Origin of the sequence: Noviherbaspirillum sp. L7-7A (genome assembly GCF_019052805.1) — a bacterium.
Classification (GTDB): Bacteria; Pseudomonadota; Gammaproteobacteria; order Burkholderiales; family Burkholderiaceae_D; genus Noviherbaspirillum_A.
In genome coordinates this window covers 1-222,932 of sequence record NZ_JAHQRJ010000001.1, presented here as the reverse complement: position 1 = coordinate 222,932, position 222,932 = coordinate 1, and the positions used below count along the sequence as shown (strand labels likewise).

The following is a 222,932-nucleotide window of genomic DNA, read 5'->3' as shown; positions in this document are numbered from 1 at the left end:
CGTAATGGAAGTTGACAGTCTGCGATGGATAGGGAATGGTCGCGGTCTCGCCGTCGGCTACCGGAACGATGGAAGCATCGTCATTGGGCTTGCAGAAGAAGAATGGCGGTTCACGGTCGGGGTCGAAGCCCATTTCGCGCGCGTGGGCCGCGTAGTTGCGTCCGACGCAATAGACGCGACGCACCGGAAAGCTGGCCGCCTCTCCGGCAACAGGAAGGCCGACGATGGCTTGTGGGGGAATAACGTAATTGCTCATGATGGCCTGTAAAAAACGATAACGGTGAGGGGCCAGGCGGCGTGCCGCCTAGTCCGCGAATTCTTCACGCAGTATGCCCAGCGCTTCGTGGATGGGCCGGTCCGAATAGCTGAACAGCACGGCGCCCTCTTCACTGGACAGGGACAGCGAAGCCCACGATGGCACCACGAAAACGTCCTGCGGCTCGAACTGGAAGGTCTGGTCGCCGATCCGGGCGCTGCCGCGGCCTTCGGTAACGCAGTAGACGGTGCCTTCGGTCGAACGATGCGGCTTGCCCCTGAATCCCTTGGGCAGCAGCTGCATGCAGGTGCCGATGGTGGGCATGGCCCAGCCGCCGGTGGTGGGATTGATGTATTTCATCTTGATGCCATGCCAGGCGTCGATTTCGCTGTTGCGCTCCAGCGCATGCAATGCCTCCCGCGTGCGGCTGTAGGGATAGCTGAAGATCGGCGAAGTCAGTCCGGTGTTGACGCGGCGCACCGGCGCCATGTTGGCGCCGTAGCGGGCATAGCTGCTGCCTTCCGGATGGCGCACGGTCTGCGATTTGCTGACATCGTCGTTCTCGGCGAAACCGGCGTCGAAGAAGCGCACGGTCGGGATATCGAGGCCATCGAGCCAGACCACCGGCTCGGTGACGCCGTCCACGCCTTCATTGCCATGGTCATGCCAGCGCCATGACGGGGTGATGATGAAGTCGCCCGGATGCATGGTGGTGCGCTCGCCTTCCACCGTGGTGTAGGCGCCCTTGCCGTCAATGACGAAGCGCAACGCCGACTGCACATGCCGGTGCGATGGCGCCACCTCGCCGGGCAGGATCAGCTGCAGGCCTGCATACAGCGACTGGGTGATTGCCGATTGCCCCGGAAGGCCGGGGTTTTCCAGTATCAGCACGCGCCGCACCGCTTCCTCGGCGGTGATCAGCTCGCCCGACTGCATCAGGAAAGGCTTGACCTCGCGGTAGCGCCACAATGCCGGCACGCAGGCGGTGGTGGGGCTTTTCGGCACCAGCGCATGCAGCACTTCCCATAATGGCGTCATGTGATGCGGCCGGATCGACTCGTACAGCGCCCTGCGCGCAGCGTTGTCCTTGGACTGGTTCATGTGGTTTCCTCCTCAGGAATGGCGGGATGATGGCAAAATGCTTCTATCATGTAAATATATGAAACTGCATAATGTGCATTGCGATTCGCAATAAAGGAGCAATGCATGGCCCGGTTCGACATGGAATTGCTGGCGGTATTCGAGGAAATTTACAGCAGCGGCAGCATCACGCGTGCGGCTGAAAACCTGGGCATGGCGCAGCCCACGGCAAGCATCGCGCTCTCCAGGCTGCGCCGCCATTTCGGCGACCCGCTGTTCGTCCGCACGCCGCGCGGCATGGAGCCGACGCCGCATGCGCTTGAAATCCTGGAAGACGTGCGCGCAGCCACCGCTGCGCTGCACAGCGCGCTGCGCCACAAGAAGGAATTCGCGCCGGAACACAGCGAGCGCGAATTCAAGATCTGCATGACCGATATCAGCGAGATCGTGCTGCTGCCCACCTTGCTGAATCACCTGAAACAGGTGGCGCCAGCGATCCGCATCGATGCCACCACGATTTCTCCGGACACGCCCATGCAGCTGGCAAGCGGCGAAGTCGACCTGGCGGTGGGCTTCATGCCGCACCTGGAAGCGGGCTTCTATCAGCAGAAGCTGTTCGACCAGAACTTTGTCTGCCTGCTGGCAGCCGACCATCCGCGCATCGCCGGCACGATGACGCGCAAGGCCTTCCTGAATGAAGGCCATGTGCTGATCAAGAGTTCCGGCACCGGCCATTCCATCGTGGAGAAAAGCCTGAATGCGAAAGGCATAGCGCGCCGGATCGTGCTGCGGGTGCCGAGTTTCCTGGGCGTGGCCAGGATCGTCGCGCAAACGGAATGCATCGCCACCGTCCCGCAACGCTTTGGCAGCGCCATGGTGCAGCAGGAAAACGTGAAGATGCTGCCGCCGCCGGTCAGGCTGCCCGATTTTTCGGTCAAGCAGCACTGGCACGAACGCTTCCATGCCGACCCGGCCAACCAGTGGCTGAGGAAGATGGTGGCGCAGCTGTTCCTGGATCGGGCCTAGGCCACCGCTACCAGCCGGTCCAGCCTTTCGCTATCAGCCAGCAGGCCCTCACTGCTGCCCGCATGCACGATGCGGCCACGGTCCAGCACAATGGCTTGCCTGGTGATCGACAGCGCCAGCCGCGCATGCTGCTCGACCACGATCACCGAAAGGCCTTCCTCGCTGATGAGCTTGCGGATCACCCGCATCAGTTCCTGCACGATGATGGGCGCCAGGCCCTCCATCGGCTCGTCCAGCAACAGCAGCTGCGGATTGGTCATCAGCGCGCGGGCAATGGCCAGCATCTGCTGTTCGCCGCCGGAGAGCTGGTTGCCCATGTTGTCGCGCCGCTCCTGCAGCCGCGGGAGGATGTCGTAAATGCGCTTCAGGTTCCATGGTCCCGGGCGGGCGACGACGGTCAGGTGCTCCTCCACCGTCAGCGAGGGAAACATGTAGCGCTCCTGCGGCACCCAGCCTAGGCCGGCCTGGGCGCGGCGGTGGGTTGGCACGCGGCCGATGTCGGCGCCGCGCCAGCGTATCGTGCCGGCATGCTGCTGGGTCAGCCCCATGAGCGTGACCAGCAGCGTGCTCTTGCCCACGCCATTGCGGCCCAGTAGCGCCAGGCTGTCGCCTTCCTGCATCGCCAGGCTGATGTCTTCCAGCACCACCGATTCGCCGTAGCCGGCGCTTACTTTGTCCAGCGCCAGCAACTCAGCCATGCTCCGCCTCCCCCAGATAGACTTCCTTCACACGCTGGTCGGATGCGATTTCCTGCGGCGTGCCCTCGCACAGCACCTTGCCGCCCACCAGCACCGTGATGCGCTCGGCAAACTTGAACACCAGGCCCATGTCATGCTCGATGAACAGCACCGTGACGTCGCGCGGCAGCCCGGCAATGACTTCGAAGAGCTCGGCGCTCTCGGCCGACGGTATGCCCGCCGCCGGCTCGTCCAGCAGCAGCACCCTGGGCCGGGTTGCCAGCGCCAGCGCGATTTCCACCAGCCGCTGCTTGCCATACGGCAGGCTGCGGGTGACGACATGGGCGTCGCGCTCCAGCTTCAGCGTAGCCAGCAGGGCCATGGCTTCGTCAGCCTGGGCACGCTGCCGCGCCACCGTCTGATACCAGACGCGATGACGGCCGTCCCGCTCGCAGAGCGCCAGCATCACCGATTCCAGCACGGTCAGGCCGGCGAACAGGGTGTTGATCTGGAAGGTACGGGTCATGCCGCGCTTGACGCGGACATGCTGCGGCAGGCCGGTGATGTCTTCCTCCCCAAGGAAGACCTGGCCTGAAGTCGGCGCGAAGCCGCCTGTCAGCAGATTGATGAAGGTGGTCTTGCCGGCGCCATTGGGCCCGATCAGCGCGTGCCGCGCGCCGGGTGCGAAGTTCAGGCTGATGTCGCTGTTGGCCTTGAACGCGCCCCATTGCTTGGACAGGCCCTGGGTACGCAATGCGATGCCGCTCATGGCTGTGCTCCGTTGCGGTTCTTCTTCAACAAGGGCCCGGCCAGGCGTTCCAGCCCGCCCAGGATGCCGCCACGGGCAAACAAGACGATCACGATCAGCAGGAGGCCGATCCAGAACTGCCAGTAGGCCGGGTTCAGGCCGGCGATATAGTCCTGCGCCAGCATGAAGACAGTGGCGCCGACCAGCGCGCCATACAGCCGGCCAGTGCCGCCCAGCACCAGGATGATCAGCAGCTCGGCGGAACGGGCAAAGCCTAGCGAATCGAGGCTAACGAACTGGGTGGTCTGCGCCAGCAGCGCGCCAGCCACGCCGGCAACCGCGGCGCCCACGGTGAAGATCGCGGTCAGGCGCTTGTTGACGTCGGCGCCGATGGCCGGCATGCGCCGCCCGCCTTCCCGTATGCCCTTCAGCGACAGGCCGAATGGCGAGTTGACCAGGCGGCGCAACACCACGAACAGCAGGAACAGCACCACGAAGCTGTAGAGGAAGGCGGTCTTGCCGGCCAGGTCGAACTCGAACACGCCGAGCAGCTTGCCGACCATCATGCCGGACAGGCCGTCGACGCCGCCGGTGACAAAGGCTGCCTTGTTGGCCGCTTCGAACAGCATCAGGCCGATGCCCAGGGTGACCATCAGCCGGGTCAGGTCCTGGCCGCGCACGATCAGGAAGCTCACCAGGTAACCCGCCAGGGCCGATACGGCGGCGGCGGCGAACAGGCCGCTGATGGGCTCGCCCCAGCCGTGCACCGCCAGCAGGCCGGCGGTGTAGGCGCCCAGGCCGAAGAAGGCGGCATGGCCGAGCGAGACGATGCCGGCATAACCCAGGATCAGGTCGAGCGACATCGCGAACAGGCCGACGATCATGATCTGGCTGACCAGCACCAGGTAACCCGGCGCGAGGAAGTACGCTGCCAGAGGCAGCAGCCAGAACAGGATTTCCAGCGGCTTCCAGCGGCCATCCGCCAGGCCGTGTGTCACAACAGGCGCGGTGCTCATGAGCGCCTCACGATCAGGCCGTTGGGGAACAGCAGCAGCAGGATCACCATCAGCCCATAGATCACGAAGGCGCCGACTTCAGGCACGTAATACTTGCCGGCGACATCGAAGATGCCCAGCACGATGGCGGCCAGCAGCGGCCCCTTGACGGTGCCGGCGCCACCCACGGCCACCACCAGCAGGAAGTAGACCATGTACTTGATCGGGAAGGTCGGGTCCAGTCCCAGCACGTCGATGCCCAGGCCGCCGCCGAGCCCTGCCAGGCCCGAGCCCAGCGCAAAGGTCAGCGAGAACACGCGGCTGACATTGATGCCCAGGCCGGCCGAAGCCTGCTGGTTGTCGACCGAGGCGCGGATCTGGGCGCCGAAGCGGGTGCGTTCGATCAGCCAGCCCAGGGCCAGCGTGACCAGCACCACCACGCCGATCAGGAACAGCCGGTAACTGCCCACATCCAGGCCCGCGATATGGACCTGGCCGCGCAGCCATTCGGGCAGTTGCACCGGTTGCTGCGACGGACCGAACAGATAGGTTGCGCCGGCCACTGACATGAAGGTCAGGCCGATGGAAAACAGCACCTGGTCCAGGTGGCTGGCCTTGTAGAGCCGGCGGTACAGCGCGCGCTCCAGGACGAAGCCGGCCGCGGCGCTGGCGGCAAAGGCCAGCGGCAGCGTCAGCAGGAAAGGCATGCCCAGCCGCGACAGCAGGGTCACGCAGACAAAGCCGCCCAGCATCGCAAAGGCGCCGTGGGCCAGGTTGACGAAGTTCATCAGTCCCATCGTCACCGACAGGCCGACGCTGATCAGGAACAGCAGGCTGCCGTAAGCAACGCCGTCGAACAGCACGCCGATCAGATTGCCCATGCGCGGCCCCTATTGTGCTCAGCCGTCCTCATTGCCGCGCCGGACATGGCGCGCCTCCTCATTGCCAGCATGATGTCTCTGCTCCAGTTTATTTGTCGTTATTGATCTTGGAAACGCGGCCTGCCGGGTGTCAGGCCGCGGGTACAACGCGGGACGGTTCCCCCTGCCCTACTGCGCACCGCCGGCATCCATCTCGCGGAACACTTCCTGCGCCAGCGCGAAGGCGGAATTGGCCGCGGGCACGCCGCAGTAGATCGCCGCCTGCAGCAGCGCTTCCTTGATTTCGTCGCGGGTGACGCCGTTGTTCGACGCCGCGCGCAGATGCAGCTTCAGTTCCTCTTCCCGGTTCAATGCGACCATCATGCAGATCGTCATCAGGCTGCGGGTATGGCGCGGCAAGCCGGGACGGGTCCAGATCTCGCCCCAGGCATAGCGGGTGATCATGTCCTGGAATTCCGAGGTCAGCTCGGTTTTTTTTGCCTGGGCGCGGTCGACATGGGCGTCGCCCAGCACCGCGCGCCGCACCGCCATGCCGGCCGCGTGGCGTTCCTGGTCATCCATTGCTTGCTCCTTGTTTGATGGCATTCGGGCTGTCAGTCAGGCGGACAGGAAGTCGACCAGCGTGGCGGTGAACTGATCCGGCTGCTCCCAGTTCGACAGATGGGCGGCATCCAGCTCGACATAGCGGGCGCCGGGTATCGTGTCCGCCGCGGCGCGGCCGTCGGCAGGCGGTGTGGCCAGATCATGGCTGCCTGAGATCACCAGGGTGGGCACGCGGATGGCGGCGATCTCGCTGCGCTGGTCCATGTCGCGCACCGCGGCGCAATTGGCGGCATAGCCTTCCGGATCGGTGGCCAGCAGCATGCCGCGCACGGTCTCCACCTGCTGCGGCGCGCGCTGCTGAAAGCCGGGCGTGAACCAGCGGTCGATCACGCCGCCGGTGATGGATTCCATGCCTTCGGCACGCACCTTGTCGATGCGGGCATTCCAAAGGTCCGGCGTGCCGATCTTGGCGGCGGTATTGCACAGCACCAGGCGATCGATGCGCCCGCCATGATGGGTGCCCAGCCACATGCCTATCATGCCGCCCATGGACAGGCCGCAGAAATGCGCCCGCTGCATGCCGAGCTGGTCCATCAGGGCCAGCACGTCGCCGCCGAGCTGGGCGATGGTGTACGGCCCGGTCGCCACGTCGGACTTGCCGTGGCCGCGGCAGTCATGCCGCAGCACGCGGAAGCGCTGCAGCAGCGCCGGCATCTGCGGCGCCCACATTTCCAGGCTGGTGCCGAGCGAATTGGACAGCACCAGCACAGGTGCATCTTCCCTGCCCTCGATCTCGTAATGCAGCGTCACGCCGTTATGGCTGATGGAACCCATGCTTCATTCTCCTGCGTCTGTAGTGTCTCTTGTCTGCTGCTGTTTGCCGCGTGCGTGGCTGGCCAGCACACGGTCGACGAAGGCGCCCGCCTCGCCGGTGTAACTGGCCGGATCGAACAGGCGGTCAAGTTCTTCGGGGGAGAGATGCTGGCTCAGCTGCTCATCCTCGCCGATCACGTCGCGCAGATGCCTTTGCGCGGCCGCGGCACGGGCGCTTGCCTGTTCCACCAGCTTGTGGGCAGCCATGCGGCCTATCCGCGCGCCCAGCGCCAGCATGACCGCTTCGCCCATGATCAGGCCGTGGGTGATGTCGACATTGGCCCGCATGCGCGGCGCATCGACGACGAGGCCGGCCACTACGTCGCGCATCTGGCGCAACGCGCCTGACGTGAGCAGCGCGATATCGGGCAGCGTGTCCCATTCGGCCTGCCAGCCGCCCAGTGCCCGCTCATGCTCCTGCACCATGCCCGACAGCATGGTCGACACCAGGCCGGGCACCCGCACGGCGGCGCTGAGCGCCACCGCGCAGCCGACCGGATTGCGCTTGTGCGGCATGGTGGACGAGCCACCGCGGCCGGGTGCGGAAGGCTCGGCGGCCTCGGCCACATCGGTCTGCATCAGCAGCGACAGATCACGCGCCAGCTTGCCCAGCGTGCCGGTGATCAGGCCCATGACGGTGGCGGCTTCGGCAACCCGGTCGCGCTGGGTATGCCAGGGCAGATCGGGCAATGCCAGGCCAAGCTGCCGCGCCAGCGTGGCGGCCACAGCCTGTCCCTGGTCGCCGAGGCTGGCCAGCGTGCCGGCGGCGCCGCCGAACTGCAGCGCCAGCGCGCGGCTGCGCACTTGCTGCAGCCGCTGCCGGTGGCGCAGCACGGCGTCCAGGCAGCCGGCAAGCTTCAGGCCCAGGCTGGTCGGCAGCGCATGCTGCATCCAGGTGCGGCCGATCATGATGGTGTCGCGATGCTGGCGGGCCTGCCCGGCCAGCGCATCGGCCAGCGCGCACAGGTCCGCATCCAGCAGGTCCAGCGCATCGCGCAACTGCAGCACCAGGCCGGTATCGATCGCGTCCTGGCTGGTCGCGCCCCAGTGGACATACTTGCCGGCTTCCTCGTCCTGCCGCAGCACCGCCGCCGTCAGTTGCTTCACCAGCGGTATGGCCAGGTTGCCGGCCGCCGCGGCGGCCTGCGCCAGTGCCGGCAGGTCCAGCCTGGCGGCGTCGCAGCAGGCGACGATGGCAGCCACCGCCGCCTCGGGAATCACGCCATGCGCCGCTTCGGACCGCGCCAGCGCGGCTTCGAAATCCAGCATGCGCTGGACCGCCTCGGTGTCGGAGAAAACGCGCAGCATTGCGCCGCTGGCCGACATCGGGCCGGTCAGCGTGAAGGCCGTTTCAGCGCCCTGTTCAGACATCGAGAAACACGGTTTCAGGACGGCCGCCGGGGGCTTCCTGCAGCACGATGTCGAACTGGTAGCTGCCGGCCTGGCCTGACGGCAGGGGCTGCGCGATCAGCGTGGCGCGGCGCTCGGCCGGCACCGCGTTGAGCAGCGCATCCCCGGCATGGCCCGCGCCGTCGGGGAAGTAGATCCGGGTCACCAGGTGCTTCAAGAGGCCGCGGGCAAAGATAGTCACCGCGATGTGCGGCGCCTGCATGGTATCGCCCGGACCGGGCACCGGGCCCGGCATGATGGTGGAAAAGCGGAAGTGGCCGGTGGCGTCAGTCGGCGAGCGGCCGAATCCGCAAAAGCCCGAAGTTGCGGCAGGCTGCCCGGCGCCGGCATAGTTGCCCCGGGCGTCGGCCTGCCACAGCTCGACCAGCGCATCGGTCACAGGCGCGCCATTGCCGTCATAGACCCGGCCTTCGATGCTGATGCGCTGGCCCGGCACGTCGGGGCCGGCCATCTCGGTGGTGATCAGCCAGTCGGTCCCGATATGCAAATAGGGGCCGATGGTCTGCGAGGAAGACATTTGCAGGCTCATCTCATTTCTCCATCGGGGTGGCGTCGCGGCCGCGCAGGATGATGTCGAAGCGGTAGCCCAGCGCGTATTCGGGATTGGTGGTTTCCCAGTCGAAGGTCGAGATCAGCCGGTTGCGGGCGCGCTCGTCGGGGATGCTGGTAAACATCGGGTCGTAAGGCAGCAGCGGGTCGCCAGGAAAGTACATCTGGGTCACCAGGCGCTGCGCGAAGGCATTGCCGAAGAGCGAGAAATGGATGTGCGCCGGCCGCCATGCATTGAAATGGTTGCGCCACGGGTAGGCGCCCGGCTTGATGGTCAGGAACTGGTAGCGTCCATGCTCGTCAGTCATGGTGCGGCCGCCGCCGGTGAAGTTGGGATCGATCGGCGCATCATGGTTGTCGTTCTTGTGGGGATAGCGGCCGGCCGCATTGGCCTGCCATATCTCCACCAGCGAATGCTTCACCGGCCGGCCGTTTTCGTCGAGCACGCGGCCGCTGACGAGGATGCGCTCGCCGATCGGCTCGCCGGCATGCTGGTGCGTCAGGTCGTTGTCGCCAGCCTTCACGTCCTCATGGCCAAACACCGGGCCGGTCACTTCGGTCAGCGTCTGCGGCAGGATGATCAGCGGCTTGGCAGGCGCGCGCGTGACCGTCGAGCCGTACGGCGGGTAAAGATAGTCCGGCTGCGTGCTGTGAAACGGCCGCCGGTACTGTGCCTGATTGGCCATGGTTTTTCTCCGGTATGACTCAGACGCGCTCGATGACCATGGCGATGCCCTGCCCCACGCCGATGCACATGGTGCACAGCGCGAAGCGGCCGCCGGTGCGGTGCAGCTGGTACATCGCGGTGGTGACCAGGCGCGCGCCGCTCATGCCCAGCGGATGGCCCAGGGCGATTGCGCCGCCATAGGGATTGACGCGCGGGTCATTGTCGGCCACGCCCAGTTCGCGCAGCACGGCCAGGCCCTGCGCGGCAAAGGCTTCATTGAGCTCGATGATGTCCATCTGGTCTATCGTCATGCCCAGTTGCGCCAGCAGCTTCTTGGTGGCGGGCGCCGGGCCGATGCCCATCACCCGCGGCGCGACGCCGGCGGTGGCCATGCCGACGATGCGGGCGCGCGGCGTCAGGCCATGGCGGCTGGCGGTGGCTTCATTGGCCAGGATCAGCGCGCAGGCGCCGTCGTTGACGCCGGACGCATTGCCGGCAGTGACGGTGCCATCCGGACGCACCACGCCCTTCAGCTTGGCGAGCGCTTCGATGCTGGTGGCGCGCGGATGCTCGTCCTGCGAGACCGTGATGGGCTCGCCCTTCTTCGGGCGGATCACGACCGGCGTGATCTCCTCGGCCAGCGAGCCGTTCTTCTGCGCGGCGGCCGCCTTGTTCTGGCTGGCCACGGCGAAGGCATCCTGGTCTTCGCGGCTGATCTTGTAGTCGGTGGCGACGTTTTCCGCCGTCTCGGGCATGGAATCGACGCCGTACTGCGCCTTCATCAGCGGATTGACGAAGCGCCAGCCTATGGTGGTGTCGAAGATGCTGGCGCTGCGCGAGAAGGCGCTGTCGGCCTTGCCCATCACGAACGGTGCGCGCGTCATGGACTCGACGCCGCCGGCGATCATCAGGCTGGTTTCGCCGGACTTGATGGCGCGGGCCGCGGTGCCCACGGCATCCATGCCGGAGCCGCACAGGCGGTTGATGGTGGCGCCGCCGATTTCCTGCGGCAGGCCTGCCAGCAGCAGCGACATGCGCGCCACATTGCGGTTGTCCTCGCCGGCCTGGTTGGCGCAGCCGTAGATCACGTCCTGCACCGCGGTCCAGTCCACGTTGGGATTGCGCTCCATCAGGGCGCGCAGCGGAATGGCGCCCAGGTCGTCGGCGCGCACGTCCTTCAGGGCGCCGCCGTAACGGCCGATGGGAGTACGGATGGCGTCGCAGATAAAGGCTTCAATCATGATGTCGTCTCTTTATGGTTGTGTACGGTTGTTTATTCAGGCGGCGCGCATCAGGGGCACGCCGGTCAGTTGCTGCAGTTCCTCGAAGCTGATGTCGGACAGGATTTCCCTGACCGCGAGGCCGTCGGCGGTCACGTCCAGCACCGCCAGGTCGGTATAGATGCGCGAGACGCAGCCTATGCCCGTGAGGGGATAAGTGCAATGGGCCACTACCTTGCTTTCGCCGCTCTTGGTCTGGTGCTCCATCATCACGTAGACCTGCTTGGCGCCGAGCGCCAGGTCCATGGCGCCGCCGACCGCGGGAATCGCATCGGGCGCGCCGGTATGCCAGTTGGCCAGGTCGCCTGCCGCCGAAACCTGGAAGGCGCCCAGCACGCAGACATCGAGATGGCCGCCGCGCATCATCGCGAATGAATCGGCATGATGGAAATAGCAGCCGCCGGTCAGGAGCGTGACAGGCTGCTTGCCGGCATTGATCAGGTCGTCATCTTCCTCGCCGGGCGCGGGCGCCGGGCCCATGCCGAGCAGGCCGTTCTCGCTGTGCAGGAAAATCTCGCGGTCCTGCGGCAGGTGGTTGGCCACCAGGGTGGGCAGGCCAATGCCCAGGTTGACATAGGCGCCTTCATGGATGTCGCGCGCAACCCGCGCCGCCATTTCGTTTCTGCTCAGGCGTTTCATGCGGCCTCCTGTTTCACCACGCGTTGCACGAAGATGCCGGGGGTGACGATGTTTTCCGGGTCCAGCTCGCCCAGCTCGACGATCTCTGACACCTGGGCGATCGCGCACTTGGCGGCCATGGCCATGATGGGCCCGAAATTGCGGGCGGTCTTGCGGTAGACCAGATTGCCCCAGCGGTCGCCGCGCAGCGCCTTGATCAGCGCGAAGTCGGCATGGATAGGCGACTCCAGCACATAGTGGCGGCCATCGATGAGCCGGGTTTCCTTGCCTTCGGCCAGCAGCGTGCCGTAGCCGGTCGGCGTAAAGAAGCCGCCGATGCCGGCCCCGGCGGCGCGGATGCGCTCGGCCAGGTTGCCCTGCGGCGTCAGTTCCAGTTCGATCTCGCCGGCGCGGTAAAGAGCGTCGAACACATGGGAATCCGTCTGGCGCGGAAACGAGCAGATGATTTTCCGCACCTGCCTGGCCTTGAGCAGCGCCGCCAGGCCGGTATCGCCATTGCCGGCGTTATTGTTGACGATGGTCAGGTCGCGCGCGCCCTGCGCAATCAGGGCATCGATCAGCGCGGAAGGCATGCCTGCATTGCCGAAGCCGCCAATCATCACGGTGGCACCGTCATGGATATCGGCGACTGCCTCTTCCAGCGTCGGAATAATTTTATTGATCACGGGACACTCTTTCTGCGAGATGGGAACGAACGGCGATGAAAAGTTAAATCATTTACGGCACCCGGCAACAACATATTTCACATTCCTTAACAACAATCGTAATGGTTAATCAGGGAACGTAAAATCCGGGCCTTGCTATTCTGTAACGATTAACTCCAATTGGCCATCCTTGATCCATCATTTCGGTGCTAACATCGAAGATGTTCGATAAACGAACAAATGTTTGGTAATAGAACGCCCGCTGAGTTTTTCATACGACAATGGCAATCGTCAAGGCGGCTTGCCGAATAGTGTGCGGTGGCCGAACAACTTTAAAAACATTCTTTCATCAGGGCGAGGACCAACATGCAAGCACTACCGGAGCCTAATGTCGTGGAAAACCCGGCATTCCAGTCAGACAAGTTAATGACCATCGCGCAGGAAATCGAGGCGATGACGGACCCCAGTTTCATGACCTCGCTGGCACGGGGCCTGGCTGTGGTGCGCGCCTTCAGCGACCAGCGCCGCAGCCTGACCATCGCCCAGATCAGCCACAGGACGGGCATTCCACGCGCCGCCGTGCGGCGCTGCCTCTACACCCTGAAGCGGCTCGGCTATGCCGACTCGGAAGCCAACAACTTCTTCTTGAAGCCCAAGATCCTGTCCCTGGGCTATTCCTACCTCTCCTCGACGCCGCTGACCGTATCCGCCCAGCCCTGCCTGAACAACATCAGCCGCTCGCTCAACGAATCCTGCTCGCTGGCGGTGATGGACAACGACGAAGTGCTGTATGTGGCGCGGTCCGCCACGTCACGGGTGATGTCGATTGCGCTCAACACCGGCAGCCGGCTGCCCGCCTACTGCACGTCGCTCGGCCGCGTGCTTCTGGCGACCATGTCGGAAGACGCGCAGCGCGAGTATTTTGAAACGGCGAAACTGCGGGCTTACACCGAGCGGACCGTGGTGTCGGCGGCGCGGCTGCGGGAAATCCTGAGCGAGGTAAGAGTGTCGGGGTATGCGGTGGTGGAAGAGGAACTGGAAGTGGGGCTGCGCTCGATCGCGGTGCCGGTGCGCGGGGCTTCGGGCGTGGTGCATGCGGCGCTGAATGTGGGGGCGCAGGCGACCAGGGTATCGACGCGGCAGATGGAGGAGGAGTTCTTGCCGGTACTGAGAAGGGGCGCGCAAGAGTTGTCGGTGTTGTTGCCTTGATGCTTTACTGAAGAAAAGTCAGCTATAGCAATTCGCATCAGCACTCAAAACGTTGCACATGAACTCTGCTTTGTGAAAAGCATATTCAGCAAAGGACTGAAGCGGCTAATTTGCTCGCTCTAGCTACATAGTCGGACCGCAAACAAAATGATTTAGTTTTCGTTTGAGGAAGTTCATGAAAAGCCCTGAAAATCTGTCTAGTTTTCGGGGCTTTTTTAATTTCTGTTGTGCATTCTTAAGGCTGAACCGAACGTTGCAGGGCTTATTAAGTTTTTCACTGGCATCACCCCCGTTAGTTTCCAACCCGTTTTAGCGAACTTGTTTAACCCTTGCTGACTGGATCTCACGGTTGCGGCCATCCCTTTACCTATCGCCTGCCCCATTGTGTCGCGATGAGCCTGCAGCAGCCTAGCACAACCGGTTACAAATATTTCATAACGATAAACGAACAATAGAGACGGAAGCGGAGAGTTTAAAGCGACATTTTCTCATTCTATTTTTCAAGGAAAATCATGCTAAATTACAGTCGTTATTTCTTTTCAGAAACTTCGTGCGAATTCAGTTCTAGAAGCCTATCCCGGTGCCGGCACTTCCTCTTGATGTTAGGTGCTGTGATAGCACTGACATGTGGAGTTATTACCAACGTCGTGGCGGAAGCTCTTTCGCCAGGCATGATATTTGGCTGGGGACGGAACGTTGCTGGAGAGGGTATTGCTCTGCCCGGTCTGACAGACGTTACAGCTATTTCAGCTGGGGAGACCCATAGCTTGGTGTTGAAAAAAGATGGCACTGTCAAGGCATGGGGAAGTAATGCATTTGGGCAGCTTACCGATTCGGAAAAGCTTACAGACGTCATAGCCATTGCTGCTGGCGCCAACCACAGCTTGGCTTTGAAAAAAGATGGCACTGTCAAGGCATGGGGAAGTAATGCATTTGGGCAGCTTACTGATTCGGAAAAGCTTATAGACGTCATAGCCATTGCTGCTGGCACCAATCATAGCCTTGCATTGAAAAAAGATGGCACCGTCAAGGCATGGGGAAATGACTTTTCAAAGCAAAGTACTGTCCCAGACGGTCTGGCAGACGTCGTAGCTATTGCCGCTGGCGCCAACCATAGCCTGGCTTTGAAAAAAGATGGCACTGTCAAGGCTTGGGGAAGTGATACATTTGGGCAGCTTACTGATTCGGAAAAGCTTACAGACGTCATAGCCATTGCTGCTGGCACCAATCATAGTCTGGCATTGAAAAAAGATGGCACCGTCGAGGCATGGGGATTCAACTTTTCTGGACAGCGTAATGTTCCGGATGGGCTAGCAGACGTGAAAGCTATTGCTGCTGGCGCCACCCATAGCTTGGCATTAAAAACCAATGGCACCATTATTGTCTGGGGAAGTGAGTCATTTGGGCTGCGTGCTGGTGCAGACGGATTAACAGGCGTGACAGCGATTACTGCCGGCCTCTTTCATAACTTAGCCGCAAACCTGACACCTACTCCAACCTACATCCTCAGCGGCTTCCAGCCCCCGGTCAACAATCCGGACGTCGTCAACGCTGGCAAGGCCGGCCGCACCTATCCCGTCAAATGGCAACTTAAGGACGCCGCCGGCAACTTCGTCACTTCTCTTGCCGCCATCAAGTCAATCACGTTCAAGCCCGCGCAGTGCGCCGACTTTACAAGTGTGCAAACCGAGGTGCTGGCGACGGAAACCAGCGGCAACAGCGGGCTTAGCTATGACGACATCAGCAACCAGTACCGCTTTAACTGGGCAACGCCATCAGCAGGCTGCTATGTGCTTTCACTGAGCTTCGATACCGGGCAGGTACAGAAGGCTTACTTTTACCTCAGGAATTGAGCGCAGGGTATATACGCGTCACCAGCATCACAGCCCTGAAACCAACATCACGCGGCATCAGCAGCTTATAGCGAAGGTCGCGAAGAGAACGATGAAAACGCCCTGAAACCATGTGTTTTCAGGGCGTTTCGTCTTGCAGCAAACTATCATGTCAGGCATCGCGACAGGCGTTGCCGGTAATGCCTGCCGCACGCAGCTCGCTGACTTTCCTGTCCCGGCCTTACTCCAGCAAATCCTTCATGTCATCCGCATGTTCCTCTTCCTGCTGCATGATGCGCACCAGCATCAGCCGGGTGGTGGGATCGGTATCGCCAATTTTTTCTATCATCTGCCGATAGGATTCGATCGCTACCCGCTCCTCGATCAGGTTGGCCTTGATCATCGCGCGGATGTCGTCTGACTCGTCATACTCCGCATGGCTGCGTTCAGCCAGCGTGCGTGGGTTGAAATCGGGGTCGCCGTTGAGCTGCACGATGCGCTCGGCGATCATGTCGGCGTGGGCTTCTTCTTCCTTCGCATGCTCCAGGAACTCTTCCTTGATCGAGGTGTTTTCCAGGCCGGTGGCGGTGTAGTAGTGACGCTTGTAGCGCATGACGCAGACCAGCTCGGTGGCCAGTGCTTCGTTGAGCATGGCAATGATGCCTTCGCGGTCGCCCTGATAGCCGGAGCTGACTGCGCCTTCTTCGACGGTGCTGGTGGCGGCGGCCCGTATCGCCGCCTTGTCCAGCTTGCCGACCGTGTTTTCTGAATTCATGGTGTGTTCCTGGTAAGCGTGTTGAACGATGTGTCGCACCTGGTGCAAGCGACCGGTCTTACGAATAAGACATCATCTTCGGCGCAGGCGGCGGCTGCGTCGGTACGCCAACGAACATAGCTGGCAGGAGGACTGCCTCGATAAGCCAGGCCTTGCCAGGCACAAACACTTCTTGGGAGGCGCTTTGCTTCCCTTGCCTGACACTCCTGATCTGCTACCGCCTAATAGCTGACCCGGTAACGATAACCACGATAGTTCAGCACCATTTCGCTGGGCAGCAGCTTTTCCAGGGTCAGGCCATCGGCCAGCTGATCGCCCTCCCGGCGCAGCCGGTTGTTGATCAGCACGGACCGGTCTGCCGGATTGCTCGCATACAGATAGCCATTGATGGCTATCGGCGGAATTTCACGCTGGATATGGGCCGGCAATTCCTGCAGCAGCGCTACGCGTTCCTGCGCAGGCGTGGCGACAGGGCTGGACGCAGGCGCGGTCTCGCCCATCCTGCGCGCCGGTTTGGCGGGCGACGCCGGTGAAACAGCGGGTGCAGCGGGTGCAGCGGGTGCAGCTGGGGTAGCAGTTGCGGGAACAGGCGTCATTGGTGCAGAGCGAGCTGTCGCGGCTGGCGTCTGTACCACTGATGCTGGGGCTGGTGTGGCCTTTGCCGCCGGCGTCGCTGTCGGTGCCGGCGTCTGGGCCGCGGATGCAGGGGGGCGACCCGCATCGTCCCCGGTGCGCATGGCTACCGTCGGCGTCGGCTCGGCCGGGGTGCCTGGCTGCTGCGTTTGCGCAGCCGGCCACAGCAGCACCGCTCCCAGCGCCAGCGCGGCCAGCGCGCCCGTGATCCACAGCCATTGCCTGGCCGGCGCGCGCGGCGCAATCGTGGGAAGCGGCTGGGCGTCTACGCCGGGAATCGCGCCACGGGCGCGTTCAGCCTGGGCTTTCTTGAGCGCTTCGAGTATGTAGGACATGATTATTTTTCCTGCGCCAGAGGGCTGGCTGGGCGTTGCGGCTCCAGAAGCTGCGGCTCCGGCACGCCGCTGGCGGCATTGATGGCCATATAGGTCTTGGGTCCGATCACGCCATCGGGCGCCAAGCCCTGCGCCAACTGAAAGGCCCGCACTTCACGCGACATGGCGGCGTCGTACTGCCGGCCTGGCGATGGCTGCTCATAGCCATTGATCACGGCCAGGCGTGCCGCGATCCAGTCCACGTCCGGACCCTTGTCGCCCGGCCTCAGGTGCGCCCGGAACTCGGGCGGCGCGCGCCACAGCGTCAGGAAGCGGCCGGGCATGCGCCGGCCCAGCGCCACAAGGCTCACCAGCCTGACCTGGTTGCCGATGCGAAGGCCGGCGCCGGCGTTGCCCAGCGCGACCAGCGGCAGGTAGTGCTGCACGCCCGCATTGTCGCGCAGCGTCACGATGGCCGGCCGGCTCAGCTGACGCAGCTCGGCCAGGCCGCCGGCCGACTGAAAGCAGTGCAGGCCGGCCGCCAGCGCCGCCTTGCACGGCTCGCCTTCGCCAAGTTCCACCTGCCACAGGCCGGCCAGTTCCGCCAGCCCCGCAAATTCCTGGGTGGGTGCGTTGTCGAGCAATCCGCCCAGTTCGGTCAGTACCGGCATCAGCGACGTTTCACTGGCATGGGTATCGGGCGCGGCCTGCGGCGGCGCCGTGGGGGCTGGCTCCGCCTGGCTGGCCACGTCCGGCACGGGTACGGCAGCCGTCGTCGGCACGGACGCAGGGGCCCTGGCTTCTGCAGCAGGACGCAGCAGGCTGGCGGCATCCTGCCAGTTCACGCCGCCAGCCACCATCGCGCCGCCGGCAAGCGCCGCCAGCACCGCGGCGATCGCATAGGGACGATAAGGATGCCGCCCGGCCGGCCCGTGATCGGCGCCAAACACCTCCCGTGCCGCCGCGCGCAGGATACGCCGGTCCACCTGGCGCACCTCCAGCGCATAGGCCCCCAGCAGCGCGCGGTCGCACAGCAGGTTGATGCGCCTGGGCACGCCGCCGCTGATCTTGTGTATCAGCCTCGTCAGGCGCGGCGGAAACGGCGTTGGCCCGAGCAGGCCGGCTACCGCCAGCCGATGGCTGATGTAGGCGCCGGTTTCCCTGACGGACAAGGCATCGAGGTGGTAACGGGCGATGATGCGTTGCGCCAGCTGTTCCAGTTCCGGCCGGGCCAGCATGTCGCGCAGCTCCGGCTGGCCGATCAGGATGATCTGCAGCAGCTTGCGCTCGCTGGTTTCAAGGTTGGTCAATAGCCGCAACTGCTCCAGCACGCTGAAGGACAGGTTCTGCGCCTCGTCGATGATGAGCACATTGTTCCGTCCCTCGGCATGGGAAGCCAGCAGATGCTGGTTCAGCCGGTCGACCAGGTCCTTGACCGAGGCATCCGGCGGTGGCGCCGGCAGGCGGAACTCCTCGCAGACCGTGCGCAGCATCTCGATTGCCGTCAGCCGGGGATTGAAGATGTAGGCGACGTTGCAGTTGGCCGGCACCTGCTCCAGGAAGCAGCGGCAGACCGTGGTCTTGCCGGCGCCGATCTCCCCGGTCAGCAGCACGAACCCGCCGCCGGCATCGACGCCGAACAGCAGATGCGCCAGCGCCTCGCGGTGACGCTCGCTCATGAACAGGTAATGCGGGTCGGGGGCGATGGAAAACGGCGCGTGCCTGAGCTGGAAAAATTGCTTGTACATGGTTGGCATGGAAATGAAGCGGCAAGGCTAACATGAACCGCAGCCGGGACGAAGCACGGCGCCACAGAACCAGGCGCAGCGGCGTGATGCAGCATGGCGCTTGCATGGCGGAGTCGCCGATATTAAGCTTCCCCGCCTCTTTTACGGAATGTTCGATGCGTTCGTCCCTCCCCCGCTTCCTGTCCCGTTTGACAGCGCTGCTTGCGCTCTCGGCCTGCGCCTCCGCGCCCAAGCCGCTTTCCTTCGACGGCAAGCCAGTTACCGTCTACGCCGCCGGCGACATCGCCGATTGCCGCTATCGTTGGGCAAAGGACAGCGGCGCCGCCGCCACAGCAATGCTGGTCAGCGCCGGCCTTGCGGCCGATCCCGGCGCGATGGCGCTGACCCTGGGCGACCATACTTACCCGGTCGGCCTGCCAGTGGAATTCAACGACTGCTACGCGCCAACCTGGGGACAATTCCGCGAACGCACCCTGCCGGTGCCGGGCAATCATGAGTACTACACGGCCGGCGCGCCAGGCTACTACACTTATTTCGGCGCAAGGGCGGCGCAGGAACAAGGCGGCTATTACAGCGTCCAACTGGGAAAATGGCATGCGATCGTCTTGAACAGCACCCTGCGCGGCACGGCGGCCGAGCGCCAGCTGGACTGGCTCAGGAATGACCTGGCGCGCCACGCAACGCCATGCACGCTGGCAATGCTGCACCATCCGAGGTACAGTTCGGGCGGCCACGCCAGCAACCCGGCGATGGACCCGCTGTGGCAGGCGCTGGTGGCGGGCGGCGTGGAACTTCTGCTTTCCGCGCATGACCACAATTACGAGCGCTTCGCGCCCCAGGACGCGGCCGGCCGGCATGACGACGCGCTTGGCATGCGCCAGTTCGTGGTCGGCACCGGCGGCGCGATGCTCACGCCGGTGCGGCTGGACCGCGCCAACAGCGAGGTGAAGGACAATTCGGTGCATGGCGTATTACGGCTGGATTTATTCGACACTGGCTATACATGGGAATTTCTGCCCGTCGCCAGCGAGGCCAGCCCGCCCTTCACCGACCGCGGCGCCGGCACCTGCCACTGACGGCACAGGCCAATCCGACACCAGCATTTCACTAGCATTCACCAGGACGACCCAGCATGCATATCGAAGAATCCGTCAAGCTCGACTTCAAGGATGTTCTGATCCGCCCGAAGCGCTCGACGCTGACCTCCCGTTCCGAAGTCGACATCCACCGCGATTTCGTGTTCCACCATTCGCGCCGCACGTATCACGGCATTCCCATCATCGCCGCCAACATGGACAGCACCGGCACCATGGAAATGGCGCGCGCGCTGGGGCAGCATGGCCTGTCGGCCGCGCTGCACAAGCATTATCCGGAAGAGGAACTGGTGCAGTTCTTCCGCTCGCTGCAGGAGGAAGGCCGGCCGGAATCGACCGCCTTCTATTCCATGGGCATCGGCAAGTCCGACTACGAGAAGTTCGAGTCCGTGATGGCGCAGAGCGGCTCGGCCATTTCCTACGTCTGCATCGACGTGGCCAATGGCTATACCGAAGGCTTCATCAACTTCGTCAAGAAGGTGCGCGGCAATTATCCGCACCTGACCATCATGGCGGGCAATGTGGTCACCGGCGACATGACCGAGGAACTGATCCTGGCGGGCGCCGACATCGTCAAGGTCGGCATCGGCCCCGGCTCGGTCTGCACCACCCGCAAGATGACGGGCGTGGGCTATCCGCAGCTGTCGGCCGTGATCGAATGCGCCGATGCGGCCCATGGCCTGGGCGGCCAGATCTGTGCCGACGGCGGCTGCGTGGTGCCGGGCGACCTGGCCAAGGCCTTCGGCGGCGGCGCCGACTTCATCATGCTGGGCGGCATGCTGGCCGGCCATGATGAATGCGCCGGCGGCCTGGTCGAGCGCGATGGCCAGAAGTTCAAGCAGTTCTATGGCATGAGCAGCCGGGTGGCGATGGAAAAATATGCCGGAGGCGTGGCCCGCTACCGCGCCAGCGAAGGAAAGGAAGTGCTGGTGCCATCACGCGGGCCGGTGGCCGATACCCTGCAGGACATCCTGGGCGGCGTGCGCTCTGCCTGCACCTATGTCGGCGCCCACAAGCTCAAGGAGCTGACCAAGCGCACCACCTTCATCCGCGTGACCCAGCAGCTGAACGAAGTCTTCGGCAAGTCGTAGGGAGTCGGGGAAGGCATGGCCGCGTCGTCCGCATCCCCGTCACTGCGCCTGTTCTTCGCGCTTTGGCCGGATGAGGCCGCGCGCAGCGCCCTGGCCGAACTGCTGCCGCCCGGGCAGTCGGGAGCCGGCCGGCCGACCGCGCCTGAAAACCTGCATCTGACCATGGCTTTCCTGGGCATGCAGCCGGCAGCGGTGCTGCCAGCGCTGGAACAGGTGCTGCAGGCGATTGCCTTTCCGGAACTGCGGCTGCAACTGGACCGTTACGGCTATTTCCAGCGGGCGCGGATTGCCTGGCTGGGCATGCGGCAGCCGCCGGCGGCATTGCTGCAACTGCAGCGTGAACTGTCGGCCGCGCTCAAGCAATGCGGCATCGGCCATGACAGGGAATCGGCCTTCCGGCCCCATGTGACGCTGGCGCGCAATGCGCCGGCGGCGCCGCGCGGCCGGGAACCGGAGATTGTGTGGCAGGCGCCGCAACTGGCGCTGGTGCAGTCCACCACCACGCCAAGCGGACCGATCTACCAGGTGCTGGCGCAGCGGGCGCCGGGCTGAGCGCTTTCGTCAGGCCGGGTCGGTTGTGGCTGTGGTTGCCATTGTGGTTGCAACCGCAGCTGTGGTTGCAGCTGCGGCTGTGGCCGACTCGGCCAACCGGCGCAGCACGTGCGCTGCCGCCACCAGGCCGAAGCTGGCAGTCACCACCATGGCCGAACCGAAGCCGGCGCAATTGAGGCCGGTCACGCCGGGGCCATCGACTTCGCAGGCATCGCCCGCATCCGGCTGGCGCAGCGGCTCGGTGGAAAACACCGCGTCGATGCCGAACTTGTTCTTGGTGCCGCGCGGGAAACCATGCTCGTTGCGCAGGCGCTTGCGCACCTTGGCCAGCAGAGGTTCCTGCTCGGTGCGGCAGAGGTCGCGCACTTCGATTTTGGTCGGATCGACCTGGCCGCCCGCACCGCCAATGGTGATCAGGCGTATGCCGTTGGCGCGGCAGTAGGCAATCAGCGCAGTCTTGGCGCGCGCATCGTCGATCGCGTCGATCACATAGTCATAGGCGCGCAGGCCGACCATGTCGTCGAGATTGTCCGGCGTGATGAAGTCCTCGATCTGGGTGACGCGGCAGAACGGGTTGATCTGGGCAATGCGCTCGGCCAGCGCAGTGACCTTGGGCTGGCCGATGGTCTCGGTGAGCGCATGGATCTGGCGGTTGATATTGGACTCGGCCACGTTGTCGAGGTCGATCATCGTGATATGGCCGATCGCGCTGCGGGCCAGCGCCTCGGCCACCCAGGAACCGACGCCGCCCACGCCCACCACGCAGACATGGGCGCTGCGGAAACGTTGCAGCGCGGGAGCGCCATAGAGGCGCGCAATGCCGCCAAAACGGCGTTCGAAATCGATATCCGCCAGTTCGGCGGCGGGAAGGTGGGGGGCAATCAGGTCCATCGCGTTATTTTACTGGAAGGAAAATGCGGAAATGGCTGACGCGGCATCGACTTGAAGCGACACCCATAAGGATTTCCGATTAAAATAACAATTAACTAACATTTTGTTGTGCCAGGCCTACGCGGCGCAACCTTTCTTTCGGGTTACACCGCCGCTTGCAGGCTGCCAGGCAATCTCACCTTCCAAGGCAACAAGCGATGAACGCTTCCCTGTTCGACACCGCACCAGACTTCGACCAGCCCATCGCGGTGCTGAAACATTGTCATGACCGCATCCGCAAGCAGCTGCGCACCATGCAGCAACTGGCCGGCCCTGCCGCGCACGAGGCTGGCGCGGAAGAAGTGCAGCAGGCCGCCACAGCGGTGCTGCGCTATTTTTCCAAGGCGGCGCACCAACATCATGAAGACGAGGAACAGAATCTGCTGCCCATGCTCGCCGAGACGGCTGCCGACGCCGACGCCGCCCTGCTGGAACGGCTCACGCCGGAAATCCTGCAGGAACACCGGCAGATGGATGCGGTCTGGCAGCGGCTGCAGCCCCAGCTTGCCGCGCTGGCCGGCGGCGCGGCGGCCACGCTCAACCCCGCCGACGTGAAGCTGTACCAGGACATGTACCTTGGCCATATGGACAAGGAAGAAAGCCACATTGCGCCGATGGCCAAGCGCCTGTTTTCGCCGGCGCAGATGCAAACCCTGGGCAATGCAATGCGCGCCCGGCGCGGCATTGCCCACCCTGAAGGAGCCTGATTGATGTCGATTGCCGACCTGCGCAAGGATTACAGCCGCGCCACGCTGACCGAGAACGAAGTGGACCCGGACCCCACCGTCCAGTTCGCCACCTGGTTCCGGCAGGCGATGGAAGCCGGCATCCCGGAAGCCAATGCCATGAGCGTGGCGACCGTGGGTGCGGATGGCCGGCCGTCGTCGCGCATCCTGCTGATCAAGGACTTCAACCGGGACGGCTTTACCTGGTTTACCAATTACCGCAGCCGCAAGGGCCGCGACCTGGAAGCCCATCCTTACGCTGCGCTGCTGTTCCACTGGGTCGAACTGGAACGCCAGGTGCGCATCGAAGGCAGGGTCGAGAAGCTGGCGGAGGCACAGAGCGACGCTTATTTCCAGAGCCGTCCGCTCGGCAGCCGCCTCGGCGCGCTGGCGTCCGACCAGAGCGACACCATCGCCAGCCGGGAAATGCTGGAACAGCGCTTCGCCCAGGCCGAAGCCAGCCATGGCGACCAGCCTGTGCGCCCGCCGCATTGGGGCGGCTACCGGCTCATTCCCGACCGCATCGAGTTCTGGCAGGGCCGGCCTTCCCGGCTGCACGACCGCATTGTCTATACCCGCCAGCAGGATGGCGCATGGCACAGGGAGCGCCTGCAACCCTGAACCGGCCAGCGCCGGCCCTGCCCGCATCACCAGGATACTGATCGCACTTTTCGGAGGACATCATGTTTTGGGAAAAGAAGCTGGAACACTGGGTGGAGAATATCCGGCACCAGGCGGCGCTGCCGCTGCGGCTGCAGCTATGGAACGGACAGCAGTTCGACTTCGGCAAGCAGGTGCCCGAGGTAACGGTCAAGGTGCCGCACGTGTCGTCCCTGCCCTTCCTGCTCAAGCCGACGCTGGCCAACCTCGGCAAGGCCTACGTCGAAGGCCGGCTCGATGTCGAGGGCCGGGCCAGGGAAGTGATCGCGGTGGCCAATGCGCTGGCCGCGCACACGCTGAAGGAGGAAAGCCGGCCGGGCTGGTTCAGCAGGCCCTTCAGCCATAGCCGCAGGAAGGATGCGGAAGCAATCCAGTATCACTACGACGTCTCCAACGACTTCTACCAGCTGTGGCTGGACCCGCGCATGGTCTATTCCTGCGCCTACTTCGAGAATGGCGACGAGGACCTGGCCACCGCGCAGCTGAAGAAGATCGACCACATCCTCAACAAGATCCGGGTGCGTCCGGGCGACACCCTGCTCGACATCGGCTGCGGCTGGGGCGCGCTGGCGATTCGGGCGGCAAGCCGGTATGGCGCCCGCGTCACCGGCATCACGCTGTCGCGCAACCAGCATGCGCTGGCGGTGCAGCGGGTGCGCGAGGCCGGGCTGGAAGGACAGGTCGAGATCCGGCTGCAGGATTACCGCGACGTGGAGGGCCAGTTCGACCGCATCACCAGCGTGGGCATGTTCGAGCATGTCGGCCTGAAGAACCTGCCGATGTACTTTAAAAAGATCAATGCGCTGCTGAGGGATGACGGCCTGGTAATGAACCATGGCATCACCACAACCGACGTCGGCAATGGCGAAACGCCCTACGGCGGCGGCGAATTCATTGAAACCTATGTGTTCCCGCACGGCGAACTGCCGCATGTGAGCCTGGTGCTCAAGACCATGCAGATGGGCGGGCTGGAACCGCTGGACGTGGAAAACCTGCGTCGCCATTATGCGAAAACCTGCACCCTCTGGGCCGACAATTTCGAGGCGCGCGCCGGCGAGATACGCCAGACCGTGGACGACAGGCGCTTTCGCATCTGGCGCGTCTACCTGGCCGGCTGCGCCTACGCCTTCAGCCAGGACTGGATCTCGCTGAACCAGGTGGTCTGCGGCAAGGCCGGCCGCGACGCGTCCGCCCTGCCCTGGTCACGCCGCTACATGTATGACCGGCCGGCTCAGTGATTGAGCTTGTCGGCGTAGGTCTTGCGGAACTTCGCCACCTTGGGCGCGACGATGTAGGCGCAATAGCCCTGCATCGGGTTTTGCCGGAAGTAGTTCTGGTGATAGGCCTCCGCCTTGTAGTAATCGGGCAGGGGCTTCAACTCGGTAACGATGGGCGCGTCCCAGACATTGGCCATTTCCGCGATCACCTGCTCGGCCGTCTCGCGCTGCCGGGCGTCGTGGTAATAGATCACCGAGCGGTACTGGGTGCCCACATCGTTGCCCTGGCGGTTCAGGGTGGTCGGGTCATGGATGGTAAAGAAGACTTCCAGGATTTCGCGGTAGCTGACCACAGCCGGGTCGAAGGTCAGCTGCACCACTTCGGCATGCCCGGTCGTGCCTTCGCATACCTGCTCGTAGCGCGGATTGGTCACCTGTCCGCCCGCATAGCCCGACTCCACATGCTGCACGCCTTTCAATTCCTGATAAACCGCCTCAAGGCACCAGAAGCATCCTCCGCCCAGGGTTGCTGTTTCAGTCGCCATGTTTTTCCCCTCTTGGTTATGCCAGCATTGATCGCGTCACTGTATCGCAAAAAATGTGCTGATGCCGGCCGGCTTGATCCAAACGGCAACTGCCCCCTGCAGGAGATTGACCATGCGCAATAACTGCACCACCATACGGCATCGCTACCAACCTGCAGAGCCGGGCATATGAAGAAAAAAACCGCTGCAACGCCTGCCCGCGACAGCCAACAGGAAACCTCATGGCTGGCCCGGCTGGGCCCCGGCGTGGTCACCGGCGCCGCCGACGATGATCCGAGCGGCATCGCCACCTACAGCCAGGCCGGCGCCCGCTTTGGCCTCAACATGCTGTGGACAGTGCTGCTGACCTATCCGCTGATGGCGGCCATCCAGATCATCAGCGCCCGCATCGGCCGCGTCAGCGGGCGCGGACTGGCCAGCAACATGCGCCGGCATTATCCGCGCTGGATACTGCATGTCACGGTGCTGATGCTGGTGGTGGCCAACACCATCAATATCGCAGCCGACCTGGCGGCCATGGGCGATGCGGTCAGGCTGCTGGTGGGCGGCCCGGCGCGCTGGTATGCGGTCGGCTTCGGCCTGCTGTCGCTGGGGCTGCAGATATTCATTCCCTACCATCGTTACGTGCGGGTGCTGAAATGGCTGACGCTGGCACTGCTGGCCTATGTCGCGGTGATCTTCACCATCCATATCGACTGGGCGCAGGTTGGCCGCGCCGTGGTGTGGCCACGGGCGTCGCTGACGCCGGACTACATCACCACCGTGGTGGCGGTGCTGGGCACCACGATCAGCCCCTATCTGTTCTTCTGGCAGGCCTCCGAGGAGGTGGAGCAGATAAAGAGCCAGCCCGGCGGCAAATCGATCCGCAAGGAACCCCGGAATGCACGCGCCGAGCTGGGCAGGATACAGATCGACACTTACGTCGGCATGGGCTTCTCCAACCTGGTGGCCTTCTTCATCATGCTGACCTCGGCGCTGACGCTGCATGCGCATGGCATCACCAGCATCGACACTTCGGCCCAGGCTGCCCAGGCGCTGCGCCCGATTGCGGGAGACTTTGCCTTCATGCTGTTTGCAGCCGGCATCGTCGGCACCGGCCTGCTGGCGGTGCCTGTGCTGGCGGGTTCGGCTGCCTATGCGATGGCAGGCAGCTTCAAGTGGGCCAGCAGCCTGGAATACCGGCCGGCGCTGGCCAAGGAGTTTTACGGCGTGATCGCGCTGGCGACCCTGGGCGGCATGGCCATCGATTTCCTGCCGCTGGACCCGGTCAGGGGGCTGTACTGGAGCGCGGTCGTCAATGGCGTGATCTCGGCGCCGATCATGGTAGTGATGATGCTGATGGCGACCAACCGCCAGGTGATGGGCCGCTTCGTGATCCGCGGCGGCCTGAAGGTATTCGGCTGGCTGGCCACGGTGCTGATGGCGGGCACCGTGCTGGCAATGGCGGTGACGGCTTTATCCCCCGGTTAGCCTTTTATCAGGACACGTGGCGAGAGGGACGCCTGATTCATTGCGCCAATGCTGAAAGCGGCACCGGCCTGTCCGGCGCCATCTGGCGGGCAATCGCAAACATCAGCGCCTCGCCGCCATTGCGATCCGGATTGGCCCGCGGACCCTGGGTTGCGGCCACGGCAATGCTGATGCCACGCTCAGGCAGCATGCCGATGGAAGCGCTGTAGCCACCAAACATAGGGCTCTGCATCAACCATGGCCCGCTCACCAGCAAGCCCATGCCAAAGTGCGCCGTTTCCGTATTTTTCCTGCAAATGCCAGGCGGACAGGCGGCCGGATTGCCAAACCCGACCAGCCGGGCATCGGTCTGGGCGGCAAAGGACGTAGGCGAGAGCAGCCTGCCGCGCATGATGGCTTCGGCGCTGATGCGCAGGTCGGTAATGTCGGTGGTCATCACCGCGCCCGCCGGCAGGGTCCAGGAGGGATTCCAGAGCGTCGATTCCTCGTAGCCGCCCCGTTCGCTGGTATAGGCTCTCAGCACCGGCGAGGGAATGTCGGGCTTGACCGAGCTTGCCGTATTGCGCAGGCGCAGCGGATCGAGAATGCGCTCCCGCAGCACCTCGGCCAGGGGCTTTCCGGTGACCTTTTCGATGACGGCATCCAGCACCAGGTAATTGGTATGCGAATAATTCCAGTTGGTGCCGGGCGGATAGATCAGCTCCTTGTTGAAGGCATAGGACATGAGGCCGCCCGCAGTCCATTCCCGCAGCGGATCGGCCTTGCTGGCAGAAAGGAATTCCGGATCGGCGGCATAATCCGGATAGCCCGACGTGTTGTTGACCAGCATTTCCAGCGTCACGCTATCCGCGGCAGGCAAGCCGGGCAGCCATTTGCCGACCTTGTCACTGAGGCTGAGACGGTTCTCGTCCGCCAGTTGCAGCAGCACTGTGGCCATGTAGGTCATGGCAACGGCGCCGTTGCGGAAATGCATGGCAGTCGTGGCCGGGGTGCCGGGTGCGGACTCGCCCAGCGCAGTGGAATAGATCAGTTTGCCGTCGACGCTGACCTGGATGATCGCGCTTCTCAGGTCCAGCTCCTGCATGACCGTGCAGGCAATCGTGGTGATTGGTTCGACCTTGGCCTGACCTGGCGCTTGCGACGCGGGCGCTAGGCCGTCGCAGCGCTCCTGCGTCGCGACCTGCTCGGTGGAAGCGAATTTACCGCCGCAGGCGGCAAGACCGGCACCCACGCCGGCCAGGAGCAGCATCTGCCGGATCCGAAAGAAGAAATTATTCATGCTTTGTCCCGTACTGGTCTCAGAACGCAATACGTAACAGCGATGGATCAATGCGTCGCCCGGAAAACGGAAAAAACAAGCGCGGTGGGCGAGGGCGTGCCGGGCCTTACAGAAAAACCAGGGTCTTGCCAGCGGCAAGTGTGGGCAATACCACCGGCCCCAACACATCCTGGTCGAACAGGCGGCGATGCACTTCCTGCAGGCCGGACGGCGTTTCCTCCTGCAACTGCAGCAGGCTATGCTGACTGATTTTCCCGTCCGCATCGATGCCGAGCAGGCTCGGCACAGCCGGATCGAAGGGAAGCGCACGCGCCTCGTACGGACAATGGCCGCCGATCAGGCTGGAGAGCGGCAGCGCGGTTGCCAGCGCGCGGGGCTGCGGGTCATCGTCGTCGAACAACACGATCTTCAGCGGCAGGCCGGCGGCATGATCGGCCAGTACGGCAGGTCCGTCAGGATGCTCGAGCGGCCAGAGCAACGCGCCGCAGCGCACCAGCGCAAGGTAAAGCACCAGCGCGTCCGGATGACCCTGGCCGCAATACGCCACCACGTCGCCGGGCGTCACCTGCCACTCGCCCTGAAGCCGGGCCGTAGCGCGCTCGATTCTCGACCATACCTTGCGATAGCTGGCCATCCGGTAGCGGGAGGCGCAGGCAATGGCAGCCGGCTGGCTGCGTGCGTAATGCGCCAGCAGATCGAACAGCGCGCCGGGCGGCAATGTGGACGGTGACAGTGACGGTGAGCAGGCGATCATGGATGGCAGGCAATGGATCAGACCCGCCGATTCTACGTAAAAAATGACAGCCCGCCTCATGGTTGGCCGATTTTCGGCATAATTAGCCCTGTTCAACGCTTTCAGGCCTGTAATGCCCTCTTCCACCTCCCAGGCGCTGGCGCCGGAATTCGATACCGCGCACTTTCGTCAGGCGCTTTCCCAGTTCGCCACCGGCGTCACCGTCATTACCACCCGCGTGGACAACGGCGCATTCGTCGGCCTGACTGCCAGCTCATTCAACTCGGTCTCGCTGTCGCCGCCCCTGGTGCTATGGAGCCTGTCGAACGAAGCCAGCACCCTGTCGGCCTTTACCGACAATTCCCATTACGTGATCAATGTGCTCTCGGCCAGCCAGGCGCATCTGGCCGAGCAGTTTGCCCGGCGCGGGGCGAACCGCTTTCAGGGCGTGGAATTCACGCTCTCGCGCACCGGCCTGCCCATCCTCAAGGGCGTGTCCGCCTGGTTCGAATGCCATAACCGCAGCCGCTATCCGGAAGGCGACCATGTGATCTTTGTCGGCGAAGTCGAGCAGTGCGATGTCACGCCACAGCCGGGACTGGTGTTTCATGGCGGACGGCTGATGGAAAGCGGCGGACGCTGAACCGGGTGTGCCGACGGCGCGGCACGGCCCTGCCCGCCCGGGAATTACAAACCCAGGGCCTGAAGCGTGTTTTCCGAGCCGTGGGCCGCGCGGCGCAGCCTGTCATTGATGCCCAGCCAGGCAATGCCCTGCGGCGGCTGCTGCACCAGGATCACGTCGGCACCGACGCCGTCCATGCTTCTCAGTGCGGCATACAGGCCCTGGGCATAACCATCCGCTTCTGCAGGCAGCACGATGGCGGTACTTGCCGACGACGCTGCCCCATCCCCTGTTCCGACCAGAATCATGGCGGCCTGTTTGTTCGCACTCGCCAGGCGTTCCAGCAGCCCCGGTAATGCCGCGCCCTCCACCAGCACCACCGGCGTACGGGGCGCATAGTGGGACGCCAGCGCGCCCGACACCCGCGGCGCATCGGCGCCGCCCAGGCCGGGCCACTGCCCGATCACGGCGGCGATCTGTTCGGCGCTGATCTGTCCGGGCCGCAGCAAGGCCGGGCCATGGCTGTCCATGCGCGACAGGTCAACGATGGTCGATTCAATGCCGACCTGGCTGGCGCCGCCATCGAGCACCATGGCCAGCGGCGAGTCCGGTCCGGCGCCGAATTCATCCTGCACATGCTGCGCCGTGGTCGGGCTGACATGGCCGAAGCGGTTGGCCGACGGTGCGGCCAGGCCGCCCTGGCCGTGGCGGAATGTCTTCAGCAGCGCCTGCGCCACCGGATGCGACGGACAGCGCAGGCCGACGCTGTCCTGGCCGCCGGCCACCGCTGCCGGCACGGCGTCGGCGCGTTTCAGGATCAGGGTCAGCGGGCCGGGCCAGAAGGCGGCAATCAGCTTGTGCGCCGCCTCCGGAATCTCTCTCGCCCAGCGGCCGATGTCGGCGCCCGGCGCCAGATGCACGATCACCGGATGATTGGAAGGCCGGCCCTTGGCGGCATAGATGGCGGCAATCGCCGCCGGGTTTTCCGCGTCGGCGCCCAGTCCGTAGACGGTTTCGGTCGGAAACGCGACCAGGCGGCCGGCTTCCAGCGCGCCGGCGGCCTCGGCCAGCGCCGCCTGGTCGGGCTGGCGGATGGTCATGCGTCTATCCGCAGGATGGCGCAGGCGGCATGGAACTGCCGCTGCGCCTCTTCCAGCGTCGGCGCGACGAAGGTGACATGGCCCATCTTGCGGCCCGGCCGTGCCTCTTCCTTGCCGTACAGGTGCAGATTGGCGCCCGGTAGCGCCAGCACCCGGTCCCAGGCCGGCTCGCAGGCGCTGTCGCCGTCGAACCAGATGTCGCCCAGGATGTTCAACATCACCGCCGGCGAATGCTGGCGCACGTCGCCCAGCGGCAGCCGCGCCATGGCCCGCACCTGCTGCGCAAACTGGCTGGTGACGCAGGCGTCGATCGTGTAGTGGCCGCTGTTGTGCGGCCGCGGCGCCATTTCATTGACCACCAGCGAGCCGTCCTGCAGCACGAAGAATTCGATGCACAGCACGCCGACGTAATCGAGCCGGTCGATGATGGCCAGCGCCGCCGCCTGCGCCTGCGCGGCGCGCTCGGCCGAGACATTCGGGCCGGGCACGGTGGTGGAAAACAGGATGCCGTCGCGATGCACGTTCTCGGCGATCGGATAGACCACCGACTTGCCGTCGGCACCGCGCGCTGCCAGCACCGAGACTTCATAGGCCAGCGGCAGCATCTTTTCCAGCACGCAGGGCACGCCGCCCATGCCGGCGAAGGCGGCGCGCGCCTCTTCGCGGCTGGTGACGCGCACCTGGCCCTTGCCGTCGTAGCCCATGCGCACGGTCTTCAGGATGCCGGGCAACAGCGTGTCGGCAATCGCATCGACATCGGCATCGCTGCTGATGAACTGGTGCGGCGCCGGCAGCACGCCGGAACGCTCCGCGCATTCGGTGAAGAAGCGCTTCTCGGCCATGCGGTCCTGGGCCACCGAGACGCAGGCGGAGGACGGCGCGACGAAGGTGGTCTGCGCGAGAAGGGCCAGGCTGTCGGCCGGCACATTCTCGAATTCGGTGGTGACGGCGCTGCACTGCCCGGCCAGTTCGGCCAGCGTGGCGGCGTCGTCATAGGCCGCCGACAGCAGGTGGTCGGCGGCATGGCCGGCCGGGCATTGCGGCGCCGGTTCCAGCACCGCGACCTTGTAGCCCATGGCCTGAGCGGCGTGGGCGAACATGCGGCCGAGCTGGCCGCCGCCCATCACGCCCAGCCAGGTGGCGGGGTCGGCGGACGGATTGGCCGCAGCAAGGAGGGATGGCTTGTTCATGTCGGCAGCGTCATGTCGAGCGCGGCCTGGGTCTGGCGCTCGCGGAAGGCCAGCAGCTTCGCCGCCAGCGCCTCGTCGGTGGCGGCCAGCATGGCCACGGCGGTCAGCGCCGCATTGGCCGCGCCGGCCTCGCCGATGGCGAAAGTGGACACCGGGACGCCCTTGGGCATCTGCACGATGGACAGCAGCGAGTCCTCGCCGCGCAGGTATTTCGACGGCACCGGAACGCCCAGCACCGGCACGATGGTCTTGGCCGCGATCATGCCCGGCAGGTGGGCCGCGCCGCCGGCGCCGGCGATGATGGCGCGCAGGCCGCGCGAACGGGCCGCTTCGGCATAGGCGAACATCTGGTCCGGCATGCGGTGCGCGGAAATCACCTGCGCCTCGTGCGGCACGCCGAATTCCTTCAGCATCGCCACCGCATGCTGCATCACGTCCCAGTCGGAGGAAGAACCCATCACCACGCCGACCAGCGGCGCGGCATTTGCAACATCAGCACTCATCTGGGCTCTCCGTCAGTCCTTCAGTTTCTCGCCGGTCAGGCGCTCCAGCGCCTCGCGGTACTTGGCGCCGGTCTTCTCGATCACGTCGGCCGGCAGGTGCGGCGCCGGCGCGGTCTTGTTCCAGCCGGAGACGGTTTCCAGGTAGTCGCGCACGAACTGCTTGTCGAAGGATGGCGGCGAGCTGCCCGGCTCGTAGGAATCGGCCGGCCAGAAGCGGGAGGAATCGGCGGTCAGGACTTCGTCCATCAGGTGCAGCACGCCGTCGTCGTCCAGGCCGAATTCGAACTTGGTGTCGGCAATGATGATGCCGCGGGTGGCGGCGTAATTGGCGGCGGTCTGGTACAGGCGGATGCTGATGTCGCGCATCTGGCGCGCCAGCTTGCCGCCGATGCGGCGCTCCATCTCGGCGAAGCTGATGTTTTCATCATGCTCGCCGAGGTCGGCCTTGGCGGCCGGCGTGAAGATCGGCTGCGGCAGCTTGTCGGCCTGGCGCAGGCCGGGCGGCAGCGAAATGCCGCAGACCGCGCCGTTGGCCAGGTAATCCTTCCAGCCGGAACCGATGATGTAGCCGCGCACCACCGCCTCGACCAGGATGGGCTTCAACTTCTTGGCCACCACCGCGCGGCCGCGCACCTGCTCGACCTCCTCCGGCGCCACCACCGATTCCGGCGCGATGCCGGTCAGGTGGTTGGGCACGATGTCCTTCAACTTGTCGAACCAGAAATCCGACATCTGGTTCAGCACCCGGCCCTTGCCCGGGATCGGCTCCTGCATCACCACGTCGAAGGCGGACAGGCGGTCGCTGGTGACGATGAGGATCTTGTCGTCGCCGACAGCGTAATTGTCGCGGACCTTGCCGCGGCCAAGCAGCGGCAGCGAAGCGATGCTGGATTGGTAAAGACTGGAGGTCATGGGAAATCTCTGGAATAGCGCGCCGGCGGCTGCTGCCGCCAACGCTATGCACTACAAAGGGAGAATCCGCGTGCGGGAGGCACGCGAATTTTTTCAAAGGAGGGAGTTTACTGCACGATCTGGGAAAGTTCGCCTTTTTTGTAGCGCTCAGCCATTTTTTCCAACGAAACCGGCTTGATTTTCCCTGCCTGGCCTTCGCAGCCGAACGACAGGTAACGCGCCTTGACGACCTTCATCGCCGCTTCGCGGGCAGGCTTCAGGTAGTCGCGCGGGTCGAACTTCGAAGGATTCTCGAACAGGTAGCGGCGGATCGCGCCCGTCATCGCCAGGCGAATATCGGTGTCGATATTGATCTTGCGTACGCCGTGCTTGATGCCTTCCTGGATTTCCTCGACCGGCACGCCATAGGTTTCCTTCATGTCGCCGCCGAATTCGCGGATCTCGGCCAGCAGTTCCTGCGGCACCGAGGACGAACCGTGCATCACCAGGTGGGTGTTGGGGATGCGGGCATGGATTTCCTTGATGCGCTCGATGGCCAGGATGTCGCCGGTCGGCTTGCGCGAGAACTTGTAGGCGCCGTGCGAGGTGCCGATCGCGATAGCCAGCGCGTCGCACTGGGTCTGGCGCACGAAGTCGGCGGCCTGGCCGACGTCGGTCAGCAGCTGCTCGCGGGTCATGGTGCCTTCGGCGCCGTGGCCGTCTTCCTTGTCGCCCTTCATGGTTTCCAGCGAGCCGAGCACGCCCAGCTCCGCTTCCACCGTGACGCCGATGGCGTGCGAGAACTCGACCACCTTCTTCGACACTTCGACGTTGTACTCGTAGCTGGCGACCGACTTGCCGTCTTCCATCAGCGAGCCGTCCATCATCACCGAGGTGAAGCCGGACTTGATGGCGGCCATGCAGACCGCCGGCGACTGGCCGTGGTCCTGGTGCATCACCACCGGGATATGCGGATAGGCCTCGACCGCGGCCGAGATCAGGTGGCGCAGGAAGGCTTCGCCGGCATATTTGCGGGCGCCGGCCGAGGCCTGCATGATCACCGGCGCGCCGACTTCATCGGCGGCCGCCATGATGGCGCTGACCTGCTCGAGGTTGTTGACGTTGAAGGCGGGCAGACCGTAGCCGTTTTCGGCGGCATGGTCCAGCAATTGACGCATGGATACGAGAGGCATGTGGATTCTCCTGGTATAAAAATTAGTAGTCGCCGACTTTCATGATGTTGAGCGCGTTGGTACCGCCGACCTGGCCCATGGGCTCGCCCCAGGTGATGACGATCATGTCACCACGCTGGACGACGCCCTTGGCCAGCAACAAGTCCTGCGCCATTTTCAGCACCGCCTCGCGGTCGGTGGAATGCGCCAGCGCCATGGTGGTGACGTTACGGTACAGCACTGCCTTGCGCTGGGTGGCCAGGCTGGGCGTCATCGCGAAGATCGGCACGTCGATATTGTGGCGGCTCATCCAGAGCGCGGTGGAGCCGGACTCGGTCAGCGCCACGATGGCCTTGACCCTCAGGTGGTAGGCGGTAAACAGCGCGCCGTAGGCGATCGACTGGTCGATGCGGCTGAAGGTCACGTTGAGGAAGTCGGCGTCGAGGCGGAAGTCTTCCGAGTGCTCGGCCTCGATGCAGATCGCGGCCATCGCTTCCACGGTTTCCACCGGATAGCGGCCGGCGGCGGTCTCGGCCGAGGTCATCACGGCGTCGGTGCCGTCCAGCACCGCATTGGCCACGTCCGACACTTCGGCGCGGGTAGGCACCGGGTTCTGCACCATCGATTCCATCATCTGGGTGGCGGTGATGGCCAGCTTGTTGGAGGTGCGCGCCATGCGGATCATGCGCTTTTGCAGGGCCGGCACCGCGGCATTGCCCACTTCCACCGCCAGGTCGCCGCGGGCGACCATGATGCCGTCGGACGCGTCCAGGATTTCCTGCAGCGCGGGGATGGCTTCGGCGCGCTCGATCTTGGCGATCATCTGCGGCTTGTGGCTGAACTCCTCGCCGGCGATATTGGCCAGCTGGCGCGCCATGATCATGTCGGTGGCGCTTTTCGGGAAGGACACGGCGATGTAGTCGGCCTGGAAGCGCATCGCGGTCTTGATGTCCTCCATGTCCTTGGAGGTCAGCGCCGCCGCGGTCAGGCCGCCGCCCTGGCGGTTGATGCCCTTGTTGTTGGACAGCTCGCCGCCGGTGCGCACCGTGGTGTGGACCTGGGTGCCGCTGACCCGGTCGACCACCAGCACGATCAGGCCGTCGTTCAGGAGCAGCACGTCGCCGGCGCGCACGTCGCGCGGCAGGTCCTTGTAATCCAGGCCGACCTGCTGCTGGTTGCCCAGCTCGCAGGCGGCATCCAGGATGAATTTCTCGCCCCGCACCAGGGTGACCTTGCCGTTCTCGAACTTGCCGACCCGGATCTTCGGGCCCTGCAGGTCGGCCATGATGGCCACTTCCCGGCCCAGGTCGGCGGCGATGCGGCGCACCAGCGCGGCCCGCTCGATATGGTCCTCGCCCTTGCCATGCGAGAAGTTCAGGCGCACGACATCGACGCCGGCATGGATCATCCGGGTCAGGGTTTCCGGATCGCTGGAAGCGGGTCCGATGGTGGCGACGATCTTGGTGGCTCTTTGCATCTTGCCTTCCTGGGTTGGAACGACCGGGCGCGCGGCCTGCGCCGGCTGGCGCGGCCGCCGTCGGCCGAATGCGGGTGCGGTGCTCAAGACTTGTCTGCAGCCCGCTGCTGCAGGATGTCGACCGCCGGCAGGGTCTTGCCTTCCAGGAACTCCAGGAAGGCGCCGCCGCCGGTCGAAATATAACCTATCTTTTCGGCAATATCGTATTTGGCAATCGCGGCCAGGGTGTCGCCGCCGCCGGCAATCGAAAACGCCTTGGAGTTGGCGACCGCCATGGCCAGGGTTTTCGTGCCTTCGCCGAACTGGTCGAACTCGAACACGCCTACCGGGCCGTTCCAGACCACCGTGCCGGCGCTGGCGATCTGCTCGGCCAGCATGGCGGCGGTTTTCGGGCCGATGTCCAGGATCATGTCGTCGTCGGCCACATCGGCCACGTCCTTGACGGTGGCGGCCGCGCTGGCGGCGAATTCCCTGGCACAGACCACATCGACCGGGATCGGCACCGAGGCGCCGCGCTGCGACATCATCGCGATGATGTCCTTCGCGCCCTCGACCAGGTCCGGCTCGGCCAGCGACTTGCCGATCTTCAGGCCGGCCGCCAGCATGAAGGTATTGGCGATGCCGCCGCCGACGATCAGGTTGTCGACCTTCTCGGCCAGGGTTTTCAGGATGGTCAGCTTGGTCGAGACCTTGGAGCCGGCGACGATGGCCACCAGCGGACGGGCCGGCTGGTGCAGCGCGCGGCCCAGCGCGTCGAGTTCGGCGGTCAGCAGCGGGCCGGCGCAGGCCACGGGCGCGTATTTGGCGATGCCGTGGGTGGTGGCTTCGGCGCGGTGGGCGGTGCCGAAGGCGTCATTGACATACACGTCGCAGAGCCTGGCCATCTTCTGGGCGAGTTCGTCGCTGTTCTTCTTCTCGCCCGGATTGACCCGGCAGTTTTCCAGCAGCACCACCTGGCCCGGCGCGACATCGACGCCGTCGACCCAGTTCTGCTTCAGTTCCACCTTCTGGCCCAGCAGCCCGGACAGGCGCTCGGCGATGGGCGCCAGCGTGTCTTCCGGCTTGAATGCGCCCTCGGTCGGACGGCCCAGATGGGACGTCACCATCACTGCGGCGCCGGCATCGAGCGCCTGGCGGATCGCCGGCACCGAAGCCCGGATGCGGGTGTCTTCGGTGATGTTGCCGGCGTCATCCTGCGGCACGTTGAGATCGGCGCGAATGAACACGCGCTTGCCCTTGAGTTGGCCCTGCTGGACCAGGTCGGCGAAACGGTTGAATTGCATGGCGGCAGTGATGATGAAATTGAAAGAGCCGTATTCTATACCAGTGCAACTATGCGAAAAGCCGTTTTGGGCAAGCAATACGCGGGTTCTTTATTGCTTTTTTACCAAGAACATTTCAGCCGTCGGATGCCGGCGCCGAAGACTCAGAAAATCCGTAGCGCGGTAAACAGCGCCATGCCGACGACGATGGTTCCCAGCAGATGGCGGGTCGCCAGGAAGAAAAGCGTGGCGCCCGCGCCCGCCACCAGGCGCGGATTGGTCCAGTCGATCGCCGTGCCGGCGCCGCCGCCATTGAGCACCAGGTCGGGCAGCACGATGGCCGCCAGCGCCGCCGCCGGCGCATAGCGCAGCGCCTGCTGCAGACGGGCCGGCATGCGGGTCGAGGCCAGCATGAAAAAGGAGGACCGGGTCAGCACGGTGGCCAGCGCCAGGAGGCCGATGGTGAGCCAGATGTCGGCCGCGTTCATGCCTGCGCCTTTCTTTCCCTGATCAAGTCGATGGCCGACGCGGTCGCCATGCCTGATACCAGCGCCAGCAGCATCCCCAGCTTGTAGGGCAGGCCGTAGGCAGCCACGCCGACCGCGCCGGCGACGATCACGCCGCCCAGCGCGGCCGCATTCACCACCAGCGGAATCATGACCGCCAGCAGCGCCAGCGTGCCGGCAAAGCCGATGCCCCAGGAAGCCGGCACCTGGCTGGCCAGCAGGATGCCGGCCACCGAGCCGGCCTGCCAGGTCAGCCAGTTCGGATAGCAGACGCCGGCGAAATAGCCCACCTTGCCGCTGGTGTGGGCGACGGTGTAGGCCGGAAAGCGCTGCGGGAAGAATCCCATCATCAGGTCATTGTTGAGATAACCGTAGAACAGCCTCTGCCGCCAGGGCAGATGCGCGAAATGCGGTCCCAGGCTGGCGGCGAAGATCACGAAGCGCAGGTTGACCACCAGGCCGGTCAGGAACACCAGTGCGGCCGGCGCATTGGCCGCCATCAGCGGCAGCGCCGCCAGCTGGGCCGAGCCGGCGAAGACGATGAAGGTCATGCCCAGCGCCTGCCACAGCGTCAGGCCCGACTGCATCATCGCCATGCCGGCCACCACGCCCCAGGCGAAGATGCCGGGCATGGCCGGCGCGCTGGCGCGCACCGCCTCGCGGAACGCGGCTTTTTCCGGGTCGTGCGGCGCAATCGGGTCGGACTGGGAGGGTGACGGGGTGGTGCCTTGCATCTGATTCATTGTGCTTGCGCTTGCGGCCGCTCTGGCCGCCGCGCCTTTCGGGTTCAGGAGGTGTTGAAAAATAGGTTACAGCGTAGCGCGTAGGGTGGAATACCCCGCAGGGGCATGCCACGGTCGTCGGTCACGGCAGAAGCTGACATTGCCTGTCGTCCGGCCAAGAACGGTGGAATGCCCTTCGGGTATTCCACCCTACCAATGCCTGGCGTGCATCAGCCTCATGTTGCCGATCCGCAGAGCAAGGCGGCGTAGCGATCAATGTCGACGTTGCCGCCGCTGATCAGCACACCAACCCGCTTGCCCTGCAACCGGTGCTTCATCGCCCGCGCCGCCGCAAAACCCAGGCAGCCGGTCGGCTCCACCACCAGCTTCATGCGGGTGGCGAAGAAGCGCATCGCTTCCACCAGCTCGGCGTCGCTCACGGTCAGGATGTCGTCGACATCGCGCCGGATGATGGGAAAGGTCAGCTGGCCCAGGTGCTGGGTCTGGGCGCCGTCGGCGATGGTGCGCGGCGTGTCGATATGGACGATGGCGCCGCTGCGGAAGGATTGCTGGCCATCGTTGCCGGCCTCCGGCTCAACGCCATAGAGCTTGCACTGCGGCGACAACGCGCGGGTGGCGAGCGCCGAGCCGGACAGCAGGCCGCCGCCGCCCAGGCAGACGAAGAAGGCGTCCAGCGGACCGACCTCCTCGAACAGTTCCCTGGCTGCGGTGCCCTGGCCGGCGATCACGTCGGCATGGTCATAGGGCGGCACCAGGGTGTAGCCATGGCGCTCGGCGAGGTCGCGGCCGATCTGCTCTCGGTCTTCGGTGTAGCGGTCATAGGTGACGACCTGGGCGCCATAGCCGCGGGTGGCGGCGATCTTCGACGCGGGCGCGTCCTGCGGCATCACGATGGTGGCCGGCATGCCCAGCAGCCTGGCCGACAGCGCGATCGCCTGGGCATGGTTGCCCGAGGAAAAGGCCACGACGCCGGCGCGGCGCTGGCCGGCATCGAATTTCGCCAGCGCGTTGTAGGCGCCGCGAAACTTGAATGCGCCCATGCGCTGCAGGTTTTCGCATTTGAAGAACAACTGCGCGCCGGTTTCCTCGTTGGCCATACGCGAAGTCAGCACCGGCGTACGGTGCGCCTGGCCGGCAATGCGCGCCGCGGCGGCGACAACATCGTCATAGGTCGGAAGCATGATTTCACTCATAATTTTCGGTCGGAATGGCTGGACAGGGATGCGGGTTTTCCAGCGTCGGCAACGGCTTGCCGCACAGGAGAGGGATTAACGTTTAGAAACAGATTGTTCCGACAGCATTTTACCGTCTAACTTTTTTACCTGCCTAATCCGTTAAAATCGCGTTTTTGCCTAACAATCTGGAGAAGACAACATGTCCATGGCCGACCGCGACGGGAAAATCTGGAAGGATGGCGCACTGGTGGAATGGCGCGACGCCACCATCCATGTGCTTACGCATACCCTGCATTACGGCATGGGCGTGTTCGAAGGCGTGCGCGCCTATCAGACGCCGGAGGGCACCGCGATCTTCCGCCTGAAGGAGCATACCCAGCGCCTGTTCAACTCGGCCAAGATCTTCCAGATGAACATTCCGTACGACATGGAAACCATCATGGCCGCGCAGAAGGAAGTCGTGCGCGCCAACCAGCTGGAATCCTGCTACCTGCGTCCGCTGGTCTGGATCGGCTCGGAAAAGATGGGCGTGTCCGCCCGCGGCAACACCATCCACGTGGCGATCGCCGCCTGGCCCTGGGGCGCCTACCTGGGCGAGGAAGGCATTACCAAGGGCATCCGGGTCAAGACCTCTTCCTTCTCGCGCCATCATGTGAATGTGTCGCTGGTGCGGGCCAAGGCCTGCGGCTATTACATCAACTCCATCCTGGCCAACCAGGAAGCGCTGGCCGACGGCTATGACGAGGCGCTGCTGCTCGACACCGACGGCTATGTGTCCGAAGGCTCGGGCGAGAATGTCTTCGTCATCCGCAACGGCAAGCTCTACACGCCCGACCTGGCTTCCTGCCTGGACGGCATCACCCGCGACGCGGTGCTGACGATGGCGCGCGACCTCGGCATCGAAGTCATTGAAAAACGCATCACCCGTGACGAAATGTACTGCTGCGACGAAGCCTTCTTCACCGGCACCGCGGCGGAGATCACGCCGATCCGCGAACTCGACAACCGCCAGATCGGCGCCGGCCATCGCGGCCCCATTACCGAGAAGCTGCAGTCGCTGTTCTTCGACGTGGTGGCCGGCCGCGCGCCGCAGTACCGGCACTGGCTGACCCTGGTTTAAACAAGAAACAAGAACGGAAAACATGCAATGAGCCAATCGCATCAGCAAATGAGTTATGTCGAACTGGACGGGCCGGACCTGCCGGCCTTCTGCCCCAATCCGTCCATGCCGATCTGGTCGTCCCACCCGCGGGTGTTCATCGACCTGGGCAACAAGGGCGAAGGCAAGTGCCCCTATTGCGGCACGGTCTATCGCTTGAAGCCCGGCGCGGTGCATCACGGCCACTGAGGCATCGATGCCCAAATCCAACAAGAGCATGGGTACGGCGGTGGACGCGGAAGCCGCGTTCTACGACGCCATTGCCCGCGCCGACATCCAGGCGCTGATGGCGCTGTGGGCCGAGGACGACGAGATCGTCTGCGTGCATCCGGGCGGCGGCCGGCTGATCGGCCATGCCGCCATCCGCGCTTCCTGGGAAGCGGTGTTCGAGCGCGGCCCGGTGCATATCGGCGTGTCCCGCCTGCATGAAACCCACAACATGCTGACCGCGGTGCACAGCATCGTCGAGGAAATCCACCGCAGCGAAGGCCGCCAGCCGGACCTGCACATCATCGCCACCAACGTCTTCCTGAAAACGCCGCAGGGCTGGCGCATCGTGATCCACCATGCGTCGGTTGCGCCCGGCCCGGCGCCGTCGCACCAGCCGCCCGGCACCGTCCTGCACTGATGGCAGCAATGGATTACCGCGCGCCCCGCTGGCTGCCCGGCGGCCACCTGCAGACCATCTACCCGGCCACCATGATCGCCAGGCCGGTGGTGGCGATGCGGCGCGAACGCTGGGATGCGCCGGACGGCGACTTCATCGACGTCGACTTCCTCGACGGCCAGCCCGGCAAGCCGCTGGTGGTGCTGTTCCACGGACTGGAAGGCTCGTCCGGCAGCCACTATGCGCGCGAGCTGATGGCCTATGCGGCCGAACTCGGCTGGTCGGGCGCGATTCCGCATTTCCGCGGCTGCTCGGGCGAGTTGAACCGGGGTCCGCGCTTCTACCATTCCGGCGACGCCGGCGAGCTCGACTGGATTTTGCGCCGCGTCAAGGACACGCCCGCGGCCCGCGCCGCCGGCCGGCTGTATGCGGTTGGCGTATCGCTCGGCGGCAATGCGCTGCTGCGCTGGCTGGGCGAGTCGCAGCAGGCGGCCGGCTTTGTCGACGCCGCCTGCGCGGTGTCGGCGCCGCTCGACCTGGCCGGCGGCGGCGCGGCCCTGTCGTCCGGGCTGAACATGATCTACACCCGGGTCTTCCTGCAGACCCTGAAACCCAAGTGCCTGCAGAAGCTGGACCAGTTTCCCGGCCTGTTCGACCGCGCCCGGATGCTGGCCGCGCGCAACCTGTATGAATTCGACAATGTGGTCACCGCGCCGCTGCACGGCTACCGCGACACCGACGACTACTGGCACCGCGCCAGCGCGCGCCACGTACTGAACGACATCACCGTGCGCACCCTGGTGCTCAATGCCCGGAACGACCCCTTCCTGCCGGCGCGCCATCTGCCGCAGCAGGCTTCGCCCGCGGTCAGGCTGGAGTATCCGCGCGAAGGCGGGCATGTGGGTTTCGCCACGGGCGCTGCGCCCGGCGTCAACAGCTGGCTGCCGCGCCGCATCGTGCGTTTTCTCGAAGGTGACGACGCGCAAGCCGGCTGACGAGCGGCGGCGCTAGTATGGCGTCATCGTTTCCGATCATGAAAGAGAGCAGCCATCATGGATGAGATCGTCAGGCAGGCCATGGCCAAGTGGCCCAACGTTCCCCACTGCTACGGCTGGCTGGCGCTGGATGCGCGCGGCGGCTGGCGCATGCGCGACGAGGCGGCGCAGCAGGCCGGCCGCGCCGGCGACCGCATCGCCAATGCGGCCCTGCTGAACTTCATCAACCGCAACTATGCGCATGACGGCGACGGCCGCTGGTATTTCCAGAACGGGCCGCAGCGGGTCTATGTGGACTTGGAAGCGACGCCCTATGTGGCCCGCACCGACCCGGCGCAGGGCTTTCTGCTGCAGACCGGCGAAGCGCTGGCGCAGATCGACCAGGCCTACATGACCGAGCGCGGCCAGCTGATCCTGCAATCCGGCGACAAGGTGGCGCTGCTGGACGACCGCGACCTGGCCCAGTGCACCGGCGCGCTGGCCATCGATGGCGCACCCGCCTCGGACGACAGGCTGCTCGGCTGGCTGACCGAAGCCGCGCCGGCGGCCATGGTGATGCGGCACCAGGGCCGCGAACTGCCGGTGCAGCGCATCGACAGCGGCGAACTGGCGCAGCGCTTCGGCTTCGTGCCGCAGCCGCGCGGCTGAGGCGCCGGCGCGGCGAGCGGATCAGGGCTTGCGCGCGTCCTTGCTTTCCTTCAGTTCCTCGCGCCGCCGCTCCTGGAATTCCCGCTCCCGCGCATCGATGATGGACTGGTCGTAGAACGAGGCGTCGGACGCGCGCCGCGCAATCTGCAGCTGGTCCAGCGCAGCCGGCAGCGCGCCCTTCAATGCATAGGCCTCGGCCAGCGCCAGGTGCTGCAGCGCCTGCCTGCCCTGCGCCGAATAGGCTTGCGCCAGATGGTCCTGCACATCGATGTCGGAACGGTAGAGCTGGGCCTGGTCGCGCAGGAAGGCCACCGCCTCGTCGGTGCGGCCGGAGGCAATCAGCGCATCGGCATACTGCATCGCAAAGCCGCGCGACACCGGGAAAGCCGAGCGCGCTGCCTGCGCCTGCTTCAGCGCCTCGGCCGGCTGGCCGGCCGCCATCCTGGCCTCGATCGCCAGCGCCAGGATGGGTGCGCTGTCCTTCAGCGCCGCGGTCCTGGCCTCTTCCAACAATGCCAGCGCCTTTTTCGGGTCTTCCTGGCGCAGCGCAATCATTGCCTGGCCGTATTTCGCGGCCGCGGTCTGCACCCGGCTTTTCAGCAGCAACTGGTTCTCGAACGTGACAGCGCTGTCGCGCAGGCCCTGGGACGACAGGTCCTGCAGCACCCGCACCCGGGCCCGGATCAGCTGGAACTCGATGCTGTCGGCCCGCTGCCGGTAGCGCTGGTCGCGGATGCGGGACTGGATGTCGGCGATGCGCTCGGTGGTCAGCGGATGCGACTGCAGGTAGGCCGGCGCGCCGTCGCCGTAGTTGCGGCTGGCATTCTGCAGCCGGCCGAAGAAAGCCACCATGCCCGAGGTGTCGAAGCCGCCCTCGCCCAGGATCTGCAGGCCGACGCGGTCGGCCTCGCGCTCGGCGTCGCGGCTGAAATTGAGCTGGCGCTGGATCGCAAAACCCTGCCCGCCCATCATCGACGCCATCGCCAGGTCGGGGCTCCTGCTGGCCGCCAGCGCGCCCAGCACCATGGCCGCCAGCGGCACCAGCATGTCCTGCTTCTGGTTGCCCAGCATGCGGGCGATATGCCGCTGCGACACGTGGCCGATCTCGTGCGCCAGCACCGAGGCCAGTTCCGACTCGCTCTGCGCCGCCAGCAGCAGCCCGGAATGCACGCCGATGAAGCCGCCGGGCAGCGCGAAGGCATTCAGGGAAGGATCGCGCACCGGGAAAAAGAAAAAGTCGTAGCCGGCCTCGCCGCGCACTTCCGGCCGGGCCGACACCAGGCTGTTGCCGAAGCCGTTCAGGTATTCCAGCGTCGGCGCATCGTTGAGATAGTCCCGGTCGCGGCGGATGTCGCGCATGATCTGCTCGCCCAGCTTGCGCTCCATGACGGGCGACAGGTCCTGGCGCTCGCTGCCGCCGAGATTGGGCAGATTCTGCGCTGCCGCCGGCGCCAGCAGCGACTGGGCGGAAATCAGAAAGGCCGCGGCAAGGGCCGTGATGCGTGGTCGAATGGACATGAATGGTCGGGAATTGGGGAACAATGCACGGTGCTATGATACCCCCCGCCCGGCAACGTTCAACCACCCCATTTTCCAAGCATCCGATCACCATGAGCCAAGACCAGCAAGCTGCCAACGCCCTCACCCATTTCGACGCCGCCGGCCAGGCCCACATGGTTGATGTCGGCGGCAAGGCCGACACCCACCGCATCGCGCTCGCCTCCGGCGTGATCAGGATGCGCCCCGAAACCCTGGCGCAGATCCTGGCGGGCACCGCGAAGAAAGGCGACGTGCTGGGCATTGCCCGCATCGCCGCCATCATGGCCGCGAAGAAAACCAGCGACCTGATCCCGCTCTGCCACCCGCTGGCGCTGACCCGTGTGACGGTTGACTTCGAGCCGGACGAAAGCCGCAACCAGGTACTGTGCATCGCGCGGGTGGAAACCACCGGCAAGACCGGCGTGGAGATGGAAGCGCTGACCGCGGTGCAGGTCGGCTTGCTGACCATCTACGACATGTGCAAGGCGGTGGACCGGGGGATGGTGATGACGGATGTGAAGGTGCTGGAGAAGCACGGGGGCAAGTCGGGTGATTGGGTGGCGGGGGCCTGAAGAGCGCAGCGTCATTCCCCTGACCGCAACCATCTGCGGATCATTCGTAGATGCCGTTATGCCAGCCAGGCCCCATGTAACGTTGGATCGAAGGCCTGCCGCGACTCAAGCACGCCAAGGGCGTCATGGATGAGCCTTGGTTGGCTTCCCAGCCGCGGCCAGGCGCTGGCGGAACACGCCGCCCCAGGCAGTCCTGTGCAATGCCGCCAGGCAGGCATGCAGTGCGTAGCCTGGGTGAAGCGCAGCGCAACCCGGGCCCTCCATCGGTGAAGCCAGCCGCTGTGCCAGCGAGATGGAAAAGGCAGGGTTCGAAAATGAACCAGGAAAGCCTGGCATGCGTGTCTTGCACGAAGGGGGCAATCCCGGGTTGCGCTGCGCTTCACCCAGGCTACGCTTGCTGGCGTTTTCCTTGGCATGGGCCTGGCGCTCTAAAGCCGCGGCAAGGTGGCTTGTTGCCGGTGCCAGCCTAAAACTCAAACCCGCCCTTCTCCCTTACCTCCTTGGACCCCTCCCCGCCCAGCATCGCCACCAACCTCTTCGCCAGTTCCGGCTCCGCCGCCCCGCTGCATACCGCCGCCGTGTACACCGTCGCCAGCTCGAACTCCGGCGGCAGTGCGGCCACCAGCTGCACGCCCTCGGTGTAGAGGATTTCCGTCACCTGGGTGCATCCCAACAGGCCCGGCTCGTCGCAGGCGGCCATCTGGGCCATGGCGGTGGCGCCGTTCGGGAAGGGCCGCAGCGCCTTTTCGACGTCGGCCAGGATGCCCAGCTGCTTCACCACATTGATGAAGTGGATGCCGGCGGTGGCCTTCTGCGGGTCGGGGAAATAAATGCCCCTGGCTGCCAGCAATGCGGCGCGCAGGCCATCGGCCGTCGACACATCCGGGCGCGGCTGGCCGCGCTTGACCGCGACGCCCGTCTTCACGCGGCCCAGCGGCGCGGCGCTGCCCGGCAGCACATGGCCGGCGGCTTCCAGTTCAGCGATCAGCGCCTGGGTCAGGATCAGCACGTCGCAGGGTGCGCCGGCCAGCAGCTTCTCCTTCATCGCGCCGACTGCGCCGAAGGTGCCGGCAATGCCGGCGCCCGTGTCGTCGCGAAACGCCTGCTGCAATGCCTTGACCACGCCTTGCGCGGCGCCGCCGCTCAGAATCTGTACATCCATTTCTTCTCCTTTGATTGATTGTTCTCGCTGCCCGCGTTCAGGGCAGCAGTTGGGTGATGCGCTGCGCCGTCAACGGCAGCGCGCGCACCCGCACGCCCAGCGCCCGCGCCACCGCATTGCCCAGGGCAGCGGCAGTCGGACCGAGCGCGGCCTCGCCGGCGCCCAGCGACGGCGCGGCCGACGGCATGATGGCCACGTCCACCGCCGGCACCTCGGAAAAGCGCAGTATCGGATACGTGTCCCAGCTGTCGCTGGTGATACGCTCGCCGTTGAAGGCGACTTCTTCCTTCAGCGCCCAGCTGCATGCCTGGATCGCGCCGCCCTCGATCTGGCTGATCACGCCATCCGGGTTGATCACGGTGCCGACATCGACCGAGATGGTCAGCCGGACCGCCCGGATTTCCTGCCCCGCCTCGATTTCGGCTACCACCGCGCACCAGGCGCCGGTGTTCTTGTAGCGGGCGAAGCCGATGCCCAGCCCGCGCTCCGGCGGCAGCTGCGCGCCCGGCCAGCCGGCCCGGCGCGCAGCGTCCTCCAGCACCGCCCGGGCTCGCGGATCGCTGCACTGGGCGAGACGGTATTCCAGCGCATCGCGGCCGGCCGCCAGCGCCAGTTCATCCATGAAGGATTCGATCGCAAACACATTGGCCAGCGCGCCCAGCGCCCGCAATGCCGAGGTGCGCAGCGGCATGGTCAGCAGGCGGTGGCCGGTGGCGCGCCAGGACGGGAAGTCATAGCAGGGCTGCGCATTGCGCTCGGCGCCGCCGCCGGCCGCCAGCGGCGCATTCACCGCAAGTAGCGGTGGAAACGATTGTGCCGTGTGAAAGCTGCCCAACAGCGCCGGCGTGGCGGCGCGGCCGGGGCGATTGCTGTGGCCATTGCTGCGCACGCTATGGCGCCAGTCCAGCACGGCGCCGCTGGCATCCACGTCGGCTTCCAGGTCGACCAGCATGGCCGGGCCGAACGGCGACCAGGCCAGTTCGTCGGCGCGCGACCATTGCACCCGCACCGGCACGCCCGGCAGGGTGCGCGCCAGCCAGGCGGCGTCATAGGCGACATCGTCGGCGCCGTTATGACCGTAGCAGCCGGCGCCCTGGGCATGTTGCACCGTGATGTCGTCCGGCCGCAGCGAAAAGGCCAGCGCCAGGTCTTTCCTCAGGTTGTAGATGCCCTGGCTATGGGTCCAGACCGTCAGCCGGACGCCGTCCCACAGCGCCAGCGCGCAGGAAGGCGCGACCGATGCATGGGCGATATAGGGCTTGCCATAGCTGGCCGACCGGGTAGCCGCCACCGGCGCGCCTGCTGTGCCGTTTTCGCTGGCGGCGATCAGCGCCGACTGCGCCGGCTGCCGCCGCATCCAGCCGGCCAGGTCGTGCTGCCCGGGCAGCGGCGCCGCCGCGGGCGAAGCCTGCCAGGCCAGCAGCGGCGCGGCCAGCGCAGCGGCGCGCTCGGCCAGGTGCTGGCTGGCGGCGACCGCCGCCGCCAGCGAGCCGTCGCACACCAGTTGCGCTTGCCTGCCCTCCAGCGCAGCGGCGGCGGCAGTGCTGGAGGCCAGCCGCGCGCCGGGACCGGGCGGACGCAGCATGCGTGCGTGCCGCATGCCGGGCAGCGTGATGTCATGGATGAAGTGCGGCAGACCGAAAACCTTGGCCGGCAGATCCAGCCGGGCGGCGGCCTGGCCGACCAGGCGGTAGGCGCTGCCATCCTTGGGCGCGACCAGCCCGCTGGCCTCGCGGTCCAGGTCGACCGCGTCCGCCAGCGCCCAGTAGCTGCTGCGACGGCCGTCGGCATGGACGATGTCGCCATCGGCCGTACGCAGTTCCGCCGGCGCGCAATGCAGCAGCGCGGCCGCCGCCTCGAGGAACAGGTGCCTGGCCTCGGCGCCGGCGCAGCGCAGGGCCGCGCCCGATTCCTGCACCGACAGGCTGCCCGAGGTCACTGCCTCGTCCGGACTGGCGGCGGTGCTGGCGGGGATCATGCGCACCTGGTCCAGCCGCAGGTCGAGTTCTTCGGCGACGATCTGGGCCAGCGCGGTCAGGATGCCCTGCCCCAGCTCCACCTTGCCCGACAGCACCTCGACATGGCCCTGGACGGAAAAGCGCAGCCACTGGCACAGGCGGCGGTTGCGCTGCATGCTGCCCGGCAGCGGCGGCCCCGCGCTCTGGCCCTCGGTGGCGCTCACATAGGCCATGTTCATGGCCGGCCGCCAATCGCGGCAGCAGCGCGCAGCACGGCGCGCACGATGCGGTTGTGGGCGCCGCAACGGCAGAGGTTGCGGTCCAGGGCTTCGCGCACCTGCCGCTCGCTGGGGGAGGGATTGCGCCCCAGCAGCGCGGCGGCGGAAATGAGCATGCCGGAAGTGCAGTAGCCGCACTGGGCTGCCTGTTCATCGATGAAGGCCTGCTGCAACGGATGCGGCGCGTCCGGGCTGCCCAGCCCTTCCACCGTCGTGACGGCCTTGCCGGCCACGGCCCATAGCGGCGTATCGCAGGCCGGGACCGGATGGCCGCCCACCAGCACGAAACAGGCGCCGCACTGGCCGGCGCCGCAACCATAGCGGCTGCCCTTCTGGTCCAGCACGTCGCGCAGCGCTTCCAGCAGCGACAGGTCGGGGTCAGCCTCGATCCGGCATTCGCTGCGATTGACAAGCAGCGTGACGGTACCCGACTGGCTCACCGGTCCGCCTTCGCTCCGGAGAGTTTCACGATACGGGCCCATTTGGCGATGTCGTCCTGCATGTATCTCGAAAAGGCGTCCGGGCTCATCTTCATGGGCGTGGCGCCCTGCTTCGCCCAGGCCTGCATCACCTGCGGGTCGGACGCCATCCTGCCCACCTCCTCGTTCAGGCGGTTGACGATGGCAGCCGGCGTGCCCTTGGGCGCCAAGAGGCCCAGCCAGATCACCGCCTCATAATCCGGCACGCCGGACTCGGCCATGGTCGGCACGTTGGGCAGCACCTGGGAGCGGGTCCTGCCGGTGGTGGCCAGCGCCTTGACCCGGCCGCTCCTGACGAATTCGACCATCGTCGGCACCGCGTCGAACATCATGTCGACCTGGCCGCTGAGCACATCGGTGCGGGCGCCGGAACTGCCCTTGTAGGGAATGTGGAGGATGTTGACGCCGGCCATGGCCTTGAACAGTTCGCCGGCCATGTGGTACGGCGTGCCCGGGCCGGAGGAGGCATAGGACAGGTCGCCCGGCCTGGCCTTGGCCATCTTCAGCAGATCCGCCGTGGTGCCGGCTTCCAGCGTCGGCCGGGTCACCAGTACCAGATCGGAATAGTTGATCGGCGCCACCGGCGCGAAGTCGCGCATCAGCTCATACGGCTTGCTGGCGAACAGCGACTCGTTGACGGTATGGGTGTTGGACATCAGCAGCAGGGTGTAACCATCCGGCGCGCTCTTGGCCACCGCCTCGGTGCCGATCAGCGAGCCGGCGCCGGGCCGGTTCTCCACCACGAAGGACTGCTTCAGCACATCCTGCAGCCGTTGCGCCACCGCCCGGCCATAGACATCGGCCGGCCCGCCGGCGGCGAAGGGCACGATGAGCTTCACCGGCCGGCTCGGGTATTCCTGCGCCAGCGCATGGCCGGCGCCTGCCAGCAGAACGGAAGCGAGCACGGCTGTCGCCGCCCGCTGGAAAGGTACAGCGTAGTTGTTGCGCATGGTGGTGTCTCCTCCGCCTTCGTATGATCTTGACGCGCCTGGCCAGGGTGCTGCATGCAGGCGCCGTGAAATTGGTTCTAATTGGTTTTATGAGGTTTGAATATCAAACCAATTTAGCAGCGCGTTCGTGCGATTGTCAATCAACAATTCGGTGTGTGGTCAGCCAGACCGACATCCATTATCATCTGCATTCCCCGTCCAATCCTGACCATCCCTTGTCAACCGATACCGCTTTTCGCCTGAAGGAAATGTTGCTTGCCGACCTGCGCCGCGGCCGCTGGCAGCCGGGCGAACGGTTGCCGGCCGAGCGGCAGATGATGGAAGCCTTTCAGGTAGGCCGCTCCACGGTGCGCCGGGTGCTGACCCAGATGAAGGAAATGGGGCTGATCACGCAAAGCGTGGGCAGCGGCACCTACCTGGCGCCGGACGCGCTGGAACGCCTGGCGCAGGCAGCGCCCGCAGCCGATGCGATGCTTCCCACAATGGGCACCAGCCCGGCCGAACTGATGGAGGCGCGCATCGCCTTCGAGCCGGCGCTGGTGGAGATGACCATACGCAATGCCAACAGCGCCGACTTCTCCATCATGGAGCAATGCCTGGCCAAGGCCGAGGATGCGATCAGCTTCGAGGAATTCGAACACTGGGATGGCGCGCTGCACCAGGCAATTGCCGAGGCAACCCACAACAGCTTCGTGCTGACGGTATTTCGGCTGATGCATGAAGTGCGGGAGCGTGCCGAATGGGGGCAACTGAAGCGAAAGAGCCTGACGCCGGACCGGCGGCGCGCCTATCAGAATGAGCATCGGATACTGGTAAATGCCCTGCGCGAGCGGGATGCGCCGCTGGCCCGCAAAGCCATCATCGAACACCTGATGCATGTAAGACGCAATCTGTTCCACCCGGAAAGCATGGAATAGGCGGGGCAAGTCAGGACACAGCGTCCCGGCCATCGCCATGCATTTGATAAGGCAACATAAAGGAGACTGCGATGGTGAAGTTGACTTTGCTGTATGGCCACCCGGCCGATTCGGTGGCGTTCGAATCGTATTACGCCCATACCCACCTGCCGCTGGCGGCCAAGATACAGGGGTTGCGGCGCGCCGAGTTCTCGCTGGTGAACGGAACGGCTGACGGCAGCAAGCCGGCCTACTACCGGATCGCTGAACTCTATTTCGACGACATGGACCATATGCAGCAAGTCATGGGTTCCGCCGAGGCCAAGGTGGCGGTGGGCGACCTGCCGAATTTCGCCAATGGCGGCGTGACCACGCTGGTGTCGGAAATCAGCTAGCCGCAAAGCCGGCGCCCAAAAAAAAATCGCCCGCTAGCGGGCGATTTTCATTTCTTCAGCGACGCTGAATTCAGATTCAGGCTGCTGCGCTATCGGCCACGGCCGAGACGGTCTGGTTGGCTGCTGCCTGCACGGGCTTGACGAACTGGCCGGACAGATTGGCTGCCTGCGCCTGCATGGCTTCGCCGGTCTGCTTGGCCACCTTGTTGACCTGCTCGTACACGGCATTGGCCGTGCCCATCATGGACTTCACCAGCGCCATCGCGTCGGACGAACCGGCCGGAGCGGCGGAGGCGAACTGGTCGACGATGGCAGTGGCCGCGCGGCTGACTTCGGCAACCTGGGCTTCAGCGGTCTTGGCAAAGATCTGCTGGGTTTCGGTGAAGATCTCGCCCAGGTAACGGGCGTAGGAAGCGGCCTTCTCGTTGTTCGGCTGGAACTGGGCCGTTACCAGCGCGAAGAATGCCTGCGGGTCGCGCGCAGTGGTCGCCTGGGTCAGCACATTGCCGAAATCCTGGGCGGATGCCTTCATGGCTGCCAGATTCAGCGTGGCCACTTTCTCGGCGCTTTCCAGCGCGCTGCCAGCCAGGGTCTGGAATGCGCTTGCCTGCGACTGCATCAGCGCCTTGCTGGAATTGAGGTATTGCTCGACATTGGGAAACATGCGGTTCTCCGAAATGATTCAGGTTGCGATGGATGGTTTGGATCATCTGCACTGCTTATATTGCAGTGCAACATAATGGGATTTTACGCGACAATCCTGGGTTTTGGTCAGCAAATTCTTTGTTCAAACCGAAATTCGCACATTTGAGCGACATAGGCTTGATTTCAAGAAAGAAACTTGCTGGTGTTCAGGGTTTCCTTGAACGGCTGCCAGACTTGCCCGACGATGCATTCTTTTGCATGGCCTGCGTGCGGCTGGCCTTGACGGCTGACTTTGGCACCACAGTGTCCTTGGCCAGCGTTTTCGCATCAGGCGTGGCGGCAGCGGAGATCACCGGCGCGGACTTGGCGACATTATTGATGGCTTCCGTCACCTCCTGCACTGCCTGCGGCACTTCCGGCGCGGCTTCGGGCCGGGATGGGGCGGCGGCGACAGCGGGCTGAGCCGGAGCGTCAACCCTGGCTTCGGCTGGTACCAGCGCCTCGACCGGCATCGGAGGCTCCTGCACGGCTGCTTCCATTGCCGCCGGCGGCACTACGCCCTGCAGGTCCAGCGCAGCAGTTGCTGCAACAGGTGCGGCAGGCGCATCAGTGGCGGCTGCGGCCGGGTCTTGCGTCACGGGCGTGACCATCCTGCCGGCGATGCCGCGCAACTGCACTGCATAATCGGTCCAGACCTGCGGGACCGGGCGCATCACGGTGGCGGCCAATTGAAGGAATTCGACTGGATTATTCGCGGCCAGCAGCTTCTGCACCGCGCCGGTCAGGGCCTCGGCGGATGCCTTGCCGGTGCGTACATTCAGCACGCCGATCTGGTGGCTGATTTCAAGCAGGTTGCCGGCGATCCGGCCTGCCTGGACCATCCGGGAATTCAACTGTGCAAGTGCGTCGCTTTTGAACTGTTCTTGTAGTGGATACATGGATTCCTCGTGGAAAGAACATCGTAATATTTACGATTGCTGCTATGCAGCAAACCGAATTCTAGCCCACTATTCAGGCAATTTATCTATCCAGAGAAAAAATAGGAATGCGTAACGGCATGAATTATTGGAGGAAATACTTGTGCGCACCCTTCTTCAGCCGCTCTGCCCGCACGGCAATTGAACCCAAACCGTGCAATATGGTCAACAGTGAATACGCAGCGCAACATTGCCGTTTGTCGAACAATGTTGCGCTTTCTGTCAAAGGCGTCCTGATGCAGCCACCCGAAAATGGAAACCACAGCGATTGCATGAAACAGCAATGATGACTCTGGGTACCGACCAAGCCCCGCAGGGCAGCGCCAGCGATGCCGCCCTGTCCAGCCTCGTCGGTCTGGCACGCCTGTCGCGCCTGACCCTGCTCTATCACGGCCCGGTCGGCGATGACGGCGGCCGTGAACAGGGTGCGGCGCTGGCCCGCGCCAGCAATGGCGACATCGCCGTGCTGTTCGACGCCGGCAGCGATATGCCGCTGCCCGATCTGCTCAGCGCGATTGAGGAAGCGGTCCTGGAGGCCCGGCCGGAGGCGCCGCTGGCGCCACCGATGGCGGGTCCGGCGGAAGCATTGCTGGCATGGCAAAAGGCGCTGGATTTGCGTTTCCTGCTCGTTTTCTACCGGTTCGATGTCGCCCTCGCGCAGGCTGGCGCCGCCTTCGAAGCCGAGTTGCTGCGCCTGGTGCGCGATCCGGCGCTGGACCTGAGCCTGCTCTTGCTGATGGATGAAGCAGCCGCGCCGCTGCTGGAACGCCTGCGCGCCGAACTTCCCGACCTCGGGGAGGACTACCTGCGCCTGCCGGAACCAGCCACGCCGTCCGGGCTGCGCGGCAGCGCGCCGATGCCGGAACCGGAGCCGACCCTGCCGGCGCCATCGTTCGCCGCGCCGGCAACGCCGCTGCGCGACGAACCCGCACCGGATATCCCTGACGAACCGGCGCCCCTCACGCCAGACTGGCTGCAACGCCAGGAGCCCGCCTTCAAGCCGTCCGGCGGGCTGTTCTGGCCGGAGCCGGTATCCGAACAGGACGAGGACGACGGGCAAGCCACGGCCGAAGCCGCTCCCGGCCCGCCAGCGCCACGCCGGCGCCGCCCCTTCCCTTCCCTGCTGGAACAGGCGGCGCCGGACCTGTCATTCGAGGCGGATGGCACGGCAACCGTAGACGCGCCGGCGGCTGCCGGCGCAAGGGTGGAACCGGTATGGACTGCGCCACAGCATGGGGCCGTGCCCGCCTATCGCGAGCCGCGGCCCTTGCCGCTGGCGGCATGGATGCACAAGCGCCAGGGACGACGGCGCCGCGCCACCCTGGCACTGGCAAGCGCGGCCGGCATGAGCGGCAGCATCCTGTTCGTCTTCATGCTGGTGCTGGCGCTGGTCTGCTGGGAATTGCCGCAACTACACTGAGTGCGTCTGCCCTGGCGGCTGCCGGCCATTGGTGATTGGCCGCTGGCGACGGCTCAGGCCAGCAGGCCAGCCACCAGGTCGACCGGCCCTGGCGCTGCGCCATCGAAGCGCAGCGCCGCTTCCACATGATTGAGATGCTCCAGCATCAGTGCCGCCGCCTGCCGCGCATCGCCGGACCTGGCCGCCTGCAGGAAGGCCACATGCTCGTCGGATGAGCAGGCGGCATCGCGCACCGACTGGTACAGCATGGTGATGAGCGAGCTGCGCGCCACCAGTTCCTGCACGATTTCGGTCAGCACCGGGTTGCCCACCACCTGCGCCAGCAGCACATGGAAGTCGCCCAGCAGTTGCGAGCGGGCCTTGGAATCGGGCCTGGCCACGGCCGCGCGCTCGTTCCTGATGTGCCTTTCCAGCCTTACATAATCCGCCGGCCTGGCCTTTTCCACGAACTGCGCCACCAGCGCCGCCTCGATGGTGCGGCGGGCGGCAAACACGTCGCGGGCTTCGGTTTCGGTCGGCTGGCTGACGAAGGCGCCCTTGTCGGGCACGATGTTGATCAGCTTGTCCTTGGACAGGATCAGCAGCGCAGCGCGGATCTTGGTGCGGCTGACCGAGTAGACCCGCGACAGCGCCTCTTCGCGCAGCTTGGTGCCGGGCGGCAGCTTGCGCGCCGCGATCGCGGCGGCGATATCGTCCGCGATCCAGGCCGAACTGCGGCTGCCAGTCTTTTCTTCGGTGTCGGTGGTGGTCATGATGAACGCGTGTGGCGGGCCTGTTTCGTGCATGCCGCGATGGCCGTCACTATACCAGCCCGCCCTGCCCGGCGCAGCTGCCATGTACACTTTTTTTGTATACAATCTTTGCATCCGATACTATACTTTGACCGACTTGACCAAGGAGCGATCATGACCGCGGCAGCAGAACCAACAGACACCGGCGCGCTTGTAATGCGCCACGCCGACCAACTGGCGCAGCACACCGAGATGCCGGGCATGCTCACGCGCACCTATCTGACCCCGGCGCACCATGCCGCCAGCGCATTGCTGACGCAATGGATGACCGAAGCCGGCATGACTGTGCGGCGCGACGCCGCCGGCAATGTGATCGGCCGCTATGAAGGCGCAACGCCGAATGCGCCGGCGCTCCTCACCGGCTCCCATTTCGACACCGTGCGCAATGGCGGCAAATACGACGGCAACCTGGGCATCATCCTGCCCATCGCCTGCATCGCCGCCTGGCATTGCCAGGGCCGGCGCTTCCCGTTCGCCATCGAGGTGATCGGCTTCGCCGAAGAGGAAGGCGTGCGCTTCAAGGCTACCCTCTTGGGCAGCCGCGCCATCGCCGGCACCTTTGATCACAGCGTGCTGGAGCGGCGCGACGACGCCGGCATCAGCATGCGCGAGGCCATCGCCGCGGCCGGCTTCGACGCCGCCGCCCTGCCCGCCGCGGCCTATCGCCGCCAGGACGTGCTGGCCTTCGTCGAAGTGCATATCGAGCAGGGCCCGGTGCTGCTGGACGAGGGCTTGCCGGTTGGCGTGGTCACCGCAATTTCCGGCGCATCCCGCTTCATGGTGCAGGCCACCGGCCTGGCCGGCCATGCCGGCACCGTGCCGATGGGCCTGCGCCGCGACGCGGCGATGGCCGCCGCCGAGATTGGCCTCTACATCGAGCGCCGCTGCTCCGGCACGCCGGGCCTGGTCGGCACCGTTGGCGTGCTGGAAGTGCCCAACGGCGCGGCCAATGTGGTGCCGGGCCGGGCCGTCTTCACCATCGACATCCGCGCCGAGCAGGACGCGGTGCGGCTGGCTGCCGTGGCCGACGTGCTGCGCGAGATGCAGGCGATCGCCGCGCGCCGCAATGTGGGTCTGGACATCAACCAGACCCATGACGCCGCCAGCGTGCCCTGCGCGCCCTGGCTGCAGGCGCAGCTGGAACAGGCGATCGCCGGCCTTGGCATGCCGCTGCGCCACCTGCCTTCCGGCGCCGGCCATGACGCCATGGCGGTTGCCGCGCTGACCGATGTGGCGATGCTGTTCGTCCGTTGCGGCAATGGCGGCATCAGCCACCATCCCGACGAAACCATGACCGCCGCCGACGCGCAGGCGGCAGCCGATGTATTTACCCGCTTCGTTGAAAGCTTTCTTCCGCAACAGGCCGCGGCCTGATCCGTTACCTTTTACTGAAAGACTGGCATGACTGAATTACTGATCGATGGCTTTACCCTTTCCGCGCAACAGGTGCTGGCCGTGGCGCGCGACACCTCCATCAAGGTGGGCCTGGCGCCTTCCTCGCGCGCGGCACTGAAGGAAAGCCGCGACTACATCGAAGCCAACTGGATGCATGACGAAGCGCCGATGATGTACAGCTTCAACACCGGCGTTGGCCTGCTGAAGGACACCCGCATCAGCGTCGACCATATCGAGCTGTTCCAGACCCAGATGATCCGCGCCCATGCGGCCGGCATGGGCGAGCCGTTCTCCGAGGAAGTCAGCCGCGCCACCATGCTGCTGCGCGCCAATGCCTTCGCCAGCAACTATTCCGCGCCGCGGGTGGAAGTGGTAAACCGCCTGCTGGACTTCGTCAATGCCGGCATCCATCCCGTGATGCCGCAGAAGGGCTCGGTTGGCGCCTCGGGCGACCTGGCGCCGCTGGCCTACCTGGCCGCCGCGATTGCCGGCTTCGACGAAGCCGAGGTGATGTACCGCGGCCAGCGCATGCGCGCGCCGCAGGCCATTGCCGAAGCCGGACTGTCGCCGGTGAAGTTCGACCTGAAGGCCAAGGATGCTTCCGCCCTGATCAATGGCTGCACCGTGTCGCTGGCCGTTGCCGTGCTGGCCGCCGACGATGCCCGCAACCTGCTGTCCGACGCCTGCCTGTCGCTGGGGCTGACGCTGGAAGCGATGCGGGCCGAGATGGCGGGCTTTGACGAGCGCATCCACAGGGCGCGCCCGCATCCGGGCCAGATCAAGACCGCCGCCATCGTCAGGAAGCTGCTGGCCGGCTCCACCCGCGCCAGCCACGAGGCGCGCGCCGTACAGTTCCCCGATGAACTGCGCCGCACCGACATCGCCTATACGCCGCGCATCCAGGACGTGTATTCGCTGCGCTGCGCGCCGCAGGTCTATGGCCCGGTGTTCGATGCGCTGGACTACATCGACACCATCATCGGCAACGAGATCAATGCCGCCACCGACAATCCGCTGATCTTCGGCAAGGATGGCGGCGGCTTCGAGATCATCTCCGGCGGCAACTTCCACGGCCAGTACCTTGCGCAGGCAATGGACCTGCTGGCCATGGCCGTGACCGACCTCGGCAGCATCTGCGAGCGCCGCATCGCGCGCCTGATCGACCCGACCCTGTCATGGGGCCTGCCGCGCAACCTGATGACCGGCATCCGCGGCGTCAATACCGGCTATCCGGTGGTGCAATGCTCGATGAGTTCGCTGGTGATGGAGAACCGCACGCTGTGCATGCCCGGCAGCGTCGACAGCATCCCGTCCAAGGGCAACAGCGAAGACCACATCTCCAACTCCACCTGGTGCGCCCGCAAGGCCGCAACCGTGGTGGCCAACACCCGCTATATCGTCGGCGTGGAAATGCTGCTGGCGGCGCAGGCGCTGACCATGACCGAATCGCTGCTGCCGGGCTTCGTTCTTGGCGCTGGCACGCAGGCCGCTTACGACGAGGTACGGCGCCAGATCCCGGCGTGCCTGGAAGGCGACCGCTGGTTCCATGACGATATCGAGGTTGCGCATTCCTTCGTGGCGAGCGGGTCGGTGCGGGCGGCTGTGGAGGCGAAGATAGGGAAGTTTGCCTGACGGCTGGTGATGGTGATGGTGATGGTGAAAACACCATTGCCGTTGCCGTTGCCGTTGCCGTTGCCGTTGCCGTTGCCGTTGCCGTTGCCGTTGCCGTTGCCGTTGCCGTTGCCGTTGCCGTTGCCGTCGCCGTCGCCGTTGCGGTTGCGGTTGCGGTTGCTTTTGAAGTGGCCGTTGCCGTTGCAGTGAAATCCCGTTGAGCGCGCCGTGTCAGCGGTGCCCGGAGCGGATAAGGTGCGGCGTCTGTCTGAGCGCAGCGCAGCGTAGCGAGTTTAGCCGCGCCCCGCTCCGGGTGCCGCTGACACGGGGACCCCGCGCAGCGGGGCGCGATCACCGGGTCGCCTTTTTTTGGTTACTTTTTTTGGCGAAGCAAAAAAAGTGACCCGGCCGCCGGGACGGACTCCCGGCTTGCCTCCACGGCAGTGCAGGCGCCTTGCGTTACCCGGCAACGCACGGGCAGCACTGTCGGTGTTGTCGTTCGACGTGGTTCATGCAAAACCCTTGACGTCAAAGGCAACTGCTGCTTCGCAGTGACGCCTTTACGCCGGGTGAAACAAGCCCACTGCACTGTCGTCATGACCAGGCCGGGTGTTCGCCCCGGCAGGCGACCTACTTCTTTTGCTTCGCCGTAACTATTCAGCATTCATAGAACGCAAGACGTATGCAGCCTTAACCTGTCGAAGGCATGCGACCGCTAAATAGCATGGTCAATGCCTGTATCAGATCCTTCGATTGCTTCTGCAATGTCCCTATGTAGGAACGAATGCTGCAATACGCCTGCGCGCCCGCAAAGCTGCGGTAGCATCCGCATACCTTCTGCTTGAGCTTGGGCATGCGAAGGTCGCGCTCGGCAAGGTTGTTCGTGAACGGCACCCGTGCATCATGCATGAAACGCAGCACATCATCAGCGTGTTGCTCCAGCCGCTTGATCAGGTTGTATGTGGTGCTTTGCTTGATGCCGCCTCGCTTGTCCTTGCGGGTCAGGTCAGTCAGCCTTTGCGGATTATGCTGGCGACCCTGCTCAAGGAGCTCACGGTATCGGCGACGGTAGCTTGCAGCAACATGCTGGCTCAACACCCCATCCTCGCTGGCATCCACAGCATGATTCATCTTCACAAGCAAGCTCATCATGTCTTGCGCCCATTGCTGCCCGGTCGAGTCGATTACGAACTCCAGCTCACGCAAATGATGCGCGTTGCATAACGCATGTTGTACGTTGAAACGGTAGTAGGAAGGCCAGCCGTCATGCACGGCCACACCCTTGAAGCGCGGCAGCAGGTTCAACGCCTCCAGCGCCTGGTAGCCGCGGCGCGCATGCACCTGATAGACCACTGCGTCCTCGGTCGATGCACTGTGCATCCAGTACAGCTTGGTGCCCACGCGCATGCCCGTTTCATCGAAGTGCACTACTGGCGCCTGCAGCAGTGACTCGCCCAGCGCCTGCACCACCGGTGCCACAGCGGCGTGCGCCTGCGCAATGGCGGCATGCACGCTGGCCGGGGACATCGTCACGCCAAACAAGTCCTGCATCAGGCGCGTGCATCGCTTCATCGGCACATGCTGATACTGCGTCAGATAAACCACCGCAGCCTTGATGGTCGCACCGTACTGTGCCGCCTGCGTCACCCCCTCGGGATAGCATCCGGTATGCGCCTGGCCGCAACGGCAGCGCACACGCTGCAGGCGATGCTCGATCACCGTCATGCGAATGGCAGGCAAGTCAATGACCTGACGCCCTTGCACATCGATCGTGGCGGTGCGCAGGTCGAGTTTGCTGCCACATGCCGTGCAGCGTTGCGGTGGCTGATGCACTTGCACTTGGTCAGCCACGTCGACTCGTTTCAATGTCGATCCGGGATGTCCCTTCTGCCCGCCCGCACTGGCCTTGCCAGCCACGCGGCGTGATTTAGGCTTGCGTTTGAAGCCGTCTGACGAAGGCGGCTTGCTAGAGTTACTGCTGTTTTTAAGCAGCATCGCTTCGAGCTTGTCGAGGCGATCCCAGAGTTGCAGGATCAGCTCGTCCTTTTGCTCGAAGCTCAGAGTGGAGAGATCGGGACGTGATTTCATGACATCGCACTATGCACCTGAATGAAGGAATTTAACAGTCTGATGCTGAATAGTTACGCTTCGCCAAAAGAAGTAGGCAAGAAAAGGCGACCCGGTGATCGCGCCCCGCTGCGCGGGGTCCCCGTGACGGCGATGCCTGAAGCGGGGCGCGGCTAAACTCGCTACGCTACGCTGCGCTCAGACAGACGCCGCACCTTATCCGCTTCAGGCATCGACGGCACGGCGCGCTCAACGGGATCTGAACTGCAACGGCAACGGCAACTGCAACTGCAACTGCAACTGCGTCCCTCTACGCGCTCTCCCGCGCCATCAGCGTAAACCCCAGATCGATCTGCCGCGCCACCGGCTCCTCCCCCTCAATCACCCCGCGCAGCATGCGCGCCGCCTCGAACCCGATGCGGTAACGCGGCGTCGCGATGGTGGTAACCGATGGATTCATCCACGCCGACAGCGGCAGGTCATTGAACCCACAGATGGCCAGTTCTTCCGGTACCGCGATGCCACGCCGCTGGCACTGGTAAATCGCGCCATAGGCCAGGTCGTCGTTGCAGCAGAACACCGCGTCGCAGTCCGGCGCCATCGCCAGCATGCGGCCCAGCAGCTCGGCGCCGAGCGCAACCGTGGAGGGATCAGGCACCAGCAGTTCCCGCTTCGGGTCGTAGAGGCCCGCCTGCCGCAGCGCGGCGCGATAGCCTTCGGCGCGCTTTAAGGTACGGTCGTCGAGCTGGGCGCCGATGAAGCCGATGCGGCGCCTGCCCTTCTTGATCAGATGGCTGGTCATTGCATGGCCAGCCTGGTGCTGCGAGAAGCCGACCGCGAGCCGGCTCGGGTCGTCAGGGATGTCCATCATGGATACCACCGGCACGCCGGAGGCCTCCAGCATCTGGCGCACTTCGGCGCTTTGCGCCACGCCGGTCAGCAGCACGCCGTCGGGATTGGACTGCAGATGGATGCGCAGGAACTTGGCCTCCTCCGCATTGGAATAACGGGTATTGCCGATCAACATCTGGAAGCCTTCGGCATCCAGTGCATCCTGTATGCCGGCCAGCGTATCGGTAAAGACCGCATTCGACAGCGACGGCACCAGCACCGAGATCACGTTCGAACGCGACGACGCCAGGCTGCGCGCAGCCCGGTTCGGCACATAGCCCAGCGCGGCCACCGCCTCGTTGACTCGCAGCCGCAGCGTCTCCGACACGAGGCCGGGATTGGAGATGGCGCGCGATGCGGTCATCAGCGCCACGCCGGCATGGCTGGCCACGTCGGCCAGCGTCACGCGGCCGCTGGAGCGGCTGCGTGCGGCCCGCTTTGCCGTCGGGCGCGGCCGGCCGGCGCCATCCGGCGCGGCATCGGCCGGCGCTGACGACGGTGCGGAAACCAGCGCCGCTGGCTTACTTGCGGACCTTGGCAATTTCAGCCTGCAGTTCCTTGATCACGTCGGCGCCGCCTTCGGCCGCGAACTTGTCGAACGCCGGCTTGGCCTTCTCGCGCATGCGCGCCAGTTCGGTGTCGCTCACCACGCTGACCTGCATGCCCTTTTCCTTCAGGAAGTCGATTGCCTTGACCGACGCTTCGCGGCTGTCCTTGCGCTCGAAGTCGCGCGATGCCACCGCCGCCTCCTGGATCGCCTTGTGCTCGTCAGCCGACAGGCCATCCCACCACTTCTTGCTGGCCAGGACGATCCATGGGCTGTAGACGTGCTTGGTGATGGACAGGTATTTCTGCACTTCGTAGAACTTGCTCGACTGGATGGTGTTGACCGGGTTTTCCTGGCCGTCGACGGTCTTGGTCTCCAGCGCGGTGAACAGCTCCGAGAACGGCAGCGGCACGGCATTGGCGCCGAAGCTGTTGAACATGTCGATGTAGACCGGGTTCTGCATCACGCGCAGCTTGATGCCCTGCATGTCTTCCATCTTCGCAACAGGGCGCTTGGTGTTGGTCAGGTTGCGGAAACCGTTTTCCCAGTAAACCAGGCCAACCAGGCCCTTTTCCTGCAGCTTGGCAGCCAGCTTCTGGCCGAACGGGCCGTCCAGCACCGCGTCGGCTTCCTTTTCGTTGTTGAACAGGAACGGCAGGTCATAGACACCGAAGTCCTTGACGATGCCCACAAGCGTGGCGGTCGAGCCGACCATCATTTCCTGGGCGCCGCCAATCAGGGCGTTCTGCATCTGCGTGTCGCTGCCGAGGCTGGCATTGCCGAAGGGGCGCGCCTTCAGCTTGTTGCCGGTGCGCTTGGCCAGGTCGTCGGCGAAGAACTTCACCGCGCGGCCCTGGTTGCTGTCTTCGGCCAGGCCATAGCCGAAACGGATGATGCGCGGCTTGTAGTCAGCCGCCTGGGCGGCGCTGGCAGCGCCGCTCATGGCCAGTGCCAGGACGATGGATTTAACGAGAAACTTCATGACTCCTCCGGTTTTTTAAGATGAATGATCGGGCACTACTGCGGATACGAAGAACAATTAACGGAACCACACCATGGGAGCGGTGATGATGCCGGGGAAAGCGATGAACAGCGCCAGCAGCGCGGTATAGGCCATCAGGAATGGCCATACCCCGCGGGTTGCGCTCTCCATCGAAATCTTTGCCACGCCGCACACCACATTGAGGACGGTGCAGATCGGCGGCGTGATCAGGCCGATGGTGCCGACCAGGATGAACATGACGCCGAAGTAGATCGGGTCGATGCCGGCCTTGACCGCCACCGGCAGCAGCACCGGGCCCATTACCAGGATGGTGGGCGTGAGGTCCATCACGATGCCCACTGCCAGCAGCAGCAGCATGATGGCAATCATCAGCACATACGGGTTGCCCATCAGCGGCTGCAGCATCTCGATGGCCAGCGCCGGCAGGTCGGCCAGCGTTACCATGTAGGACGACACCACGGCGGCGGCGCACAGGAACATCACGATGGCGGTGGTGTTGGCCGCCTCCACCAGCAGGCGCACCACGTCTTTCGCCTTGACTTCGCGGTAGACGAAGACGGACACCACCAGCGAATACACGGCCGCCACCACGGCCGCCTCGGTCGGCGTGAACAGTCCGCCGCGCAGGCCGCCCAGGATCAGCACCGGCAGCATCAGCGCCCAGACGCCATCGATCAGCGCATGGCGACGCTCGGCCCAGCTGGCCTTGGGCTGCGCCTTCACATTCATCTTCGGCACCAGCCTGGCCCAGACGGCGATCAGCACGACACCCATCAGCAGCCCCGGTACCACGCCGGCCAGGAACAAGCTGCTGATCGAGGTGTTGGTGGTGACGCCATAGATGATGAAGGGCATCGACGGCGGAATGATGGGCGCAATGATGCCGCCGGACGAGATCAGGCCGGCGCTCTGCGGTACCGGATAGCCGTGGTCGCGCATCATCGGGATCAGCAGGGTGGCCAGTGCCGCGGTGTCGGCGATCGCCGAGCCCGACAGGCTGGCCAGCAGCACCGATGCGGCGATGGCGACATAGCCCAGGCCGCCGCGCAGATGGCCGACCATGCTCACAGCCAGGTTGATGATGCGCTTGGAAATGCCGCCGGCATTCATCAGTTCGCCGGCCAGAATGAAGAACGGCACTGCCATCAGCGGGAAGTTGTCGGCGCCGGCCAGCAGGTTCTGCGCGACGATCTGCGCATCGAAGAAATCGAGATGGAACATCAGCGCCACGCCGGTCAGCACCAGCGCGAAGGCGATAGGCATGCCGAGGATCATGAAGAAGATCAGGGCGCCGAGGAAGATGGCGAGCGTCATTCGATCACCCCCACGGCTGCCTGATCAGCGGGAATGTCGCCGGGCACCACGGCCTTGTCGCTGCCGGTGATGATGCGCACCAGGTTGACCGCCACGAGCAGCGTCATCGACGCCGCGCACAGCAGGCCGGCCGAGGCCATGAAGGCATTCGGAAAGCGCAGCACGGTGGAATAGGTGTCCAGGCCGATCACGGTCTGGTTCCAGCTGCCGTACAGGAACAGCCACAGCGCGTACAGCATGAACAGGTGGCTCACCACCGCGCAGGCGCGCCGCGCCTTGGGCGAGAGCCGCTGCTGCAGCATTTCGACGCCGATATGGGCATGGTGGCGCAATGCCAGGATCGCGCCCAGGAAGATCAGCCAGACGAACATCAGGCGCGCGACTTCCTCCGCCCATGCCAGTCCCGAGCCGAACGCATAGCGCAGGACCACGTTGCCGAATACAAGTACCACCATGATGGCAAGCGCAAGCGCCATCAGCCATTCCACGAGGCGTTCAAGCCGTGGCGCCAGGGTTTTCATTTCGTCTCCTTTTGATTTTCTGGGGTTGCCTGTGCATCCGCGCCGCATTGCTGCGCGATCTGCGAAATCAGTTCTTCCGGCGCAAGGCGGATATCGACCTGGAAGCCGCGCTCGTCGGCCTGTAGCGGCTCGAGGTCGCGCAACTGGCTGTCGAGAAGCGCCGGCGGCATGAAGTGGCCGGGCCGCGCCTGCATGCGCGCTGAAATCAGGGCGCGCTCGCCGTGCAGGTGGATGAAGGTCAGGTCGGGGTCGCCGCTGCGCAGCAGGTCGCGGTAATGGCGCTTCAGGGATGAGCAGGACAGCACCAGGCCGACGCCCTCGCTGCGCGCCCCGGCGATCCTGTCGCGCAGCACCGCAAGCCAGCCGGCGCGGTCATCGTCGTCGAGCGGCGTGCCGGCGCTCATCTTGGCCACGTTGGCGGCCGGGTGGAAGGCATCGCCTTCGACGTAGGCAGTGCCGAGGCGATCCGCCAGCCGCTGCCCGATCTCGCTCTTGCCGCAACCGCTGACGCCCATGACGACGTAGCGGCCGGCAGCGCCGGTGGGCGCCGTTGTCTCTTGATTTTTCAATTCTTGCTCGCTGCGATGATAACGCTAACAGGGCGGAATAATAATACTTCCATTCGATTAGTAAAGGACTTTATTTGGTGCGGCGCATCAAACGGAGGCGCGAAGGCATGGCCGGCACTACCTCAGGCAGTGATGCGTCGACGGCAGATGAGCCGCTTCCCGACAATGGCAATGCGAGAATCTTCCTTAACTACAATGCCGTATTGAAACTGGTGGTAATGGCCCGCTTGAACGCTTCGTCTGCCTAGCTGTTTTCATGTGTCGCGCAATCGGTTCATAGAACGGTTCATCCGGTATGGCAGTTACAGCAATCGTGACGCGGCTTCACGTTATCCGAAGCCATGGCAGGCAAATGCCGATACATCATGAGAGCGTTATCAAGCCAAGGACGCGTAGGTGTAATACCCCAAAGGGGCATTACACCGATGGTCGTTGAAGAAAAATGGCCGCCAATGTCGCCCCGGTTCGCGACGATGGTGCAATGCCCCTTCGGGGTGTTGCACCCTACGCCATTAAGAAGATCGCATCGATGCCGGGTGCGCCACACCGGGGCTTGCATCATGCTGCTGGTCCGGCCGAACGCGCGCCAAAAGCAAGGACAATGCGCAGGATTAAGTACCGCGCCGCGGAATGCCAACCGCATTACCGCAGAGCGCAATGTCATCGTGCCGGCACATCACGAACAGCATTTGCAGGTCAGGAGCAACGGCAACCAGAACCGCATTTGCATGCCGCTGCTGCATCAGAATTTCATTGCAAGCCCCACCCGCAGTGTGCGGGGCTCGGCCGGATGGGTATGGATATCGTTGACGGCAGCCGGCTCGGTGGCCAGGCGCGAGGTGTAATAGTAGTCGATGTCGCTGACGCGGCGGTCGAGCAGGTTCAGTATCTGCAGGCTGACCTTCACATCCGGCGTGAGCGCATAGGCCAGCCTGGCGTTGAGCAGCGTGGACGCTGGCGAGCGCACCGTATTGTCCTCCACCAGCGGCCGGCCGCCAAAGTACCGCAGCCGCACGCCGCCCGACCAGCGTCCCTGTTCGCCGGTGACGCCAAATGCCGCAGTGCGCCTGACCGCGCCGGGAATGGCCGAGCCGGCCGGGTCATCGTCGCTGAAATGCGCGCGCGACCATGACAGGTCGAGGTCGACGATCCAGCCCGGCGCCGGCACATAGTAGTTGGCCAGTTCAATGCCGCTGCGCCGGCTCGGCCGGCTGGCTTCCGTCGTGCCGGCGTCGCCGACGAAAACCAGTTCCGAATCCAGCAGCAGGCGCCAGACCGACAGCGTGGTCTGCAGGCCGGGCAGCAGCCCGCTGTAACGCACGCCGGCTTCATAGCCGGTAGTGCGCACCAGGGGCGTGGCGCGGATCACCGGTTCGCCATCGGCGTTGCGGCCGGTGCCGGTGCGCGGGTCCACCGTGCCGGTGACGCCGCGCGCATCATTGCTGTGGAAGCCCCTGCCCCAGTTCAGGTACAGCTCGCTGTTGGCGGCGGGACTGAAGATGGCGGCAAGCTTGGGGCTGACGATGGTGGCATCGACCTTGCCGGAGTTGGCGGGCAGATTGCTGGTCACATCGAAGCCGTAATGGTCGGCGCGCACGCCGGCCACGGTGCGGAACCAGGGCAGCCAGCGCGTGGTGTTGGAAGCGAAGATGCCGGCCGAGCGTTCGGTCACCTCGTCGCGCCGGGTAGTGGACAGCCGCTGCTGCGCGGCGGTCCCATACAGCGCCACCGGGGAGAGGCGATCGGCGCGCAGCTGCACGCCCAGCGTGGTCTCCATGTCGAGGCCGGCCGTTGCATGCTGCCAGCTGCGTTGGGCATTGAAGCCACCCACGGTGCGGCGCTCGGACTGGTTGAACTGGTCGCCGTTGATCGGGTCGTCCAGTGCATAGGTGAAGTTGCTGTAGAGGTCCAGCCTGGAGCGGATCAGGTAGGCATTGATGCGGGCGCTGCCATCGGCATAGCGGCCCAGCCAGTCGGCCGACAGGCTGTAGCGCGCAGTGCTGCCGCCATCGGTCGGGTCGATCGCGCCATAGCGGCCAACCAGGCCGCCAGCCAGCGCACGCTGCGGCACCTGGTCGGTGGCATTCCAGGATGACTGCATCGCCATCGCGGTGACGCGGGTCTCGTCCGCACCGTTTTTCAGGCTATAGGACAGCACGCCGTTGTAGCGCTTGTACTGTTCGGGCCGGTCCCAGGGACCGTTCTGGCCGGCGCCCTCGATCGCATACAGCAGCGTGCCCGGGCCCATCGCCGACGAATTGGCCAGCAGCGCGCGCCGGTAACGATGCTCGCCGGCTTCCACGCTCAGCAGGCCGCGGGGAAGCGCGCGCAGATAGTCGAACGCGGCGGCGCCGGCGGACGCGAAATCGCCTTCCTCGGCATAGTAAGGCCCCTTCTTGTACTGGATCGTGCCGACCAGTTCGGGAATGATAAAGTTCAGGTCCGAGTAGCCCTGGCCGTGGGCATGGCTGGGCATGTTGACCGGCATGCCCAGCACCGTGGTCCGGAAGTCGGTGCCATGGTCGAGGTTGAAGCCGCGCGCGAAATACTGGTTGGCCTTTCCATCGCCGGAATGCTGGGTGACGATCACGCCCGGCACGGCTTCGAGCAGGGCGCCGGTGCGCTGCAGCGGCCGGTTCTCCAGCTGCTTCCCGGTCACAGTGCCCTCGGTGGCCGAATCGGCCGCGCCGATGGGGTTGATCAGGCTCGATTCCACCACCACCGGCGCCAGGGTCTTCTCGCCGGGTTCGGCCGCCGCAGCCACAGCGATGGACGAAAGAAGCAATACGGGCGCTGCGTAAAGCATGTTCATGGAATGGCCGGGTCGGGTTGATGTGAGGTACGGCAAAACGCAGCCATTCTATGCGGTAATCCCGCCTCGATGTGTCGCGTCGGCAAGCACTGTTGATGCTTTACCGTGCCGGGCCGGTGAGCGCGATGACCTGTGCCCTGCCACCCAGCCCGCTGCGTTCAAGCCAGCGGAACACGGAGTCGGCGGTCACAGTCTCGATGCGGTCCGCATAGCGCTTCTCGTTCGGATGATCGTCGAAGGCGATATTGGCCGACGAGATGCGACCGCCCAGCCGCGTCAGCGCATCCAGCCTGAGCGTGGCCGGCTCATAGTCCTGCGCCATCAGCCAGGCCTGCGCCTTCATGCGGCTGGCGTTGGCCGGCAGCATGGCCGCGGCCATGGTCTCGATCACATACTGGTTGGACTGCTGATAGCGGGTGGCCCAGGCATAGGCGGCCATGCTGTAGGGCCGGTGGTGCATCTGCAGCGCGCGCTGCTTGTCGCGCATGAATGGCAGCAGCTTCTGCTGCCATTCACGGTTGGGCGCTGCGAACGCGGCTTCATAGCGGAATGGGTCGGAGAGGAAGAACTGGCCCAGGCCCTGCCGGTATATGGCGGCATGGTCGCTGCCGCATTCATTGAGCTTGTGCAGCACGCGCCATACATGGCCGCCATGGCCGTCCGGCTCGCGATAGGCAAAGCCCAGGTGGGAATACTGCACGCCATACTTGCGCAGGTCCTGGCCGACGCGGGCCAGCAGCACCAGGTCCTGGCCGCTGGCGTCGAGCGCCTCGCGGGTACGCTCGGCCAGCGCCATGCCGCGCGTGACCGCCTGCACGGTCGGCGGCTTTTCATCGCAATTGCGGCCGGCATGGGCAGCGGTGCTGAATGCGCAGCAGGCAAGCAGCATCAGGCTGGCAAGGCATTGGATCGCTTTCATCGCCGTCTCCTAGTAGGACAGTTGTTCATCGTGCAGCAGCGCGCGTCCGATCGCATTGGGAATGAAGGCAATCGCCTGGCCCGCCGCCGACAGCACCACGCCCGAGCCGATCACGCTGCAGCCAACCACGCTGCCCACCGCAAGCGACGCGCCGGCCACGCCGCGCCCGACGATCTCGACACTGGCGCGGGCGCCGTCCGAAGCCCGTTCCAGCACCAGCACCATGCCGCGGGCGCTGGCTTCGACCGCGGTCACCACCAGCACCGCGCCGCTCACGGACAAGGCCAGCGGGATCGCGGCCACCGAGCCGGCGACGGCGCTACCGCCGATCACCGAGGCCATCGGCAGGGCCGACAGTGCGCTGAGCGCGGAGCCCTCGCCGTGCGCGTGGGCCGGGCTGGCGGCGGCAATGGCCAGCAAGATTGCGGCAAACCAGTTCAACAACGTGCGTTTCATGATCTCTCTCCTTTGCTCAGTGTCAGATTCGTTATCAGGACTGGTTCAGGCCGCGCTGTCTTCGCCGCCGCATTCCAGCAGATCGGCTTCATGGCGGTCGCGCAGCATCTTGGCCAGGGTGAAGGCGCTGGTCACCAGATACAGCCAGGCCACGCCGAGGAATGCCTTGTAGGTGCCGTTGATGTCCATGCGCAGCAGGCCCCATGCGGTCAGCGCCATCGCCAGCAGGAAGCCGGACCAGACCACATAACGGAACATCGGCGTGTCGGCGCGGCCGCCCTGGCGCGCCTTCTGGTTGTCGCGCACCATCTTCGACAGCACGAACACATTCGACAGGCAGAAGAGGTAACCCATGATCATGAACACCCGGTCGAGGTCGGCGCCGGGCAGATAGGCCAGGCCGACGCCGCACAGAAAGACGGCAATGGCAAACGAGATCCAGACCTGCATCTGCCATGCGCCGGAATCGCGAATCATGATGGTTTTCATCGTTTTCTCCTTCAGTGGTTGGGGTAGGCGCAGTATTGGCCAGCCCTGCCATGAAGTCTCGAAATACGATTCCGGTCGAACATTTTTAACCATCGGGTATCATATTTCGATACTTTATGGAGGCTTCATGAGCACCACCGCCACCCTGATCGACGCGCTGAAGCAGGAACTGAAAACAGCCGGCATGACCTATGCCACCCTGGCCGGCAAGCTGGGCATGGCCGAGTCCAGCGTCAAGCGCATGCTGGCCAGGGGGGAAATGCCGCTATCGCGGCTGGATGCGATCTGCGCCGCATTGAAGATTGATTTCGCCGACCTGGCGCGCAGCGTGGCGGATGCAAGGCCGCTGCTGGCCGAACTCACGCTGGCGCAGGAGAAGGCGGTGGTGGCCGACAAGAAGCTTTTGTTGACGGCCATCTGCGTACTCAGCCAGTGGACGCTGGAGCAGATCACCGCCTATTACCGCATGACGGAAGCCGAGACCATCGCCCGGCTGGTGCGGCTGGACCGCCTCGGCATCATCGAGCTGCGTCCGCTGAACCGTTACCGGCTGAAGCTGGCCAAGACATTCCGCTGGCGGCCGCACGGCCCGGTGATGCACTTCTTCCGCGAGCATGCATTGCTCGACTATTTTTCAGGCGGCTTCGACCGGGAAGACGAGTCGCTGATGCTGGTGCACGGCTCGATCAGCAAGAGCCTGGCGCCGTCCTTCATCGAGCGCATGCAGCGGGTGGCGCAGGATTTCGCGCAGGCGCACCAGGCCGACCAGAAGCTGCCGGCGCAGCACCGGGAAGGCTATACGCTGCTGCTGGCCATGCGGTCGTGGGACTTCGAGGGATTCGAGGCGCTGCGCCGTCGATGAGGCAGGTTTAGAGCGAGATTACCGAAAAGGCAGGCATGAAAAAGCCGCGGTCCGGCAGGCGCCGGCCGCGGCTGCGTGATGCAGAAAATCCGATTACTTCTGGTCCACCACGCGGGCCTGCGCCTTGGTCTGCGCCTTGGACAGGTCTGCCGCGGCATCGCTGACTTCCTTCTGCGCCTTGCGATTGGCCTTGAGCTTCTTGCGGTCGGCGTCGGCGTCGGCCTTCACATTGGCCTCGGCTTCCTTGTTCAGCGCGCGGTTGGCCTTTTCATTGGCCTTGATGGCGGCGCGCTCGACGTCGCCCTGCGCCTTCACCTCGGCCTTGGTGTCCTGCGCATGGACAGCGGTGGACAGTGCGAGCGCAGCCAGTATCGCCAGTATCTTGTGCATTTATTTCTCCCAAAAATGCCATTAGGACATGGCTTGCCGTAATGAAGTTCATGCCGACCGCGCCCTTCCATGCGTGCAATCAAGCCTGGCTGGCCTGGTCCAGCAGGCTGAGCTGTTGTGCTGTCAGCGCAAGGCTGACGGAGCGCACCAGGCTGTCGACCTGTTCGACGCTAGTGGCGCTGGCAATCGGCGCGGTCACGCCCCGCTGGGCGATCAGCCAGGCCAGCGCGACTTCGGCCGGCTTCGCGCAAGCCTCGGCCGCGACCGCATCCAGCGCCGCCAGCACCCGCATGCCGCGCGGATGGAGGTATTTCTCTACACGGCCGCCGCGCGCGCTCTTGCCGAGGTCATCGGCCGAGCGGTATTTCCCGGACAGGAAACCGGAAGCCAGGCTGTAATAGGTGATCACGCCCAGGTCTTCGGCGATGCACAGGTCGCGCAGCGACGATTCGAAGCCGGCGCGGTCGAGCAGGTTGTACTCGGGCTGCAGCACGGTATAGCGCGGCAGCTTGCCGGCGTCGGCCGCATCGAGCGCGGCGCGCAGCTGCGCATTGTCATAGTTGGAGCAGCCTATTGCCCTGACCTTGCCCTGCCTGAGCAGCGTGTCGTAGGCGCCCAGGGTTTCCTCGATCGGCGTGGCGGGGTCGGGATAGTGGCTCAGGTAGAGGTCGATGTGGTCGGTCTGCAGCCGCCGCAGCGAGTCTTCCACCGCGGCCACGATGCGGCGCGCCGACAGGCCCTTCTTGTCAGGCCCGAGGTCGACGCCGACCTTGGTGATCAGCGTGATCCTGCCGCGGCGCGACGCATCCGCCGCCAGCCACTTGCCGATGATGGTTTCGGATTCGCCGCCGACATGGCCGGGCACCCAGCGCGAATAGGCGTCGGCGGTATCGATCGCGTCCAGGCCGGCGTCGGTAAAGCGGTCCAGCATGCCGAACGATGTCGCCTCGTCGGCGGTCCAGCCGAACACATTGCCGCCGAATACCAGCGGCGCGATTTCCAGGCCGGAACGGCCGAGCTTGCGTTTTTCCATGATGCTGTCTTCCTCTCGTAGGGTGGCATGCCTGCAGGTTTGCAGGTTCTTGGCAGACAGGCATTATGTCGGACCGCCGCAAACCGCGCCGGGCATGGCGCAATGTATAGTTCGCGCCACGCCGGCCTGCAGGAATGCAAAATCGCGCCGTCACTCCAAGTACAATCTGTTGATTTTGGGCAGCTTTCCGGCTGACCTAGCCCTGCAACCACCGACCATCTCTCCCGGATATCTCATGAACGACGCGGCAACCCTAGGCGCACTCAACGGCACACTGTTATTTGCGGGTCCCGGCAATTTGCTTCCGGCCATCGTGGCCGGCATTCTCGGCCTGCTGATCGGCAGCTTCCTCAACGTGGTGATACACCGCATGCCGAAGATGATGCAGCGCGAGTCGGACAACTATGTCGCCCAGGAAAGCGGCCAGCCGCTGCCGCACATGGAGCGCTATGACCTGGTGCTGCCGCGCTCCGCCTGCCCGCACTGCGGCCACCAGATCACGGCGCTGGAAAACATCCCGGTGCTGAGCTACCTGGCGCTGGGCGGCAAGTGCAGCCAGTGCAAGGCGCCGATTTCCATCCGTTATCCGCTGGTGGAAGCGCTGACCGGCGCGCTGTCGGCCTGCATGATCTGGCATTTCGGCAGCGGCGCAGCCGGGATGGCCTCGCTGGCCTTCCTCTGGCTGCTCATCGCCATGACCTTCATCGATGCCGACACCAAGCTGCTGCCGGACGACCTGACCCTGCCTCTGATGTGGCTGGGCCTGCTGATCAACCTCAACGGCGCCTTCGTGCCGCTGCGCGAGGCCGTGATCGGCGCCGCCGCCGGCTATCTGTCGCTGTGGTCGGTGTACTGGCTGTTCAAGCTGGCCACAGGCAAGGAAGGCATGGGCTATGGCGACTTCAAGCTGCTGGCGGCGCTGGGCGCCTGGATGGGCTGGACCATGCTGCCGCTGATCATCCTGCTCTCGTCCATCGTCGGCGCGGTGGTCGGCATCTGCCTGATCGCCTTCACCAAGCGCGGCCGCGACAACCCGATTCCGTTCGGCCCCTACCTGGCCGCCGCTGGGCTGATTGCGCTGATCTGGGGCAAAATGCTGGTCCAGAGCTATCTCGGCTTTCCGCTGTAGAGGCAAGCGACAAGGAGGTCTTATCATCGATTCCCCGTTTTCGATCGGCCTGACGGGCGGCATAGGCAGCGGCAAGAGCCTGGTGGCCGACATGTTCGCCGCGCTCGGCGCCTCCCTGATCGACACTGACCAGATCGCGCACCAGCTCACCGCGCCGGGCGGCCTGGCCATGCCGGCCATTCTCGAGCAGTTCGGCGCTGAATTCATTGCCAAGAACGGCGCGATGGACCGGGCCCGCATGCGGGCCGAAGTCTTTTCCGATCCGCTCGCCAAGAAACGGCTGGAAGCCATCCTGCATCCCCTGATCCGCACCGAGACAGAACGCGCCGCCAGCGAGGCAAGCGGAATTTACCGGATCTTTGTCGTGCCTTTGCTGGTCGAATCCGGCAAATGGAAGGAGCGGGTATCGCGGGTGCTGGTGGTGGACTGTCCGGAAAGCCTGCAACTGGCGCGCGTGATGGCCCGCAACAATCTGCCCGAGGACCAGGTCCGCGCCATCATGGCGGCGCAGGCGGCACGCGAAGAAAGGCTGGCGGCGGCCGACGATGTGATCGTCAACGACGCCGACATTGCCGCGCTGACGCCGCAGGTCGAACGCCTGCATGCGCTCTACAGCCGCATCGCGCGTGGAGAACCGCTGCCGGACGCCGGGCAAATGCAATAAGAATTTGCCAAGTTTGTAATATCATGCTGGTTCTTCAAATCTTCCGGCATGAAGCGGAACCCACTGTAAAGGGATGTCACTTTGATCGTCTACGAATACCCTTTCAACGAGCGTATTCGCACGTTGTTGCGGCTGGAAGACCTCTACGAGAAATTCCTGTTCTTCGTTCGGCAGGCGCATCCGCTGCAACATCACGTGGCGCTGTCCACGATCTTCGAAATGCTGGAAGTGGCCGGCCGCGCCGACCTGAAATCGGACCTGCTGCAGGAACTGGAGCGGCAGAAACAAACGCTGCTTGGCTTCAAGGCCAACCCCAACGTGCAGGCCGAGGCACTGGACGCGGTGCTGGATGAGGTCGACAGCATCAGCGCGGCGCTGATCGCCTCAGGCGGCAAGACCGGGCAGAACATCCGCGACAATGAATGGCTGATGAGCATACGCGGCCGCACCATCATTCCCGGCGGCGCCTGCGAATTCGACCTGCCGGCCTATTACGCCTGGCAGCACCGGCCGCCGCAGCAGCGCATGGAAGACATCTCCGCCTGGTTCGCGCCGATGGCGCCGCTGTTTTCCGCGCTGACCTTCGTGCTGCGCCTGCTGCGCGAAACCGGCCGGCCCACCAAGATCATCGCCCAGGCCGGCAGCTTCCAGCAGATGCTGCAGGGCAAGGTGTATCAGATGCTGCGGCTGACGCTGGACGAGCGGCTGGGCGCGATTCCCGAGATCTCGGCCAACAAGTACATGCTCTGGGTACGCTTCACCACCCAGGACGGCGACATGAAACCCAGGCCCTACGACCACGACGTGCCGTTCGACCTGGCGCTGTGCAATTTTTGAGATGGAAGTGCAATGGTAGCAATCGTCAATTGCCCGACCTGTGGCAAGAAAGTGGAATGGACCGAGGCCAACAAGTACCGCCCCTTCTGCTCCCATCGCTGCAAGCAGATCGACCTCGGCGCCTGGGCCGAAGAGAAATATGTGATTCCATCGGTCGAACCTGTGGACGACGAAGAGAGCGACGGGAACTCGCCCTCGTGATCCTTGCGCCCGCAGCGGTCGAGTGAGGCGTGCAGCACCATATGCCCACGCTGGAAGAGCTGATCGGCCGCCTGACGAAGGCACAATACGCGCAACTAAGCCAATCGGGCGACATCTGGCAATGCCTTTCTCCCTTCGGCGAGCTGACCTGGGATGCTTTCGTTTCGCAACTGCACGAACCGGTATTGATCCGCAATATCCAGTTTTGCCGCTCGCTGGCCATCCGTATCATTGACGCGCAGGGCGGCATCGACCGCTCCCAGTTGCAGGACTGCATCCGGGGTCTGACCCATTACCGCTATTGCCTCGATCCCTGCAGCCCCTATGAAAGCCGCGCCCGCGGCCATGCGCTGGCGCTATTGCAACGGCTGGCGACAGAAGAAGCGCTGGGCAAGGCCTTGCTGACCATACGCACGCCGACCGAAAACCAGCATGCGCAAAACCTCGTGCGCCACACCCTGGCCTTGCCGGAGCGGTCGATACTGACCGACGCCCATGTGCGCCAGGCCTGCCTGTGCGTGCTGCTGAGCTACTTCCGGCAGAACGTCGGCTCGTGCTTCGCCACGGCGCCAGGCATCATCGTCCAGACCAATCATCCGCGCCAGCTCCTGCAAGACTTGCATGCGCTGCTCGACACGGCAAAACTCGAACGCTATTTCGACGGCGTGGGGCTGGAAGTGCCCCTGAGCCGCAGCGCCGGCATTGCCGATTACAAAAGGCCGATCGCGCCTCACCCCGATCTGCCGGACAGGATGCGCCGCTTCAGCCACTCCCCCGCCTTGAGCGCCGCGCTGCAGGCAGCGGGACTGCTGACGCATCTTTCAAGCCAACAGCGCCTGGAAACACTGGTGGACTGGCTGACTCCCGCTGCGCAGGCTTATACCGCCAGGCACGGCGATCGTCCATTGAGCGTCGAGCAATTGCTGAAATGGATAGGCATGCGCGCATTCGACATCGATGAGCCGGATCTGCAACGGCACGCACTGTCTCCCCAACCGATCATCCAGGATGGCATGCTGGTGCATCTGTCCTTTGTCCGGGATGAAAAGCACGACGCCTGCGACGCCTTCTGGCGCGCCTTCGGCCAGATGGAGACCGCATTCAAGCGCTACGGCGAAAATCCCCTGCTCAAGGCCTGGGAATACACCCTGGCATCGCTGACGGACCACACTTCCGGCTTTACCAGGTCCAATCTCTACCATAGTCTTGGCATCGATCCCAGGCAGCCTTACGGCATTGGCCACATCGTGCAACTGAGCATTCAGGAACTGCTGGACGAGTACAACAACCTGATCACCAGGCATGCGCGCAACCATGAGCAGCTCGCCATGCGCGCCCACAGCCTGCAGCATCGCCTCAATACGAGCGACGGTCCCAGCTGGCCTTATCTCAAGATGGACTACAACCAGGTGGTCAGGGAATTGCGGGAGGCCGAGCGAAGCGCGCGGCAGGCCCACCATACCGCCCATTATCTGGCGAGCCTGTTTCAACATTTGCTGAACCGGTATCTCGGCTGGTTCGCCGAATTTTTCCAGGAGATCTACGATCCCGACCTGCACGGCGATAGCGAGGACAACTATGCCGATGCGCCAGCCGGCTTCCGCCTGTATTTCAAGCCAGCGCGCTCGCAAAGCAGTCAATGGCAAGCCATTCATGACGAAAAAACTTTTACGCAAGCCCTGCAGGAATTTTTCCGGGTAACGGAAATCTCGCTGCTGGCGGCGGAAGACAAGAGCATGCACGACGTGTTGCGCGACCTGGTGACCCATATCGTGCGGCACATCATGGACCCGGAATTCATGCGGCAGGCGCAACAGCGTCTTGCGGCAAGCAAGGGCGGTTCATCCCAACTCGGACGCGATTGCACACCCTGGGCCTATATTTCGGGCGGCTCGGTCGAGACCCTGCTGCATGCCTATCTCAGGAAAGGCAGCAACGTGCAGGAATGGAGCCGGCACATCGGGAATCCGGTCGAGTTGTTCGAATTCACTGTGTCCTGCGCCAGGCAGATCCATGCCTATGAGACGCAGCCTGGCAAGCAGGCTGGCCGCCTGCACGATGTGGTGATGTGCTCGCCGACGCATGCGTTTTCCCTCAAGCCCTTCTGCACGCCTTTTCAGAAATGCTGGCGCACGGCAGCCGATGCGCGGTTGTGGCTGGATACCCATCTCCTGCTGCCGGCGCAGCAATTTTATCGGGGCATTACCCTCGATGCGGCGATGCAGCGGCATCTGTTTGCGCAGCTGACGGAGCAAGCGGTTTCCCTGCCCAGGCTGCGCTGGCCGGCCGCTGCTTCCCGCGCTCAATTTCGCCGCCGCGTGCTGGAGCCTTTGCCGCCGGGACGCTTGCGGCGCTATGTTGCCGAAGTCGTGGATGGCTTGCTATATCGCAGCCTGCCTTTGATCAGCGAGGATCAGGCGCTGCGCCATTGCGGCAAATTGCTCAAGCAGGCGCAGCTGCAAAGCCCGCGTCTGCCCGCCGTGCTGGCCGACCTTTTTGCCAGATTGCCGTCCCAACCCTACTGGAGCGCGGATGCGCTGCAAAAGCTGGCGCTCGGCGCGCTGCTCACGGAACGGCAATGCCTGTTTGCCGAAGAGGACTGGCAGCAGCGCATCGCGGATGCAGCGCGGCATCTGCGCTTGGCGGCGCCGCATCCCGTCATCTTCGCCGACAGCAATTGGTTCGGCTGGGAGTTCGCCTTCGCGTATAACCCCGGCAGCGAAGAACTGGATATCTGGCAGTGCGATTACCTGGGGCGCCAGGCTCAGCCGGTGTCGCTGGAAAAGTGGGGGGAGTGGCAAATCATCGCCCACGACTTTTCCAGGCATGAGGAATGAATCGGGAAACGCGGCAATGACCGTGTGCAGCCGCGGCTTCAGAGTGCGCCAGCCTTGCCCCGCAAGCGGTCCAGCCACTCGATCAGCGGGATGGTCGCCGGCAGCAGCGGCTCGACGTCGACGCTGCCCTGCCAGGAAAAGGCCTGCCCTTCCAGGCTTTGGGGCTCGCCCTGCCATTCCCGGCTGATGTAGAAATGCAGCCGCACATGGGCATGCGGATAGACATGCTCGACACAGCACCATGGCTCGGCCGACACCACCGTGATCCCTAGCTCCTCGACGAACTCGCGACGCAGGGCATCTGCGATGGATTCATACTCTTCGACCTTACCGCCCGGGAATTCCCAGTAGCCCGCATACGGCTTGCCTTCCGGCCGCTGGCCCAGCAGCACGTCGCCGTTGTCGCGCATCAGGATGCCGACCGCGACATTGATCGGCGCAGTCATCAGGCGGTACCGCGACCGGCGTAGTCCCGGGCAAACTGCCAGGCCACCCGGCCAGAACGGGAGCCGCGCTGCAGCGCCCAGCGCAGCGCATCGCCGCGAGCCGCCTCCACCTGCTGGTCATTGCAGCCGAAATGGCGCAGCCAGTGGCCGACGATGTCGAGATAATCGCCCTGCTTGAAGGCATAGAAGGTCACCCACAGGCCAAAGCGCTCGGACAGCGAGATCTTCTCTTCCACGGTTTCGCCGGGATGCAGGTCGCCGTCCTCGTCATGGGTATAGGTGGCATTGTCGGACATGCGCTCGGGCATCAGATGGCGGCGGTTGGACGTGGCATAGATCAGCACATTGTCCGACTGCGCGGCGATGCTGCCGTCCAGCGCCGTCTTCAGCGCCTTGTAGCCGCTCTCGCCTTCCTCGAAGGACAGGTCGTCGCAGAAGATGACGAAGCGCTCGGGGCGGGCGGCCACCAGTTCGACGATGTCGGGCAGGTCCACCAGGTCATCCTTGTCGACCTCGATCAGGCGCAGGCCCCGCGCCGCATATTCATTCAGGCAGGCCTTGATCAGCGAGGACTTGCCGGTGCCGCGGGCGCCGGTCAGGAGCACGTTGTTGGCGGGCCGGCCGGACACGAACTGCAAGGTGTTCTGCGCGATCTGCTCCTTTTGCGGGCCAATGTGCTGCAGGTCGTCCAGCGCGATCGGCGCCATGTGACGCACCGGCTGCAGCCTGCCGTGGCCATTGCTCTTGCGCCAGCGGAAGGCATGGCCGGCATCCCAGTCGGGCGCGGCATTCGCGGCCTGCGGCAGCAGGGTTTCAATGCGCGCCAGCAGCGCTTCGGCACGGGACAGGAAGGTATCGAGTTGGGTCATGATGGCAATGCGGCGCCCGCAGGCGCCGCCGTCAGGTCGGAATCGGTTGAAGGATCAGGAACGGTAGTCGGCGTTGATGCTGACATAGTCATGCGACAGGTCGCAGGTCCAGACCGTGGCCCGGGCAGCGCCGCGCGCCAGCTTCACCCGCACCGTGATCTCGCTCTGCTTCATCACGCGCTGTCCATCGGCTTCCTGGTAGTCCGGATTGCGGCCGCCATTCTTGGCGACCCAGACATCGTCCAGATACAGGTTGAGCTTGCTGACATCGAGGTCGTCCACGCCCGCATAGCCGATGGCGGCCAGGATGCGGCCGAGGTTGGGGTCGGAAGCGAAAAAGGCGGTCTTGACCAGCGGCGAATGGGCGATCGAATAGGCAACCTTGTGGCATTCCTCGACGCTCGCGCCCTCTTCCACCGTCACCGTGATGAACTTGGTCGCGCCTTCGCCGTCGCGGATGATCATCTGCGCCAGTTCCTGCGACAGCGCCACCACGGCCTGTTCAAACAGCGCATAGTCGGCCGAGCCGGGCGCGCCCACATCCACGCCCGAAGCGCCAGTGGCGATCAGCATGAAGGAGTCGTTGGTCGAGGTATCGCCGTCGATGGTGATGCAGTTGAAGGACTGGTTGGCGGCCGTCTTCACCAGTTCATTCAATACCGGCTGCGCCACCCTGGCATCGGTGGCGACATAGCCCAGCATGGTCGCCATGTTGGGCTTGATCATGCCGGCGCCCTTGCTGATGCCGGTCAGGGTAATGGTCTTGCCGCCGATCTCCACCGTGCGCGACGCCGCCTTGGGCTGGGTGTCGGTGGTCATGATGGTTTCAGCGGCGTTGTACCAGTTGTCGGCATTCAGGTTGGCGATCGCCTGCGGCAGGCCGGCCCTGATGCGGTCCACCGGCAGCGGCTCCAGGATCACGCCGGTGGAAAACGGCAGCACCTGCTGCGCATCGCAGCCCAAAAGGCCTGCCAGCGCCTCGCAGGTCTGGTTTGCATGCGCGAGACCTGTTTCACCGGTGCCGGCATTGGCATTGCCGGTGTTGACCACCAGCGCCCGTATGCCCTTGCCGGCCGCCAGGTGCGACTGGCATACCTGCACCGGCGCCGCGCAGAAGCGGTTGGTGGTGAACACGCCGGCGACAGTAGCGCCGGGCGCCAGGCGCATCACCAGCACATCCTTGCGGTTGGCCTTGCGCACGCCGGCTTCGGCATGGCCGAGCTCGATGCCGGGCACCGGCTTCAGGTGAGCGGCGACGGGAAGGGGAAGATTGACGGCCATGGCTGCTTGCTCTTTTCTTTCAGATAACGGTAATGATCAGCGATCAGGACAGGCGTCCGTGGCACTGCTTGTATTTCCTGCCGCTGCCGCATGGGCATGGATCGTTGCGGCCGACCTTGGGCACCTCGGTCACGTCCGGCATCGCGCCGCCCTGGGTCGAGCTGTCGGGCGACATCAGTTCTTCAGGCGCCAGCGCCGGGTTGAAGTCGGCATGCTGGTAATGCACATTGCCCACCGGCTGGTGCGCCAGCTGCTCCTCGGCCGCATCGATTTCCTCGCGCGACTCGATGCGCACCGTCATCACGATGCGCACCACTTCATTGCGGATGAGGTCCAGCATCTGGCCGAACAGCTCGAAGGCTTCGCGCTTGTATTCCTGCTTCGGGTTCTTCTGCGCATAGCCGCGCAGGTGGATGCCCTGGCGCAGGTGGTCGAGCGCGGCCAGGTGCTCGCGCCAGTGGCTGTCGACGCTCTGCAGCATCACGCTGCGCTCGAAGCCGGCGAAGGCTTCCTTGCCCACCACCGTCACCTTGGCGTTGTAGGCATCGTCGGCAGCCTTCAGCAGGCGTTCCAGCAGGTCTTCATCGGTCAGGTTGGGCTCGGCCGCCATCATGGCCGTCAGAGGCACCTGCAGCTGCCATTCATTGGCCAGTTCCTGTTCCAGGCCGGCCAGGTCCCACTGCTCTTCCAGCGACTCCTCCGGCACGCGGGCGCGGAACAGGTCGGTAAACACGCCCTGGCGCAGCGAGGCAATCATTTCGGAGACGTCATGCGCTTCCAGCAGCTCGTTGCGCTGCTGGTAGATCACCTTGCGCTGGTCGTTGGCGACGTCGTCGTATTCCAGCAGCTGCTTCCTGATGTCGAAGTTGCGGGCCTCGACCTTGCGCTGCGCCGACTCGATCGAGCGCGACACGATGCCGGCCTCGATCGGCTCGCCTTCCGGCATCTTCAGCCTTTCCATGATGGCGCGCACCCGGTCGCCGGCGAAGATGCGCAGCAAGGGGTCGTCCAGTGACAGGTAGAAGCGCGAGGAACCGGGGTCGCCCTGGCGCGCCGCGCGGCCGCGCAGCTGGTTGTCGACCCGGCGCGACTCGTGGCGCTCGGTGCCGATGATATGCAGGCCGCCGGCCTTGACCACATGGTCATGCAGCGACTGCCATTCGTCGCGCAGCTTCTGCGACCGCTGGGCCTTCTCGGCGTCGGACAGCGACGGGTCGGCTTCGATCAGCTGCACCTGCTTCTCGACATTGCCGCCCAGGACGATGTCGGTGCCGCGGCCGGCCATGTTGGTGGCGATGGTGATCATGCGCGGGCGGCCTGCCTGCGCGACGATTTCCGCTTCGCGCGCATGCTGCTTGGCATTGAGCACATTGTGCTCGAGCTTGGCCTTGGTCAGGATGGACGACAGCAGTTCGGAGTTCTCGATCGAGGTCGTGCCCACCAGCACCGGCTGGCCGCGCTCGTAGCAATCCTGAATATCCTTCAGCATCGCATTGTATTTTTCCTCGGCGCTCTTGTAGACCTGGTCCTGGCGGTCCTTGCGCTGGTTCGGCCGGTTCTGCGGCACCACCACGGTTTCCAGTCCGTAGATTTCCTGGAACTCGTAGGCTTCGGTGTCGGCCGTGCCGGTCATGCCGGCCAGCTTGCCGTACATGCGGAAGTAGTTCTGGAAGGTGATCGAGGCCAGCGTCTGGTTCTCGTTCTGGATGCGCACGCCTTCCTTGGCCTCGACTGCCTGATGCAGGCCGTCGGACCAGCGGCGGCCGGTCATCATGCGGCCGGTGAATTCGTCAACGATCACGACTTCGCCGTTCTGCACCACGTAATGCTGGTCCTTGTGGTACAGCACATGGGCGCGCAGCGCCGCGTACAGATGGTGGATCAGGGTGATGTTGGCGGCGTCGTAGAGCGAAGCGCCTTCCGGCAGCAGGCCCATGCTGGTCAGGATCTGCTCGGCCTTTTCATGGCCGGCCTCTGTCAGCAATACCTGGTGCGCCTTCTCGTCCTTGGTGTAGTCGCCCGGCACTTCCACGGTGGACTTGCCGTCCGGCTTTTCCTCGCCGATCTGCAGCGTCAGCAGCGGCGGCAGCGCGTTCATCTTCAGGTACAGGTCGGTATGGTCTTCGGCCTGGCCGGAGATGATCAGCGGCGTGCGCGCCTCGTCGATCAGGATCGAGTCCACCTCGTCGACGATGCCGTAATGCAGCGCGCGCTGCACCCGGTCGGCGGCATCGTAGACCATGTTGTCGCGCAGGTAGTCGAAGCCGAACTCATTGTTGGTGCCGTAGGTGATGTCGGCGGCATAGGCGGCCTGCTTGGCGCTGTGCTCCATCTGCGACAGGTTGATGCCGGTGGACAGGCCGAGCCAGGCGTAGAGCTTGCCCATCCATTCGGCGTCGCGCTGGGCCAGGTAGTCGTTGACGGTGACGATGTGCACGCCCTTGCCGGCCAGCGCATTCAGGTAGGCCGGGAGCGTTGCCATCAGCGTCTTGCCTTCGCCGGTGCCCATCTCGGCGATCTTGCCATTGTGCAGAACCATGCCGCCGATCAGCTGCACGTCGAAATGGCGCATCTTCAGCACCCGCTTGCTGGCTTCACGGCAGACCGCGAAGGCTTCCGGCAGCAGCGCGTCGAGCGCCTCGCCCTTGGCGATGCGCTCCTTGAAGGCAGGGGTCTTGGCTTGCAGTTCGGCATCGGAGAGTTTCTCGACGACAGCCTCGAGCGCATTGATCTCGCGTACGGTCTTCTGGTACTGCTTGAGCAGCCGCTGGTTGCGGCTGCCGAAAATCTGGGTCAGTAATGACATGCTTGGAGTCTAATAAGGGCGGCGTGGAAAAAACCTCGCGCAAACCACCATGATCGCGTCGAGCAGAATAGGGATTGTTGCCAAATCGGGGGATTTTAGCATGCAGCCCCAGGAGCCTGCGTGGTAGAAGGCAGCGAAGCGAAACGGGCGAGAAGCGAGACCAGTTTGGCAGCGCCGGCAAGCCCAGGGTGGGGCCCTGGGCGCAGGCGGTGCTGGCGAAATGGGCCGCTTTCTCGCCCGTTGCAGCCGCTGCCTTCTACCACGCAGGCTCCTGGCTCGATTGGGCCTACCCTCCCGGAAACGATGTCTGGTCAAACTTTACCCGTTTCCCGGCCCGACCGCGGTCACTTGCCCTTCTGCGCCGTCCTGAATGCCTGGTCGGCGCCGGCCGCCAGGAATTTCGACGGGTCCTGCTGCACGCCCATCACCAGCACCTCGAAATGCAGATGCGCGCCGGTGGAGCGGCCGGTGGAACCGACATCGGCCACATGCTGGCCACGCCGCACGATGTCGCCGACCCGCGCCAGCAGCCGCGACGCATGGGCATAGCGGGTGACGAGGCCGTTGCCATGATCAACCTCCAGCATGTTGCCGAACTGGTGATGGTATTCCGAGGTCACCACCACGCCGCCGGCCGCGGCCGCGATCGGCGTGCCGGTGGGCGCGGCGAAGTCGACGCCTTCATGGAAGGTGCTGCGGCCATTGAACGGATCGAAGCGCCAGCCGAAGCTGGACGCGTTGTAGCCAACCGCCACCGGCTGGCTGGTCGGCAGCAGCTTGGCCTGGACCCGTTCCCGCATCAGTGCGCTTTCCACCACGTTGAAATAATCGGCGCGATGCTCGACGTCCCGTGCAAGGGTATCAAGCATCTGCTGGAATTCCTGCACGCCCAGTTCCCGTGACGGATGGCTGGACGGCTCGGCGCCGCCGCGTCCGGGCTTTTCGCGGAAATTGAATTCCTCGGGCCGCACCCCGGCCAGGCCCTGCACCCGCTCGCCCAGCGCATCCAGGCGCACCAGCTGCGCCTGCAATTCACCCACCCGGGTAGCCATCTGCGCCAGGCTTTTCTTCACCTGCGGGTCCGGCGCCTGCGCCTGCGGCGCGGCGCCCGATACATGCACGGTGCGCGCAAATGGCAGCCTGTCGGCCAGTCCGGTCGCAACGCCCAGGTAATACAGCATGCCGGCCATCGTCAGCACACAAAAGGCAAAGGCCACGGCAAACAGCGCAACATGACGCGGCTTGAGCGTCAGCGACTTTGCCTGCGTCATTCTTGGATGCAACAGAATGATCTGCATCTTGTTCCTTAATCAAACTCAATCGTGCGATGTGATACGCTAAGCCGATGATTAGTTCACAAGGATTTCCGCGCAATCTGGTGCGCGGCATCAAAACACCCGCCGCGCACGACGCGGCTTCTTACCTTGGCGCAAATGAAAAGATGGCGCTGCTGTTACCCGCTGTCAGGCGCATGGCACAGTTGCAGAAGGCCTGCGCGGCCATCCTGCCCGACATGTTCGGCTATTGCGAAGTGCTCCTGTGCAGCGCCGAGCAGCTGGTGCTGGGCGTGCCGAATGCCTCGGTCGCCGCGAAGCTGAAAAACAGATTGCCGAAACTGCAGGAAAGCCTGGCGGCGCAGGGATGGCAGATCGGCTCGATACGTCTGAAGGTACAGGTGCGGCCCACCAACATGCCCAAGCCGGTGCCGGTGAAGCAGCTGCGCCTGCCGCAGCAGGCGGTATCGGCCCTGGCGGAACTCGGCGACACGCTGGAAAATTCGCCGCGCAATGAAGCGCTGCGGGCAGCGATCGCGGCCATGGTCGGCCGCCATCGCAAGTAATTCAGATCTCTAGATCAATTGAGGGCCCACTCTGCGCCGACCTGCCCGGCATAGGCCGGCGGCGCGTCGGCCAGCTTCGGAAAGCTGACCAGTTCATAGGAATCCGGTTGAGCCAGCAGCGCGCGCAGCAACTGGTTGTTCAGGCCATGGCCCGACTTGTGCGCGGTGTAGCTGGCCAGCAGCGGATGGCCAACCAGGTACAGGTCGCCGATGGCATCGAGGATCTTGTGGCGCACGAATTCATTCTCGTAACGCAGGCCATCGGGATTGAGGATGCGGTATTCATCCATCACGATCGCGTTTTCCAGCGAGCCGCCGCGCGCCAGGCCCAGGCCGCGCAGGGTTTCGACATCCTGCATGAAGCCGAAGGTGCGGGCACGGGCCACTTCGCGCACATAGGACTCTTCATTGAAATCGACCTCGGCGATCTGGCCGGTGCGGTCCACCGCCGGATGATTGAATTCGATGAAGAACTTCAGGCGGAAACCATTGTAGGGATCGAGCCTGGCCCATTTTTCCTGTGCGCCGCTGCCTTCGCGCACTTCCACAGGCTTCCTGACACGGATGAATTTCTTCGGTGCGTCCTGTTCCTGCAGGCCGGCCTGCTGCAACAGAAAGACGAAGGAAGAGGCCGAGCCATCCATGATGGGAATTTCTTCGGCGGTCAGGTCGATGCAGAGATTGTCGATGCCCAGGCCAGCGCAGGCCGACATCAGGTGTTCCACGGTCGACACCTTGGCGCCATCCTGCTGCAGCGTGGAAGCCATGCGGGTATCGCCCACGCCAAGCGCCGAGGCAGGCAGCAGCACGGGCGGATCGAAGTCGACGCGGCGAAACAGGATGCCGGCATCGATGGCGGCCGGGCGCAGGGTGAGTTCGACCTTGGTGCCGGAATGCAGGCCCACGCCGGTGGTCTTGACTAACTGCTTGATAGTACGTTGTTTTAACATCGCGCGATTATAACAATCAGGTCCGGGCTGTCGTTCCTGAAGGAACAAATACCGCGGACCCTGTGGCGCAATGCGTACAGGCATTGCGCCTGTTGCATCAGCCCAGCTGCCCCAGCAGGGTTTCCGCGTTCGACACCTCGAACTTGCCCGGCGCTTCCAGGTTCAGCTGCTTGACCACGCCGTCTTCGACCAGCATCGAATAACGCTGCGAGCGCACGCCCATGCCGCGCGCGGTCAGGTCGAATTCCATGCCGAGCGCCTTGGTGAATTCAGCGCTGCCGTCGCCCATCATGCGCACGACGCCGGTGGCCTTCTGCTCGCGGCCCCAGGCGCCCATCACGAAGGCGTCGTTGACCGACACGCACCATATCTCGTCGACGCCCTTGGCCTTCAAGGCGTCGGCATGCGCGATATAACCGGGCACATGCTTGGCCGAGCAGGTCGGGGTGTAGGCGCCTGGCAGGCCGAAGATGGCGATCTTCTTGCCGCGGGTCAGTTCGCTGACCTTGAAGGTGTTGGGGCCGAGGGTGCAGCCTTCGGTTTCAACGTCGATGAACTCGGAGAGGGTCGCGTCAGGCAGGCGTTCGCCAACTTTGATGGTCATGATGGTCCTTTCGGTGTGCAGAAAAAATGCGAAAAAAAACCGAGCCCGACATCGGGCTCGGCGCGCAGCACGGAGTATGCCTCGTTCCGCAACTTCCTGCAGAACGGGCGCCTATGCCATCAGTCTGCCTGCTTGCGCAGGAAGGCCGGGATGTCGTAGGTTTCCATGCCGTTCTTTTCCAGAGCGCGCACGGTTTCCGATGCCGTCTTGTTGCGCCATACCGCCGGCGCCTTCAGGCTATCCATCGCGGCGCCGCCATGGCTGCCGCCATGGGCATGCGCCATGCCGCCCATCATCACCTCGTCATGGGTGCCGGTGCGCAGTGCCTGGGTCTGGACCAGCTGCACGGTCTTGCGGGTGCGGCCCAGGCCGGTGGCAACCACGGTCACGCGGATGTCGTCGCCCATCGACTCGTCGTAGGCGATGCCCTGCGCGATCGATGCGTCCGGCGCGGCGAATGCGCGCACGGTGGCCATGACTTCCTTGATTTCCTTGCCCTTCAGGCTGCGGCTGGCAGTGACGTTGACCAGCACGCCGCGCGCGCCGGACAAATCGATGCCGTCCAAGAGCGGCGAGGCGACTGCCTGCTCCGCGGCCAGGCGGGCGCGGTCCACGCCGGACGCCACCGCGGTACCCATCATGGCCTTGCCCTGCTCGCCCATGATGGTCTTGACGTCGTTGAAGTCGACGTTGATATGGCCCGGCACATTGATGATCTCGGCAATGCCGGCCACCGCGTTGTTGAGCACGTCGTCGGCATGCTGCAGCCACTCGATCATGCTGTCGTCTTCATAGATCTCTTCCAGCTTTTCGTTCAGGATGATGATCAGCGAATCGACATGCTGCGACAGCGCCTCCAGCCCTTCGTTGGCGATGTCCATGCACTTCTGGCCTTCGTACGAGAACGGTTTGGAGACCACGGCCACGGTCAGCGCGCCCTGCTCCTTGGCGATCTGCGCCACCACGGGCGCGGCGCCCGTGCCGGTGCCGCCGCCCATGCCGGCGGCGATGAAGACCATGTGCGCGCCGCGCAGCGCATCCTCGATGCGGCCGCGGGATTCCTCGGCCAGCTGGCGGCCGATGGCGGGCTTCATGCCGGCGCCCAGGCCGGTGTCGCCGATCTGAATGACGTTATGCGCCTTCGATACCTTCAGCGCCTGGGCGTCGGTGTTGGCGCAGATGAACTCCACGCCCGACACGCCCTTGTTGATCATGTGTTGCACTGCATTGCCGCCAGCGCCACCGACGCCGACAACCTTGATGACGGTGCCGTCAGACGTATTGTCCAGAATATCGATTTCCATGATGACTCCTCGTTGAGATGTTGCAGCGTGCAGTCAGTAGGCCTCACGGCCTGTGACGACTAACGACTGCCTACTGCCGTTGATGTTGAAAGCAAACCCGATTAAAAATTCCCCAAAAACCATTCCTTCATGCGCTGCCACACCGCCTTTACCGATCCTTCCTGGCGGGTCACGATATGGCCTCGCAGATATTGCTTCTTTGCCTCGAGCAGCAGGCCAAGCACGGTGGCGTAGCGCGGACTGCGCACCACGTCGGCCAGCTGGCCGCTGTACTCCGGCATGCCGAGGCGGGCCGGCTTGAGGAAGATGTCCTCAGCCAGTTCGACCATGCCCGGCATCATCGAGGTGCCTCCGGTCAGGACCAGGCCTGACGACAGGACTTCCTCGTAGCCCGACTCGCGCACCACCTGGTGCACGAGTGCGAACAGTTCTTCCACGCGCGGCTCGATCACCGCGGCAAGCGCCTGGCGCGACAGGGTGCGCGGATCGCGGTCCCCCAGCCCAGGCACTTCAAGCTGCTGGCCAGGATCGGCCAGCACCTGCTTGGCCACGCCGTAGCGCAGCTTGATTTCCTCCGCTTCCGCGGTGGGCGTACGCAGCGCCATCGCGATGTCGTTGGTGATCTGGTCGCCGGCGATCGGGATCACGGCGGTGTGCCGGATCGCGCCTTCGGTGAAGATCGCCACGTCGGTGGTGCCGCCGCCAATGTCGATCAGCACCACGCCCAGTTCCTTTTCGTCGGGCGTGAGCACGGCGTCGGCCGAGGCCATCGGCTGCAGGATCAGGTCCGACACTTCCAGGCCGCAGCGGCGCACGCACTTGACGATGTTCTGCACCGCCGACACCGCGCCGGTCACGATATGCACCTTCACTTCCAGGCGGATGCCGCTCATGCCTATCGGCTCGCGCACGTCTTCCTGGTTGTCGACGATGAATTCCTGCGGCACCGTGTGCAGCAGCTGCTGGTCGGTGGCGATGTTGACCGCCTTCGCGGTTTCGATCACGCGCGCCACGTCGGTCGCGGTGACTTCCTTGTCCTTGATCGCAACCATGCCGCTGGAATTGAAGCTGCGGATGTGGCTGCCGGCGATGCCGGTATAGACATTGCGGATCTTGCAGTCGGCCATCAGCTCGGCTTCCTCCAGCGCGCGCTGGATGGATTCGACCGTTGCCTCGATGTTGACGACCACACCCTTCTTCAGGCCACGCGATTCATGCTGCCCGAGTCCGATCACTTCATGCCGTCCATTCGACATGACCTCGGCCACCACCGCCACCACCTTGGAGGTGCCGATGTCGAGGCCGACGATCAGGTTTTTCGCGTCTTTAGTCATGTTCTTTCGCTTATTTCTTTTTTGTTTCGGGTGCCAGAGTCAAACCTGACGCTTTCAGCGCCAACCCGGTCGGGTAACGCATGTCCACGCTTTCGATCCGGTCCTGCAACCGTGCAACCAGTTGCGGATAAATCCGCACCAGCCGCTCTACCCTGTTTTTCAGGGTCTCCCTGTTTTGTTCCCTGCCCAGTTCCACCGTGACGCCATTGCTCAGCCTCACGGTCCATGCATAGCGACCCGACAACTCCACCGCCTCCGGCTTGAGCTCCACCGGCGCCAGCCACTGCGTCAAATCCCGGTAGCGGGCGACGACCTCGCGTTCCGAACCGGCCGGCCCGTTGAACTCGGGCAGGTCGCCTTCCTCTTCCGCCTCGGCCAAATTGGCGGTGAAGATGTCGCCTTCCACCGAGATCAGCTTGCCGTCCTCGCCCCAGGTTCCCAGCGGCTTGTGCTCGTCGATCACCACCACCAGCTTGTTGGGCCATTCGCGCCGCACCGCCGCGCGCCGCACCCAGGGCACCGATTCAAACGCCACCCTCACCTCTTCCAGGTTGGCGGTGAAGAAGTTGCCCTTGATGCGCGGCAGCGCGGTGCCACGCACGGTGGACGGGCTCACATGCTGCAGCGCGCCGTGGTCCGGTCCTTCCAGCTTGACTTCGCGCAGCGTAAACAGCGGACGATGCACCAGCCACCATACTGCCGATCCGAGCAGCGCAAGCGCAAGCAGGCCAAGCAGCGCATTGGCCGTTGCATTGAGCAGTCGGATGTCTTGCCACATGTTTGCCGTCACTCGCTCTTGTTTGCCATGGACGGCTTCCAGCCGGCCGCGGGTTGCAGGTCCAGGCTGGCCGATCTGACGATCTCCAGGCACAGGTCTTCATAGCTCACGCCGCTGGCGCGGGCCGACATCGGCACCAGCGAATGGCCGGTCATGCCGGGCGATGCATTGATCTCCAGCAGGAATGGCTCGTCGTCCGGGGCGCGCAGCATGAAATCCACGCGCGCCCAGCCAGTGCATCCCAGCGCGTTATAGGCCTGCACTGCCAGCGCCTGGATGCGCGCCGTCAGCGCTTCATCCAGCGGCGCCGGGCACAGGTATTCGGTGTCATCGCTGAAATACTTGTGCTCGTAGTCATAGTTGCCTTGCGGCGCGCGGATTTCCACCACGGGCAGCGCGCGGGCATCGCGTCCGGCGCCCATCACCGGCACGGTCAGCTCGCGGCCGCGAATGAATGCCTCGGCCAGCACCGTGTCGTCGTAACGGGCGCAGTCATCGAAGCCGGCCTGCATGGCCTCCAGCGATTCGATCCTGGAAATGCCGATGGTGGAACCCTCATGCGGCGCTTTGAGCATCAGCGGCAGCCCGAGTTCCCTGGCGACGCCCTGCAATTGCTCGCCGCCGGCATGCTTGTCCAGCGTCATGAAACGCGGCGTCGGCAGGCCGTGCGACAGCCAGATGCGCTTGGTCATGATCTTGTCCATCGAGATCGCGCATGCCATCACGCCGGAGCCGGTATAGGGAATGCCGAGCTGCTCCAGCGCGCCCTGCAGCGTGCCGTCCTCGCCGTAGCGGCCATGCAGCGCGATGAAGACGCGGTCGAATTGCTGCGCGGCCAGTTGCGACAGGTCCTGTTCGGCCGGATCGAAGCCATGGGCGTCGACACCCTTGGCGCGCAGCGCGGCCAGCACGCCGGCGCCCGACATCAGCGAGACTTCGCGCTCGGCCGAGCGGCCGCCGTACAGCACGCCGACCTTGCCCAGTTCCTGCGCCAGGTTCGGGCTTGTCATGCCGCCTCCCTTGCGCGCTGCGCCAGCTGGGCCGGCACGCCGGAGATGGAGCCGGCGCCCATGGTGATGACCACATCGCCATCCTTCACGACATCGGCAATGGTGGCCGGCATGTCGGCGATGTCCTCGACGAACACCGGCTCGACCTTGCCCAGCACGCGCAAGGCATGGGCCAGCGAACGGCCGTCGGCGGCGACGATGGGCTGCTCGCCGGCTGCATACACCTCGGCCAGCACCAGCGCGTCGGTGGACGACAGCACTTTCACGAAGTCCTCGAACAGGTCGCGGGTGCGGGTGTAGCGATGCGGCTGGAAGGCCAGCACCAGGCGCCGGCCGGGATAGGCGCCGCGCGCCGCGGCCAGCGTGGCCGCGGTTTCCACCGGATGATGGCCATAGTCGTCCACCAGGGTGAAGGTGGTGCCGTTGGCCAGCGTGATGTCGCCGTAACGGGTGAAGCGGCGGCCGACGCCATTGAATTCGGTCAGCGCCTTTTGCGTGGCGCTGTCGGCCACGCCCAGTTCGCGGGCGATCGCAATGGCGGCGCAGGCATTCTGGACGTTGTGCATGCCGGGCTGGTTCAGGCTGATGTCCATCGGCGCATAGCCTTCCTGGATCACGGTGAACTGCATCAGGCCATCGCTGGCGCGGGCATCGACTGCGCGGACCTGCGCTTCCGGGTGGAAGCCATAGGTCAGCACCGGCTTGGAAATGAAGGGCATGATCTCGCGCACGTTGGCGTCATCCAGGCACAGGATCGCCACGCCGTAGAACGGCAGCCGGTTGGTGAATTCGATGAAGGCCTGCTTCAGCTTGGCGAAGCTGTGGTCATAGGTCTCCATGTGGTCGGCATCGATGTTGGTGATGACTTCGATTACCGGGGACAGGTTCAGGAAGGAAGCATCGGACTCGTCGGCCTCGGCCACGATGAAGTCGCCCGAGCCCAGCTTGGCATTGGCGCCGGCGCTGGTGAGGCGGCCGCCGATCACGAAGGTCGGGTCCAGTCCGCCCTGGGCCAGCACGCTGGCCACCAGGCTGGTGGTGGTGGTCTTGCCGTGGGTGCCGGCAATCGCGATGCCATTCTTCAGGCGCATCAGTTCGGCCAGCATCATCGCGCGCGGCACGATGGGGATGCGGCGCGCGCGGGCGGCCAGCACTTCCGGGTTGTCGGCCTTGACCGCGGTCGATGTGACCACAGCGTCGGCGCCTTCGATATGGGCGGCTTCATGGCCGCGGCTGACTTTCGCGCCCAGCTGGGCCAGGCGCTCGGTGGCGGGATTGCTGCCGATGTCGGAACCGGAAACGGTATAGCCCAGGTTGAGCAGCACTTCGGCAATGCCGCTCATGCCGCTGCCGCCGATGCCGACGAAATGGATGTTCTTTACTTTATGTTTCATGCTGTCTTTGGCGTTGCCGCCAGTTTTTCCAAGATATCCGCAATCGCCTGATTGGCGTCGCGCCTGCCGTTGCGGTATGCCGCTTCGGCCATTTCCGCGCAGCGACCGCGCGTCATTTCCGCCAGCAGCGCGGCCAGCCGCTGCGGCGTCAGTTCATTCTGGGGCAGATAGAGCGCTGCGCCCTGCCCGTCCATCCACTGCGCGTTGTCGCGCTGGTGGCTGGTGGTGGAGGCGACAAAGGGCACCAGCACGCTGGCCACGCCGGCCGCGGTCAGTTCCGACACGGTGATCGCGCCGGCGCGGCACAGTACCAGGTCGGCTTTTGCATAGCGGGCCGGCATGTCGTCGATGAAGGCCACCACTTCCGCCTGGATGCCGGCGTCCGCATAGGCACGGCGCAGCGCGTCGATATGCTGCTTGCCGGACTGATGCACCAGCACAGGCCGCTTGTCTTCGGGCAGCAGCGCCATGGCCGCGGGCACCGCATCATTGAGCGCCTTAGCGCCCAGGCTGCCGCCCACCACCATGAGGCGCAACGCACCGGTGCGGCCTGCATAGCGCTGCGACGGCGGCGGCAGGTCGGTGATTTCGCGGCGCACCGGATTGCCGGTCACGGAAGCCTTGCCGGCCGCCGCGCCGAAGTCGGCCGGAAAGCCGAACAGCACCCGGCGCGCCACCGGCGTGAGTGTCTTGTTCGACAGCAGCAGGGCGGCGTCGGCATTGACCAGCACCAGCGGCACGCCGCGCAGGCGCGCCATCAGGCCGCCCGGCACGGTGACATAGCCGCCCATGCCCAGCACCACATCCGGATTGCGCCGCGCCAGGATGCGCAGGCAGGAGACAAAGCTGGCGCTCAAGCGAAAGGCGCCGGAGAGCGTATGCATCAGGCCCTTGCCACGCATGCCGGAAAAATCGATGCTGTCCATCGCCACGCCATGCTTGGGCACCAGTTCCTGCTCCATGCCGCGCGCCGTGCCGAGCCACGATACATCCCAGCCACGCGCCTTCATGGTCTCGGCGATTGCCAGGCCCGGAAAAATATGGCCGCCGGTGCCGGCCGCCATCACCATCAGCTTCATGCGCTTCATAGCCGGCCTCCGCGCATGCGGATGCGGTTCTCGTAATCGATGCGCAACAGGATGGCCAGGCCAACGCAGTTGATCAGCACGCCCGAGCCGCCATAGCTCATCAGCGGCAGCGTCAGGCCCTTGGTCGGCAACAGGCCCAGGTTCACGCCCATGTTGATGAAGGTCTGCACGCCTATCCACAGGCCAATGCCCTTTGCCGTCAGGCCGGCGAAGGTCAGGTCGATCGCGATGGCCTGGCGGCCGATCTCGAAGGCGCGCTTGATGATCCAGTAGAACATCACCACCACCACCAGCACGCCGACAAAGCCGAGCTCCTCGCCGATCACGGCCAGCAGGAAGTCGGTATGGGCTTCCGGCAGGTAATGCAGCTTTTCCACGCTGCCGCCAAGGCCGACGCCGAACAGCTCGCCGCGGCCAAAGGCAATCAGCGAATGCGACAGCTGGTAAGCCTTGCCCAGCGCGTTTTCCTCGGTCCAGGGATTGAGGTAGGCGAAGATGCGCTCGCGCCGCCACGGCGACAGGCCGATGACCAGGCCGAACAGCACCACCAGTATGGAGGCGATGCCCCCGAACCAGACGCCGTTGATGCCGCCCAAAAACAGGATGCCCATCGCGATGCAGACGATCACGCCGAAGGCGCCGAGGTCGGGCTCCAGCAGCAGGAGCAGGCCGACGCAGCCAACCGCCATCGCCATGGGCATGAAGCCCTTGGTGAACCGATGCATGTGCTGCTGCTTGCGCACCGTGTAGTCGGCCGCGTACAGCACCATGAACAGCTTCATCAGTTCGGACGGCTGCAGGTTGAATACCTTGAACGACAGCCAGCGCTTGGCGCCGTTGACGCCCTTGCCCAGGCCAGGCACCAGTACCAGCACCAGCAACACCAGCGTAAAGACGAACAGATAGGGCGCCAGCTTCTGCCAGGTCTTCATCGGCACCCTGAAGGCCAGCGCGCCGGATATCAGCGCAACCGTGATGAACATTGCCTGGCGCACCAGAAAATGGCTGTTCTGGTAGGCGGCGTACTTGGGCGAATCGGGCAGCGCGATCGAGGCGGAATACACCATCACCATGCCGAACAGCATCAGCAGCACGGTGACCCAGACCAGCACCTGGTCATAGGCGGCAAGCTGCTGGCGCTGGGCCAGTGCCTCGGATGCGGGGGTGCCGCGGGAGAAGAAGGGCAGCGCGAATTTCATGCAATGACCTCGCCCCGCGCCAGCGCCAGTTCACGCACCGCATCGACAAAGACTTCGGCCCGGTGGGCATAGTTGCGGAACATGTCCATGCTGGCGCAGGCTGGCGACAGCAGGACCGCATCGCCTGCCTGCGCCAGCGCGCCGGCACGCTCCACCGCCCGCTCCAGCGTGTCGCAGCTGATCATTTCAACGCCGGTATCGGCCAGCGCCGCCCGGATCGCGGCGGCATCGCGGCCGATCAGGAACACCGTGCGGGCATGGCGCGCCACCGGCCCGGCCAGCGGGCTGAAGTCCTGCCCCTTGCCGTCGCCGCCGGCGATCAGCAGCAGGTGCGGCACGGCATGGCCAGCGCCAAGCCCGTTGAGCGCGGCCACCGTCGCGCCCACGTTGGTGCCCTTGCTGTCGTCGTAATAATCAACGCCGGCTACATTGGCCACCAGTTCGACGCGATGCGGCTCGCCGCGGTATTCGCGCAGGCCATGCAAAAGCGGCGCCAGCGGCAGGCCGATGGCGCGGCACAGCGCCAGCGCGGCCAGCGCGTTCATGGCGTTATGGCGGCCGCGGATCTGCAGCGCATCGGCCGGCATCAGCTGCTTGTGCAGCACCGGCAGCGCGGCATCGTCCTTCTTGCGGCGCTTGCGCTCGCCCTCTTCCGCCGCCACTGCAAGGGTCAGCCAGAGCATGCCGTTTTCCTGGGTCAGGCCGAGGCAGTCCGGCTCGCCGGGCTGGTCGCTGCCAAAGGTCAGCAGCGGCGCATCCTTGCCTGCCATTTTCATGCACAGCGGATCGTCGCGATTGAGGATGCGCACCATGCCGGCGCCGAAAATCCTTGCCTTGGCCGCGGCATAGGCTGCCATGTCGCCATGCCAGTCGAGATGGTCCTGCGTGACATTGAGCACGGTGGCCGCATCCGGCCGCAGGCTGGCGCAGCCATGCAGCTGGAAGCTCGACAGTTCCAGCACCCAGACCTGCGGCAGATCGCCGGCGTCGAGCCGCGCGCGCAGCATGTCCAGCGCCGAGGGGCTGATATTGCCGGCCACCTGCGCCGACAGGCCGGCCCGTTGCACGAGCAGGCCGGTCAGGCTGGTGACCGTGGTCTTGCCATTGGTGCCAGTGATGGCCAGCACCTTGGGCGCGTAGCCCTGCTCTTCGCGCAGAGCGTCCAGCGCCTGCGCAAACAATTCCATTTCGCCCCAGACCGGAATGCCGCGTTCGGCCGCCGGCGCCAGCAGCGGCGCCAGTTCGCGGCCCGGCGCCAGGCCCGGGCTGACCGCGACGATGTCCACGCCGTCGAGCAGGTCCGCGCTGAAGGCGCCGCCGGTGAAGCCGGCCGCAGGCAAGGCCTGGCGCAGCTGCTGCAGGCGCTCGGGCGCTTCGCGGGTGTCGGCCACGCGCACGGCGGCGCCGCAGCGTCCCAGCCAGAGCGCCATCGCCAGCCCGGATTCACCGAGCCCCAGCACCAGTACCTGTTTGCCTTGATAGTTCATCAGCGCAGCTTCAATGTGGACAGACCAAACAGCACCAGCATCATCGTGATGATCCAGAAGCGCACGACGACCTGGGTTTCCTTCCAGCCCTTCTGTTCATAGTGATGATGCAGCGGCGCCATCAGCAGCACCCGGCGGCCGGTGCCGAAGCGGGCCTTGGTGTACTTGAAGTAGCCGACCTGCAGCATCACCGACAGGGTTTCCACCACGAACACGCCGCCCATGATGAACAGCACGATTTCCTGCCGCACGATGACGGCGATGGTGCCCAGCGCGCCGCCCAGCGCCAGTGCGCCGACGTCGCCCATGAACACCTGCGCCGGATGGGCGTTGAACCAGAGGAAGGCCAGGCCGGCGCCGGCCATCGCACCGCAGAAGATGATCAGTTCGCCGGCCCCCGGAATGTGTGGAATGAACAGGTAGCGGGAATAGGTCGCGCTGCCGGTCAGGTAGGCGAACAGGCCCAGCGCTGTGCCGACCATCACGGTCGGCATGATGGCCAGGCCGTCCAGGCCATCGGTCAGGTTGACCGCGTTGCTGGTGCCGACGATGACGAAATAGGTCAGCGCAATGAAACCCCAGACGCCCAGCGGATAGCTGATGGTCTTGAAGAAGGGCACGATGAAGTCGGCCTTGGGCGGCAGGTCCATCGAGAAGCCCGACTTCACCCAGTCCATGAACAGCTGCAGCACGTTGGCATTGGAGATGCCCGATACCGAAAAGGCGAGATACAGCGCCGCGCCCAGGCCGATCAGGGACTGCCAGAAATACTTCTCCTTCGACGCCATGCCCTTCGGGTCCTTGTACACCACCTTGCGGTAGTCATCGACCCAGCCAATCGCGCCGAAGCCCAGCGTCACCACCAGCACCGGCCAGATGAAGCGGTTGCTCCAGTCGCTCCACAGCAGCGTGGAAATGCCGATGGAGATCAGAATCAGCGCGCCGCCCATGGTCGGCGTGCCTGACTTGATCAGGTGGGTTTGCGGGCCGTCGGTGCGCACCGCCTGGCCGACCTTCATGCGGGTCAGCATGCGGATCACCGCCGGGCCGGAAAACAGGCCGATAGCGAGTGCGGTCAACGTGGCGAACACAGCGCGGAAGGTGATGAAGTTGAATACCCGCAGCGGACCGAATTCGTCCTGGAAAAATTGAGCCAGCCAAAGCAGCATGCTAGTGCGCCTCCCGCACCGGCTCACCTGCCAGATGCTGCACCACGCGTTCCATGCGCATGAAACGCGAGCCCTTGACCAGCACGGTGGTGTGCGGCGTCACCAGCGTGGAGACCGCCTCGTTGAGCGTGTCCACGCTGTCATGGTGGCGGGCGCGCGCGCCGAAGGCGTTGGCGGCGCTGGCCGCCAGTTCGCCCAGGGTCAGCAGGTGGTCGATGCCGCGGCCGCTGGCATAGGCGCCGATTTCCTCATGAAACTTGCGGCCTTCGCTGCCGACTTCGCCCATGTCGCCCAGCACCAGCACGCGCGGCGCCGGCGCCAGCGCCAGCACGTCGATGGCTGCCTTCACCGAATCGGGATTGGCGTTGTAGGTATCGTCGATCACGGTGGCGCCATTGCGTCCACGCTTGTGCTGCAGCCGTCCATTCACCGGCACGAAGCTTTCCAGCCCCTGCACGATGGCGCGCTTGTGGATGCCGATGGCAAGCGCGCAGGCGATGGCCGCCAGCGCATTGCGCACATTGTGGGCGCCGGCCGCGGCCAGGCGCAGCGAGAACTCGCGCTGCCCGACCCGCACCGTCATCGCGCTGCCGAAAGCCTGCGGCACATAGGTGCAGCTGACGTTGGCGTCGAGCGAGAGGCCGAAGGTCAGGATCTTGCGCTTGCCGCTGGCCTTGGCCAGGCTGCGCCACAGCGGGCTGTACGGATCGTCGGCCGGAAACACCGCGATCCCGTCCGCCGGCAGCGCGCTGATCACCGAGCCGTTTTCCTGCGCCACCGCTTCCACGCTGGCCATGAATTCCTGGTGCTCGCGCTGGGCATTATTGACCAGCGCGACAGTCGGCTGGGCAATCGCGGCCAGCTGGGCGATCTCGCCAGGATGGTTCATGCCGAGCTCGATGACAGCGGCCTTCTGCTCGCCATCCATGCGGAACAGGGTCAGCGGCACGCCGATGTCATTGTTCAGGTTGCCGCGGGTGGCAAGGTAGTTGTCGGCGCCGAATTCGGCGGCCAGGATGGAGGCGATCATTTCCTTGACCGTGGTCTTGCCGTTGCTGCCGGTTACGCCAATGACGGGAATGGCGAACTGGCGACGCCAGTAGGCAGCGATCTCGCCCAGAGCGACGCGGGTATCGGGCACCAGCAGCGCCGGCAGCGGATACTCCTGCGGCACTTTTTCCGCCAGCACCGCGGCCGCGCCGCTGGTGGCGACCTCGGCGAGGAAATCATGCGCATCGAAACGCTCGCCGCGCAGCGCCACGAACAGGCTGCCCGGCATGATTTCCCGGCTGTTGGTGGAAATGCCCTGGAAGGCGGCGGCCGCTGTCAGCTGGGCAGACGTCAGGCGCGGCTGCAATTGCGTCAGGGAAGACCGGATCACAGCATTCCCTTCATGGTCACCCGGGCCGCCAGCGACAGCGCGGCATGGTCGGCATCCTGGAAGGGCAGCTTGCGGCCCTTGATTTCCTGGTAGGTTTCATGGCCCTTGCCGGCCAGCAGCACCACGTCGGCCCGCGACGCATGCTTGACTGCGTAAAGGATGGCGGCCGCACGGTCTTCGATCACGTGCGGCGCGCTGTGCATTGCGTTGGAAATCTTCATGCCCTCAATAATCTGTTCAATGATGTCCGCGGGATTTTCGCCGCGCGGATTGTCGCTGGTGACGATCACGTGATCGGCGGCGGTGGCGGCCGCACCCATCTGGGGCCGCTTGCCGGGATCGCGGTCGCCGCCGCAACCGAATACACACCACAGCCGGCCATGCCGTTGCCGGGCGACCTCGCGCAGGGTGGCGAGGGTTTTGGTCAGCGCATCGGGCGTATGCGCATAGTCGATGACCACCAGCGGCGCTTCGGCGCCGCCGAGTTGCTGCATGCGGCCCGGCACCGGTTGCAATCCTTCCAGCAATTCCACCACCGCACGCAGCGTCGCGCCGCGCGCCAGCAGTACGCCGGCGATGCCGAGCACGTTACTGACATTGAACTGGCCAACAAGTTGCGTGCGAACCTGGGTTGCGCCTTGGGGCGTGCTCATCTGAAACACGGTGCCGCCCTGGCTGGAGCGGATGTCGCTGGCGCGCAGCACCGGCACGGCGCCGGCATCGGTCAGGCTGTAGCCGACGACGCTCACCTCGGGACGGTCGCGCAGATGCGCCACCAGGCGCTGGCCCATCTCGTCATCGAGGTTGATCACCGCGTGGCGCAGGCCGGGCCAGTCGAACAGGCGGCGCTTGGCCGCCTCATAGGACTGCATGTCGCCGTGATAGTCCAGATGGTCGCGGGTGAAATTGGTAAACAGCGCAATGTCGACATGCAGGCCGTTGAGCCGGCCCTGGTCGAGGCCGATGGACGAGGCCTCGATCGCCAGCGCGCGGGCGCCGCCGACGCGGGCCTGTGCCAGGCGGCGCTGCAGCAGTACTGCGTCGGGCGTGGTGTAGCCGGTGCTGCTGAAGCTGCCGGCCATGCCGTTGCGATAGACGCCGGTGCCCAGCGTGCCCACCACCAGCGTCGGCTCGCCCTGCTTCGACAGCGCGCGACCGAGCCACTGGCTGCAGGAAGTCTTGCCATTGGTGCCGGTGACCGCCACCACCTGCATCTGGCTGTCCGGCCGGCCATACCATGCACCGGCGATCTCGCCGGCCAGCTGCTTCAGGCCGGTGACGGCGCGATGCGGCACATCGGTCGCGGCAGGCCATGCGTAGGCGTCGGCATCGTCGTACAGCACCGCGGCGGCGCCGCGCTGCAGGGCGGCGGCGATATAGTTGCGACCATCGGCGCTGTCGCCGGGATAGGCGAAAAACACATCGCCTGCATTGAGCAGGCGCGAGTCCGACGTCAGCTGCGCCGATGGCGCCGCCGATCGCAGCCAGGCCACGATGTCGTCGATGCGGACGGTGCCGTCCGCCATTACATGCTCTCCTGGGGCGCGTTGGCCGGCACGATGATGCTGGTGACAGTGGAGTCGGGGCCGACATTCATCGCCCGCAGCGTGCTGCCGACGATGCTGGAAAACACGGGCGCCGCGACTTCGCCGCCATAGTGAGAGCCGGTCGGCTCGTCGATCATCACCGCGATGATCACGCGCGGATCGGACGCGGGCGCGAAGCCGACGAAGGACGATACATACTTGTTGGCATAGCGGCCGCCGACCAGCTTGTGCGCGGTGCCGGTCTTGCCGGCCACGCGGTATCCAGGAACCTGCGCCTTGGGCGCGGTGCCTTCCGGGCCGGCTGCCATTTCCAGCATCGCGCGCATGTCGCGCGCCGTTTTTTCCGTGATCACGCGCTGGCCCACCGGCGGCGCGCCCAGCTTCTGGAACGACAGCGGAATCAGGTCGCCGTCGCGGGCAAAGATGGTATAGGCATGGGCGATCTGCAGCAGCGAGACCGAAATGCCGTGGCCATAGCTCATGGTGGCCTGCTCGATCGGCCGCCAGGCCTTGTAGGGACGCACCCGCCCTGCCACCGCGCCCGGAAAGCCCAGCTTGGGCTGCTGGCCGAAGCCCACCGTGGTGAACATTTCCCACATTTCCTGTGGCTGCATCTGCAATGCGATCTTCGCGGTGCCGACGTTGGACGACTTCTGGATGACCTGGGACACCGTCAGCAGGCCATGCGCATGGGCGTCGCCGATGGTGGCCGTACCGATGGTCAGCTTGCCGGGCGCGGTCTGCACCGTGGTGTTCGGCGTGACCCGCTTGGTGTCGAGCGCCAGCGCGATGGTGAATGGCTTCAGGGTCGAGCCCGGCTCATAGGTGTCGGTGATGACCCGGTTGCGCAGCATCGCGCCGGTCAGGATCGAGCGGTTGTTGGGGTTGTAGGTCGGCAGGTTGGCCAAGGCCAGCACCTCGCCGGTCTTCACATCCACCACCACCACGCCGCCTGCCTTGGCCTTGAACTTCTCGACCGCTTCCTTCAGATGCGTGAAGGCAATGTATTGCAGCTTGCTGTCGAGCGACAGCACCAGGTCGCGGCCGTCATGCGGCTCGCGCACGGCGGCGATGTCCTCGACGATGCGACCCAGCCGGTCCTTGATCACGCGGCGGCTGCCGGTGACGCCGGCCAGGGTTTTCTGCATGCCCAGTTCCATGCCGTCCTGGCCGGCGTCTTCCACATTGGTGAAGCCGACCACGTGAGCCATGACCTCGCCCTGCGGATAAAAACGCTTGTATTCCTTGCGGGTCTCGATGCCGGCGATGCTCAGCTTCAGCACCTTGTCCACGGTTTCCTGCTCGACCTGGCGCTTCAGGTAGACGAAGTTGCGGTCCGAGTCGAGCTTCTTGCGCAGCTCGGCTTCCGGCATTTCCAGCAGGCCGGCCAAGGCGCGCAGCTTCTCCGGCGGCGCTTCCAGCACGTCATCGGGTATGGCCCATACCGCCTTGACCGGCACCGAGGACGCGAGCACTTCGCCATTGCGGTCGGTGATCCGGCCGCGCGTGGCCGGCAACTCCAGCGTGCGGGCGTAGCGCGCCTCGCCCTGCTTCTGCAGGAAATCGGTGGACAGCCCCTGCAGCCACAGCGCGCGGCCGGCCAGCGCCAGGAATGCCGCGAACATCATGAACAGCACAAGGCGCGAGCGCCATGGCGGCAGCTTTACGGCCAGCAGCGGACTGGCAGAAAAGGGAACGCCGCGTGCAGTGGCGCGGCGCGAATTGGGGCGGGAAGCGGCGCGCATCATCTGGCCTCTCCGGTAATGTATTGCGTGCGCGCCGGCGTCAGCGGCACCATGTTGAGGTCGCGCCGTGCATTGGCTTCAATGCGGGCATGCTTGCCCAGCGTGGACTGGTCGAGCTGCAGCTGGGACCATTCCACTTCCAGCTGGCGGGCGACGGTCTGCGCCCGCTCGATTTCAATAAAGAGGCGGCGCGCCTGGTATTGCGCGTTGACCAGCGACAAGGCACTCCCGGCAAGCAGCGCGGTCAGCACGATGCACAGCCGGGCGCTCACTGGCGGCTCCCGGCGGATTGCTGCGCAAGACGCAGGGCCACGCGCATCACGGCGGAGCGGGAGCGCGGATTGTCGGCGATTTCGGTGGTGGACGGCTTCATCTTGGCAAGCAGCTTCATTTCCGGCTGCGGCAGGTCCACGGCGCGGATAGGCAGGCGACGGTCGGGTTGCGGCGCATTGGCACGGGCGGCAAGGAATTGCTTGACCATGCGGTCTTCCAGCGAATGAAAGCTGATCACAGCCATTCTCCCGTTCGGAGCCAGTCGGTCAAATGCGCCGCGCAAGCCTATTTCCAGCTCTTCAAGCTCCCGATTGATGAAAATCCGGATAGCCTGAAAGGTGCGTGTTGCCGGGTCCTTGCCTTTCTCGCGGGTCTTGACGGCGCGTGCCACGATCTCGGCAAGCTGTCGTGTGCTTGAAATTGGCGCGACTGACCGGCCAGCAACAATCGCCTTTGCAATCTGAAAAGCAAACCGTTCTTCCCCATAATCCCGTATCACCTTTTCAATCAATTGCTGTTCCGCCGTTGCCAGCCACTGCGCCGCCGAGATGCCGCGGGTCGTGTCCATGCGCATGTCAAGCGGACCATCCATCCGAAAACTGAATCCCCGCGCCGCATCGTCGACCTGCGGCGAAGAAATTCCCAAGTCCAGCAAGATGCCGTCGACCTGCTCGATGCCGCGTTCCTGCAGCGCCTCGCTGATCGTGGCAAAGCTGTCATGCACTACTTCAAATCGGCTGTCGGACCGCATCAGCGCGTGGGCCACGGCAATCGCCTGCGGATCCTTGTCGAATGCAATCAGGCGGCCCTTGGCGCCCAGTCGTTCAAGTATCCGGCGGCTATGCCCGCCACGGCCAAATGTGCCGTCCACAAAGATGCCATCCGCGCGCGCGCCTTCGATCGCCAGTGCATCGACCGCCTCTTCCAGCAGCACCGTACGGTGCTGCAACTCTGGCACCGTGTTCTCTGTCATCACGGGCTAGAAGGAAAAATCGTTCAACACATCAGGCATGCCGTTCGCCACCGCCTGCGCCTCGCTTTCGGCGAGCTTGGCCGCATCCCAGATCTCGAAATGACTGCCCATGCCGAGCATCATCACCTCCCGCGACAGCCCCACCGCGCTGCGCAGTTCCGGCGCAATCAAGATGCGGCCGGCGGTATCCATTTCGACATCCGACGCGTTGCCCAAAAAAATACGTTGCCAGGCTCGTGCGGACATTGGCCATGCTGCAATCTGCTCACGGTGGATTTCCCACACCGGACGCGGAAAGAACAGCAGGCAGCCGTGCGGATGCTTGGTCAGCGTGACCCGTCCTTCGCATTGCACTGCAAGCGCGTCACGATGCTTGGAAGGAATGGTCATCCTGCCCTTCGCATCGAGAGTTAGTGCAGACGCGCCTTGAAACACCCTGGATTCCTTTGTTTTTTCGTTTTCGGCTTGCGCCGCAATGCTTTTTTGCCCGGGCCCTGCACATCAAAAATCACCCACAAAAATACACTTTTTCACACTGCCGCCCACTTTAGAGGATGCTCTATTTGCGGTCAAGGAATATCCGCCGATGGCAGCGCATTTTCTCCAATTAAGTCAAGGACTTAGCGGATTTCGCTCGAGAACTGCTCAAAATCAAAATAATAGTCGAATCAATAGCTTAGCTCATTTAATCAAAGAAGCTTCTTATGTATACACATGTGTTTAACTGTTTTCAAAGCGAAATAGTTTCCATAAGTATATTGACGAAATTCAACGGAAATGCCGTTTTTTAGCACCAAATATGTGCATTTGACCAAGGTTTTTGAAGAGAATTGTTGCTATTAGTCAACGTAATGTTGATGCAAGAAATTTTTCTGAAACATGCCTTTTTAACCATTAGTCATGTGAATTTCATATCGTTCCGCCGGCGGAATTTGTCTTAGGATTTTTTTAAGATCTGCTGAAGGAAGTTTTAGCAAAGGACAGTCCATCGCATGTCTACCATACGCTTCATCCGTGCCTGACACGGTTTATAAGCATTTAAATGAATGGAGACTGACATGCCTACTCAATATTTCGAAAAAGAAACAAGCGAAGCCGCGCAACGGTTCAACATCTATGCGGGCATCCACAAGGCCGTGCGCGCCTTCCTCTGCGACACGCTGGTCCGCGTCGCCACGCTGGACATCGAGGACCGGCAGGCGATGTTTCATACAATCAGGCAGTTACGTGAACTGCTCGCATTCTGCAGCGACCATATTGCGCACGAAGATCGCTTCGTGCATCCGGCCATGGAGCGACGCCAGCCAGGCTCCTCCGGCGATACCGCAGGCGACCATCTGCACCACGCCCAGACGCTGGCATCGCTGCGGGCAGCCGCCGATGTGCTGGAACATGGTGCGCCGGACGAGAAGCCGGCTGCCTGGAGCAGGCTGCACCGGGAACTGGCGGTCTTTGTCGGGGAGAGCCTGCTGCACATGGACCTGGAGGAAAGCGCCAACAACCAGGTGCTTCAGGGTTGCTACAGCGATGGCGAACTGGTGGCCCTGCACCAGGAAATCCTGGGCGCCCTGACGCCACAGGAAATGGTGGTGGCGACCCGCTGGATGATGATCGGTTCCAGTCCGGCCGAGCGTGCCCAGGTGATGGCGGGCATGCGCGCCGATGCGCCGCCCCCCGCGTTTGAAGCGATGCTGGGTATAGCCCGCGACAGCCTGTCGCCAGGCGACTGGAACAAGCTGGCGGCAGCGCTGGCGCCCGTGGCGATTGCCGCCTGAGCGCCGTTCAGGCCTGCTCCAGCAATTGAACCGGCCGCGACACGCATAACTGGAACTTGCCGCGGCCGGTCTTCTGCAACTGGACGGCGGCCTGGCGTTCCAGCAGGCGGCGCGACAGCAGCAGCAGCCGTGCCTCCAGATTGTCGGCCAGGTCCGGCAGGCGAATCCGGTTGTCCAGCCGCAATTCGCGGTTGGTGAAGGCGACCCGTCGGCTTGCCGAGTAGTCCCGCAACAGGGTCCAGAAGATGGCGCCGGCAACGCCCTTGATCAGGTAATCCTCGTCAAGGAAGATGCTGTCGTTGCTGGCGAAGTGCCGCACCACCAGTGGCGCGCCGTGTCGCGGCGCTTCACCGGGCGGCGCGGGCGCCGGCGTGTCCGCCGCATCGTCGGCAGCGCCCTGCAGCAGGCAGATCATCGCGCCCAGGTGGCTGGCCAGAGAGGCCAGCGCGTCTTCCTCGTCGTAGCCGAAGCGCAGGTCCTGGCCGCTCTCCATATAGAGCACGCCCAGCAGGCGCTGGCAGGCAACCACCGGCACGGCTATCTGGCTGTGCGGATCGGTGAGGCCGGGAAGCGGAATTTCATGCTCGATTGCCGCACAGCTGCTGCTTTCCCGCAGGTTTTCGCGGATTGCGCGGCTATAGCCGTATTCCGATGTCATATGGCCGATGCGGATAGGCGTGTGCTCGCGCGCGGCCACGCCGATCACGCCATGCCCGAAGGGGATTTCCGATCCGACCCCGGATTGCGCATAGCCACAGCTCGCCACCGTATACAGGCGTTCGCGGGCACTGTCGGCCATCAGCACCATCGCATGGTCGATATGAAAATGGCTGCGCAGGCAGTCCAGGGTCGCGGCCAGCAATGTCTCGAGATCGGTGCAGCAGGCCAGCAGGTCGAGCGCGGCGCGCAGCCCGGGCAGCAGGTTGCGGCGCGCTGGAGCGGGCAGCACGGGGCTGGGCACCTGCACAACGTCATGCACCCGGTAGACATCGGCGCCCAGCAGCCGGAATACATTGCTCATGCCGGTATGGGAAGCAATGCCCGCCAGTCTGGCCTTCATGTTTTCAAACAGCGGCCCCGATGTTTCGGTACGCAGGAAGGTCAGGGAGAGCTGGTATTGCGCCGCGGTGACGGGACTGGTGACCTGAAGCCGGGCCTGGGGACGCGCCAGAATATTCTGCCGGGTCTTGTTGAAGAACTGATAGGACAAGGCAATGTGATTGCCGTCCACATAATGCACCTGGGACAGATAGGCAATGTTGGGCGCGCCGTCGGCGCCGGTGGTTGCCATCGTGGCCGGGATCACGCCTTCAAAGCAGTCGCGTATGCCTTCCAGCGGCAGCATCATGATGCCGCCTGCAACATGCTGCCGGCGCGCGGTCCGGGGGACTGGTCAAATACCGCAACCGGGCTAATGCTGATGGCCAGAATGTCGTCATCGTCGCAGGTCAGCAGCAGGCGCACCAGGGAATCGGGAAAACCGAGCGGCACCACTTCGCTGACGAAGGCGTCGCGATGCCGTCGCACGGCGTCGAGCTGGCTTGCGCTGGCCGGCGCGACCTGCGCATTTTCACCCTTGATCTGCAAGGTGCGGTGAGTGGACGGCTGGCTGAACACCACCGCCAGGCGGCCGCTCTCGCCGACATCCTGCAGCAATTGGGCCGCCTGCGCGCTCGATACGAGCAAGGTCAGCCGACGGCGGTCGGGCGCGACCTCGCAGGCAAGCACGCGGCACAGGCTGGGAAAGATTGGAGCGGGTCGGGCGCCGCTCGATGCGGCGCTGATGGAAACGCCGCCTTGCAGGAACGCGGCCTGGGTGTCATCGATCAGGGGAGCGAGAGCCATGGCGTGCACAACCCGTACTTAAGATTGCCGGAATTGTAACATCAGGCATGGAGCCTGGATCGCACAAAAACAGCCTCCCGAGATTGACAGGGATCCTGGGCGGCGCCTGAAGTCCAGCACGGACGCCAGGCAAGAATTCACAGTTGAAGCAGGCCGATAGGCCGGATTCTGTTACGGCGAACGGCGCGAACCGTTCGCTATGACAGCCATTCCTCTAGGCCGTGAATTACTCCACGGCTCAAGCTTCCTACCCGCACGCTCCGCGAGCAACATCAACGCGTGCCTATTTGGAATTGCTCCAGGTGGAGGTTACCGCGTTTCACCGTAACTAAATACGCTCGTCTCTGTGGCCCTATTCCTCGCCTTATGTCTTGCGACTTTCAGCGGACGGCCGTTAACCGTCACCCTGCTCTATGGAGTCCGGACCTTCCTCCCGTCCGTCCGGCAACGAGTGCCGTGCGAACCAGCGGCTGTCTGGCCTGCTTCGGGCGCCATTGTAGCCGAATACGCCACAGGCCAGGCGCCGTTCGGCACCTGAGGTGACGATGGACGGCATGGAGGTTCCGCAAACAGGCGGTTTTGAGGGAAAATTGACGGCCAGAAATTCATTGCCCGCCCGACGCCAACCCTGCTCCACCCGGCGCCGCACGTTACCAGCAGCATTCGCCTCTTCAGGACACCATGAGCATGCATTTCCGCCTCCGATCGCTGCGGCTGTCCGCAGCCGTCCTCGCCCTTGCAGGCGCCAGCCTGGCGACCCAGGCCGTGGCGGCGCCTTTGCGTCTGGACCGTGTCCGCGACAGCAGGGAGCTGCGGGTATGCATCTGGCCCGACTATTACGGCGTCACCTACCGCAACCCCAAGACCCGCCTGTTATCCGGTTTCGATATCGATATCGCCAATGAACTGGGCCAGGAGCTCGGCGTGGCGATCCGCTATGTCGACAGCAGTTTCACCCAGCTCATCGACAAGCTCATCGACGATGAATGCGATATCGCCATGCATGCGGTCGGCATCACGCCGGCGCGGCAGGGCCGTCTGCAATTCACCAGGCCCTATATGCGCAGCGACATTTACGCGATTGCTTCCCGCTCTTCCGGCGCGATACGGCAGTGGCAGGACATCGACAAGCCCGGGCGGGTGATCGCGGTGCAGGCCGGCACGTTGATGGAGCCGGTGATGCGGCAGTCGCTCAAGCATGCCAGGCTGATGCTGGTAACGCCCCCGCAAAGCCGCGAGCAGGAAGTCGAGTCCGGGCGTGCCGATGCCTTCATGACCGACTTCCCTTACAGCCGCCGCATGCTGGACCTGACCGATTGGGCAAGGCTGGTGCCGCCGCCGGCGCCATTCCACCCCACCGACTATGCCTACGCGTTCGCGCCTGGCGACGCCAGCCTGCGCAATCGGGTCGATGCCTTCCTCGATGTCATGCGCACGGATGGCCGGCTGCTCCGCTTCGCGCGCAAGCACAAGCTGGATCCGGTCATCCTCGACCGCTGAGACGGCAAGGCAACGAGACGATGAAGCTTGCAATCCCACTCGGCCGGCATACCCTGCGCATGCGGCATTTCTTGGTGGCCGTGGGCATCCTGTGCGGCATCGGCATTCTCGCCGGCACGCTGGTCCTGCTCAGGCACGACCGGCAGAACGAGCTGCGCACCGAGGACGCGCGCGGGCGGCTGCTGGCCAGCATGCTGGAAAGCCATGTCAGCCGCACCCTGTCCAGCGTGGACAACAATTTCACCGCCATCAGCAAGATGCTGATGCTGCCCGCGCAACGGCACGGCGGCAATCCGGGCGGCGTGGATGTGGAGGCCCTGCTCGACACCATCGCTTCCAGTTCCACGCACCTGCGCTCGGTATCGGTGCTCGATGCCGGCGGGCGCGTGGTCAGCAGCTCGAACGATGACAACATCGGCCGCAGGTTCTCGCTGCAGCAGCTGGGCTTTCGCAACGAGATCGGCACCGGCCTCAACAGCGGCCGCCCGCTGTTCGTGCGCGACCTGCATGAACTCGATGACAGCATCGATGCCGGCATGGAAGGCCAGTACCGCCAGCGCGGCGTCTATGTGATTCCCTTCGCCAGACTGGTCCGGGTGGGCGGCGCGAGCCTGACCCTGCTGGCGCTGGTCAATCCGGCCTACCTGTTCCCGGACCACCGCTCCGGCCCGCACAGCGATGCCGGCTATGAAGCGCTGTTTGACTATCAGGGCGTGGTGCTGGCGGCAACGCCGGATGCGCCTTTCGTGATCGGCAGCCGCAACGCCAGGCTGCCCATGTTCGACGCTCTCAACAATGACCAGCAGTTCGGCCGCTTCGATCTCACCCGCAGGAGCGCGGAGGAAACGGATGACAATACCCTGGTCAACTTCCGCGCCAGCCGCAACTTTCCCGTGGTGGCGGTGGTTGGCCTGTCGGAGCAGCATGCGCTGATTGCCTGGGAACAGTCGGCCCACAAGCTGAGGCTGATCGGCATCTTCGCCGCGGTGCTGGCCTTGCTGTACACCACCGCGTTGCACAAGACCATCCTCGACGGCGAGCGCACGCGCGAGGAACTGCGCAAGGCGAAGGAAGCGGCGGAACAGGCCAATGCCGCCAAGAGCATCTTCCTCTCCACCATGAGCCACGAGATACGCACGCCGATGAATGGCGTGCTGGGCATGGCCGCGCTGCTGCGGGAAACCCGGCTCAGTTCACAGCAGGACGAGTTTGCCCGCACCATCGAGGACTCGGGGCGCGCGCTGATGTCCATCATCAACGATGTGCTGGACTTCTCGAAGATCGAGGCCGGCAAGATGGACATTGACCTGGTCGACTGCCCGCTGCTGCCGCTGGCAGAGGGCTGCATCGATGCCCTGATCGGCCGCGCGGCCGGCCGCGGGCTGGCGCTGACCAGCTTTGTCGATCCCGCGCTGCCCGCCGTGGTCAGGGCCGATGGCGGCCGCATCCGCCAGATCCTGCTTAACCTGATCGACAACGCGGTGAAATTCACCCAGTCGGGCGAGGTGGTGCTGCGGGTCAGCCTGCGCGAACGCGCCGGGAATGGCTGCCGGATATTGTTTGAGGTCAGCGACACCGGCATAGGCATCGACGAGCATGCCCTGGCGCGGCTGTTCCAGCCCTTTATCCAGGCCGATAATTCGGTTACCCGGAAATATGGCGGCACCGGGCTTGGCCTGTCCATCTGCAAGCGGCTGCTGGGCCTGATGGGCTCGCGCATCGATGTCGAAAGCCGGCTGGGCGAAGGCACCACATTCCGGTTCGAGCTGCATCTGGCCGAAGCGGCGCCACCAGTGGCGGTAGCGCCCCTGCCGGCAGCACAGGCCCTGGTGGTCTGCGCCTTGCCGGGCCAGGCCGATGCGCTGGCTTCCTATCTGGCTGCCTGGGGCATGCAGCCGCAATGTGCCGCCACGCAGGAACAGGCGCTGGCGCTGACGTCCAGCGCGCCTTATGCGCTGGCTGTCATCGACGGCCGCATGCCGATGTCGGCAGCAGCCGCGGATGCGCTGGCGCAAGCGCAGCCCGGCATGCGGCTGGTGCTGCTGGCCGAAGATGCGGCAGCGGTGCGGGAACAGGCGGCTTTTCACGCAACGCTGCGCTGCCCCCTACGTCAGGCGGCGTTCCATCAGGCGCTCGTCTTTGCGCTGGAGCACCGGCACTATCTGCAACAGACACTGCCAGTGCCTCGCCCGGCTGCCGGTGCGCTGCAAGCGGCGCCGGCCGAAAACGATGCCGACCGGCGGATCCTGCTGGTGGAAGACAACCTGACCAATCAGAAGGTGGCACTGCATCAGCTGGCCCGGCTGGGCTACACCGCCCATGTCGCTTCGAATGGCCAGGAAGCGCTGAATGCGATGGCGCTGCATGATTACGCACTGGTGCTGATGGATTGCCAGATGCCGCTGCTGGACGGCTTCGAAGCCACCCGCCGCATCCGGGCCGCGGAGTCGGAAACAGGCGGTCACCAGATCGTGGTGGCAATGACGGCCAATGCCGCCGAGGGCGACCGCGAGCGCTGCCTGGATGCCGGCATGGATGACTATCTTCCCAAGCCGATCACCCGCGATATGCTGGCCGAGGTGCTGCAGCGCTGGCTGCCGCCGCTGCCCGAGGCAGCAGGGTCGCCGCAGCTTGCTGGCTTGCCTCATGCAGCGTCACCGCAGTAATCGCGCCGGTGAAGCTGCGGGCGAATTCAACCAGCGGCACGGTGTTGGGAACGGCGTCGCCTGGCGAGAGGATCAGCACATTGCGCTGGTCTGCACGCAGCAGCAGCACCGGCCGCAGCACTTCCCGCAATGCCGACGGCACTGACTGCCTGCCCTGCCCCTTCTGCCAGGCAATCAGCGGGAACGCCTCATTGCACAGACGCTCTGCCTTGCAATTGCGTGACGCGGTATCGAAGCCGAACATGCGCGCGCTCTGCAGCAGGCTTTCAGGCGAATGAAAGGATGCGGCCAGCCGCTGGGCTGGCTCGTCGGGGACCGGGGCGCGATAGATCGCGCAGAGACGCTGGAGGATCCAGAAATAGGCTTCCCGGCTGATGAACTTGACCATATCCTGTTGCCGTATTCTTCTTCTTTGGCCGGATGGCTCGCTGGCCTCCGGCGATTTGTTGTGTTCAGGCTGTTGCCGCCGTTGCCTGGCCAGCGTCGCTACGCACTGGCACCGGCGCGGCGTTCGGCGGCGGATCGTTGCGATGCGAGTAGACCCAGGTGAATTCGGCGCCGAGCAGGAAGATCTGCGCCGAGTAATAGACCCAGACCAGCAGCACCGCAAACGAGCCGGCAGCGCCGAAGCCGGAGGCAACGCCGCTCTTGCCGATGTAAAGGCCGATCAGGAATTTGCCTATGGTGAAGAGAAGCGCGGTGACGATGGCGCCGACCCATACATTCTTCCATGCGATGGTGGCATGCGGCATGAACTTGTAGATGGCCGCGAAGAGGACGGTGACCACGCCGAAGGAAACCGCGAAGTTCAGCGCCTGCAGCACGAATTCCCAGTTGCCCAGGTAACTGCCCCACCAGTTGCCCAGCGCCGCCAGCGCCGCCGAGAGCACCAGCGACACGATCATCAAAAAGCCCAGGCCCAGAATCAGGCCGAACGACAGGATGCGGGTGCGGATGATGCCCCAGATGCCGCTTTCATTGGGCGGCGCCGGCGTACGCCATATCCGGTCCAGCGAGCTTTGCAGCTCGGCGAATACCGCGGTGGCGCCCACCAGCAGCGTGACGAAGCCGACGATGGTGGCGAAGATGCCCTTGCCAGGGTCGCTGGCCGACTTGAGCAGTTCTTCCACCGCAACCGCGCCCTGCTCGCCCATGAGACCACGCAACTGGGTCACGATCTCGCCACGGGCCGCCTCCGCGCCAAAGATCAGGCCGGCCACGCCGATGACGATCAGCAGCATCGGCGCCAGCGAAAACACGGTGTAGTACGACAGGGCCGCGCCCATGCTGGGGGCAAAGTCATCCACCCATGACGACACGGCTGCCTTGATCAGGTGCCAGGAGCGGGTGAGAAATGAGCCTTTGGGTATGGGCTTGAAAGCCGGCTGGCTGGCAGCCGGCGCAACCGCCGTGGCAGCCTCGGCCTTGACGCTGGCATTGGCGTCGGCTGGCAGGCCGGTGGCTGCGAGGGTTTCGACACTGGTCGGGGGCGGCGGCATGCCGGCATGCGGTGCGTCTGGCGTGGGAACCGGATCGACATGATTCTGAGCCGCCTTCAATGCAGCCACCGCGTTGAACAGGGCCATCAGCGACTTGCCGGTATTGAACAGCTGGCGCCATGTGCCCTGCTGCCGGATTTGCTTGCGCACCGCCTTGGCATTGGCCTTGGCATGGCGCGGCGCAACGCTGCTTCCCGCCTTGGCAGCGCCAGCGGGCGTTGCGATGACGGGCGCAGCGACCCGGGCGATGCCTGTCGGCGGCGCCATCGGCAGGCGGCCGGCGGGCATGCCGGGCGCCGGCTTGGCAGCCAGCCTGTGTGCCGCTTCCTGCGGCGAAAGCGGCCGCTTCGCCTTCGCGCGGCCCTTGGTCAGCAGGGCAAGGTAGCCCAGTGCGGCAGCGCCCAGCATCGCGCCGGTGACGGCAGCGGGTTTCTTCACGCGCTCGGCCAGGCTGGGATGCACGGGCCGGTAGCTGAGCAAGGCATTGCCCTGGTCATCGACCTGGACGGCACTCCGGGAGGGAAAATCATGTAATTGGTTCATGGCTAGTCTGGTAGGCGTCGGTACTGATTCATTGCCGGATGGCGCTGCGAAACGGGATCACAGCCAGTCTTGCAAAAATCATACTCCGGCCGACTGGCTGTCATCGGTACGCAGGCGCACATAGGGCCAGGGCTATTGATCCGTGTCTATCGTATGGATCAAGGGATGTGGACACGCTGGCCCGGCAGTTGAACCAGTGCGCGGCAGACGGCGTCTACCTGCTTTCCCTTTTCCGAGGATCACCATGCAAGTCAGGATTACCCGCCAGCTGCCGGACGGCACCAGCCAGGATTTCGGCACGCAGGAACTGAGCCATATGCCTCCCATCGGCGAACCGTTCTCGCCGGATCAGAAAAGCTATTACACGGCGAAGGCCTATTTCGGGCCGGATCACAGCGGCCACTATCTGCTGGTGCTGGAGGGGGAGCCGCTGAAGGATGGCAGCGCGCAGGCATGAAGCGCTCCGTCCCCGCGACGCCAGTCAGGGAACTGACCCGCAGCCGCGGCAGAAGCGCGCTGCAGTGAGGCATCGACGGTGGGCATGACGCAGCGGCGGCGCTGCTTACAGAGCTGCCGCCGCTCCTTGTGCCGCGCAGGCTCCCGGATAGCGCCGCGGAAGGGCCTCAGACCACGATGCTAGGCGCTCCTTCACCACTTGTTGCCTGCGGCGCCGTCTTCTGCCGTTCCAGTATCACGTTGTGGATGAACTCCAGCTTTTGCCTGACCAGCGCTGACAGCGTGAAGGGATAGGCATCGGGCATGCCGACGCTGCGGTTCAGGCTGTTGAGCACATAGGTCAGGGCGAACCAGTCCGCCATCATGTCGTTGAACGATGCGCTCTTCAGCGGCTGCCTCTCCAGCAATAGTTGCGGCTCGTCATTGCGCTTGGGCCGCAGCGTCATGCCGCAGGCGAATGCGGTGTCGAGCGTGTCTATCATGTGCAGATAGTGCGCCCAGCTTTCGGCCCAGTCTTCCCATGGGTGGCTGCTGGCGTAGCTGCTGATGTAGTGCTGGTTCCAGTCGTCCGGCGGGCCGTTCTCGTAGTGCTTCTGCAGGCTTTCCCCATAGTCCGCCCGCTCGTCGCCGAACAGGGCGCGATAGGGCTCCACCCACTGGCCGCCCGCGATCAGGCGGTCGAAGTAATAATGGCCGCTTTCATGCCTGAAGTGGCCAAGCAGGGTGCGGTACGGCTCATGCATCTGCTCCCTGACCTTCTCACGAAACGCCGGATCCGCTTCGGCGATATTGAGCGTGATCAGGCCATTGTCGTGGCCCGTCATCACCCGCTTCATCGGCAGGTCCTGCAGGAACTCAAAGGCCAGGCCCGTCTGCGGTGACTTGTGCTTGGAGTCCGGCGTGAGCTTCAACTCCATCAGCGAATACAGCAGCCGCCGCTTGGCCGCCTCCAGGCGCCGCCAATAGAGCCTGTTCTGTCCCGACAACACCGGAATGGAATGCGTCAGCTGGCAGGACACGCATAGATCTTCAGGACTTTCGGCAGGCAGCATCCAGTTGCATACCTCTTCGCGGAAATAATTGAAGCACTGCTTGAACAGCTGGCCTTCGTTGGCCGGGTTCAGGCTGCGCCACAGGCCATTGCCGTTGGGTTCGAACGTGGTGATTCCGCGCTGTTGCGGCAGATAGCCCAGCATTCCACCGCAATTCTCACAGAGGACATTCTCGAAAAACACCTGCTGTCCGCATCGGTCGCAATGAAAGGTTTTCATCAATCTTGGCTATTGAAAGGAATAGGAATGAAGTCGCCCCCCGGCAATGAGATTTCCAGCTTCAGATCAGGTCGAAATAAATCAACGCCCCCACGGCCAACGCTGCGGTGAATATGGCGAATGCGAGTAGCACGGGGCGGCTTGTAAAGAAAGCAAGCATGCTGACGACCTCATCGACAGGTAAACCACATTGCCCGCATGGCATGGCATGCCGGAGTTGGCTGGAAGGTCAGCTCAAACGAACAGTCTAGCGAAAGCAGCCATCAGCCTGCGTCAGAGAACTGCCTGATCTGGCGTAGGAAAAACCCTTTATCTGAACTGAAGCTCGGGTTGCAGGCAGTCGATGTCCTACATGAGATCGGGAATTTTTCTGACTGAATTTCAACCAGGCCTGCAGTATGTTCACGGCACGGTGTGTCGTCTATCCGCCTCCACCAGGGGAGCATCAATGACCTTGACTGAACTTGAAACAGCGATTGCAGTGGCCTTACCGATATTCAAGAAGTACTCGCCCAACCCTGCGGTTGTGCTCTCATCCGGACCAGCACCGATCAGCCTGCAGGATTTCCTGTTTTCAGCCATGTCTGAAAGCGACCGCAGCGCGCTCAAGGCAGCGGGCTGGAAGACCAATGGCTTCATTGCCTGGTATTACCAGACCCAATAGGCTGGCCGCGATGCGCCGCAGCTTGTGCCGATGGGCCTGACCGGCTCCCACCGCTGGCGTCCAGTGCTACAGCATGTCTAGCAGCGCCAGTGACCCTGTGGTAAGGATCACTCACGGCAGGCAGCGTGATGCCCCTGCGCATTCCAGGGTTTCCATTCCCGACAGTCCCTTGGAAAGGCAAATTCATGGATTTCAGTACACGCAAGGACTTACCCATTTCCTGCGGCACCCTGGTACTCAATAGCAGCGGCGAACTGCTGCTGTGCCACGTGACCGGCCATGACCTTTGGGATCTGCCCAAGGGCATGCAGGAACCGGGCGAGCCGGCCGTCAGGACCGCTCGGCGCGAACTGCATGAGGAAACCGGGCTCGAGTTCGCCACCGATCTGTTCCTGGAACTGGGACTCTTCGATTTCCGGCCGGACAAGCGCCTGCACCTGTTCAAGGTACAGGCGCCAGAGTACGTGCGTGGCATCGACAATCTGGTCTGCATCAGCCATTTCATCCATCCGGTCACGGGCCAGCCCACGCCCGAGATGGATGGCTTCCGATGGGCCAGGCGCGATGAGATCAGCAGCCTGTGCGGGCCCAACATGCAGCGGGTGCTGCTTTCCCTGCACTGGTGAGACGCGGTGCGGGCAAGGCATCGCAAGCTGCAGATAGTGAACAACCCCGCCGGCCGGGAACGCATGCTGCGAAGCGCTCACTGATGGTGATACATGAGCGCGCATCGTCAGGGCGGTTTGAATTGCCGATGACAGGTGTTATGGGCTATGGACAAGCCAATGGCACTCAAGCGGCTTGCCTCAACAAATGGATAGACAATGGAACTCCAGTTTCTGGGCACCTCATCCGGCACGCCCACGCGCAGCAGAAACCTGTCTGCGCTGGCCTTGCGTACGGAGTCATCAAGGCAGTGGTGCCTGATCGACTGCGGCGAAGCCACGCAGCATCGCATCCTGCGCACCAGCCTGTCGCTGATGACGCTGCGCGCCATTTTCATCACCCATATCCATGGCGACCACTGTTATGGACTGCCGGGGCTGCTGGCCAGCGCCGGCATGCTGAACCGGACCGAAGCGCTGTTCATCATTGGCCCGCCTTCGATAGGCCGCTTCATCGACTGCGTGCTGGAAACGACCGAACTGCGCCTGCCCTATCCGCTGCAATTCATCAATGTGGAAGCGCTGGCGGATGCGCAGCCGTTGCCCGACCTCGATGTGCGGGCCACTGCCCTGTCGCACCGGGTGCCGTCCTATGCCTACAGTTTTTGTGAAAAGACAGTGGAAGGCAAGCTGGACGTGGACAAGCTCAGGCGCGATGCCGTGCCGGCCGGCCCCGGCTGGGGCCGGATCCAGCAGGGCCGCGACCTGATGCTGGCGGACGGCCGCACGATACATGCGCGTGATTACCTGCTCGCCCCGCGAAAGCCGCGCAAAATCATCGTCGGCGGCGACAATGACAGCCCGGCGCTGCTGGCCGCCGAGGCAGCCGAGGCCGATGTGCTGGTGCATGAGTCCACCTATACCGCGGCTGGCCTTGAGAAGTCAGGGCCTGGGCCGCAACACAGCTCGGCGGCGGCGGTGGCCCGCTTTGCCAGCGAGGCCGGCATCCCCAACCTCGTGCTGACCCATTTCAGCCCGCGCTATCAGGAGCCGGATGCAGCGCGCAATGGCGCGCCCACACTGGGCGACATCGAGGCGGAAGCCCGCGCCAGCTATCAGGGCAGTCTGTTTCTCGCCAGCGACCTGCAGCGTTATGGGCTGGACCGGCAGGGCCATTTGTCCCTGCTGTCCTGAAAGGAAAGCGGCCTGGCAAACGCTGAACAGTGCAGCCGCTGCCAGCTTCGGGCCGGGAAAAACTTAGTCCGCCAGCTTCAGTTCTTCCAGCATGCGGTGCAATTGCTGCCGGTCCTCTCCCGCCAGCGCCTGCAGCGGCAAGGGCAGGCTGGGGCTGGCAACCAGGCCCAGCAGTTCGGCGGCGGCCGCAACCACCCGCAGGCTGCCATGGCGCTGCAACAGCGCCCATAAAGGCTGCAGGCGCCCGGACAGGCGTGTGGCTTCGCCGGCATTGCCGGCCTGTGCGGCACGCGTGATGGCCAGCAGCGGCCTGGCAAGGAGGCCGCCAATGGCCGAGTACCAGGCGTCGCATCCGGCATTGAGCCCGGCAGCGCCATGGGCATCGCCGCTCACGCCTATCGTTACATGCGACGGAATCAGCGCCCGCAGACGCTGCACGCGTTCCCTTGCCGCCCCGGCGTCAAGCGGCACGCCGGGAATCTTGATCGAAACGACCCGGGGCAATTGCGCGATGCGGGCATGCAATGCGTCGCTGAAGCTGAAATGGGTCGTGCCCGGATTGTCGTACACGCACAGCGGCACGGAAAGGGAACGCGTTACCGCTTCATACAGGCCAAAGACTTCATCGTCGGTGAGCTTCTGGTAGGACACCGGCGCCAGCAGCACGGCATCCGCCCCTGCCTTCTGCGCATGCTCGGCCAGCGCCAGCACATCCCGGGTGCGCAGCGCGCCGATGCCCACCATCATCGGCACGCCCGCTGCATGGTCAAGCGCCAGCTCCGCGACCCGCTTGCGCTCGGCCATGCCCAGATAGGCATAGTTGCCGGTCGATCCCAGTACGCAGATCGAATCGACCCGCGCCCGCACCAGGCGCTCAAGCAGCCGTGCGAAGGCAGCTTCATCGATGGCGTCTTCATTCATCGGCGTCAGGGGGAAGGCACTCAGGCCATGGAACATGCTGGATTCTCCTTGCTGGTTGGGCTGGATGCTGTCGGACGGGTCTGCGCATCATGACATTCATCCACAGCGATGCACAAGCCGGCACATTGTTGCCACCCTTCGATGCCAGGCGCCTGGGGACATGAGGCGGATACATAGGCACAGTCTCATGGTGTCCATATCGCGGCACGCTCAATCGGGACAGCCCAAAACGCGTGGTGGCTGTTACGCCACAAAATTTTGACCCACGGAAAAAATTGACCTGCATCAACCGGCTGGCCCGAGCGGGAAAATATGCTGGCGGCGTTTCAATCAACCAGGGAGCATCATGAAAAGAACAGTCATCACGATTGCCATCGCCGCCGCCATACTGACAGCCGGCGCTGCCTTCGCCCAGGAATCCCCATGGATGGTCCGCGCCCGCGCCGTGCATATCGACCCGGCCGATCGTTCCTCTCCGATCGGCGGCGTCACGGAACCTGACCTCATCACGGTAAGCAAGAAGACGATTCCCGAAGTGGATATCTCCTACTTCTTCACGCCGAACTGGGCCGCCGAACTGGTGCTGACCTATCCGCAGAAGCACACCGTGAAAGTGGATGGCACCAGCATCGGCAGCTTCAAGCACCTGCCGCCGACGCTGACACTGCAGTACCACTTCCTGCCCGATGCCACTTTCAGCCCCTACCTGGGCGCCGGCATCAACTACACCCGCATTTCCGGCGTCAGGCTGGACAACGATATCAATCTGGAGAAGAACAGCTGGGGCCTGGCGCTGCAGGCTGGCTTCGACGTCAAGCTCAACCGCAACTGGTCGATCAATGTGGATGTGAAGAAGGTGCAGATACGCAGCGACGTCTCCATGGCTGGCGAGCAGATCAGCCGGGTGAAGCTTGATCCCGTGCTGTTCGGTGTGGGCGTGGGTTATCGCTTCTGACGAAACGCAGTGCCACGGCTGGAAGGGTTGGTTGAGATGCGCGCATCAGCGGCATCCCAACGCCGCGCCATGCAGCAGCGCCGTTCGGGGCGGGCCAGGCCGTCAGGAGAAGCGGCTGAAGTCGGGCTTGCGCTTTTCAAAGAAGGCGGTGAATGCTTCCTTGGCTTCCGGCGCGGTCAGCATGCGGCGGAAATGCTCGCCCTCCTGCGCCATCTGCGCATCGATATCGCTAGCAGTGCCCTGCTTCATCAGCAGCTTGGTGGTACGCACCGAAGAAGCCGGCAAGGCTGCCAGCTTGGCGGCCTGGACCTGCACGAAGGATTCGAGTTCAGCCGCCGGCAGCACCCGGTTCACCAGTCCCATCTGCCGTGCCTCGTCGGCCAGGAAGGCTTCACCCAGCATCAGCTTCTCGGCCGCGCGCTGGTAGCCGGCGACGCGTTGCAGCAGCAGGCTGGAAGCGAATTCCGGGCACAGCCCAAGCTGGCTGAACGGCATCGAGAACTTCGCATTGTCCGACGCATACACCAGGTCGCAATGCAGCAGCATCGTGGTGCCGATGCCTACCGCCGCACCGCTGACCGCCGCCACAACCGGCTTGGTCGCGCCCTTCAATGCGGCCATGAAGCGAAACACCGAACTGTTCTCGCCCTGCGGCGGCTGCTTCAGAAAGTCTTCCAGGTCATTGCCGGCGGTGAAGATACCGGGATGACCGGCGAACACGACCACCCTCACCGCGCTATCGGCCTCAGCCGCAGCCAGCGCCTCGGCCATCGTCTGGTACATCGCGCCGGTAATGGCATTCTTCTTCTCCGGGCGGTTGAAGCGGATCGTGCAGATGCCGTTAGCTTGTTCGATGCTGATATCCATATCGTCTCCTGGTTGTTGATGAAGTAAGTGATGGAACAGATGATTCTTCAGTAAAGATTGTGACGTAATGCGGTTCGGGAGGTGGCGGGGCCAACGCATCTAATGCTGCCCTTGCTTCTGCCGTTGCCGTTGCCGTTGCCGTTGCCGTTGCCGTTGCCGTTGCCGTTGCCGTTGCGGTTGCCGTTGCCGTTGCCGTTGCCGTTGCCGTTGCCGTTGCCGTTGCCGTTGCCGTTGCCGTTGCCGTTGCCGTTGCCGTTGCGGTTGCAGTGAAGTCCCGTTGAGCGCGCCGTGTCAGCGGTGCCCGGAGCGGATAAGGTGCGGCGTCTGTCTGAGCGAAACGCAGTGTAGCGAGTTTAGCCGCACCCCGCTCCGGGCACCGCTGGCACGGGCACCCTGCGTCAGCAGGGCGCGATCACCGGGTCGCCTTTTTTTGGTTACTTTTTTTGGCGAAGCAAAAAAAGTGACCCGGCCGCCGGGACGGATTCCCGGCTTGCCTCCACGGCAGTGCAGCCGCATTGCCTCACCCGGCAAGGCACGGGCAGCACTGTCGCTTTGGCTTTGGCTTTGGCTTTGGCTTTGGCTTTGGCTTTGGAACGATAGGTAAACGCAAAGCTCTGGCTAGATCGACCAACCGTGGAATGCCCCTTCGGGGTATTCCACCCTACGAAAGGCGCCGCACCTTATCCGCTTCAGGCATCGCCGTCACGGCGCGCTCAAGGGACTTGAACGGCAACGGCAGAAGCAGAAGCAAATGCAACTGCGAAAGCTCCACAACCGCAACCGCTTCCACCCCTACATCCGTTCAAAGATGCCAGCCGCCCCCATCCCCGTCCCCACGCACATGGTCACCATGCCGTACTTCAGATTCCTGCGACGCAATGCATGCACGACCGTAGCAGACCGGATCGCCCCGGTCGCCCCCAGCGGATGGCCCAGCGCAATCGCGCCGCCCATCGGATTGACCCTGGAAGGGTCCAGTCCCAGGTCCTGGATCACCGCCAGCGCCTGCGCGGCAAAGGCCTCGTTCAGCTCGAACCAGTCGATCTGGTCCTGCGTGATGTTGGCCGCGCGCAGCGCCGCCGGGATCGCTTCCTTCGGACCGATGCCCATGATCTCGGGCGGCACGCCGCGCACCGCGAATGAGGCAAAGCGGGCCAGCGGCGTCAGGTTGAACTGCTTCAGGATCTTCTCGCTGACCAGGATCAGCGCGCCGGCGCCGTCGGAGGTCTGCGAGCTGTTGCCGGCCGTGACCGTGCCCTTGGCGGCAAACACCGGGCGCAGCCTGGCAAGCGCTTCCAGGCTGGTGTCGGCGCGCGCGCCTTCATCCACGCTCACGGTGCGGGTCTTCACGTCGATCTCGCCGCTGGCCAGGTTCGGGAATTTCTCGATGATGTCCACCGCAGTGGTCTCATCGGCAAACTCGCCGGCCTGCTGGGCGCGGATGGCCTTGAGGTGCGACTCCAGCGCGAACTGGTCCTGCGCCTCGCGCGACACCTTCCATTGCTTGGCGACGTTTTCCGCGGTCAGGCCCATGCCATAGGCCATGCCGACATTCTCGTCCTTGAAGATGCCCATGTTCATCGAGGGATGATGGCCCATCATGGGCACCATGGACATCGATTCGACACCGGCCGCGATCATCACGTCGGCCTGGCCGACGCGGATGCGGTCGGCCGCCATCGCCACCGCGGTAATGCCCGAGGCGCAATAGCGGTTGACGGTGACGCCACCCACGGTCTTGGGCAGGCCAGCCAGCAGCACCGCCATGCGGGCCAGGTTCAGGCCCTGCTCGGCTTCCGGAAAGGAACAGCCGACAATGGCATCCTCGATCAGCGCCGGGTCGAGCCCCGGCACCTGCGCCACGGCCGATTGCATTGCCCGTACCAGCAGGTCGTCCGGGCGGGTATGGCGGAACATGCCGCGCGGCGCCTTGCCGATGGGCGTGCGGGTGGCGGCGACGATGTAGGCGTCTTGTATTTGTTGGCTCATTTCCATTCTCCTAGTTGCGCACCGGTTTGCCGGTTTGCATCATGCCCATGATCCGCTCCTGCGTCTTCGGATGGCCGAGCAGTTCCATGAATGCCTTGCGTTCGAGGTCGAGCAGCCACTGCTCCGACACCAGGCTGTTGGGTTCGATATCGCCGCCGCTGACGATCTCGGCAATCATCATGCCGAGCTTGTAGTCGTGGGCCGAGATGAAGCCGCCGTCGCGCATGTTGACCAGCTGCGCGCCGATGGTGGCCATGCCGTAGCGGCCGGCGACCGGCAACAGCGCGCGGTTCGGCGCGCGGTAGCCTGCATCATGCATGGCGCGCGCTTCCACCCTGGCCACGTGCAGCAGCTCGTAGGCATTGAAGACGATGGTGTCGTTGGCCGACAGGTAACCCATCTTCTTCGCTTCCAGTGCCGACTTCGATACCTGCGCGGTGGCGGCATTGGTGAAACAGGTCTTCAGGAACTGCAGCAGGTCGTTGCCCTTGGCATCGGCCGCCGCGCGCAGCGCCGCTTCCTTCAGGCCGCCGCCGGCCGGCACCAGGCCCACACCCACTTCCACCAGGCCCATATAGGTTTCCAGCGCGGCCACGCGCTTGGCCGCATGCAGCGCCAGCTCGCAGCCGCCGCCCAGCGCCAGGCCGGCAACCGCAGCCACCACCGGCACATTGGCGTACTTCATGCGCATCAGCGCATTCTGCAGCTTGGCCACTTCCGGCCCGATCGCCTTGACGCCGCCGGACATGAATACCGGCAGCATGGCCTGCAGGTCGGCGCCGGCCGAGAATGCGCCGCCCTGCGCCGCATCCGCATTCCAGATCACCAGGCCCTTGTAGCTGGCCTCGGCTTCGTCGATGGCGCGGTTCAGGCCGGCGATCACGCCCGGCCCGATCACATGCATCTTGGTCTTCAGGGACAGCACCAGCACCTCGTCGCCGCCATGCCAGGCGCGCACCGAGTCGTCCTCGAACACCGTGGTGCCAGCCTTGCTGCCATCGGCCGCGCCTTCGCCCAGCAGCGGCGCGCGGAAAGGCTGGCGTCCATAGATGGCCAGGTCGGAGCGCGGCACATAGGCTTTCTTCGCCGGCGACCAGGAGCCTTCCGCGGTGTGCACGCCGTCGCGGCCATCGAAGATCCAGTCAGGCAACGGCGCATTCGACAGCGCGCGGCCGGCCTCGATGTCTTCCCTGACCCAGGTCGCGACCTGCTGCCAGCCGGCGGCCTGCCAGTTCTCGAACGGGCCCTGGCTCCAGCCGAAGCCCCAGCGCAACGCGAAATCGACGTCGCGCGCATTGTCGGCAATGCTTTCCAGGTGCACCGCGATGTAATGGAAGGCGTCGCGGAAGATCGCCCACAGGAACTGCGCCTGCGGATTGGTCGAGTCGTGCAGCGCCTTCATGCGCTTGGCAGGGTCCTTTTCCTTCAGGATGCGGCCCACCAGGTCATCGGCCCTGGCGCCGCCGGGCACATAGCCGCCGCTGGCCGGGTCGATGCGCTGGATGTCCTTGCCCACCTTCTTGTAGAAGCCGGCGCCGGCCTTCTGGCCCAGCGCGCCGGCCTCGATCAGCTTGCCCAGCAAAGCCGGGGTTTCATACACCGGGAAGAAAGGATCGTCCTTCAGGTTGTCCTGCATGGTCCGGATCACATGGCTCATCGTGTCCAGGCCGACCACGTCGGCAGTGCGGAAGGTGCCGGACTTGGCGCGGCCCAGGCGCGCCCCGGTCAGGTCGTCGACCACATCGACCGACAGGCCGAACTTCTCGGCTTCGCGGATGGTGGCCAGCATGCCGAAGATGCCGACGCGGTTGGCGATGAAGTTGGGCGTGTCGATCGCCCGCACCACGCCCTTGCCCAGGGTGGAGGCGAGGAAGCCTTCCAGCTGGTCCAGGATCTCGGGACGGGTGGCGGCGGTCGGGATCAGTTCCACCAGGTGCATGTAGCGCGGCGGATTGAAGAAATGCACGCCGCAGAAGCGCGCCTTGAGGTCGGCATCGAAACCCTCCGACAGCGCCGTGATCGACAGGCCGGAGGTGTTGGAAGCGAAAATCGTATTCGGCGCGATGTGGGGCGCGACCTTCTTGTACAGGTCATGCTTCCAGTCCATGCGCTCGGCGATGGCCTCGATGATCAGGTCGCAGCCTTTCAGGATGTCGAGGTCGTCCTCGTAGTTGGCCACTTCGATCAGCCCCGCCTGATCCTTGTCGGCCAGTGGCGCCGGGCTCAGCTTCTTCAGGTTTTCAATGGCGCGCAGCACGATGCCGTTCTTCGGGCCTTCCTTGGCCGGCAGATCGAACAGCACCACGGGCACGCGGGCATTGACGCAGTGCGCGGCAATCTGCGCACCCATCACGCCGGCGCCCAGCACGGCGACTTTCTTGACGATGAAATTTGACATGGTTGTAGTCCTGGAACGTTGGGTGCGGACCGCCGCGCCGACCTGCTGCAAGCGAGCGGGTCGGCGGGATGCTGCGGCGGTTTTCCGTGGTTTAGATCAGGTCGGCGTCCAGCGCCATCAGGCTGGCCGAGCCCGAACGGGCCTGGCGGATCAGCATCGCGGTTTCAGGCAGGAGGCGCGCGAAGTAGAACCGCGCGGTGCCCAGCTTGGACTGGTAGAAGCTGTCGCCGGAGTCCTGCTTCTCCAGCGCGATCTTGGCCATCCGGGCAAAGAAGTAGGCAAAGACCATGTGGCCGACCACGCGCAGGTAAGGCACGGCAGCAGCACCCACCTCGTCCTGGTTCTGGAAAGCCTTCATGCCGATTTCCATGGTCAGCTTGGTGACCTTGTCGCCCAGGTCGGCCAGCGGCGTAATGAACTCGGACATGGCTTCATCGGTGCCATTCTCCTCGACGAAGGCCTGCACCTGGGCGCCGAACTTGCGCAGCTTGGCGCCGTTATCCATCAGCACCTTGCGGCCCAGGAGGTCCAGCGACTGGATAGTGTTGGTGCCTTCGTAGATCATGTTGATGCGCGAGTCGCGCACATACTGCTCCATGCCCCACTCGGAGATGAAGCCGTGGCCGCCGTAGACCTGCATCGCCTCGGAGGTGGCGATCCAGCCGTTGTCGGTCAGGAAGGCCTTGATGATGGGCGTGAGCAGCGCAACCTGGTCGGCCGCGTCCTTGCGCACTTCCTCGTCCGGGTGGTTCAGTTCGCGGTCGATCAGCAGGGCGGTGTAGTAGCTGAATGCGCGGCCGCCTTCGGCATAGGCCTTGGCGGTCAGCAGCATGCGGCGCACGTCCGGATGCACGATGATCGGGTCGGCTGGCTTTTCCGGCGCCTTCACGCCGGACAGGCTGCGCATCTGCAGGCGGTCCTTCGCATACACCAGCGCATTCTGGAAGGCGACTTCGGTCAGGCCCAGCGACTGCATGCCCACGCCCAGGCGGGCCGCGTTCATCATCACGAACATCGCATTCAGGCCCTTGTTGGGCTGGCCGATCAGCCAGCCGGTGGCGCCGTCCATGTTCATCTGGCAGGTGGAATTGCCGTGGATGCCCATCTTCTCCTCGATCGCGCCGCAGAAGATGCGGTTGCGGTCGCCCAGGGAGCCGTCCGGATTCGGGATGAACTTGGGCACCAGGAACAGCGAGATGCCCTTGGTGCCGGCCGGCGCGTCAGGCAGGCGGGCCAGCACCAGGTGGACGATGTTGTCCACCATGTCATGCTCGCCGGCGGAAATGAAGATCTTGCCGCCGGTGATGCGATAGGAACCATCGGCCTGCGGCTCGGCCTTGGAGCGCAGCATGCCGAGGTCGGTGCCGCAATGCGGCTCGGTCAGGCACATGGTGCCGGTCCATTCGCCCGACACCAGCTTGGGCAGGTACAGCTGTTTCTGCTCCGGCGTGCCGTGCGCATGCAGGCACTCGTAGGCGCCATGCGACAGGCCGGGATACATGGTCCAGGCCTGGTTGGACGAATTCAGCATTTCATAGAATGCATTGTTCAGCACCACCGGCAGGCCCTGGCCGCCGAATTCCGGGTCGGCCGACAGCGACGGCCAGCCGGCGTCGATGTACTGCCGGTAGGCTTCCCTGAAGCCCTTGGGCGTTGCCACTTCATGGGTTTCCTGATTCAGCCGGCAGCCTTCGCGGTCGCCGCTGTGATTGAGCGGGAACACCACCTCGGAAGTGAACTTGCCGCCCTCCTCCAGCACCTGGTTGATGATCTCGGCATCGACTTCCGCATGCGGCGGAAGCTGCTTCAATTCATTTTCGACCTGCAGCAACTCGTGCAGCACGAACTGCATGTCCCGTATCGGGGCGACGTATTGACCCATGTTTTTCTCCAGAAGAGCGATGGCTAGATTGATCAGTCGGACTGTCTTGTCGACAGTGGTTCAGTTCCTGTGTCGCATCAGCGGCTTGCCACTTCCACGGTGCGGTAGCTTTCGAGCAGGCGGTCGAAACCGACCTGCGCGCGGCCAACGCTGCCGGGGCGCTTGATGAAGCGTGCATCGTGGTGCAGCGCCAGCACCAGTCCATACATTTCATACACCATTTGCTGCGGGTCGGTATCGGGGCGCAGATGGCCGCACTCGACCGCCTGCTCCACGCAGCGACGCAGCGCGTCCTGCCACGCCCTGACCATGCCGACCAGTTCCTCGCGTATCGCGCCGGGCCGGTCGTCGTACTCGGCCGCGCCGCTGATGTAGATGCAGCCGGAAGCGATTTCCATCGTCACCCGCTTGACCCAGCGCGAGAACATGCTTTGCAGGCGCGACAAGCCGCGCGGCTCCTGCATGCTGGGATAGAACACCTCCTGCTCGAAGTGGTGGTGATACAGCTTCAGTACTTCGATCTGCAGGTCTTCGCGCGATCCAAAATGGGCAAAGACGCCTGATTTGCTCATGTTCATCTTGTCGGCGAGCAGGCCGATGGTCAGGCCCTCCAGGCCGTCGCGGCTTGCCAGGCCAAGCGCTACGTCAAGGATCGCCGCGCGGGTCAGTTCGCCCTTGCGCATGAATTTCGGTGTCGTGTCAGTCATGATGGAACTCAGTGAGTCCTGTAAAAAACGATGGGAACAGAAACGAACTGAATGCGAACGTTCGTACTATTATGCAGCCACTCTTAAATGTCAAACTGCAACCTAGAGTGGCTGTTCTAGAGATTTGGTTCTATGCGGCAATGCAGCATGGAACCAGGAGGCAGGTCAGAAACGGCTGATCAGGCGGCGGTCGCGCTTGGTTGGGCGGCCCTTCATATCGGCGCCCGGCTCGCGGAAATAGCGGCGGTCTTCGGCAGCCTTGGCGCGCCGTTCGACGCTGCCTTCGGTTTCCTCGTACAGCGCCTGGGCGAAGTTGGCGGCACGCCGCACGTCCGACAGTTCCTTCACTACCACTTCCCATTCGGTCGAACCGTTATCGACTTCCACCCGGTCGCCGGGCTTGACGCCGCGCGCCGGCTTGACCCGGTCGCCGTTGAGCCTGACCTTGCCGTTGTCGACGGCGTCGGTTGCCATGCTGCGGGTCTTGAAGAAACGGGCGGCCCACAGCCACTTGTCTATTCGTACACTTTCATTCGTCATTTCTTTCGTCCATAAGCTAATCCACCCTGTATATCGCGGTTTTTACGCGATTTTCAATCATTTGTACGAATATCGCTCAGCGGTTTATGCGTACAATCGCTGTCTGATGCATCCCTGCAACTCTTTCACCGATTCAGGAGGCCCAGGCCTTGTCCGATACCGATCCGCAACAGCTTCGAAGCCTGCTGGCCGCCGTGGCCCGCAGGGACGCGGCCGCCTTCCGCGCGCTGTATGACGCCACATCGCCGAAACTGTTTGGCTTTGCGCTGCGTATATTGAACAGGAAGGAACTGGCGGAAGAAGTCTTGCAGGAGAGCTTCGTCAGCGTTTGGAACAATGCCGGCAGCTACCAGGCCGGATTAGCCGCACCAATGACCTGGATGACGACCATCGTGCGCAACCGGGCCTATGACCTCCTGCGCCGCGTGGATGCCACGGTGGAAATCGATGCCAATACTTTTGACAAGGATGTGATGGAAGCCCTTGAAAGCAGCGACCCCAGCCCCTTCGACGCCCTTCGCATGGATGGCGAGGCCAAGGCGCTGGCGCAATGCTTTTCCCGCCTGGAAGGCCTGCACCGGCAGGCCATTGCGCTGGCCTTCTACCATGACCTGTCGCACAGCGAGGTGGCTCAACAGATGAAGCTGCCGCTGGGCACGGTCAAGACCTGGGTGCGGCGCGGGCTGGAACGGCTGCGCACTTGCCTCACCCGGCTGGAGGGCGCATGAACATCGAACGCAATCCCGAGCTGGTAGACCGGCTGGCCGCCGAGTATGTGCTGGGCACGCTGCGCAACGGCGCCCGCCGCCGCTTCGACACCCTGCTGGCGCGCAATGCGGCCATGCGGCGCGTGGTGGAGCAATGGCAGGACAGGCTGTGCCCGCTGGCGCAGTTCGCGCCGTCAGAGGCGCCGCGTCTGCAGGTGTGGGACAACATCGCGCGCGCCACCGGCATCGCGCCGCAGCCTTCCAGCTGGATGTCGCGGCTGCGCGAGAGCCTCTCTTTCTGGCGCGGCCTTGGCCTGACGTCCAGCGCGCTGGCCATGGTGCTGGCGGCCGTGCTGCTGACGCAGCAGGTCGGCGTTCAGGCGCCGCCGTCCTTCGTTGCCATGCTGGCCGACGACAAGTCGCAACCGGTGGCGGTGGTCACCGGCGACGCCCGCCGGCATCAACTGACGGTGAAGCTGGTGACACCGCAGGCGGTGGCGGCCGACCGCAGCCTGGAGCTGTGGGCCGTGCCGAAGCAGGGCAATCCGCGCTCGCTGGGCCTGCTGGCCGCCGATGGCAGCATTACCCTGCCCTTGCCGGAGAACGCAACGCCCGACACGGTGGCGCTGCTGGCGGTCACGGTCGAACCAAAGGGCGGCTCGCCCAAGGCCGACGGACCGACCGGGCCCATCGTTTTCAAGGGCGCCTGGCTGCGCATCTGATGCCATGCCAGGTTGTCAGGTATAGCGCCCCATGGTGATGAGCCGCATCAGGCCGCGGTAAATCAGGAAGGCGGTGCCATACCAGGCCCGCCGGTGCCATGGCGTGTTGCGGAATTCCTCGGCATGGATAGGCACTGCGTCCCTGACGCCGTGGCGGATATGGTCGCGCAGCGCGTGCGCGAATTCCGCATCCTTGACCACGATGTTGGCTTCCTGGTTCACGAACAGCGAAAAGCCGTCGTAGTTGCTGGAGCCCACGGTGGCCCATTCATCGTCGACCACCGCCACCTTGCCGTGCAGCTGGGTCTTCTGGTACTCGAAGATCTTCACACCATGCTCCAGCAGCTTGGGATAGTAGGAGCGCGCCACCGCGTCCTGCATCCTGAACTGGCCCACGCCCAGCAGCAGCGTCACATCCACGCCGCGCTCGGCGGCGCGGCACAGCGCGTCGCGCATCTTGCGGCCCGGCGCGAAATACGGATTGGCCAGCCAGGCGCTTTCCCGCGCATGGCCGAGCGCATGCATGTAGGCGCGCTGGATGGTGCGGCGGTTGCGCAGGTTGTCGCGCACCACCAGCGCCGCGAAGGCCGGCGCATTGACGTTCTCCACATGGGTGGTGCGCAGCTTGCGGATGCGTTCGATGCGCTGCTTCAGGTCCAGCTTGCCCAGCCTGGCCCACTGGGTGGTGACTTCCTCGTGGATGGCGGCCACCAGCGGTCCGGTGATGCGCACGCCGAAATCCCAGCGCGGCGCCGGCAGCGGCATGGCTGAATCGTCGTCCGAGATCAGGTCGTCATTGATGTTGAGGCCGCCAAGAAAGGCGACCTTGCGGTCGACCACGCAGATCTTGCGGTGGGTGCGGGCCACGCCGCGCCGGAAGAAGGGATTGAAGCTGCGATGCTGCACGCCGCCTGCCAGCAGCCGTTCCCTGAGTTTCCTGGTATGGCTGTTGCCGGTTCCGGTCCAGTCGGTGATGACATGCACCCGCACATGGCGCTTCGCGGCCCGGATCAGCGCTTCCTCGACGCGGCGCGCAGTAGGGTCATCCGCGAAGATGTAGGTTTCCAGATAGATCTCGGAAACCGCGCCGTCGCATGCCGCTTCAAGTTCGGGAAAGAACTCGGCGCCGCAATGCAGCAGGGTCAGCTTGTTGTTGGCGGTGTAGGAGACCGGACGCATGGATTACCGCCTGAAATAAGTCACGTTCACCGCTAACGCCATCCCCTGCCTTATGCCAGCTCAAGCTCCGCCACGATCGGCGCATGGTCGGACAAGCGGCTCCACAGGATGCCATGCATCACCTTGGCCGACGCCACCCTGAAGCCGCGCACGTAGATGCGGTCGAGCTGCAGCAGCGGCATCGCCGCCGGGAAAGTGCGGGCCGGCTGGATCTTGGGGCCGCGGCCGGACAGAAGCCGCAGGTAGGTGCCGAAGCCGCGCCGCGACAGGTTCTCGTCGAACACTTCGGTCACGCCGAGGCCGGCGCGCAGGGTGTCGCTCAGCTTGTTGTTCCAGTCGTTGAAGTCGCCGGCGATGATCACCGGCGCGCCCGGCGGGGCCGATGACGACACGGCATCGATCAGCGCATCGGTCTGGCGCTTGCGGCTGCCTGCGAACAGGCCAAGATGCACCACGTAGCAATGCACATCGACATCGTTGCACTGGACCACGCAATGCAGGATGCCGCGCGATTCATAGGCATGGTCCGACACATCCTGGTTGCGCGAGGATGCGATAGGAAAGCTGCTGACCAGCGCATTGCCGTGATGGCCGTGGTCATAGACCGCATTGACGCCGTAGGCGCAGTGCTTGTCCTCGCCGGCGAAGAATTCGTGCTGGCTCTGGCTTGGCCAGTTGGCGGAGTGCTTCAGGGCCAGGAGGTCATGCCTGCCCTGCACTTCCTGCAGGAAAATCACGTCGGCTCCCAGGGCCGACAGGGCTTGCTTGAGCGCATGGACACGGGGCCGGCTTCCTATCGTCGACACGCCCTTGTGGATGTTGTAAGTGGCTATGCGCAGCTTCATGAGGTGATCCTGTTCGTGTTAATGCGGTGTGTTCTCCATCCTGGACATGGCGGTGCGTTGCGGCAGTTGCAATATCGCTTCCGCGTTGGACGGCGAAAAGCACTTGTCCGCCGCCTCCCGATAGGGCAGCCACAGATAGTCGCGGTGTTCGCGCGGCGCCAGCGTCACCGGGATGTCGCGCGGCACCTGCAGGCTGAAGACATGCTCGGTGTTGCGCGTCACGCCCGGCGCATAGCGGTGCTGCCATACGGGGTAGATGTCGTAGACATTCGAAAGTTGCCAATCCTGCAGATGATTCTGCGCAACGACGATGCCTGTTTCCTCCATCACCTCGCGCGCGGCGGTGAGCGTCAGCGGCTCGTCGACCGTATCCTTGCTGCCCGTCACCGACTGCCAGAAGCCGGGATTGGGCGTGCGCTCGATCAGGAGCACGTCGAGGTCGGCGGTGTGGATCACGACCAGGACCGATTCGGGGATCTTGTAAGGCTTGTGTTGCATGGCGGCGGCATTGGACGGAGGGAGCAGTATAGCCGGCCTGGCAAGTTTGGGGATGCGGCGCCGCTGGCGCGACGCCAGGCGCGTCCGCGACGGCGGACGCGCCCTGAACAGCCTGCGGGATCAGGCCAGGTCGAACACCAGCACCTCGGCATTGGCGCCATCGGCCAGCGTCAGCAGCGCTTCATCCGACACCTTCAGCGCATCGCCCGTTTGCAGGGCCACGCCATTGGCCGTGATGCTGCCGCGCGCCACATGCACATAGGCGCGCCGCCCCGCCGCCAGCGGCAGTTCGGCCGATTCGTCGCCGCTGAACAGGCCGACCAGCAGCCGCGCATCCTGGTGGATCGTCACCGAGCCGTCGGCGCCGTCCGGGCTGGCCACCAGGCGCAGGCGGCCGCGCTTGTCGGCGGCGTCGAAGCGCTTTTCCTCGTAGCCGGGCGCGATGCCACGCACGTTGGGCTCGATCCAGATCTGCAGGAAATGGGTCTGCGCCTGGCTGGCGTGGTTGAACTCGGAGTGGCGGATGCCGCTGCCGGCGCTCATGCGCTGCACATCGCCGGGCCGGATCACGCTGCCATTGCCGATGCTGTCCTTGTGGCCCAGTTCGCCTTCCAGCACGTAGGTGATGATTTCCATGTCGCGATGGCCATGGGTGCCAAAGCCGCTGCCGGGCGCGACGCGGTCTTCATTGATCACGCGCAGCGCGCCAAAACCCATGTGCTGCGGATCGTAGTAGTCGGCGAACGAAAAGCTGTGCCAGGAGTCCAGCCATCCATGGTTGGCATGACCGCGTTCATTGGCTTTGCGTACTTGGTTCATCTGGTCGCTCCTTGTATTGATGTTGATTGGATGTGAAGCACTATAGCCCTTTGAAAGCGAACGAATAAGGGCATAATGCTGTACCTTTCATTCAAATTTCCTGAACCTCTTTTCCCGATGAACCTGACCCTGGAATCGTTGCGCATCCTGGACGAGATCGACCGCCGCGGCAGCTTTGCCGCCGCCGCCGCCGCGCTCGACCGGGTGCCGTCGGCACTGACCTATACGGTGCGCAAGCTGGAGGACGACCTCGACGTGCTGCTGTTCGACCGGCGCGGCCACCGCGCCCAGCTGACCTCGGCCGGCGAGGAACTGCTGGCGCAGGGCCGGCATCTGCTGCAGGCTGCCGAGGCGCTGGAACAGCGGGTCAAGCGCACCGCGGCCGGCTGGGAAGCGGAATTGCGCATCGTGGTCGACAGCGTGATCCCGTTCCAGCGCCTGCTGCCGCTGCTGGACGATTTCGGCCGGGAGCAGCCGGGCACCCGGCTGCGGCTGACGTCGGAAGTGCTGTCGGGCGTCTGGGAAGCGCTGCTGACCGACCGCGCCGATCTCGCCATCGGCGCCGCCTACGACGGTCCGGAAACCATGCGCATGAGCAGCGACTTCCGCACCCGCCTCCTGGGCGGCATCGACTGGGTGTTCGCGGTGGCGCCGGCCCATCCGCTGGCCGGCGAACCCGACCCGCTGCCGGCCGAGCTGATCCGGCGGCACCGCGCAGTCGCCGCCGGCGACACCGGACGCATGCTGCCCGGCATCACCGCCGGCCTGCTGACCGGACAGGACACCCTGACCGTGCCGTCGCTGGAAGCCAAGCTGGCCGCGCAACTGGCCGGCCTGGGCTGCGGCCACCTGCCGCGCATGCTGGCCGCGCCCTACCTTGCCAGCGGCGCGCTGGTGGAAAAGCAGACGGTCGAGTCCAAGCCGGCCGGCGCCGCCCATCTGGCCTGGCGCAGCGGCGCGCGCGGCAAGGCCCTGAAATGGTTCCTGGCCCGGTTGTCCGAGCCCGAGGTCAGACATCGCCTGCTGGAAAACGCATCATGAATCCAACGACTTACCGCGGCCGCTTCGCGCCCTCGCCCACCGGCCCCTTGCATGCCGGCTCGCTGGTGGCGGCCATGGCCAGCTTCCTGGATGCCCGCGCCCACGACGGCGCCTGGCTGCTGCGCATCGAGGACATCGACGAGGCGCGCGCCCTGCCCGAGGCGGCGCAGGCCATCATGCAATGCCTGCAGGCGCACGGCATGCAGTGGGATGGCAAACCGCTGTGGCAAAGCCGGCGCAAGGCGCTGTACCAGGCGGCGTTCGAGCGCCTGGGCGATGCGGTCTATCCCTGCGGCTGCAGCCGGCGCGAGATTGCCGACTCGCGCCTGGGCGTGGCCTCTGATGGCGCCGCGGTCTATCCGGGCACCTGCCGCCATGGCCTGGCCCCCGGCCGCGCCGCGCGCGCCTGGCGGCTGCGGGTGCCGGACCAGGTCATCCGCTTCAACGATCGCTGGATCGGGCCGGTCAGCCAGCACCTGTCCACCGAAGTGGGCGACTTCGTGCTGAAACGCGCCGACGGCTACTGGGCTTATCAGCTGGCGGTGGTGGTGGACGATGCCGAATGCGGCATCACGCACGTGGTGCGCGGGGCCGACCTGCTCGACTCCACGGCCCGCCAGATCCACCTGCAGCGGCTCCTGGGCTATCAGACGCCGCGCTACATGCATGTGCCGGTGCTGCAGAATGAGCATGGCGAGAAGCTGTCCAAGCAGACCGGCGCGGCGGCGCTGGACAACAGCCATCCGCTGGAGGGGCTGATGCAGGCGGCGGGCTTTCTGGGACTGGGGCTGCCGCGCAGGGAAACCGTGGCGGAGTTCTTGGAGGCGGCGGTGGCGCTGTGGCGCGACCGCCATGGCCCGCTGGCGGGAAGTTAGCTCTGGTGCTGCAAACGGCCTGTCGCGGGCCTGCAGCCCGTACGGGCCGCAGGCTCAGCGCTTGGGCAGGCCGCCCAGCAGGGCTGCCCGCTTCTGCGGCTTGGCGGCGGCTTCCTGCGGCTCGTTGGCCGGCTGCGGCGCCGACGTGCTGGGCTCATAGGGCTTCAGGAACCAGGGATCGACCTTCTCGCGGCGCGGCGCATAGCCACCGCTGCGCGGCGCGGCCGAACGGGCTTCCCGGCTGCCCTGTTCACGGCCGCCCGGTTCGCGTGCGCCCTCGTCGCGGCGCGGCCTGCGCTCGGCACGCTCGGCCGAGCGTTCGCCATGATGCGCGCGGGGCGTGAAGCCTTCCAGCGCCGCGGGCGCCAGCTTGGCGCGAATCAGCTTCTCGATGTCCTGCAAGAGGCGCGCATCCTTGTCGGAATACAGCGAGATTGCGTCGCCCGAGGCGCCGGCGCGGCCGGTTCGGCCGATGCGGTGCACATAATCCTCGGCGTTATAGGGCAGGTCATAGTTGATCACGCAGGGCAGGTCGGAAATGTCCAGCCCGCGCGCCGCCACGTCGGTTGCCACCAGCACGTCGACGCCGCCGTTCTTGAAGGCTTCCAGCGCCGCCATGCGTTCGTTCTGGGTCTTGTCGCCGTGGATGGCGGACGCCTTCACGCCTTCCTGCTCCAGGTGCCGCGCCAGGCGCGAGGCGCCGATCTTGGTATTGGAAAACACCAGGATCTGCTTCAGGTCGCGGCCGCGGATCAGGTGCAGCACCGCATCGCGCTTGTCATCCTCGGACACCTTGTAGACGGTCTGGGTGACGCGGTCGGCGGTGGCGTTGCTGCGCGCCACCTCGATGGTGACCGGGTCGTTCAGGAAGCTCGATGCCAGCTTCTTGATTTCCGGCGAGAAGGTGGCCGAGAACATCAGGTTCTGGCGCGCCTTGGGCAGCAGGTTGATGATGCGCTGCAGGTCCGGCAGGAAACCCATGTCCAGCATGCGGTCGGCCTCGTCCATCACCAGGATCTGGGTCTGCGACAGGCTGATCGTCTTTTGCTGCACATGGTCGAGCAGGCGGCCCGGCGTGGCGATCACGATCTCGACGCCGGCGCGCAGGGCGGCCGTCTGCGGCGCCATGTCGACGCCGCCGAACACCACGGTCGAGCGCAGGGGCGTGAAGCGGCAGTAGGCCTTGACGTTTTCCGCCACCTGGTCGGCCAGCTCGCGCGTGGGCGTCAGCACCAGCGCCCGCACCGGATGGCGCGCCGGCGAGGCGCTGCTGCTGGCGTGGGCCAGCAGCAGCTGGATGATGGGCAAGGAAAAGCCGGCGGTCTTGCCGGTGCCGGTCTGGGCAGCGCCCATCACGTCGCGCCCTTGCAGCACGACCGGAATTGCCGCCGCCTGGATGGGCGTCGGATGCGCATAGCCTTGCTCGGCGAGCGCTTTCAGTATGTCTGGCGACAGGCCGAAATCTTCAAAGCGGATGGGTGCCGCGGGGGTTTGCGCGGCTGCAGACTGAATGTCGGACATGGTGTGGGTGGGTTCCGGAGCAAGCGAACTGCACCAAAAGATGGGAAAAGTAGGGAACATCGGATTATACAGCGATTTGATGAACGCTTAAGCCGGGCGTGCCACTGAGCCTGATGGGTCTGCCGCAGGCGTTGCATGCCATTGCCGACGCGCGCCACCCTCCTTTTTCATTTCATAAGAGGTACCTCATGCTTAAAGGCTGCAAGCGTCTATCTTTTCTTGCCAGCGCGACGCTGTTCGCCGCAGTCGCTTCCCTGGGGGCGTGCGGGGCCGGGGCATCAGCCGGGACCGAGCAGACCGTCAAGAGCCGGGTCGAACCGGCAATCAAGGGCCTGATGAAGCAGTACGGCATTCCCGGCGCCAGCGTGGCCGTCGCTTATCAAGGCAAGATGGTCTATCAGGGCGGCATTGGATTGAGCGATGTGGCTACTGGCGAAAAGGTAACCGCGCAGACGCGGTTTCGCTTCGCCAGCGTGTCCAAGGCGCTTACCGCAGTGACGGTGCTGCGGCTGTATGAAAAGTCACTGCCGGAGGCGCTGGACCAGAAGGTGTTCGGACCGCAGGGCCTGCTGCCGGACGCCGCCTTTCCCGAGTACGTCAAACCGAAGGATGCACGGGTGCTCGACATCACCCTGCGCGACCTGCTGCAGCACACGTCGGGCTGGAGCATCGACGGCTACGATCCGCAGTTCGACCTCGTCAACGTGGCGCGGGAAATGGGCGTTGCCGCGCCGGCGTCGCCGCGGACCATCATCGCTTACATGCTGCGGCATCACGAGCTCGGCGCCGCGCCCGGCAGCCAGGCCATGTACAGCAACTTCGGCTACAACATACTGGGCCGCATCATCGAGTACAAGACCGGCAAGCCTTATGTGCAGGCGGTAAAGGACACCGTACTGCGCCGCGCCGGGGCCGCTTCCATGTTCATCCCGGCGGCAAGCGGCGCCATCCGCATGCCAGGCGAAACCGTCTATTACGACTACCCGAACGCGGAACTCTCTACCAGCGTCAACGGCAGCGGCCTCAAGGGTCCGGCCTCGTATGTCGGCCTGGACTTCAACAGCATGGACGCCCATGGCGGCTGGGCCGGCACGCCGGCCGACCTGGTGCGATTCGCGCTGGCGCTGCAGGGAAAGGATGGCAAGCCGGCCCTCCTGTCGCCACAGACCATGAAGCTGGTTTCACAGCGCAGCCCCCGCTTCCCCGATTCCCAGTACGGCCTGGCATTCAACGTGCTCGACGAGAACGGCGTGCGCATCCTGGAACGTCCGGGCGCGCTGGTCGGCGGCACCTATGCCATCGTCCAGATGCGCGACGACGGCTGGACCTGGGCGCTGGCGCTGAACCGGATGCCGATCTCTGATCCCGTCAACCTGAGCATGGACAAGATCGCCATCGATCTCACCAACGCAAGGGACGCAGTCAGCAAGGCCGTCGATGTGATCGCCAGATCCAGCAAGCCCGCCGCGGCAATCGCCTTGCGATGAATCCGCTCAACGCCATCCCCTTTCTGAAACGCCTGCAGAACGGCGCAGCGCTGGCCGTGATGTGCTGCGTCGCCCTGCCGCCCGGCTGCGACGGCAATGCCGAACAGCGCGCGCTCAACGAGTCGCTCAACAGCCGGGTTGGCGCGGCCATGCGCGACATCATGAAGCGCAACGACATCCCCGGCGGCAGCATCGCCGTGTCGCATGACGGCATGCTGGTGTTTCGCAGCGGCTATGGCCGCGCCGACGCCAATTCGGGCGCCGCGGCAACAGTCGATACGCTGTTTCGCATCGGCGCGGTATCGACTGCGCTGACCGGCGCGGCAATCCTGAAGCAGTTCGAGGCCGAACTGCCGGAAGCGCTGGATTACCGGGTATTCGGCGGCGCCGCCCTGCTGCCCGATGCCGCCTTCCCCGACTGGCTGCCGCGCCGCGACCGCCGCGTTACCGACATCCGCCTGCGCGACCTGCTGCTCAACACATCCGGCTGGCAGACCGACGATGACGATCCCTATGCCGACCTGGCCGGCATCGCCCGCGCGATGGGCGCCACCGCCCCGGCCAATGCCCGCACCGTGGCCGGCTACATGCTGCGCCAGCGCCGGCTCGACGCCGATCCGGCGAGCAAGGCGCAGCCAGGCAGCTTTGGCTACAACCTGCTGGGCCGCATCGTCGAGTACCGCAGCGGCATGCCCTATGCGCAAGCCATGCAGCAACTGGTGCTGCAGCCCACCGGCGCGGTTGGCATGCGCATCGCCGGCGCCGATGCGGCCAGCCGCCTGCCCAATGAAGCGACCTACTACGACCGCCCGGGCACCAGGCCGGTGCTGGCGCAGGATGGCAGCCAGCGGCGCGGCGCACCGGCTTACACCGGCTATGTGTTTTCCACCGCCGATGCCCAGGCCGGCTGGGTCGCCACGCCCACCGACCTGGTGCGCTTTGCCACCGGCCTGGGCGGCAATGAAAGTGTGACGCCGCTGCTGCAGAAGAAAACCCTGGCGCTGATGGCCAGCCGCGACCAGCGCCTGCCCGACTCGCCCTACTCGCCCGGCTGGGATCTCCGCAGCGAAGGCGGCGTGACCATCCTGCAGCGCAGCGGCCCGCTGCCCACCGGTTCCTACGCCTTCCTGCAGACCCGCGACGACGGCTGGACCTGGGCCGTGGCCTTCAACCGCATGCCGGACCAGGCCGATATCGCCACCGCCATCGCCGAACTGGAAGCGGCCGTGGTCGGCGCATCGGCGCAGCAATAGCGGCGCGGCAACGACGGAATTGCTGCGCTGCCGGCGGTGTCCGGCGCGCCGGCTCATGCGAAACGTCACGAAACCGAAGGTCGCCGGCGTCCTGCGCCAGAGATAAGCCGCCTGCGCAGCCGGCTGGCTGGCCGGCAGCAGCATCAAGACCCGCTGGACACGGTTTCTTGATCCGCCTTCGTTTTTTCCGCGGGACTTTTCCTTACCATGGCTCATGCCCGGCCCACTGGCCGGGGCGCACTCACGGAGGCAACCCATGAAAGCACAGGACATCATGAGCAGGCGGGTCATCACGGTACGGCGCGACACCGAGCTCAAGGACGCCATCGCGGCCATGCTGGAACATGGCATCAGCGGCATGCCGGTGACGGACGAGAACGGCACGCTGGTCGGCATGCTGACCGAAGGCGACCTGCTGCGGCGCAGCGAGCTGGGCACGGAGCGTCATCGTCCTCGCTGGCTGGAATTCCTGATCGGCCCCGGCAAGCTGGCCGCCGAATACACCCATGCCCATGGCCGCACCGTGGCCGATGCCATGAGCGCAAGCCTGCATTGCGCCACGCCCGACATGCCGCTGCAGCAGGTGGTGGACATGATGGAAAGGCAGCGCATCAAGCGGGTGCCGGTGCTGGACCAGGGACGGCTGGCGGGCATCATCACCCGCGCCAATCTGCTGCGTGCCCTGGCACTGGTGGCGCCCACCCTGCCGGCGTCACTGCCAACCGACGAAGAGATACGCCAGCAGCTGGAAACGGAGCTGGCTGCCAGCGCCTGGGCGCCGCGCTCGATGCTCAATCTGGTGGTGCAGAAGGGCGAGGTGCATCTGTACGGCACCATCCTCGACGGACGGGAGCGCGAGGCGCTGTGCGTGGCGGCGCGCAACATACCGGGCGTGACTGCCGTCCATGATCACCTGGTCTGGTGCGAGCCGACCAGCGGGATGATGGTGGAGGAACCACCCGAGCCGGACCAGCCGGGACAGCGCGGCGCCTGAACGCGGCTCGGGCAGGATCAGCCTGGCAAGGGCAGGCTCAAGCGGCCAGCTTGCCGGCCAGCGCCCGCATCAGCGTTCCCAATAGCGGCAGCTTGGCATACAGCTCTTCGGCGGCGTCCCAGTAATCCCGATGCAGCACCACCAGGCCTGCCGCGTCGAAGCGCAGATGCGAGGCGCCATGGATGATCTGCGCCCGTTCCCGAAGGCCGAAGCGGGCATGGAAGTGAAACTGCCAGAGCAGCACCGCGCCGGCGTCGCCAACCTCGCCACCAATGCGTTCCGTGACGATGAAGCGCGGCTGTCCGACCTGGCGGAACATGTGCTGAAACACCTGCCGGATCGCCGGCACGCCGCGCACATCGTTGAACGGGTCCTTGAAGCGGGCATTGGGCGCATAGAAGTCGCCGATGCGGTCCACGCTCTGTGGCGTCATGCTTTCGAAATAGTCGGCCAGCCTGGCCAGCGCCTGCGCGGCATCCATGGTTCTTTCCTTCACAGTCCGGTAATGCGCCGCACCAGCGGGAAGTACCAGCGGTACGGCAAGAGTGACAGCAGCTTCATCGGCCGCGTGAAGCGGCGCGGGAAATCGATTTCGAACGCGGTGCCGGCATAGCCCTTGAGTATGGCCTGCGCCGCCTGTTCCGGCGTGATCAGCGCCGGCATCGAGAAGTCGTTGCCCGCGGTAAGCGGCGTGGCGACGAAGCCCGGATTGATCACCCTCACGCCGATGCCCTTCGGCGCCAAATCCAGGTACAGGGTTTCGGCGAAATTGATCAGCGCGGCCTTGGTCGGGCCGTAGATCAGGGATTTCGGCAGGCCGCCGTAGCCGGCCACGCTGGCGACGAAGGCCAGCTGGCCCTGCCCCTGCCGCAGCAGGCAGGGCATGAGGCAGGCGGCAAAGGCAATGGCGCCGCCCAGGTTGATGTCGATCATGCGGCTGGCTACATCAAGGTCGAGCTCCCAGGCCCGCATCGGCTGATAGTCGGCGGCAAGATAGATCGCCACATCGACGCCGCCCCAGCGGTCGATCACGCAGGCGCAGGCCTGCGCCAGGCTGGCCGGATGGGCAGCGTCGCATGGCAGCACCAGCGCATCGGCCGCGTCGGGCGCAGTGCCGGCGAGTTCATGCAGCATGCTTTCCTTGCGCGCCGACAGCGCCACCCTTGCGCCACGTGCAAGCAGCTCGCGCGCCAGCGCCGCGCCGATGCCGCTGGACGCTCCCATAAGCCAGACCCGCTTGCCGCGCCAGTCCGTAATCGCCGGGTTCATGGCGCCGGCCGCTTCATGAAGCTCAGCGTGACATCGCCGACATGGATGCCGAACTTGCTGACCGCCGAGCGGTTCAGCATCACCTTCTCGTCGAACAGGAACATCCAGTCGTCGACATCCACATTCCATACCCTGCCATCGACCGGCAGCGCCAGCACATAGCGCCAGTGCAGCGCATTGCCCGCGGTCTCGCCGCGCGCCGGTCCCACCACATCATCGGCGCGGCCGACGAAGCCGCGCTCGCCGTCGCGGCTGATGGTCCAGACCCGGCGCGACGTGGTGCCGTCGGACCAGCTGAAATGTTCATCCAGCGTGCCCACCTGCTGGCCGTCGCGCTCGGTCCAGCTGGCCTCGATCACCACATGGAAGCGCTTGACGACTTCGCCCGAGCGCGACTGGAACATGCCCCAGCCATCCACGGTGCCGTTGAAATAGCGCGGCAGGTCCAGCACCGGCTGGGCGGCCTGGTAATGCGCCACCGGCACGCCGGCGCAGCCGGCCAGCAGCATGCAGAGGGAAGCGATGGCAAGCAGTTTCTTCATGTCCGGATCTCCAGGGTCGAGCGCCAGCGCCACGCAAGCGCGGCGGCCAGCAGTTTGAGCAGCAGCGGCAACAGGCAATAAGCGGTAATCAGCGCAGCGCGGGCGTTGGGCCCGGTGCTGCCGGGCTGGTAACCCAGCCATGCCAGTGCCGGCAATGCGATACCGGCGGCCAGCGCCAGGTTGAGCTTGGCCACCAGGTTCCACCATCCGAAATAGGCGCCGGCCTTGGGTGCCTGCCGCGTGCCGGTCTCGGCCTCGGCATCGGCATCGGCAATGTCGGCCAGCAGCGCCGCCGGCAGCGCCAGATCGGCGCCGAGCGCCAGGCCCGACAGCAGGCACACCAGGGCGAATGCCCGCACGTCGCCCGCGCCGATGCCAAGCGCGCCGGTGAAGGCCGCCGCCGCCAGCAGCATGCCCAGTGTCCAGGCGCGCATGCGGCCCAGGCGCCGCGCCAGCCTCACCCACAGCGGCAAGCCCAGCGCGCCAGCCAGGAAATACAGGGCCAAGAGCGGCCCGCTCCATTGCGGCGCCTGCAGCACATCGGCAACGAAGAACAGCACCAGCGTGGCCGGCAGCGCGCCGGCAATGCCATTGACGGCAAACACCGCCAGAAGCCGCGCAAAGCGCGGGTTGCGCCATGCCCGGCGCATGCCGGCGGCCAGCGGCGCCGGCGCTGCCACCGCGGCGCGCCGCAGCGGCGCCGGCGCACCGCGCCAGGCCAGCAGCGCAGCGCCGAGCACCAGCAGCGGATAGAGCCAGGCCAGCAGCGACAGGCCGCGCGCCAGGTCGGCCGACAGCAGCCCCGGCAGCGCCGCCGCCAGCAGGATGCCGAGAAGGCCGAAGCCTTCGCGGCTGGCGGTCAGGCGGGTGCGTCCGGCGGCATTGCCGCCGACTTCCGTGCCCCAGCTTTGATGGACGATGGTGGCCAGCGAGAATCCGAAGAAGGTCAGCAGCATGAACAGCAGGAGCCAGGCGGCGGCGCCCTGCGCCGGCGGATGCATCAGGCCGAACAGCCCGCCGGCCAGCATCGCCAGCGCCAGCGCCAGCGGCAGGCCGCGCCGTTGCATGCGGTCGGTCCAGGCGCCCAGCAGCGGATCGACGCCGGCATCGGCCAGGCGCGCCGCCAGCAGCAGCGCACCCAGCATTTCGAGCGACAGTCCGGCCTGCGCATAGCGCTGCGGCAGGTGGACGTAGAGCGGCAGGGCCGCCATCGCCACCGGCAGGCCGAGCACGCCGTAGCACAGCGTCTGGCGCAGGCCGGGCGCAGCGTCGCTCATGCGGGCTTTCGCGGCGGCTGCAGCAACTGGCTGCGCAAGGCCGGGCTGCGGCTGTCTGGATGCAGCCAGATGGCGAAGAACCAGCGGCCGAATTCGCTATCGGTCAGTTGGCCACGCAGACGGTCCTGATGAAAGAAGCGCACGCCCAGGCCGGGAATGAGGACGCCGGTAATGGTGTCGCCCTTCTGCACATCGGGAAACAGGCGCTGCAGTTGCGCCTCCCATGCGGGCAGCCGGGCCGGGTCGGCGCCCAGCCTGCGCATTTCCTCCATGGTCGTCTGCACCAGGCGCGTGCCGGGGATGTCGCGCCGGTACTCCAGGCGCAGGGCCAGCGGCGCCTGCCCGGCATCGTTGCCGGCCACATACAGCGTGGCCTGGTAGAGGGCAATGCCCAGCCAGCGCATTTCGCCGCTGCCCCAGCGGTTCCAGGCGTCCGGCGCAACGCCGGGGTTGTCCCGGATGGCATCGGGCAGCGCCAGCGCCGGCCCGGCCGGGCACAGCAGCGCGCAGGCAGCGATGGCGGCCGTGACGGCATGACGCCATTGCGCGCGCATGGCAGCCGCTGCCGGCCAGCCGTTCATGATGCGTGCCGCAGCTCGAACTGCATGACGTCGGTGCAGCCGCTGTTGAAGCCGGCTTCGCAGTAGGCCAGGTAAAAGCGCCAGATGCGGTGGAAGCGCTCGTCGAAGCCCAGCGCGGCCACCTCCGTCCAGCGCTGCTCCACGCTCTGCGCCCATGCAGCCAGCGTGCGCGCATAGTCCGGGCCGAAGGCATGGCTGTCGCTCAGTGCCAGCCCGGCGCGGCTGGCCTGCCCGGCAAAGGCCGATGGGCTGGGCAGCATGCCGCCGGGGAAAACATGCTGCTGGATGAAGTCGGTGCCGCGCCGGTAGCGGGCAAACAGGTCGTCGCGTATGGTGATGCTCTGCACCACGGCGCGGCCGCCTGGCTTCAACAGTCGCTGCAGCGCGTTGAAGTAGGAAGGCCACCAGCGCTCGCCCACCGCCTCGAACATTTCAATCGACACGATATGGTCGAACTGCTCTCCACCGAGGTCGCGGTAGTCGCAGAGCAGCAGCTTGACCTGGCCGTCCAGGCCGGCGCGGCGCATCCTGTCCTGCGCATACGCCAGCTGCGCCGGCGACAGCGTTACGCCCACCACCTCGACGCCCGCCTCGCGCGCCGCCACTTCGGCAAAGCCGCCCCAGCCGCAGCCGATCTCCAGGATGCGCTGGCCGGGCACGGCGCCCAGCCGCTGCAGGATGCGGCGGTACTTGGCCAGCTGCGCCTCGGCCAGCGGCCTGGCGGCGTCGCCCTCGTACAGCGCGCTGGAATAGCTCATCGTGGGATCGAGCCAGAGGCTGTAGAAATCATTGCCCAGGTCATAGTGGGCCATGATGTTGCGGCGCGAACCGGCCCGGCTGTTGTCGCGCACCAGATGGCGCAGGCGCGCCGCCAGCAGGCGCCACCATTGGCCGTACACGGCATGGGCGAGCGCATCGCGGTTGCCCGCCAGGAGCGTGAGCAAGGCGGCCAGGTCGGGGCTGTGCCAGTCGCCGGCGATGTAGGACTCGGCCAGGCCGATGTCGCCGCGCGCCAGCACTTCGTCGAACAGCCGCCAGTCGCTGATCTCGATGTGCGCATGCGGCCCGGCCTGCTCGTCGCCGAAGCAGCAGTGCCCGCCATCCGGCAGGCGCATGTCCAGCCTGCCGTGGCGGATGTTTTCCAGCATCTGCAGCAGCACGGCGGCACTACGCGGCAATGCGCCGATGGCGGCGGGCAGGCTGAGCATGTTTTCCGGTATGGTCATGGTTGTTTGTCGTTGAGCGGAGAAGGAGGTTGGCGGAAAAATGGCGCGCCCTTGCACCACAGCTTCAATGCCTGCCAGTGGATGCGCAGCACGATCAGGAGCGTCATGAAGGGATAGCGCAGCGCCGCGCGCAGCACGCCTGGCGCGTCCAGCGCCACGGCCTCGCCGGACACGGCGGTATGCAGCAGGTCGCCGGCGGCATCGGCATGCTCGATGCGGGCCAGCCGCCAGAACGGCGCGCCGTCGACGCTGCGGGCATAGAAGCGGAAGCGATAGTGGCCCTGCACTGCCAGAAACGGCGAGACATGGAAGGTCTTGGCCGCCTGCAGCGTCTCGCCCTCGGCCAGCGCTCTGCCGTCGCCATGGGCCAGCAGGTAGCGATGGCGCTGGCCGAAGGTGTTGCTGACTTCGGCCAGCACCGCCACCGGCTTGCCATCGGCCGCATGGCAGAACCAGAAGCTGACCGGACTGAACACGAAGCCCAGCATGCGCGGAAAGCATTGCAGCCAGATTTCGCCGTCGGCATGCAGGCCCGACTGCGCCAGCAGCGAGCGTATCCATGGCAGCGGGTGGCTGCCGTCGCGGGCGCCGTGGTCGGCGTAATGAAAGCTCAGCAGGTTGAAACGGTTGATGGAGAACAGCCGGTTGGCGCTGGCTTCCAGCGCCGACAGCGGCAGCAAGCAAAAGCAGACCGGGTAGACGAAGCGGTTGACCACCGGCCGCAGGCGGCGGTGCATCACCTGCCCCATGAACAGCCGCGCCGCCGGCTTCATGCCGCCTGCGCCAGTTCCGCCTGAGCGGGCTGGGTGGCGGCGTCAGCCTGCCACGGCGCATGGCAGCCAAGCGCATTGGCTACCCGCAGCGCCGATTTCAGGCCGTCTTCATGAAAGCCATAGCCATTCCAGGCGCCGCACAGCCAGATGCCGTCACGCCCCTGGCGCAGCGCCAGCTCTTCCTGCGCCGCGATGGCGGCGCTGTCGAACAGCGGATGGGCATAGTCGAACTCCGCCAGCACGGTGTGGGCAGCCGGTTCGCGCCGTGGATTCAGGGTGACGATGACCGGCGTGTCGAAGGGCAGCGGCTGCAGCCGGTTGAGCAGGTAGGACACGCCCACGGGCGCGGCGTCCGACACATCGCTGGCGGCCTGGTAATTCCAGGCTGACCAGAGCGCCCGGTTACGCGGCAGCAGGCGCGGGTCGGTATGCAGCACGGCGCGATTGGGCTGATAGGAGATCGCGCCCAGCAGGCGGCGTTCCTCAGCGCTGGCATCGGCGCCCAGCAGCGCCAGCGCCTGGTCGCTGTGGCAGGCCAGCACCACCTCGTCGTACAGCCGGCAGTCATGATCGGTTTCCACCAGCGCGCCGAATTCGACCCGGCGCACCTGGCGCACCGGCGTCGCCAGCCGGATATGGCCGATGCCGGCCGCCAGCCTGCGCACATATTCCCTGCCGCCGCCGACGATGGAGCGCCACTGCGGCCGGCCGAACACCTGCAGCAGGCCGTGATTGCGGCAGAAGCGCACGAAGGTCGCCAGCGGATAGTCCAGCATCTCTCCTGCCGGGCAGGACCAGATGGCGGCTGCCATGGGCAGCAGGTACCAGTCGGCGAAGGTTTGGGAATAGCCGCCGGCGCGCAGGAAGTCGCGCAGCGTCATGCGGCCTTCGGGATGGTCCTGCAGCCAGGCCACGCTTTCGCGGTTGAAGCGCAGGATGTCGGCCAGCATGCGCCAGAAAGCCGGCCGCACCAGGTTGCGCTTCTGCCCGAACACCGTGCCCAGGCTGCTGCCCGCCCATTCCAGGTCGGGCTGGTCGAGGCTGACCGCAAAAGACATGTCGGTTGCCACGCTGTCGACCTGGAGATGGTCCAGCATGGCGGTCAGGTTTGGATAGGTATGGTGGTTAAATACCAGGAAGCCTGTGTCGACCGGATGGCTGATGCCGTCGACCGTGACATCCACCGTGTTGGTATGGCCACCCAGGTAATTGCCCGCCTCGTACAGCGTCACCTCATAGCGCTGCGACAGCAGCCACGCGCTTGCCAGCCCGGAAATGCCGGCGCCCACGACCGCTATGCGCCTGCGGGTCGGACCAACCTCCATCCTGTTTCCGGCGTCAACCGCCTGGCCTGACATCGTATTTTCCATGCCTGCTCCCTTATCTTTCACATCATCATCTTTTTCTCGCCCGCTTTGTCCATGACAAAGCAGGATGCAACAATAGCCCTGCGCTTCCATGCACTGGACAGCATGGAAGGCGGCGGATCTTCAATTGGTTATACGGCTGGAGCAAGCATTCGGATGCAAAAACTCTGCAAACCGGGAAACCTCTTTGTCATGGACAATCATGCCCACGCTGGCTAATATAGACACGCCTCAATTTCTTGTCAACAATTTGTCCAGGACAAAATGAGTTCTACACATCAGCTGCGACCGGCGCTAGGCATTACTGCGACGGAGCGGGAAACGGGATTGTCCAAGGACATACTGCGCGTCTGGGAACGGCGTTATGGCTTTCCCAAGCCGGATCGCGACGCGCATGGCGAGCGGCTCTACCCTGCCACCCAGGTCGATCGCCTGCGGCTTTTGAAGCGCCTGATGGACCAGGGCCATCGCCCGGGCCGCCTGATGGCTGCCAGCGAGGAAGAACTGCAGGCCCTGGGCGTGGCGGCTGCCGCGCCGGCGCGGCAGCCGATGGCCGCCGACCCGTTGTCGCAGCAACTGCTGGCGCTCGTGAAAGGCCACGACGTGCCGCAACTGCGCAGCGCCCTCAACCAGGCCATGCTCCGCCAGGGCCTGCAGGACTTCGTGGTCCAGACACTTCCGGCATTGAACCGGGCAGTGGGCGAGGCCTGGATGAGCGGTGAATTCGAGATTTTTGAAGAGCACCTCTACACCGAGCAGGTGCAGGCACTGCTGCGACAGGCGATCGCCACCCTGCCGGCGCAGCAGGCCGGCAGCCCGCGCATCGTGCTGACCACGGTGCCCGAGGAGCAGCATGGACTGGGCCTGCTGATGGTGGAGGCGCTGATGGCGCTGGACGGCGCCACCTGTGTCTCGCTGGGCATTCAGACGCCGCTGTTCGACATTGCCATGGCGGCGCGGGCACAGCATGCGGATGTGGTGGCGCTGTCGTTTTCAGGCGCCTATGCAGTACGCCAGGTGGCGCCCCAGCTGGCGCAGCTGCGCGCCCTGCTGCCGGAAAGCGTCGAACTCTGGGCCGGGGGCGCCGGCGTCGAGCGGCTGCAGCCACAGGCTGGCGTACAACTACTTCCCTCGATACAGCATGCACAGGAGGCGCTCGCCGCCTGGCGCGCTGCCCGCACCGGCAGCACGGGCGACATCACGCCGGCCGCCTGAGCAGGCCACCGTCCCCGAACAGCGAGCCGCCGCGCCGCACCGCGTCCTGCACCGCTGCGAACATGGCGGCGCGGTCGGCATACACCGCTTCGACGAATGCCTGGGGCGCGGTGGTGTCCGGATCGTTGCGGGCGCTCCAGCCCGACATTTCCAGGAGGACCGGAATCAGGCCGAGTCCCTTCTCCGTCAGTGTATAGACCTCGCGCCGGCGGTCATTGGCATGCGGCTCGCGCACCAGGATGCCGCGCTGTTCCAGATGCGCCAGGCGCGCCGCCAGCACATTGGTGGAAATGGCTTCATCCGACGACAGGAATTCCTTGTAGGTGCGCTTGCCCCAGAACACGATGTCGCGCACGACCAGCAGCGACCAGGCATCGCCAAAGGTCTCCAGCGCAAAATTCACCGGGCAGTGCGACTTGTTTTCAGAACGTTTCATGCGGCAATCTTAACATGCTTGCATAATGCAAGCGAGTTGATATACTCGATGCCAAGCCACGCCTATTCGCAGGTCACGTCATCCGTCCATCGGAAGGCGCCTTCCAGCAGCATCCATGCAGCCAACGGGAGCAATGCCATGCAGATCCAGCCCTACCTGTTTTTCGAAGGCCGTTGTGAAGAAGCGCTGATGTTCTACCGCGATGTGCTCGGCGCCGAAATCACGCAGCTGATGCGCTACAGCGACAATCCCGACCCACCGCCCGGCATGCTGCCGCCCGGCTCGGAAAACTGCATCATGCATGCCAGCATGCGCATCGGCGACAGCACGGTGCTGGCCTCCGACGGCAACTGCTCGGGCACCACCGGTTTCAACGGCTTCTCGCTCACGCTCAACGCCACTACCGACGCCGAGGCGGAACGCCTTTTTGCCGCGCTGGCCGAAGGCGGCCAGATCCGCATGCCGATGGCGCCCACATTCTTTTCTTCCCGCTTCGGCATGCTGGCTGACCGCTATGGCCTGGGCTGGATGGTCCTCGTCCCTGCCTGAAGCGCCGTCGATTTCCCCCCCAACACCAAAAGGACTACCGCCATGCGCTTCATGATGCTGATGATCCCCAGGGGCTACGAAACCGCCGCCGCAGGCACCATGCCCGATGCGAAGGCTGTCGAAGCCATGATGAAGTACAACGAGGCGCTCAAGGAAGCCGGCGTGCTGCGCGACCTGAACGGCCTGCATCCGCCGGCCGCCGGCGCCCGCATCAGCTTCGAGGGCGGCACGCCGAAGGTGACCGAAGGCCCCTTCCCCGGCGTGCAGGAAGTGCTGGGTGGTTACTGGATGATCGACGTCGCCTCGCGCGCCGAAGCCATTGCCTGGGCCAGCCGCTGCCCTGCCTCGGGCAATGAAATCATCGAAGTGCGCCAGGTACAGGAATTCGAGGAATTCCCGCCCGACGTGCAGCAGGCCGCTGCCGGCTTCCAGGAAATGCAGGCCGGCGCGCGGCCGGGCTGAGCCACGGGCCGGGGTAGCCGACACAGGCGGCGCCCGGCCGCCGGTCATCTGCAGAGTGCCGGCAAGGCCGATGTGGTCTTGCCCGCCGAGTCATCACGGCCAGGCGCATGGCATTCCCATTTCTGCCTCTGGCACCCAGCACCGGGTACTCGCCGCCTTCCTGATTGCACAACCTGCTTTCTCGTCCGCCGATCACCGCCGCTGGCACAGGCGCCCCGGTCCGATCAAGCGCGTCCGACGCCGGCTTGCTGCCACGCCGCTTCGCCCTCTATGATGCCCTGCCGTGTCGCGCAAGCCCGCGCCGCGTACGTCATAACAAACAAGGAGACATGGACAATGAATGCCAAGGATATTTCCACCGGAACCGACATCCTGATCGACGCAACCCGCCTGCATGCGCTGGTCTGCGCGCTATGGGAGCAGGCAGGCAGCGAACCGACCGAAGCGCGGCTGGTGGCCGACCATCTGGTGCAGGCCAATCTGTCGGGCCATGACTCGCATGGCGTGGGCATGATTCCGCGCTATCTGCGCTCGCTGCAGGACGGTGAACTGAAGCTCAACATGCATGCGCAGATCGCGCGCGACGCCGGCGCGGTGCTGACGGTCGAAGGCGGACGCGGCTTCGGCCAGGTGGTGGCCCATGAAGCGATGCAGGCCGGCATTGCCCGCGCCGCCCAGCTCGGCATCTGCGCGGTGGGGCTGCGCAACGCCCATCACATCGGCCGCATCGGCCACTGGGCAGAGCAATGCGCGCAGGCCGGCATGGTGTCCTTCCACTTCGTCAACGTGGCTGGCGACCCGCTGGTCGCCGCCTTCGGCGGGATCGATGCGCGCATCGGCACCAATCCGTTCTGCGCCGCCTTCCCACGCGCCGGCAAGCCGCCGCTGGTGCTGGACTTCGCTACCAGCCGCATTGCCTTCGGCAAGACCCGCGTGGCCTATAACAAGGGGCACCAGGTGCCGCCCGACAGCCTGATCGACCATGCCGGCCAGCCCAGCAACGAGCCGCGTGTCGTGCATGAAGACCCGCGCGGCTGCCTGCTGCCCTTCGGCGGCCACAAGGGTTACGGCATGGCCGCCCTGTGCGAGATCCTTGCCGGCGCGCTGTCGGGCGGCTTCACTACCCATGAGGACACGCTGATGACCAACAGCGCCATCATCAACTGCATGATGTCCGTCATCGTCAGCCCGGCCGCCTTCGACGCGCCCGATGCCCAGGGCGAAGCCGACGCCTTCATCGACTGGCTCAAGGCATCGCGCCGGGCGCAGGGCGTGGACGAGGTGCTGCTGCCGGGCGAACCGGAACTGGCGCGCTGCGCCGAGCGCAGCGCGCATGGCACGCCGGTGGACAAGGCAACATGGAAGCAGATCAGCGACACCGCGCGCGCAGTGGGCATGACGGATACCCGGATTGGGGAACTGGCAGGGGTTGCAGCCGGCTGAACCGGCCGGATGGCGCTGCATTCCAGGGCGCCGGTTGCCTCAGGCAGCGAGCAACCAGCGCCCTGGCTTTTTTAAGAATTAAAGCGGACTCGAATCCGCCTCAGCGTGCCAACCTGGTCTTGAGCTGTTCGTGGACCTTGTCTTCCCACTTGTTGGCGAATGCGTCGACGGCAAACTTGTTCTTTGCCACCACTTCCACCTTGGTCTGGTTCGGGCTGTCGGCCTTGTCGACAAAGATGGCGATGTTCTCGCCCACGCCCACGCCTGGCAGCGCCCTCAGCATCGGCACCTTGCTCTGCGCCACCACGTAGCCCGTTCCCTTGTGATAGCCCTCTTCCTTCAGGCCGAGGTCCTTCAGCACTACGGGTATCGTGTTCCACACCTTGTCCCAGGAGGCATCATAGACGCGTACCTGGCCCGTACCCTGTCCGGCGCGGGCGTCGGCGAGCGTAGTGCAACCGGAGGCGGAAAACAGCAGGCTGACGGCCAGAAATCCGGCGGCTAACGGCTTGAACATGGGAAGTCCTTTTCGAAACAGGTTGATCAGATGCAGACGACGCTGGCAGAGCGTGCGCCTTCGATAATCGACATCGACGCAGTAACTATTATCACCGCGCAACAGCATGCATGACAAATGATCAACAATGTAGTGTGTCCTGACTAACAGCGCATTGCTCTGAGTCAAGCACAGCGATAGTAATCAACCAAGCGGCATTCCCAGCGCCTTTTCGAATTCGGCGCGCACGATGCCATAGCATTCGCAGGACATCTGTTCCAGCATCGTCCGGTCGACGATCTTCATCTGGCCGCGGGTATATTCAATCAGCCCGGCCTTCTGGAATTCCCCCGCCACCATGCTGACGCTGGGCCGGTGCACGCCGAGCATGGTCGCCAGGAATTCCTGGGTCAGCGAAAATTCCTCGCCCCGCACCCGGTCGTGCATGATCAGCAGCCAGCGCGCAAAGCGCTGCACGATGGTGTGCATGCGGTTGCAGGCAACCGATTGCGACACCTGCGACAGATAGCCATGAAAATACCGTTCCGCCAATAACCTCAAGGCAGTCTTCCCCTTCACCGCCGCCCGGAAGTCATGCGCGCTCATGCGCAGGCTGGTGCCCGCGACCTGGCATACCCCGGTCTCGATGGCCGTGCTGGCGCCGATCAGCAATTCCACGCCCGACAAGCCCTCATTGCCCACCGTACCCACTTCCACTGCCGAACCGTTTTCCAGCATGATCAGATTGGAATGCGCCGAACTGCAGGGAAAATATACATAGGAAATCGGGCGGCCGCGCTCGTAGAGAACCTCCTTGAGCTGGGTTCTTACCAGTTCCAGCCGCGGCGCAATGCTGGCGTATTCTTCAGCTGACAGCCTTGCCAGGATACGGTTCTGGCAAGTGTGCCCTTCGCTCATCGACTGATACATCGTATTTCTTGATCGTTATAAGTAAGGCGTTGACGTATCAAATCACGACTGCAGATCATTGATCGGCTATGGCGTAATCGACAAGATGCTTGTATTTGATTGCGCTGTCCCAATCGAACTCGCCATGGAATGTCGTCCGCCTCGCATTTTTAAAGTGAAGCGGCATGCTGAGGCTTGGCGCGGCGGATGTCAGTAAGGATGCTGACATATGTGTGGCCGGAGGAAGACATTTTGCAAGGCGGCGACATTGCCCATCACGGAGGCGGCTGCAATGCGCCAGCACGCTTGCAGCGATATCGCATACACCTGTCAGCCTTTGATCAAGGCCTGCTTTCAAAGAAGGCATTGCGAATTCATTCAGAGCGCGTGAGTCAGACAGGGCATCTGCACGGCTTGTGTTCAGGAGCACGTTAAAAGCCAAGTCGTCAGTGAGCGCAGCTGCATGGAGGCTCGGGAGCGCTGTTCTTTCTGTTTCAGGCTGCGGCCATTAATTCCTGAAAAGGATACGGAGAATGAAGAAAGGAAATTCCAATTGGGACGGCACCTGATTGTTTCTGGAATAAATGCTTTTATTTATAAAAAATGTTTCGAATTTTCAATTATACTGAAAGTATCTATTTGATAATTTCCAGTATTTCGATCCTCAGCTCAATTCCAGAAAAACGTCTTACAAGAAAATATGGAGAGCCAACTCAACCTACTTCTTGACATCTACGATAGTGCACAACACTGCACGATTCCGGACTTCAACCAGCATGCGTTGAATAAATTCAGGAATGTACTGCAATTCGACTCCGCGGTCATTGTCGATTTTTCCGCGATACAGCAGCAAAAGTTCATTATCCAGTCAATTCACCTGCACGATGCGCCTGTCGAAAAGATGCTGGACAGGCCAAAGGCAATGGGCACCGAGAGCCTGAACAGGAATGGCGCGCTGAGCAGCCGTGATTTCGTGCTGAAGAAGGCATTGGCCGAGCGTGGCAACAGCGTCATTGCCAACCTCACGGAGGGCGTGTCCGACCCCGACATACTGGATTACTGCCGCAAGTATGAAACCGCCCATTCCCTGACATTCGTGTCAAGCCAGCCGACCATCCATACGGTGCCCACCATCGCGCTCTGGCGCGCGGTCAAGACCAATCCCTATTCCGAAAAAGACGCCCATGCGGCAAACATGCTGCTGCCGCATATTCTTCAGGCCAAAAGAATCAATGGCCGTCTCAATGTATCTTCTTCCCCGACAGCAGACGGCAGTTCAACTGCACTGGCCACGCATGACGGCTGCCTGCATTTTGTGGATCCGGAGGTAATTCGGCTGATTCAACTTGAATGGAAGGAATGGACGCCGCCGCTTTTACCGCGTCCTTTGATCGACTCGCTAAGGCAGAACAATGAAATGATGTTCGTCGGCACATCAATTCAGGTAAAAGCGTCCGTGCAGGGCAATGTCATCTGCATGACCATTACCGAAAAGCGCAAGCATCCGATACCGCTTTCAATGGCAGAATACCGCGCCGCCAGGCTTGCCGCGGAGGGATTGAGCTACAAGGAAATTGCCAGGCAACTGGATATATCCCCCGCCACCATTCGCAATCAATTGCATTCGGCCTACCGGAAATTAGGCGTTTCCAATAAAACCGCATTGAGAAACGCGCTTCCTGATTTGGCCTGATAGAACATCCGTCCTATGGATGTTCTATCCCTCAAGCCCTAGGATTAACAAAAGACAATTCCGTTCAGCCTTGTCAAATGCTGTTCGCCGCAACAGGTTTTTTGCCTATCCAATTGAGGAAATTCATGCATAAAGCAGCAGCCATTGCCGTTCTCCCCTTTTTCCTGGCCGCCTGCGGCGGCAGTAGCAGCAACAACGGCGACAGCAGCAATGCGTCAGGCTCCGGCGCCAGAGCCGGAGCCGGTGGTAATGCCATTACGCTGAGCGGACTGGTCAGCGACGGCCCGATCGCCGGAGCCCAGGTCTGTCTCTTTTCCGATGGCGTGCTGGTGAAAAATGCGGCCGGCGCTGCCCTCTGTTCCAGCGACACCGATGCAGAGGGCAATTACACGATCGCGATACCGAACGATCTCGCGCCTGGCTTCCTGACCCTGGTTGCCAGCAAAGGCAGCAATATCAAGCTCGCCTCGGCGCTGGGCACGCTTGCGCAGGTCATGGAGGCGGCGGGCGGCGGCACTACTGTGACAGCATCCAGCCTGCCTTCCGCCCGCATCTCGCATTTCACCACCGCAGATTTCGTTCTGGCCGATATCAATAACGACGGCACCGTGTCCAAGGCCGAAATCGATGCCTACGTTCCCGATTACACGAAAATTCGCCCTGCGGCAGTGGTCGTCAAGGCCGTGATTGACTTCGGGCAGGCCGGTTCGCTGCTTGGCAGCCAGGCCAGCAACACGCTGCTGCTGGCGTCAGCGGCAGTCAGGGGCCAAACCTTGGGCACAACCAGCAAGACAGCGACGCAATGGGTAAACGATGCAGCCAATGCCAGTGTCGTCAGCGCTGTCGACCAGGATCTGGCAAACGCAATGGCGGCCAATTTCGCGAGCTACCAGTTTTCCACCAAGGTGACTTCCTTTCACGTTCCGTCTGCCGTCAGCTTCAATAATGGCTCAAGCATTTTCTGCGAAATCAATACCAGCAATGAATCTGTGATTGTGGACATTGCGGTCGACGCGTCGCGCGGCATTTTCGTGCTCAGGCATGACGGCATCCAGACCGTGGGAAGCTACAACCCGAAAACCGGTGCGGTCAGCCTGACGGAACCGGATCCACTCGCGGTTTCCATGATGACTTCCCAGGTCACCTATTACGCGGAAGGCTATTTCAAGCTGAACGGCACACTCGATATTTCAGCTGGAAAGTTCACGGGCAACTACGCTGAACTGTCTGCGAACACCTGGTCATTGGACGCCACGCGCCAGGAATGCACGGCGGCAGGAAGCGTGACGGCAACCAGGTTGTAATTGCTTCAGCAACTGTCTTCGTCGGCATCCGGTGCCGGCGATGCACAGGCCATCCGAGAAAACGGATACACGCCATGCCATCACTTTGCAGGGCCATGCGCTTCAGGCGGTTTTTGCAATGCGATTTCCAAGAAAAGAACAATGAAAAAGAATGTCTGTGCCTCCTTGATGCTATTGGCCCTGGCCGCCTGCGGCGGCAGCAGCGATCCGGGTGCTTATAAAGCCACCACGGCCGGACCAGGCTCCTCGGTTGCATCGGCGGAGACCGCGGCAGCCCAGGGAACAATCCGGTATGCCCAGTATCAGGCGACGAATACTGTGATGTCGGACAAAGGCTATGCCGTCCCTTCACTCAGTGCGGCGGTGAATTTCGATCCCGCATCGAAAAAAGGTTCAATCCAGTTTCCCGTTGCAGCAGGAACGGAACTGGTATCCACGTCGGATGCCTACGCGACGGTATCATGGGCTGGGCCCTTGTCGAGCGGGGCGTACCGGTTCAATGGCAATCTGCTGATGGGCTGCAATGCATCCGCCTCCACCACGAATGAAGTCACCCAGGTATTTGCATCGAGTTCTCTGGAACGCGTGCAGAACGGGTCCGTGGATGACCTGTCGGGCACTACCTTTGATGTTTTCGATTGCGCGCTGCTCGCACAATCGAAAGTGGAAACATTGAAGATCAATACGGATGGCACGTTATATATGTCGATCACGAACTCGACCCTCCCGAAGAACCAGGCGTTTGACCTGCTCAATCCTGAACGATATCCAGGCATCCTGATTGCCAACGCAAATGGCAGGGGAAGCGGCGCCTATTCCGGCCAGGCATTCCGTTACGGTGTCAACGGGGTCACCCGATACGCCATCGTGCTGCAGTCGAGTGTGGGAAGTGACGGCATTGCACCCTATCGCTTCCATTATTTCCTTGCGGTGCAACGATAAGCCGATGCGCCGGGACCGTCTTACTTAGTCGATGCTGAACAATTCTACTTTTCAATAAGCCGGAGTCATCGGCCGACAGGATTTAAGCTTGTTAATGATGAGCCGGATGTTATGTCCAGCGCCGCAAAGCACTGCATGCATGGCATCGCCCAATGCCCCTTTAAGCCAATTACGCCCCAGCTTACCGTCGTTCTTCATATGGCCGATGATGGGTTCAATAGCGCTGCGGCGCTTGATCATCGCCTTGAGGCCTCGCGTGACACCGTGTCGCTGGCCTGACTTCCAGATCTGCACCCCGTCGACCTCGATACCGCGATAGCCGCGGTCGACGAATGCCATCAGCGGTTTGACCTCGGAGAGGATTTCGGCCTGCTCCAGCGCCTCGTGGAGCGTATGGCCATCGTAGGGATTGCCTGGCATGGAACGCGCGCCGACCACCAGACCTTCTTTCAACGTAGTGACGATTGACACCTTTACGCCAAATTCATACGGTGTTCGGGCCTTGCCCTTGGCAATGCATTCCACTTCAGGCGCATGTAGCGCATACAACTTGTTCTTGTCTTTGCGCAGTTGCGTCAGGATGCGGCCAGTCCGCGACAGCAGGTCATCGAGTGCCTTGCGCTGCGGCAGGCACACCTGGTCCAGCTGACGTGCGATATCGCGGTGAACTCGTCCCACTCGTGAGTGTAGGGTACGCAAGGCTGCACGCATGCGCCGGAACTGTTTGGCATGGGCATAGCGGCTAATCTGCTGCACCAGGCGGGGCGCTTCACGGTTGTAATTCTGACGAAGACGCAGGCTGCACTGGCGTGCTGCCTTTACCAAGTGTTCACGACTGCGTTCCAGCAATGCCGAATCGGTTGGATAGGCAATTGCCTTCTCCATGACTGTCGTATCGACAATCACTCGCTGCATACTCGACGGCTTGATCACATTGGCGCGTTTGGCTGCTTCGATGCTTTGCGCCAGCAATTCCTCCATGCCGACTTCGCCTAAACGATTGCGCCAGCGCGACAGGCTTGACGGGTCGATGGGTGGCTCAGTCTGCAAATGTGTCTCGCCGGTGAACACCTGCCAATATGGGTTCTCCAGCCAGCCGGCGACGACCTGTTCATCGGAGAGATTGAATGCATGCTGCAGGTACAGGAGGCCGGCGACAAGCCGTGGCCGCAGGATTGGGCGCCCCGGCCCGGGCTGAAACGGCTCGGTCGCGACGCGGTCAATGGCGGCCCAGTCGATCATGTCGGCCAATTCCACGAGAGGATGGTGCAGGTCGATATGCTCCCGCAGCGGGTACCCCTGCGTGTTGCTGTGCTGGAAAATACGGCGTTTCCTGCGCATGGAAACCTCCGCCAAATTTGCAAGGAAAAGGCCAGTTATAGTGGCTGTTCCTGCAAATCTAACACTGACCTATCTCAGCCAAGACCGCATCCGTGCTGGGCGTTCGCTATATTTCAGCGCCGACTACTTATCACGCCGCACGAAACACCGACTAGCCATGGCAGCAGGATATCGTTCCCCTCATCCCTTTCGCGCTGGCGTCGCGGCCCTCCTGCTTACGCTGGCAGGTTGCGGCAAAGGCGAGCCATCAGAAGCCGAGATATTCGACACCCTTAGTGATTTCGGACCGACGAAAATGCTGCTTGGGGATCTGGCAATGATGCGGGCAGATGCAAGAAAAACTGGATGTGAAGATGCCGGAGAAAATACGTACAGATGCGGGGTGACTGCAAAAGCGGGAAAAGGGCTGGTGTTGAAGTATCTCTTTATCAGGGTTGATGGCAAATGGCGGGTGCTGCCCTGAGCCCTGAGTCCTGATTGGATCGTCCAGCGAGCGGCCATCGGAATCCCTGAAAATGAAAAGCCAACCTTAAACAGGTTGGCTTTCTTTATTCTGGTGGGCCTCCCGTGAGTCGAACACGGCACCAACGGATTATGAGTCCGCTGCTCTAACCAAGCATGAGCTAGAGGCCCAATTGGGTGGCAAGCATGGCTTGCCAAAACTGCACGACCCTTGCTCAGGGCCGGCAGCATTGTACAACGAAAAGTGCAGCCGATTAACTGCCTTCGAGGAAACTCTTTAGCTTGTCCGAACGCGACGGGTGACGCAGTTTTCTTAGTGCCTTGGCTTCTATCTGGCGGATCCGCTCACGTGTGACGTCAAACTGCTTGCCCACTTCTTCCAGGGTGTGATCGGTCGACATTTCGATGCCAAAACGCATCCGTAACACCTTGGCCTCGCGTGGTGTCAGCGAATCCAACACGTCTTTCACCACACCCCGCATCGAGGCATGCAGGGCGGCATCGGAAGGCGCCAGTGTGTTGTTGTCCTCGATGAAATCGCCCAGATGCGAGTCGTCGTCATCGCCGATTGGGGTTTCCATCGAGATCGGCTCCTTGGCGATCTTCATGATCTTGCGGATCTTGTCTTCCGGCATTTCCATCTTGATGGCCAGCGTCGCCGGATCCGGTTCCGCGCCGGTTTCCTGCAGGATCTGGCGGGAAATCCGGTTCATCTTGTTAATGGTCTCGATCATGTGCACCGGGATACGGATCGTGCGCGCCTGGTCCGCGATCGACCTGGTGATGGCCTGGCGTATCCACCAGGTGGCATAGGTCGAAAACTTGTAGCCGCGACGGTACTCAAACTTGTCTACCGCCTTCATCAGGCCGATATTGCCTTCCTGGATCAAATCCAGGAATTGCAGGCCGCGGTTGGTGTACTTCTTCGCAATCGAGATCACCAGGCGCAGGTTGGCCTCGGTCATTTCACGCTTGGCCTTGCGCGCCTTCATTTCGCCGGCGGCCATTTTCTTATTAATGTTGCGCAGGTCGGGCAGCGGCAGCACCACGCGGGCCTGCAGGTCGATCAGCTTCTGCTGCAGTTCCTTGATGGTCGGCACATTGCGGCCGAGTATGACGCTGTAAGGATGATTGCCGGCCACTTCGCCATCGATCCAGTCCAGGTTGGTTTCATTGCCCGGGAAGACCTTGATGAAATGGTTGCGCGGCATGCCGCACTTGTTGACTGCCACATCCAGAATCTGCTTCTCGATGTGCCGGACTTCATCGACCTGGCCGCGCAGGGTGTCGCACAGCTTTTCGACCACCTTGGCGGTGAAGCGGATGCCCAGCAATTCATTGGAAATGGCTTCCTGCGCCCGGACGTAGGCCTTGGAGTTGTAGCCTTCCTTCTCGAACGCCTTGCGCATGTTGTCGAACTGCTCGGCAATCACGCCAAACTTGCCCAGCGCGTCGCGCTTGAGCTGCTCGAGCTGCTCGGCCGAGAAGCCTGCGGCGCCAGCAGCAGTGCTGGCTTCCTCCTCTTCCTCGTCCTCTTCCTCGTCGCCTTCTTCCTCGTCTTCGTCGTCGGCGTCAGCGGCAACGACAGCCGGCGCAGGCGTCGCCTCGGCCTGGTTGTCGTCGACCAGGCCATCCACCATTTCGTCGATCTTGATCTCGTCCTTGGAGATGCGATCGGCGGCGGCGAGAATTTCGGAAATCGTGGTCGGGCACGCGGAGATGGCCTGGATCATGTCCTTCAGGCCGTCTTCGATCCGCTTGGCGATCTCGATCTCGCCTTCCCGGGTCAGCAACTCGACCGAGCCCATCTCGCGCATGTACATGCGCACCGGGTCAGTGGTGCGGCCGAAGTCGGAGTCGACGGTTGACAGCGCCGCCTCGGCGGCGGCTTCGGCGTCGTCGTCGCTGGCGGCCGACGCCACGCTGTCGGACAGCAGCAGCTGTTCCGCATCCGGCGCATGCTCGTAGACCGCGATGCCCATGTCGTTGAAGGTGCCGATGATGCCTTCGATCGCTTCCGGGTCGACGATGTTTTCCGGGAGATGGTCGTTGATTTCCGAATAGGTCAGGAAACCGCGCTCCTTGCCGAGCTTGATCAGCGTCTTGAGCTTTTGCCGGCGGCGCTCGAGTTCTTCTTCGCTGGCCTCGGTGTCGGACGAGAAGGCGTCTTTCAGCAACGCCTTTTCCTTGGCCTTGCGGTCGCGCGCCTTGGCCTTGTCGGCCGCCTTCAGTTCGGCGCGTTCGACGGCATTCAGCGCGGCGACTTCCTCGTTCTCCGGCTGGAAGTCCTTGGGCTTGCGGCCACGGCGGCCTGGCACTTTCACGCCAGGCAGCACGTAGCCGGACGTGTCGATCGCGGCAAGCGTTGCCGCGTCGGTGGTCTGGCTGACAGTGCCCATGGCCGGGGATACGGATGTCTCTTGCCTGGTCTCGACAGGCGCTGCCAGCTTGGCGGTCTTTCCGGCGGCTTTGGATTCGGTTTTCTTGGTTGTCACGGGAGCTTTCAAATGCGCAGAAGCCGGCTCTATGGCCGCTTTGGATGAAGATTTTTCCACTTGCCGGCTTGCCTTGCCTGGCTTGGCCGTCGCTGTTTCAGGCCTGGGAGTGGATGCTCGTTTTGCGGGAGATGACTTGCTGGCGGAAGGCGCCGTGGCTGCACGGGAAACCGCTTTCGGCGCAGTCGCGCCGACCTTGTCCGCCGGTGTGGCCGGCGCTGTCTGGGCCTCGGTTGCCGGGGCCGCCTGGTGTTTCACGGGTTTCTTCATTGCGTTCGCCATGGAATCAAAACCAACAGTTTGCGGACTTGCGCCCTACATCAGATTGATTGCGTATCGCGCGAAAGTGCAGCGCTATGGTATTTCATGAACTGCTGAAACCGGACCTCGACCACTCCTAAGATCTTGAATAAAAAGCTTTAAATAATAACATAGCATACTATCGCACAAGCAACATTGCCAATTCAGCGCAATTTTGCCTCGGCCGCCGCCTGCTGCTTCAACTCCTCGCGTTCCATCATTAACTGGCGGTAACGCGCATGCGAGTCAGGCGTCATGGTGCCGGCTGCCAGCCTTTCCATTTCCGCGTTCAACAGCTTCAAGCGCGTCTGCCGTACGGCACCAGCCAGTTCCGCCCTTGCGCTTTCGACATCATATTCCGTGTCGGCGGCAATGACGCTGATCAGAGCGTCGAACGCCGGGCCGGCGGCGCGTAGCCGCTCTGCCAGTCCGGCGAAATTGGCCTGCGCTCCCATCGCCCGCGCCTCGGCAATCAGCTGAGACAGCAGTTCGCCACTGTCGGGCGAGACCTGGGCCAGCGCTTCCAGCGACGCCTGGTCGATCTCGGCGGCCAGCACCGGCTGGGCAATCAGCAAGCGGATCACCTTCTTTTCCAGACCTTCAGGCGCCGAACGACTGCCGGCCCGGGGCGGCGCGGCGCGTTGCGGCGCGACAGCCACCGGCTTGCTCAGTTCAAACAGCGTCTCGATTTCGGCCGGCGTGGTCTGCGTCAGGTTGGCCAGGCTGCGTACCAGTTGCAGGCGCAAGGACGACGGCGGCATTGCCTGCAGCATCGGCCTGGCATGAAACTGCGCCCGGGCCCGGCCCTCGGCGGTGTGGAGTTCGCCTTCGGCGCTGACTTCGCTGAGCAGGAACTGCGATAGCGGCGTTGCTTCGCGGACCAGTTCCTCGAAGGCCTCGGCGCCGTGTTCGCGGACATAGCTGTCCGGATCGTGGCTGGCCGGCAGGAACAGGAAGCGCATGCTCTTGCTGTCACCGGCGTGGACCAGGCAGGCATCCAGCGCGCGGCGGGCGGCACGGCGGCCGGCGGCATCGCCGTCGAAGCTGAACACGACATGGTCAGTCTGACGCAGCAGTTTCTGCACATGGACCGGTGTACAGGCAGTACCCAGGGTCGCCACTGCCTGTGGAAATCCAAGCTGGGCTAGTGCCACAACATCCATATATCCCTCAGTGACCAGTACATACCCGGCTTCCCGGATCGCTTGCCGCGCCTCGAACAAACCGTATAGCTCGCTGCCTTTCTGAAATAGGGGCGTCTCGGGCGAATTCAAGTATTTTGGTTCACCAGTGTCCATGACACGGCCGCCAAAAGCGATTACCTGGCCCTTGGTGTTGCGAATGGGGAACATGATGCGGTCACGAAAGCGGTCGTAGCGCTTGTGCGGCGCGCCGCCCTCTTCCGCTGCACGGTCGATCACCAGGCCGGCTTCCACCAGGGCCGGATCGGCATAGTCGGGAAACGCGGCGCGCAGGCTGTCCCAGCCGGCGGGCGCATAGCCCATCGCAAAGCGCGCCGCGATCTCGCCGGTCAGGCCGCGTTTCTGCAGATAGGCAATGGCCTGCGGCGCAGTGCGCAGCTGCTGGCGGTAGAAGTCGGACGCGCGCGACATGGCCTCGGACAGCGCAAGGCTTTTCGCCTGGGCCTCGGCGCGCCTGGCCGATGGCACCCGGCTTTCGTCTTCCGGCACCGTCATGCCGGCGTTCTGGGCCAGCTCCTTGATCGCCTCGACATAGCCGAGGCCGGAATATTCCATCAGGAAGCCGATCGAGGTGCCATGGGCGCCGCAACCGAAGCAGTGATAGAACTGCTTGGTCGGACTGACGGTGAAGCTCGGGGATTTTTCGTTATGGAATGGGCACAGGCCCATGTAGTTGGCCCCGCCCTTCTTCAGCTGGACGAAGCGGCCCACCACGTCGACGATGTCGACGCGGGCGAGCAGGTCCTGGATGAAGGATTGCGGAATCACGACGGCGTCAGAGCCGCAGGCCGGCCGGTATCAGCGCTTGGCAAGAGCCGATTTCACCAGCGCGGAGACGGCTGTCATGTCGGCGCGTCCGGCCAGTTTCGGCTTGAGCACGGCCATCACCTTGCCCATGTCCTGCGGGCCGGCGGCGCCGGTGGACGCCACTGCCGCGGCAACCTCGGACTGGACTTCCTCTTCCGACAAGGCAGCCGGCATGTAGGCCGACAGCACCGTCAGCTCGCTCTTCTCGGCATCGGCCAGGTCCTGGCGGCCGCCGGCTTCGAACTGGCTGATGGAGTCGCGGCGCTGCTTGATCATCTTGTCGATGATGGCCTGCACCTGGGCGTCGTCGAGCTCGATGCGCTCATCGACTTCCTTCTGCTTGATGGCGGCGGTCAGCAGGCGGATGGCGCCAAGACGCTGGGCATCCTTGGCGCGCATGGCCGCCTTCATGTCCTCGGTGATTTTTTCCTTCAGGCCCATGATGATCCTTTTCAACGATCCGGCAGGCGGATCAATAAATGCCAAAACCCGCTGCGGACTTTCCGGAGCGGGTTGCCACCTCAACCGCAACGTGTGCGGCGGGTAATCAGTACAGTTTTTTCGGCAATTGCTGGCTGCGGATGCGCTTGTAGTGGCGCTTCACGGCAGCCGCGAGCTTGCGCTTGCGCTCAGCGGTCGGCTTCTCATAAAACTCGCGCGCCCGCAATTCGGTCAACAGGCCGGTTTTCTCAATGGTGCGCTTGAAGCGACGCATAGCGACTTCGAACGGCTCGTTTTCTTTAAGGCGAATAGTGGTCATGTACAAAAACCAAAGGTTTGGAATGGGAAGACGGCGAGTATAACAGCCCTTTTTTTCAAAAGAAAGGTGTTTGTGCGATTTAAATTGCTTTTCCGGCGGCGACGCCGGAGGCCCATGCCCACTGGAAGTTGTATCCGCCCAGCCAGCCGGTGACATCGACCGCCTCGCCGACGAAATACAGGCCGGGCACCGCATTGACCATCATGCTCTGCTGCGACAGCGCGCGGGTATCGACGCCGCCGCGGGTGACCTCGGCCTTGCGGTAGCCTTCCGAGCCGTCGGGCGTGATGGTCCAGCGGTTCAGGGTGTCGCCCAGCCGGCGCAGCTGCTTGTCCGGCATGTCGGCCGGTCGGGCGGCGGGATCGAAGCCGTTCGCCGTCAGCAGGCCTTCGGCCAGCCGCGACGGCAGCCACTGAGACAGATGGTTCACCAGGTTCTTGCGGATGGCGCCCTTGTCGCGCAGCAGTTCCTCGCCGACGTCGACTTCCGGCAGCAGGTTCAGCGACAGGCTTGCCGCATCCTTCCAGAAACTGGAAATCTGCAGCACTGCGGGGCCGGACAGGCCGCGATGGGTAAACAGCAGGTCTTCCTGGAACTGCATGCGGGTTTTCTTCGCGCCGGTTTCGATATCGACCGGCAGTGCGATGCCGGCCAGCGGCACGAAAGGCTGCCAGGCCGCCAGGTCGAAGGTCAGCGGCACCAGCGCCGGGCGCGGCTCGACCAGGGGAATGTCGAACTGGCGCGCGATCCGGAATGCAAAGTCGGTGGCGCCGATCTTCGGAATCGACAGGCCGCCGGTGGCGATCACCACAGACCCGGCGCGCAGCTCGCCGCCCTCGGTGGCGACGATGAAGTCCTCGCCTTCCCTGCGCAGCGACTGCACCCTGGTCGGCATGCGCCATGCCACGCCGCCGGCGTCGCACTCGGCCTTGAGCATGGCGATGATGTCCTCGGCGGAACGGTCGCAGAACAGCTGGCCCTTGTGCTTCTCATGCCAGGCAATGCCGTGGCGCTTCATCAGGCCAAGGAAATCCTGCGGCGTGTAGCGCGACAGGGCGCTGCGGCAGAAATGCGGATTCTCCGACAGGAAATTCTGCGGGCCGGCGTCGATATTGGTGAAATTGCAGCGGCCGCCGCCGGAGATGCGGATTTTTTCGGCCAGGCGGGTCGCGTGGTCGATCAGCACCACCCGCTTGCCGCGCTGGCCGGCGACGCTGGCGCACATCATGCCGGCCGCGCCGGCGCCGATCACCGCGACATCAAAATGCTGGGACATGGCAGGACTTCAGAAAACGAAGCCGCGATTGTAGCGGCATTGGCCTGCCGGCGTGCTGGCGCGTTGGCGGGCCGCCGGCTCAGGCCGCGAGCGATTCCGGCAGCACGGCACCGGCACCGGCGGCGCAGCGCACCACGTCGCCGATGACGATGATGCTCGGGCTGCCCAGGCCGGAAGCCGCAAGCGCTTGCGGCAGCGCGCCCAGCGTGGTGATGAGTTGGGCCTGCGCGGCGCCGGTGGCCGAGTGCACCACCGCCACCGGCGTATCGGCGGGCTTGCCGCCAGCCAGCAGGGCTGCCTGGATCTCGGCGCAGCGCGCCACGCCCATATAGATCACCAGCGTCAGGTCGAGCCGGGCCAGCGTGGCCCAGTCTGGGTTGTCGTGCTCGGTCTTGCCATGGCCGGTGATGAAGATGGCGCCCTGGCTGTAGGCGCGGTGCGTCAGCGGCACGCCGATGGCCGAGGGCGCGGCCAGTCCGCTGCTGATGCCGTTGACGACCTCGACCTCGATGCCGGCGGCGCGCAGCGTGGCGCATTCCTCGCCGCCGCGGCCGAAGATGAACGGGTCGCCCCCCTTCAGCCGCACCACGCAGTGGCCGGCGCGCGCTTCGGCCACCATCAGCCGCTCGATGAATTCCTGTGGCGTGGACTGGCAGCCGCCGCGCTTGCCGACTTCCACGATGCGCACATCCGGCCGCGCATGCTGCAGCACCTCGCGATTGACGAGGTCGTCCAGCAGCACTACATCGGCTGCCGCGATGGCCTTGACGGCCTTGATGGTCAGCAGGTCCGGGTCGCCGGGGCCGGCGCCGACCAGAAATACCTTGCCCGTGCTAGTTGTCTTCAATGTTGCTGTTGCGCTCATGATGCCTATCCTGCTTTTGCCGTAACAGCTTCGCTACATGCAAGCAGTGTTCCACCTGCTCGGCAATGGGGGCAGGCACGGGCTCCCTGCCCTCCAGCGCCGCCCTGATCCAGGCAGCGGTCGTGGCTGCATCGCTTTGGGCCGGCAGTGGGGGCATTTCATCGACCGGCGCCTGTTTTTGCACCAGGGTAGTGCATTGATGGTCGTGAAACCATTCGATCTGCTGCGCCCGCTTGGCATTGGCCACGGTTTCGCCTTCGGTTCCGCGCATCAGGAAGGCGTCTCCCTTATCGACCGGAGCGGCACGGCTGAAGTACTCGCTCAGCATGGTCAGGTATTCCGGATGGGTATAGGACACCAGCCGCAGCGCCGCGCCGGCGAAGGGCTGCATGATCTTTACCAGCGTATGGGTCGAGTTGCGCACGCCCAGCACGCGCCGCAACGACAGCAGATGCGCCATCCGGGGCGCCAGCGCATCGACCGGCATGAAAGCCGGCAAGCCCTGCGCAAACAGCGCGGCGGCCTTGGCCAGGCTGCCGGCCGGCGCGATCTGCAGTTCATGCAAAATCTCGGCCGTGGTGACGCGGCCCGGATCGTTGATCACGCCATGGATCAGCACCGGCGCGCCGCCGCGGGCCAGCAGCAGGGCCAGCAGCGGCGTGAGATTGGGCATCTGGCGCGAGCCGTTATAGCTGGGGATCACGATGGGCGCGAAGGCGGCGGCGGGGACGGCAAGCGGCTCGAACGAGGCTTCGCCGGCATCCAGGAAGCCGGCGATTTCATCGACCGATTCGCCCTTGATGCGCATGGCCAGCATCAGGCCGCCCATTTCGAGGTCGGAGACGCGGCCGTCCAGCATGGCGGCGTACAGATCGCGGGCATCGTCGCGCGACAGGCTGCGCGCGCCTTTTTTGCCGCGGCCGATTTCCTTGATGAAGCGGGCGGCGGGGAAGGAGGTGGGTTCAGTATTCATGGCCGCAAGCTTACTATGCCGGCCGCCTTGCGCGCGACCCTGATCGGCTGCCCGAACCTGTTGCCAGACAGGATTCAGGACTGCGCCGTGGCGCTGATGCCTGCCCGGAAAGGTGCATAGCGGATTACCTTGAGCTGCGGACTATGCCGGCGCAGCTCCGCCATTTCAGTTTCGAAGCTATTCAAGTCGCGGTAGCCGATCTTGAGTTGCCGGATCACCGTATTGTGCCGCAATGCCTTCATGACCTCTCTCTGTGCGCTGCTGTTTCCGGCGTTGCCGGCGATGGTGCAGTCGACCAGTTCCATGCGGACGATCGAGCGGTTGGCGGCAAGGCCCTGGATCAGCGGCGCTATCCCGTCGGGGAACGCGCAGCAGCGGAACTTCAGCGTATGCAAGCCGGTTTGCGCGGCAAGCACCGGCGCCAGGCCGGCCAGATGTTCGGCCTGCAAGGTCAGTTGGGAAAGGCCCAGCTTGGCCAGCGAACCGGGATGGAGCAGGCTGGCCAGCAACGGGTAGCCTGGCGTCTCCTCCGGAATTTTCCCGGCCAGGGAGAGCGACCTGATGGAAGGCCTGGCAAGCAGCAGGGCGGCAAGCCTTGAATAATCCATGTCGGCACCCAGACCCTGCAGGAACAGGCCGCCAGGCTGGGCGGCGCAGCTTTCCAGCAGGCCCAGCACCTGGCTTGCGCAGTCGCCTGTCGTATCGTCCCGCAGGTCAAGCGACAGGCGTTGCAGGCATGGATTGGCACGCAGGAATTGGGCAAGCGGCTGCAACATCGGCGCCTTGATCTGCATGCCGGTGACATCCATGGGGGTGTCGCTTGCCAGCAGGGTCGACAGGGTAGCCGTCAGTTTTTCAACCACCGAAGGTTCCAGCGCAGCGCTGATCTGCAGGCTGAGTTGACGCCGTTCCGAAGGTTGCTGGCTCTTCAGGCCGGTCACGATCAAGTTGAGAAAGCACGCGATCTGGGCCGAGGCCGAAGTACATGCCACCATTTCCAGGTGGCGCCAGCCGGTGCTGGCAACCAGGCCGGCGGCAATCTGGCTCAGACCCGGCTCGTCGAGAAAAACGCTGACATGCCGGTAACGCTCGCCCAGGCCACGTGCATAGTCGCTGATGAGCCCGCGGGCCTGGGCAGGCGCAACGTAGACGCCACGCATGCTTTCCAGGCGATCCCGCCAGTCCAGTGCCTGGCGCTCCAGCAGATTGACCGATGTCATGACCCTCTGCTGCTTCGCCTGGAGTGGCAGGCGTCCTTCCTGGTAGGAAGCCGGCAGGGCAAGCTGCAGGCACTGCACGGCGTTGTAAGTCGGTTTGGATGTCCTGACAAGGGAGGACAGATGCTCCTCGCCCAGCCAGCCGATAATTTCGCCGAGCAATTCCAGGGGGAGCGCCATCAGCGGACCCGGCGCATCGGTGCCGCCGGGATGCAGCGATGTCAGCAGCGGCGGCCTGGCCTGGCCCGGCTCGTCGATACGGCGCCGCTTGGCCTGGCCGGCCTTGGGCGATGCTTCGTTGACATCCATGCCATCGGCATTGACGTCATAGGTGCGCTTGAGCGCGATGCTTGAATTATCCATGTTCCCTCCGTTGTCGGACGGCCTGGGTTACGCCGGCCAGCAACGGGTTCGATTAATTAGGCATGGCTCAAACTTGCTTCAGATTTCAGATAGCTTCTGCCCTGGCCATGGATTCATGCAGGATGATTTTCTTCAACTCCGGCACGCAGGAGCCGCAGCTGGTGCCGCACTTGAGCCCTTGCTGCAGGCTGCACAGCGCTTCCTGCGGCGTGCCGGCCGCCTGCGCGGCCAGCGCGTCGACGATTTCAGACTCGGCCACATTGTGGCAGTTGCACACCACGCGGCCCCGTGCCTTGAAGCCCTGCGGCGCGGTGGAAGATGGCGACAGCAGAAGCCGGCCCAGCGCGGCCACCGGCTGCCCGCCGTCGAGATATTCGCGCAGCCAGTTCTCGGCGGCGATATCGCCGGCCAGCGACACCGCTTCCAGCCGTCCCTCGGCCAGACGGAGATGGCGGGCATTGCCGCGCCGCCGGTCGTCGTAGCGCAAGACCTGCGCGCCCTCGATGCCGAAGCGCGCCTCGATCTCGGCGATCAGCGCCGGATCCGCCGGATAGTCGTCGGCGGCGCGGAACAGCACGCCGCTCCGCTCGCGCCCGAACAGGGTGCAGGAAGCGTAGGCGAAGCGTTTCATGTAGGGCCGCAGCGCGGCCTGCAGCCGCAGCACCTCGGACGGCGCGGCCCAGCCGAAGACCAGGAAGCGCCATGGCAGCTCGGCTTTCAGTATCTTCACCGCCGCATGCTTCAGTTCGGGCTGGAAGGAATGCGGGTCCAGCGCCGGCAGCGTCAGCGCATTGACGCCATGGCTGCCGCCGCCGTTGGCGCCGCGGCCGGACACATATTCCTGGCCCCAGTGCATGGCCACAAAGGCCTGGCCGCTGCGCATGTCGTCGCCGCCCGTCACCGGCAGCAGCTGCGAGCCGCGGCGGCTGGTGACATGCACCAGGTCGCCGTTCTTCAACAGGCGCCTCTCCATGTCGACTGGCGCCAGCACCACCGCCGGCTCGGCGGCATGCGAGAAGAGCTGCGCGACAGTGCCGGTGCGGCTCATGCCGTGCCACTGGTCGCGCAGGCGGCCGGTGGTCATGCGGAACGGGTAACGCGCATCGACCGGCTCGGCCACCGGCTTGTAGGGCGTGACCACGAAGCGGGCGCGGCCAGTGGCAGTGGGAAAGCGGCCATCCTCATACAGCCGCTTGCGGCCGCTGCTTGCGCCTTCCGGGAACGGCCATTGCTGCGGCCCCTGCTCTTCCAGGATGCGATAGGACAGGCCGGTGATGTCAAGGTCGCGGCCGCGGGTGGTTTCGCGGTGCTCGTTCCAGATCGCTTCCGGGCTTTCATACGGGAACAGGCTGCACTCCCGCCCCATCAGCTTCTCCAGCCGGCGCGCCACGTCGACCACGATGCGCCAGTCGTGACGTGCCTCGCCGGGCGGCGGCAGCACCGGCTTGAAGCGGGTGATGCGGCGCTCGGAATTGGTGACCGTGCCTTCCTTCTCGCTCCAGGTGGTGGCCGGCAGCAGCACGTCGGCATAGGCCACCGTGGCGGTGGAGCGATAGGCTTCCTGCACGATCACCAGCTCCGCATGCTGCAGCGCCTGCTGCACCAGGTTCTGGTCCGGCAGCGACTGGGCCGGGTTGGTGCAGGCGATCCAGAGGATCTTGATCTCGCCGCTGCGCACCGCCTCGAACATCGGGATCGCGGTCTTGCCCGGCGTGGCCGGCACATCATCCACGCCCCAGAGCCGGGCCACTTCCGCGCGGTGTTCGGGATTGGCCAGGTCGCGATGGCCGGACAGCAGGTTGGCCATGCCGCCGACCTCGCGCCCGCCCATGGCATTGGGCTGGCCGGTCAGGGAAAACGGCCCGGCGCCGGGCTTGCCGATCTGGCCGGTGGCCAGGTGCAGGTTGATCAGCGCCGCATTCTTGGCCGTGCCCGACGACGACTGGTTCAGGCCCTGGCAATACAGCGATAGCGCGGCCTTTGCCTCGCCAAACCAGCGCGCCGCCTTCAGCAGATCTTCCTCGCTGATGCCGCAGATGCCGGCCACATGCCTGGGCGTGTAGTCGCGCACCGCGTTCTTCAGCTCGGTGAAGCCTTCGGTATGGCTGTCGACGAAACTCTGGTCGATCAGGCCTTCCCACAGGCAGATATGCAGCAGGCCGTTGAACAGGGCCACATCGGTGCCCGGCAGGATCTGCAGGAACAGGTCGGCATCGCGCGCGGTGTCGGTGCGGCGCGGGTCGGCCACGATCATGCGCAGGCCCGGATTGACGCGGCGCGCCTCCTCGATGCGGCGGTACAGGATGGGGTGGGCATACGCGGTGTTGGAACCGGCGATGAACAGCAGGTCGGCATGGTCGATGTCTTCATAGCAGGCCGGCGGCGCGTCGGCGCCCAGCGTCTGCTTGTAGCCCGCCACCGCGCTGGACATGCACAGCCGCGAATTGGTGTCGACATTGTTGGTGCCGATCAGGCCCTTGGCCAGCTTGTTGAAGACATAGTAGTCCTCGGTCAGCAGCTGGCCGGAGATATAGAAGCCGATGCTGTCGGGGCCATGGCGGGCGATGGTGTCGGCGATGCGGCGCGCCAGGAATTCCTCGGTCTGCTGCCATGAGGCGGGACGGCGTTCCTCCGAGCGCGTTTCGCGCAGCTCCGGATAAAGCGCCCGCGCCTGCTGCTGCAGCAGCGGATCGGCGCTCAGGTGCAGCGTGCTGCCCTTGGTGCACAGCTTGCCGAAGTTGGCGGGATGGTCCGGGTCGCCGCGCACGCCCAGCACCCGCTGGCCATCGCTTTGAACAATCACGCCGCAACCCACGCCGCAGTAGCAGCAGGTGGTCTTGGTTTCCTTCAGGCCGGCGGCGACGAATGGGGGATGGGAGAGTGCATTCATGCGGCTTCATCCACCGTCGCGTTCAGTTCCGCGACGTCCAGGTACACCTGGCCATCTTCCACCTTCACGCTGAACTTCTGGGTGCAGCCCTCGTCCGGCGCCACCGCGCAGCCGGAGCCCAGTTCGATGCTCCAGTTATGCAGCGGGCACGCAACCCGCTCGCCAAACACGATGCCCTGCGACAGCGGTCCGCCGCGATGCGGGCAGCGGTCCAGCAGGGCAAACACGGCATCCTCGCTGTTGCGGAAAATCGCCACGTCGGGCTGCGTTGCCCGCTTGACGACCCGTGCGCCAAGCACGGGAATGTCTGCGACGCTGCAGACGGCTTTCCATTGATTCGACATTGCTGCTTCCTTTGATGGCTACTTTGGTGTGAGGCTCACACCGTCAATGGCGTGAACTGGCGGGCATCGACCTGGGCGCGGTCGAACTCGTGCCACGGGTCGGGCAGGCCGTCGAGCGAGAACAGCAGCCGCTCGTACAGGGCGCGCCGGCCCTCGTGGTCTTCCAGCACCATCTTCTTCACATGGTCCAGCCCCACCCGCGCCAGGTAATGCACGGTGCGCTCCAGGTACCAGCCCTCCTCGCGGTAGAGCTGCAGGAAGGCGCCGGCATATTCGAGCACTTCCTCATGGGTCTTCAGCTTGACGAAGAAATGCGCAACCTCGGTCTTGATGCCGCCGTTGCCGCCGACATAGATCTCCCAGCCGGAATCGACGCCGATCACGCCGACGTCCTTGATGCCGGACTCGGCGCAATTGCGCGGGCAGCCCGACACCGCGATCTTGACCTTGTGCGGCGAATACATGCGCGCCAGCGCCTTCTCCATCTGCTGGCCGAGAAGCGTCGAGTTCTGGGTGCCGAAGCGGCACCACTCGGAGCCGACGCAGGTCTTGACCGTGCGCAGGCCCTTTGCATAGGCCAGGCCGGACGGCATGCCGAGGTCCTTCCACACCGCCGGCAGGTCTTCCTTCTTCACGCCCAGCAGGTCGATGCGCTGGCCGCCGGTGACCTTCACGGTGGGGATCGCATACTTGTCGACCACGTCGGCGATGCGGCGCAGGTCGGCCGCGCTGGTCTCGCCGCCCCACATGCGCGGAATCACCGAGTAGGTGCCGTCCTTCTGGATGTTGGCATGCGAGCGCTCGTTGATGAAGCGCGACTGCGGGTCGTCGATGGCTTCGTGCGGCCAGGTCGAGATCAGGTAGTAATTGATTGCGGGTCGGCAGCTGGCGCAGCCGTTGGGCGTGCGCCATTCCATGAAGCGCATTACGTCGGCCACGGTCAGCAGCTTGTTCTGGCGGATCGCGTCGCGCGCTTCCTGGTGGGTGTGGTCGGTGCAGCCGCACATCGGCTTGGCCTTGGTGGCAGCCGAGTAGTCGCCGCCGGCGGTAAACATGATGATCTGCTCCACCAGGCCGGTGCAGGAGCCGCAGGAGGCCGAGGCCTTGGTGTGCTTGCGCACGTCTTCCAATGTAAACAAGCCCTTTTCCTTGATGGCGCTGACGATGGCGCCCTTGCACACGCCATTGCAGCCGCAGACTTCGGCGCTGTCGGGCATGGCGGCTGCCATGGTAAAGCCTTCATGGCCGGTGTCGCCGGGGCGGCCGGTGTTGGCTTCCCCGAACATCAGGCTGTCGCGGATCTCGCCGATATCCTTGCCTTCGCGCAGCAGCCTGAAATACCAGCTGCCATCGACCGTATCGCCATACAGGCAGGCGCCGACCAGCTTGTCATCCTTGATCACCAGCTTCTTGTAGACGCCGCCAAGCGGGTCGGACAGCACGATTTCCTCGGTGCCCTCGCCGCCCATGAACTCGCCGGCCGAGAACAGGTCGATGCCGGTGACCTTGAGCTTGGTGGACGTGACCGAGCCCTGGTAGCGGCCGATGCCGAAGCTGGCCAGGTGATTGGCCGCGACCTTGGCCATCTCGAACAGCGGCGCCACCAGGCCATAGGCGGTGCCGCGATGGTTGACGCATTCGCCCACCGCGTAGATGCGCGGGTCGTAGGTCTGCATGGTGTCGTTGACCACGATGCCGCGGTTGCAGTGAATGCCGCTGGCTTCGGCCAGCGCGGTGTTGGGACGGATGCCCACGGCCATTACCACCAGCTGCGCCGGCACTTCCAGGCCGTCCGTGAAGCGGATCGCCTGCACATGCCCGTTGTCGTCGCCCACCAGTTCCTGGGTGTTCTTTGCCAGCAGGAACTTCAGGCCGCGGTCTTCCAGCGACTTCTGCAGCATCTTGCCGGCGACCGGATCGAGCTGGCGTTCCATCAGCCAGCCGGGCAGGTGCACCACCGTCACATCCATGCCGCGCAGCTTCAGGCCATTCGCCGCTTCCAGGCCCAGCAGGCCGCCGCCGATCACCACCGCATGGCTATGCTTCTCGGCCGCCGCGATCATTGCATTGGTGTCGTGGATGTCGCGATAGGAAATCACACCTGCCAGGTCGCGCCCCGGCACCGGCAGCATGAAAGGCGTGGAGCCGGTGGCCAGCAGCAGCCGGTCGTATTCGGCCACCGTGCCATCCTCGGCCACCACCATGCGGCGGGCGCGGTCTATCCTGGTGATCTTCTTGCCAAGATGCAGGGTGATGTTGTTCTGCGCATACCAGTCGACATCGTTGAGCATGATGTCCTGTATGGTCTGCTCGCCGGCCAGCACCGGCGAGAGCAGGATGCGGTTGTAGTTGGCATAAGGCTCGGCGCCGAATACCGTGATGTCGTAGATGTCTGGCGCGATCTTGAGCAGTTCTTCCAGAGTGCGCACGCCTGCCATGCCATTGCCGACCATGACCAATTTCAGCTTCTTCATTAAAGCCCTTTCCTGTCCATGGCTTCTCCATTAAAGCCATTTCAGCATCTGATGGCGCTTGCAGGATGCAAGACCAGTGCCAGCCAGGCAGGCGCCACAATTCACCGCAATAGCCCATAAACCGCACCGCAGGCGTGCACAGGCCTGAGTTTGATGGTGCATCGCACACCGAGGCGGCACCGGCGTTTCATAGACAAAAGCGGATGCACGAAAATCGACTGGCATATCCCTTGCATGGTGCAGCCCGCCTTTTAACGCCGATTGGACGCATCATGCAAAAAACCTCATTCTGGAAAGCCGGGCATACCCCAACCCTGCTGGCCGCCTTCTTCTACTTCGATCTCAGCTTCATGGTGTGGGTAATCCTCGGCCCGCTGGCCGTGCAGATATCGAAGGATCTCGGCCTGACCGCGGCGCAAAAGGGCCTGATGGTTGCCACGCCGCTGCTGGCAGGCGCTTTGCTGCGCATCGTGATGGGCGTGCTGGTCGACCATCTGAAACCCAAGAAGGCCGGACTGATCGGCCAGCTGGTGGTGCTGGCCGGCCTGACCTGGGCCTGGCTGGGCAAGCTCGACAGCTACCACAGCATGCTGACCCTGGGCATCCTGCTCGGCATGGCCGGCGCCGCCTTCGCGGTGGCGCTGCCGCTGGCGTCGCGCTGGTATCCGCCCGAGCACCAGGGCACGGCGCTGGGCATTGCCGGCGCCGGCAATTCAGGCACCGCTTTCGCCGCCCTGTTCGCGCCGGCGCTGGCCATGGCCTTCGGCTGGCAGAATGTGTTCGGCCTGTGCCTGATCCCATTGGGCGTGGCGCTGGCGGTCTACCTGATCTTTGCCAAGGATGCGCCGTCTGCACCGCCGCCGAAGTCGCTGGTGGAATACCTGCATGTGCTGAAGGACAAGGACGCCTGGTGGTTCATGTTCTTCTACGGCGTCACCTTCGGCGGCTTTTCCGGGCTGGCCTCGTCGCTGGCCATCTACTTCAACGGCCAGTACGGCCTGTCGCCGGTGACGGCCGGCTACTTCACCGCCGCCTGCGTCTTCGCCGGCTCGCTGGTGCGGCCCCTGGGCGGACGCATGGCCGACCGCATCGGCGGCATCAAGACCCTGTCCATCATGTACCTGCTGGCCGCGCTGTTCCTGTTCATCGCCAGCTTCGGCCTGCCCTCGGCGGCGATGGCCGTGGTGGTGTTCGTGCTGGCGATGCTGGCGCTGGGCACCGGCAACGGCGCGGTGTTCCAATTGGTGCCGCAGCGCTTTCGCAAGGAGATCGGCGTGATGACGGGACTGGTCGGCATGGCCGGCGGCGTCGGCGGCTTCTATCTTGCCTCCAGCCTGGGCTTTTCCAAGCAGATGACCGGCAGCTATCAGCTGGGCCTGACCATCTTCGCCTCGCTGGCCCTGCTGGCGCTGGTCGGCCTGTCGGTGGTGAAGGGCCGCTGGCGCACCACCTGGGGCAGCGCGGCGATGACGACGGCCAAGATCTGAGCCTTTAAACAAGCTTGCTGCATGCGCGGCCGGTGGCAGCAGGATGCTGCCCCGGCCGTTTTTCCTTCATACTGCGATTCGCTTTCCGCCCGCCACCCAGCACCAAGCCACATGCCTCTCACCGTCACCGCAGCCCACAGCACCCATCCCGGCCCGCGCGCCAGCAATGAAGACTTTGTCGGCATGGTCACGCCGGACGAGCCCGAGCGCAGCACCAAGGGCCTGATCGCGGCGATCGCCGATGGCGTGTCGGGCAACGATGGCGGCCGCGAGGCGTCCGAATTCACGGTGCGCAACCTGCTGTCGGACTACTACGCCACGCCCGACACCTGGCCGGTGACCCAGTGCCTGCAGAAGGTCATCACCGCGGTCAACAGCTGGGTGCAGAGCCAGGGCACGAAACGGCCTGAACTGGCCGGCATGGCTACCACCCTCACGGCACTGGTCCTGCGCGGCAATTTCTATTACTTCTCGCATGTCGGCGACACCCGGCTCTACCTGCTGCGCGCCGGCAAGCTGGAGCGGCTTACCACCGACCATGTCTGGGACAAGCCGGAAATGCAGCATGTGCTGACGCGCGCGGTCGGGCTCGATACCCGCATCGCCATCGACCACGGCATGGGCGAGTGCCGCGTCGGCGATATCTTCCTGCTGGCGACCGACGGCCTGTGGAGCGCGCTGACCGAGTACGAACTCAACCGCCAGCTGTCGCTGCTGGCATTGAAGTCGGCCGATGCGGAAAGCACCGCGCAGGGCCTGCTGCAGGCAGCGCAGCAGGCTGGCACGGGCGACAACCTGAGCGCGCTGGTGATCCGCATCGAGTCGCTGCCCGAAGCCGACCTGCGCGATGCGCTGGCCACCATGCGCCACCTGCCGCTGCCGCCACGGCTCAAGCCGGGCCAGAGCCTGGACGGCCTGGTGGTGGAGGAGCAGGTCCACGCCTCCCGCGCCACCATCCTGTACCGGGTACGCGACCCGGCCACCGGCCGCAGGCTGGTGCTGAAAACCCTGCAGCCGGAGCGCGACAACGACCCGGCGGAACGTTCCGCCTTCGCGCATGAGGAATGGCTGGCGCGGCGCGCGGTGGCGCGCTTCTTCCCGCAGGTGGTGACGCTGTCGGAGCGCAGCTGCCTTTACTACCTGAGCACCTGGCATGACGGCGCGACGCTGCAGCAGCATCTGGATGCCGGCCGCCATTTCACGATGCCGGAAGTCGTCACCGAAGGCAGCCGCCTGGTACGGGCGCTGGGCGCGCTGCACCGGCGCAGCATCATTCACCGCGACATCAAGCCCGCCAATGTGCATCTGGGCGACGACGGCGAGCTGCGGGTGCTCGACCTGGGCGTGGCCCAGTCCGGCCTGGAAGCCGGCGCCGGCCCCTCGGCGCCACAGGCCGGCACGCCGTCCTTCCTGGCGCCGGAACAATATGACAATGCGGTGCCGTCGCGCCAGACCGATATCTATGCTGCCGGCGTCACGCTGTACCTGATGCTGACCCGCCAGTATCCATACGGCGAGATCGAAGCCTTCCAGCGGCCGCGCTTCGGCGAGCCCGCGCCGCCCACGCGCTACCGGCCGGACGTGCCGCTGTGGCTGGAGAATGTGCTGTTGAAGGCAGTGGCCAGGAATCCGGCGGACCGCTTCGAGACCGCCGAGGAATTCCTGCTGGCGCTGGAACGCGGCCCCAGCAGGCCGCTGCCCGCACCGGCCGCGGTACCGCTGGCCAGGCGCGACCCTGCCATGCTGTGGCGGGGGGTGGCGGCGGTGTCCATCGTGCTGAACCTGCTGCTGCTCTATCTGGTGGCGCTTCGCTGACAGCTGGTGGCGCTGCGCTGACAGCGCGCAGGCCATGCAGCCGGCGGCTCAGTAAGAGAGATACCTTTCCGACGCCCAGGTCACCAGCCCGATCACCAGCACCACCAGGATCAGCACGACCAGCAGCCGCCCGAACTTTGGCATGCCGTCGGTGCCGGTGGGCTGCTCTTCCGGATGGTTCATCGGATTGCCGCCCGGCTCCCTGCCTTGATCGTTCATCGCGTGCTCACGGCAGCAGGATGGTGGAGCCGGTGGTCTTGCGGCCTTCGAGGTCGATATGCGCCTGCGCCGCATCCTTCAATGCATAGCGCTGGTTGATCTCGATCTTGACCTTGCCGCTGCCGACCACGTCGAACAGGTCGGCCGCCATCGCTTCCAGGTCTTCCCGCTTGGCGGAATAGCTAAACAGCGTCGGCCGGGTGATGAACAGCGAGCCGCGCGAGGCCAGCTCGTTCAGGCTGAACGGCGGCACCGGGCCGGACGCGCTGCCGAAGCTGACCATGGTGCCCAACGGCGACAGGCAGTCCAGCGAGCCGGTGAAGGTATCAACGCCGATCGAGTCATACACCACCGGCACGCCGCGCCCGCCCGTGATTTCCTTCACACGCTCGACGAAGTTTTCCTTGTTGTAGTTGATCACATGGGTTGCGCCATGCTGTTTGGCCAACTCGCCCTTCTGATCCGAGCCCACCGTGCCGATCAGGTTCACGCCCAGCGCGCGCGCCCACTGGCAGGCGATCAGGCCGACGCCGCCGGCGGCCGCGTGGAACAGGATTGTTTCGCCGCCCTTCAACGGGAAGGTGCGGCGGAACAGGTACTGCACCGTCAGGCCCTGCAGCATCATGGCCGCGCCGGTTTCGAAGTCGATATTGTCCGGCAGTTTCACCAGCACCGCCGCCGGCATCACCCGCGCCTCGGCATAAGCGCCGGGCGGACGGGCGGCATAGGCGACACGGTCGCCCGGCTTCACATGGCTCACGCCCTCGCCCACCGCTTCCACCACGCCGGCGCCTTCCATGCCCAGGCCGGCCGGCAGCGGCTGCGGATACAGGCCGGTGCGGAAGTAGACATCGATATAGTTCAGGCCGCAGGCATGGTGCCGCACCCGCGCCTCGCCCGGTCCCGGCTCGCCGACTTCGACGTCGACATGTTCCATTACTTCCGGTCCGCCGGTCTTGAAGATCCTGATCGCTTTGGTCATGTTCTCGCTCCTGAATTAAAAGGTGCCGGGATAGGCGCCGCCGTCGAGCAGGATGTTCTGCCCGGTCATGTAGCCGGCATGGGCACTGCACATGAAGGCGCAGAAGGCGCCGAATTCAGCCGCGGTGCCAAAGCGCTGCGCCGGGTTCTGCTTGCGACGCGCTTCCTTGACCTCATCGATGCTCTTGCCGCTGGCCTTGGCCGCGCCGGCCATGGTGGCGCCCAGGCGGTCGGTGTCGAAGGGCCCTGGCAGCAGGTTGTTGATGGTGACATTGTGCGCCACGGTCTTGCGGGCGATGCCGGCGACGAAGCCGGTCAGGCCGGAACGGGCGCCGTTGGACAGGCCCAGCACATCGATCGGCGCCTTCACCGCGCTCGAGGTGATGTTGACGATGCGGCCGAAGCCGCGGCTGATCATGCCGTCGACGGTGGCCTTGATCAGCTCGATGGGCGTCAACATGTTGGCGTCCAGCGCGGCGATCCATTGTTCCCTGCCCCAGTCGCGGAAATCGCCGGTCGGCGGGCCGCCGGCATTGGTGACCAGGATGTCCGGCGCCGGGCAGGCGGCCAGCGCCTGCGCCCGGCCTTCCGGCGTGGTGATGTCGGCCGCCACCGCGGTCACATTGACGCCATGGGCACGCCGGATGTCCTCGGCGGTTTTTTCCAGCGCTTCGGCATTGCGCGCCACCAGCACCAGGTTCACGCCATCGGCGGCCAGCGCCTCGGCGCAGCCCTTGCCCAGTCCCTTGGATGCGCCGCATACCAGCGCGGTCTTGCCCTTGATTCCCAGATCCATGTCTCTTCCTACGCTTTCTTTTTTGATAGTAAATAAATGCCGGCCAGCACCAGCGCGGTGCCGGCCAGCTGGATTGCCGTAATCGGTTCGCCCAGCACCCAGGCGCCCAGAAACAGTGTCGATACCGGCCCGACCATGCCCGTCAGGGACACCGTCGGCGCGCCGATGCGGGCCACCGCGATCATGGTCAGGAACACCGGCAGCACCGTGCAGAACACCGCATTGACCAGCGACAGGCCATACACCGGCGCCGGCTGCGCCAGCATGACTATGGGCTTCAGCGCCAGGAACTGAAGTATGCATGCAAAGCTGGAAACGCACATCGCATAGGCCACCAGCCGCATCGGCCCGACCCGGCGCACCAGTTCGCCCGACATCAGCAGGTACAGCGCATAGGTGACGGCGCTGGCCAGCACGAAAGCGCCGCCGAGCGGCACGTTGGCGCCGCCGGTGCGGGCGTCATGCAGGAATACCAGCACCGTGCCGGAGTAGGACACCAGCAGCGCGCCCCATTCCAGCCGGCCGATTTTCTTGTGCAGGAAAAACACCGAGATCAGCAGCACGAAGGACGGCGTCAGGAACAGGATCAGCCGCTCCAGGCCGGCGCTGATGTATTGCAGGCCCAGGAAATCGAGAAAGCTCGACAGGTAATAGCCCAGCAGCCCGAGGAAGACGATGCGCAGCCGGTCGCTGCCGGGCAGGGGCGGCGAGCGGCGCGCATGCCAGATCGCCACCACCGCGAAGAAGGGCAGCGAGAACAGCATGCGGAAACCGATCAGGGTGACGGCGTCGACCGGGTAACGGTAGATCAGCTTGGCGACGATCGCCTTGGTGGAGAACAGCACGGCGCCGACAACGGCGATTGCCAGCCCGGCCAAGAAAGCCTGGCGCTGCGCCGGCAGTGAAACGGAGGAGGAAGTCATTGACGAATTGTAAAAGAAAACCGGCAATCGAACTTTGCCTATCGGCACCGATCATGCCTGCCGGTTCCCCAACCGCTACTTGCGCTTGAGCAGCGAACCCAGCACGCCGCGGATCAATTCCCTGCCGACGCTGGAGCCGATCGAGCGCGCCGCCGACTTGACGATGGCTTCCACCACCGTATCCTTGCGCCGGCTGCCGCCGCCACCGCCCAGGAGGCCGCCCAGCGCATCCTGCACCCGGTCGCTGACCGACGGCCCGCCGGACGGCGCGGGCGCCGGCGGCGTCGGCCCCGGCACCGCGCGCTCGTTCCTCACCGGCGCGCGGGTGGCGGTGCGGCCTTTCAGCACTTCATAGGCCGACTCGCGGTCGATCGCGGTTTCATACACGCCGGCTACCAGCGATCCGGCCTGCGCCGCCTGCCGCTCCGCGGGCGTGATCGGCCCGATCTGCGACGCCGGCGGCAGGACGAAAGCGCGCTGCACCGGCTCCGGCCGGCCCTTGGCGTCCAGGAAGGACACCAGCGCCTCGCCCACGCCCATTTCGCTGATCACCTGCACCACATCCAGGTCCGGGTTGGGCCGGAAGGTTTCGGCGGCCGCCTGCACCGCCTTGCGGTCGCGCGGCGTGTAGGCGCGCAGCGCATGCTGCACCCGGTTGCCGAGCTGGCCCAGCACCGTGTCGGGAATGTCGATCGGATTCTGCGTCACGAAGTACACGCCCACGCCCTTGGAACGGATCAGCCGCACCACCTGCTCGATCTTCTGCAGCAGCGCCCGCGGCGCGTCGTCGAACAGCAGGTGGGCCTCGTCGAAGAAGAACACCAGGCGCGGCTTGTCGACGTCGCCCACTTCCGGCAGGTGCTCGAACAGCTCCGACAGCATCCACAGCAGGAAGGTGGAATACAGCCGCGGCGCGTTGAGCAGCTTGTCGGCGGCCAGGATGTTGATCACGCCACGGCCATTGCCGTCGGTCTGCATCAGGTCCTCGATATTGAGCATGGGCTCGCCGAAGAACCGGTCGCCGCCCTGCTCCTCGATCGCCACCAGCCCGCGCTGGATCGCGCCGATGCTGGCGGCCGAGACATTGCCGTACTCGGTCTGGAACGAGGCGGCGTTCTCGCCGACATGCTGCAGCATCGCCCGCAGGTCCTTTAGATCCAGCAGCAGCAGGCCATTGTCGTCGGCGATCTTGAACACGAGCTGCAGCACGCCTTCCTGCACATCGTTCAGGTTCAGCATGCGCGACAGCAGAAGCGGTCCGAGGTCGGAGACGGTGGCCCGCACCGGATGGCCCTGTTCGCCGTAGACATCCCAGAAGGTGGTCGGGCAGCCGGCCCACCGCGGCTCTTCCAGGCCCAGCGTCGCCAGGCGCTCGCTGATCTTGGGATTCGGCGCGCCGGCCTTGGCCAGGCCCGACAAATCGCCCTTCACGTCGGCCATGAACACCGGGACGCCGATTTTCGATAGCGATTCGGCAATCACCTGCAAGGTTACCGTCTTGCCGGTGCCGGTGGCGCCGGTGATGCTGCCGTGCCGGTTGACCAGTTGTGGCAGAAGCAGCAATTCGTGGGTCTGGTTTTTTGCAATCAGGAGCGGATCTGGCATGGTTTTGGGCCTGTTCTGAGGAAATTGGGGCAAGGGCCGTATGTTAGAATCGGCGATATTTTTCAGGGATGGCAGGAACCGATTCTAAACCGGACGCCGGTTTATATTTTGCGTTCTTCGCGTCCCGCAACCTCTTCTGGAAAGCAGCGTTATGGCAGGACATAGCAAATGGGCCAACATCAAGCACAAGAAGGCAGCCACTGACGCCAAGCGCGGCAAGATCTGGACCCGCCTGATCAAGGAAATCACGGTAGCTGCCCGCATGGGCGGCGGCGACATCGGGGCCAACCCGCGCCTGCGCCTGGCAGTCGAAAAGGCGGCCGACGCCAACATGCCCAAGGACAACGTGACCCGCGCGATCCAGCGCGGCACCGGCGACCTGGAAGGCGTGAACTACGAGGAAATCCGCTACGAAGGCTATGGCCTGAACGGCGCCGCGATCATCGTCGACTGCCTGACCGACAACCGGGTGCGCACCGTGGCCGAAGTACGGCACGCCTTCTCCAAGTTTGGCGGCAACATGGGCACCGAGGGCTCGGTGGCCTTCCTGTTCAAGCATTGCGGCCAGCTGTTCTTCGCGCCCGGCACGAATGAGGACGCGCTGATGGAAGCGGCGCTGGAAGCCGGCGCCGACGACGTGATGCAGGATGAGGAAGGCGGTTTTGAAGTGGTGTGCGACCCGTATGAATTCGCCGCCATCAAGGAAAAGCTGGAACAGGCCGGCTTCAAGTCCGAGCTGGCCGAAATCACGATGAAGCCTTCCACCGAGACCGAATTCGATGGCGAAGACGCAGTGAAGATGCAGAAGCTGCTGGACGCGCTGGAAAACCTCGATGACGTGCAGGAGGTCTACACCAACGCCGTGATCAACGAATAAGCCCCACGCACCCTGTCCGGCATGACTGCCGGACACACCAGGATGGCCTGCCGCCATCGACTCCGACACCAGTCAATCGCATCACATCTCTCATGAAAATTCTCGTTGTAGGCTCCGGTGGCCGCGAACATGCTCTCGCCTGGAAGCTGGCGCAGTCCGAACGCATCCAGATCGTCTATGTCGCGCCCGGCAACGGCGGCACCGCGCTCGACCAGCGCCTGCGCAATGTCGCCATCACCGACCCGAAGGAACTGGCCGAATTCGCCCGCCGCGAACATGTCGCGCTGACCGTGGTCGGCCCGGAAGCGCCGCTGGCGGCCGGCATCGTCAACATCTTCCGCGAGCAGGGCCTGAAAGTGTTCGGCCCCACCGCCGAAGCGGCCCAGCTGGAAAGCTCCAAGGATTACGCCAAGGCCTTCATGCAGCGCCACGGCATACCCACCGCCACTTACCAGACCTTCTCCGACGTCGCCGCCGCCCATGCCTACATCGATGCGCAGGGCGCGCCGATCGTGATCAAGGCCGACGGCCTGGCCGCCGGCAAGGGCGTGGTGGTTGCCATGACCGCCGACGAGGCCCATGCCGCGGTCGACATGATGCTGTCGGATAACCGCTTGGGCGACGCCGGCGCGCGCGTGGTGATAGAGCAATTCCTCGACGGCGAGGAAGCCAGCTTCATCGTGATGGTGGACGGCAGGAACATCCTGCCGCTGGCCACCAGCCAGGACCACAAGCGCCTGCAGGACCACGACGCCGGCCCCAATACCGGCGGCATGGGCGCCTACTCGCCCGCGCCCATCATCACGCCGGAACTGCATGCCCGGGTGATGCGGGAAATCATCGTCCCCACCGTGCAGGGCATGGCGCAGGACGGCATTCCCTACACCGGCTTCCTGTATGCCGGCCTGATGATCGATGCGCAGGGCACGCCCAGGACGCTGGAATTCAACTGCCGCATGGGCGACCCGGAAACCCAGCCCATCATGGCGCGCCTGAAGACCGACCTGGTCATGGTGATGGAGCATGCGGTCAATGGCACCCTGGACACGGTGAAGCTGGAATGGGACCGCCGCGTCGCGCTGGGCGTGGTGATGGCGGCCGCCGGCTATCCGGACGCGCCGAGGAAGGGCGACGTGATCACCGGCATTCCCGAGGAAACGCCGGAATCCGTGACCTTCCATGCAGGCACCACCCTTGACGGCGCCACCCTGACCGCCAACGGCGGCCGGGTGCTGTGCGTGGTCGGCCTGGGCGACAACGTCAAGATGGCGCAGAAGCAGGCTTATGCGGCGGTGGACAGCATCCATTTCGACGGCGCGCAGTTCCGGCGCGACATCGGTTGGCGGGCGATCAAGCGGCACGGGTAAAAAGATTTCAGAAGGGTTTTACAAAGCCGGCGCAATGCCGGCTTTTTTGTTAGTGCCCTGGTTCGATAGGCCTTTTTGAAAACAGGACACTCAAAGGCCTTTAAAGGTCCGTTGGCAGTCACAGCCTTTTTACATCAAGCAGCCCTATCCACTCCAAATTCAGCCAGTACCTGCAATGCCAATGCGCCCTGTGCTGTGCCTCGGCATCCAGTCGACATTGGTAAGCAGATATTTGCATCAGAAGTTCTGGATTTTGCTTCTGCTACCACCGTGTTGAAAAATCGCTTGATCGTTGCAGCTGTTTGGGATGACTTCAATAAACATAGCCTGGCACGGCGATGACAGTACTGCATGCACGGTTCTGTCAAATTTTCACGCAGCGAAATTGCATAAATGACGACCTGTCGTCTTCAGTTGATCTCATGGGTTTGGCCAAACAAATTGTAAAAAAAAACCATTTCCACTCTGACAACCATCGATTGGCGTTAGAGAAGGAGATCTTTCCATGATTAATGCGGGCTGTACGTGAATAGACGTTAGCTCCGGTCGACGCTCTCTGACAGGCTAATCCAGTCTTTCTTTCAAAAGACCCGTTCTTATTTACAAAAAAACCAAACAAAAACATTGAACCACTATTTCATTAAAAATTACCTACCTGACAGCGCCTTACAAATAATTATAAACAAAGGTGACCTTTTTTCTTAATTATTAACAACACCTGAACTGCGAGGTTTAAGATGTCTGAAAAAGTAAGCACGACGTATCGGTTTGCACAACATATCGAATTAAACAATTCCTACCTTTATTTACCGTTCCCGACAGAATCAGATACAAACGAAATGGATTTAAATGATTTTGATTGGAAACCTCCCAAACTTAAGACTAAAAACCGCGAAAGCGAATTCTTTCAAGACAACGCTATGCAAGCCAGCGCACCTCCTGAAAATAAGATTGGACAGTCAAAAGGAAGAAATTTTCTTTCCTTTTTTTCTTTCCTTTCTCTATCTTCAGTTGAAAAACAAAAACCAGAAAACTCGCCATTATCTACCGCTCCTACCTGTAAGTCTCCGCCCCATAACGCGTCAATCTTGCTGCCGCACTACCTCAGAACAGATGATGCAAACAAACTCGAAAAATATTTAAAAGAAAACAACATTTCCGTCCTTGACCTGGCCGACTTGCGCCTGGCCAAATCCTTGCTAACGGTGGCAGCCGAACAAGGAAAGGCAAACTTCACGGAGAAGCTATTGCCGTATGTAAAACTTGAAAATGCCATAGATACATTAAATACACTGGCTTGCTTGCCAACTCACGAGCGCGATCATACGGGGATTATGAATTGCGCAAAACTACTCGCAGCGCATATTCAAAATACTGGGGACTTCGCCAATCTGCTCCGACTGAATGAGGCAGCCAATTTCTCACCAGAACAGATCAATTGGCTTAGGGAAATGGGAAGGCGCTAAACCTAGGCACGTACCCGTTTGCAAGCTGAAATAGGGTAATGTTAGCCATTTTATTGCATTATTTTTGCGGGCCAGACCTTCATTTTTTGTTTATTTCTTTAATTGATTGATCTCAACCAGAAAGGCGATTAATACGTCTCTTTAAAAGAAAACAATGCCAGGGTGCGTGCAGGCTGAAGTCCTTACAGTGGTTTGTCGAGGCATGCCAGCCTGCATGCCCTGTTACGCAATCCATACTCCACGCCCCCGACAAGGTACAATCCGCACTCGTCTTTTTTCGCCCTCATGCCGTGGACCCGATTTCCCCCTCCCCTTCGAACGTCAAGACTTACCTGCTCGGCCTGCAGAACCGCATCGTCGCGGCGCTGGAAGGCGTGGACGGCAAGCCGTTCATCAGGGATGCCTGGGAGCGCCCGGAAGGCGGCGGCGGAATTTCGCGGCTGATCGAGGAAGGCAATGTGTTCGAGCGTGGCGGCGTGGGTTTTTCCCATGTCACCGGACGCAACCTGCCGCCCTCGGCCGCCGCCGCCCGCCCGGAACTGGCGGGCCGCCACTGGGAAGCGATGGGCGTGTCGCTGGTGCTGCATCCGCGCAACCCTTATGCGCCGACGGTACACATGAATGTGCGCTTCTTCACCGCGATGGCCGAAGGCTTCGATCCGGTCTGGTGGTTTGGCGGCGGCATGGACCTGACGCCCTACTACGGCTTTGCCGAGGATGCGCAGCATTTCCACCGCACCTGCCGCGATGCGCTGGCACCGTATGGCGACGACCTGCATCCGCGCTTCAAGAAATGGTGCGACGACTATTTCTACCTGAAGCACCGCCAGGAACCGCGCGGCGTCGGCGGCATCTTCTTCGACGACTACAACGACCGCGACTTCGGCCACAGCTTCGGCATGATGCAAAGCGTGGGCGACCATTTCCTGCCGGCCTACCTGCCGCTGCTGGAACGCCGCAAGGATCTGCTTTACGGCGAACGCGAACGCGATTTCCAGGCCTACCGGCGCGGCCGCTATGTGGAATTCAACCTGGTGTTCGACCGCGGCACGCTGTTTGGCCTGCAGTCGGGCGGCCGCACCGAATCCATCCTGATGTCGCTGCCGCCGGTGGTCAAATGGCGCTACAACTGGCATCCGGCCGACGGCACGCCTGAAGCGGCGCTGTACACCGACTTTCTGGTGCACAAGGACTGGACCGCGTGAGCCGGCCTTGCCTGGTTCTGCTGGGCGGAAGCTTCGACCCCGTACACAACGCTCATGTCGCACTGGGCGGCTATTTCGTACGGCTGCTGGCGCCGGACGAACTGCGCATTATCCCGGCCGGCAATCCATGGCAGAAGGCGCCGCTACTGGCCTCGGGCGCAGACCGCGTCGCCATGCTGCGCCTGGCCTTCGCCAGACAGCCGGTGCCGGTGGTGATCGACGAACAGGAACTGCGGCGCCAGGGCGCCAGCTACACCGTCGACACGCTGCGCGCGGTGCGCGCCGAGGCGGGGCCGGAGGCGTCCATCGTGTTCGTCATCGGCGCTGATCAGCTGCTGCATCTGAACACCTGGCATGACTGGCGCGCGCTCTTTGACCTGGCCCATGTGTGTGCGGCGTCGCGACCTGGCTTTGACACGGCAGCGCTGCCAACCGAAGTGGCGCATGAACTGCGCCGGCGCAGTGCAACGCCCGACCAGTTGCGCGATAGTGCCCATGGCCTGATGTTCCTGACGGAAAACCTTGCCCTGGACATGTCCGCAACCGAAATCCGAACCGCGCTGGCGCGGGGCGAGCGGCCTCAACAGTCGCTGCCAACCCCGGTGCTAGACTATATCGAACAACATCACCTATATAAAACCTAATGGATATCAAGAAACTTCAATCGCTGGTCGTCGACGCTCTCGAAGATGTGAAGGCGCAAGACATCGTGGTGTACGACACCACCCACCTGACCAGCCTGTTCGACCGGATCGCCATCGCATCCGGCACATCGAACCGCCAGACCAAGGCGCTGGCCGCCTCGGTGCGCGACAAGGTCAAGGAAAACGGCGGCAACATCCTCAGCCTGGAAGGCGAGGACACCGGTGAATGGGTGCTGGTCGATCTGGGCGACATGATTGTTCACATCATGCAGCCGGCAATCCGGGCGTATTACCGCCTGGAGGAAATCTGGGGCGACAAGGAAGTCAAGATGGGCGCGGCCAAGCGTGCCAAGAAGGCCGCCACCAGCGACGACGCCGCGCCGAAGAAGGCAGCCCGCCACCTGACCGTCACCCAGCAGGCGGCAGCCGAAGGCGAAGCGCCGAAGAAGACCGCGCGCAAGACGGCGGCCAAGACCGCCACCGGCGCAGTCAAGACCGCGGCGAAGAAAACCGCGGCCAAGAAAGCCGCCAAGACGCCGGCCGGCAAGACCGTCAAGGTGTCGGCACCCAAGAGCGCCAGCGTGCGCAAGGCCCCGGCCAAGCGCGCCCGCGCCGAATAAAGCCGGTCCTCGATGCAGCTCGTCATTGCCGCCGTCGGCCACAAGATGCCGGCCTGGATCGACACCGGCTTTACCGAATACGCCAAGCGCATGCCGCCGGACTGCCGCATCGTGCTCAAGGAGATCAAGCCGGTGGACCGTTCCGGCAGCCGCAGCGCCGAGACCGTGATGGCGATGGAGCGAAGCCGGATCGAGGCAGTCATTCCCAAGGGCTCGCAGGTGGTTGCGCTGGACGAGCGCGGCAAGGACCTGACCAGCGCGCAGCTGGCCAAAAACCTGGCACAGTGGCAACAAGGCGGCACTGATGTTACATTCGTCATCGGCGGCGCCGACGGTCTGGATGCGCAGTTCAAGCAGCAGGCGACCATGCTGCTGCGGATCTCCAGCCTGACGCTGCCGCACGGTATGGTGCGGGTGCTTCTGGCCGAGCAGCTCTACCGGGCCTGGTCGATTACACAGAATCATCCTTACCACCGCGTCTGACCCCAGCAGGCAGTGCGCCACTTGCCCCTACTCTGACCACTCATGAAACCCATAGACCAGAAGATCTATCTGGCTTCCAAAAGCCCTCGCCGGCGCGAGCTGCTGCGCCAGATTGGCGTTGAATTCGAATTGCTGCTGCTGCGCGAGAACACGGCGCGCGGGCCGGATGTGCCCGAGCTGGTGCTGCCGGGCGAGGCGCCGCTGGCCTATGTGGAACGGGTGACCAGGGAAAAGGTGGAAACCGCCTGCGACACCATGCTGTCGCGCCGCCTGCCGGTGCGTCCGGTGCTGACCGCCGACACCACGGTGACGCTGGACGGCCGCATCCTGGGCAAGCCGGCCAATGTCGCGGAAGCGATGGACATGCTGCGCCTGCTGTCGGGCCGTACCCATCAGGTGCTGACCAGCATCGCGCTGCGCCGCGATGCCGATCTCTGGCAGATGACCCACAGCTCCGAAGTCACCTTCGACACCCTGTCCGATGACACCATGCGTGCCTATTGCGCGCTGCCCGAGCCCTATGACAAGGCCGGCGGCTATGCGATACAGGGCCGCGCGGCGCAGTTCATCCGGCATATCGCGGGCAGCCATTCCGGCATCATGGGCCTGCCGCTGTTCGAGACCGCGCAACTGCTGCAGCAGGCGGGCATCCGCATCCTATGAGCACCGACATCCTCATCAATGTGACGCCGCAGGAAACCCGGGTGGCGCTGATCGTGCAGGGCGCGGTGCAGGAACTGCATATCGAGCGCAGCAACCTGCGCGGCCGCGCCGGCAATGTCTATCTCGGCAAGGTAGTCAGGGTATTGCCCGGCATGCAGTCGGCCTTTATCGACATCGGCCTGGAACGCGCCGCCTTTCTGCATGTGGCCGACATCTGGGAAGCGCGGCCGCATGACGGCAGCAGCGGCGCGCCGCAGCCGATCGAGCGGCTGCTGTTCGACGGCCAGGCGGTGATGGTGCAGGTGGTGAAGGACCCGATCGGCACCAAGGGCGCGCGGCTGTCCACCCAGATTTCCATCGCCGGCCGGATGCTGGTCTACCTGCCGCAGGACCCGCATATCGGCATTTCGCAGCGCATTGAAAACGAGGCCGAGCGCGATGCGCTGCGGCAGAAGGTGCAGTCGATGCTGCCGCCTGACGAGCGCGGCGGCTTCATCATCCGCACCATGGCCGAGGATGCGTCCGAAGCCGACCTGCGCGCCGACATCGACTACCTGGCCAAGACCTGGTCGGCGATCAGCCGCGAAGCCAGGACCAGGCCGGCGCCGGCCCTGCTGTACCAGGACCTGAGCCTGGCGCAGCGGGTGCTGCGCGACTTCGTCGGCGACGACACCGCCAGCATCCAGGTCGACTCCCGTGAAAACTTCGTCAAGCTGCAGCAGTTCGCGCAGGTCTACACGCCCTCGGTGCTGACCCGGCTATTGCACTACACCGGCGAGCGGCCGCTGTTTGACCTGTATGGCGTGGAAGAGGAAATCCAGCGCGCGCTGGGCCGGCGCGTCGACCTGAAGTCCGGCGGCTACCTGATCATCGACCAGACCGAGGCCATGACCACGATCGACGTCAACACCGGCAGCTATGTGCATGGCCGCAATTTCGACGACACGATCTTCAAGACCAACCTGGAAGCGGCGCAGGCCATCGCGCGCCAGCTGCGGCTGCGCAACCTGGGCGGCATCATCATCCTCGACTTCATCGACATGGAAAACGCCGAGCACAGGACGGCAGTGCTGGCGGAACTGAACAAGGCGCTGGCACGCGACCGCACCAAGGTGTCGGTATCGGGCTTTTCCTCGCTCGGCCTGGTGGAGATGACCAGGAAGCGCACCCGCGAATCGCTGGCCCATATCCTCTGCGAGCCCTGCCCGGCCTGCGCCGGCAAGGGACAGGTCAAGACCGCGCGCACGGTCTGCTATGAAATCCTGCGCGAGCTGCTGCGCGAAGCCAAGCAGTTCAATCCCCGTGAATTCCGCATCCTTGCCTCGCAGGTCGTGATCGACATGTTCCTGGAAGAGGAGTCCCAGAACCTGGCACAGCTCGGCGACTTCATCGGCAAGCAGATCTCGCTGCAGGTGCAGACCGGCTACCAGCAGGAACAGTACGACATCATCCTGATGTAATGCCGGCGCGGCGATGCCGTCAGGCCGTCACCTCGGTGGCGAACTGCAGGTGGTACAGGCTGGCATAGGTGCCGTTCTGTTCCAGCAGTTCCGCATGCGAACCCATTTCCACGATCTCGCCGCCGACCAGCACCACGATGCGGTCGGCCCGCTCCACGGTTGACAGCCGGTGCGCGATCACCAGCGTGGTACGGCCCTGCATCAGGCCGTCCAGCGCCGACTGCACCGCGCGCTCGGACTCGGTATCCAGCGCCGACGTGGCTTCGTCAAGAATCAGGACCGGCGCATCCTTGTAGATGGCGCGGGCAATGGCCAGCCGCTGCCTCTGGCCGCCGGACAGGCGGCTGCCGTTGTCGCCGATCATGGTGTCGAGGCCTTCCGGCAGCGCGCGGATCACATCGCTCAGATAGGCTGCCCGCGCCGCCGCATGCACCCGCTCCATGTCGGGGCTGGCGTCGCCATAGGCGATGTTGGCGGTGATGGTGTCGTCGAACAGCACCACGTTCTGGCTCACCATCGCAATCTGGGCGCGCAGGCTGGCCAGCGTGATGTCCTCGATGGGCTGGCCGTCGAGCCGGATCTCGCCGCTGCTCACGCTGTAGAAATTGGGCACCAGGCTGACCAGAGTCGACTTGCCGCCGCCGGACATGCCGACGAAGGCCACCGTCTCGCCCGGCATGATGGCGAGGTTGATATGGGACAGCGCCCGCTGCGCCTGGCCGGGATAGGAAAAGCTGACATCATCGAACTCCAGCCTGCCGGTGGCGCGTTGCGTCAGCGGCTTGCCGGTGGTGCGCTCCGGCGCCGCGTCGATCAGGCCGAACACGGCTTCGGAAGCCGCCATGCCGCGCTGCAGCGGGCCATTCACCTCGGCCAGGCGCTTCAGGGGCGTCAGCAGCATCAGCATGGCGGTGATGAAGGAAACGAAGTCGCCCACGGTCGACTGGCCGCGCGAGGACTGGATCAGCGCGATCACGATCACGATAGCCACCGCGAATGCCGCCATCAGCTGGGTGACGGGTACGGTGGCGGCCGCGGTGCTGGCCATGCGCATCGAGTAGCGCCGCAGGTGGCTGGCGCGCGCCTCGAAACGGTCGCTTTCATACTTGTGGCCGCCGAAAATCTTGATGACCTGGTTGGCGCGGGTGGTTTCCTCGATCACCTGGGTCAGCTCGGCATTGATCTCCAGGTAGTCGCGGGTCAGCTTGCGCATCCGCTTGCCCGTCAGGCGCACCACCACCGCCGTCAATGGCAGCAGGATCAGTGCCACGAAGGTCAGCCGCCAGTTGAGCCAGAACAGAAATCCCAGCAGCACGATCACGGTGAGGCTGTCGCGTATCAGCGAGGTCAGCACATTCCTCACCATGTCGATCACCTGCTGCGACTCGAACATCATCGCGTTGATCACGCGGCCGACCGAGCTGGTGGAATAGAAGGACGCCGGCACGTTGAGCATGCGCTCGAACATCTGGGCCCGCACCGAATTGAGCAGGATGCTGGTGACCCAAGTCATCATGTAGGTGGTAAGGAAAGTGGAGCAGCCGCGCAGAACGAAGATGCCGATGATGGCCACCGGCACCATCCACAGTTCCAGCGTCGGCTTGCCGACGAAGCCGCGGTCGAGCAGCTGCCGCATCACGGCGGGGAACATGGGCTCGGTGGACGCAGTGAGGATCATGCCCAGGAAGGCCAGCGCCAGCCGGCCACGATAGGGTTGAAACATACTCAGGGCCCGCCTGAAGTGCGGCGGGATCTTCATGATTCGGCTCGATGGGTCATGGAAAACGGCAGTCCGGTGAGAGGCGTGGCAAGCGATGGAAACCGGCGGAATCCATCAGCGCCTGAGGCTGCATGAAACCCGGGGTTGTCATCATGACGAAAGGACAAGGCTGACGGTCTACAGGCCTGCCTGGGCAGGGTCAGCTTCGCAAACCGCTGGATTATAGTGGATTCGGGATCAGGCCGACGACGACGCGACGCATGCGCGCCACAGTGGCAAGGCGCCATGGTCGCGCTCTATGCATCAGCTGCCCTGCCCGCCTGCCATGGTTCTCGGCGCCAGCAATGCCGTGGCCAGCTGCGCCCGGTCCGGCAGGCCGTCGCAGTCGCCGGGAAACTGCACCACCCGTGCGCCGATGGCATTGCCGCGCAGGGCCGCGTCCTGCAGCGACGCGCCTTCCAGCAGGGCGCTGATGACGCCCACGGCAAAGCCGTCGCCGGCGCCCACGGTGTCCACCACCTGCGATACCTGGAATCCCGCAACCGTGCCGCGTCGATGCCGGTCGGCGAAGTAGGCGCCTTCCGCGCCAAGCTTGACCACCACCTGCCTGCTGCCGCGCTCCAGGTAGAAGTCGGCGATGCCGTCGGCATCATGGCGCCCGGTCAGCAGCTGCCCTTCGGCCAGGCCCGGCAATACCAGGTCGGCCATCGCGGCCAGCCGGTTCATCGTCCCGATCATCACCTGCTGCGACGGCCAGAGCCGCGGCCGCAGGTTCGGATCGAAGGAAATGCCCTGCCCTCGCCGGCGCGCCTGCGCCGCCATGGCCATCACCAGTTCGCGCATGCCGTCCGACAGCGCCGGGCTGATGCCGGTCAGGTGCAGATGGCGGGAAGCCGCGCAGTAGGCAAGCGGATGATCCGCCACGCCGAGATGGCTGGCGGCGGAACCGCGCCGGAAGTACTCGATCAGCGGGTCGCTGCCGTCGGTCGACAGCGACTTGAACATCAGGCCGGTGGGATGCGCGGCATCGACAGCCACATGGCGGCGGTCGATGCCTTCGGCGTCCATGAAGCCGAGCAGATGCTGTCCCAGGCTGTCGGCGCCCACCCGGCTGATGTAGCCGACATTAAAACCGAGGCGGCGCAGCCCCACGGCCACATTCAGTTCCGCGCCGGCAGTGCGCCGCGCGAAGCGCGATACGCCGGCAAGCGCGCCCGGCTCTTCGGCGATGAACAGGGCCATCGCCTCGCCCACCGTCACCACATCCATTGCAGGCGGCGCGCTCACATTACCGCCCCGATCTGCCTGGGCAGAAACGCGTTGTCGCCCATGCCATGCTTCTCGCTTTTGCCGCGCCGGCCGGAAGCGGCGGCCAGGACCAGGTCGAACAGCTGCCTGCCCGCCTCGGCAATGCCGAGTTCGCCGCCGATGATGCCGCCGCAATTGAAGTCCATGTCCATGTTCATCTGCATGTTGATTTTGATGCGCCCAAAGAGCGTGGTGTCGGTGACCAGCTTCAGCCGGGGTAAATGCGTGCAGCCCTGGGAGCCTGCCCGTGCGTTAGTGAAACAGATCAGGTTCACGCCACTAGTGGCCGCCACAGGATCATAGCCACGTGCACCCATTCGAACAAGCGGTGCGACGGGAGGCGCACGGCGAAACGGCGACCCCGAAGCGCAGGCTTCTTCCGCGCCACAGATACGCGGAAGGAAACAAACCGCCCTGAGTGTCAGGAGCACAGCAAGCGACCTTCAGCCGCGGGCACTGGCATGCATGCCCGCCCTGCCGCCCAGCCCGGCAATCAATGCGGCCAGGGCCAGCACCGAGGCGCCGATCGCAAACAGCAGATCGAAGGAATGCAGCGCGCCGTACAGCGCCGCCATCGCATAGCCGCCCAGCGCCTGCATCAGCGCATACAGGAAGGTCATCATCGCCCAGTTGCGCTGGTGCGCAGCCGGCCCGACGATTTCCACCACCCGGCCCGAAGCCACGGCCACCAGCCCGGGCGTCAGGGCGCCCACCATGAAGGACGACACGAACAGCGACGGCAAGGAAGCTGACAACAGCGGCAGCGCCACCGCCGCGGCCTTGCAGGCCATGCAGCCCACCACGGTCATGCGAAAGCCGATGCGGTCGGCCACCATGCCGGTCATCAGCGGACCAAGCGCCGCGCCGGCGCCGAACACGGCCCAGAAGGCGCCGCCCACGGTGGCTGGCAGCGACAGCCCATGCACCAGGTATTCCACCCAGAACACCGTATGCGGCAGATAGCCGATCGCATCGAGCGGATAGGCGCACAGCAGCGCCAGCATGGCGCCGCGCGGCAGCAGCGAGCCGCCGGCCGCCGGACGCGGCAGGTCGTCGCTGGCGAACCTGGGCCAGGCATACAGGATGGCCAGCGCCGAACAGGCCGCCAGCGCCAGCCAGGCATCCTGCAGCCGGGTCGCGCCGAAAGCCGGCACCACGAAGCCGGAAAACACGGCGCCCACGCCGATGCCGGCAAACACCAGCCCGACAGCACGGCCCCGCATCGCGGCCGGCACCCGTCCCAGCACATGCGGCGCGGCCAGGATGATCAGCACGCCGCCCGTGGCGCCGGCCAGGCAGCGCCACAGCCATAACCACGGCAGCGCCGGCTGCGGCGCGCATCCCAGCAGGCTCAGCAGCAGTGCCAGCATCGCGCCGCGTATCACCCTCGATGCGCCCAGCCTTACCGCCAGCGGATGGGCAGCCAGTGCGCCCAGCAGGTAGCCGATCAGGTTGGCAGCCGCCAGCTGGGCCGCGCCGCTGGCGCTGGCCCAGCCGCCGTCTATCATCAGCGGCAGCAGCGGCACATAGGAAAACCGGCCTATGCCTATGCCTATCATGTTGGCCAGCAGGCCCGACAGGGCCAGCGGCGCCCAGCTGGCCCAGGGTGCTTTGTTCGTCAAGGAATGTCCCCGCTTGTTGTGCTTGTTGTGCTTGTTGTGCTTGTTGTGCTTGTTGTGCTTGTAGTTTTTCAAGGCACGGCATGATGGCATGAACCAACTGCCCGCGCATAGCGCTTCGGGCCGGCCCGGCCTCAGCGCCTGGGCCAGTCGGCCACCATGCGCCGCCGCATCGCCTCGTCCGGCATCACGCCCATGCCGGCGGCGACATTCTCGCGCATGTGCTGCGGCCGGCTGGTGCCGGGGATGGCGCAGGTCACGGCCGGATGGCTGACTACATACTTCAGCAGCACCTGCGCCCAGCTGGTGCAACCGATTTCGGCTGCCCATGCCGGCAGCGGTGCGCCGGCCAGCGAGCGCAGCAGGCCGCCGCCGCCAAACGGCTGGTTGACCAGCACCGCGATGCCGCGTTCCGCCGCCAGCGGCAACAGCCTGGCCTCGGCGGCGCGATCGTCCAGCGAATAGTTCAGCTGCACGAAATCGAGCTTTTCGGCGCGCATGATGGCTTCCAGCTCGTCGAAGGCGCTGACGGTGTAATGGGTGATGCCCAGGTACTTGATGCGGCCCGCCTCCTTCCATGCGCGCAGGGTTTTCAGATGGGTGCGCCAGTCCAGAAGGTTATGGATCTGCATCAGCTCGATGCGCGAATGCTGCAGCAGGCGCATCGACTCCTCCATCTGGCGCACGCCGGCCTCGCCGCCACGGGTCCAGACCTTGGTCGCAACGAAGGCCCGCTCATGCGCATGCAGCCGGCTCAGCAGGTCTCCGGTGACGGCTTCCGAGCGGCCGTACATGGGCGAGCTGTCGACCACCGAGCCACCGGCATCGAACAGGATCTGCAGCACCTCGGCCAGCCGCTGCCGGTCCGCCTCGGCGCTGCCGACATCGAAGGTTTGCCAGGTGCCGCAGCCGATGATGCCCAGCCGCTCGCCGCTGGATGGAATGGGGCGGGTCTGCATGCTGTCTTCCTTTCTGGTTGGCGCGGCGCGGGCTGGCAGTGGGCCTATGGCCAGCGCTGCGGTGGCGCCCGCCGCCAGGCGCAGAAAGCGGGCACGGCTCATGCCGGGTTCATGGGGTCGGTTTTTCATCTGCGCTCCTGATGGCGGGCATCGCCGCGCCCGGTTGGATGGTTGCCTGTTCGATGCCGGCCGCTGCCAGTCGTTCCTGCCGGCGCGCCAGCCATGCCGACAGCACGGCCCAGCCGGCGCTGGGCGCCAGCCAGAGCAGCGCCACGCCGCCGAATCCGATCCCGGTCGAGGCGGCCATGGCCGCAAGCCAGCCGCTGAGCGCGTCGCCGCCGCGGTAGACAACGGTCTCGATCACGCTCTTGGCCTTGTACTTCGCTTCCCGGGTCAGCACGGTGAACAGCACTTCGCGCGCTGGCCGCGACAGGGCATAGTCAACCGCACGGCGCAGGCTCTGCGCCGCCACCAGCACCGCCAGCGTCGGCCACATGGCGATGGCTGCAAAGGCCGCCATGCCCGCCGCCGGCAACAGCAGCAGGCCAGCCACCACGCCAAAGCGGCGCAGCAGCCTGCCGGTGACCGCCACCTGCAGCAGCAGCGACAGGCATGACACCGCCAGGTCGGCAGTGGCGAACAGCCGGGTGCGGGCGGCCGTATCGGCCAGGCTGGCCGCAACGATGCGGCCCTGCTCGAAATACAGAAAGGTCGACGCGAAACTGTGCAGCAGCAGATAGCCCACGATGCCGCGCAGGTAAGGTTCGCGCCATACCAGTCTGGCGCCTGCCATCACCTGGCCGCCCAGCGGCTGCCGGCGCAGCGTTGCCTGCGCGCTGCCCGGCGCCATGCGTTGCAGCCATTGGCAGCACTGCAGCGCCAGTTCCAGCAACAGCGCGGCAAGCACCGCCAGCCAGGCCACGCCCATGCCGGACAACAGCGCGGCCAGGGCTGGCCCGGCCAATGCGCCGGCCGTGCCGCCGGCGGCAATGAAGCCAAACAGCCGCCTTCCCTGCTCGCTGCTGAAATGCTCGGCCAGCACGCTCCAGAAGATGCTGACCACGAACAGGTTGTAGACGCTGATCCAGACGAAGAACACCCGCGCCGCTGCCAGCTCCTCTACGCCTGCGGCAAACAGCGCGCCGAAGCCGAGGATGTTCAATGCGAAGAACCGGTAGATGACGGCGACGAAGCGGCGCGGCGGCCAGCGCTGCGCCAGCAGGCCGAACACGGGCACCAGCAGCAGCATCACGATGAAGGTCGCGGTAAAGAGCCATTGCAGCTGGCCCGGACCGCCAACGAGGCCGAGCGCATCGCGCAGCGGCCGCAGCAGGTAGTAGCCGCAGAGCAGGCAGAAGAAATAGCCAAAGCCCGCCAGCAGCGCGCCGGCCTCGCCGGGCCGCACTTCCACCAGCCGGCGCAACAGGCGCAGCGGCATTGCAGAAGCATGACGGTCGGGTGGCTGTACGGCGGGCATGGCATGCATGATACCGGCGGCGCAGTGCTGCTGCAGGCAGGCGCCATGCCGCTTGCGTCTGACCGGCGAAAGACAAAAGGCCGCCGCCTGCCGCAGCGATTGCTGCGGCAGGCGGCGGCCCGGCTACATCGAATGGAATGCGGGCAAGCGCCCGCGCTGCACTGCCTTACCTGACGGTGGCGGCCGGTGCCAGCGCGTCATTGCGCTCGGCGGTGGAGGCGCGCTTCTCGGCCTTCAGGTCAGCCTTGGCTTCGCGCTTTTCCATCTTGGCCTGGCGCTTGGCTTCCTTCTTGCGCTCCTTGTACTCGGCCTTGGCTTCGGAGTCGGACTGGCGCTTCTGCACATACGGGTCATTGGACTGGCCCGAGCTCTGGACCGCTGTCGCATTGACTGCATTGGGGTTGGACAGGGAGGTGCCGGTGCCGCGGGTAGGCGTGGTGGTTGCGCCGGTGCCAGCGGTCGGCGGGCCAGCCGGGTTGGGCGCCTGGTTGGCTTGCGCCAGTACGGAAGCGGAACAGGCCATCATGGCGGCGGCGAGAATCAGGTTGCGTACGTTCTTCATCAGTGGGATTTCCTTATGTTGGTTACGGAATGCCGCAGCGGTGCGCGGCGTGCTGATCCGAAAAATACAAACGCGTCAATGCGTTCACCTTGAGGACGGACGATACGCAGTTGTGCCGGGGATGTCGGTGCGATACCGAACACTTGCGAAATGACCGCGCCGGCATCGTGCCGGCACTGCGCAAACGCTGCCAACGCCTCGCCATCGCTGTCCGGCCCGGGCTTATAATCCACCGATGCAAACCATAGACTTCCGCCTCGAAGGCGAATACGTCGAGCTCAATCAGCTCCTCAAGTTAAGCGGCCTGTGCGACAGCGGCGGCGCCGGCAAGATGATCGTCGCCAGCGGCGATGTGAAGGTCGACGGCAAGACCGAGCTGCGCAAGACCTGCAAGGTACGCGCCGGCCAGGTCGTGACCCTGGCCGGCGTCACGATCCGGGTCACAGGCTGACGCGGGCAGCCAGCGGCCATGGCTGTCATCAACGATCTGTTCGGCGCCTCGCGCCAGCCGGAACCGCTGGCAATTCCCGATGCCGACCTGCGTTTCATGCACGGCTTCTACCCGCCCGATGAATGCGCCGCGCTGCTGGCGGACCTGCTGGAACAGACCCCGTGGCGGCAGGAGCGCATTGAGGTCTGGGGCAAGGTCCATGACCAGCCGCGCCTGACCTCATGGCATGGCGATCCGGGCACCGACTACACCTACTCCGACATCACCCTGGCCACCTGCCCCTGGACGCCGCTGCTGTCGCGCCTGCGTCGCGATATCGAGGAAGCCACTGGCCACCGCTACAACAGCGTGCTGCTCAATCTCTACCGCAACCAGCATGATGGCGTTGGCTGGCATAGCGACGATGAACGCGAGCTGGGGCGCATGCCGGTGATTGCTTCCCTCAGCCTGGGCGAAACGCGCAGCTTTCGCCTGCGGCACCGCGAGCGCAGGCATGCGCCGGTCAGCATGGCCCTTACCGACGGCAGCCTGCTGCTGATGGCCGGCGCCACCCAGCGCAACTGGCAGCATGCGATCCCGAAGGAGCGGCGCGGCAAGGGGCCGCGCATCAACCTCACCTTCCGCCAGATCGCGCAATCCGCGCGCCGTGATTAAAATAGCCGGCCGCGATCATTCCTTTTCGAAAGGTTCCTACCTCATGCATCTGTCCCGCTTTCCGCGCGTCATCCTGTCCCACGCGCCGACGCCGCTCGAACCCCTAACCCGCCTGTCGCAGCATCTGGGCGGCCCCACCATCTACATCAAGCGCGACGACTGCACTGGCCTGGCCAGCGGCGGCAACAAGACCCGCAAGCTCGAGTTCCTGGTTGGCGATGCGCTGGCACAGGGCGCGACCCACCTCGTGACCCAGGGCGCCACCCAGTCCAACCATGTGCGCCAGACCGCGGCGGCGGCGGCCAAGTTCGGCTTGAAGTGCACCGCCCTCCTGGAAAAGCGCGTCGCCGACGGCGCGCCCGAGTACTACAACAACGGCAATGTGCTGCTCGACCGCATCTTCAACTGCACGCTGGAATCCCGCGATGCAGGCCTGGACATGAACAATGAACTGGTGGCCGTGGGCGAACGGCTGCGCCAGCAGGGCGACAAGCCCTACCTGATTCCCGGCGGCGGCTCCAATGCGATCGGCGCGCTGGGCTATGTGGTCTGCGCGCAGGAATTGCTGATGCAGGCCAACGAGCGGCAGTTGCGCATCGACCATGTGGTGCATGCCACCGGCAGCTGCGGCACCCAGGCCGGCCTGGTGGTGGGCCTGCAGGGCATGAACAGCGGCATACCCGTGCTGGGCATAGGCGTGCGTGCGCCGCGCGACAAGCAGGAAGCCAATGTGCATGCGCTGGCGCAGGCCACCTGGAACCATCTCGGCCTGCCCGGCCAGCTTGCCCGTGACACCGTGCAGGCCAACTGCGACTATGTCGGCGCAGGTTATGGCATGCCGACGCCAGGCATGATCGAAGCGGTGCAGCTGATGGCGCAGATGGAAGGCATCCTGCTCGACCCGGTGTATTCGGGCAAGGGCATGGCCGGCCTGATCGACCTGATCCGCCGCGGCCATTTCCGCAAGGAAGAGAACATCGTCTTCGTCCATACCGGCGGCTCGGTCGGCCTGTTTGGCTACCGCGAGGTGTTTGCGCCGTGAGCCGCAGGATAGGCATCCTGGGCGGCATGGGCCCGCTGGCGACGGTGGACCTGATGGCCAAGATCATCGCCAACACGCCTGCCACGCGCGACCAGGACCATGTGCCGGTGGTCGCCTGGAACGTGCCCCAGGTGCCGGACCGGCAGCGCGCGCTGGCCGGCGACGGACCGTCGCCGTTGCCGGCGATGCTGGAAGGCATCGAGCATCTGAACCGGGCCGGCGCCACCTGCATTGCGATCGCCTGCAACACGGCCCATCACTGGTATGACGCGCTGCAGACGCAGAGCGCAGCGCCCATCCTGCATATCGCCCAGGTCACGCTGGAGGCGCTGCGCAGCGGCATGCAGGGCAACGGCCCGGTCGGCCTGATCGCCACCCACGGCACGTTGCAGGCCCGGCTGTACCAGGACTTGCTGGAGCCGGCCGGCATCGCCTGCATCACGCCTGACGAGGCGCAGATGGCGTCCCTCTTCGTTCCGGGCTGCTACGCGGTCAAGCGCGGCGAGCTGGATGCCGGCGGCCGCCTGCTGGAGAGCATCGGCGAAGCGCTGGTGGCGGCGGGCGCCGCCAGGCTGGTGCTGGCCTGCACCGAAGTGCCGGTTGGCCTGGAGCGCATTCATTCTGCGCTGCTGCCGGTCTGCATCGACCCGACGCTGGCGCTGGCGCAGGCCTGCATTGCGCATTGGCATGAACAGGCCGCGTAATCAGTGCTGTGTGGCGTGCCGTACAGTCCGATCGCGCTTGCCCGACTACACTGCCGCCATAGCTGGCCTCATGGCCGGCCTTACCGGAGACACATCATGAAATGGGAAGGCAATCGCGAAAGCGAGAATGTGGAAGACCGCCGCGGCGGCGGCGGGGGTGGCGGTTTTGGCGTTGGTGGCGCCTCGGTCGGCATCGGCACCGTCGTGATCGCGCTGGTGGCCTCCTACTTTTTCGGCGTCAGCCCGGGCACGGTGATCAATGTGCTCAACGGCGCCGGCCCCGGCCCGGAAGTTGCGCAAGGCCCGGCCAAGGCGCCGCCGGCGGACGACCGGGAAGCCCGTTTCGTCTCCACCGTGCTGGCCGATACCGAAGACACCTGGACCACAATCTTCCAGAAGGCCGGGCAGACCTATGCAAAGCCGCGCCTGGTGCTCTTCACTGGCCGCACCCAGACCGCCTGCGGCACCGGCCAGACCGCATCCGGCCCCTTCTACTGCCCCGGCGACCGCAAGATCTATATCGACCTTTCCTTCTACCGGACCATGCAGCAGCGCTTCGGCGTCAAGGGCGAATTCGCGCAGGCCTATGTGATCGCGCATGAGGTCGGCCATCATGTGCAGAACCTGATGGGCATCATGGACAAGGTCGACCAGCTGCGCCGCAATGCATCGCAGACCCAGGCCAATGCGCTGTCGGTGCGGGTCGAGCTGCAGGCCGACTGCTTCGCCGGCGTATGGGCCAAGAATGCCGACAAGGCGCGCAGCATCCTTGAAAGCGGCGATGTCGAATCAGCCCTTAACGCCGCCACCGCCATCGGCGACGATGCCCTGCAGAAGCAGGCGCAGGGTTATGTGGTCCCCGACTCCTTTACCCATGGCAGTTCGGCGCAGCGGGTGCGCTGGTTCAGGCGCGGGCTGGAAAGCGGCCAGGTCAGTGCCTGCAATACCTTCGAAGCGCGTACGCTTTGAATTTCATCAGCATCGCATTGCGGCCCAGCATGCTGCCATTAACCATTTGCTAGCAGTAGAGCAATAGGCAGCGCTTTACCTACATCAACCGATCATCGAAAAAATCTGCACACCAGCTGTATCAGTACGGATATCATATTTGCAACCGTCATCCTCAGCATGACGGTTTCTTTTGCGGTACCTCATGGAGACAGATATGGACGATGTCGTTATTGTTGCAGCATTGAGAACAGCGGTCGGCAAATTCGGCGGCACGCTATCCAAGATTCCCGCGGCCGACATGGGCGCCAGCGTCATCAAGGCGCTGCTCGAGCAGACCGGCGTGGACCCCGCTGCCATCAGCGAAGTGATCATGGGCCAGGTGCTTACCGCCGGCGTGGGCCAGAACCCGGCCCGCCAGGCTGTCATCAAGGCCGGCCTTCCCGACGCCATCCCCGGCTTTACCATCAACAAGGTCTGCGGCAGCGGCCTGAAGGCAACCCATCTGGCGACCCAGGCGATCCGCTGCGGCGACGCCGACATCATCATTGCCGGCGGCCAGGAAAACATGAGCGCATCGCCGCATGTGCTCAACAATTCCCGCGACGGCTTCCGCATGGGCGATGCCAAGCTGGTCGACACCATGATCGTCGACGGCCTGTGGGACGTCTATAACCAGTACCACATGGGCGTAACCGCCGAGAACGTTGCGAAGAAGTACGAAGTCTCGCGCCAGGACCAGGACGAGTTCGCGATGGGTTCGCAGAACAAGGCCGAAGCCGCGCAGAAAGCCGGCCGCTTCAAGGACGAGATCGTGCCGCTGCAGATCCCGCAGAAGAAAGGCGCGATCACCTTCGACACCGACGAGTATCCCAAGCATGGCACCACGCTGGAATCGCTGGCCGCGCTGCGCCCCGCTTTCAACAAGGAAGGCACCGTCACTGCCGGCAATGCCTCCGGCCTGAACGATGGCGCCGCCGCGGTGATGATGATGTCGGCAAAGCGCGCGGAGCAGCTTGGCCTGACGCCGCTGGCACGGATCAAGGCTTATTCCTCGGCCGGCCTCGATCCCAGCATCATGGGCATGGGCCCGGTGTCGGCCACCAAGCTATGCCTGCAGAAGGCCGGCTGGACCCATGAGGACCTGGACCTGATGGAAATCAACGAAGCCTTTGCCGCCCAAGCCATCGCGGTGAATCGCCAGATGGGCTGGGACACCAGCAAGATCAACGTCAATGGCGGCGCGATCGCGCTGGGCCATCCGATCGGCGCTTCCGGCTGCCGCATCCTGGTGTCGCTGCTGCATGAAATGGTCAGGCGCGATGCCAAGCGTGGCCTGGCCAGCCTGTGCATCGGCGGCGGCATGGGCGTGGCGCTGGCGGTCGAACGCTGAGACTGGCGGCAACGCCAACTTTTTGGTTTGTCATTAAAAAAGACAGGAGCAGACATGGCTAGGATTGCATTGATTACAGGCGGCATGGGCGGCCTCGGCGAAGCGGTGTGCGTGAAGATGGCGGCGCTCGGCTACCAGGTGGTAACCACCTACTCGCCGGGCAACACCAAGTCCGCCGAATGGCTGTCCAGCATGGAGCAGCAGGGCTACAAGTTCTATGCCTATCCCTGCGACGTGGCGGATTACGACTCGGCGCAGCAATGCATCGCCCAGATCACCAAGGACCTGGGCCCGGTGGATGTGCTGGTCAACAATGCCGGCATCACCCGCGACATGACCTTCAAGAAGATGGACAAGACGGCATGGGATGCGGTGATCCGCACCAACCTCGACTCGGTGTTCAACATGACCAAGCCGGTCTGCGATGGCATGACCGAGCGCGGCTGGGGCCGCATCATCAACATCTCGTCCGTCAACGGCCAGAAGGGCGCGTTCGGCCAGACCAACTATTCCGCGGCCAAGGCCGGCATGCATGGCTTCACCAAGGCGCTGGCGCTGGAAGTGGCGCGGCGCGGGGTGACGGTCAACACGATCTCGCCGGGCTATATCGGCACCAAGATGGTGATGGCGATTCCGCAGGAAGTGCTCGACACCAAGATCATTCCGCAGATTCCGATGGCGCGCCTGGGCAAGCCGGAGGAAGTGGCGGGCCTGGTGGCTTACCTGGCTTCGGATGAGGCGGCCTTCCTGACCGGCGCCAACATCGCCATCAACGGCGGCCAGCACATGTACTGAGCGGCTCTGATCGCTGCGAGGCCGCGCTGGCAGAGTCCGGCGCGGCCTTTTTATTTACGCTCAGGCATTCGCAGAGGTTTATGCAAATCAACCAACGTACCAGCCGACTGTGGACGGGCGACGGTATTTGAGGCATGCTTTAGGCTTAAAGTTTTATTAATAATTCTTGATTCGCATCGAACCGCCAGGGTTGGTTGCGATGCGAGTGCCCACTCCTGACCCGGACGAAAGGCTCATTTTGGAAAAGCAGGCGAAGGACGTCTACAACAATACTGCGCGCCTGAAAGAACTGATGACGGCGCGCCCCATGACTGCAGCGCAGCATGCCGCCATTAACCGAAAGCGCATCCGCGATCGACGCATGCTGGAAGATGCCCGCGAGCAGCGCAGCGGCGTCGACGAACTGTTCTAGCAGCACTTTTCATCCATTGGCGTCGGGCAGCTGCCTGAAAGGCGGCGTGCGGCTATCACTGGAAAAGCATGACAAGCCAGGCAATGACACTACCGCATACCCTACTACCCCATTACGCCATTTTGCTTGCTGCTGGCAACGGATCGCGCTTCGATCCGCTCGGCCACCAGAACAAGCTGCTGCAACCGCTGGATGACGGCTGCAGCATCGCCGTGACCTCGGCCGCCAATTTGCTGGCCATCATGCCGCATGTGCTGGCAGTGGTCAGGCCGTGCGCCAAGGAACTGCAGGCCGAGCTCAAGGCGATTGGTTGCGAGGTAACGGTGTGCGAGCAGGCCGGCCAGGGCATGGGCGCGTCACTGGCGCATGCGATCGCCAAGGTCAGCGCTGCGCCCGGCTGGATCATCGCGCTGGCGGACATGCCTTATGTGAAGCCGTCCACCATCAGGACACTGCTGGATGCCCTGCATGGCGGCGCCGATATCGTCGCGCCATGCCACGATGACCGACGGGGCAATCCGGTGGGCTTCAGCCGCTTTTATCTGCCGCAACTGCTGGCACTCTCCGGCGACGAAGGCGCGCGCCGGCTGCTGCAGACCTTGCCGGTGCATCTGGTGAGGGTCAACGATCCCGGCATCCATTCCGACATCGACCGCCCGCAGGACCTGCTGCACTGACCGCGGCAACGAAGCGCTTGCGGTTCGAGCACACGCCGTTCAATCGGTATGCATGGGCGTCGGCTCGATCCGCGCGCCCGGTCTTTCCAGCCGCTCGTATTCCGCGATCACCTGGCCGCCAAACAGCAGCAGCGTCGCGCCCAGCTCCAGGCTCAGCAGCACCACGATCGCGGTGGTCAGGGAGCCATACACCACCGCCACCTGCGACAGGGTCGACAGGTACCACAGCAGGGCATGGCGCGTGACTTCCCACAACAGCGCAGCGGTCACGCCGCCCATCAGCGCATGCGTCAATGACAGCCGGCCCACCGGCATGACCAGGTAAATCGAGGTCAGCACGAAGACTTCCCCCAGCACGCCCAGCATGTACAGCAGAAGGCCGGACACGCCATGCAGCGACCAGCTGCGTCCCAGGAAGCTGACGCTTTCCTCGCCCACCACCTGCAACACGCCGGACACCAGGGTGATGATGAGAATGCCGAAGCCAAGAAAAAGGATGTAGCAGTACGGCATGACGGCCGATACCAGGAAATGCCGGCGCCGGATCGCGACCCGATGCGTGAAGATCACCGACATCGCGTTTTCCAGCACGGTAAAGGCCAGGGAACTGAAGAACAGCATGGTAATGAAGAGCAGCCATCCGACCACGTCGCGATGCGCCATGAAATTGGCAAGCTCGCCGACGACGGCATTGGACTGGCTGGGCAACAGCCATTCGAGATAGCGTCCCAGCGTTTCCAGCAGGTCTTTCTCGTCGATCAGATGGGACAGGACAATGACGATCAGGATCAGCAGCGGCACCAGGGAAAGCAGCGCGTAATAGGCCACCGCGCCCGCCAGCAGCAGGCCCTGGTTGGCGCGAAACGCCTTGATCGCCTGCAGCGCGAAGGCGCCCGGATGGGTAAGAACATACTGCGCCTGAGGAGAGACGATATTCATGCCGGCCCGCAAAGAATGTCAGAGCGCCTGACAACGTATCCGCAATGGTGCCTGGCCAAACGCATCGGGCCAGCGGCTCCTGTCAGGCGCTTTCAGTATGGCGGCCCTGCTCTTGTGGGACAAGGCTGCCATGGGGCATTGCAAGCGGCTTCATGCAGCCTTATACCTGTTCAACCCACGACGCGCCATGAAACCGGTGTTTTGACGCCTGGCTCGTTGCCCGGCAAGAAACCCATCGGTTTCATCCGGCACGCTATGGATTGAGATGGGTATTACTCGCCCCGGACGATTTCCTTGGCATCGCCAACGGTCTTCTGGGTCTTGCCCTCGACCTGCTTCTCCAGCCCCTTGGCCTGCTGTTCCTTGCTGTCCACGGCCTTGCCGACGCCTTGCTGCACCTTGCCGGCGATGTCCTTGGCAGTACCCTTGATCTGGTCGGTATTCATTGCATGCTCCTTTGCTGTTGAAAAGAATGCCGTCATGCGGCGCCAGCCGTCGCGCTGCCGGTGTCACTGGCAAGGCGCCGGCTGGATGGCTCGACAATAAGCCAAAGCCGCCGGCATCTCTGTTCGTTATCGCACTCTGCCATGCGAGTTGGCCTTGGCCTTGTGAAGGATTAACAATCGCGGCATTCCAGCCAGGGTTTCCGGAATGGTTTCATTAACATCGGGTCTGAAGATTGTGCGACTAGCCAAGGAGATCACACATGCCGAACCGAAAGAAAGCTGCCGAGACCACGACCAACGCTGTCGACAATGACAAGCATCTTGCCGAAGGCAAGACACCGGCGAGCGATTCCCATGACGAGAAAATGCTGGACCATGCGTTGAAGGGCACGTTCCCGGCCAGCGATCCGGTCGCCGAGCTGCCTGTCAATGAAAAGCCCAGCGAGAAGCAGCAGGCCGAGGAATGCCTGCTTGATGACGCGGTCGAAATGACCTTTCCCGCCAGCGACCCGATTTCCGTCGATCCCAACAGCATCACCAGGATCGAAAAGGCGCCGGAAAAGCCCGATGCCAGCGAAGACCATCAGAATCGCTCATTGGCCACCAAGGGCGAGAGCGCGGCGCTGGACAAGGAGTTGAAGCAGACGCGTGCCAAGCGCGACAGCAAGGCGAAATAAGGCGCCTGCGTCGATCATGACGCGGCCTGAACGCGTCACCGCCGCGCGGCATGGCAGGTGGCGCTTTTCTTGCCGCCTTGCACAGGCCGCGGCAGTTCCGTCATAATGCCCGGCTAGGCCTTCCTTCCCATTCAATCTGGACGATCCCCATGCGAACTTTCAATTTCAGCGCCGGCCCGGCGGTGCTGCCGGAATCGGTATTGCAACGCGCTGCCGACGAGATGCTGGACTGGCATGGCAGCGGCATGTCGGTCATGGAGATGAGCCATCGCGGCAAGGAATTCATCGGCATTGCAAGGAAGGCCGAAGCCGACTTCCGCAAGCTGCTGGCCGTGCCCGACAACTACCGGGTGCTGTTCCTGCAGGGCGGCGCGATGGCGGAAAACGCGCTGATTCCGATGAACCTGCTGGGCGAGAAGACATCGGCCGATTACGTCAATACCGGCGAGTGGTCGAAGAAGTCCATCAAGGAAGCCGGCAAGTACTGCAAGGTCAACGTCGCCGCCTCCGCCGCCGACCGCGACTTCACCTATGTGCCGGCGCAGGACACCTGGCAACTCGACCCGCAGGCAGCCTATGTCCATGTGTGCACCAATGAGACCATCGGCGGCGTCGAATACCACTGGGTGCCGGATACCCATGGCGTCCCGCTGGTGGCGGACATGTCTTCCCACATCCTGTCGCGCGCGGTGGATGTATCGAAGTACGGCGTCATCTATGGCGGCGCGCAAAAGAATATCGGCCCGGCCGGGCTGACGCTGGTCGTGGTGCGGGAAGACCTTCTGGGCCAGGCGTTGCCGATTACGCCTTCCGCCTTCAACTGGAAGGAACAGGCCGACAACGACTCCATGCTCAACACGCCGCCGACCTACAGCATCTACATTGCCGGCCTGGTGTTCGAATGGCTGCTGGAACAGGGCGGCATCGCTGAAATCGAGCGGCGCAATATCGAGAAGGCATCGCTGCTTTACGACTACCTTGATCAGTCCCGCTTCTACAGCAACCCGGTAGCCAAGACGGACCGGTCGCGGATGAATATCCCGTTCCGCCTTGCCGACAGCGCGCTGGATGAAGCCTTCCTGCAGGGCGCGAAGGAACACAACATGGTCCAGCTCAAGGGTCATCGGGTGGTCGGCGGCATGCGCGCCTCGATCTACAACGCCATGCCCATTGAAGGCGTGCGCACCCTGGTTGCCTACATGAAGGAATTCGAGCGCACCCACGGTTAAACCAGGCAGCTGGCTGATGCCTCGGCCACCGTGAAAAGCCAGGCTTCCGGCCTGGCCTTTTTATTGGATAACCGGAAAGGCTTGCGTGTCTGGCGGTGCCAGGTTCGCGCCATCCGAAAGTCGCGCCGCCCCGGCCTGCCATTTTCTTCTTGCGTGGATTAATTCCTCCATTTGAGTTTTACGAGGCGATCCAGTGGCTGGGGATCGTCGTCATCCTCCTCAAGGCGGGCAACGTCCTCGTCGTCCTCCTCCTCCTCGTCTTCCTCTCCTGCGCGTCCTATGGGCTCATCGTCATAAGCGAATTCATCATCGTCATCGTCGGTACGGTTTGATCTTCGTTTTGGCTTGTGCATGCATGCCTCCGATTGAGATACTCACGGGGAAAAACCAGGTCGGCGCCGAAAATACGCCGAATTTTGAGTAACGAAATCGAACGAAAATATCGAAGATCGAACAAATTTCTTGATAGAAATGCAATTGAACCTATCCGGAAAGCTGCCGACATCTACCTACCTATGATCCTTCCCCTCATCGACTGTTTTGCCCTGTTCTGGTTCTTGCTGATGTGGATAGGCTATGACCGTTTCGCCGACTTCTGGTCGAACTCGCATGCCAGCCTCCTCCGGCATGTGAACGAAGCCCGGCGCGACTGGATGCTGCGGCTGACCTATCGTGAGAACCGGATCGCGGATGTCGCGCTGATGGCCAACCTGTCGTCTTCCCCGACCTTCTTTGCCTCCACCACCATCATCATCATCGGCGGCCTGTTTGCCATGCTTGGCGGCAACAGCAAGGTCGTCAATGTGGTGCAGGAAATCCCCTTCTCCGTGCATGTCTCGGAGGAAGTCTGGAATGTGAAGATCATCGTGCTGATCTCTGTCTTCGTATTCGCCTTCTTCCGCTTTACCTGGGCCTTGCGCCAGTTTAATTTCTGCTCGATTCTGATCGGCTCGGCGCCGAATCTGGCGGAATACAAGGATGGCCCGGATGCCGCCCGATCGGATTTCGCCGACCGCAGCGGCCGGCTTGTCGCCCTGGCCGGCGAAAGCTTCAATGACGGCCTGCGCGGCTATTATTTCGCGATTGCCGCCATGACCTGGTTCGTCCAGCCCTGGCTGTTCATGATCGCTACCACCGTCGTGGTGGCGGTGCTGTATTTCCGCGAGTTTCACTCCAGCGCGCTGGCGGCAATCGTCGGACGTTAGCCTGGGCGCAAGGCGGCAAGGCCAGTCTTTGGCATCATGCAGACAAGCTGGCCCGCCGGCGTTACTTCAGGCTATTCATGAGCGATACGATTTTTGCATCCGGTGCGGAACAGGCGCTGTCCAGCCTGCTCGATTATCTGCAAGCGGCGGACTACCGCTTCATCACCATCACGCCACTGACCCATGCACGGGTGCTGGGCCGTCAGCCTGATCGCAGTGCCACGACGCTGCGCGACGTCTTCGGCTGGAATCTCCCCTTCGATCCCGGGCTCTTGCCGGGCCAGTTGCTGGCGGCGCTGGACGCGGCCGGGCTTCTGGCCCATGTCGGCGAGCAACGGCGCAGCAAGGTGCGGGTGTCGAGTATAGCCGATGCACTGTTCCTGCATTCCGCCTATCCGACCGACCAGGAAAACGCCGTATTCTTCGGGCCGGATACCTATCGCTATGTACGCTTCATGCAGCAGGCGCTGTCGCCTGCACCGCCGGGACCGAAGCCGCGCATTCTCGATATTGGTTGTGGCAGCGGCGCCGGTGGCCTGATGGTGGCGAGCCAGTATGCCGACGCCAGGCTGGTGCTCAACGATATCAACCCGGAAGCGCTGGTCTGCGCCGGACTCAATGCGGGGAATGCCGGCATTGAAGCGCAACTGGCGCTGGGCGACAGCCTGGCGGCGGTGGACGGGCAATTCGACCTGATCATGGCCAACCCGCCCTATCTGGTGGATGACGATGCCAGAACCTATCGTCATGGCGGCGACCGGCTCGGACGCTCGCTCAGCCTGCGCATGGCCACGCAGTCCCTGCCCCGCCTGGCGCCAGGCGGCCGTCTGCTGCTCTATACCGGCATTGCCATCGTTAAAGGCGTGGATGAATTCCTGCTGGAACTGAAGCCTGCACTCGATGACGCCGGCATGGAGTGGCGATACCAGGAACTGGATCCGGACGTGTTCGGCGAGGAACTGGAACGCGATGTCTACCGCGATGTGGATCGTATCGCCGCGGTCGGGCTTGAGGCCAGGCGCCCGCTATAAAAAACGATGGCGCAGGACTGCAACGCCGGCAGCCGCGCTGCTAGCGGCGCCCGCTCCACGTGCCGGCAGAACCCCAGCGACTGCCGCCGCCGCCACGCATTCCCGGTTGCCCTTGCGGACGGGGTCCGCCGCCGCGCCAGTGAGGCGCGCCACCGTTGTGCCAGTTATGGCCGCCGTCATGCCAGCGATGACCGCCACCTGAACGATAGTCAAACCGGAACACCGGAGGCGGCACATAAAGCGGCGCTGCCGGATACAGCGGCGCAGGCCCGTAGCCATACACGGGCGCGGCCGGGTAGACCGGATCGGTGTAGTAGGCACCGCCGCCGTAATAGGGATGGTTGTAGCCGGTATCGTAGACAGCGCATCCACCGAGCGCGCCCAGTACCGCCAGCGAAAAAAGCAGGCGTTTCGCCACGCCTTCAACGGATTTATTCATGTCCATTAGAGAGAGGACCGCATTGAAAGTGTCCGCTTCTTACGCTTGCTTACACTTTGACAGGTTCAATGATGATGATGCACCCAGCCGCTGTCGCCGGAAGCGATGAAGGACTCAACCGCGTCCTTCTGTCCGGTGGCATGGCGCATCACTTCACCGCATTTGCAGATGCCCTGGTAAGGCTGGATGTGGGAACAGGCGGAAACCTTCTGCAGCAATACCTGGACGGGTTTAGCGCACTTCTTGCATTTGAAGGTCAGGGTGCGGGCTGGCTTGGCTGGCATGGCGTATGAAAGCAGAATCTGAAAACGGGGATGATACGTCAAATCGCCACGGCAAATGGCCAGGCGCCTCAAGCCCCGCGCAGGCGCCACAGCGAAGTGACTTCCCTGGCGCGCGCGCCAGCCAGTGGATCGGAAGGATCGCTGGCCTTTGGATGCCGCGGCCGGATGTCGTGCCGGCCTGCCACTTGCAGGCCGGCGTCGGCGATCATGGCGAGCAGTTCCTCGCGCGAACGCAGGCCCAGGTGCTCTGCGAAATCCGAGAGTATCAACCATCCCTCGCCGCCCGGCGTCAGGTGGGCGGCCAGGCCGTTCAGAAATCCTTTCAGCATCCGGTTGTCCGGGTCGTAGATCGCATGCTCGAGCACGGAACTGGGCCTTGCGGGCAGCCAGGGGGGATTGCAGGCAATCAGCGGAGCGCGACCCGGCGGAAACAGGTCGGCCTGCAGCAGTTCTACTTGTTGCATCAGGCCGAGCCGCTCCAGATTCTCGCGGGCGCAGGCCAGCGCCCTGGTTTCCATGTCCGTCGCCACCACATGCCCGATGCCGCGCCTGGCGAGGATCGCGGCCAGCACGCCGGTGCCGGTGCCGATGTCAAACGCCAGTTCCGGGTGCGGAGCGGGCAGCGCCGCTTGTGCAACCAGGTCCAGGTACTCGCCGCGGACCGGCGAAAACACGCCATAGTGCGGATGAATGCGCTCACCGCCCAGGGCCGGAATCGGCACGCCGTTGCGACGCCATTCATAGGCGCCGATCACGCCCAGCAGTTCGCGCAATGACAGCACATAAGGCAGGCTGGCGGGACCGTATGCCTGTTCGCAGGCAAGCCGCACATCGGGTGCGCGACGCAATGGAATGACATGGCCGGTGTCGACCTGGATCAGCAGCATGCCCAGCGTGCGCGCGCGTTGCGACTGTGCCTGCCTGTGCTGGTTGAATGCATCGCGTGCGGTGGCCGCCGGCTTGCGCGGCTTCTTCAGCGCCCGTCGCGCCATCGCCTGCAGCAACTGCCGCGCATTGTGATAATCCCCACGCCACAGCATGGCAGTGCCTTCGGATGCAAGCCGGAAAGCGGCATCCGCCGTCATGCGGTCATCGGCTACGACGATGCGCTGCGGCGCCGGAAAGCCGCTTTCCGAGCGCCACTGCGCATGATGTTCACTGCCGTTTTCGGTCCAGCTGATGGAAGAAGGAGAAGATTGCATGGCGCCTTGATGTGCTGCGGAGTTCGCGAGGCGCCATGGTACGGGCTGGCCAGGATTTGCGCTAACGGTTTCGAACCACCACCCTATTTGGGCCGGGGCGAGGCCAGCGCCGCGTCCGGCTGCGACAATTGCCCGCGCCTTAATTGCACGACCGACTCCGCCACCGCGCGCGCCACATTGCGCACCTCTTCCCGCATGGCCTCATCCCGGTCGAGCACCTCGTGGCTCTCGGCATAGGACTCGTAATAGCCGATAAACCGATCCAGTTTCGCCTTTTGTCCGGCGGCAATCAGGCCCATCCAGTCCAGCCAGTCGGACAAGGAACGCCGCACGCCCTCGATGCCGGCCACGTCGCCATGCACCACCAGCCCGTATGCGCGTCCGGCCAGATGCTTGGGATAAGGCCAGTCGGCCAGTTCCAGCGCCTTGGCTTTCTCGGCATTCTTGCCGGAGGTGGTGGTCGGGTCCGGATTACCGCCGTCCGCGCATACCAGACGGTCGATCATCAGCTTCAGCACACTGGGCGTCTGGTACCAGTAGACAGGCGTCAGGATGATCACCGCATGGGCGGCAGTCCATTTTTCGTAAATCTCGTTCATCCAGTCATTGACCTGGTTCAGGCCATGATTGGGGTAGCAGCTGCAGGGCCAGTGGCAAAGCGGCATCGCGGTGGAAGCGCAGCCCTTGCAGGGATGGATTTGCCGCCCGTAGTCGGAAATGAGCAGGCTCAGGTCGAGAATATCGACTTCCATCCGGGCTTCTTCCAGCACGGTGCGCGCCATCTGCATCATGCGGAAGGTCTTGGACATCTCTCCCGGACAGCTTCCGTCATTGCGTGCAGCGCCGCAGATCAGCAGCACCCGCGACGGGCTCAGCGGATTCTTTTGCCACGCCTCTGCCTTCTTCAGACGTTCGCTGGCGTCCCGCCATTCGCTGGACAGGTCATAATTCGGGTCGGCATACGCGGGGCCAGCCTTTTCGGTGAACGGCGCCTTGTGGGAAGCCGTGTAATTTTCCCAGGCGATTTGCTCCACCTGCGCAAGCGCATCCTGTGCCTGATGGAAGGCCGGGTCGGCGAACGAGCGCATGAACCGCAGATGAAACTCGGTCCGATCGACTTTTTCCGGCGCCTGGCCTTTTCTGGGTTGCGTCATGTATTCACCTGGGATGTTGCCGGCTAGGGCATTGCGTTAAGGTGAATGAGAATAGGCATAAATCAGAAAGCTCGGCCTTATATCGTCCATTGCCGTTGATAGCAATCAATTTGGCCATCAGAGGCAATCCTCCCATGGGTATTCAGCCCTGATCAGGGCGTTATCGTGCGCGAGTGCCGGGCGTTGCAGCTGCCCCTTGGGAGCGCCTGAATAAAAATGCGTTACCTGAGATAATCGGTGACTTTCTTCCCGATCCACGACGGTCTTCATCTGATCCGCTTCTTACCTTCATCCAACATGGCTCCGAACCGTTCCAGGCGCATGGTCAGATCACAGCGAGGCTTGACGCTGATTGAATTGCTCATTGCCATCACCGTATTGGCGGTCGTCGCGGTGCTGGGATGGCGCGGGCTCGACAGCATCGTTCGCAGCCGTATTGCCCTGACTGCCGAAATGGAGCGTACGCGGGGAGTACAGCTGGCATTCGCACAGATGGAGCGTGACTGCGCCAATGTGGTCAGTCCCGACACTTCCTATGGCCACCCGCCCCTGGCCGCCGAACAGCAACGCCTTATCCTGATCCGCAGGGTGGCTACGGAAAACCAGCCGGTTCGGCTGCAGGTAGTGTCCTATCGCATCAGGGATGGGGTTCTTTACCGGCGTGCATCGCGGCCGACAAGGGATCTGGCGGAACTGGATGCGGCCTGGCTGGAAAATCCGCAAAACATTTCACGGGAAGAAGTTGCGCTGGAAGCTGGCGTCACATCGATTGCAGTGCGTGTGTGGTCCAATAATGCCAATAACTGGCGGGCTGTCGATATCAATGCGCCGCAAATGGAACCCTTGCCTGCAGCGACCGTACCAGTCACGCCGAATCAACCGGCCGTCGCTGCCGCGGCCTATACCGGCCTGGAAATTTCCCTGCAACTGCAGGGCACGGCAAACCGGATGACCAAGGTTTTCCTGCTGGGCGCAGTCTGAGCAGCGCAAATCAGGGACTACCGCATCGGAGCGTATCGCACCCGCAGCGGGATACAAGATCCACGGATATGCGAAGTCCTAGATAAAGGCTTCCACGCCCCAGACAATCAGACCAATGCTTAAGGCGGCTGACACGGCGACACAGAGTGCCGCCTGAAACTTGTTCAGATGCATTCCCAGCGATTTTTTCTGCAGGCGAAACTTTGTGCCAGTATGCTGATTCATCCTACCACTCCTTTTATTTCCACAAAGAACCATTTCTTTCGAACATTACAAGCAAAATATGAATTGCGTCAACAGCTTATCGAAACTTTTAAAAGTGACGTATTACAATAATGCGACAGATGTTTCGGACTGTTTCAATGCAATGTCTTCCTTCCAACACAGCTGGTTGCGCGGAAGAGATTTTCATCAATCCCCCCGACAAGCCGGCACTGTTAAAAATAACAAGCTATGAGAACCTGGCACACGGAAATTCACCGCGGCCATCGCATCGGCTGGCTGCGCGCCGCGGTGTTAGGTGCAAATGACGGCATTGTTTCCACCGCCAGCCTGTTGCTGGGGGTGGCTTCGGCAAATGGTTCCCATCAGGCTCTGCTGATTGCCGGCCTTGCTGGCCTGGTTGCTGGCGCCATGTCGATGGCGGCTGGAGAATATGTTTCGGTGCATTCGCAGGCGGATGCCGAGCATGCCGATCTGCAGCGGGAGCGCCGTGAATTGAAAGACGACGCGGCAGGCGAACACCGCGAGCTTGCTGGCATCTATATCGAGCGAGGACTGCAACCGGATCTGGCGCATCAGGTTGCGCAGCAGTTGATGGCTCATGACGCGCTCGGCAGCCATGCCCGCGATGAGCTTGGAATGAGTCCATCGGGTACTGCCCGGCCGCTACAGGCTGCGTTCAGCTCTGCAGCCAGTTTTGCCATTGGCGCGGCCCTGCCCTTGGCAGTAACGGCATTTGGACCAGCAGAGAATCTGACATTTTGGCTGGCAGCAGCATCGATCGCCTTTCTTGCGCTCCTGGGGCTGCTGTCCGGCTTCGCTGGCGGTGCGCACATTGGAAGGAGCACGATCCGTATCGTTTTCTGGGGCGTGCTTGCCATGGCGGTCACATCGGGAATCGGCTCCCTGTTCGGCGTCGTGACCTGAGTCTGTCGGGCAGCGTTTTGCAATCTATGCAGAGCGCGCCACGTACCATCAGCAACGCCAGAATCGCTCGAGATCCTTGATCTTCCACTGATCAGCATCTTCGAAGCAAACCACCTTATCCCGTTCGCCAGGTGCGGACAGATCGATCATCACTGGCGGTAAATAGGTATTCGATTTGGTGGAGAAGAAAACGCGCAGACGCGGAGCAAGCAGCGATCTGGCGCCTTGGTCTACGACTACGCCCAGCCTTCCGGAAGTAAGTCTGACCAACGTACCGACAGGGTAAATACCCACTGTCTTGACGAACGCCTTGAATACATCGGCATCGAAATGCGTGCCACTCCAGCTGGCCATTTTCTTGATCGAATCGGCTGGACACCAACCTGCCTTGTAAGGGCGATTCGATGTAATGGCGTCATACACATCGCATATCGCGCCCATTTTCGCGTACAGACTCAGTTCTTCGCCCTTTAATCGATATGGATAACCCGTACCATCGACACGTTCATGATGATGCAGGCAGACATCCAGTGCTGCTTTGCCGATACCACCTGCCTGCAAAAGATACTGATGCCCTTCTTCAGGATGACGCCGCACTATCTCAAATTCCAGGTCGGTCAGTTTGCCGGGCTTGTTCAGGATGGAAGAATCGACGCTCATCTTGCCGATATCGTGCAGCAGGCCTGCAGTACCGGCTTCCTTGATCTGCTCTTCTGTTAAACCGAGTTGTTTTGCGAGTGCGATCATTAATGCACACACTGCCACGCTATGCATGTAAGTGTAGTCATCCTGATTTTTCAGCCTGGCCAGAGTAATGAGCGCGCTGACGTTACGATTCACCGACTCGGAAATATCTTCCACCAACGATGCGGCGTTTTCGAGACGAATGGCTTTACCCATCCTGATTTCGCTGAACATCGACATCACTGCAGACTTGGAGCGGGCACAGATCTGCGCAGCGCGCTGGAACTCAGCTTCAATCGGCACGGCAGCCTGCACCTTGATACTTGCCGGCGGATCGATTATGGCTTCCGGCTTGGCAACGACCTCAGGCTGAACTGTGTGGTTTAGCCTGTTTGGAACATCAATGCCTTTTGATATATCGATGATTGCAAACTTGATGTTACTGGCAAGGATATCGTTTATTTCTTGCTGATTGTTTAACAACCGAGATGTGCGCCAGAACGGATTTTCCAACCATGATGCAGTTAATTCCTGCAGGTACATCCCTAGTCGCAACTCACGAGTCTCAATTTGCTTAAGCATTTACGAAGCCAGGATTAAATATTTCTAAACACAATATTTAAACATATTTCCAGAAGGAACTGTATTGAATGCTGAAATAAAGGAAATCAAGCAACGTTTATTGCACGTTCACTTCCCTTATGAATCAATTTTCGGAATTAGGCTGGGAATGTTTTCATTCCGGGAAACAACCAAGCAGTGCAGCAGAACAATAAAAGCGTAAAGAGCATCTAGCTGGCAAAAAAATAACTGCTCAAGCCGGTTGTGCGAACCCCAAAAATTTTGAACAGCGATTTTTCGATTTCCCAAAGCAAAAACCCCCGACGCCTGCTGGCGCCGGGGGTTTTCTAATAACAGCCTGACGATGACCTACTTTCACACTGGTTGCAGCACTATCATCGGCGCAAAGTCGTTTCACGGTCCTGTTCGGGATGGGAAGGGGTGGTACCAACTCGCTATGGTCATCAGGCATGACTTGTCGGTTGTCTGTCGCGCTGCCGGCTCCTCGCCTGGCACACGCCACATCCAACCCAAAGGGAAGAAGCAGCCGCATCGCTCCTGCACTTCGCAGGGGTGATGCAACGATCAATGTCTTGTCTTGCAGGTTGTGAGTATCGGAACGTCACGCACCACACAGCGCCGCTATGCACCATCAAGGTTATAGGGACAAGCCGCACGGGCAATTAGTACTGGTTAGCTTAACGCATTACTGCGCTTCCACACCCAGCCTATCAACGTCCTGGTCTCGAACGACCCTTTAGGGGAGTCAAGCTCCCGGGAAGTCTCATCTCAAGGCGAGTTTCCCGCTTAGATGCTTTCAGCGGTTATCTCTTCCGAACTTAGCTACCCGGCAATGCCACTGGCGTGACAACCGGTACACCAGAGGTTCGTCCACTCCGGTCCTCTCGTACTAGGAGCAGCCCCCTTCAAACTTCCAACGCCCACGGCAGATAGGGACCAAACTGTCTCACGACGTTTTAAACCCAGCTCACGTACCACTTTAAATGGCGAACAGCCATACCCTTGGGACCGGCTACAGCCCCAGGATGTGATGAGCCGACATCGAGGTGCCAAACTCCCCCGTCGATATGAACTCTTGGGAGGAATCAGCCTGTTATCCCCAGAGTACCTTTTATCCGTTGAGCGATGGCCCTTCCATACAGAACCACCGGATCACTATGTCCTACTTTCGTACCTGCTCGACTTGTCAGTCTCGCAGTTAAGCACGCTTATGCCATTGCACTATGAGCACGATGTCCGACCGTACCTAGCGTACCTTCGAACTCCTCCGTTACACTTTGGGAGGAGACCGCCCCAGTCAAACTGCCTACCATGCACTGTCCCCGATCCGGATAACGGACCAAGGTTAGAACCTCAAACAAACCAGGGTGGTATTTCAAGGTTGGCTCCACGAGAACTAGCGTCCCCGCTTCAAAGCCTCCCACCTATCCTACACAGATTGGTTCAAAGTCCAATGCAAAGCTACAGTAAAGGTTCATGGGGTCTTTCCGTCTAGCCGCGGGTAGATTGCATCATCACAAACATTTCAACTTCGCTGAGTCTCGGGAGGAGACAGTGTGGCCATCGTTACGCCATTCGTGCAGGTCGGAACTTACCCGACAAGGAATTTCGCTACCTTAGGACCGTTATAGTTACGGCCGCCGTTTACTGGGACTTCAATCAAGAGCTTGCACCCCATCATTTAATCTTCCAGCACCGGGCAGGCGTCACACCCTATACGTCCACTTTCGTGTTTGCAGAGTGCTGTGTTTTTATTAAACAGTCGCAGCCACCAGTTTATTGCAACCCCGTCGCCCTTCTGGCGCAGGCCAGTCAAGCTACCAGGGCGTACCTTATCCCGAAGTTACGGTACCAATTTGCCGAGTTCCTTCTCCCGAGTTCTCTCAAGCGCCTTAGAATACTCATCTCGCCCACCTGTGTCGGTTTGCGGTACGGTCTCGTGTGACTGAAGCTTAGAGGCTTTTCTTGGAACCACTTCCGATTGCTTCGCAGCTTAAAGCCGCTGGTCTCGACCCCTTGAATTACGCCCCCGGATTTGCCTAAGGGCCTTCTACAAGTCAAGAACCGGGACATCCAACACCCGGACAACCATTCGCGATCCGTCCCCCCATCGCATCACACGACGGTGCAGGAATATTAACCTGCTTCCCATCAGCTACGCATCTCTGCCTCGCCTTAGGGGCCGACTCACCCTGCTCCGATGAACGTTGAACAGGAAACCTTGGGCTTACGGCGTGGGGGCTTTTCACCCCCATTATCGCTACTCATGTCAGCATTCGCACTTCTGATACCTCCAGCATCCTTTACAAGACACCTTCGCAGGCTTACAGAACGCTCTCCTACCATATGACGTAATGAATTACGTCATATCCGCAGCTTCGGTGACTGGCTTAGCCCCGTTACATCTTCCGCGCAGGACGACTCGATCAGTGAGCTATTACGCTTTCTTTAAAGGGTGGCTGCTTCTAAGCCAACCTCCTGACTGTTTTAGCCTTCCCACTTCGTTTTCCACTTAGCCAATCTTTGGGACCTTAGCTGGCGGTCTGGGTTGTTTCCCTCTTGACGCCGGACGTTAGCACCCGACGTCTGTCTCCCAAGCTCGCACTCATCGGTATTCGGAGTTTGCAATGGGTTGGTAAGTCGCGATGACCCCCTAGCCATAACAGTGCTCTACCCCCGATGGTGATACTTGAGGCACTACCTAAATAGTTTTCGGAGAGAACCAGCTATTTCCAAGTTTGTTTAGCCTTTCACCCCTACCCACAGCTCATCCCCTAATTTTTCAACATTAGTGGGTTCGGACCTCCAGTACCTGTTACGGCACCTTCATCCTGGCCATGAGTAGATCACTTGGTTTCGGGTCTACACCCAGCGACTGTCGCCCTGTTCGGACTCGATTTCTCTGCGGCTTCCCTATGCGGTTAACCTTGCCACTGAATGTAAGTCGCTGACCCATTATACAAAAGGTACGCCGTCACGGAACAAGTCCGCTCCGACTGTTTGTATGCACACGGTTTCAGGATCTATTTCACTCCCCTTCCGGGGTTCTTTTCGCCTTTCCCTCACGGTACTGGTTCACTATCGGTCGATTACGAGTATTTAGCCTTGGAGGATGGTCCCCCCATGTTCAGACAGGATTTCACGTGTCCCGCCCTACTTGTCGCAAGCCTAGTTCCACAACCATGATTTCGCGTACGGGGCTATCACCCGCTACGGCTGCACTTTCCAGAGCATTCCACTATCACGATTGCTAAATCTTGCTGGCTGGTCCCATTTCGCTCGCCACTACTTTGGGAATCTCGGTTGATTTCTTTTCCTGCAGCTACTTAGATGTTTCAGTTCGCCGCGTTCGCTTCACACACCTATGTATTCAGTGAGTGATGACCCTTGCGGGCCGGGTTTCCCCATTCGGACATCTGCGGATCAAAGCTCGTTTGCCAGCTCCCCGCAGCTTATCGCAAGCTACTGCGTCCTTCATCGCCTGTAATCGCCAAGGCATCCACCATGTGCACTTAGTCACTTGTCCCTATAACGTTGACCTCTGGAGTCACCTCCAAAGACGTCACAGGCAAGCGCTGTGTTTCATTTGATGCATGTTTGTTTCGATACAATCACAACCCAGCAATGCTGCCTACAATGAACATGACTGCTCACTGTCTTCGCATTGCGAATTACATTGATCTTTACTACTTCTTCCACTTTGTTAAAGAACGAATACAGCCTTGTTGATCGCAATGATCAAACCTAAGTCCCGCAACGCTGTTGCTGACTTACGTTTGGACCTTGCCACAGTAGGAATCAGGATAATGGTGGAGGTTGACGGGATCGAACCGACGACCCCCTGCTTGCAAAGCAGGTGCTCTCCCAGCTGAGCTAAACCCCCGGGGACTTGCCGTTACTTCTTCACTGCTGCATCAACTGGTGGGTCTGGTTGGGCTCGAACCAACGACCCCCGCGTTATCAACACGGTGCTCTAACCAGCTGAGCTACAGACCCCGCACATACTGCCCTGACGGCTGCATGTACCGATCACTTCATGACCTTGACTGTGTTTTGACTGTTCTCGTTTTGCCGAACAACCGATAAGTGTGGACACCCAACTACGTGCCTATCTCTAGAAAGGAGGTGATCCAGCCGCACCTTCCGATACGGCTACCTTGTTACGACTTCACCCCAGTCACGAATCCTACCGTGGTAAGCGCCCTCCTTGCGGTTAAGCTACCTACTTCTGGTAAAACCCGCTCCCATGGTGTGACGGGCGGTGTGTACAAGACCCGGGAACGTATTCACCGCGACATGCTGATCCGCGATTACTAGCGATTCCAACTTCATGGAGTCGAGTTGCAGACTCCAATCCGGACTACGATACACTTTCTGGGATTAGCTCCCCCTCGCGGGTTGGCGGCCCTCTGTATGTACCATTGTATGACGTGTGAAGCCCTACCCATAAGGGCCATGAGGACTTGACGTCATCCCCACCTTCCTCCGGTTTGTCACCGGCAGTCTCATTAGAGTGCCCTTTCGTAGCAACTAATGACAAGGGTTGCGCTCGTTGCGGGACTTAACCCAACATCTCACGACACGAGCTGACGACAGCCATGCAGCACCTGTGTGCAGGTTCTCTTTCGAGCACTCCCTGATCTCTCAGGGATTCCTGCCATGTCAAGGGTAGGTAAGGTTTTTCGCGTTGCATCGAATTAATCCACATCATCCACCGCTTGTGCGGGTCCCCGTCAATTCCTTTGAGTTTTAATCTTGCGACCGTACTCCCCAGGCGGTCAACTTCACGCGTTAGCTGCGTTACCAAGTCAATTAAGACCCGACAACTAGTTGACATCGTTTAGGGCGTGGACTACCAGGGTATCTAATCCTGTTTGCTCCCCACGCTTTCGTGCATGAGCGTCAGTGTTATCCCAGGGGGCTGCCTTCGCCATCGGTATTCCTCCACATCTCTACGCATTTCACTGCTACACGTGGAATTCTACCCCCCTCTGACACACTCTAGCCGTGCAGTCACAAATGCAATTCCCAGGTTGAGCCCGGGGATTTCACATCTGTCTTGCACAACCGCCTGCGCACGCTTTACGCCCAGTAATTCCGATTAACGCTCGCACCCTACGTATTACCGCGGCTGCTGGCACGTAGTTAGCCGGTGCTTATTCTTCAGGTACCGTCATTAGCCCCGGGTATTAGCCAGAACCGTTTCTTCCCTGACAAAAGAGCTTTACAACCCGAAGGCCTTCTTCACTCACGCGGCATTGCTGGATCAGGGTTGCCCCCATTGTCCAAAATTCCCCACTGCTGCCTCCCGTAGGAGTCTGGGCCGTGTCTCAGTCCCAGTGTGGCTGGTCGTCCTCTCAGACCAGCTACTGATCGATGCCTTGGTAGGCTTTTACCCTACCAACTAGCTAATCAGATATCGGCCGCTCCACGAGCATGAGGTCTTGCGATCCCCCACTTTCATCCATAGATCGTATGCGGTATTAGCTAGTCTTTCGACTAGTTATCCCCCACTCCAGGGCACGTTCCGATATGTTACTCACCCGTTCGCCACTCGCCACCAGACCGAAGTCCGTGCTGCCGTTCGACTTGCATGTGTAAGGCATGCCGCCAGCGTTCAATCTGAGCCAGGATCAAACTCTTCAGTTCAATCTCTGTTTTGTGCCATTGCTGGCAGGTTCCGAAGAACCGTCGCTCACTCAAAATACTGACAGACCGATTCTTGCGAATCGTTCTACTTCTTTGTTGTGAGCACTTGCTTGATATTTTGAGCATCCGGCGTTGCCGCCGGCGCACTTCGTCAAGTGCCCACACTTATCGGTTGTTGGTTGTTAAAGAACCGGGCAATTCGGTCTGCCGCCGGCCGCCCCGTGGGACTGGCCGGCTGCTGCGAAGCGTTGTGTTCGTCAGCAGCA

215 protein-coding genes, 3 tRNA genes, 3 rRNA genes and 1 other RNA gene (1 of these 222 running past the window's edge) are annotated in these 222,932 nt (G+C 63.8%); 81 read left to right on the top strand and 141 right to left on the bottom strand.

All coding sequences use genetic code 11. The annotated features are described in order from the left end of the window. Positions 1–256, bottom strand: partial view of a fumarylacetoacetate hydrolase family protein gene (locus KTQ42_RS01100; protein ID WP_217343816.1) — the 5' end (the start) only. Its footprint begins 452 nt before the window's first position; only the first 256 of its 708 coding nucleotides appear in the window; the start codon lies at positions 254–256; its stop codon lies off the left edge, out of view. A 48-nt stretch (positions 257–304) separates the two neighbouring features. Then, entirely contained in the window at positions 305–1,357 is a 1,053-nt protein-coding gene (gene gtdA, locus KTQ42_RS01095; RefSeq protein WP_217343815.1) for a gentisate 1,2-dioxygenase, read from the bottom strand. Positions 1,358–1,462: 105 nt separating this feature from the next. On the opposite strand from gtdA, the gene KTQ42_RS01090 reads away from it, so the two are divergent. Next, on the top strand, positions 1,463–2,362 hold the full coding sequence (locus KTQ42_RS01090; RefSeq protein ID WP_217343814.1) for a LysR family transcriptional regulator: 900 nt from the start codon (positions 1,463–1,465) through the stop codon (positions 2,360–2,362). On the opposite strand, the gene KTQ42_RS01085 is transcribed toward KTQ42_RS01090, so the two are convergent. From KTQ42_RS01085 to KTQ42_RS01030, 12 genes are all read right to left on the bottom strand, one after another. Continuing rightward, positions 2,359–3,060, bottom strand: a complete 702-nt coding sequence (locus KTQ42_RS01085; RefSeq protein ID WP_217343813.1) for an ABC transporter ATP-binding protein — start codon at positions 3,058–3,060, stop codon at positions 2,359–2,361. The two genes, KTQ42_RS01090 and KTQ42_RS01085, sit on opposite strands and share 4 nt — an antisense overlap. Next, a complete protein-coding gene (locus tag KTQ42_RS01080) occupies positions 3,053–3,808 on the bottom strand; it encodes an ABC transporter ATP-binding protein (RefSeq protein WP_217343812.1) in 756 nt (251 codons plus the stop codon). The genes KTQ42_RS01085 and KTQ42_RS01080 overlap by 8 nt, the downstream gene beginning before the upstream one ends. Beyond that, positions 3,805–4,803, bottom strand: coding sequence for a branched-chain amino acid ABC transporter permease (locus KTQ42_RS01075; protein WP_217343811.1), 999 nt, complete (start codon positions 4,801–4,803; stop codon positions 3,805–3,807). The genes KTQ42_RS01080 and KTQ42_RS01075 overlap by 4 nt, the downstream gene beginning before the upstream one ends. After that, entirely contained in the window at positions 4,800–5,663 is an 864-nt protein-coding gene (locus tag KTQ42_RS01070) for a branched-chain amino acid ABC transporter permease (protein ID WP_217343810.1), read from the bottom strand. The genes KTQ42_RS01075 and KTQ42_RS01070 overlap by 4 nt, the downstream gene beginning before the upstream one ends. 168 nt (positions 5,664–5,831) lie before the next feature. Next, complete coding sequence (gene pcaC, locus KTQ42_RS01065; RefSeq protein WP_217343809.1) at positions 5,832–6,224, bottom strand: 4-carboxymuconolactone decarboxylase; 393 nt, start codon at positions 6,222–6,224, stop codon at positions 5,832–5,834. A 36-nt stretch (positions 6,225–6,260) separates the two neighbouring features. Beyond that, positions 6,261–7,040 (bottom strand): 3-oxoadipate enol-lactonase, encoded by a 780-nt coding sequence (gene pcaD / locus KTQ42_RS01060; protein ID WP_217343808.1) that lies wholly within the window; start codon positions 7,038–7,040, stop codon positions 6,261–6,263. 3 nt (positions 7,041–7,043) lie between these two features. Continuing rightward, positions 7,044–8,450 carry a 3-carboxy-cis,cis-muconate cycloisomerase gene (locus KTQ42_RS01055; RefSeq protein ID WP_217343807.1) on the bottom strand — a complete coding sequence of 469 codons (1,407 nt, stop codon included), beginning with the start codon at positions 8,448–8,450 and terminating at the stop codon, positions 7,044–7,046. Further along, entirely contained in the window at positions 8,443–9,018 is a 576-nt protein-coding gene (gene pcaG / locus KTQ42_RS01050) for a protocatechuate 3,4-dioxygenase subunit alpha (RefSeq protein ID WP_217343806.1), read from the bottom strand. Before pcaG ends, KTQ42_RS01055 begins: the two co-directional genes overlap by 8 nt. 1 nt (position 9,019) lies before the next feature. Then, on the bottom strand, positions 9,020–9,724 hold the full coding sequence (gene pcaH / locus KTQ42_RS01045; protein ID WP_217343805.1) for a protocatechuate 3,4-dioxygenase subunit beta: 705 nt from the start codon (positions 9,722–9,724) through the stop codon (positions 9,020–9,022). A gap of 19 nt (positions 9,725–9,743) precedes the next feature. Next, positions 9,744–10,946: a 3-oxoadipyl-CoA thiolase gene (pcaF, locus tag KTQ42_RS01040; RefSeq protein ID WP_217343804.1), complete on the bottom strand. Its 1,203-nt coding sequence runs from the start codon at positions 10,944–10,946 to the stop codon at positions 9,744–9,746. A 36-nt stretch (positions 10,947–10,982) separates the two neighbouring features. Continuing rightward, a complete protein-coding gene (locus tag KTQ42_RS01035) occupies positions 10,983–11,624 on the bottom strand; it encodes a CoA transferase subunit B (RefSeq protein WP_217343803.1) in 642 nt (213 codons plus the stop codon). Continuing rightward, positions 11,621–12,289, bottom strand: a complete 669-nt coding sequence (locus KTQ42_RS01030) for a 3-oxoacid CoA-transferase subunit A (RefSeq protein WP_217343802.1) — start codon at positions 12,287–12,289, stop codon at positions 11,621–11,623. The genes KTQ42_RS01035 and KTQ42_RS01030 overlap by 4 nt, the downstream gene beginning before the upstream one ends. A gap of 345 nt (positions 12,290–12,634) precedes the next feature. Here KTQ42_RS01030 and KTQ42_RS01025 point away from each other — a divergent pair, with 345 nt between their 5' ends. Next, positions 12,635–13,477 (top strand): IclR family transcriptional regulator C-terminal domain-containing protein, encoded by an 843-nt coding sequence (locus KTQ42_RS01025; protein ID WP_249222599.1) that lies wholly within the window; start codon positions 12,635–12,637, stop codon positions 13,475–13,477. A gap of 512 nt (positions 13,478–13,989) precedes the next feature. Beyond that, complete coding sequence (locus KTQ42_RS01020) at positions 13,990–15,330, top strand: PxKF domain-containing protein (RefSeq protein WP_217343801.1); 1,341 nt, start codon at positions 13,990–13,992, stop codon at positions 15,328–15,330. A gap of 220 nt (positions 15,331–15,550) precedes the next feature. Here KTQ42_RS01020 and KTQ42_RS01015 read toward each other — a convergent pair whose 3' ends face one another. The 3 genes from KTQ42_RS01015 to KTQ42_RS01005 form a co-directional block, all read right to left on the bottom strand. After that, positions 15,551–16,084, bottom strand: a complete 534-nt coding sequence (locus KTQ42_RS01015) for a ferritin-like domain-containing protein (protein ID WP_217343800.1) — start codon at positions 16,082–16,084, stop codon at positions 15,551–15,553. A gap of 221 nt (positions 16,085–16,305) precedes the next feature. Next, positions 16,306–17,052 carry a general secretion pathway protein GspB gene (locus tag KTQ42_RS01010; protein ID WP_217343799.1) on the bottom strand — a complete coding sequence of 249 codons (747 nt, stop codon included), beginning with the start codon at positions 17,050–17,052 and terminating at the stop codon, positions 16,306–16,308. A 2-nt stretch (positions 17,053–17,054) separates the two neighbouring features. Then, positions 17,055–18,779, bottom strand: a complete 1,725-nt coding sequence (locus KTQ42_RS01005) for an AAA family ATPase (RefSeq protein WP_217343798.1) — start codon at positions 18,777–18,779, stop codon at positions 17,055–17,057. A 155-nt stretch (positions 18,780–18,934) separates the two neighbouring features. Between KTQ42_RS01005 and KTQ42_RS01000 the strand changes: the two genes are divergently transcribed. The 3 genes from KTQ42_RS01000 to thpR are packed head-to-tail and all read left to right on the top strand — an operon-like array spanning position 18,935 to position 21,516. Continuing rightward, a complete protein-coding gene (locus KTQ42_RS01000; protein ID WP_217343797.1) occupies positions 18,935–19,855 on the top strand; it encodes a metallophosphoesterase in 921 nt (306 codons plus the stop codon). A gap of 56 nt (positions 19,856–19,911) precedes the next feature. Then, positions 19,912–20,964, top strand: coding sequence for a GMP reductase (locus KTQ42_RS00995; RefSeq protein ID WP_217343796.1), 1,053 nt, complete (start codon positions 19,912–19,914; stop codon positions 20,962–20,964). 15 nt (positions 20,965–20,979) lie between these two features. Then, positions 20,980–21,516, top strand: a complete 537-nt coding sequence (gene thpR, locus KTQ42_RS00990; protein ID WP_217343795.1) for an RNA 2',3'-cyclic phosphodiesterase — start codon at positions 20,980–20,982, stop codon at positions 21,514–21,516. Positions 21,517–21,525: 9 nt separating this feature from the next. On the opposite strand, the gene tcdA is transcribed toward thpR, so the two are convergent. Further along, a complete protein-coding gene (gene tcdA / locus KTQ42_RS00985) occupies positions 21,526–22,407 on the bottom strand; it encodes a tRNA cyclic N6-threonylcarbamoyladenosine(37) synthase TcdA (RefSeq protein WP_217343794.1) in 882 nt (293 codons plus the stop codon). Positions 22,408–22,604: 197 nt separating this feature from the next. Here tcdA and KTQ42_RS23820 point away from each other — a divergent pair, with 197 nt between their 5' ends. The 3 genes from KTQ42_RS23820 to KTQ42_RS00975 all read left to right on the top strand — a co-directional run bounded on the left by KTQ42_RS23820 (position 22,605) and on the right by KTQ42_RS00975 (position 25,069). Next, positions 22,605–23,153 (top strand): hemerythrin domain-containing protein, encoded by a 549-nt coding sequence (locus KTQ42_RS23820; RefSeq protein ID WP_249222598.1) that lies wholly within the window; start codon positions 22,605–22,607, stop codon positions 23,151–23,153. A 3-nt stretch (positions 23,154–23,156) separates the two neighbouring features. Next, complete coding sequence (pdxH, locus tag KTQ42_RS23815; protein ID WP_249222597.1) at positions 23,157–23,792, top strand: pyridoxamine 5'-phosphate oxidase; 636 nt, start codon at positions 23,157–23,159, stop codon at positions 23,790–23,792. A gap of 62 nt (positions 23,793–23,854) precedes the next feature. Continuing rightward, positions 23,855–25,069, top strand: a complete 1,215-nt coding sequence (locus KTQ42_RS00975; protein WP_217343793.1) for a cyclopropane-fatty-acyl-phospholipid synthase family protein — start codon at positions 23,855–23,857, stop codon at positions 25,067–25,069. Here KTQ42_RS00975 and msrA read toward each other — a convergent pair. Next, entirely contained in the window at positions 25,063–25,593 is a 531-nt protein-coding gene (gene msrA, locus KTQ42_RS00970; protein ID WP_217343792.1) for a peptide-methionine (S)-S-oxide reductase MsrA, read from the bottom strand. The two genes, KTQ42_RS00975 and msrA, sit on opposite strands and share 7 nt — an antisense overlap. Positions 25,594–25,761: 168 nt before the next feature. Here msrA and KTQ42_RS00965 point away from each other — a divergent pair, with 168 nt between their 5' ends. Then, positions 25,762–27,063 (top strand): divalent metal cation transporter, encoded by a 1,302-nt coding sequence (locus tag KTQ42_RS00965; protein ID WP_217343791.1) that lies wholly within the window; start codon positions 25,762–25,764, stop codon positions 27,061–27,063. A 37-nt stretch (positions 27,064–27,100) separates the two neighbouring features. Here the strand turns inward: KTQ42_RS00965 and KTQ42_RS00960 are convergent, their stop codons facing one another. Next, positions 27,101–28,342 carry a serine hydrolase domain-containing protein gene (locus tag KTQ42_RS00960; protein WP_217343790.1) on the bottom strand — a complete coding sequence of 414 codons (1,242 nt, stop codon included), beginning with the start codon at positions 28,340–28,342 and terminating at the stop codon, positions 27,101–27,103. Between the two features lie 106 nt (positions 28,343–28,448). Then, entirely contained in the window at positions 28,449–29,096 is a 648-nt protein-coding gene (locus KTQ42_RS00955; protein ID WP_217343789.1) for an AMP-binding protein, read from the bottom strand. Positions 29,097–29,208: 112 nt separating this feature from the next. Here KTQ42_RS00955 and KTQ42_RS00950 point away from each other — a divergent pair, with 112 nt between their 5' ends. Further along, positions 29,209–29,718, top strand: a complete 510-nt coding sequence (locus KTQ42_RS00950) for a flavin reductase family protein (RefSeq protein ID WP_217343788.1) — start codon at positions 29,209–29,211, stop codon at positions 29,716–29,718. Positions 29,719–29,762: 44 nt separating this feature from the next. Here KTQ42_RS00950 and KTQ42_RS00945 read toward each other — a convergent pair whose 3' ends face one another. The 10 genes from KTQ42_RS00945 to KTQ42_RS00900 form a co-directional block, all read right to left on the bottom strand. Continuing rightward, positions 29,763–30,797 carry an L-threonylcarbamoyladenylate synthase gene (locus KTQ42_RS00945; protein WP_217343787.1) on the bottom strand — a complete coding sequence of 345 codons (1,035 nt, stop codon included), beginning with the start codon at positions 30,795–30,797 and terminating at the stop codon, positions 29,763–29,765. Then, on the bottom strand, positions 30,794–31,987 hold the full coding sequence (locus tag KTQ42_RS00940; protein WP_217343786.1) for a 5-(carboxyamino)imidazole ribonucleotide synthase: 1,194 nt from the start codon (positions 31,985–31,987) through the stop codon (positions 30,794–30,796). The genes KTQ42_RS00945 and KTQ42_RS00940 overlap by 4 nt, the downstream gene beginning before the upstream one ends. Then, entirely contained in the window at positions 31,984–32,490 is a 507-nt protein-coding gene (purE, locus tag KTQ42_RS00935; RefSeq protein WP_217343785.1) for a 5-(carboxyamino)imidazole ribonucleotide mutase, read from the bottom strand. Before purE ends, KTQ42_RS00940 begins: the two co-directional genes overlap by 4 nt. Before the next feature lie 12 nt (positions 32,491–32,502). Next, positions 32,503–33,402, bottom strand: a complete 900-nt coding sequence (locus KTQ42_RS00930; protein WP_217343784.1) for a phosphoribosylaminoimidazolesuccinocarboxamide synthase — start codon at positions 33,400–33,402, stop codon at positions 32,503–32,505. Positions 33,403–33,509: 107 nt separating this feature from the next. Further along, the gene (fba, locus tag KTQ42_RS00925; protein WP_217343783.1) at positions 33,510–34,574 is read right to left on the bottom strand and encodes a class II fructose-bisphosphate aldolase; all 1,065 of its coding nucleotides are present in this window, start codon (positions 34,572–34,574) and stop codon (positions 33,510–33,512) included. Positions 34,575–34,596: 22 nt separating this feature from the next. After that, on the bottom strand, positions 34,597–36,030 hold the full coding sequence (gene pyk / locus KTQ42_RS00920) for a pyruvate kinase (protein ID WP_217346765.1): 1,434 nt from the start codon (positions 36,028–36,030) through the stop codon (positions 34,597–34,599). An 83-nt stretch (positions 36,031–36,113) separates the two neighbouring features. After that, complete coding sequence (locus KTQ42_RS00915) at positions 36,114–37,313, bottom strand: phosphoglycerate kinase (RefSeq protein WP_217343782.1); 1,200 nt, start codon at positions 37,311–37,313, stop codon at positions 36,114–36,116. Positions 37,314–37,456: 143 nt separating this feature from the next. After that, positions 37,457–37,780: an AzlD domain-containing protein gene (locus KTQ42_RS00910; protein WP_217343781.1), complete on the bottom strand. Its 324-nt coding sequence runs from the start codon at positions 37,778–37,780 to the stop codon at positions 37,457–37,459. After that, positions 37,777–38,532, bottom strand: coding sequence for an AzlC family ABC transporter permease (locus KTQ42_RS00905; RefSeq protein WP_217346764.1), 756 nt, complete (start codon positions 38,530–38,532; stop codon positions 37,777–37,779). Before KTQ42_RS00905 ends, KTQ42_RS00910 begins: the two co-directional genes overlap by 4 nt. Before the next feature lie 224 nt (positions 38,533–38,756). Then, positions 38,757–39,734: a threo-3-hydroxy-L-aspartate ammonia-lyase gene (locus KTQ42_RS00900; protein WP_217343780.1), complete on the bottom strand. Its 978-nt coding sequence runs from the start codon at positions 39,732–39,734 to the stop codon at positions 38,757–38,759. Between the two features lie 181 nt (positions 39,735–39,915). Here KTQ42_RS00900 and KTQ42_RS00895 point away from each other — a divergent pair, with 181 nt between their 5' ends. The 5 genes from KTQ42_RS00895 to KTQ42_RS00875 are packed head-to-tail and all read left to right on the top strand — an operon-like array spanning position 39,916 to position 43,125. Next, the gene (locus tag KTQ42_RS00895; RefSeq protein WP_217343779.1) at positions 39,916–40,836 is read left to right on the top strand and encodes a branched-chain amino acid transaminase; all 921 of its coding nucleotides are present in this window, start codon (positions 39,916–39,918) and stop codon (positions 40,834–40,836) included. Between the two features lie 27 nt (positions 40,837–40,863). After that, positions 40,864–41,064, top strand: coding sequence for a zinc-finger domain-containing protein (locus tag KTQ42_RS00890; protein WP_217343778.1), 201 nt, complete (start codon positions 40,864–40,866; stop codon positions 41,062–41,064). 7 nt (positions 41,065–41,071) lie between these two features. Next, positions 41,072–41,503 (top strand): nuclear transport factor 2 family protein, encoded by a 432-nt coding sequence (locus KTQ42_RS00885; protein WP_217343777.1) that lies wholly within the window; start codon positions 41,072–41,074, stop codon positions 41,501–41,503. 8 nt (positions 41,504–41,511) lie between these two features. Further along, positions 41,512–42,477: an alpha/beta fold hydrolase gene (locus KTQ42_RS00880; protein ID WP_217346763.1), complete on the top strand. Its 966-nt coding sequence runs from the start codon at positions 41,512–41,514 to the stop codon at positions 42,475–42,477. Between the two features lie 57 nt (positions 42,478–42,534). Beyond that, positions 42,535–43,125, top strand: a complete 591-nt coding sequence (locus KTQ42_RS00875; RefSeq protein ID WP_217343776.1) for a DUF2946 family protein — start codon at positions 42,535–42,537, stop codon at positions 43,123–43,125. A 21-nt stretch (positions 43,126–43,146) separates the two neighbouring features. On the opposite strand, the gene KTQ42_RS00870 is transcribed toward KTQ42_RS00875, so the two are convergent. Then, on the bottom strand, positions 43,147–44,643 hold the full coding sequence (locus KTQ42_RS00870; protein WP_217343775.1) for a M48 family metalloprotease: 1,497 nt from the start codon (positions 44,641–44,643) through the stop codon (positions 43,147–43,149). Between the two features lie 92 nt (positions 44,644–44,735). Here KTQ42_RS00870 and moaC point away from each other — a divergent pair, with 92 nt between their 5' ends. Next, positions 44,736–45,236: a cyclic pyranopterin monophosphate synthase MoaC gene (gene moaC / locus KTQ42_RS00865; RefSeq protein ID WP_217343774.1), complete on the top strand. Its 501-nt coding sequence runs from the start codon at positions 44,736–44,738 to the stop codon at positions 45,234–45,236. A gap of 466 nt (positions 45,237–45,702) precedes the next feature. Here moaC and KTQ42_RS00860 read toward each other — a convergent pair whose 3' ends face one another. The 4 genes from KTQ42_RS00860 to KTQ42_RS00845 are packed head-to-tail and all read right to left on the bottom strand — an operon-like array spanning position 45,703 to position 50,063. Next, a complete protein-coding gene (locus KTQ42_RS00860; protein WP_217343773.1) occupies positions 45,703–46,398 on the bottom strand; it encodes a substrate-binding domain-containing protein in 696 nt (231 codons plus the stop codon). 37 nt (positions 46,399–46,435) lie between these two features. After that, positions 46,436–48,595 carry a molybdopterin cofactor-binding domain-containing protein gene (locus KTQ42_RS00855; protein ID WP_217343772.1) on the bottom strand — a complete coding sequence of 720 codons (2,160 nt, stop codon included), beginning with the start codon at positions 48,593–48,595 and terminating at the stop codon, positions 46,436–46,438. Continuing rightward, a complete protein-coding gene (locus tag KTQ42_RS00850; protein ID WP_349292110.1) occupies positions 48,592–49,074 on the bottom strand; it encodes a (2Fe-2S)-binding protein in 483 nt (160 codons plus the stop codon). Before KTQ42_RS00850 ends, KTQ42_RS00855 begins: the two co-directional genes overlap by 4 nt. Beyond that, positions 49,071–50,063: a tripartite tricarboxylate transporter substrate binding protein gene (locus tag KTQ42_RS00845; RefSeq protein WP_217343770.1), complete on the bottom strand. Its 993-nt coding sequence runs from the start codon at positions 50,061–50,063 to the stop codon at positions 49,071–49,073. The genes KTQ42_RS00850 and KTQ42_RS00845 overlap by 4 nt, the downstream gene beginning before the upstream one ends. Positions 50,064–50,218: 155 nt before the next feature. On the opposite strand from KTQ42_RS00845, the gene KTQ42_RS00840 reads away from it, so the two are divergent. Together KTQ42_RS00840 and KTQ42_RS00835 are read left to right on the top strand one after the other, a co-directional pair. After that, positions 50,219–50,980, top strand: a complete 762-nt coding sequence (locus KTQ42_RS00840) for a FadR/GntR family transcriptional regulator (RefSeq protein ID WP_349292109.1) — start codon at positions 50,219–50,221, stop codon at positions 50,978–50,980. A gap of 71 nt (positions 50,981–51,051) precedes the next feature. Next, complete coding sequence (locus tag KTQ42_RS00835) at positions 51,052–51,354, top strand: EthD family reductase (RefSeq protein WP_217343769.1); 303 nt, start codon at positions 51,052–51,054, stop codon at positions 51,352–51,354. 76 nt (positions 51,355–51,430) lie between these two features. Here KTQ42_RS00835 and KTQ42_RS00830 read toward each other — a convergent pair whose 3' ends face one another. After that, positions 51,431–52,018, bottom strand: coding sequence for a phasin family protein (locus tag KTQ42_RS00830; RefSeq protein WP_217343768.1), 588 nt, complete (start codon positions 52,016–52,018; stop codon positions 51,431–51,433). Positions 52,019–52,205: 187 nt separating this feature from the next. Next, entirely contained in the window at positions 52,206–52,937 is a 732-nt protein-coding gene (locus tag KTQ42_RS00825) for a phasin family protein (protein WP_217343767.1), read from the bottom strand. A 322-nt stretch (positions 52,938–53,259) separates the two neighbouring features. Here KTQ42_RS00825 and KTQ42_RS00820 point away from each other — a divergent pair, with 322 nt between their 5' ends. After that, positions 53,260–54,396 carry a hypothetical protein gene (locus tag KTQ42_RS00820; protein WP_217343766.1) on the top strand — a complete coding sequence of 379 codons (1,137 nt, stop codon included), beginning with the start codon at positions 53,260–53,262 and terminating at the stop codon, positions 54,394–54,396. A 53-nt stretch (positions 54,397–54,449) separates the two neighbouring features. Here the strand turns inward: KTQ42_RS00820 and KTQ42_RS00815 are convergent, their stop codons facing one another. Beyond that, on the bottom strand, positions 54,450–55,148 hold the full coding sequence (locus KTQ42_RS00815; protein ID WP_217343765.1) for a GntR family transcriptional regulator: 699 nt from the start codon (positions 55,146–55,148) through the stop codon (positions 54,450–54,452). 153 nt (positions 55,149–55,301) lie between these two features. Here KTQ42_RS00815 and KTQ42_RS00810 point away from each other — a divergent pair, with 153 nt between their 5' ends. The 3 genes from KTQ42_RS00810 to KTQ42_RS00800 are packed head-to-tail and all read left to right on the top strand — an operon-like array spanning position 55,302 to position 58,403. After that, positions 55,302–56,561 carry an allantoate amidohydrolase gene (locus tag KTQ42_RS00810; protein WP_217343764.1) on the top strand — a complete coding sequence of 420 codons (1,260 nt, stop codon included), beginning with the start codon at positions 55,302–55,304 and terminating at the stop codon, positions 56,559–56,561. Between the two features lie 27 nt (positions 56,562–56,588). After that, entirely contained in the window at positions 56,589–58,214 is a 1,626-nt protein-coding gene (locus KTQ42_RS00805) for an aromatic amino acid ammonia-lyase (RefSeq protein WP_217343763.1), read from the top strand. Positions 58,215–58,229: 15 nt separating this feature from the next. Continuing rightward, positions 58,230–58,403 (top strand): hypothetical protein, encoded by a 174-nt coding sequence (locus KTQ42_RS00800; RefSeq protein ID WP_217343762.1) that lies wholly within the window; start codon positions 58,230–58,232, stop codon positions 58,401–58,403. Positions 58,404–58,883: 480 nt separating this feature from the next. On the opposite strand, the gene KTQ42_RS00795 is transcribed toward KTQ42_RS00800, so the two are convergent. The 10 genes from KTQ42_RS00795 to KTQ42_RS00750 all read right to left on the bottom strand — a co-directional run bounded on the left by KTQ42_RS00795 (position 58,884) and on the right by KTQ42_RS00750 (position 69,781). Continuing rightward, the gene (locus KTQ42_RS00795; protein ID WP_217343761.1) at positions 58,884–60,281 is read right to left on the bottom strand and encodes an IS66 family transposase; all 1,398 of its coding nucleotides are present in this window, start codon (positions 60,279–60,281) and stop codon (positions 58,884–58,886) included. Between the two features lie 289 nt (positions 60,282–60,570). Further along, positions 60,571–61,557 (bottom strand): LacI family DNA-binding transcriptional regulator, encoded by a 987-nt coding sequence (locus tag KTQ42_RS00790; protein ID WP_349292163.1) that lies wholly within the window; start codon positions 61,555–61,557, stop codon positions 60,571–60,573. A gap of 115 nt (positions 61,558–61,672) precedes the next feature. Beyond that, positions 61,673–62,680, bottom strand: a complete 1,008-nt coding sequence (locus KTQ42_RS00785; protein WP_217343760.1) for a TRAP transporter substrate-binding protein — start codon at positions 62,678–62,680, stop codon at positions 61,673–61,675. A gap of 57 nt (positions 62,681–62,737) precedes the next feature. After that, complete coding sequence (locus tag KTQ42_RS00780) at positions 62,738–64,015, bottom strand: TRAP transporter large permease subunit (RefSeq protein WP_217343759.1); 1,278 nt, start codon at positions 64,013–64,015, stop codon at positions 62,738–62,740. Beyond that, positions 64,012–64,536, bottom strand: a complete 525-nt coding sequence (locus tag KTQ42_RS00775) for a TRAP transporter small permease (RefSeq protein ID WP_217343758.1) — start codon at positions 64,534–64,536, stop codon at positions 64,012–64,014. The genes KTQ42_RS00780 and KTQ42_RS00775 overlap by 4 nt, the downstream gene beginning before the upstream one ends. Beyond that, positions 64,533–65,051, bottom strand: a complete 519-nt coding sequence (locus KTQ42_RS00770) for a gluconokinase (RefSeq protein WP_217346760.1) — start codon at positions 65,049–65,051, stop codon at positions 64,533–64,535. The genes KTQ42_RS00775 and KTQ42_RS00770 overlap by 4 nt, the downstream gene beginning before the upstream one ends. A gap of 796 nt (positions 65,052–65,847) precedes the next feature. Beyond that, positions 65,848–67,917 (bottom strand): TonB-dependent receptor, encoded by a 2,070-nt coding sequence (locus KTQ42_RS00765; RefSeq protein ID WP_217343757.1) that lies wholly within the window; start codon positions 67,915–67,917, stop codon positions 65,848–65,850. A 100-nt stretch (positions 67,918–68,017) separates the two neighbouring features. Further along, positions 68,018–68,836: a DUF2145 domain-containing protein gene (locus KTQ42_RS00760; protein WP_217343756.1), complete on the bottom strand. Its 819-nt coding sequence runs from the start codon at positions 68,834–68,836 to the stop codon at positions 68,018–68,020. 9 nt (positions 68,837–68,845) lie between these two features. Then, positions 68,846–69,292 carry a hypothetical protein gene (locus KTQ42_RS00755; RefSeq protein WP_217343755.1) on the bottom strand — a complete coding sequence of 149 codons (447 nt, stop codon included), beginning with the start codon at positions 69,290–69,292 and terminating at the stop codon, positions 68,846–68,848. A gap of 45 nt (positions 69,293–69,337) precedes the next feature. Next, positions 69,338–69,781 (bottom strand): YiaA/YiaB family inner membrane protein, encoded by a 444-nt coding sequence (locus KTQ42_RS00750; protein ID WP_217343754.1) that lies wholly within the window; start codon positions 69,779–69,781, stop codon positions 69,338–69,340. Between the two features lie 127 nt (positions 69,782–69,908). Here KTQ42_RS00750 and KTQ42_RS00745 point away from each other — a divergent pair, with 127 nt between their 5' ends. Further along, complete coding sequence (locus tag KTQ42_RS00745) at positions 69,909–70,643, top strand: helix-turn-helix transcriptional regulator (RefSeq protein ID WP_217343753.1); 735 nt, start codon at positions 69,909–69,911, stop codon at positions 70,641–70,643. 93 nt (positions 70,644–70,736) lie between these two features. Here the strand turns inward: KTQ42_RS00745 and KTQ42_RS00740 are convergent, their stop codons facing one another. Together KTQ42_RS00740 and KTQ42_RS00735 are read right to left on the bottom strand one after the other, a co-directional pair. Further along, complete coding sequence (locus KTQ42_RS00740) at positions 70,737–71,033, bottom strand: hypothetical protein (protein ID WP_217343752.1); 297 nt, start codon at positions 71,031–71,033, stop codon at positions 70,737–70,739. A 79-nt stretch (positions 71,034–71,112) separates the two neighbouring features. Then, positions 71,113–72,066 (bottom strand): aldo/keto reductase, encoded by a 954-nt coding sequence (locus KTQ42_RS00735; protein ID WP_217343751.1) that lies wholly within the window; start codon positions 72,064–72,066, stop codon positions 71,113–71,115. A 235-nt stretch (positions 72,067–72,301) separates the two neighbouring features. Between KTQ42_RS00735 and KTQ42_RS00730 the strand changes: the two genes are divergently transcribed. The 5 genes from KTQ42_RS00730 (at position 72,302) to KTQ42_RS00710 (ending at position 77,734) form a co-directional block, all read left to right on the top strand. Next, positions 72,302–73,195 carry an A24 family peptidase gene (locus KTQ42_RS00730; protein WP_217343750.1) on the top strand — a complete coding sequence of 298 codons (894 nt, stop codon included), beginning with the start codon at positions 72,302–72,304 and terminating at the stop codon, positions 73,193–73,195. Between the two features lie 22 nt (positions 73,196–73,217). Then, entirely contained in the window at positions 73,218–73,859 is a 642-nt protein-coding gene (gene coaE / locus KTQ42_RS00725) for a dephospho-CoA kinase (protein WP_217346759.1), read from the top strand. An 81-nt stretch (positions 73,860–73,940) separates the two neighbouring features. Further along, positions 73,941–74,696 (top strand): cell division protein ZapD, encoded by a 756-nt coding sequence (zapD, locus tag KTQ42_RS00720; RefSeq protein WP_217343749.1) that lies wholly within the window; start codon positions 73,941–73,943, stop codon positions 74,694–74,696. 12 nt (positions 74,697–74,708) lie between these two features. Continuing rightward, complete coding sequence (gene yacG, locus KTQ42_RS00715; RefSeq protein ID WP_217343748.1) at positions 74,709–74,897, top strand: DNA gyrase inhibitor YacG; 189 nt, start codon at positions 74,709–74,711, stop codon at positions 74,895–74,897. A gap of 41 nt (positions 74,898–74,938) precedes the next feature. Further along, positions 74,939–77,734: a hypothetical protein gene (locus KTQ42_RS00710; protein ID WP_217343747.1), complete on the top strand. Its 2,796-nt coding sequence runs from the start codon at positions 74,939–74,941 to the stop codon at positions 77,732–77,734. Positions 77,735–77,772: 38 nt separating this feature from the next. Here the strand turns inward: KTQ42_RS00710 and KTQ42_RS00705 are convergent, their stop codons facing one another. The 5 genes from KTQ42_RS00705 to KTQ42_RS00685 all read right to left on the bottom strand — a co-directional run bounded on the left by KTQ42_RS00705 (position 77,773) and on the right by KTQ42_RS00685 (position 84,434). After that, on the bottom strand, positions 77,773–78,180 hold the full coding sequence (locus KTQ42_RS00705; protein ID WP_217343746.1) for an NUDIX domain-containing protein: 408 nt from the start codon (positions 78,178–78,180) through the stop codon (positions 77,773–77,775). Next, a complete protein-coding gene (locus tag KTQ42_RS00700) occupies positions 78,180–79,049 on the bottom strand; it encodes an ATP-binding protein (RefSeq protein WP_217343745.1) in 870 nt (289 codons plus the stop codon). The genes KTQ42_RS00705 and KTQ42_RS00700 overlap by 1 nt, the downstream gene beginning before the upstream one ends. Before the next feature lie 54 nt (positions 79,050–79,103). Next, a complete protein-coding gene (gene argJ / locus KTQ42_RS00695) occupies positions 79,104–80,330 on the bottom strand; it encodes a bifunctional glutamate N-acetyltransferase/amino-acid acetyltransferase ArgJ (RefSeq protein WP_217343744.1) in 1,227 nt (408 codons plus the stop codon). A gap of 43 nt (positions 80,331–80,373) precedes the next feature. Further along, positions 80,374–83,136: a preprotein translocase subunit SecA gene (secA, locus tag KTQ42_RS00690; protein ID WP_217343743.1), complete on the bottom strand. Its 2,763-nt coding sequence runs from the start codon at positions 83,134–83,136 to the stop codon at positions 80,374–80,376. A gap of 344 nt (positions 83,137–83,480) precedes the next feature. After that, positions 83,481–84,434: a M23 family metallopeptidase gene (locus KTQ42_RS00685; protein WP_217343742.1), complete on the bottom strand. Its 954-nt coding sequence runs from the start codon at positions 84,432–84,434 to the stop codon at positions 83,481–83,483. A 47-nt stretch (positions 84,435–84,481) separates the two neighbouring features. On the opposite strand from KTQ42_RS00685, the gene KTQ42_RS00680 reads away from it, so the two are divergent. Then, the gene (locus KTQ42_RS00680) at positions 84,482–84,976 is read left to right on the top strand and encodes a hypothetical protein (RefSeq protein ID WP_217343741.1); all 495 of its coding nucleotides are present in this window, start codon (positions 84,482–84,484) and stop codon (positions 84,974–84,976) included. Between the two features lie 14 nt (positions 84,977–84,990). Here KTQ42_RS00680 and lpxC read toward each other — a convergent pair whose 3' ends face one another. From lpxC to mraZ, 17 genes are all read right to left on the bottom strand, one after another. Next, positions 84,991–85,926: a UDP-3-O-acyl-N-acetylglucosamine deacetylase gene (lpxC, locus tag KTQ42_RS00675; protein ID WP_217343740.1), complete on the bottom strand. Its 936-nt coding sequence runs from the start codon at positions 85,924–85,926 to the stop codon at positions 84,991–84,993. A 97-nt stretch (positions 85,927–86,023) separates the two neighbouring features. After that, complete coding sequence (locus KTQ42_RS00670) at positions 86,024–86,530, bottom strand: peroxiredoxin (protein ID WP_217343739.1); 507 nt, start codon at positions 86,528–86,530, stop codon at positions 86,024–86,026. Between the two features lie 119 nt (positions 86,531–86,649). After that, a complete protein-coding gene (gene ftsZ, locus KTQ42_RS00665; RefSeq protein ID WP_217343738.1) occupies positions 86,650–87,834 on the bottom strand; it encodes a cell division protein FtsZ in 1,185 nt (394 codons plus the stop codon). Between the two features lie 101 nt (positions 87,835–87,935). Next, positions 87,936–89,168 carry a cell division protein FtsA gene (ftsA, locus tag KTQ42_RS00660; RefSeq protein WP_194714089.1) on the bottom strand — a complete coding sequence of 411 codons (1,233 nt, stop codon included), beginning with the start codon at positions 89,166–89,168 and terminating at the stop codon, positions 87,936–87,938. A gap of 10 nt (positions 89,169–89,178) precedes the next feature. Continuing rightward, entirely contained in the window at positions 89,179–89,946 is a 768-nt protein-coding gene (locus tag KTQ42_RS00655) for a cell division protein FtsQ/DivIB (protein ID WP_217343737.1), read from the bottom strand. Positions 89,947–89,954: 8 nt separating this feature from the next. Further along, a complete protein-coding gene (locus KTQ42_RS00650; protein WP_217343736.1) occupies positions 89,955–90,956 on the bottom strand; it encodes a D-alanine--D-alanine ligase in 1,002 nt (333 codons plus the stop codon). Next, positions 90,953–92,350, bottom strand: a complete 1,398-nt coding sequence (gene murC / locus KTQ42_RS00645) for a UDP-N-acetylmuramate--L-alanine ligase (protein ID WP_217343735.1) — start codon at positions 92,348–92,350, stop codon at positions 90,953–90,955. The genes KTQ42_RS00650 and murC overlap by 4 nt, the downstream gene beginning before the upstream one ends. Then, positions 92,347–93,438, bottom strand: a complete 1,092-nt coding sequence (murG, locus tag KTQ42_RS00640) for an undecaprenyldiphospho-muramoylpentapeptide beta-N-acetylglucosaminyltransferase (RefSeq protein ID WP_217343734.1) — start codon at positions 93,436–93,438, stop codon at positions 92,347–92,349. Before murG ends, murC begins: the two co-directional genes overlap by 4 nt. Next, positions 93,435–94,637 carry a putative lipid II flippase FtsW gene (gene ftsW, locus KTQ42_RS00635; RefSeq protein WP_217343733.1) on the bottom strand — a complete coding sequence of 401 codons (1,203 nt, stop codon included), beginning with the start codon at positions 94,635–94,637 and terminating at the stop codon, positions 93,435–93,437. Before ftsW ends, murG begins: the two co-directional genes overlap by 4 nt. Continuing rightward, entirely contained in the window at positions 94,634–96,124 is a 1,491-nt protein-coding gene (gene murD / locus KTQ42_RS00630; RefSeq protein WP_217343732.1) for a UDP-N-acetylmuramoyl-L-alanine--D-glutamate ligase, read from the bottom strand. The genes ftsW and murD overlap by 4 nt, the downstream gene beginning before the upstream one ends. Next, positions 96,124–97,293: a phospho-N-acetylmuramoyl-pentapeptide-transferase gene (mraY, locus tag KTQ42_RS00625; protein ID WP_194714096.1), complete on the bottom strand. Its 1,170-nt coding sequence runs from the start codon at positions 97,291–97,293 to the stop codon at positions 96,124–96,126. The genes murD and mraY overlap by 1 nt, the downstream gene beginning before the upstream one ends. Before the next feature lies 1 nt (position 97,294). Next, complete coding sequence (gene murF / locus KTQ42_RS00620; RefSeq protein WP_217346758.1) at positions 97,295–98,671, bottom strand: UDP-N-acetylmuramoyl-tripeptide--D-alanyl-D-alanine ligase; 1,377 nt, start codon at positions 98,669–98,671, stop codon at positions 97,295–97,297. After that, positions 98,671–100,200 (bottom strand): UDP-N-acetylmuramoyl-L-alanyl-D-glutamate--2,6-diaminopimelate ligase, encoded by a 1,530-nt coding sequence (locus KTQ42_RS00615; protein WP_217343731.1) that lies wholly within the window; start codon positions 100,198–100,200, stop codon positions 98,671–98,673. The genes murF and KTQ42_RS00615 overlap by 1 nt, the downstream gene beginning before the upstream one ends. Further along, a complete protein-coding gene (locus KTQ42_RS00610) occupies positions 100,200–101,969 on the bottom strand; it encodes a penicillin-binding protein 2 (RefSeq protein WP_217343730.1) in 1,770 nt (589 codons plus the stop codon). Before KTQ42_RS00610 ends, KTQ42_RS00615 begins: the two co-directional genes overlap by 1 nt. Then, positions 101,966–102,238 (bottom strand): cell division protein FtsL, encoded by a 273-nt coding sequence (ftsL, locus tag KTQ42_RS00605; protein ID WP_194714099.1) that lies wholly within the window; start codon positions 102,236–102,238, stop codon positions 101,966–101,968. Before ftsL ends, KTQ42_RS00610 begins: the two co-directional genes overlap by 4 nt. Next, positions 102,235–103,212: a 16S rRNA (cytosine(1402)-N(4))-methyltransferase RsmH gene (gene rsmH / locus KTQ42_RS00600; protein ID WP_217343729.1), complete on the bottom strand. Its 978-nt coding sequence runs from the start codon at positions 103,210–103,212 to the stop codon at positions 102,235–102,237. The genes ftsL and rsmH overlap by 4 nt, the downstream gene beginning before the upstream one ends. Before the next feature lie 6 nt (positions 103,213–103,218). After that, complete coding sequence (gene mraZ / locus KTQ42_RS00595) at positions 103,219–103,647, bottom strand: division/cell wall cluster transcriptional repressor MraZ (RefSeq protein WP_217343728.1); 429 nt, start codon at positions 103,645–103,647, stop codon at positions 103,219–103,221. Between the two features lie 623 nt (positions 103,648–104,270). On the opposite strand from mraZ, the gene KTQ42_RS00590 reads away from it, so the two are divergent. Beyond that, a complete protein-coding gene (locus KTQ42_RS00590; RefSeq protein WP_217343727.1) occupies positions 104,271–104,987 on the top strand; it encodes a hemerythrin domain-containing protein in 717 nt (238 codons plus the stop codon). A 7-nt stretch (positions 104,988–104,994) separates the two neighbouring features. On the opposite strand, the gene KTQ42_RS00585 is transcribed toward KTQ42_RS00590, so the two are convergent. The 3 genes from KTQ42_RS00585 to rnpB form a co-directional block, all read right to left on the bottom strand. Continuing rightward, a complete protein-coding gene (locus tag KTQ42_RS00585; RefSeq protein ID WP_217343726.1) occupies positions 104,995–106,335 on the bottom strand; it encodes a GAF domain-containing protein in 1,341 nt (446 codons plus the stop codon). Continuing rightward, entirely contained in the window at positions 106,332–106,832 is a 501-nt protein-coding gene (locus KTQ42_RS00580; protein ID WP_217343725.1) for a hypothetical protein, read from the bottom strand. Before KTQ42_RS00580 ends, KTQ42_RS00585 begins: the two co-directional genes overlap by 4 nt. Positions 106,833–106,973: 141 nt before the next feature. After that, positions 106,974–107,318, bottom strand: an RNA gene (rnpB, locus tag KTQ42_RS00575) — RNase P RNA component class A. A 195-nt stretch (positions 107,319–107,513) separates the two neighbouring features. On the opposite strand from rnpB, the gene KTQ42_RS00570 reads away from it, so the two are divergent. Both KTQ42_RS00570 and KTQ42_RS00565 read left to right on the top strand, forming a co-directional pair. Continuing rightward, positions 107,514–108,332: an ABC transporter substrate-binding protein gene (locus KTQ42_RS00570; protein ID WP_249222595.1), complete on the top strand. Its 819-nt coding sequence runs from the start codon at positions 107,514–107,516 to the stop codon at positions 108,330–108,332. 20 nt (positions 108,333–108,352) lie between these two features. Continuing rightward, positions 108,353–110,998, top strand: a complete 2,646-nt coding sequence (locus KTQ42_RS00565) for an ATP-binding protein (protein ID WP_217343724.1) — start codon at positions 108,353–108,355, stop codon at positions 110,996–110,998. Here the strand turns inward: KTQ42_RS00565 and KTQ42_RS00560 are convergent. Beyond that, on the bottom strand, positions 110,889–111,386 hold the full coding sequence (locus tag KTQ42_RS00560; protein ID WP_217343723.1) for a hypothetical protein: 498 nt from the start codon (positions 111,384–111,386) through the stop codon (positions 110,889–110,891). The two genes, KTQ42_RS00565 and KTQ42_RS00560, sit on opposite strands and share 110 nt — an antisense overlap. A gap of 64 nt (positions 111,387–111,450) precedes the next feature. Next, positions 111,451–113,040, bottom strand: a complete 1,590-nt coding sequence (locus KTQ42_RS24335) for a YhjD/YihY/BrkB family envelope integrity protein (RefSeq protein WP_349292108.1) — start codon at positions 113,038–113,040, stop codon at positions 111,451–111,453. Between the two features lie 244 nt (positions 113,041–113,284). Here KTQ42_RS24335 and KTQ42_RS00550 point away from each other — a divergent pair, with 244 nt between their 5' ends. Then, the gene (locus KTQ42_RS00550) at positions 113,285–113,497 is read left to right on the top strand and encodes a hypothetical protein (protein WP_217343722.1); all 213 of its coding nucleotides are present in this window, start codon (positions 113,285–113,287) and stop codon (positions 113,495–113,497) included. A gap of 166 nt (positions 113,498–113,663) precedes the next feature. Here KTQ42_RS00550 and KTQ42_RS00545 read toward each other — a convergent pair whose 3' ends face one another. Beyond that, positions 113,664–114,767: a putative zinc-binding peptidase gene (locus tag KTQ42_RS00545; RefSeq protein WP_217343721.1), complete on the bottom strand. Its 1,104-nt coding sequence runs from the start codon at positions 114,765–114,767 to the stop codon at positions 113,664–113,666. A gap of 448 nt (positions 114,768–115,215) precedes the next feature. Between KTQ42_RS00545 and KTQ42_RS00540 the strand changes: the two genes are divergently transcribed. The 3 genes from KTQ42_RS00540 to KTQ42_RS00530 all read left to right on the top strand — a co-directional run bounded on the left by KTQ42_RS00540 (position 115,216) and on the right by KTQ42_RS00530 (position 117,230). Beyond that, entirely contained in the window at positions 115,216–115,431 is a 216-nt protein-coding gene (locus KTQ42_RS00540; RefSeq protein WP_194714110.1) for a hypothetical protein, read from the top strand. Between the two features lie 185 nt (positions 115,432–115,616). Beyond that, positions 115,617–116,057: an NUDIX hydrolase gene (locus KTQ42_RS00535; RefSeq protein WP_217343720.1), complete on the top strand. Its 441-nt coding sequence runs from the start codon at positions 115,617–115,619 to the stop codon at positions 116,055–116,057. Positions 116,058–116,255: 198 nt separating this feature from the next. Continuing rightward, positions 116,256–117,230 carry an MBL fold metallo-hydrolase gene (locus KTQ42_RS00530; RefSeq protein WP_217343719.1) on the top strand — a complete coding sequence of 325 codons (975 nt, stop codon included), beginning with the start codon at positions 116,256–116,258 and terminating at the stop codon, positions 117,228–117,230. A 63-nt stretch (positions 117,231–117,293) separates the two neighbouring features. Here KTQ42_RS00530 and KTQ42_RS00525 read toward each other — a convergent pair whose 3' ends face one another. Beyond that, entirely contained in the window at positions 117,294–118,187 is an 894-nt protein-coding gene (locus tag KTQ42_RS00525) for a dihydrodipicolinate synthase family protein (protein WP_217343718.1), read from the bottom strand. 310 nt (positions 118,188–118,497) lie between these two features. Between KTQ42_RS00525 and KTQ42_RS00520 the strand changes: the two genes are divergently transcribed. Next, entirely contained in the window at positions 118,498–119,106 is a 609-nt protein-coding gene (locus tag KTQ42_RS00520; protein ID WP_217343717.1) for an OmpW family outer membrane protein, read from the top strand. Between the two features lie 102 nt (positions 119,107–119,208). Here KTQ42_RS00520 and KTQ42_RS00515 read toward each other — a convergent pair whose 3' ends face one another. From KTQ42_RS00515 to KTQ42_RS00490, 6 genes are all read right to left on the bottom strand, one after another. Continuing rightward, a complete protein-coding gene (locus tag KTQ42_RS00515; RefSeq protein ID WP_217343716.1) occupies positions 119,209–119,973 on the bottom strand; it encodes an enoyl-CoA hydratase in 765 nt (254 codons plus the stop codon). 792 nt (positions 119,974–120,765) lie between these two features. Then, complete coding sequence (locus KTQ42_RS00510; RefSeq protein ID WP_217343715.1) at positions 120,766–121,962, bottom strand: acetyl-CoA C-acyltransferase; 1,197 nt, start codon at positions 121,960–121,962, stop codon at positions 120,766–120,768. Between the two features lie 10 nt (positions 121,963–121,972). Further along, positions 121,973–124,360 (bottom strand): 3-hydroxyacyl-CoA dehydrogenase NAD-binding domain-containing protein, encoded by a 2,388-nt coding sequence (locus KTQ42_RS00505; RefSeq protein ID WP_217343714.1) that lies wholly within the window; start codon positions 124,358–124,360, stop codon positions 121,973–121,975. 91 nt (positions 124,361–124,451) lie between these two features. Next, a complete protein-coding gene (locus tag KTQ42_RS00500; RefSeq protein ID WP_217343713.1) occupies positions 124,452–126,242 on the bottom strand; it encodes an acyl-CoA dehydrogenase C-terminal domain-containing protein in 1,791 nt (596 codons plus the stop codon). Between the two features lie 77 nt (positions 126,243–126,319). Then, positions 126,320–126,925 (bottom strand): TetR/AcrR family transcriptional regulator, encoded by a 606-nt coding sequence (locus KTQ42_RS00495; RefSeq protein ID WP_217346755.1) that lies wholly within the window; start codon positions 126,923–126,925, stop codon positions 126,320–126,322. Positions 126,926–127,114: 189 nt separating this feature from the next. Then, on the bottom strand, positions 127,115–127,489 hold the full coding sequence (locus KTQ42_RS00490) for an RNA-binding S4 domain-containing protein (RefSeq protein ID WP_217343712.1): 375 nt from the start codon (positions 127,487–127,489) through the stop codon (positions 127,115–127,117). Between the two features lie 149 nt (positions 127,490–127,638). Here KTQ42_RS00490 and KTQ42_RS00485 point away from each other — a divergent pair, with 149 nt between their 5' ends. Beyond that, the gene (locus KTQ42_RS00485; protein ID WP_249222594.1) at positions 127,639–128,217 is read left to right on the top strand and encodes a sigma-70 family RNA polymerase sigma factor; all 579 of its coding nucleotides are present in this window, start codon (positions 127,639–127,641) and stop codon (positions 128,215–128,217) included. Beyond that, complete coding sequence (locus tag KTQ42_RS00480) at positions 128,214–128,918, top strand: anti-sigma factor (protein ID WP_217343711.1); 705 nt, start codon at positions 128,214–128,216, stop codon at positions 128,916–128,918. Before KTQ42_RS00485 ends, KTQ42_RS00480 begins: the two co-directional genes overlap by 4 nt. A 15-nt stretch (positions 128,919–128,933) precedes the next feature. On the opposite strand, the gene KTQ42_RS00475 is transcribed toward KTQ42_RS00480, so the two are convergent. The 4 genes from KTQ42_RS00475 to KTQ42_RS00460 all read right to left on the bottom strand — a co-directional run bounded on the left by KTQ42_RS00475 (position 128,934) and on the right by KTQ42_RS00460 (position 132,259). After that, positions 128,934–130,097 carry a phospholipase D-like domain-containing protein gene (locus KTQ42_RS00475; protein ID WP_217343710.1) on the bottom strand — a complete coding sequence of 388 codons (1,164 nt, stop codon included), beginning with the start codon at positions 130,095–130,097 and terminating at the stop codon, positions 128,934–128,936. A 50-nt stretch (positions 130,098–130,147) separates the two neighbouring features. Beyond that, positions 130,148–130,942, bottom strand: a complete 795-nt coding sequence (locus KTQ42_RS00470; protein WP_217343709.1) for an endonuclease/exonuclease/phosphatase family protein — start codon at positions 130,940–130,942, stop codon at positions 130,148–130,150. Between the two features lie 18 nt (positions 130,943–130,960). Next, positions 130,961–131,440, bottom strand: coding sequence for a dihydroneopterin triphosphate diphosphatase (gene nudB / locus KTQ42_RS00465; RefSeq protein WP_217343708.1), 480 nt, complete (start codon positions 131,438–131,440; stop codon positions 130,961–130,963). A gap of 120 nt (positions 131,441–131,560) precedes the next feature. Then, positions 131,561–132,259 carry a pirin family protein gene (locus KTQ42_RS00460; protein WP_217343707.1) on the bottom strand — a complete coding sequence of 233 codons (699 nt, stop codon included), beginning with the start codon at positions 132,257–132,259 and terminating at the stop codon, positions 131,561–131,563. Positions 132,260–132,376: 117 nt separating this feature from the next. Here KTQ42_RS00460 and KTQ42_RS00455 point away from each other — a divergent pair, with 117 nt between their 5' ends. Next, the gene (locus tag KTQ42_RS00455) at positions 132,377–133,300 is read left to right on the top strand and encodes a LysR family transcriptional regulator (RefSeq protein WP_217343706.1); all 924 of its coding nucleotides are present in this window, start codon (positions 132,377–132,379) and stop codon (positions 133,298–133,300) included. Beyond that, positions 133,297–134,175, top strand: coding sequence for a tRNA glutamyl-Q(34) synthetase GluQRS (gene gluQRS, locus KTQ42_RS00450; RefSeq protein ID WP_217343704.1), 879 nt, complete (start codon positions 133,297–133,299; stop codon positions 134,173–134,175). The genes KTQ42_RS00455 and gluQRS overlap by 4 nt, the downstream gene beginning before the upstream one ends. 54 nt (positions 134,176–134,229) lie before the next feature. Here gluQRS and KTQ42_RS00445 read toward each other — a convergent pair whose 3' ends face one another. Further along, entirely contained in the window at positions 134,230–135,696 is a 1,467-nt protein-coding gene (locus tag KTQ42_RS00445) for a DEAD/DEAH box helicase (protein ID WP_217343703.1), read from the bottom strand. A gap of 188 nt (positions 135,697–135,884) precedes the next feature. Here KTQ42_RS00445 and KTQ42_RS00440 point away from each other — a divergent pair, with 188 nt between their 5' ends. The 3 genes from KTQ42_RS00440 (at position 135,885) to KTQ42_RS00430 (ending at position 139,430) form a co-directional block, all read left to right on the top strand. Further along, the gene (locus KTQ42_RS00440; RefSeq protein WP_217343702.1) at positions 135,885–137,183 is read left to right on the top strand and encodes a serine hydrolase domain-containing protein; all 1,299 of its coding nucleotides are present in this window, start codon (positions 135,885–135,887) and stop codon (positions 137,181–137,183) included. Beyond that, entirely contained in the window at positions 137,180–138,436 is a 1,257-nt protein-coding gene (locus tag KTQ42_RS00435) for a serine hydrolase domain-containing protein (RefSeq protein WP_217343701.1), read from the top strand. The genes KTQ42_RS00440 and KTQ42_RS00435 overlap by 4 nt, the downstream gene beginning before the upstream one ends. Before the next feature lie 256 nt (positions 138,437–138,692). After that, on the top strand, positions 138,693–139,430 hold the full coding sequence (locus KTQ42_RS00430; RefSeq protein ID WP_217343700.1) for a CBS domain-containing protein: 738 nt from the start codon (positions 138,693–138,695) through the stop codon (positions 139,428–139,430). 37 nt (positions 139,431–139,467) lie between these two features. On the opposite strand, the gene KTQ42_RS00425 is transcribed toward KTQ42_RS00430, so the two are convergent. From KTQ42_RS00425 to KTQ42_RS00390, 8 genes are read right to left on the bottom strand one after another with little or no spacing between them, the layout of a single operon-like run. Next, positions 139,468–139,911 (bottom strand): nuclear transport factor 2 family protein, encoded by a 444-nt coding sequence (locus KTQ42_RS00425; protein WP_217343699.1) that lies wholly within the window; start codon positions 139,909–139,911, stop codon positions 139,468–139,470. Between the two features lie 11 nt (positions 139,912–139,922). Beyond that, positions 139,923–140,699: an SDR family NAD(P)-dependent oxidoreductase gene (locus KTQ42_RS00420; RefSeq protein WP_217343698.1), complete on the bottom strand. Its 777-nt coding sequence runs from the start codon at positions 140,697–140,699 to the stop codon at positions 139,923–139,925. Beyond that, entirely contained in the window at positions 140,696–141,241 is a 546-nt protein-coding gene (locus KTQ42_RS00415) for a DUF3833 domain-containing protein (RefSeq protein ID WP_217343697.1), read from the bottom strand. The genes KTQ42_RS00420 and KTQ42_RS00415 overlap by 4 nt, the downstream gene beginning before the upstream one ends. Next, positions 141,238–142,518: an MFS transporter gene (locus tag KTQ42_RS00410; protein ID WP_217343696.1), complete on the bottom strand. Its 1,281-nt coding sequence runs from the start codon at positions 142,516–142,518 to the stop codon at positions 141,238–141,240. The genes KTQ42_RS00415 and KTQ42_RS00410 overlap by 4 nt, the downstream gene beginning before the upstream one ends. Continuing rightward, positions 142,515–143,099 carry a chalcone isomerase family protein gene (locus tag KTQ42_RS00405; protein WP_217343695.1) on the bottom strand — a complete coding sequence of 195 codons (585 nt, stop codon included), beginning with the start codon at positions 143,097–143,099 and terminating at the stop codon, positions 142,515–142,517. Before KTQ42_RS00405 ends, KTQ42_RS00410 begins: the two co-directional genes overlap by 4 nt. After that, positions 143,096–144,325, bottom strand: a complete 1,230-nt coding sequence (locus tag KTQ42_RS00400; protein WP_217343694.1) for a cyclopropane-fatty-acyl-phospholipid synthase family protein — start codon at positions 144,323–144,325, stop codon at positions 143,096–143,098. The genes KTQ42_RS00405 and KTQ42_RS00400 overlap by 4 nt, the downstream gene beginning before the upstream one ends. Beyond that, complete coding sequence (locus KTQ42_RS00395) at positions 144,322–145,098, bottom strand: DUF1365 domain-containing protein (RefSeq protein WP_217343693.1); 777 nt, start codon at positions 145,096–145,098, stop codon at positions 144,322–144,324. The genes KTQ42_RS00400 and KTQ42_RS00395 overlap by 4 nt, the downstream gene beginning before the upstream one ends. Further along, the gene (locus tag KTQ42_RS00390) at positions 145,095–146,423 is read right to left on the bottom strand and encodes an FAD-dependent oxidoreductase (RefSeq protein WP_217346753.1); all 1,329 of its coding nucleotides are present in this window, start codon (positions 146,421–146,423) and stop codon (positions 145,095–145,097) included. Before KTQ42_RS00390 ends, KTQ42_RS00395 begins: the two co-directional genes overlap by 4 nt. A gap of 369 nt (positions 146,424–146,792) precedes the next feature. Here KTQ42_RS00390 and KTQ42_RS00385 point away from each other — a divergent pair, with 369 nt between their 5' ends. Then, positions 146,793–147,680, top strand: coding sequence for a MerR family transcriptional regulator (locus KTQ42_RS00385; RefSeq protein WP_249222593.1), 888 nt, complete (start codon positions 146,793–146,795; stop codon positions 147,678–147,680). Here the strand turns inward: KTQ42_RS00385 and KTQ42_RS00380 are convergent. Beyond that, positions 147,664–148,116, bottom strand: a complete 453-nt coding sequence (locus KTQ42_RS00380; protein WP_217343691.1) for a helix-turn-helix domain-containing protein — start codon at positions 148,114–148,116, stop codon at positions 147,664–147,666. The genes KTQ42_RS00385 and KTQ42_RS00380 overlap by 17 nt on opposite strands. Positions 148,117–148,254: 138 nt before the next feature. On the opposite strand from KTQ42_RS00380, the gene KTQ42_RS00375 reads away from it, so the two are divergent. From KTQ42_RS00375 to KTQ42_RS00365, 3 genes are all read left to right on the top strand, one after another. Next, positions 148,255–148,665 (top strand): VOC family protein, encoded by a 411-nt coding sequence (locus KTQ42_RS00375; protein WP_217343690.1) that lies wholly within the window; start codon positions 148,255–148,257, stop codon positions 148,663–148,665. A gap of 42 nt (positions 148,666–148,707) precedes the next feature. Continuing rightward, a complete protein-coding gene (locus tag KTQ42_RS00370; protein ID WP_217343689.1) occupies positions 148,708–149,127 on the top strand; it encodes a YciI family protein in 420 nt (139 codons plus the stop codon). 336 nt (positions 149,128–149,463) lie between these two features. After that, positions 149,464–150,570 (top strand): malate/lactate/ureidoglycolate dehydrogenase, encoded by a 1,107-nt coding sequence (locus KTQ42_RS00365; RefSeq protein WP_217343688.1) that lies wholly within the window; start codon positions 149,464–149,466, stop codon positions 150,568–150,570. Between the two features lie 100 nt (positions 150,571–150,670). Here the strand turns inward: KTQ42_RS00365 and KTQ42_RS00360 are convergent, their stop codons facing one another. From KTQ42_RS00360 to KTQ42_RS00350, 3 genes are all read right to left on the bottom strand, one after another. Beyond that, entirely contained in the window at positions 150,671–151,087 is a 417-nt protein-coding gene (locus tag KTQ42_RS00360; protein WP_217343687.1) for a hypothetical protein, read from the bottom strand. Positions 151,088–151,270: 183 nt separating this feature from the next. After that, the gene (locus tag KTQ42_RS00355) at positions 151,271–151,996 is read right to left on the bottom strand and encodes a Crp/Fnr family transcriptional regulator (protein WP_217343686.1); all 726 of its coding nucleotides are present in this window, start codon (positions 151,994–151,996) and stop codon (positions 151,271–151,273) included. Between the two features lie 55 nt (positions 151,997–152,051). Next, positions 152,052–152,342, bottom strand: coding sequence for a hypothetical protein (locus KTQ42_RS00350; RefSeq protein WP_217343685.1), 291 nt, complete (start codon positions 152,340–152,342; stop codon positions 152,052–152,054). Positions 152,343–152,675: 333 nt separating this feature from the next. Between KTQ42_RS00350 and KTQ42_RS00345 the strand changes: the two genes are divergently transcribed. The 3 genes from KTQ42_RS00345 to KTQ42_RS00335 all read left to right on the top strand — a co-directional run bounded on the left by KTQ42_RS00345 (position 152,676) and on the right by KTQ42_RS00335 (position 155,914). Then, positions 152,676–153,668 (top strand): helix-turn-helix transcriptional regulator, encoded by a 993-nt coding sequence (locus tag KTQ42_RS00345; protein ID WP_217343684.1) that lies wholly within the window; start codon positions 152,676–152,678, stop codon positions 153,666–153,668. Between the two features lie 125 nt (positions 153,669–153,793). After that, entirely contained in the window at positions 153,794–154,972 is a 1,179-nt protein-coding gene (locus KTQ42_RS00340) for a hypothetical protein (protein WP_217343683.1), read from the top strand. A gap of 141 nt (positions 154,973–155,113) precedes the next feature. Further along, positions 155,114–155,914 (top strand): hypothetical protein, encoded by an 801-nt coding sequence (locus tag KTQ42_RS00335; RefSeq protein ID WP_217343682.1) that lies wholly within the window; start codon positions 155,114–155,116, stop codon positions 155,912–155,914. Between the two features lie 51 nt (positions 155,915–155,965). Here KTQ42_RS00335 and KTQ42_RS00330 read toward each other — a convergent pair whose 3' ends face one another. Further along, positions 155,966–157,255, bottom strand: coding sequence for an IS5 family transposase (locus KTQ42_RS00330; protein ID WP_217343681.1), 1,290 nt, complete (start codon positions 157,253–157,255; stop codon positions 155,966–155,968). Between KTQ42_RS00330 and KTQ42_RS00325 the strand changes: the two genes are divergently transcribed. Further along, entirely contained in the window at positions 157,254–157,718 is a 465-nt protein-coding gene (locus KTQ42_RS00325) for a hypothetical protein (RefSeq protein ID WP_217343680.1), read from the top strand. The two genes, KTQ42_RS00330 and KTQ42_RS00325, sit on opposite strands and share 2 nt — an antisense overlap. Before the next feature lie 91 nt (positions 157,719–157,809). Here KTQ42_RS00325 and KTQ42_RS00320 read toward each other — a convergent pair. Together KTQ42_RS00320 and rpoD are read right to left on the bottom strand one after the other, a co-directional pair. Next, a tRNA-Ile gene (locus KTQ42_RS00320) sits at positions 157,810–157,888 on the bottom strand. An 83-nt stretch (positions 157,889–157,971) separates the two neighbouring features. Next, complete coding sequence (gene rpoD / locus KTQ42_RS00315; RefSeq protein WP_349292107.1) at positions 157,972–160,212, bottom strand: RNA polymerase sigma factor RpoD; 2,241 nt, start codon at positions 160,210–160,212, stop codon at positions 157,972–157,974. Positions 160,213–160,243: 31 nt separating this feature from the next. Between rpoD and KTQ42_RS24330 the strand changes: the two genes are divergently transcribed. Beyond that, positions 160,244–160,582 (top strand): hypothetical protein, encoded by a 339-nt coding sequence (locus KTQ42_RS24330; RefSeq protein ID WP_349292106.1) that lies wholly within the window; start codon positions 160,244–160,246, stop codon positions 160,580–160,582. 94 nt (positions 160,583–160,676) lie between these two features. On the opposite strand, the gene dnaG is transcribed toward KTQ42_RS24330, so the two are convergent. The 10 genes from dnaG to nirB all read right to left on the bottom strand — a co-directional run bounded on the left by dnaG (position 160,677) and on the right by nirB (position 173,683). Beyond that, positions 160,677–162,482, bottom strand: coding sequence for a DNA primase (dnaG, locus tag KTQ42_RS00310; protein WP_217343678.1), 1,806 nt, complete (start codon positions 162,480–162,482; stop codon positions 160,677–160,679). A gap of 30 nt (positions 162,483–162,512) precedes the next feature. Continuing rightward, positions 162,513–162,962 carry a GatB/YqeY domain-containing protein gene (locus KTQ42_RS00305; RefSeq protein ID WP_217346752.1) on the bottom strand — a complete coding sequence of 150 codons (450 nt, stop codon included), beginning with the start codon at positions 162,960–162,962 and terminating at the stop codon, positions 162,513–162,515. 106 nt (positions 162,963–163,068) lie between these two features. Further along, entirely contained in the window at positions 163,069–163,281 is a 213-nt protein-coding gene (rpsU, locus tag KTQ42_RS00300) for a 30S ribosomal protein S21 (protein WP_005665410.1), read from the bottom strand. 79 nt (positions 163,282–163,360) lie between these two features. Beyond that, complete coding sequence (locus KTQ42_RS00295) at positions 163,361–164,557, bottom strand: NAD(P)/FAD-dependent oxidoreductase (RefSeq protein ID WP_217343677.1); 1,197 nt, start codon at positions 164,555–164,557, stop codon at positions 163,361–163,363. A gap of 79 nt (positions 164,558–164,636) precedes the next feature. Further along, the gene (cobA, locus tag KTQ42_RS00290; protein WP_217343676.1) at positions 164,637–165,422 is read right to left on the bottom strand and encodes a uroporphyrinogen-III C-methyltransferase; all 786 of its coding nucleotides are present in this window, start codon (positions 165,420–165,422) and stop codon (positions 164,637–164,639) included. After that, on the bottom strand, positions 165,391–166,395 hold the full coding sequence (ybiB, locus tag KTQ42_RS00285) for a DNA-binding protein YbiB (protein ID WP_217343675.1): 1,005 nt from the start codon (positions 166,393–166,395) through the stop codon (positions 165,391–165,393). Before ybiB ends, cobA begins: the two co-directional genes overlap by 32 nt. Positions 166,396–166,469: 74 nt before the next feature. After that, complete coding sequence (locus KTQ42_RS00280; protein ID WP_217343674.1) at positions 166,470–167,975, bottom strand: hypothetical protein; 1,506 nt, start codon at positions 167,973–167,975, stop codon at positions 166,470–166,472. A gap of 85 nt (positions 167,976–168,060) precedes the next feature. Next, the gene (locus tag KTQ42_RS00275) at positions 168,061–170,865 is read right to left on the bottom strand and encodes a nitrate reductase (protein WP_249222592.1); all 2,805 of its coding nucleotides are present in this window, start codon (positions 170,863–170,865) and stop codon (positions 168,061–168,063) included. After that, positions 170,862–171,209: a nitrite reductase small subunit NirD gene (gene nirD / locus KTQ42_RS00270; protein ID WP_217343673.1), complete on the bottom strand. Its 348-nt coding sequence runs from the start codon at positions 171,207–171,209 to the stop codon at positions 170,862–170,864. Before nirD ends, KTQ42_RS00275 begins: the two co-directional genes overlap by 4 nt. A gap of 35 nt (positions 171,210–171,244) precedes the next feature. Beyond that, a complete protein-coding gene (gene nirB, locus KTQ42_RS00265) occupies positions 171,245–173,683 on the bottom strand; it encodes a nitrite reductase large subunit NirB (protein WP_217343672.1) in 2,439 nt (812 codons plus the stop codon). Between the two features lie 272 nt (positions 173,684–173,955). On the opposite strand from nirB, the gene KTQ42_RS00260 reads away from it, so the two are divergent. Next, the gene (locus KTQ42_RS00260) at positions 173,956–175,170 is read left to right on the top strand and encodes a nitrate/nitrite transporter (RefSeq protein ID WP_217343671.1); all 1,215 of its coding nucleotides are present in this window, start codon (positions 173,956–173,958) and stop codon (positions 175,168–175,170) included. A 111-nt stretch (positions 175,171–175,281) separates the two neighbouring features. Then, entirely contained in the window at positions 175,282–176,985 is a 1,704-nt protein-coding gene (locus KTQ42_RS00255; RefSeq protein WP_217343670.1) for a bifunctional protein-serine/threonine kinase/phosphatase, read from the top strand. A 48-nt stretch (positions 176,986–177,033) separates the two neighbouring features. Here KTQ42_RS00255 and KTQ42_RS00250 read toward each other — a convergent pair whose 3' ends face one another. The 5 genes from KTQ42_RS00250 to KTQ42_RS00230 all read right to left on the bottom strand — a co-directional run bounded on the left by KTQ42_RS00250 (position 177,034) and on the right by KTQ42_RS00230 (position 181,509). Continuing rightward, the gene (locus tag KTQ42_RS00250) at positions 177,034–177,204 is read right to left on the bottom strand and encodes a hypothetical protein (protein WP_217343669.1); all 171 of its coding nucleotides are present in this window, start codon (positions 177,202–177,204) and stop codon (positions 177,034–177,036) included. A 7-nt stretch (positions 177,205–177,211) separates the two neighbouring features. Beyond that, positions 177,212–178,186: a quinone oxidoreductase gene (locus KTQ42_RS00245; protein WP_217343668.1), complete on the bottom strand. Its 975-nt coding sequence runs from the start codon at positions 178,184–178,186 to the stop codon at positions 177,212–177,214. Positions 178,187–178,201: 15 nt separating this feature from the next. Then, entirely contained in the window at positions 178,202–178,981 is a 780-nt protein-coding gene (locus KTQ42_RS00240; RefSeq protein ID WP_217343667.1) for an SDR family oxidoreductase, read from the bottom strand. Between the two features lie 8 nt (positions 178,982–178,989). After that, complete coding sequence (locus tag KTQ42_RS00235) at positions 178,990–179,904, bottom strand: DMT family transporter (RefSeq protein ID WP_217343666.1); 915 nt, start codon at positions 179,902–179,904, stop codon at positions 178,990–178,992. A gap of 75 nt (positions 179,905–179,979) precedes the next feature. Beyond that, positions 179,980–181,509, bottom strand: a complete 1,530-nt coding sequence (locus KTQ42_RS00230) for a helicase HerA-like C-terminal domain-containing protein (RefSeq protein ID WP_217343665.1) — start codon at positions 181,507–181,509, stop codon at positions 179,980–179,982. Positions 181,510–181,660: 151 nt separating this feature from the next. Here KTQ42_RS00230 and KTQ42_RS00225 point away from each other — a divergent pair, with 151 nt between their 5' ends. From KTQ42_RS00225 to rng, 9 genes are all read left to right on the top strand, one after another. Next, on the top strand, positions 181,661–182,386 hold the full coding sequence (locus tag KTQ42_RS00225) for a YebC/PmpR family DNA-binding transcriptional regulator (RefSeq protein ID WP_217343664.1): 726 nt from the start codon (positions 181,661–181,663) through the stop codon (positions 182,384–182,386). A 92-nt stretch (positions 182,387–182,478) separates the two neighbouring features. Next, on the top strand, positions 182,479–183,753 hold the full coding sequence (gene purD, locus KTQ42_RS00220; protein WP_217343663.1) for a phosphoribosylamine--glycine ligase: 1,275 nt from the start codon (positions 182,479–182,481) through the stop codon (positions 183,751–183,753). A gap of 737 nt (positions 183,754–184,490) precedes the next feature. Beyond that, on the top strand, positions 184,491–185,219 hold the full coding sequence (locus tag KTQ42_RS00215) for a hypothetical protein (RefSeq protein ID WP_217343662.1): 729 nt from the start codon (positions 184,491–184,493) through the stop codon (positions 185,217–185,219). A gap of 290 nt (positions 185,220–185,509) precedes the next feature. Then, a complete protein-coding gene (gene hemF, locus KTQ42_RS00210) occupies positions 185,510–186,424 on the top strand; it encodes an oxygen-dependent coproporphyrinogen oxidase (RefSeq protein WP_217343661.1) in 915 nt (304 codons plus the stop codon). Next, on the top strand, positions 186,412–187,068 hold the full coding sequence (locus tag KTQ42_RS00205; protein WP_217346750.1) for a nicotinate-nucleotide adenylyltransferase: 657 nt from the start codon (positions 186,412–186,414) through the stop codon (positions 187,066–187,068). The genes hemF and KTQ42_RS00205 overlap by 13 nt, the downstream gene beginning before the upstream one ends. Further along, entirely contained in the window at positions 187,068–187,688 is a 621-nt protein-coding gene (gene rsfS, locus KTQ42_RS00200; protein ID WP_217343660.1) for a ribosome silencing factor, read from the top strand. Before KTQ42_RS00205 ends, rsfS begins: the two co-directional genes overlap by 1 nt. A 12-nt stretch (positions 187,689–187,700) precedes the next feature. Continuing rightward, positions 187,701–188,171, top strand: a complete 471-nt coding sequence (rlmH, locus tag KTQ42_RS00195; protein ID WP_217343659.1) for a 23S rRNA (pseudouridine(1915)-N(3))-methyltransferase RlmH — start codon at positions 187,701–187,703, stop codon at positions 188,169–188,171. A 42-nt stretch (positions 188,172–188,213) separates the two neighbouring features. Then, on the top strand, positions 188,214–188,834 hold the full coding sequence (locus KTQ42_RS00190) for a Maf family protein (protein ID WP_217343658.1): 621 nt from the start codon (positions 188,214–188,216) through the stop codon (positions 188,832–188,834). Continuing rightward, entirely contained in the window at positions 188,831–190,294 is a 1,464-nt protein-coding gene (rng, locus tag KTQ42_RS00185; RefSeq protein ID WP_217343657.1) for a ribonuclease G, read from the top strand. Before KTQ42_RS00190 ends, rng begins: the two co-directional genes overlap by 4 nt. A gap of 19 nt (positions 190,295–190,313) precedes the next feature. Here the strand turns inward: rng and msbA are convergent, their stop codons facing one another. The 7 genes from msbA to KTQ42_RS00150 all read right to left on the bottom strand — a co-directional run bounded on the left by msbA (position 190,314) and on the right by KTQ42_RS00150 (position 197,939). Next, a complete protein-coding gene (msbA, locus tag KTQ42_RS00180) occupies positions 190,314–192,053 on the bottom strand; it encodes a lipid A export permease/ATP-binding protein MsbA (RefSeq protein WP_217343656.1) in 1,740 nt (579 codons plus the stop codon). Between the two features lie 264 nt (positions 192,054–192,317). Next, positions 192,318–193,301, bottom strand: coding sequence for a sugar kinase (locus tag KTQ42_RS00175; RefSeq protein WP_349292105.1), 984 nt, complete (start codon positions 193,299–193,301; stop codon positions 192,318–192,320). Further along, positions 193,298–193,639: a UxaA family hydrolase gene (locus KTQ42_RS00170; protein ID WP_217346749.1), complete on the bottom strand. Its 342-nt coding sequence runs from the start codon at positions 193,637–193,639 to the stop codon at positions 193,298–193,300. Before KTQ42_RS00170 ends, KTQ42_RS00175 begins: the two co-directional genes overlap by 4 nt. A 126-nt stretch (positions 193,640–193,765) precedes the next feature. Next, positions 193,766–194,944 (bottom strand): YbfB/YjiJ family MFS transporter, encoded by a 1,179-nt coding sequence (locus KTQ42_RS00165; protein WP_217343655.1) that lies wholly within the window; start codon positions 194,942–194,944, stop codon positions 193,766–193,768. Positions 194,945–195,075: 131 nt separating this feature from the next. Beyond that, positions 195,076–196,029 (bottom strand): aldo/keto reductase, encoded by a 954-nt coding sequence (locus KTQ42_RS00160; RefSeq protein WP_217343654.1) that lies wholly within the window; start codon positions 196,027–196,029, stop codon positions 195,076–195,078. After that, positions 196,010–197,386, bottom strand: coding sequence for an MFS transporter (locus KTQ42_RS00155; protein WP_217343653.1), 1,377 nt, complete (start codon positions 197,384–197,386; stop codon positions 196,010–196,012). The genes KTQ42_RS00160 and KTQ42_RS00155 overlap by 20 nt, the downstream gene beginning before the upstream one ends. A 157-nt stretch (positions 197,387–197,543) precedes the next feature. After that, on the bottom strand, positions 197,544–197,939 hold the full coding sequence (locus KTQ42_RS00150) for a hypothetical protein (protein WP_217343652.1): 396 nt from the start codon (positions 197,937–197,939) through the stop codon (positions 197,544–197,546). Between the two features lie 235 nt (positions 197,940–198,174). Between KTQ42_RS00150 and KTQ42_RS00145 the strand changes: the two genes are divergently transcribed. The 9 genes from KTQ42_RS00145 (at position 198,175) to KTQ42_RS00105 (ending at position 205,015) form a co-directional block, all read left to right on the top strand. Next, the gene (locus KTQ42_RS00145) at positions 198,175–198,390 is read left to right on the top strand and encodes an RNA-binding S4 domain-containing protein (protein WP_217343651.1); all 216 of its coding nucleotides are present in this window, start codon (positions 198,175–198,177) and stop codon (positions 198,388–198,390) included. 18 nt (positions 198,391–198,408) lie between these two features. Next, entirely contained in the window at positions 198,409–199,044 is a 636-nt protein-coding gene (locus tag KTQ42_RS00140; protein ID WP_217343650.1) for an alpha-ketoglutarate-dependent dioxygenase AlkB, read from the top strand. Between the two features lie 43 nt (positions 199,045–199,087). Further along, positions 199,088–200,086 (top strand): D-cysteine desulfhydrase, encoded by a 999-nt coding sequence (locus KTQ42_RS00135; protein ID WP_217343649.1) that lies wholly within the window; start codon positions 199,088–199,090, stop codon positions 200,084–200,086. Beyond that, positions 200,083–200,790 carry an amino acid racemase gene (locus KTQ42_RS00130; RefSeq protein WP_349292104.1) on the top strand — a complete coding sequence of 236 codons (708 nt, stop codon included), beginning with the start codon at positions 200,083–200,085 and terminating at the stop codon, positions 200,788–200,790. The genes KTQ42_RS00135 and KTQ42_RS00130 overlap by 4 nt, the downstream gene beginning before the upstream one ends. A gap of 96 nt (positions 200,791–200,886) precedes the next feature. Further along, complete coding sequence (locus tag KTQ42_RS00125; RefSeq protein ID WP_217343648.1) at positions 200,887–201,759, top strand: neutral zinc metallopeptidase; 873 nt, start codon at positions 200,887–200,889, stop codon at positions 201,757–201,759. A gap of 196 nt (positions 201,760–201,955) precedes the next feature. Further along, complete coding sequence (locus KTQ42_RS00120; RefSeq protein ID WP_217343647.1) at positions 201,956–203,131, top strand: acetyl-CoA C-acetyltransferase; 1,176 nt, start codon at positions 201,956–201,958, stop codon at positions 203,129–203,131. 54 nt (positions 203,132–203,185) lie between these two features. Continuing rightward, positions 203,186–203,926 (top strand): acetoacetyl-CoA reductase, encoded by a 741-nt coding sequence (gene phbB / locus KTQ42_RS00115; RefSeq protein ID WP_217343646.1) that lies wholly within the window; start codon positions 203,186–203,188, stop codon positions 203,924–203,926. A 166-nt stretch (positions 203,927–204,092) separates the two neighbouring features. Beyond that, the gene (locus tag KTQ42_RS00110; protein ID WP_217347042.1) at positions 204,093–204,338 is read left to right on the top strand and encodes a hypothetical protein; all 246 of its coding nucleotides are present in this window, start codon (positions 204,093–204,095) and stop codon (positions 204,336–204,338) included. A 68-nt stretch (positions 204,339–204,406) separates the two neighbouring features. Then, positions 204,407–205,015: a nucleotidyltransferase family protein gene (locus KTQ42_RS00105; RefSeq protein ID WP_249222590.1), complete on the top strand. Its 609-nt coding sequence runs from the start codon at positions 204,407–204,409 to the stop codon at positions 205,013–205,015. Between the two features lie 39 nt (positions 205,016–205,054). Here KTQ42_RS00105 and KTQ42_RS00100 read toward each other — a convergent pair whose 3' ends face one another. Both KTQ42_RS00100 and KTQ42_RS00095 read right to left on the bottom strand, forming a co-directional pair. Then, the gene (locus tag KTQ42_RS00100) at positions 205,055–205,954 is read right to left on the bottom strand and encodes a YihY/virulence factor BrkB family protein (protein ID WP_217343645.1); all 900 of its coding nucleotides are present in this window, start codon (positions 205,952–205,954) and stop codon (positions 205,055–205,057) included. A 272-nt stretch (positions 205,955–206,226) separates the two neighbouring features. Beyond that, on the bottom strand, positions 206,227–206,400 hold the full coding sequence (locus KTQ42_RS00095; protein WP_217343644.1) for a CsbD family protein: 174 nt from the start codon (positions 206,398–206,400) through the stop codon (positions 206,227–206,229). Between the two features lie 260 nt (positions 206,401–206,660). Between KTQ42_RS00095 and KTQ42_RS00090 the strand changes: the two genes are divergently transcribed. From KTQ42_RS00090 to KTQ42_RS00070, 5 genes are all read left to right on the top strand, one after another. Further along, positions 206,661–207,077, top strand: a complete 417-nt coding sequence (locus KTQ42_RS00090) for a hypothetical protein (RefSeq protein WP_217347041.1) — start codon at positions 206,661–206,663, stop codon at positions 207,075–207,077. A gap of 149 nt (positions 207,078–207,226) precedes the next feature. Beyond that, complete coding sequence (serC, locus tag KTQ42_RS00085) at positions 207,227–208,306, top strand: 3-phosphoserine/phosphohydroxythreonine transaminase (protein WP_217343643.1); 1,080 nt, start codon at positions 207,227–207,229, stop codon at positions 208,304–208,306. A gap of 95 nt (positions 208,307–208,401) precedes the next feature. Next, a complete protein-coding gene (locus KTQ42_RS00080) occupies positions 208,402–208,638 on the top strand; it encodes a hypothetical protein (RefSeq protein ID WP_217343642.1) in 237 nt (78 codons plus the stop codon). 183 nt (positions 208,639–208,821) lie between these two features. Next, the gene (locus tag KTQ42_RS00075) at positions 208,822–209,511 is read left to right on the top strand and encodes a DUF599 domain-containing protein (RefSeq protein ID WP_217343641.1); all 690 of its coding nucleotides are present in this window, start codon (positions 208,822–208,824) and stop codon (positions 209,509–209,511) included. Positions 209,512–209,588: 77 nt separating this feature from the next. Beyond that, positions 209,589–210,542: a class I SAM-dependent methyltransferase gene (locus tag KTQ42_RS00070; protein WP_217343640.1), complete on the top strand. Its 954-nt coding sequence runs from the start codon at positions 209,589–209,591 to the stop codon at positions 210,540–210,542. Positions 210,543–210,582: 40 nt separating this feature from the next. Here KTQ42_RS00070 and KTQ42_RS00065 read toward each other — a convergent pair whose 3' ends face one another. From KTQ42_RS00065 to KTQ42_RS00050, 4 genes are all read right to left on the bottom strand, one after another. Further along, entirely contained in the window at positions 210,583–210,981 is a 399-nt protein-coding gene (locus KTQ42_RS00065; protein WP_217343639.1) for a hypothetical protein, read from the bottom strand. Positions 210,982–211,046: 65 nt separating this feature from the next. Next, on the bottom strand, positions 211,047–211,265 hold the full coding sequence (locus tag KTQ42_RS00060; protein WP_217343638.1) for a hypothetical protein: 219 nt from the start codon (positions 211,263–211,265) through the stop codon (positions 211,047–211,049). Positions 211,266–211,333: 68 nt separating this feature from the next. Further along, positions 211,334–212,467 (bottom strand): class I SAM-dependent methyltransferase, encoded by a 1,134-nt coding sequence (locus KTQ42_RS00055; protein WP_217343637.1) that lies wholly within the window; start codon positions 212,465–212,467, stop codon positions 211,334–211,336. Positions 212,468–212,550: 83 nt separating this feature from the next. After that, entirely contained in the window at positions 212,551–213,621 is a 1,071-nt protein-coding gene (locus tag KTQ42_RS00050) for a flavodoxin family protein (RefSeq protein WP_217343636.1), read from the bottom strand. Positions 213,622–213,918: 297 nt separating this feature from the next. Between KTQ42_RS00050 and KTQ42_RS00045 the strand changes: the two genes are divergently transcribed. After that, positions 213,919–214,602 (top strand): prepilin-type N-terminal cleavage/methylation domain-containing protein, encoded by a 684-nt coding sequence (locus tag KTQ42_RS00045; protein WP_217343635.1) that lies wholly within the window; start codon positions 213,919–213,921, stop codon positions 214,600–214,602. Positions 214,603–214,680: 78 nt separating this feature from the next. Here the strand turns inward: KTQ42_RS00045 and KTQ42_RS00040 are convergent, their stop codons facing one another. Beyond that, positions 214,681–214,827 (bottom strand): hypothetical protein, encoded by a 147-nt coding sequence (locus KTQ42_RS00040; protein WP_217343634.1) that lies wholly within the window; start codon positions 214,825–214,827, stop codon positions 214,681–214,683. A gap of 228 nt (positions 214,828–215,055) precedes the next feature. Here KTQ42_RS00040 and KTQ42_RS00035 point away from each other — a divergent pair, with 228 nt between their 5' ends. Next, positions 215,056–215,751, top strand: coding sequence for a VIT family protein (locus KTQ42_RS00035; protein WP_217343633.1), 696 nt, complete (start codon positions 215,056–215,058; stop codon positions 215,749–215,751). Positions 215,752–215,799: 48 nt separating this feature from the next. Here KTQ42_RS00035 and KTQ42_RS00030 read toward each other — a convergent pair whose 3' ends face one another. The 6 genes from KTQ42_RS00030 to KTQ42_RS00005 form a co-directional block, all read right to left on the bottom strand. Continuing rightward, positions 215,800–217,017 carry an HD-GYP domain-containing protein gene (locus KTQ42_RS00030; protein WP_217343632.1) on the bottom strand — a complete coding sequence of 406 codons (1,218 nt, stop codon included), beginning with the start codon at positions 217,015–217,017 and terminating at the stop codon, positions 215,800–215,802. Positions 217,018–217,352: 335 nt separating this feature from the next. After that, positions 217,353–217,465: ribosomal RNA gene (rrf, locus tag KTQ42_RS00025) — 5S ribosomal RNA — on the bottom strand. A 193-nt stretch (positions 217,466–217,658) separates the two neighbouring features. After that, a 23S ribosomal RNA gene (locus KTQ42_RS00020) occupies positions 217,659–220,543 on the bottom strand. A gap of 281 nt (positions 220,544–220,824) precedes the next feature. Then, positions 220,825–220,900: transfer RNA gene (locus tag KTQ42_RS00015), tRNA-Ala, on the bottom strand. A 36-nt stretch (positions 220,901–220,936) separates the two neighbouring features. Beyond that, positions 220,937–221,013: transfer RNA gene (locus KTQ42_RS00010), tRNA-Ile, on the bottom strand. A 122-nt stretch (positions 221,014–221,135) separates the two neighbouring features. Further along, a 16S ribosomal RNA gene (locus KTQ42_RS00005) occupies positions 221,136–222,666 on the bottom strand. Together the 16S, 23S and 5S rRNA genes with 2 tRNA genes alongside form the textbook arrangement of a ribosomal RNA operon. Positions 222,667–222,932: the final 266 nt, after the last annotated feature.

What these genes read in the sequence shown, in the direction of transcription:
- gtdA (WP_217343815.1), bottom strand. Translation starts at nt 1,357, where the DNA reads ATGAACCAGTCCAAGGACAACGCTGCGCGCAGGGCGCTGTACGAGTCG.
- KTQ42_RS01090 (WP_217343814.1), top strand. Translation starts at nt 1,463, where the DNA reads ATGGCCCGGTTCGACATGGAATTGCTGGCGGTATTCGAGGAAATTTAC.
- KTQ42_RS01085 (WP_217343813.1), bottom strand. Translation starts at nt 3,060, where the DNA reads ATGGCTGAGTTGCTGGCGCTGGACAAAGTAAGCGCCGGCTACGGCGAA.
- KTQ42_RS01080 (WP_217343812.1), bottom strand. Translation starts at nt 3,808, where the DNA reads ATGAGCGGCATCGCATTGCGTACCCAGGGCCTGTCCAAGCAATGGGGC.
- KTQ42_RS01075 (WP_217343811.1), bottom strand. Translation starts at nt 4,803, where the DNA reads ATGAGCACCGCGCCTGTTGTGACACACGGCCTGGCGGATGGCCGCTGG.
- KTQ42_RS01070 (WP_217343810.1), bottom strand. Translation starts at nt 5,663, where the DNA reads ATGGGCAATCTGATCGGCGTGCTGTTCGACGGCGTTGCTTACGGCAGC.
- pcaC (WP_217343809.1), bottom strand. Translation starts at nt 6,224, where the DNA reads ATGGATGACCAGGAACGCCACGCGGCCGGCATGGCGGTGCGGCGCGCG.
- pcaD (WP_217343808.1), bottom strand. Translation starts at nt 7,040, where the DNA reads ATGGGTTCCATCAGCCATAACGGCGTGACGCTGCATTACGAGATCGAG.
- KTQ42_RS01055 (WP_217343807.1), bottom strand. Translation starts at nt 8,450, where the DNA reads ATGTCTGAACAGGGCGCTGAAACGGCCTTCACGCTGACCGGCCCGATG.
- pcaG (WP_217343806.1), bottom strand. Translation starts at nt 9,018, where the DNA reads ATGAGCCTGCAAATGTCTTCCTCGCAGACCATCGGCCCCTATTTGCAT.
- pcaH (WP_217343805.1), bottom strand. Translation starts at nt 9,724, where the DNA reads ATGGCCAATCAGGCACAGTACCGGCGGCCGTTTCACAGCACGCAGCCG.
- pcaF (WP_217343804.1), bottom strand. Translation starts at nt 10,946, where the DNA reads ATGATTGAAGCCTTTATCTGCGACGCCATCCGTACTCCCATCGGCCGT.
- KTQ42_RS01035 (WP_217343803.1), bottom strand. Translation starts at nt 11,624, where the DNA reads ATGAAACGCCTGAGCAGAAACGAAATGGCGGCGCGGGTTGCGCGCGAC.
- KTQ42_RS01025 (WP_249222599.1), top strand. Translation starts at nt 12,635, where the DNA reads ATGCAAGCACTACCGGAGCCTAATGTCGTGGAAAACCCGGCATTCCAG.
- KTQ42_RS01020 (WP_217343801.1), top strand. Translation starts at nt 13,990, where the DNA reads ATGCTAAATTACAGTCGTTATTTCTTTTCAGAAACTTCGTGCGAATTC.
- KTQ42_RS01015 (WP_217343800.1), bottom strand. Translation starts at nt 16,084, where the DNA reads ATGAATTCAGAAAACACGGTCGGCAAGCTGGACAAGGCGGCGATACGG.
- KTQ42_RS01010 (WP_217343799.1), bottom strand. Translation starts at nt 17,052, where the DNA reads ATGTCCTACATACTCGAAGCGCTCAAGAAAGCCCAGGCTGAACGCGCC.
- KTQ42_RS01005 (WP_217343798.1), bottom strand. Translation starts at nt 18,779, where the DNA reads ATGTACAAGCAATTTTTCCAGCTCAGGCACGCGCCGTTTTCCATCGCC.
- KTQ42_RS01000 (WP_217343797.1), top strand. Translation starts at nt 18,935, where the DNA reads ATGCGTTCGTCCCTCCCCCGCTTCCTGTCCCGTTTGACAGCGCTGCTT.
- KTQ42_RS00995 (WP_217343796.1), top strand. Translation starts at nt 19,912, where the DNA reads ATGCATATCGAAGAATCCGTCAAGCTCGACTTCAAGGATGTTCTGATC.
- thpR (WP_217343795.1), top strand. Translation starts at nt 20,980, where the DNA reads ATGGCCGCGTCGTCCGCATCCCCGTCACTGCGCCTGTTCTTCGCGCTT.
- tcdA (WP_217343794.1), bottom strand. Translation starts at nt 22,407, where the DNA reads ATGGACCTGATTGCCCCCCACCTTCCCGCCGCCGAACTGGCGGATATC.
- KTQ42_RS23820 (WP_249222598.1), top strand. Translation starts at nt 22,605, where the DNA reads ATGAACGCTTCCCTGTTCGACACCGCACCAGACTTCGACCAGCCCATC.
- pdxH (WP_249222597.1), top strand. Translation starts at nt 23,157, where the DNA reads ATGTCGATTGCCGACCTGCGCAAGGATTACAGCCGCGCCACGCTGACC.
- KTQ42_RS00975 (WP_217343793.1), top strand. Translation starts at nt 23,855, where the DNA reads ATGTTTTGGGAAAAGAAGCTGGAACACTGGGTGGAGAATATCCGGCAC.
- msrA (WP_217343792.1), bottom strand. Translation starts at nt 25,593, where the DNA reads ATGGCGACTGAAACAGCAACCCTGGGCGGAGGATGCTTCTGGTGCCTT.
- KTQ42_RS00965 (WP_217343791.1), top strand. Translation starts at nt 25,762, where the DNA reads ATGAAGAAAAAAACCGCTGCAACGCCTGCCCGCGACAGCCAACAGGAA.
- KTQ42_RS00960 (WP_217343790.1), bottom strand. Translation starts at nt 28,342, where the DNA reads ATGAATAATTTCTTCTTTCGGATCCGGCAGATGCTGCTCCTGGCCGGC.
- KTQ42_RS00955 (WP_217343789.1), bottom strand. Translation starts at nt 29,096, where the DNA reads ATGATCGCCTGCTCACCGTCACTGTCACCGTCCACATTGCCGCCCGGC.
- KTQ42_RS00950 (WP_217343788.1), top strand. Translation starts at nt 29,209, where the DNA reads ATGCCCTCTTCCACCTCCCAGGCGCTGGCGCCGGAATTCGATACCGCG.
- KTQ42_RS00945 (WP_217343787.1), bottom strand. Translation starts at nt 30,797, where the DNA reads ATGACCATCCGCCAGCCCGACCAGGCGGCGCTGGCCGAGGCCGCCGGC.
- KTQ42_RS00940 (WP_217343786.1), bottom strand. Translation starts at nt 31,987, where the DNA reads ATGAACAAGCCATCCCTCCTTGCTGCGGCCAATCCGTCCGCCGACCCC.
- purE (WP_217343785.1), bottom strand. Translation starts at nt 32,490, where the DNA reads ATGAGTGCTGATGTTGCAAATGCCGCGCCGCTGGTCGGCGTGGTGATG.
- KTQ42_RS00930 (WP_217343784.1), bottom strand. Translation starts at nt 33,402, where the DNA reads ATGACCTCCAGTCTTTACCAATCCAGCATCGCTTCGCTGCCGCTGCTT.
- fba (WP_217343783.1), bottom strand. Translation starts at nt 34,574, where the DNA reads ATGCCTCTCGTATCCATGCGTCAATTGCTGGACCATGCCGCCGAAAAC.
- pyk (WP_217346765.1), bottom strand. Translation starts at nt 36,030, where the DNA reads ATGCAAAGAGCCACCAAGATCGTCGCCACCATCGGACCCGCTTCCAGC.
- KTQ42_RS00915 (WP_217343782.1), bottom strand. Translation starts at nt 37,313, where the DNA reads ATGCAATTCAACCGTTTCGCCGACCTGGTCCAGCAGGGCCAACTCAAG.
- KTQ42_RS00910 (WP_217343781.1), bottom strand. Translation starts at nt 37,780, where the DNA reads ATGAACGCGGCCGACATCTGGCTCACCATCGGCCTCCTGGCGCTGGCC.
- KTQ42_RS00905 (WP_217346764.1), bottom strand. Translation starts at nt 38,532, where the DNA reads ATGCAAGGCACCACCCCGTCACCCTCCCAGTCCGACCCGATTGCGCCG.
- KTQ42_RS00900 (WP_217343780.1), bottom strand. Translation starts at nt 39,734, where the DNA reads ATGAGTGAAATCATGCTTCCGACCTATGACGATGTTGTCGCCGCCGCG.
- KTQ42_RS00895 (WP_217343779.1), top strand. Translation starts at nt 39,916, where the DNA reads ATGTCCATGGCCGACCGCGACGGGAAAATCTGGAAGGATGGCGCACTG.
- KTQ42_RS00890 (WP_217343778.1), top strand. Translation starts at nt 40,864, where the DNA reads ATGAGCCAATCGCATCAGCAAATGAGTTATGTCGAACTGGACGGGCCG.
- KTQ42_RS00885 (WP_217343777.1), top strand. Translation starts at nt 41,072, where the DNA reads ATGCCCAAATCCAACAAGAGCATGGGTACGGCGGTGGACGCGGAAGCC.
- KTQ42_RS00880 (WP_217346763.1), top strand. Translation starts at nt 41,512, where the DNA reads ATGGATTACCGCGCGCCCCGCTGGCTGCCCGGCGGCCACCTGCAGACC.
- KTQ42_RS00875 (WP_217343776.1), top strand. Translation starts at nt 42,535, where the DNA reads ATGGATGAGATCGTCAGGCAGGCCATGGCCAAGTGGCCCAACGTTCCC.
- KTQ42_RS00870 (WP_217343775.1), bottom strand. Translation starts at nt 44,643, where the DNA reads ATGTCCATTCGACCACGCATCACGGCCCTTGCCGCGGCCTTTCTGATT.
- moaC (WP_217343774.1), top strand. Translation starts at nt 44,736, where the DNA reads ATGAGCCAAGACCAGCAAGCTGCCAACGCCCTCACCCATTTCGACGCC.
- KTQ42_RS00860 (WP_217343773.1), bottom strand. Translation starts at nt 46,398, where the DNA reads ATGGATGTACAGATTCTGAGCGGCGGCGCCGCGCAAGGCGTGGTCAAG.
- KTQ42_RS00855 (WP_217343772.1), bottom strand. Translation starts at nt 48,595, where the DNA reads ATGAACATGGCCTATGTGAGCGCCACCGAGGGCCAGAGCGCGGGGCCG.
- KTQ42_RS00845 (WP_217343770.1), bottom strand. Translation starts at nt 50,063, where the DNA reads ATGCGCAACAACTACGCTGTACCTTTCCAGCGGGCGGCGACAGCCGTG.
- KTQ42_RS00835 (WP_217343769.1), top strand. Translation starts at nt 51,052, where the DNA reads ATGGTGAAGTTGACTTTGCTGTATGGCCACCCGGCCGATTCGGTGGCG.
- KTQ42_RS00830 (WP_217343768.1), bottom strand. Translation starts at nt 52,018, where the DNA reads ATGTTTCCCAATGTCGAGCAATACCTCAATTCCAGCAAGGCGCTGATG.
- KTQ42_RS00825 (WP_217343767.1), bottom strand. Translation starts at nt 52,937, where the DNA reads ATGTATCCACTACAAGAACAGTTCAAAAGCGACGCACTTGCACAGTTG.
- KTQ42_RS00820 (WP_217343766.1), top strand. Translation starts at nt 53,260, where the DNA reads ATGATGACTCTGGGTACCGACCAAGCCCCGCAGGGCAGCGCCAGCGAT.
- KTQ42_RS00815 (WP_217343765.1), bottom strand. Translation starts at nt 55,148, where the DNA reads ATGACCACCACCGACACCGAAGAAAAGACTGGCAGCCGCAGTTCGGCC.
- KTQ42_RS00810 (WP_217343764.1), top strand. Translation starts at nt 55,302, where the DNA reads ATGACCGCGGCAGCAGAACCAACAGACACCGGCGCGCTTGTAATGCGC.
- KTQ42_RS00805 (WP_217343763.1), top strand. Translation starts at nt 56,589, where the DNA reads ATGACTGAATTACTGATCGATGGCTTTACCCTTTCCGCGCAACAGGTG.
- KTQ42_RS00800 (WP_217343762.1), top strand. Translation starts at nt 58,230, where the DNA reads ATGGTGATGGTGAAAACACCATTGCCGTTGCCGTTGCCGTTGCCGTTG.
- KTQ42_RS00795 (WP_217343761.1), bottom strand. Translation starts at nt 60,281, where the DNA reads ATGAAATCACGTCCCGATCTCTCCACTCTGAGCTTCGAGCAAAAGGAC.
- KTQ42_RS00785 (WP_217343760.1), bottom strand. Translation starts at nt 62,680, where the DNA reads ATGAAGTTTCTCGTTAAATCCATCGTCCTGGCACTGGCCATGAGCGGC.
- KTQ42_RS00780 (WP_217343759.1), bottom strand. Translation starts at nt 64,015, where the DNA reads ATGACGCTCGCCATCTTCCTCGGCGCCCTGATCTTCTTCATGATCCTC.
- KTQ42_RS00775 (WP_217343758.1), bottom strand. Translation starts at nt 64,536, where the DNA reads ATGAAAACCCTGGCGCCACGGCTTGAACGCCTCGTGGAATGGCTGATG.
- KTQ42_RS00770 (WP_217346760.1), bottom strand. Translation starts at nt 65,051, where the DNA reads ATGGGCGTCAGCGGTTGCGGCAAGAGCGAGATCGGGCAGCGGCTGGCG.
- KTQ42_RS00765 (WP_217343757.1), bottom strand. Translation starts at nt 67,917, where the DNA reads ATGAACATGCTTTACGCAGCGCCCGTATTGCTTCTTTCGTCCATCGCT.
- KTQ42_RS00760 (WP_217343756.1), bottom strand. Translation starts at nt 68,836, where the DNA reads ATGAAAGCGATCCAATGCCTTGCCAGCCTGATGCTGCTTGCCTGCTGC.
- KTQ42_RS00755 (WP_217343755.1), bottom strand. Translation starts at nt 69,292, where the DNA reads ATGAAACGCACGTTGTTGAACTGGTTTGCCGCAATCTTGCTGGCCATT.
- KTQ42_RS00750 (WP_217343754.1), bottom strand. Translation starts at nt 69,781, where the DNA reads ATGAAAACCATCATGATTCGCGATTCCGGCGCATGGCAGATGCAGGTC.
- KTQ42_RS00745 (WP_217343753.1), top strand. Translation starts at nt 69,909, where the DNA reads ATGAGCACCACCGCCACCCTGATCGACGCGCTGAAGCAGGAACTGAAA.
- KTQ42_RS00740 (WP_217343752.1), bottom strand. Translation starts at nt 71,033, where the DNA reads ATGCACAAGATACTGGCGATACTGGCTGCGCTCGCACTGTCCACCGCT.
- KTQ42_RS00735 (WP_217343751.1), bottom strand. Translation starts at nt 72,066, where the DNA reads ATGGAAAAACGCAAGCTCGGCCGTTCCGGCCTGGAAATCGCGCCGCTG.
- KTQ42_RS00730 (WP_217343750.1), top strand. Translation starts at nt 72,302, where the DNA reads ATGAACGACGCGGCAACCCTAGGCGCACTCAACGGCACACTGTTATTT.
- yacG (WP_217343748.1), top strand. Translation starts at nt 74,709, where the DNA reads ATGGTAGCAATCGTCAATTGCCCGACCTGTGGCAAGAAAGTGGAATGG.
- KTQ42_RS00710 (WP_217343747.1), top strand. Translation starts at nt 74,939, where the DNA reads ATGCCCACGCTGGAAGAGCTGATCGGCCGCCTGACGAAGGCACAATAC.
- KTQ42_RS00705 (WP_217343746.1), bottom strand. Translation starts at nt 78,180, where the DNA reads ATGACTGCGCCGATCAATGTCGCGGTCGGCATCCTGATGCGCGACAAC.
- KTQ42_RS00700 (WP_217343745.1), bottom strand. Translation starts at nt 79,049, where the DNA reads ATGACCCAACTCGATACCTTCCTGTCCCGTGCCGAAGCGCTGCTGGCG.
- argJ (WP_217343744.1), bottom strand. Translation starts at nt 80,330, where the DNA reads ATGGCCGTCAATCTTCCCCTTCCCGTCGCCGCTCACCTGAAGCCGGTG.
- secA (WP_217343743.1), bottom strand. Translation starts at nt 83,136, where the DNA reads ATGTCATTACTGACCCAGATTTTCGGCAGCCGCAACCAGCGGCTGCTC.
- KTQ42_RS00685 (WP_217343742.1), bottom strand. Translation starts at nt 84,434, where the DNA reads ATGCAGATCATTCTGTTGCATCCAAGAATGACGCAGGCAAAGTCGCTG.
- KTQ42_RS00680 (WP_217343741.1), top strand. Translation starts at nt 84,482, where the DNA reads ATGATTAGTTCACAAGGATTTCCGCGCAATCTGGTGCGCGGCATCAAA.
- lpxC (WP_217343740.1), bottom strand. Translation starts at nt 85,926, where the DNA reads ATGTTAAAACAACGTACTATCAAGCAGTTAGTCAAGACCACCGGCGTG.
- KTQ42_RS00670 (WP_217343739.1), bottom strand. Translation starts at nt 86,530, where the DNA reads ATGACCATCAAAGTTGGCGAACGCCTGCCTGACGCGACCCTCTCCGAG.
- ftsZ (WP_217343738.1), bottom strand. Translation starts at nt 87,834, where the DNA reads ATGGAAATCGATATTCTGGACAATACGTCTGACGGCACCGTCATCAAG.
- ftsA (WP_194714089.1), bottom strand. Translation starts at nt 89,168, where the DNA reads ATGACTAAAGACGCGAAAAACCTGATCGTCGGCCTCGACATCGGCACC.
- KTQ42_RS00655 (WP_217343737.1), bottom strand. Translation starts at nt 89,946, where the DNA reads ATGTGGCAAGACATCCGACTGCTCAATGCAACGGCCAATGCGCTGCTT.
- KTQ42_RS00650 (WP_217343736.1), bottom strand. Translation starts at nt 90,956, where the DNA reads ATGACAAGCCCGAACCTGGCGCAGGAACTGGGCAAGGTCGGCGTGCTG.
- murC (WP_217343735.1), bottom strand. Translation starts at nt 92,350, where the DNA reads ATGAAACATAAAGTAAAGAACATCCATTTCGTCGGCATCGGCGGCAGC.
- murG (WP_217343734.1), bottom strand. Translation starts at nt 93,438, where the DNA reads ATGAAGCGCATGAAGCTGATGGTGATGGCGGCCGGCACCGGCGGCCAT.
- ftsW (WP_217343733.1), bottom strand. Translation starts at nt 94,637, where the DNA reads ATGAAATTCGCGCTGCCCTTCTTCTCCCGCGGCACCCCCGCATCCGAG.
- murD (WP_217343732.1), bottom strand. Translation starts at nt 96,124, where the DNA reads ATGAACTATCAAGGCAAACAGGTACTGGTGCTGGGGCTCGGTGAATCC.
- mraY (WP_194714096.1), bottom strand. Translation starts at nt 97,293, where the DNA reads ATGCTGCTTTGGCTGGCTCAATTTTTCCAGGACGAATTCGGTCCGCTG.
- KTQ42_RS00615 (WP_217343731.1), bottom strand. Translation starts at nt 100,200, where the DNA reads ATGGCGGACGGCACCGTCCGCATCGACGACATCGTGGCCTGGCTGCGA.
- KTQ42_RS00610 (WP_217343730.1), bottom strand. Translation starts at nt 101,969, where the DNA reads ATGATGCGCGCCGCTTCCCGCCCCAATTCGCGCCGCGCCACTGCACGC.
- rsmH (WP_217343729.1), bottom strand. Translation starts at nt 103,212, where the DNA reads ATGACAGAGAACACGGTGCCAGAGTTGCAGCACCGTACGGTGCTGCTG.
- KTQ42_RS00590 (WP_217343727.1), top strand. Translation starts at nt 104,271, where the DNA reads ATGCCTACTCAATATTTCGAAAAAGAAACAAGCGAAGCCGCGCAACGG.
- KTQ42_RS00585 (WP_217343726.1), bottom strand. Translation starts at nt 106,335, where the DNA reads ATGATGCTGCCGCTGGAAGGCATACGCGACTGCTTTGAAGGCGTGATC.
- KTQ42_RS00580 (WP_217343725.1), bottom strand. Translation starts at nt 106,832, where the DNA reads ATGGCTCTCGCTCCCCTGATCGATGACACCCAGGCCGCGTTCCTGCAA.
- KTQ42_RS00570 (WP_249222595.1), top strand. Translation starts at nt 107,514, where the DNA reads ATGAGCATGCATTTCCGCCTCCGATCGCTGCGGCTGTCCGCAGCCGTC.
- KTQ42_RS00565 (WP_217343724.1), top strand. Translation starts at nt 108,353, where the DNA reads ATGAAGCTTGCAATCCCACTCGGCCGGCATACCCTGCGCATGCGGCAT.
- KTQ42_RS00560 (WP_217343723.1), bottom strand. Translation starts at nt 111,386, where the DNA reads ATGGTCAAGTTCATCAGCCGGGAAGCCTATTTCTGGATCCTCCAGCGT.
- KTQ42_RS24335 (WP_349292108.1), bottom strand. Translation starts at nt 113,040, where the DNA reads ATGAACCAATTACATGATTTTCCCTCCCGGAGTGCCGTCCAGGTCGAT.
- KTQ42_RS00550 (WP_217343722.1), top strand. Translation starts at nt 113,285, where the DNA reads ATGCAAGTCAGGATTACCCGCCAGCTGCCGGACGGCACCAGCCAGGAT.
- KTQ42_RS00545 (WP_217343721.1), bottom strand. Translation starts at nt 114,767, where the DNA reads ATGAAAACCTTTCATTGCGACCGATGCGGACAGCAGGTGTTTTTCGAG.
- KTQ42_RS00540 (WP_194714110.1), top strand. Translation starts at nt 115,216, where the DNA reads ATGACCTTGACTGAACTTGAAACAGCGATTGCAGTGGCCTTACCGATA.
- KTQ42_RS00535 (WP_217343720.1), top strand. Translation starts at nt 115,617, where the DNA reads ATGGATTTCAGTACACGCAAGGACTTACCCATTTCCTGCGGCACCCTG.
- KTQ42_RS00530 (WP_217343719.1), top strand. Translation starts at nt 116,256, where the DNA reads ATGGAACTCCAGTTTCTGGGCACCTCATCCGGCACGCCCACGCGCAGC.
- KTQ42_RS00525 (WP_217343718.1), bottom strand. Translation starts at nt 118,187, where the DNA reads ATGTTCCATGGCCTGAGTGCCTTCCCCCTGACGCCGATGAATGAAGAC.
- KTQ42_RS00520 (WP_217343717.1), top strand. Translation starts at nt 118,498, where the DNA reads ATGAAAAGAACAGTCATCACGATTGCCATCGCCGCCGCCATACTGACA.
- KTQ42_RS00515 (WP_217343716.1), bottom strand. Translation starts at nt 119,973, where the DNA reads ATGGATATCAGCATCGAACAAGCTAACGGCATCTGCACGATCCGCTTC.
- KTQ42_RS00510 (WP_217343715.1), bottom strand. Translation starts at nt 121,962, where the DNA reads ATGAGCCAACAAATACAAGACGCCTACATCGTCGCCGCCACCCGCACG.
- KTQ42_RS00505 (WP_217343714.1), bottom strand. Translation starts at nt 124,360, where the DNA reads ATGTCAAATTTCATCGTCAAGAAAGTCGCCGTGCTGGGCGCCGGCGTG.
- KTQ42_RS00500 (WP_217343713.1), bottom strand. Translation starts at nt 126,242, where the DNA reads ATGGGTCAATACGTCGCCCCGATACGGGACATGCAGTTCGTGCTGCAC.
- KTQ42_RS00495 (WP_217346755.1), bottom strand. Translation starts at nt 126,925, where the DNA reads ATGCGCAAGGGCGAACTGACCCGCGCGGCGATCCTTGACGTAGCGCTT.
- KTQ42_RS00490 (WP_217343712.1), bottom strand. Translation starts at nt 127,489, where the DNA reads ATGACGAATGAAAGTGTACGAATAGACAAGTGGCTGTGGGCCGCCCGT.
- KTQ42_RS00480 (WP_217343711.1), top strand. Translation starts at nt 128,214, where the DNA reads ATGAACATCGAACGCAATCCCGAGCTGGTAGACCGGCTGGCCGCCGAG.
- KTQ42_RS00475 (WP_217343710.1), bottom strand. Translation starts at nt 130,097, where the DNA reads ATGCGTCCGGTCTCCTACACCGCCAACAACAAGCTGACCCTGCTGCAT.
- KTQ42_RS00470 (WP_217343709.1), bottom strand. Translation starts at nt 130,942, where the DNA reads ATGAAGCTGCGCATAGCCACTTACAACATCCACAAGGGCGTGTCGACG.
- nudB (WP_217343708.1), bottom strand. Translation starts at nt 131,440, where the DNA reads ATGCAACACAAGCCTTACAAGATCCCCGAATCGGTCCTGGTCGTGATC.
- KTQ42_RS00460 (WP_217343707.1), bottom strand. Translation starts at nt 132,259, where the DNA reads ATGAACCAAGTACGCAAAGCCAATGAACGCGGTCATGCCAACCATGGA.
- KTQ42_RS00455 (WP_217343706.1), top strand. Translation starts at nt 132,377, where the DNA reads ATGAACCTGACCCTGGAATCGTTGCGCATCCTGGACGAGATCGACCGC.
- gluQRS (WP_217343704.1), top strand. Translation starts at nt 133,297, where the DNA reads ATGAATCCAACGACTTACCGCGGCCGCTTCGCGCCCTCGCCCACCGGC.
- KTQ42_RS00445 (WP_217343703.1), bottom strand. Translation starts at nt 135,696, where the DNA reads ATGTCCGACATTCAGTCTGCAGCCGCGCAAACCCCCGCGGCACCCATC.
- KTQ42_RS00440 (WP_217343702.1), top strand. Translation starts at nt 135,885, where the DNA reads ATGCTTAAAGGCTGCAAGCGTCTATCTTTTCTTGCCAGCGCGACGCTG.
- KTQ42_RS00435 (WP_217343701.1), top strand. Translation starts at nt 137,180, where the DNA reads ATGAATCCGCTCAACGCCATCCCCTTTCTGAAACGCCTGCAGAACGGC.
- KTQ42_RS00430 (WP_217343700.1), top strand. Translation starts at nt 138,693, where the DNA reads ATGAAAGCACAGGACATCATGAGCAGGCGGGTCATCACGGTACGGCGC.
- KTQ42_RS00425 (WP_217343699.1), bottom strand. Translation starts at nt 139,911, where the DNA reads ATGGATGCCGCGCAGGCGCTGGCCAGGCTGGCCGACTATTTCGAAAGC.
- KTQ42_RS00420 (WP_217343698.1), bottom strand. Translation starts at nt 140,699, where the DNA reads ATGAACCCGGCGATTACGGACTGGCGCGGCAAGCGGGTCTGGCTTATG.
- KTQ42_RS00415 (WP_217343697.1), bottom strand. Translation starts at nt 141,241, where the DNA reads ATGAAGAAACTGCTTGCCATCGCTTCCCTCTGCATGCTGCTGGCCGGC.
- KTQ42_RS00410 (WP_217343696.1), bottom strand. Translation starts at nt 142,518, where the DNA reads ATGAGCGACGCTGCGCCCGGCCTGCGCCAGACGCTGTGCTACGGCGTG.
- KTQ42_RS00405 (WP_217343695.1), bottom strand. Translation starts at nt 143,099, where the DNA reads ATGAACGGCTGGCCGGCAGCGGCTGCCATGCGCGCGCAATGGCGTCAT.
- KTQ42_RS00400 (WP_217343694.1), bottom strand. Translation starts at nt 144,325, where the DNA reads ATGACCATACCGGAAAACATGCTCAGCCTGCCCGCCGCCATCGGCGCA.
- KTQ42_RS00395 (WP_217343693.1), bottom strand. Translation starts at nt 145,098, where the DNA reads ATGAAGCCGGCGGCGCGGCTGTTCATGGGGCAGGTGATGCACCGCCGC.
- KTQ42_RS00390 (WP_217346753.1), bottom strand. Translation starts at nt 146,423, where the DNA reads ATGGAGGTTGGTCCGACCCGCAGGCGCATAGCGGTCGTGGGCGCCGGC.
- KTQ42_RS00380 (WP_217343691.1), bottom strand. Translation starts at nt 148,116, where the DNA reads ATGAAACGTTCTGAAAACAAGTCGCACTGCCCGGTGAATTTTGCGCTG.
- KTQ42_RS00375 (WP_217343690.1), top strand. Translation starts at nt 148,255, where the DNA reads ATGCAGATCCAGCCCTACCTGTTTTTCGAAGGCCGTTGTGAAGAAGCG.
- KTQ42_RS00370 (WP_217343689.1), top strand. Translation starts at nt 148,708, where the DNA reads ATGCGCTTCATGATGCTGATGATCCCCAGGGGCTACGAAACCGCCGCC.
- KTQ42_RS00365 (WP_217343688.1), top strand. Translation starts at nt 149,464, where the DNA reads ATGAATGCCAAGGATATTTCCACCGGAACCGACATCCTGATCGACGCA.
- KTQ42_RS00360 (WP_217343687.1), bottom strand. Translation starts at nt 151,087, where the DNA reads ATGTTCAAGCCGTTAGCCGCCGGATTTCTGGCCGTCAGCCTGCTGTTT.
- KTQ42_RS00355 (WP_217343686.1), bottom strand. Translation starts at nt 151,996, where the DNA reads ATGTATCAGTCGATGAGCGAAGGGCACACTTGCCAGAACCGTATCCTG.
- KTQ42_RS00350 (WP_217343685.1), bottom strand. Translation starts at nt 152,342, where the DNA reads ATGCCTTCTTTGAAAGCAGGCCTTGATCAAAGGCTGACAGGTGTATGC.
- KTQ42_RS00345 (WP_217343684.1), top strand. Translation starts at nt 152,676, where the DNA reads ATGGAGAGCCAACTCAACCTACTTCTTGACATCTACGATAGTGCACAA.
- KTQ42_RS00340 (WP_217343683.1), top strand. Translation starts at nt 153,794, where the DNA reads ATGCATAAAGCAGCAGCCATTGCCGTTCTCCCCTTTTTCCTGGCCGCC.
- KTQ42_RS00335 (WP_217343682.1), top strand. Translation starts at nt 155,114, where the DNA reads ATGAAAAAGAATGTCTGTGCCTCCTTGATGCTATTGGCCCTGGCCGCC.
- KTQ42_RS00325 (WP_217343680.1), top strand. Translation starts at nt 157,254, where the DNA reads ATGGAAACCTCCGCCAAATTTGCAAGGAAAAGGCCAGTTATAGTGGCT.
- KTQ42_RS00330 (WP_217343681.1), bottom strand. Translation starts at nt 157,255, where the DNA reads ATGCGCAGGAAACGCCGTATTTTCCAGCACAGCAACACGCAGGGGTAC.
- KTQ42_RS24330 (WP_349292106.1), top strand. Translation starts at nt 160,244, where the DNA reads ATGGCCGCTTTGGATGAAGATTTTTCCACTTGCCGGCTTGCCTTGCCT.
- KTQ42_RS00305 (WP_217346752.1), bottom strand. Translation starts at nt 162,962, where the DNA reads ATGGGCCTGAAGGAAAAAATCACCGAGGACATGAAGGCGGCCATGCGC.
- rpsU (WP_005665410.1), bottom strand. Translation starts at nt 163,281, where the DNA reads ATGACCACTATTCGCCTTAAAGAAAACGAGCCGTTCGAAGTCGCTATG.
- KTQ42_RS00295 (WP_217343677.1), bottom strand. Translation starts at nt 164,557, where the DNA reads ATGTCCCAGCATTTTGATGTCGCGGTGATCGGCGCCGGCGCGGCCGGC.
- cobA (WP_217343676.1), bottom strand. Translation starts at nt 165,422, where the DNA reads ATGAGCGCAACAGCAACATTGAAGACAACTAGCACGGGCAAGGTATTT.
- ybiB (WP_217343675.1), bottom strand. Translation starts at nt 166,395, where the DNA reads ATGAATACTGAACCCACCTCCTTCCCCGCCGCCCGCTTCATCAAGGAA.
- KTQ42_RS00280 (WP_217343674.1), bottom strand. Translation starts at nt 167,975, where the DNA reads ATGGATAATTCAAGCATCGCGCTCAAGCGCACCTATGACGTCAATGCC.
- KTQ42_RS00275 (WP_249222592.1), bottom strand. Translation starts at nt 170,865, where the DNA reads ATGAATGCACTCTCCCATCCCCCATTCGTCGCCGCCGGCCTGAAGGAA.
- nirD (WP_217343673.1), bottom strand. Translation starts at nt 171,209, where the DNA reads ATGTCGAATCAATGGAAAGCCGTCTGCAGCGTCGCAGACATTCCCGTG.
- nirB (WP_217343672.1), bottom strand. Translation starts at nt 173,683, where the DNA reads ATGAAGAAGCTGAAATTGGTCATGGTCGGCAATGGCATGGCAGGCGTG.
- KTQ42_RS00260 (WP_217343671.1), top strand. Translation starts at nt 173,956, where the DNA reads ATGCAAAAAACCTCATTCTGGAAAGCCGGGCATACCCCAACCCTGCTG.
- KTQ42_RS00255 (WP_217343670.1), top strand. Translation starts at nt 175,282, where the DNA reads ATGCCTCTCACCGTCACCGCAGCCCACAGCACCCATCCCGGCCCGCGC.
- KTQ42_RS00250 (WP_217343669.1), bottom strand. Translation starts at nt 177,204, where the DNA reads ATGAACGATCAAGGCAGGGAGCCGGGCGGCAATCCGATGAACCATCCG.
- KTQ42_RS00245 (WP_217343668.1), bottom strand. Translation starts at nt 178,186, where the DNA reads ATGACCAAAGCGATCAGGATCTTCAAGACCGGCGGACCGGAAGTAATG.
- KTQ42_RS00240 (WP_217343667.1), bottom strand. Translation starts at nt 178,981, where the DNA reads ATGGATCTGGGAATCAAGGGCAAGACCGCGCTGGTATGCGGCGCATCC.
- KTQ42_RS00235 (WP_217343666.1), bottom strand. Translation starts at nt 179,904, where the DNA reads ATGACTTCCTCCTCCGTTTCACTGCCGGCGCAGCGCCAGGCTTTCTTG.
- KTQ42_RS00230 (WP_217343665.1), bottom strand. Translation starts at nt 181,509, where the DNA reads ATGCCAGATCCGCTCCTGATTGCAAAAAACCAGACCCACGAATTGCTG.
- KTQ42_RS00225 (WP_217343664.1), top strand. Translation starts at nt 181,661, where the DNA reads ATGGCAGGACATAGCAAATGGGCCAACATCAAGCACAAGAAGGCAGCC.
- purD (WP_217343663.1), top strand. Translation starts at nt 182,479, where the DNA reads ATGAAAATTCTCGTTGTAGGCTCCGGTGGCCGCGAACATGCTCTCGCC.
- KTQ42_RS00215 (WP_217343662.1), top strand. Translation starts at nt 184,491, where the DNA reads ATGTCTGAAAAAGTAAGCACGACGTATCGGTTTGCACAACATATCGAA.
- rsfS (WP_217343660.1), top strand. Translation starts at nt 187,068, where the DNA reads ATGGATATCAAGAAACTTCAATCGCTGGTCGTCGACGCTCTCGAAGAT.
- rlmH (WP_217343659.1), top strand. Translation starts at nt 187,701, where the DNA reads ATGCAGCTCGTCATTGCCGCCGTCGGCCACAAGATGCCGGCCTGGATC.
- KTQ42_RS00190 (WP_217343658.1), top strand. Translation starts at nt 188,214, where the DNA reads ATGAAACCCATAGACCAGAAGATCTATCTGGCTTCCAAAAGCCCTCGC.
- rng (WP_217343657.1), top strand. Translation starts at nt 188,831, where the DNA reads ATGAGCACCGACATCCTCATCAATGTGACGCCGCAGGAAACCCGGGTG.
- msbA (WP_217343656.1), bottom strand. Translation starts at nt 192,053, where the DNA reads ATGAAGATCCCGCCGCACTTCAGGCGGGCCCTGAGTATGTTTCAACCC.
- KTQ42_RS00170 (WP_217346749.1), bottom strand. Translation starts at nt 193,639, where the DNA reads ATGGGTGCACGTGGCTATGATCCTGTGGCGGCCACTAGTGGCGTGAAC.
- KTQ42_RS00160 (WP_217343654.1), bottom strand. Translation starts at nt 196,029, where the DNA reads ATGAAAAACCGACCCCATGAACCCGGCATGAGCCGTGCCCGCTTTCTG.
- KTQ42_RS00155 (WP_217343653.1), bottom strand. Translation starts at nt 197,386, where the DNA reads ATGCATGCCATGCCCGCCGTACAGCCACCCGACCGTCATGCTTCTGCA.
- KTQ42_RS00150 (WP_217343652.1), bottom strand. Translation starts at nt 197,939, where the DNA reads ATGAAGAACGTACGCAACCTGATTCTCGCCGCCGCCATGATGGCCTGT.
- KTQ42_RS00145 (WP_217343651.1), top strand. Translation starts at nt 198,175, where the DNA reads ATGCAAACCATAGACTTCCGCCTCGAAGGCGAATACGTCGAGCTCAAT.
- KTQ42_RS00140 (WP_217343650.1), top strand. Translation starts at nt 198,409, where the DNA reads ATGGCTGTCATCAACGATCTGTTCGGCGCCTCGCGCCAGCCGGAACCG.
- KTQ42_RS00135 (WP_217343649.1), top strand. Translation starts at nt 199,088, where the DNA reads ATGCATCTGTCCCGCTTTCCGCGCGTCATCCTGTCCCACGCGCCGACG.
- KTQ42_RS00125 (WP_217343648.1), top strand. Translation starts at nt 200,887, where the DNA reads ATGAAATGGGAAGGCAATCGCGAAAGCGAGAATGTGGAAGACCGCCGC.
- KTQ42_RS00120 (WP_217343647.1), top strand. Translation starts at nt 201,956, where the DNA reads ATGGACGATGTCGTTATTGTTGCAGCATTGAGAACAGCGGTCGGCAAA.
- phbB (WP_217343646.1), top strand. Translation starts at nt 203,186, where the DNA reads ATGGCTAGGATTGCATTGATTACAGGCGGCATGGGCGGCCTCGGCGAA.
- KTQ42_RS00105 (WP_249222590.1), top strand. Translation starts at nt 204,407, where the DNA reads ATGACAAGCCAGGCAATGACACTACCGCATACCCTACTACCCCATTAC.
- KTQ42_RS00100 (WP_217343645.1), bottom strand. Translation starts at nt 205,954, where the DNA reads ATGAATATCGTCTCTCCTCAGGCGCAGTATGTTCTTACCCATCCGGGC.
- KTQ42_RS00095 (WP_217343644.1), bottom strand. Translation starts at nt 206,400, where the DNA reads ATGAATACCGACCAGATCAAGGGTACTGCCAAGGACATCGCCGGCAAG.
- KTQ42_RS00090 (WP_217347041.1), top strand. Translation starts at nt 206,661, where the DNA reads ATGCCGAACCGAAAGAAAGCTGCCGAGACCACGACCAACGCTGTCGAC.
- serC (WP_217343643.1), top strand. Translation starts at nt 207,227, where the DNA reads ATGCGAACTTTCAATTTCAGCGCCGGCCCGGCGGTGCTGCCGGAATCG.
- KTQ42_RS00075 (WP_217343641.1), top strand. Translation starts at nt 208,822, where the DNA reads ATGATCCTTCCCCTCATCGACTGTTTTGCCCTGTTCTGGTTCTTGCTG.
- KTQ42_RS00070 (WP_217343640.1), top strand. Translation starts at nt 209,589, where the DNA reads ATGAGCGATACGATTTTTGCATCCGGTGCGGAACAGGCGCTGTCCAGC.
- KTQ42_RS00065 (WP_217343639.1), bottom strand. Translation starts at nt 210,981, where the DNA reads ATGAATAAATCCGTTGAAGGCGTGGCGAAACGCCTGCTTTTTTCGCTG.
- KTQ42_RS00060 (WP_217343638.1), bottom strand. Translation starts at nt 211,265, where the DNA reads ATGCCAGCCAAGCCAGCCCGCACCCTGACCTTCAAATGCAAGAAGTGC.
- KTQ42_RS00055 (WP_217343637.1), bottom strand. Translation starts at nt 212,467, where the DNA reads ATGCAATCTTCTCCTTCTTCCATCAGCTGGACCGAAAACGGCAGTGAA.
- KTQ42_RS00050 (WP_217343636.1), bottom strand. Translation starts at nt 213,621, where the DNA reads ATGACGCAACCCAGAAAAGGCCAGGCGCCGGAAAAAGTCGATCGGACC.
- KTQ42_RS00045 (WP_217343635.1), top strand. Translation starts at nt 213,919, where the DNA reads ATGGCTCCGAACCGTTCCAGGCGCATGGTCAGATCACAGCGAGGCTTG.
- KTQ42_RS00040 (WP_217343634.1), bottom strand. Translation starts at nt 214,827, where the DNA reads ATGAATCAGCATACTGGCACAAAGTTTCGCCTGCAGAAAAAATCGCTG.
- KTQ42_RS00035 (WP_217343633.1), top strand. Translation starts at nt 215,056, where the DNA reads ATGAGAACCTGGCACACGGAAATTCACCGCGGCCATCGCATCGGCTGG.
- KTQ42_RS00030 (WP_217343632.1), bottom strand. Translation starts at nt 217,017, where the DNA reads ATGCTTAAGCAAATTGAGACTCGTGAGTTGCGACTAGGGATGTACCTG.